General features: G+C 73.2%; 215 protein-coding genes, 2 tRNA genes and 1 riboswitch (2 of these 218 running past the window's edge). Of the genes, 119 read left to right on the forward strand and 98 right to left on the reverse strand.

From position 1 onward, the window contains the following. Both ABTY40_RS03310 and ABTY40_RS03315 read left to right on the forward strand, forming a co-directional pair. Positions 1–1,541, forward strand: the 3' portion of a protein-coding gene (locus tag ABTY40_RS03310) for a sensor histidine kinase (protein ID WP_352057928.1). Its footprint begins 238 nt before the window's first position; 1,541 of the gene's 1,779 nt are visible here — the last part of the coding sequence; the start codon falls outside the window, past its left edge; the stop codon is at positions 1,539–1,541. A 37-nt stretch (positions 1,542–1,578) separates the two neighbouring features. Continuing rightward, positions 1,579–2,238 (forward strand): response regulator, encoded by a 660-nt coding sequence (locus tag ABTY40_RS03315; protein ID WP_309051737.1) that lies wholly within the window; start codon positions 1,579–1,581, stop codon positions 2,236–2,238. A gap of 94 nt (positions 2,239–2,332) precedes the next feature. Here the strand turns inward: ABTY40_RS03315 and ABTY40_RS03320 are convergent, their stop codons facing one another. Next, positions 2,333–2,806: a MarR family winged helix-turn-helix transcriptional regulator gene (locus ABTY40_RS03320; RefSeq protein ID WP_352057929.1), complete on the reverse strand. Its 474-nt coding sequence runs from the start codon at positions 2,804–2,806 to the stop codon at positions 2,333–2,335. Between the two features lie 99 nt (positions 2,807–2,905). On the opposite strand from ABTY40_RS03320, the gene ABTY40_RS03325 reads away from it, so the two are divergent. The 4 genes from ABTY40_RS03325 (at position 2,906) to ABTY40_RS03340 (ending at position 7,212) form a co-directional block, all read left to right on the forward strand. Beyond that, positions 2,906–4,024, forward strand: a complete 1,119-nt coding sequence (locus ABTY40_RS03325) for an ABC-2 transporter permease (protein ID WP_502990477.1) — start codon at positions 2,906–2,908, stop codon at positions 4,022–4,024. 136 nt (positions 4,025–4,160) lie between these two features. Next, entirely contained in the window at positions 4,161–5,609 is a 1,449-nt protein-coding gene (locus tag ABTY40_RS03330) for a DUF2252 domain-containing protein (RefSeq protein WP_352057931.1), read from the forward strand. Positions 5,610–5,956: 347 nt separating this feature from the next. After that, positions 5,957–6,793, forward strand: a complete 837-nt coding sequence (locus ABTY40_RS03335; RefSeq protein ID WP_502990492.1) for a hypothetical protein — start codon at positions 5,957–5,959, stop codon at positions 6,791–6,793. A 77-nt stretch (positions 6,794–6,870) separates the two neighbouring features. Next, positions 6,871–7,212: a rhodanese-like domain-containing protein gene (locus ABTY40_RS03340; RefSeq protein WP_352058223.1), complete on the forward strand. Its 342-nt coding sequence runs from the start codon at positions 6,871–6,873 to the stop codon at positions 7,210–7,212. Positions 7,213–7,338: 126 nt separating this feature from the next. Here ABTY40_RS03340 and ABTY40_RS03345 read toward each other — a convergent pair whose 3' ends face one another. The 5 genes from ABTY40_RS03345 to paaA are packed head-to-tail and all read right to left on the reverse strand — an operon-like array spanning position 7,339 to position 10,968. Next, positions 7,339–8,427, reverse strand: a complete 1,089-nt coding sequence (locus ABTY40_RS03345; RefSeq protein WP_352057932.1) for a 2Fe-2S iron-sulfur cluster-binding protein — start codon at positions 8,425–8,427, stop codon at positions 7,339–7,341. Then, a complete protein-coding gene (paaD, locus tag ABTY40_RS03350) occupies positions 8,428–8,925 on the reverse strand; it encodes a 1,2-phenylacetyl-CoA epoxidase subunit PaaD (protein ID WP_352057933.1) in 498 nt (165 codons plus the stop codon). Continuing rightward, positions 8,919–9,653, reverse strand: a complete 735-nt coding sequence (gene paaC, locus ABTY40_RS03355; RefSeq protein ID WP_352057934.1) for a 1,2-phenylacetyl-CoA epoxidase subunit PaaC — start codon at positions 9,651–9,653, stop codon at positions 8,919–8,921. Before paaC ends, paaD begins: the two co-directional genes overlap by 7 nt. Beyond that, positions 9,650–9,937 carry a 1,2-phenylacetyl-CoA epoxidase subunit PaaB gene (gene paaB / locus ABTY40_RS03360; protein WP_041130120.1) on the reverse strand — a complete coding sequence of 96 codons (288 nt, stop codon included), beginning with the start codon at positions 9,935–9,937 and terminating at the stop codon, positions 9,650–9,652. The genes paaC and paaB overlap by 4 nt, the downstream gene beginning before the upstream one ends. Continuing rightward, on the reverse strand, positions 9,934–10,968 hold the full coding sequence (gene paaA, locus ABTY40_RS03365) for a 1,2-phenylacetyl-CoA epoxidase subunit PaaA (RefSeq protein WP_352057935.1): 1,035 nt from the start codon (positions 10,966–10,968) through the stop codon (positions 9,934–9,936). Before paaA ends, paaB begins: the two co-directional genes overlap by 4 nt. A 112-nt stretch (positions 10,969–11,080) precedes the next feature. Here paaA and ABTY40_RS03370 point away from each other — a divergent pair, with 112 nt between their 5' ends. Genes ABTY40_RS03370 through ABTY40_RS03380 form a run of 3 tightly spaced genes read left to right on the forward strand, consistent with a single transcriptional unit; the run spans position 11,081 to position 13,733 of the window. Continuing rightward, on the forward strand, positions 11,081–11,773 hold the full coding sequence (locus ABTY40_RS03370) for a DUF5819 family protein (protein WP_352057936.1): 693 nt from the start codon (positions 11,081–11,083) through the stop codon (positions 11,771–11,773). Then, a complete protein-coding gene (locus tag ABTY40_RS03375; RefSeq protein ID WP_352057937.1) occupies positions 11,770–13,053 on the forward strand; it encodes an HTTM domain-containing protein in 1,284 nt (427 codons plus the stop codon). Before ABTY40_RS03370 ends, ABTY40_RS03375 begins: the two co-directional genes overlap by 4 nt. After that, entirely contained in the window at positions 13,050–13,733 is a 684-nt protein-coding gene (locus ABTY40_RS03380) for a TrmH family RNA methyltransferase (protein ID WP_352057938.1), read from the forward strand. Before ABTY40_RS03375 ends, ABTY40_RS03380 begins: the two co-directional genes overlap by 4 nt. Positions 13,734–13,819: 86 nt before the next feature. Here the strand turns inward: ABTY40_RS03380 and paaN are convergent, their stop codons facing one another. Continuing rightward, complete coding sequence (paaN, locus tag ABTY40_RS03385) at positions 13,820–15,517, reverse strand: phenylacetic acid degradation protein PaaN (RefSeq protein ID WP_352057939.1); 1,698 nt, start codon at positions 15,515–15,517, stop codon at positions 13,820–13,822. Between the two features lie 190 nt (positions 15,518–15,707). Between paaN and ABTY40_RS03390 the strand changes: the two genes are divergently transcribed. Next, positions 15,708–17,231, forward strand: a complete 1,524-nt coding sequence (locus ABTY40_RS03390) for a 3-hydroxyacyl-CoA dehydrogenase (protein WP_502990493.1) — start codon at positions 15,708–15,710, stop codon at positions 17,229–17,231. Continuing rightward, positions 17,228–17,821, forward strand: a complete 594-nt coding sequence (locus ABTY40_RS03395) for a TetR/AcrR family transcriptional regulator (RefSeq protein ID WP_309049382.1) — start codon at positions 17,228–17,230, stop codon at positions 17,819–17,821. The genes ABTY40_RS03390 and ABTY40_RS03395 overlap by 4 nt, the downstream gene beginning before the upstream one ends. A 73-nt stretch (positions 17,822–17,894) precedes the next feature. On the opposite strand, the gene ABTY40_RS03400 is transcribed toward ABTY40_RS03395, so the two are convergent. Continuing rightward, on the reverse strand, positions 17,895–18,473 hold the full coding sequence (locus ABTY40_RS03400; protein ID WP_345280283.1) for an Lrp/AsnC family transcriptional regulator: 579 nt from the start codon (positions 18,471–18,473) through the stop codon (positions 17,895–17,897). Between the two features lie 177 nt (positions 18,474–18,650). On the opposite strand from ABTY40_RS03400, the gene pdhA (ABTY40_RS03405) reads away from it, so the two are divergent. The 7 genes from pdhA (ABTY40_RS03405) (at position 18,651) to ABTY40_RS03435 (ending at position 26,830) form a co-directional block, all read left to right on the forward strand. Beyond that, on the forward strand, positions 18,651–19,811 hold the full coding sequence (gene pdhA, locus ABTY40_RS03405) for a pyruvate dehydrogenase (acetyl-transferring) E1 component subunit alpha (RefSeq protein ID WP_352058225.1): 1,161 nt from the start codon (positions 18,651–18,653) through the stop codon (positions 19,809–19,811). Continuing rightward, on the forward strand, positions 19,811–20,848 hold the full coding sequence (locus tag ABTY40_RS03410) for an alpha-ketoacid dehydrogenase subunit beta (RefSeq protein ID WP_352057940.1): 1,038 nt from the start codon (positions 19,811–19,813) through the stop codon (positions 20,846–20,848). Before pdhA (ABTY40_RS03405) ends, ABTY40_RS03410 begins: the two co-directional genes overlap by 1 nt. Beyond that, the gene (locus tag ABTY40_RS03415; RefSeq protein WP_352057941.1) at positions 20,848–22,284 is read left to right on the forward strand and encodes a dihydrolipoamide acetyltransferase family protein; all 1,437 of its coding nucleotides are present in this window, start codon (positions 20,848–20,850) and stop codon (positions 22,282–22,284) included. The genes ABTY40_RS03410 and ABTY40_RS03415 overlap by 1 nt, the downstream gene beginning before the upstream one ends. 33 nt (positions 22,285–22,317) lie before the next feature. Continuing rightward, positions 22,318–23,226 carry an NTP transferase domain-containing protein gene (locus ABTY40_RS03420; RefSeq protein ID WP_352057942.1) on the forward strand — a complete coding sequence of 303 codons (909 nt, stop codon included), beginning with the start codon at positions 22,318–22,320 and terminating at the stop codon, positions 23,224–23,226. Further along, positions 23,223–24,686: a molybdopterin molybdotransferase MoeA gene (locus tag ABTY40_RS03425; protein ID WP_352057943.1), complete on the forward strand. Its 1,464-nt coding sequence runs from the start codon at positions 23,223–23,225 to the stop codon at positions 24,684–24,686. Before ABTY40_RS03420 ends, ABTY40_RS03425 begins: the two co-directional genes overlap by 4 nt. A gap of 20 nt (positions 24,687–24,706) precedes the next feature. Then, positions 24,707–25,768, forward strand: a complete 1,062-nt coding sequence (locus ABTY40_RS03430) for a potassium channel family protein (RefSeq protein WP_352058226.1) — start codon at positions 24,707–24,709, stop codon at positions 25,766–25,768. 75 nt (positions 25,769–25,843) lie between these two features. Next, the gene (locus ABTY40_RS03435; protein WP_352057944.1) at positions 25,844–26,830 is read left to right on the forward strand and encodes an NAD(P)H-quinone oxidoreductase; all 987 of its coding nucleotides are present in this window, start codon (positions 25,844–25,846) and stop codon (positions 26,828–26,830) included. 151 nt (positions 26,831–26,981) lie between these two features. Here ABTY40_RS03435 and ABTY40_RS03440 read toward each other — a convergent pair whose 3' ends face one another. The 6 genes from ABTY40_RS03440 to ABTY40_RS03465 all read right to left on the reverse strand — a co-directional run bounded on the left by ABTY40_RS03440 (position 26,982) and on the right by ABTY40_RS03465 (position 34,818). Further along, positions 26,982–27,527, reverse strand: coding sequence for a bacterial proteasome activator family protein (locus ABTY40_RS03440; RefSeq protein ID WP_345280270.1), 546 nt, complete (start codon positions 27,525–27,527; stop codon positions 26,982–26,984). A gap of 97 nt (positions 27,528–27,624) precedes the next feature. After that, positions 27,625–30,489 carry an FtsX-like permease family protein gene (locus ABTY40_RS03445; RefSeq protein ID WP_352057945.1) on the reverse strand — a complete coding sequence of 955 codons (2,865 nt, stop codon included), beginning with the start codon at positions 30,487–30,489 and terminating at the stop codon, positions 27,625–27,627. Then, positions 30,486–31,244: an ABC transporter ATP-binding protein gene (locus ABTY40_RS03450; protein WP_352057946.1), complete on the reverse strand. Its 759-nt coding sequence runs from the start codon at positions 31,242–31,244 to the stop codon at positions 30,486–30,488. The genes ABTY40_RS03445 and ABTY40_RS03450 overlap by 4 nt, the downstream gene beginning before the upstream one ends. A gap of 228 nt (positions 31,245–31,472) precedes the next feature. Then, on the reverse strand, positions 31,473–32,111 hold the full coding sequence (locus tag ABTY40_RS03455) for a PadR family transcriptional regulator (RefSeq protein ID WP_352057947.1): 639 nt from the start codon (positions 32,109–32,111) through the stop codon (positions 31,473–31,475). A gap of 96 nt (positions 32,112–32,207) precedes the next feature. Continuing rightward, positions 32,208–32,942 (reverse strand): hypothetical protein, encoded by a 735-nt coding sequence (locus ABTY40_RS03460; RefSeq protein ID WP_352057948.1) that lies wholly within the window; start codon positions 32,940–32,942, stop codon positions 32,208–32,210. Between the two features lie 229 nt (positions 32,943–33,171). Then, entirely contained in the window at positions 33,172–34,818 is a 1,647-nt protein-coding gene (locus ABTY40_RS03465) for a protein kinase domain-containing protein (RefSeq protein ID WP_352057949.1), read from the reverse strand. Positions 34,819–35,082: 264 nt separating this feature from the next. Between ABTY40_RS03465 and ABTY40_RS03470 the strand changes: the two genes are divergently transcribed. Beyond that, a complete protein-coding gene (locus ABTY40_RS03470) occupies positions 35,083–36,741 on the forward strand; it encodes a protein kinase domain-containing protein (RefSeq protein ID WP_352057950.1) in 1,659 nt (552 codons plus the stop codon). A gap of 22 nt (positions 36,742–36,763) precedes the next feature. Here the strand turns inward: ABTY40_RS03470 and ABTY40_RS03475 are convergent, their stop codons facing one another. The 3 genes from ABTY40_RS03475 to ABTY40_RS03485 form a co-directional block, all read right to left on the reverse strand. Then, positions 36,764–37,780, reverse strand: a complete 1,017-nt coding sequence (locus ABTY40_RS03475) for a phosphotransferase (RefSeq protein ID WP_352057951.1) — start codon at positions 37,778–37,780, stop codon at positions 36,764–36,766. 15 nt (positions 37,781–37,795) lie between these two features. Further along, complete coding sequence (locus ABTY40_RS03480) at positions 37,796–38,266, reverse strand: pyridoxamine 5'-phosphate oxidase family protein (protein WP_352057952.1); 471 nt, start codon at positions 38,264–38,266, stop codon at positions 37,796–37,798. 247 nt (positions 38,267–38,513) lie between these two features. Continuing rightward, on the reverse strand, positions 38,514–39,173 hold the full coding sequence (locus ABTY40_RS03485) for a response regulator (protein ID WP_345280249.1): 660 nt from the start codon (positions 39,171–39,173) through the stop codon (positions 38,514–38,516). A 362-nt stretch (positions 39,174–39,535) separates the two neighbouring features. On the opposite strand from ABTY40_RS03485, the gene pdhA (ABTY40_RS03490) reads away from it, so the two are divergent. The 5 genes from pdhA (ABTY40_RS03490) to ABTY40_RS03510 all read left to right on the forward strand — a co-directional run bounded on the left by pdhA (ABTY40_RS03490) (position 39,536) and on the right by ABTY40_RS03510 (position 45,405). Beyond that, entirely contained in the window at positions 39,536–40,732 is a 1,197-nt protein-coding gene (gene pdhA / locus ABTY40_RS03490; protein ID WP_352057953.1) for a pyruvate dehydrogenase (acetyl-transferring) E1 component subunit alpha, read from the forward strand. 2 nt (positions 40,733–40,734) lie between these two features. Then, complete coding sequence (locus ABTY40_RS03495; protein WP_352057954.1) at positions 40,735–41,715, forward strand: alpha-ketoacid dehydrogenase subunit beta; 981 nt, start codon at positions 40,735–40,737, stop codon at positions 41,713–41,715. A gap of 31 nt (positions 41,716–41,746) precedes the next feature. Continuing rightward, on the forward strand, positions 41,747–43,138 hold the full coding sequence (locus ABTY40_RS03500) for a dihydrolipoamide acetyltransferase family protein (RefSeq protein ID WP_352058227.1): 1,392 nt from the start codon (positions 41,747–41,749) through the stop codon (positions 43,136–43,138). A 300-nt stretch (positions 43,139–43,438) separates the two neighbouring features. Further along, positions 43,439–44,080, forward strand: coding sequence for a GntR family transcriptional regulator (locus ABTY40_RS03505; RefSeq protein WP_352057955.1), 642 nt, complete (start codon positions 43,439–43,441; stop codon positions 44,078–44,080). Next, entirely contained in the window at positions 44,077–45,405 is a 1,329-nt protein-coding gene (locus ABTY40_RS03510) for an MFS transporter (protein ID WP_352057956.1), read from the forward strand. Before ABTY40_RS03505 ends, ABTY40_RS03510 begins: the two co-directional genes overlap by 4 nt. Positions 45,406–45,473: 68 nt before the next feature. Here ABTY40_RS03510 and ABTY40_RS03515 read toward each other — a convergent pair whose 3' ends face one another. Further along, positions 45,474–46,301, reverse strand: a complete 828-nt coding sequence (locus ABTY40_RS03515) for a maleylpyruvate isomerase family mycothiol-dependent enzyme (protein ID WP_352057957.1) — start codon at positions 46,299–46,301, stop codon at positions 45,474–45,476. Positions 46,302–46,456: 155 nt separating this feature from the next. On the opposite strand from ABTY40_RS03515, the gene ABTY40_RS03520 reads away from it, so the two are divergent. Continuing rightward, complete coding sequence (locus tag ABTY40_RS03520) at positions 46,457–47,260, forward strand: carbon-nitrogen family hydrolase (protein ID WP_352057958.1); 804 nt, start codon at positions 46,457–46,459, stop codon at positions 47,258–47,260. 170 nt (positions 47,261–47,430) lie between these two features. Here ABTY40_RS03520 and ABTY40_RS03525 read toward each other — a convergent pair whose 3' ends face one another. Genes ABTY40_RS03525 through ABTY40_RS03535 form a run of 3 tightly spaced genes read right to left on the reverse strand, consistent with a single transcriptional unit; the run spans position 47,431 to position 50,084 of the window. Then, on the reverse strand, positions 47,431–47,832 hold the full coding sequence (locus ABTY40_RS03525; RefSeq protein ID WP_352057959.1) for a VOC family protein: 402 nt from the start codon (positions 47,830–47,832) through the stop codon (positions 47,431–47,433). Positions 47,833–47,882: 50 nt separating this feature from the next. After that, positions 47,883–48,491, reverse strand: coding sequence for a hypothetical protein (locus ABTY40_RS03530; RefSeq protein ID WP_352057960.1), 609 nt, complete (start codon positions 48,489–48,491; stop codon positions 47,883–47,885). Positions 48,492–48,512: 21 nt separating this feature from the next. After that, positions 48,513–50,084, reverse strand: coding sequence for an aminotransferase-like domain-containing protein (locus tag ABTY40_RS03535; RefSeq protein WP_352057961.1), 1,572 nt, complete (start codon positions 50,082–50,084; stop codon positions 48,513–48,515). Positions 50,085–50,288: 204 nt separating this feature from the next. Between ABTY40_RS03535 and ABTY40_RS03540 the strand changes: the two genes are divergently transcribed. Further along, positions 50,289–51,518, forward strand: coding sequence for a trans-sulfuration enzyme family protein (locus ABTY40_RS03540; protein WP_352057962.1), 1,230 nt, complete (start codon positions 50,289–50,291; stop codon positions 51,516–51,518). 7 nt (positions 51,519–51,525) lie between these two features. Here ABTY40_RS03540 and ABTY40_RS03545 read toward each other — a convergent pair whose 3' ends face one another. The 3 genes from ABTY40_RS03545 to ABTY40_RS03555 all read right to left on the reverse strand — a co-directional run bounded on the left by ABTY40_RS03545 (position 51,526) and on the right by ABTY40_RS03555 (position 54,326). Continuing rightward, a complete protein-coding gene (locus ABTY40_RS03545) occupies positions 51,526–52,020 on the reverse strand; it encodes an LURP-one-related/scramblase family protein (protein ID WP_352057963.1) in 495 nt (164 codons plus the stop codon). A gap of 64 nt (positions 52,021–52,084) precedes the next feature. Next, positions 52,085–52,834: a bestrophin-like domain gene (locus tag ABTY40_RS03550; RefSeq protein ID WP_352057964.1), complete on the reverse strand. Its 750-nt coding sequence runs from the start codon at positions 52,832–52,834 to the stop codon at positions 52,085–52,087. Between the two features lie 4 nt (positions 52,835–52,838). Continuing rightward, positions 52,839–54,326: a hypothetical protein gene (locus tag ABTY40_RS03555; protein ID WP_352057965.1), complete on the reverse strand. Its 1,488-nt coding sequence runs from the start codon at positions 54,324–54,326 to the stop codon at positions 52,839–52,841. Between the two features lie 143 nt (positions 54,327–54,469). Between ABTY40_RS03555 and ABTY40_RS03560 the strand changes: the two genes are divergently transcribed. Further along, complete coding sequence (locus tag ABTY40_RS03560) at positions 54,470–56,266, forward strand: NHL domain-containing thioredoxin family protein (RefSeq protein ID WP_352057966.1); 1,797 nt, start codon at positions 54,470–54,472, stop codon at positions 56,264–56,266. A gap of 24 nt (positions 56,267–56,290) precedes the next feature. Here the strand turns inward: ABTY40_RS03560 and ABTY40_RS03565 are convergent, their stop codons facing one another. The 6 genes from ABTY40_RS03565 to ABTY40_RS03590 form a co-directional block, all read right to left on the reverse strand. Continuing rightward, entirely contained in the window at positions 56,291–56,635 is a 345-nt protein-coding gene (locus ABTY40_RS03565) for a hypothetical protein (protein ID WP_352057967.1), read from the reverse strand. A 70-nt stretch (positions 56,636–56,705) separates the two neighbouring features. After that, positions 56,706–58,013, reverse strand: a complete 1,308-nt coding sequence (locus ABTY40_RS03570; RefSeq protein ID WP_352057968.1) for a M18 family aminopeptidase — start codon at positions 58,011–58,013, stop codon at positions 56,706–56,708. 196 nt (positions 58,014–58,209) lie between these two features. After that, positions 58,210–60,039, reverse strand: coding sequence for an acyl-CoA dehydrogenase (locus ABTY40_RS03575; protein WP_345280204.1), 1,830 nt, complete (start codon positions 60,037–60,039; stop codon positions 58,210–58,212). Between the two features lie 212 nt (positions 60,040–60,251). After that, entirely contained in the window at positions 60,252–60,722 is a 471-nt protein-coding gene (locus ABTY40_RS03580) for a hypothetical protein (RefSeq protein WP_352057969.1), read from the reverse strand. 58 nt (positions 60,723–60,780) lie between these two features. Further along, positions 60,781–62,553 (reverse strand): alpha/beta hydrolase, encoded by a 1,773-nt coding sequence (locus ABTY40_RS03585; RefSeq protein ID WP_352057970.1) that lies wholly within the window; start codon positions 62,551–62,553, stop codon positions 60,781–60,783. 5 nt (positions 62,554–62,558) lie between these two features. Beyond that, positions 62,559–63,002, reverse strand: a complete 444-nt coding sequence (locus tag ABTY40_RS03590; protein ID WP_352057971.1) for a hypothetical protein — start codon at positions 63,000–63,002, stop codon at positions 62,559–62,561. A 130-nt stretch (positions 63,003–63,132) separates the two neighbouring features. Between ABTY40_RS03590 and ABTY40_RS03595 the strand changes: the two genes are divergently transcribed. The 3 genes from ABTY40_RS03595 to ABTY40_RS03605 all read left to right on the forward strand — a co-directional run bounded on the left by ABTY40_RS03595 (position 63,133) and on the right by ABTY40_RS03605 (position 65,902). After that, the gene (locus tag ABTY40_RS03595; protein WP_345280192.1) at positions 63,133–63,636 is read left to right on the forward strand and encodes an SseB family protein; all 504 of its coding nucleotides are present in this window, start codon (positions 63,133–63,135) and stop codon (positions 63,634–63,636) included. 136 nt (positions 63,637–63,772) lie between these two features. Continuing rightward, positions 63,773–64,735, forward strand: coding sequence for a pirin family protein (locus tag ABTY40_RS03600; protein ID WP_352057972.1), 963 nt, complete (start codon positions 63,773–63,775; stop codon positions 64,733–64,735). An 87-nt stretch (positions 64,736–64,822) separates the two neighbouring features. Beyond that, positions 64,823–65,902: an AI-2E family transporter gene (locus ABTY40_RS03605; RefSeq protein ID WP_352057973.1), complete on the forward strand. Its 1,080-nt coding sequence runs from the start codon at positions 64,823–64,825 to the stop codon at positions 65,900–65,902. A 23-nt stretch (positions 65,903–65,925) separates the two neighbouring features. On the opposite strand, the gene ABTY40_RS03610 is transcribed toward ABTY40_RS03605, so the two are convergent. Both ABTY40_RS03610 and ABTY40_RS03615 read right to left on the reverse strand, forming a co-directional pair. Further along, entirely contained in the window at positions 65,926–66,744 is an 819-nt protein-coding gene (locus ABTY40_RS03610; protein ID WP_345280187.1) for an oxygen-binding di-iron domain-containing protein, read from the reverse strand. A 217-nt stretch (positions 66,745–66,961) separates the two neighbouring features. Then, positions 66,962–69,094 carry a SpoIIE family protein phosphatase gene (locus ABTY40_RS03615; protein ID WP_352057974.1) on the reverse strand — a complete coding sequence of 711 codons (2,133 nt, stop codon included), beginning with the start codon at positions 69,092–69,094 and terminating at the stop codon, positions 66,962–66,964. A 157-nt stretch (positions 69,095–69,251) separates the two neighbouring features. Between ABTY40_RS03615 and aspS the strand changes: the two genes are divergently transcribed. Beyond that, positions 69,252–71,072, forward strand: a complete 1,821-nt coding sequence (aspS, locus tag ABTY40_RS03620) for an aspartate--tRNA ligase (protein WP_352057975.1) — start codon at positions 69,252–69,254, stop codon at positions 71,070–71,072. 128 nt (positions 71,073–71,200) lie between these two features. On the opposite strand, the gene ABTY40_RS03625 is transcribed toward aspS, so the two are convergent. The 4 genes from ABTY40_RS03625 to ABTY40_RS03640 all read right to left on the reverse strand — a co-directional run bounded on the left by ABTY40_RS03625 (position 71,201) and on the right by ABTY40_RS03640 (position 77,653). Further along, the gene (locus ABTY40_RS03625; protein WP_352057976.1) at positions 71,201–71,824 is read right to left on the reverse strand and encodes a colicin immunity domain-containing protein; all 624 of its coding nucleotides are present in this window, start codon (positions 71,822–71,824) and stop codon (positions 71,201–71,203) included. 164 nt (positions 71,825–71,988) lie between these two features. Beyond that, positions 71,989–76,545 carry a putative T7SS-secreted protein gene (locus ABTY40_RS03630; protein ID WP_352057977.1) on the reverse strand — a complete coding sequence of 1,519 codons (4,557 nt, stop codon included), beginning with the start codon at positions 76,543–76,545 and terminating at the stop codon, positions 71,989–71,991. A 3-nt stretch (positions 76,546–76,548) separates the two neighbouring features. Then, the gene (locus ABTY40_RS03635) at positions 76,549–77,193 is read right to left on the reverse strand and encodes a hypothetical protein (protein WP_352057978.1); all 645 of its coding nucleotides are present in this window, start codon (positions 77,191–77,193) and stop codon (positions 76,549–76,551) included. Next, positions 77,183–77,653 (reverse strand): SseB family protein, encoded by a 471-nt coding sequence (locus ABTY40_RS03640; protein WP_352057979.1) that lies wholly within the window; start codon positions 77,651–77,653, stop codon positions 77,183–77,185. Before ABTY40_RS03640 ends, ABTY40_RS03635 begins: the two co-directional genes overlap by 11 nt. 198 nt (positions 77,654–77,851) lie before the next feature. Between ABTY40_RS03640 and ABTY40_RS03645 the strand changes: the two genes are divergently transcribed. Both ABTY40_RS03645 and ABTY40_RS03650 read left to right on the forward strand, forming a co-directional pair. Then, positions 77,852–78,508, forward strand: a complete 657-nt coding sequence (locus ABTY40_RS03645; protein WP_352058228.1) for a response regulator transcription factor — start codon at positions 77,852–77,854, stop codon at positions 78,506–78,508. Further along, a complete protein-coding gene (locus tag ABTY40_RS03650) occupies positions 78,505–79,578 on the forward strand; it encodes a HAMP domain-containing sensor histidine kinase (protein WP_352057980.1) in 1,074 nt (357 codons plus the stop codon). The genes ABTY40_RS03645 and ABTY40_RS03650 overlap by 4 nt, the downstream gene beginning before the upstream one ends. Here ABTY40_RS03650 and ABTY40_RS03655 read toward each other — a convergent pair. Then, complete coding sequence (locus ABTY40_RS03655; protein ID WP_352057981.1) at positions 79,565–81,073, reverse strand: VWA domain-containing protein; 1,509 nt, start codon at positions 81,071–81,073, stop codon at positions 79,565–79,567. The genes ABTY40_RS03650 and ABTY40_RS03655 overlap by 14 nt on opposite strands. A gap of 237 nt (positions 81,074–81,310) precedes the next feature. Between ABTY40_RS03655 and ABTY40_RS03660 the strand changes: the two genes are divergently transcribed. After that, on the forward strand, positions 81,311–83,365 hold the full coding sequence (locus tag ABTY40_RS03660) for a PhoX family protein (protein ID WP_352057982.1): 2,055 nt from the start codon (positions 81,311–81,313) through the stop codon (positions 83,363–83,365). Positions 83,366–83,405: 40 nt separating this feature from the next. On the opposite strand, the gene ABTY40_RS03665 is transcribed toward ABTY40_RS03660, so the two are convergent. From ABTY40_RS03665 to ABTY40_RS03695, 7 genes are all read right to left on the reverse strand, one after another. Next, a complete protein-coding gene (locus ABTY40_RS03665) occupies positions 83,406–84,404 on the reverse strand; it encodes a hypothetical protein (protein ID WP_352057983.1) in 999 nt (332 codons plus the stop codon). Positions 84,405–84,508: 104 nt separating this feature from the next. Continuing rightward, on the reverse strand, positions 84,509–85,987 hold the full coding sequence (locus tag ABTY40_RS03670) for an APC family permease (protein ID WP_352057984.1): 1,479 nt from the start codon (positions 85,985–85,987) through the stop codon (positions 84,509–84,511). Between the two features lie 194 nt (positions 85,988–86,181). Beyond that, positions 86,182–88,248: an FUSC family protein gene (locus ABTY40_RS03675; protein WP_352057985.1), complete on the reverse strand. Its 2,067-nt coding sequence runs from the start codon at positions 88,246–88,248 to the stop codon at positions 86,182–86,184. Positions 88,249–88,431: 183 nt separating this feature from the next. Next, positions 88,432–88,668, reverse strand: a complete 237-nt coding sequence (locus ABTY40_RS03680; protein WP_352057986.1) for a DUF2630 family protein — start codon at positions 88,666–88,668, stop codon at positions 88,432–88,434. An 18-nt stretch (positions 88,669–88,686) separates the two neighbouring features. Further along, positions 88,687–89,748 (reverse strand): endonuclease/exonuclease/phosphatase family protein, encoded by a 1,062-nt coding sequence (locus ABTY40_RS03685; RefSeq protein ID WP_352057987.1) that lies wholly within the window; start codon positions 89,746–89,748, stop codon positions 88,687–88,689. Positions 89,749–89,817: 69 nt separating this feature from the next. Next, the gene (locus ABTY40_RS03690; RefSeq protein WP_352057988.1) at positions 89,818–90,243 is read right to left on the reverse strand and encodes a hypothetical protein; all 426 of its coding nucleotides are present in this window, start codon (positions 90,241–90,243) and stop codon (positions 89,818–89,820) included. A 7-nt stretch (positions 90,244–90,250) separates the two neighbouring features. Next, positions 90,251–90,676 carry a DUF7144 family membrane protein gene (locus ABTY40_RS03695; RefSeq protein WP_345280154.1) on the reverse strand — a complete coding sequence of 142 codons (426 nt, stop codon included), beginning with the start codon at positions 90,674–90,676 and terminating at the stop codon, positions 90,251–90,253. Between the two features lie 220 nt (positions 90,677–90,896). Between ABTY40_RS03695 and ABTY40_RS03700 the strand changes: the two genes are divergently transcribed. After that, positions 90,897–91,313 (forward strand): hypothetical protein, encoded by a 417-nt coding sequence (locus ABTY40_RS03700; RefSeq protein WP_352057989.1) that lies wholly within the window; start codon positions 90,897–90,899, stop codon positions 91,311–91,313. Here ABTY40_RS03700 and ABTY40_RS03705 read toward each other — a convergent pair. Beyond that, on the reverse strand, positions 91,271–91,870 hold the full coding sequence (locus ABTY40_RS03705; protein WP_352057990.1) for a hypothetical protein: 600 nt from the start codon (positions 91,868–91,870) through the stop codon (positions 91,271–91,273). The genes ABTY40_RS03700 and ABTY40_RS03705 overlap by 43 nt on opposite strands. Before the next feature lie 380 nt (positions 91,871–92,250). On the opposite strand from ABTY40_RS03705, the gene ABTY40_RS03710 reads away from it, so the two are divergent. From ABTY40_RS03710 to ABTY40_RS03730, 5 genes are all read left to right on the forward strand, one after another. Then, complete coding sequence (locus ABTY40_RS03710) at positions 92,251–93,234, forward strand: ATP-binding cassette domain-containing protein (RefSeq protein WP_352057991.1); 984 nt, start codon at positions 92,251–92,253, stop codon at positions 93,232–93,234. Then, positions 93,231–94,127 (forward strand): ABC transporter permease, encoded by an 897-nt coding sequence (locus ABTY40_RS03715; RefSeq protein ID WP_352057992.1) that lies wholly within the window; start codon positions 93,231–93,233, stop codon positions 94,125–94,127. The genes ABTY40_RS03710 and ABTY40_RS03715 overlap by 4 nt, the downstream gene beginning before the upstream one ends. A gap of 306 nt (positions 94,128–94,433) precedes the next feature. Then, positions 94,434–95,660 carry a HesA/MoeB/ThiF family protein gene (locus tag ABTY40_RS03720; RefSeq protein ID WP_352057993.1) on the forward strand — a complete coding sequence of 409 codons (1,227 nt, stop codon included), beginning with the start codon at positions 94,434–94,436 and terminating at the stop codon, positions 95,658–95,660. A 90-nt stretch (positions 95,661–95,750) separates the two neighbouring features. After that, positions 95,751–96,956 (forward strand): site-2 protease family protein, encoded by a 1,206-nt coding sequence (locus ABTY40_RS03725; protein ID WP_352057994.1) that lies wholly within the window; start codon positions 95,751–95,753, stop codon positions 96,954–96,956. Then, the gene (locus tag ABTY40_RS03730) at positions 96,949–97,563 is read left to right on the forward strand and encodes a DUF6879 family protein (RefSeq protein WP_352057995.1); all 615 of its coding nucleotides are present in this window, start codon (positions 96,949–96,951) and stop codon (positions 97,561–97,563) included. Before ABTY40_RS03725 ends, ABTY40_RS03730 begins: the two co-directional genes overlap by 8 nt. A 12-nt stretch (positions 97,564–97,575) precedes the next feature. Here the strand turns inward: ABTY40_RS03730 and ABTY40_RS03735 are convergent, their stop codons facing one another. Both ABTY40_RS03735 and ABTY40_RS03740 read right to left on the reverse strand, forming a co-directional pair. Next, complete coding sequence (locus ABTY40_RS03735; protein WP_352057996.1) at positions 97,576–98,199, reverse strand: FMN reductase; 624 nt, start codon at positions 98,197–98,199, stop codon at positions 97,576–97,578. Between the two features lie 4 nt (positions 98,200–98,203). Next, positions 98,204–99,283: an LLM class flavin-dependent oxidoreductase gene (locus ABTY40_RS03740; protein WP_352057997.1), complete on the reverse strand. Its 1,080-nt coding sequence runs from the start codon at positions 99,281–99,283 to the stop codon at positions 98,204–98,206. A 182-nt stretch (positions 99,284–99,465) separates the two neighbouring features. Between ABTY40_RS03740 and cbiE the strand changes: the two genes are divergently transcribed. Together cbiE and cobM are read left to right on the forward strand one after the other, a co-directional pair. After that, positions 99,466–100,692, forward strand: a complete 1,227-nt coding sequence (gene cbiE / locus ABTY40_RS03745) for a precorrin-6y C5,15-methyltransferase (decarboxylating) subunit CbiE (RefSeq protein ID WP_352057998.1) — start codon at positions 99,466–99,468, stop codon at positions 100,690–100,692. Further along, positions 100,689–101,438, forward strand: a complete 750-nt coding sequence (cobM, locus tag ABTY40_RS03750; protein ID WP_345280135.1) for a precorrin-4 C(11)-methyltransferase — start codon at positions 100,689–100,691, stop codon at positions 101,436–101,438. Before cbiE ends, cobM begins: the two co-directional genes overlap by 4 nt. 55 nt (positions 101,439–101,493) lie before the next feature. Here cobM and ABTY40_RS30855 read toward each other — a convergent pair whose 3' ends face one another. Next, positions 101,494–101,568 (reverse strand): 50S ribosomal protein bL37, encoded by a 75-nt coding sequence (locus ABTY40_RS30855; RefSeq protein WP_372460710.1) that lies wholly within the window; start codon positions 101,566–101,568, stop codon positions 101,494–101,496. Positions 101,569–101,677: 109 nt separating this feature from the next. Here ABTY40_RS30855 and ABTY40_RS03755 point away from each other — a divergent pair, with 109 nt between their 5' ends. Beyond that, on the forward strand, positions 101,678–101,923 hold the full coding sequence (locus ABTY40_RS03755; RefSeq protein ID WP_352057999.1) for a type II toxin-antitoxin system Phd/YefM family antitoxin: 246 nt from the start codon (positions 101,678–101,680) through the stop codon (positions 101,921–101,923). Further along, positions 101,920–102,360, forward strand: coding sequence for a PIN domain-containing protein (locus ABTY40_RS03760; protein ID WP_352058000.1), 441 nt, complete (start codon positions 101,920–101,922; stop codon positions 102,358–102,360). The genes ABTY40_RS03755 and ABTY40_RS03760 overlap by 4 nt, the downstream gene beginning before the upstream one ends. A gap of 39 nt (positions 102,361–102,399) precedes the next feature. On the opposite strand, the gene ABTY40_RS03765 is transcribed toward ABTY40_RS03760, so the two are convergent. Next, the gene (locus ABTY40_RS03765; protein ID WP_352058001.1) at positions 102,400–103,524 is read right to left on the reverse strand and encodes a cobalt-precorrin-5B (C(1))-methyltransferase; all 1,125 of its coding nucleotides are present in this window, start codon (positions 103,522–103,524) and stop codon (positions 102,400–102,402) included. A 12-nt stretch (positions 103,525–103,536) separates the two neighbouring features. Here ABTY40_RS03765 and ABTY40_RS03770 point away from each other — a divergent pair, with 12 nt between their 5' ends. After that, on the forward strand, positions 103,537–104,286 hold the full coding sequence (locus ABTY40_RS03770; protein ID WP_352058002.1) for a cobalt-precorrin-6A reductase: 750 nt from the start codon (positions 103,537–103,539) through the stop codon (positions 104,284–104,286). A 56-nt stretch (positions 104,287–104,342) separates the two neighbouring features. Here the strand turns inward: ABTY40_RS03770 and ABTY40_RS03775 are convergent, their stop codons facing one another. Genes ABTY40_RS03775 through ABTY40_RS03785 form a run of 3 tightly spaced genes read right to left on the reverse strand, consistent with a single transcriptional unit; the run spans position 104,343 to position 107,817 of the window. After that, on the reverse strand, positions 104,343–105,845 hold the full coding sequence (locus ABTY40_RS03775) for a precorrin-2 C(20)-methyltransferase (protein WP_352058003.1): 1,503 nt from the start codon (positions 105,843–105,845) through the stop codon (positions 104,343–104,345). After that, positions 105,842–106,477: a precorrin-8X methylmutase gene (locus ABTY40_RS03780; RefSeq protein WP_352058229.1), complete on the reverse strand. Its 636-nt coding sequence runs from the start codon at positions 106,475–106,477 to the stop codon at positions 105,842–105,844. Before ABTY40_RS03780 ends, ABTY40_RS03775 begins: the two co-directional genes overlap by 4 nt. A gap of 14 nt (positions 106,478–106,491) precedes the next feature. Beyond that, positions 106,492–107,817: a ferredoxin-like domain-containing protein gene (locus tag ABTY40_RS03785; RefSeq protein ID WP_352058230.1), complete on the reverse strand. Its 1,326-nt coding sequence runs from the start codon at positions 107,815–107,817 to the stop codon at positions 106,492–106,494. A gap of 115 nt (positions 107,818–107,932) precedes the next feature. Further along, positions 107,933–108,011, forward strand: a riboswitch (cobalamin riboswitch). A 96-nt stretch (positions 108,012–108,107) separates the two neighbouring features. Here ABTY40_RS03785 and cobN point away from each other — a divergent pair. Beyond that, positions 108,108–111,731: a cobaltochelatase subunit CobN gene (gene cobN, locus ABTY40_RS03790; protein WP_352058004.1), complete on the forward strand. Its 3,624-nt coding sequence runs from the start codon at positions 108,108–108,110 to the stop codon at positions 111,729–111,731. Between the two features lie 64 nt (positions 111,732–111,795). Here cobN and ABTY40_RS03795 read toward each other — a convergent pair whose 3' ends face one another. After that, positions 111,796–113,394, reverse strand: coding sequence for an ABC-F family ATP-binding cassette domain-containing protein (locus ABTY40_RS03795; protein WP_352058005.1), 1,599 nt, complete (start codon positions 113,392–113,394; stop codon positions 111,796–111,798). Between the two features lie 130 nt (positions 113,395–113,524). After that, entirely contained in the window at positions 113,525–113,872 is a 348-nt protein-coding gene (locus ABTY40_RS03800; RefSeq protein ID WP_352058006.1) for a DoxX family protein, read from the reverse strand. A gap of 92 nt (positions 113,873–113,964) precedes the next feature. Between ABTY40_RS03800 and ABTY40_RS03805 the strand changes: the two genes are divergently transcribed. The 5 genes from ABTY40_RS03805 (at position 113,965) to metG (ending at position 118,267) form a co-directional block, all read left to right on the forward strand. After that, entirely contained in the window at positions 113,965–114,405 is a 441-nt protein-coding gene (locus ABTY40_RS03805) for a MarR family winged helix-turn-helix transcriptional regulator (protein WP_352058007.1), read from the forward strand. A gap of 175 nt (positions 114,406–114,580) precedes the next feature. Beyond that, positions 114,581–115,567 (forward strand): DUF1648 domain-containing protein, encoded by a 987-nt coding sequence (locus ABTY40_RS03810; RefSeq protein WP_352058008.1) that lies wholly within the window; start codon positions 114,581–114,583, stop codon positions 115,565–115,567. 2 nt (positions 115,568–115,569) lie between these two features. After that, on the forward strand, positions 115,570–115,926 hold the full coding sequence (locus ABTY40_RS03815; protein WP_352058009.1) for a GntR family transcriptional regulator: 357 nt from the start codon (positions 115,570–115,572) through the stop codon (positions 115,924–115,926). A gap of 147 nt (positions 115,927–116,073) precedes the next feature. Continuing rightward, a complete protein-coding gene (locus tag ABTY40_RS03820; protein WP_352058010.1) occupies positions 116,074–116,379 on the forward strand; it encodes a cupin domain-containing protein in 306 nt (101 codons plus the stop codon). A gap of 160 nt (positions 116,380–116,539) precedes the next feature. Next, a complete protein-coding gene (metG, locus tag ABTY40_RS03825; protein ID WP_352058011.1) occupies positions 116,540–118,267 on the forward strand; it encodes a methionine--tRNA ligase in 1,728 nt (575 codons plus the stop codon). Positions 118,268–118,412: 145 nt separating this feature from the next. Here the strand turns inward: metG and ABTY40_RS03830 are convergent, their stop codons facing one another. Together ABTY40_RS03830 and ABTY40_RS03835 are read right to left on the reverse strand one after the other, a co-directional pair. After that, positions 118,413–119,051, reverse strand: coding sequence for an endonuclease (locus ABTY40_RS03830; protein WP_352058012.1), 639 nt, complete (start codon positions 119,049–119,051; stop codon positions 118,413–118,415). A 32-nt stretch (positions 119,052–119,083) separates the two neighbouring features. Continuing rightward, complete coding sequence (locus tag ABTY40_RS03835) at positions 119,084–120,148, reverse strand: amidinotransferase (RefSeq protein ID WP_352058231.1); 1,065 nt, start codon at positions 120,146–120,148, stop codon at positions 119,084–119,086. A gap of 307 nt (positions 120,149–120,455) precedes the next feature. Between ABTY40_RS03835 and ABTY40_RS03840 the strand changes: the two genes are divergently transcribed. The 4 genes from ABTY40_RS03840 to ABTY40_RS03855 all read left to right on the forward strand — a co-directional run bounded on the left by ABTY40_RS03840 (position 120,456) and on the right by ABTY40_RS03855 (position 123,729). After that, positions 120,456–120,866 (forward strand): VOC family protein, encoded by a 411-nt coding sequence (locus ABTY40_RS03840; protein WP_352058013.1) that lies wholly within the window; start codon positions 120,456–120,458, stop codon positions 120,864–120,866. 116 nt (positions 120,867–120,982) lie between these two features. Beyond that, positions 120,983–121,510: an iron chaperone gene (locus tag ABTY40_RS03845; protein ID WP_502990478.1), complete on the forward strand. Its 528-nt coding sequence runs from the start codon at positions 120,983–120,985 to the stop codon at positions 121,508–121,510. Between the two features lie 135 nt (positions 121,511–121,645). Beyond that, positions 121,646–122,125, forward strand: coding sequence for an SAM-dependent methyltransferase (locus tag ABTY40_RS03850; RefSeq protein ID WP_352058014.1), 480 nt, complete (start codon positions 121,646–121,648; stop codon positions 122,123–122,125). Between the two features lie 32 nt (positions 122,126–122,157). Next, on the forward strand, positions 122,158–123,729 hold the full coding sequence (locus tag ABTY40_RS03855) for a carboxylesterase/lipase family protein (RefSeq protein WP_352058015.1): 1,572 nt from the start codon (positions 122,158–122,160) through the stop codon (positions 123,727–123,729). A gap of 36 nt (positions 123,730–123,765) precedes the next feature. Here ABTY40_RS03855 and ABTY40_RS03860 read toward each other — a convergent pair whose 3' ends face one another. From ABTY40_RS03860 to ABTY40_RS03870, 3 genes are all read right to left on the reverse strand, one after another. Then, the gene (locus ABTY40_RS03860) at positions 123,766–124,989 is read right to left on the reverse strand and encodes an NAD(P)/FAD-dependent oxidoreductase (protein WP_352058016.1); all 1,224 of its coding nucleotides are present in this window, start codon (positions 124,987–124,989) and stop codon (positions 123,766–123,768) included. Positions 124,990–125,100: 111 nt separating this feature from the next. Continuing rightward, positions 125,101–126,045, reverse strand: a complete 945-nt coding sequence (locus ABTY40_RS03865; protein ID WP_352058017.1) for an RNA polymerase sigma-70 factor — start codon at positions 126,043–126,045, stop codon at positions 125,101–125,103. A 101-nt stretch (positions 126,046–126,146) separates the two neighbouring features. Beyond that, on the reverse strand, positions 126,147–126,917 hold the full coding sequence (locus tag ABTY40_RS03870; RefSeq protein ID WP_502990479.1) for an NIPSNAP family protein: 771 nt from the start codon (positions 126,915–126,917) through the stop codon (positions 126,147–126,149). A 74-nt stretch (positions 126,918–126,991) separates the two neighbouring features. Here ABTY40_RS03870 and ABTY40_RS03875 point away from each other — a divergent pair, with 74 nt between their 5' ends. Then, entirely contained in the window at positions 126,992–127,990 is a 999-nt protein-coding gene (locus tag ABTY40_RS03875; RefSeq protein WP_352058019.1) for a helix-turn-helix transcriptional regulator, read from the forward strand. Between the two features lie 13 nt (positions 127,991–128,003). Here the strand turns inward: ABTY40_RS03875 and ABTY40_RS03880 are convergent, their stop codons facing one another. After that, positions 128,004–128,384: a helix-turn-helix domain-containing protein gene (locus ABTY40_RS03880; RefSeq protein WP_352058020.1), complete on the reverse strand. Its 381-nt coding sequence runs from the start codon at positions 128,382–128,384 to the stop codon at positions 128,004–128,006. 152 nt (positions 128,385–128,536) lie between these two features. On the opposite strand from ABTY40_RS03880, the gene ABTY40_RS03885 reads away from it, so the two are divergent. Further along, positions 128,537–128,896: a hypothetical protein gene (locus ABTY40_RS03885; RefSeq protein ID WP_352058021.1), complete on the forward strand. Its 360-nt coding sequence runs from the start codon at positions 128,537–128,539 to the stop codon at positions 128,894–128,896. A 72-nt stretch (positions 128,897–128,968) separates the two neighbouring features. Here the strand turns inward: ABTY40_RS03885 and ABTY40_RS03890 are convergent, their stop codons facing one another. The 4 genes from ABTY40_RS03890 to ABTY40_RS03905 form a co-directional block, all read right to left on the reverse strand. Beyond that, entirely contained in the window at positions 128,969–129,292 is a 324-nt protein-coding gene (locus tag ABTY40_RS03890; RefSeq protein ID WP_352058022.1) for an SCO5918 family protein, read from the reverse strand. A 55-nt stretch (positions 129,293–129,347) separates the two neighbouring features. Then, positions 129,348–129,656: a CBS domain-containing protein gene (locus ABTY40_RS03895; RefSeq protein WP_502990480.1), complete on the reverse strand. Its 309-nt coding sequence runs from the start codon at positions 129,654–129,656 to the stop codon at positions 129,348–129,350. Continuing rightward, positions 129,653–131,029: a DEAD/DEAH box helicase gene (locus ABTY40_RS03900; protein WP_502990481.1), complete on the reverse strand. Its 1,377-nt coding sequence runs from the start codon at positions 131,027–131,029 to the stop codon at positions 129,653–129,655. The genes ABTY40_RS03895 and ABTY40_RS03900 overlap by 4 nt, the downstream gene beginning before the upstream one ends. 122 nt (positions 131,030–131,151) lie before the next feature. Continuing rightward, a complete protein-coding gene (locus ABTY40_RS03905) occupies positions 131,152–131,355 on the reverse strand; it encodes a cold-shock protein (protein WP_345280078.1) in 204 nt (67 codons plus the stop codon). Positions 131,356–131,761: 406 nt separating this feature from the next. Here ABTY40_RS03905 and ABTY40_RS03910 point away from each other — a divergent pair, with 406 nt between their 5' ends. From ABTY40_RS03910 to ABTY40_RS03920, 3 genes are all read left to right on the forward strand, one after another. Further along, on the forward strand, positions 131,762–132,430 hold the full coding sequence (locus ABTY40_RS03910; protein ID WP_352058024.1) for a DUF998 domain-containing protein: 669 nt from the start codon (positions 131,762–131,764) through the stop codon (positions 132,428–132,430). 74 nt (positions 132,431–132,504) lie between these two features. Next, entirely contained in the window at positions 132,505–132,717 is a 213-nt protein-coding gene (locus tag ABTY40_RS03915; protein ID WP_352058025.1) for a DUF4287 domain-containing protein, read from the forward strand. 493 nt (positions 132,718–133,210) lie between these two features. Beyond that, positions 133,211–134,110, forward strand: a complete 900-nt coding sequence (locus ABTY40_RS03920) for a ketopantoate reductase family protein (RefSeq protein ID WP_352058026.1) — start codon at positions 133,211–133,213, stop codon at positions 134,108–134,110. Positions 134,111–134,175: 65 nt separating this feature from the next. On the opposite strand, the gene ABTY40_RS03925 is transcribed toward ABTY40_RS03920, so the two are convergent. Next, a complete protein-coding gene (locus ABTY40_RS03925; protein ID WP_352058027.1) occupies positions 134,176–135,114 on the reverse strand; it encodes an alpha/beta fold hydrolase in 939 nt (312 codons plus the stop codon). A gap of 128 nt (positions 135,115–135,242) precedes the next feature. Here ABTY40_RS03925 and ABTY40_RS03930 point away from each other — a divergent pair, with 128 nt between their 5' ends. After that, positions 135,243–135,878, forward strand: coding sequence for a TetR/AcrR family transcriptional regulator (locus ABTY40_RS03930; protein WP_352058028.1), 636 nt, complete (start codon positions 135,243–135,245; stop codon positions 135,876–135,878). Between the two features lie 420 nt (positions 135,879–136,298). On the opposite strand, the gene ABTY40_RS03935 is transcribed toward ABTY40_RS03930, so the two are convergent. Both ABTY40_RS03935 and ABTY40_RS03940 read right to left on the reverse strand, forming a co-directional pair. Beyond that, on the reverse strand, positions 136,299–136,520 hold the full coding sequence (locus ABTY40_RS03935) for a hypothetical protein (protein WP_352058029.1): 222 nt from the start codon (positions 136,518–136,520) through the stop codon (positions 136,299–136,301). Positions 136,521–136,878: 358 nt separating this feature from the next. Continuing rightward, positions 136,879–137,439: a DUF5994 family protein gene (locus tag ABTY40_RS03940; RefSeq protein WP_352058030.1), complete on the reverse strand. Its 561-nt coding sequence runs from the start codon at positions 137,437–137,439 to the stop codon at positions 136,879–136,881. Positions 137,440–137,882: 443 nt separating this feature from the next. Between ABTY40_RS03940 and ABTY40_RS03945 the strand changes: the two genes are divergently transcribed. Next, positions 137,883–138,359, forward strand: coding sequence for a DUF5994 family protein (locus ABTY40_RS03945; RefSeq protein WP_352058031.1), 477 nt, complete (start codon positions 137,883–137,885; stop codon positions 138,357–138,359). A 329-nt stretch (positions 138,360–138,688) separates the two neighbouring features. Here the strand turns inward: ABTY40_RS03945 and ABTY40_RS03950 are convergent, their stop codons facing one another. The 4 genes from ABTY40_RS03950 to ABTY40_RS03965 form a co-directional block, all read right to left on the reverse strand. Continuing rightward, positions 138,689–139,027, reverse strand: a complete 339-nt coding sequence (locus tag ABTY40_RS03950; RefSeq protein WP_352058032.1) for a helix-turn-helix domain-containing protein — start codon at positions 139,025–139,027, stop codon at positions 138,689–138,691. A 902-nt stretch (positions 139,028–139,929) separates the two neighbouring features. Next, entirely contained in the window at positions 139,930–141,453 is a 1,524-nt protein-coding gene (locus tag ABTY40_RS03955) for a DEAD/DEAH box helicase (RefSeq protein WP_352058033.1), read from the reverse strand. A 307-nt stretch (positions 141,454–141,760) separates the two neighbouring features. Continuing rightward, positions 141,761–141,964 (reverse strand): cold-shock protein, encoded by a 204-nt coding sequence (locus ABTY40_RS03960; RefSeq protein ID WP_352058034.1) that lies wholly within the window; start codon positions 141,962–141,964, stop codon positions 141,761–141,763. A 422-nt stretch (positions 141,965–142,386) separates the two neighbouring features. Continuing rightward, positions 142,387–142,457, reverse strand: a tRNA-Gly gene (locus ABTY40_RS03965). A gap of 177 nt (positions 142,458–142,634) precedes the next feature. On the opposite strand from ABTY40_RS03965, the gene ABTY40_RS03970 reads away from it, so the two are divergent. From ABTY40_RS03970 to ABTY40_RS03980, 3 genes are all read left to right on the forward strand, one after another. Then, complete coding sequence (locus ABTY40_RS03970) at positions 142,635–142,820, forward strand: hypothetical protein (RefSeq protein WP_345280066.1); 186 nt, start codon at positions 142,635–142,637, stop codon at positions 142,818–142,820. A gap of 65 nt (positions 142,821–142,885) precedes the next feature. Next, positions 142,886–143,461, forward strand: coding sequence for a dCTP deaminase (dcd, locus tag ABTY40_RS03975; protein WP_309032517.1), 576 nt, complete (start codon positions 142,886–142,888; stop codon positions 143,459–143,461). A 13-nt stretch (positions 143,462–143,474) separates the two neighbouring features. Next, positions 143,475–143,972 (forward strand): phosphoribosyltransferase, encoded by a 498-nt coding sequence (locus ABTY40_RS03980; RefSeq protein ID WP_309032516.1) that lies wholly within the window; start codon positions 143,475–143,477, stop codon positions 143,970–143,972. A gap of 79 nt (positions 143,973–144,051) precedes the next feature. Here ABTY40_RS03980 and ABTY40_RS03985 read toward each other — a convergent pair whose 3' ends face one another. From ABTY40_RS03985 to ABTY40_RS03995, 3 genes are all read right to left on the reverse strand, one after another. Next, positions 144,052–144,891 (reverse strand): Yip1 family protein, encoded by an 840-nt coding sequence (locus ABTY40_RS03985; protein ID WP_352058035.1) that lies wholly within the window; start codon positions 144,889–144,891, stop codon positions 144,052–144,054. Between the two features lie 171 nt (positions 144,892–145,062). Next, positions 145,063–147,324 (reverse strand): (Fe-S)-binding protein, encoded by a 2,262-nt coding sequence (locus tag ABTY40_RS03990; RefSeq protein WP_352058036.1) that lies wholly within the window; start codon positions 147,322–147,324, stop codon positions 145,063–145,065. A gap of 120 nt (positions 147,325–147,444) precedes the next feature. Continuing rightward, positions 147,445–148,023, reverse strand: a complete 579-nt coding sequence (locus tag ABTY40_RS03995) for a sugar transferase (protein ID WP_352058037.1) — start codon at positions 148,021–148,023, stop codon at positions 147,445–147,447. 250 nt (positions 148,024–148,273) lie between these two features. Between ABTY40_RS03995 and dnaK the strand changes: the two genes are divergently transcribed. From dnaK to ABTY40_RS04015, 4 genes are read left to right on the forward strand one after another with little or no spacing between them, the layout of a single operon-like run. Further along, the gene (gene dnaK / locus ABTY40_RS04000; RefSeq protein WP_352058038.1) at positions 148,274–150,109 is read left to right on the forward strand and encodes a molecular chaperone DnaK; all 1,836 of its coding nucleotides are present in this window, start codon (positions 148,274–148,276) and stop codon (positions 150,107–150,109) included. Next, the gene (grpE, locus tag ABTY40_RS04005; RefSeq protein ID WP_352058039.1) at positions 150,106–150,780 is read left to right on the forward strand and encodes a nucleotide exchange factor GrpE; all 675 of its coding nucleotides are present in this window, start codon (positions 150,106–150,108) and stop codon (positions 150,778–150,780) included. The genes dnaK and grpE overlap by 4 nt, the downstream gene beginning before the upstream one ends. Positions 150,781–150,831: 51 nt before the next feature. Then, complete coding sequence (dnaJ, locus tag ABTY40_RS04010; RefSeq protein WP_352058040.1) at positions 150,832–152,004, forward strand: molecular chaperone DnaJ; 1,173 nt, start codon at positions 150,832–150,834, stop codon at positions 152,002–152,004. A gap of 4 nt (positions 152,005–152,008) precedes the next feature. Next, positions 152,009–152,452, forward strand: coding sequence for a heat shock protein transcriptional repressor HspR (locus ABTY40_RS04015; RefSeq protein WP_345280044.1), 444 nt, complete (start codon positions 152,009–152,011; stop codon positions 152,450–152,452). 73 nt (positions 152,453–152,525) lie between these two features. Here the strand turns inward: ABTY40_RS04015 and ABTY40_RS04020 are convergent, their stop codons facing one another. Together ABTY40_RS04020 and ABTY40_RS04025 are read right to left on the reverse strand one after the other, a co-directional pair. Further along, positions 152,526–152,993, reverse strand: a complete 468-nt coding sequence (locus ABTY40_RS04020) for a hypothetical protein (protein ID WP_352058041.1) — start codon at positions 152,991–152,993, stop codon at positions 152,526–152,528. Positions 152,994–153,067: 74 nt separating this feature from the next. Beyond that, positions 153,068–154,048, reverse strand: coding sequence for a helix-turn-helix transcriptional regulator (locus ABTY40_RS04025; RefSeq protein ID WP_345280040.1), 981 nt, complete (start codon positions 154,046–154,048; stop codon positions 153,068–153,070). Between the two features lie 145 nt (positions 154,049–154,193). Here ABTY40_RS04025 and ABTY40_RS04030 point away from each other — a divergent pair, with 145 nt between their 5' ends. Then, positions 154,194–154,418 carry a hypothetical protein gene (locus tag ABTY40_RS04030; protein ID WP_345280038.1) on the forward strand — a complete coding sequence of 75 codons (225 nt, stop codon included), beginning with the start codon at positions 154,194–154,196 and terminating at the stop codon, positions 154,416–154,418. 8 nt (positions 154,419–154,426) lie between these two features. Then, a complete protein-coding gene (locus ABTY40_RS04035) occupies positions 154,427–154,744 on the forward strand; it encodes a (2Fe-2S)-binding protein (protein ID WP_345280036.1) in 318 nt (105 codons plus the stop codon). Positions 154,745–154,884: 140 nt separating this feature from the next. Here ABTY40_RS04035 and ABTY40_RS04040 read toward each other — a convergent pair whose 3' ends face one another. Beyond that, complete coding sequence (locus tag ABTY40_RS04040; protein WP_352058042.1) at positions 154,885–155,298, reverse strand: pyridoxamine 5'-phosphate oxidase family protein; 414 nt, start codon at positions 155,296–155,298, stop codon at positions 154,885–154,887. 133 nt (positions 155,299–155,431) lie between these two features. Between ABTY40_RS04040 and clpB the strand changes: the two genes are divergently transcribed. Next, the gene (gene clpB, locus ABTY40_RS04045) at positions 155,432–158,026 is read left to right on the forward strand and encodes an ATP-dependent chaperone ClpB (protein WP_352058043.1); all 2,595 of its coding nucleotides are present in this window, start codon (positions 155,432–155,434) and stop codon (positions 158,024–158,026) included. Positions 158,027–158,186: 160 nt separating this feature from the next. Then, positions 158,187–158,717: a type III secretion system chaperone family protein gene (locus ABTY40_RS04050; protein WP_309053460.1), complete on the forward strand. Its 531-nt coding sequence runs from the start codon at positions 158,187–158,189 to the stop codon at positions 158,715–158,717. A gap of 72 nt (positions 158,718–158,789) precedes the next feature. Here ABTY40_RS04050 and ABTY40_RS04055 read toward each other — a convergent pair whose 3' ends face one another. Next, complete coding sequence (locus ABTY40_RS04055; RefSeq protein WP_352058044.1) at positions 158,790–159,968, reverse strand: pyridoxal phosphate-dependent aminotransferase; 1,179 nt, start codon at positions 159,966–159,968, stop codon at positions 158,790–158,792. A gap of 68 nt (positions 159,969–160,036) precedes the next feature. Between ABTY40_RS04055 and ABTY40_RS04060 the strand changes: the two genes are divergently transcribed. The 17 genes from ABTY40_RS04060 (at position 160,037) to ABTY40_RS04140 (ending at position 176,833) form a co-directional block, all read left to right on the forward strand. Beyond that, positions 160,037–160,321, forward strand: a complete 285-nt coding sequence (locus ABTY40_RS04060; RefSeq protein WP_352058045.1) for a hypothetical protein — start codon at positions 160,037–160,039, stop codon at positions 160,319–160,321. A 16-nt stretch (positions 160,322–160,337) separates the two neighbouring features. After that, positions 160,338–160,532: a hypothetical protein gene (locus ABTY40_RS04065; protein ID WP_352058046.1), complete on the forward strand. Its 195-nt coding sequence runs from the start codon at positions 160,338–160,340 to the stop codon at positions 160,530–160,532. A gap of 277 nt (positions 160,533–160,809) precedes the next feature. Then, positions 160,810–161,328: a DUF2617 family protein gene (locus ABTY40_RS04070; RefSeq protein ID WP_345280021.1), complete on the forward strand. Its 519-nt coding sequence runs from the start codon at positions 160,810–160,812 to the stop codon at positions 161,326–161,328. A gap of 75 nt (positions 161,329–161,403) precedes the next feature. Beyond that, entirely contained in the window at positions 161,404–163,095 is a 1,692-nt protein-coding gene (locus ABTY40_RS04075; RefSeq protein WP_502990482.1) for a polyamine aminopropyltransferase, read from the forward strand. 71 nt (positions 163,096–163,166) lie between these two features. Further along, positions 163,167–164,093 (forward strand): SRPBCC family protein, encoded by a 927-nt coding sequence (locus tag ABTY40_RS04080; protein WP_352058047.1) that lies wholly within the window; start codon positions 163,167–163,169, stop codon positions 164,091–164,093. A 34-nt stretch (positions 164,094–164,127) separates the two neighbouring features. Continuing rightward, on the forward strand, positions 164,128–164,913 hold the full coding sequence (locus ABTY40_RS04085) for an aldose epimerase family protein (protein ID WP_352058234.1): 786 nt from the start codon (positions 164,128–164,130) through the stop codon (positions 164,911–164,913). 58 nt (positions 164,914–164,971) lie between these two features. Next, positions 164,972–165,520, forward strand: coding sequence for an orotate phosphoribosyltransferase (pyrE, locus tag ABTY40_RS04090; RefSeq protein ID WP_352058048.1), 549 nt, complete (start codon positions 164,972–164,974; stop codon positions 165,518–165,520). 220 nt (positions 165,521–165,740) lie between these two features. Next, positions 165,741–166,763 carry a class II fructose-bisphosphate aldolase gene (gene fbaA / locus ABTY40_RS04095; RefSeq protein ID WP_345280015.1) on the forward strand — a complete coding sequence of 341 codons (1,023 nt, stop codon included), beginning with the start codon at positions 165,741–165,743 and terminating at the stop codon, positions 166,761–166,763. Positions 166,764–166,871: 108 nt separating this feature from the next. Next, the gene (locus tag ABTY40_RS04100; RefSeq protein ID WP_352058049.1) at positions 166,872–168,032 is read left to right on the forward strand and encodes a MalY/PatB family protein; all 1,161 of its coding nucleotides are present in this window, start codon (positions 166,872–166,874) and stop codon (positions 168,030–168,032) included. A gap of 84 nt (positions 168,033–168,116) precedes the next feature. Next, entirely contained in the window at positions 168,117–169,562 is a 1,446-nt protein-coding gene (locus ABTY40_RS04105) for an MFS transporter (protein ID WP_352058050.1), read from the forward strand. Between the two features lie 82 nt (positions 169,563–169,644). Then, a complete protein-coding gene (locus ABTY40_RS04110) occupies positions 169,645–170,058 on the forward strand; it encodes a DUF3151 domain-containing protein (protein ID WP_345280009.1) in 414 nt (137 codons plus the stop codon). A gap of 325 nt (positions 170,059–170,383) precedes the next feature. Further along, positions 170,384–171,244, forward strand: coding sequence for a tryptophan 2,3-dioxygenase (locus ABTY40_RS04115; RefSeq protein WP_345280007.1), 861 nt, complete (start codon positions 170,384–170,386; stop codon positions 171,242–171,244). Next, on the forward strand, positions 171,237–172,439 hold the full coding sequence (kynU, locus tag ABTY40_RS04120) for a kynureninase (RefSeq protein WP_352058051.1): 1,203 nt from the start codon (positions 171,237–171,239) through the stop codon (positions 172,437–172,439). The genes ABTY40_RS04115 and kynU overlap by 8 nt, the downstream gene beginning before the upstream one ends. Before the next feature lie 102 nt (positions 172,440–172,541). After that, on the forward strand, positions 172,542–173,411 hold the full coding sequence (locus ABTY40_RS04125) for an alpha/beta hydrolase family protein (protein ID WP_352058052.1): 870 nt from the start codon (positions 172,542–172,544) through the stop codon (positions 173,409–173,411). A gap of 142 nt (positions 173,412–173,553) precedes the next feature. After that, positions 173,554–174,876 carry a sensor histidine kinase gene (locus ABTY40_RS04130; protein WP_352058053.1) on the forward strand — a complete coding sequence of 441 codons (1,323 nt, stop codon included), beginning with the start codon at positions 173,554–173,556 and terminating at the stop codon, positions 174,874–174,876. Then, complete coding sequence (locus ABTY40_RS04135; protein ID WP_345280000.1) at positions 174,873–175,538, forward strand: response regulator; 666 nt, start codon at positions 174,873–174,875, stop codon at positions 175,536–175,538. Before ABTY40_RS04130 ends, ABTY40_RS04135 begins: the two co-directional genes overlap by 4 nt. Positions 175,539–175,639: 101 nt before the next feature. Continuing rightward, entirely contained in the window at positions 175,640–176,833 is a 1,194-nt protein-coding gene (locus ABTY40_RS04140; RefSeq protein ID WP_352058054.1) for a cytochrome P450, read from the forward strand. 37 nt (positions 176,834–176,870) lie between these two features. On the opposite strand, the gene ABTY40_RS04145 is transcribed toward ABTY40_RS04140, so the two are convergent. Then, positions 176,871–177,440 carry an EF-hand domain-containing protein gene (locus tag ABTY40_RS04145; RefSeq protein WP_352058055.1) on the reverse strand — a complete coding sequence of 190 codons (570 nt, stop codon included), beginning with the start codon at positions 177,438–177,440 and terminating at the stop codon, positions 176,871–176,873. Between the two features lie 105 nt (positions 177,441–177,545). Then, entirely contained in the window at positions 177,546–178,355 is an 810-nt protein-coding gene (locus ABTY40_RS04150; protein ID WP_352058056.1) for a diacylglycerol kinase family protein, read from the reverse strand. A 143-nt stretch (positions 178,356–178,498) separates the two neighbouring features. Here ABTY40_RS04150 and ABTY40_RS04155 point away from each other — a divergent pair, with 143 nt between their 5' ends. Beyond that, positions 178,499–179,782, forward strand: a complete 1,284-nt coding sequence (locus ABTY40_RS04155) for an adenylosuccinate synthase (RefSeq protein ID WP_345279994.1) — start codon at positions 178,499–178,501, stop codon at positions 179,780–179,782. A gap of 77 nt (positions 179,783–179,859) precedes the next feature. Here ABTY40_RS04155 and ABTY40_RS04160 read toward each other — a convergent pair whose 3' ends face one another. Then, positions 179,860–180,690, reverse strand: a complete 831-nt coding sequence (locus ABTY40_RS04160; protein ID WP_352058057.1) for an oxidoreductase — start codon at positions 180,688–180,690, stop codon at positions 179,860–179,862. An 86-nt stretch (positions 180,691–180,776) separates the two neighbouring features. Between ABTY40_RS04160 and ABTY40_RS04165 the strand changes: the two genes are divergently transcribed. After that, complete coding sequence (locus ABTY40_RS04165) at positions 180,777–181,685, forward strand: LysR family transcriptional regulator (RefSeq protein WP_352058058.1); 909 nt, start codon at positions 180,777–180,779, stop codon at positions 181,683–181,685. Here the strand turns inward: ABTY40_RS04165 and ABTY40_RS04170 are convergent. The 3 genes from ABTY40_RS04170 to ABTY40_RS04180 are packed head-to-tail and all read right to left on the reverse strand — an operon-like array spanning position 181,643 to position 185,756. Beyond that, entirely contained in the window at positions 181,643–182,251 is a 609-nt protein-coding gene (locus ABTY40_RS04170) for a hypothetical protein (RefSeq protein ID WP_352058059.1), read from the reverse strand. The two genes, ABTY40_RS04165 and ABTY40_RS04170, sit on opposite strands and share 43 nt — an antisense overlap. Positions 182,252–182,298: 47 nt before the next feature. After that, positions 182,299–184,170: a serine/threonine-protein kinase gene (locus tag ABTY40_RS04175; protein WP_352058060.1), complete on the reverse strand. Its 1,872-nt coding sequence runs from the start codon at positions 184,168–184,170 to the stop codon at positions 182,299–182,301. Between the two features lie 26 nt (positions 184,171–184,196). Beyond that, positions 184,197–185,756, reverse strand: a complete 1,560-nt coding sequence (locus ABTY40_RS04180) for a substrate-binding domain-containing protein (protein WP_352058061.1) — start codon at positions 185,754–185,756, stop codon at positions 184,197–184,199. A gap of 206 nt (positions 185,757–185,962) precedes the next feature. Between ABTY40_RS04180 and ABTY40_RS04185 the strand changes: the two genes are divergently transcribed. Then, on the forward strand, positions 185,963–186,901 hold the full coding sequence (locus ABTY40_RS04185; RefSeq protein WP_352058062.1) for an NADP-dependent oxidoreductase: 939 nt from the start codon (positions 185,963–185,965) through the stop codon (positions 186,899–186,901). Positions 186,902–186,976: 75 nt separating this feature from the next. Here ABTY40_RS04185 and ABTY40_RS04190 read toward each other — a convergent pair whose 3' ends face one another. After that, on the reverse strand, positions 186,977–187,534 hold the full coding sequence (locus ABTY40_RS04190; RefSeq protein ID WP_352058063.1) for a hypothetical protein: 558 nt from the start codon (positions 187,532–187,534) through the stop codon (positions 186,977–186,979). A 108-nt stretch (positions 187,535–187,642) separates the two neighbouring features. Here ABTY40_RS04190 and ABTY40_RS04195 point away from each other — a divergent pair, with 108 nt between their 5' ends. Further along, entirely contained in the window at positions 187,643–188,533 is an 891-nt protein-coding gene (locus ABTY40_RS04195) for a glycoside hydrolase family 19 protein (protein WP_352058064.1), read from the forward strand. A 4-nt stretch (positions 188,534–188,537) separates the two neighbouring features. On the opposite strand, the gene ABTY40_RS04200 is transcribed toward ABTY40_RS04195, so the two are convergent. Both ABTY40_RS04200 and ABTY40_RS04205 read right to left on the reverse strand, forming a co-directional pair. Next, positions 188,538–188,774: a DUF397 domain-containing protein gene (locus ABTY40_RS04200; RefSeq protein WP_352058065.1), complete on the reverse strand. Its 237-nt coding sequence runs from the start codon at positions 188,772–188,774 to the stop codon at positions 188,538–188,540. Further along, a complete protein-coding gene (locus ABTY40_RS04205; protein WP_352058066.1) occupies positions 188,771–189,607 on the reverse strand; it encodes a helix-turn-helix domain-containing protein in 837 nt (278 codons plus the stop codon). Before ABTY40_RS04205 ends, ABTY40_RS04200 begins: the two co-directional genes overlap by 4 nt. A gap of 156 nt (positions 189,608–189,763) precedes the next feature. Between ABTY40_RS04205 and ABTY40_RS04210 the strand changes: the two genes are divergently transcribed. The 4 genes from ABTY40_RS04210 (at position 189,764) to ABTY40_RS04225 (ending at position 191,503) form a co-directional block, all read left to right on the forward strand. Next, complete coding sequence (locus tag ABTY40_RS04210; RefSeq protein WP_345279973.1) at positions 189,764–190,171, forward strand: calponin homology domain-containing protein; 408 nt, start codon at positions 189,764–189,766, stop codon at positions 190,169–190,171. Positions 190,172–190,223: 52 nt separating this feature from the next. After that, positions 190,224–190,748 carry a VOC family protein gene (locus ABTY40_RS04215; protein WP_352058067.1) on the forward strand — a complete coding sequence of 175 codons (525 nt, stop codon included), beginning with the start codon at positions 190,224–190,226 and terminating at the stop codon, positions 190,746–190,748. Between the two features lie 93 nt (positions 190,749–190,841). Beyond that, positions 190,842–191,108 carry a hypothetical protein gene (locus ABTY40_RS04220; RefSeq protein WP_352058068.1) on the forward strand — a complete coding sequence of 89 codons (267 nt, stop codon included), beginning with the start codon at positions 190,842–190,844 and terminating at the stop codon, positions 191,106–191,108. Then, complete coding sequence (locus ABTY40_RS04225; RefSeq protein WP_352058069.1) at positions 191,105–191,503, forward strand: type II toxin-antitoxin system VapC family toxin; 399 nt, start codon at positions 191,105–191,107, stop codon at positions 191,501–191,503. The genes ABTY40_RS04220 and ABTY40_RS04225 overlap by 4 nt, the downstream gene beginning before the upstream one ends. 39 nt (positions 191,504–191,542) lie before the next feature. Here ABTY40_RS04225 and ABTY40_RS04230 read toward each other — a convergent pair whose 3' ends face one another. Next, the gene (locus tag ABTY40_RS04230) at positions 191,543–192,148 is read right to left on the reverse strand and encodes a DJ-1/PfpI family protein (RefSeq protein ID WP_352058070.1); all 606 of its coding nucleotides are present in this window, start codon (positions 192,146–192,148) and stop codon (positions 191,543–191,545) included. Positions 192,149–192,284: 136 nt separating this feature from the next. On the opposite strand from ABTY40_RS04230, the gene ABTY40_RS04235 reads away from it, so the two are divergent. From ABTY40_RS04235 to ABTY40_RS04245, 3 genes are all read left to right on the forward strand, one after another. Continuing rightward, on the forward strand, positions 192,285–193,649 hold the full coding sequence (locus ABTY40_RS04235) for an aspartate aminotransferase family protein (protein WP_352058071.1): 1,365 nt from the start codon (positions 192,285–192,287) through the stop codon (positions 193,647–193,649). A 66-nt stretch (positions 193,650–193,715) separates the two neighbouring features. Next, positions 193,716–194,423 (forward strand): GntR family transcriptional regulator, encoded by a 708-nt coding sequence (locus tag ABTY40_RS04240; protein ID WP_352058072.1) that lies wholly within the window; start codon positions 193,716–193,718, stop codon positions 194,421–194,423. A 124-nt stretch (positions 194,424–194,547) separates the two neighbouring features. Further along, complete coding sequence (locus ABTY40_RS04245; RefSeq protein WP_352058073.1) at positions 194,548–195,198, forward strand: putative DNA-mimic protein; 651 nt, start codon at positions 194,548–194,550, stop codon at positions 195,196–195,198. Between the two features lie 104 nt (positions 195,199–195,302). Here ABTY40_RS04245 and ABTY40_RS04250 read toward each other — a convergent pair whose 3' ends face one another. Next, a complete protein-coding gene (locus ABTY40_RS04250) occupies positions 195,303–196,007 on the reverse strand; it encodes an SLATT domain-containing protein (protein WP_352058235.1) in 705 nt (234 codons plus the stop codon). A gap of 288 nt (positions 196,008–196,295) precedes the next feature. Between ABTY40_RS04250 and ABTY40_RS04255 the strand changes: the two genes are divergently transcribed. From ABTY40_RS04255 to ABTY40_RS04285, 7 genes are all read left to right on the forward strand, one after another. Next, complete coding sequence (locus ABTY40_RS04255; RefSeq protein WP_309051877.1) at positions 196,296–196,631, forward strand: YbaB/EbfC family nucleoid-associated protein; 336 nt, start codon at positions 196,296–196,298, stop codon at positions 196,629–196,631. A 71-nt stretch (positions 196,632–196,702) separates the two neighbouring features. After that, positions 196,703–197,302 (forward strand): recombination mediator RecR, encoded by a 600-nt coding sequence (gene recR, locus ABTY40_RS04260; RefSeq protein WP_309051876.1) that lies wholly within the window; start codon positions 196,703–196,705, stop codon positions 197,300–197,302. Between the two features lie 38 nt (positions 197,303–197,340). Beyond that, positions 197,341–198,009, forward strand: coding sequence for a DUF5063 domain-containing protein (locus ABTY40_RS04265; RefSeq protein WP_345279959.1), 669 nt, complete (start codon positions 197,341–197,343; stop codon positions 198,007–198,009). Positions 198,010–198,205: 196 nt separating this feature from the next. Continuing rightward, positions 198,206–199,486 (forward strand): aspartate kinase, encoded by a 1,281-nt coding sequence (locus ABTY40_RS04270; protein ID WP_309055468.1) that lies wholly within the window; start codon positions 198,206–198,208, stop codon positions 199,484–199,486. After that, positions 199,483–200,577 carry an aspartate-semialdehyde dehydrogenase gene (locus tag ABTY40_RS04275; protein WP_352058074.1) on the forward strand — a complete coding sequence of 365 codons (1,095 nt, stop codon included), beginning with the start codon at positions 199,483–199,485 and terminating at the stop codon, positions 200,575–200,577. The genes ABTY40_RS04270 and ABTY40_RS04275 overlap by 4 nt, the downstream gene beginning before the upstream one ends. A gap of 253 nt (positions 200,578–200,830) precedes the next feature. Further along, positions 200,831–201,607, forward strand: a complete 777-nt coding sequence (locus ABTY40_RS04280; protein WP_352058075.1) for a SigE family RNA polymerase sigma factor — start codon at positions 200,831–200,833, stop codon at positions 201,605–201,607. Beyond that, complete coding sequence (locus ABTY40_RS04285; protein ID WP_352058076.1) at positions 201,604–202,833, forward strand: hypothetical protein; 1,230 nt, start codon at positions 201,604–201,606, stop codon at positions 202,831–202,833. The genes ABTY40_RS04280 and ABTY40_RS04285 overlap by 4 nt, the downstream gene beginning before the upstream one ends. A gap of 187 nt (positions 202,834–203,020) precedes the next feature. Here ABTY40_RS04285 and ABTY40_RS04290 read toward each other — a convergent pair whose 3' ends face one another. Together ABTY40_RS04290 and ABTY40_RS04295 are read right to left on the reverse strand one after the other, a co-directional pair. Beyond that, on the reverse strand, positions 203,021–203,770 hold the full coding sequence (locus ABTY40_RS04290; protein ID WP_345279947.1) for an SURF1 family protein: 750 nt from the start codon (positions 203,768–203,770) through the stop codon (positions 203,021–203,023). Between the two features lie 24 nt (positions 203,771–203,794). Continuing rightward, positions 203,795–205,618, reverse strand: coding sequence for a S9 family peptidase (locus ABTY40_RS04295; RefSeq protein ID WP_502990484.1), 1,824 nt, complete (start codon positions 205,616–205,618; stop codon positions 203,795–203,797). A 62-nt stretch (positions 205,619–205,680) separates the two neighbouring features. Here ABTY40_RS04295 and ABTY40_RS04300 point away from each other — a divergent pair, with 62 nt between their 5' ends. Further along, a complete protein-coding gene (locus ABTY40_RS04300; protein WP_352058078.1) occupies positions 205,681–206,514 on the forward strand; it encodes a class I SAM-dependent methyltransferase in 834 nt (277 codons plus the stop codon). A gap of 11 nt (positions 206,515–206,525) precedes the next feature. Here the strand turns inward: ABTY40_RS04300 and ABTY40_RS04305 are convergent, their stop codons facing one another. Then, positions 206,526–207,560 carry an Lrp/AsnC family transcriptional regulator gene (locus ABTY40_RS04305; RefSeq protein WP_352058079.1) on the reverse strand — a complete coding sequence of 345 codons (1,035 nt, stop codon included), beginning with the start codon at positions 207,558–207,560 and terminating at the stop codon, positions 206,526–206,528. A 440-nt stretch (positions 207,561–208,000) separates the two neighbouring features. On the opposite strand from ABTY40_RS04305, the gene ABTY40_RS04310 reads away from it, so the two are divergent. After that, positions 208,001–209,410, forward strand: a complete 1,410-nt coding sequence (locus tag ABTY40_RS04310; RefSeq protein WP_352058080.1) for a tetratricopeptide repeat protein — start codon at positions 208,001–208,003, stop codon at positions 209,408–209,410. Positions 209,411–209,511: 101 nt separating this feature from the next. After that, positions 209,512–209,793, forward strand: a complete 282-nt coding sequence (locus tag ABTY40_RS04315) for a hypothetical protein (RefSeq protein WP_345279937.1) — start codon at positions 209,512–209,514, stop codon at positions 209,791–209,793. A gap of 14 nt (positions 209,794–209,807) precedes the next feature. On the opposite strand, the gene ABTY40_RS04320 is transcribed toward ABTY40_RS04315, so the two are convergent. Then, positions 209,808–211,034 (reverse strand): serine/threonine-protein kinase, encoded by a 1,227-nt coding sequence (locus tag ABTY40_RS04320; RefSeq protein WP_502990485.1) that lies wholly within the window; start codon positions 211,032–211,034, stop codon positions 209,808–209,810. Positions 211,035–211,265: 231 nt separating this feature from the next. Here ABTY40_RS04320 and ABTY40_RS04325 point away from each other — a divergent pair, with 231 nt between their 5' ends. Next, on the forward strand, positions 211,266–212,144 hold the full coding sequence (locus ABTY40_RS04325; protein ID WP_352058082.1) for a glycosyltransferase family 2 protein: 879 nt from the start codon (positions 211,266–211,268) through the stop codon (positions 212,142–212,144). A 121-nt stretch (positions 212,145–212,265) separates the two neighbouring features. Here the strand turns inward: ABTY40_RS04325 and ABTY40_RS04330 are convergent. Then, positions 212,266–212,339: transfer RNA gene (locus ABTY40_RS04330), tRNA-Pro, on the reverse strand. Between the two features lie 121 nt (positions 212,340–212,460). Next, positions 212,461–213,399, reverse strand: a complete 939-nt coding sequence (locus tag ABTY40_RS04335) for a metallophosphoesterase (protein ID WP_352058083.1) — start codon at positions 213,397–213,399, stop codon at positions 212,461–212,463. Between the two features lie 74 nt (positions 213,400–213,473). Here ABTY40_RS04335 and ABTY40_RS04340 point away from each other — a divergent pair, with 74 nt between their 5' ends. Further along, positions 213,474–213,938: a GatB/YqeY domain-containing protein gene (locus tag ABTY40_RS04340; protein WP_345279929.1), complete on the forward strand. Its 465-nt coding sequence runs from the start codon at positions 213,474–213,476 to the stop codon at positions 213,936–213,938. Positions 213,939–214,020: 82 nt separating this feature from the next. Here the strand turns inward: ABTY40_RS04340 and ABTY40_RS04345 are convergent, their stop codons facing one another. Further along, on the reverse strand, positions 214,021–216,270 hold the full coding sequence (locus tag ABTY40_RS04345; protein ID WP_352058084.1) for a transglycosylase domain-containing protein: 2,250 nt from the start codon (positions 216,268–216,270) through the stop codon (positions 214,021–214,023). A 548-nt stretch (positions 216,271–216,818) separates the two neighbouring features. On the opposite strand from ABTY40_RS04345, the gene ABTY40_RS04350 reads away from it, so the two are divergent. Next, on the forward strand, positions 216,819–217,163 hold the full coding sequence (locus ABTY40_RS04350; protein ID WP_030206027.1) for a WhiB family transcriptional regulator: 345 nt from the start codon (positions 216,819–216,821) through the stop codon (positions 217,161–217,163). A gap of 118 nt (positions 217,164–217,281) precedes the next feature. Here the strand turns inward: ABTY40_RS04350 and bagB are convergent, their stop codons facing one another. Both bagB and bagA read right to left on the reverse strand, forming a co-directional pair. Continuing rightward, positions 217,282–218,673, reverse strand: a complete 1,392-nt coding sequence (bagB, locus tag ABTY40_RS04355) for an ATPase BagB (RefSeq protein WP_352058236.1) — start codon at positions 218,671–218,673, stop codon at positions 217,282–217,284. An 83-nt stretch (positions 218,674–218,756) separates the two neighbouring features. After that, positions 218,757–219,719: an ATPase BagA gene (gene bagA, locus ABTY40_RS04360; RefSeq protein ID WP_352058085.1), complete on the reverse strand. Its 963-nt coding sequence runs from the start codon at positions 219,717–219,719 to the stop codon at positions 218,757–218,759. Positions 219,720–219,841: 122 nt separating this feature from the next. On the opposite strand from bagA, the gene sp36 reads away from it, so the two are divergent. The 5 genes from sp36 to ABTY40_RS04385 form a co-directional block, all read left to right on the forward strand. Then, entirely contained in the window at positions 219,842–220,000 is a 159-nt protein-coding gene (gene sp36 / locus ABTY40_RS04365) for a Sp36 family protein (protein WP_309051630.1), read from the forward strand. After that, entirely contained in the window at positions 219,997–220,467 is a 471-nt protein-coding gene (locus tag ABTY40_RS04370) for a RidA family protein (protein WP_345279920.1), read from the forward strand. Before sp36 ends, ABTY40_RS04370 begins: the two co-directional genes overlap by 4 nt. A 107-nt stretch (positions 220,468–220,574) precedes the next feature. Next, positions 220,575–221,480 carry an NUDIX hydrolase gene (locus ABTY40_RS04375; RefSeq protein WP_352058086.1) on the forward strand — a complete coding sequence of 302 codons (906 nt, stop codon included), beginning with the start codon at positions 220,575–220,577 and terminating at the stop codon, positions 221,478–221,480. Next, positions 221,473–222,303, forward strand: coding sequence for an MBL fold metallo-hydrolase (locus ABTY40_RS04380; RefSeq protein WP_352058087.1), 831 nt, complete (start codon positions 221,473–221,475; stop codon positions 222,301–222,303). Before ABTY40_RS04375 ends, ABTY40_RS04380 begins: the two co-directional genes overlap by 8 nt. A gap of 106 nt (positions 222,304–222,409) precedes the next feature. Beyond that, on the forward strand, positions 222,410–222,880 hold the 5' portion of the coding sequence (locus ABTY40_RS04385) for a prohibitin family protein (RefSeq protein ID WP_345279914.1). 414 nt of this gene lie beyond the right edge of the window; 471 of the gene's 885 nt are visible here — the first part of the coding sequence; it begins with the start codon at positions 222,410–222,412; its stop codon lies beyond the right edge, outside the window.

Here is a 222,880-nt window from a genome sequence, read left to right on the forward strand (position 1 = left end):
TCCCGGCGAGCGTGCTCGTGATCACGTCCGCGCTCGCACCCTTCCTCCTCGGCCTGTGGGCCCTCCTGATGGTCGTCGGCTGGTCGTCCGGCCGGTTCATCATCGGTATCGGGCGCGCGCTGAACGCCTTCCTCGCCGGCTTCGTGCTCAACGTCGCCGGCACTCTCCTGGAGACCTGGGACCAGCAGCGGCTGCTCACCGTGGCCTTCATGTCGACCCTCTACTACCTGGCGACCGCCCTGGGGCCGGGGCTCGCCCACCGGTACTGGACGCAACGGCGGACCCTGCTGCACGCGCTGCAGGACCGGAACGCCCAGCTGCTGCGCGAGCGGACGATGATCGCCTGGCACGCGCGGCTGCGCGAGCGGCAGCGGATCGCCCAGGACATGCACGACAGCCTCGGACACCAGCTGGCCCTGATCGCCGTGCACACCGGCGCCCTGGAGGTGGACCGGGAGCTGGGCGAGCGGCAGCGCGAGGTGGTCGGCGTCCTGAGAACCGCCTCGGTGACGGCGATGCGCGAGCTGCGCGAGGTCGTCGGGATACTCCGTGACGGTGTCGCGGCGGAGGACGTCGCCGCCGGGACCGCCCCCGGTCGCGCGGGGGACGAGACGGGGAAGGCGGCCCGCGGGATCGCCGGCATAGCGGGGCTCGTGGAGGCGGCCAAGGCCGCCGGGACCTCCGTGGAACTGCGCCGGGTCGGCGACGAGCGGCCGCTGGCGCCGGCCGCCGACCACGCCGCGTACAGGATCGTCCAGGAGGCGCTGACCAACGCCTACAAGTACGCGCCGGGGGCGCCGATCGGGGTCGAGCTCCGCTACGAGCCGGACACCTTCGTCGTGGAGGTCTTCAACGAGGAGCCGGTGGGCGGTCCGCCGCGGGACGTGGTGAGCGGCGGGCAGGGGCTCACCGGTCTCGCCGAGCGGGCCCGCCTGGTCGGCGGCATGTGCCACGCGGGTCCGGCCGACGGCGGAGGCTTCCGGGTGGCCGGGATGCTGCCCTACGGCGCGGCGCCGGTCGGTGAGGCAGCACCTTTGGTCGACGCGGAGGACGACTTCCGGCAGCAGTCGCCGCGGCCCCTGGTCGGCGATGGTCGTGCCGTCGCGGTCGGAGAGGCCGACTGGACGGTCACGGAACGGGAGCTGGCCATGGCGTTGCGCGGGGGCAGGAGCAGAGGCGGCGGGATCGCGCTCGGGTGCGGGATAGCGGTCGCGGCACTCGTCGTCCTGCTGGTGGCGGCCGGGTTCGGCCTCTACTTCCTGATGGGCTCGATGAAGGAGGGCATGATCGAGCCGAAGCAGTACGAGGCGGTGCGGGTCGGCATGGCGGAGAAGGACGTCCGCGGGCAGCTGCCTTCGGGCGACACCATAGCCACGCTCGGCCTGGAGAAGGGCGGCCCGGAGCGGCCCGCCGGGGCCGGCTGCCTGGTGCTGCTGTCCACGGAGACGGGGGACTCGTTCGACGAGGAGCCGGTTTTCCGGTTCTGCTTCAAGGACGGCAAGCTGATCGAGAAGAAGTCGTACGTGGTCACGCAGCGGTAGCGCTGCTCCGCCCGTACGGGAGCGGTGGGGAGTGGCAGTGGCAGGGCAGCCCATCAGGGTCGTGATCGCCGACGACGAGCCGCTGATCAGGGCGGGGATCCGGATGATCCTCATCTCCGATCCCGGTATCCGGGTCGTGGCGGAGGCGGCGAACGGCCGCGAGGCGGTCGAGCAGGCCAGAGCGCACGCGGCCGACGTCGTACTGCTGGACATCCAGATGCCGGTGCTCGACGGCCTGTCCGCCTTGCCGGAGCTGCGCAGAGCGGTTCCGGCGGCGCGGGTGATCGTCCTGACGACCTTCGGCGAGCGGGAGAACGTGCTGCGGGCCCTGGAGCACGGGGGCGCCGGGTTCCTGCTGAAGGACACCGCACCGGCGGAGTTGATCGGCGCCGTCCGGGCCGCGGCGGCGGGGGACGCCTACCTCTCCCCGGCGGCGACGCGGCACGTGGTGGAGCGGCTCGCCACCAGCCGGGAATCGGCGCGCGCGGAGGAGGCACGCCGGAGGGTGGCCGCGCTCAGCGAGAAGGAACGCGAGGTGCTCGCCCTGCTCGGCGAGGGCCTGTCCAACGCGGACGCGGGAAAGCGGCTGCACATGAGCGAGGGCACCGTGAAGACGTACGTGAGCCGCATCCTCGCCAAGCTGGACTGCGAGAACCGCGTCCGCGCGGCCCTGCTCGCGCGGGACGCGGGGCTCTGACGGGCGCGGCGGAGGCCGGACCACCGTGCCGTGGCTCCTCGGTCGCGACGCGGGTCGCGACCGGGGCGGCGCCGTTCGGTCACGGTCCCGTGGGTCAGGCCGAGGGGGCGCCGGGGAGATCGGCCGTCCCGGCGGCGTTGTACCGAAGGAGGTACGCGGCGAACCGGTCCAGGTCCTCGGCCGACCAGTCCGCCAGGCGTTCCTGGTAGGCGGCGCGGCGGTTCGCCTGGGCCGTGGCGAGGACCTCGCTGCCCGCTTCGGTGGGATGCAGGACCTGGACGCGGTGGTCGTCGGGGGCCGGGCGGCGTTCGACCAGGCCGAGCTTCTCCAGGCCGGCCAGCTGGCGGCTGACCGTGGACTTGTCCAGGAGGTAGTGGGCCGCGAGGTCCGTGGCACGGCAGCCGCGGCGCTCCTCGATGTGGGCGAGGAGGGTGTACGAGACCAGGGGGATCTCGGGGTGGACGCGGGCCGCGGCGGCGCGGGCCCGGCGCGCGAAGGCCGTCAGTTCGCGCTGGATGACGTCCACGGACGCGTCGCGTGCGTCCCGCGTGCCGTCGTCACCGCTCATGATGCGCTCCCTCGCCGTTCCGGGCGTTCGCCTTCTCCGGAGTTTCAGTTGTATAGTACAACGGTTCGTTAGTTGTAAAAGCCAACCATGGAGGTCTCGGTGACCGCAGGACCGAACACCACCACCGGCGCGTTGCGGCATGTCCTCGGACATCTGCTCACCCCTCTGCTGATGTGCCTCGGCATGGGCCTCGCCTACCTCGGCGCCTTCCACGCCCCCCAGCCTCACGCACTGCGGGTCGACGTGGTCGGCTCCGGCCCCAGCGCCCAGGTCCTCGCGCAGTCGCTCCACGACAAGGGGGCCGGCGCCCTCGACGTCCGTACCGTCGCCGACCGGGCGACCGCCGTCACCGACCTCCGGCAGCAGGACAGCTTCGGCGCCTACCTCCCCGGCCCGCACCCGGAACTCCTCGTGGCGTCGGCGTCCTCCGACACCAGCGCCATGGCCGTCGAGAAGGTCTTCACCAAGGTCGCCGCCGGCCAGGACGCCCCGCTCAAGGTCACCGACGTGGCGCCCGTCGCCTCCGGCGACCCCACCGGGCAGGGCGTCTTCTTCCTCCTCGTCGCGCTCAGCATCGGCGCCTACGCCTCCGTCGCCGTCATCGGCGGGGCCGGAGCCGTCCTCCCCCTGAAGATCCGGGCCACCCTCGCCGCCGTGACGTCCCTGGTCGTCAGCCTCATCGGCACCCTCTTCGCCGGCCCCGTCTTCCACCTCGTCGACCACGGGCTCGGCGGAGTCTGGGCGATGTCCTGGCTGTACGCGGCGGGCATCCTGTTCGTCGGCGTCGGCCTGCACACCTTCCTGCGCCGCTGGACCACCCTCGGCGTGATGGTCCTCTTCGTGATGCTCAACTTCACGAGCTCCGGAGGCATCTACCGGCCCGAGCTCCAGCCCGGCTTCTTCGCCTCCCTGCACGCCTTCTGGAACGGTGCCGGCTTCATCGAAGGCGTCCGCAGCCACGTCTACTTCGACGGACACGCCCTCGGCGGGCACGTTCTCGTCCTCGTCCTGTGGCTCCTCGCCGGTGTCGTGCTCCTCGCCCTCGCCGGCCTCGCCGAAGCCCGCCGCAGGAACACTGTCGCGGCCCCCGCCGCCGGACCGGAAGGGCCCGCCGAGAACCGGGCGGCGGCCCCGGAGAAGGCGCCGGCGGGCACCTCGGCTCAGGACCGGGACGCGGCCGAGGCCGAGGAGGAGATGGAGGAGGCCGTGGCCGTCTGACCGTCGCCCACGGCGGACGGACGAGTTGTCCACAGGGCGTTGTCCACAGGGGAAGACGGCCGATCGGATCCGGCGGTACGGTCGGCCCGAACGATGGTGGACATCGTGACGCACATCGCAACGGGGGAGGACGTCCATGGACGACATCACGGCCGTCGTGCCGGAACCGCGTGGGACGGGTGAGCACCGAGTGCCGCACGTGCCGGGCTTCGCCCGCCGCGCGGACGTCGACTGCGGCCACTCCCCCAAGGACCGGGGCAAGCAGCTCCGCGCCCGCGTCCCGCGCTCCGCGCACCGGCAGCTGACACGCGCGGCCGACCGCCCCGACGCCGTCCGGGCCGTCGAGGAGTCCAGCCGGGGCCGGGTGCCGGAACTGGCACCGATCCGGGTCGGCAGGATGGCTGCGAGCCCCTTCGCCTTCCTCCGCGGATCCGCCGGCCTGATGGCCCACGACCTCGCCGGATCACCCGTCACCGGCATAGCCGCCCAGATATGCGGCGACGCGCACGCGGCCAACTTCGGCCTCTACGGCGACGCCCGCGGCCGTCTCGTCATGGACCTCAACGACTTCGACGAGACCGTCGTCGGCCCCTGGGAATGGGACCTGAAGCGGCTCGCCACCTCCCTGGTCCTCGCCGGCCGCGAGGTGGGAGCGGACGAGGACACCTGCCGGGCCGCCGCCTTCGACACCGTCGGCGCGTACCGGCGCACCATGCGCCTCCTCGCCCGGCTGCCCGCCCTCGACGCCTGGAACGCCATCGCCGACGAGGAACTCGTCTCCCACACCGACGCCCGCGACCTCCTCGGCACCCTGGAGCGGGTCTCCCTGAAGGCCCGCAACAACACCAGCGCCCGATTCGCCGCCCGCGCCACCGAGGCCGTCGGATGCGAAGAAGGCGGCGGCCGAAGGTTCGTGGACGCCCCGCCGGTGCTCCGCAGGGTCCCCGACGCCGAAGCGGCGCTCGTCGCCGCCTCCCTCGGCCCCTACCTGGAGACCCTCTCGGAGGACCGCAGACCGCTGCTCGCGCGGTACGCGGTCCACGACGTCGCCTTCCGGGTCGTCGGCACCGGCAGCGTCGGCACCCGCTCCTACGTGGTGCTGCTGCTCGACCACCGGGGTGAAGCCCTGGTCCTCCAGGTCAAGGAGGCCCGGCCGTCGGCCCTTCTGCCGCACCTGCCGGCCGCCGGCTTCACGGTCACGGAAACCGGCCACGAGGGGCGACGGGTCGTCCTCGGGCAGAAGCGCATGCAGGTCGTCAGCGACATGCTGCTCGGCTGGACCACGGTCGAGGGACGGCCCTACCAGGTGCGGCAGTTCCGCAACCGCAAGGGCAGCGTCGACCCCGCCGCCCTCACCGCCGACCAGCTCGACGACTACGGGCGCATGACCGGGGCCCTGCTCGCCCGCGCGCACGCCCACAGCGCCGACCCGCGCCTCATAGCCGGCTACTGCGGCAAGAACGAGGAACTGGACGAGGCCGTCACCGCCTTCGCCGTCGCCTACGCGGACCGCACCACGGCCGACCACGCCGACCTGGTCACCGCCGTCACCAGCGGCCGCATAGCCGCCGAACGCGGCGTCTGACACCCGGGGCACGCCCCGGCACCGGAGCGGACCAGGGGGCGTCGCGGCAGCACCCGGTGAGCGGGTACGCCACAGGTCCGGCCGGTGCGCCGCCCGCGCTCCGCCGGCACGTCCCGGCCGGCACATCAGAGCGGCGCGCGCCACGGCCGGGGCAGGATGGACCGGCGCGCCGGGAGCGGGACTCGGCGCGGCGACGCCGAGCCGCGCCGCGCCGGGAGCGGGACTCGGCGCGGCGACGCCGAGCCGCGCCCGAACGGGGCCAGGGGGGAGGGGAGGGGGAGGGAGGGGGGAGGGCCCCCGGAGGACCGTAGGCTGGAGGGGTGACGAGCCGGAGCGAGGACGTGGACGTGGACCAGGCCGAGGACGCCGGCGCGAGCGCGGGCACGGGCACGGGTGGTGGGCCGGGGGCCGAGCGGCCCGAGGCGCGCCTGGAGAACGCCGTGCGGGTGGCCGAGCAGGCCCTCATCGAGTTCGAGATCGCCGTCGAGACGTTCCGTATCGAGGTGGACAACTTCTCGCGGCTTCACCACCAGCGGCTCGGCCCCATGTACGCGCGGCTCGACGAGCTGGACGCGCAGATCGCCGAAGCCCGCGCCGCCCGCACCGGTGATCCGGAGGACGTGCGGCGGGCCCAGGAGGCCCGGGCCGCGGTCATGCCGATGCCCGGCGTGGAGGAACTCTTCAACGACTGGCTCGACTCCGACGGGCTCACCCCCGAGGCCGCGGCGATGCTCACCGACCGGCCCGTGCAGCCCCCGAAGCGCGTACGGCCCACCGAGGAGGCCCGCAAGCTGTATCGCGAGCTGGCCCGCAAGGCCCACCCGGACCTCGCTCGCGAGGAGGACGAACGCAAGCGCCGCGAGGAGTTCATCACCCGCGTGAACGCCGCCTACGCCCGCGGTGACGAGGCCCTGCTCCGGGAACTCTCCGCCGAGTGGGAGGCAGGGCCCGTGCCCGCCGCCGACCGGCTCAGCGAGAGCGAGGAGCTGTACGCGCGCCTGGAATGGCTCGCGCAGCGCAAGGACCTGCTGTCCGCGGTCGCCCGGGAACTGGAGGAGAGCGCCATCGGCGCGATGCTCCGCATGGCGCCCGACGACCCGGACCGGCTTCTGGAAGAGATCGCCGAGCAGCTTCTCGCCCAGGTCGCCGAGCGTGAGGCCGAGCTGTCGGCGCTGGTGCAGTAGGTTTTCGGGGGCCGAGCCGTACCGGCGGCCCGAGCAGCACGAGCAGGATGAGCAGGACGAGAGAGAAGGCCAGTCCCATGAACTTCACCCCGCTGCCCACCGTGGACGCGGCGTCCGTGCCCGACGACGGTCTGGTGCTGGATGTCCGCGAGGACGACGAGTGGGCGGCCGGCCGGGTCGAGGGCGCCCTGCACGTGCCGATGAGCAGCTTCGTGGACCGTTTCGGCGAGGTGACGGAGGTGCTGGCCGAACGCGGCCGTGCCTATGTGATGTGCCGGGTCGGCGGGCGGTCCGCGCAGGTCACCCAGTACCTGGTGCAGCAGGGCTTCGACGCGGTGAACGTCGACGGCGGCATGATCGCCTGGGAGAACGCCGGACGCCCGGTGGTCTCCGACGACGGCCCCGGGTTCGTCGCCTAGGGCAGGACCCCGAAACCTCGGCTTCCGCCCGTGCGGACGGCCCGCCGGTTCGCGCGTGCGCGCGTGACCGACGGGCCGTCGACTTCCTGGTCCCGCTCGGGTGAGGGGTGTGGGCGCCGTGCCGCGTCAGCGGTCGAAGTCCAGCTCCACCTCGGGGGTGGCGGGGTGGGACTGGCAGGCGAGGACGTAGCCGGCCTCGGTCTCCTCCGGTTCGAGGGCGAAGTTGCGGTCCATGCGGACCTCTCCGCCGACGACGAACGCGCGGCAGGTGCCGCACACCCCGCCCTTGCAGGCGTACGGGGCGTCGGCGCGGGCGCGTAGGACGGTTTCGAGCAGGCTGTCACCGCGCTCCACCGGCCAGGTGCCGGACCGGCCGTGCAGGGTGGCCGTCAGTGTCGCGTGCGTGGGGGCGTCGGCGGACGGGGCCGGTGCGGGGGCGGAGCCGTCGTCGACGTGGAAGATCTCCTGGTGGATCCGGGAACGGTCCACGCCGAGGCCGCGCAGGGTCTTCTCGGCGCCTTGGACGAGGCCGAAGGGGCCGCACAGGAACCAGCCGTCGATGTCGGTGACCGGGAGCAGCGAGGGCAGCAGGGTGGTGAGTCGTTCCTGGTCGAGCCGGCCGGAGGGGAGGCCCGCCTGCTGCTCCTCCCGGGAGAGGACCGTGACGAGTTGGAAGCGGTCGGGGTAGCGGTCCTTCAGGTCCGCGACCTCGTCCAGGAACATGGTCGAGGCGGCGGTGCGGTCGCTGCGGATCAGGCAGAAGCGGGCGCCCGGTTCGCGACCGAGCAGGGTGGCCGCCATCGACAGGACCGGGGTGACGCCGCTGCCGCCGACGACGGCGGCGAAGTGCCCGGGGCGTGGGTCGAGGACGAAGCGCCCGGTGGGTTCCATGACGTCGACCAGGTCGCCGACGGCCAGCTCCTTGAGGGCGTACGTGGAGAACGCGCCGCCGTCGACGTGGCGGATGCCGACGCGCAGGACGGGTGGTTCGCCGGGGGCGGCCGCGGGGGCACAGATCGAGTAGGTGCGGCGGACCTCCTCGCCGTGGCCGCCGGTGCGGCGCAGCGCGAGGTGTTGGCCGGGGCGGTGGCGGTAGGTGTCGTGGAGCTCGGGCGGGACGGCGAAGGTGACGGCCACGGAGTCGTCGGTCAGCCGCTCGACCTCGCTCACCCGGAGCGGCTGGAACCCGGCCCGTCCGGCGCCTGAGGACAGCATCTACAGCTCCTTGAAGTGGTCGAACGGTTCGCGGCAGGCGGTGCACCGGCGCAGGGCCTTGCACGCGGTGGAGGAGAAGCGGCTGAGGAGCTCGGTGTCCGTGGAGCCGCAGTGGGGGCAGCGGATCGCCAGGGTGAGCGGGACGGGGCCGCCGGCCGGGCCCTGGGGGCGGGGCGGGGCGATGCCGAACTCGCTGAGCTTGCGCCGTCCTTCCTCGCTGATGTCGTCGGTGGACCAGGCGGGGCTGAGGACGGTGACGACGGAGACGTCGGGGACGCCGTGGTCGTGGAGGGCCCGTTCGATGTCGGCGGACATGGCCTCGATGGCGGGGCAGCCGGTGTAGGTGGGGGTGAGGGAGACCTCGACCCGGCCGGGGCCGAGGACCTGCACGCCGCGCAGGACGCCGAGTTCCTCCAGGGTGAGGACGGGAAGCTCCGGGTCGGGGACGGCGCCGGCGACGCGGCTCAGTTCCTCCTCCAGGGCCGTCATGGTCACCATGTCGCCCCCGGGTGGCTGCGGTGGAGGTGCTGCATCTCGGCGAGCATCCGTCCGAAGGGCTCGGTGTGGATGCCCTGGCGGCCGGCTCCGGCGCTCCAGGCTCCTGTGCGGGGGCCCGAGGGGAGGGTGAGGGTGGCCTGGTCGAGGACGGAGGTGACCGACGCCAGCCAGGCGTCCTCCAGGGGGCCGGGGTCGATGTCGAGGCCTTCGACGGGCTGGAACAGTTCGCCGGTGTACCGCCAGAGGGTGTCGCAGGCGCGCTGCATCCGGTCGTGGCTCTCGGGGGTGCCGTCGCCGAGGCGGAGCGTCCAGTGCTCGGCGTGGTCCCGGTGGTAGTCGACCTCCTTCACGGCCTTCGCCGCGAGTCCGGCGAGCGGTCCGCCGCCGGTGGCGAGCTGCCCGTACAGGAGGTGTTGGTAGGTGGAGAAGTACAGCTGGCGGGCGATGGTGTGGGCGAAGTCGCCGTTGGGCTGCTCCACCAGCTGGACGTTGTGGAAGGAGCGTTCCTCGCGGAGGAAGGCCAGTTCGTCCTCGTCCCCGGCGAGGGAGAGCAGGACGCGGGCCTGACCGAGCAGGTCGAGGGCGATGTTGGCGAGGGCGACCTCCTCCTCCAGGACGGGGGCGCTTCCGGCCCACTCCCCCAGGCGCTGGGAGAGGATGAGTGCGTCGTCGCCGAGGGCGAGGGCCGCCGCCGCGAGGGCGGGGTCGGTGGTGGGCCGGCCGGTCACAGGTGCTTCACCCCCTCCGGGATCTCGTAGAAGGTCGGGTGGCGGTAGGGCTTGTCGGCCGCCGGCTCGAAGAAGGGGTCCTTCTCGTCGGGCGAGGAGGCGGTGATCGCGGCGGAGGGGACGACCCAGATCGACACGCCTTCGCTCCTGCGGGTGTACAGGTCGCGGGCGTTGCGCAGGGCCATCTCGGCATCGGGGGCGTGGAGACTGCCCGCGTGGGTGTGGGAGAGGCCGCGCCGGGAGCGGACGAACACCTCCCACAGCGGCCAACCGTCGGTCGTCATGCCTGTGCCTCCCCGTGCTGTCCGGTGTGCTTCTTCGCGTAGGCCGCGGCGGCTTCCCTGACCCAGGCGCCGTCCTCGTGGGCCTGGCGGCGCTTGGAGAGCCGCTGGTCGTTGCAGGGCCCGTTGCCCTTCAGTACGTCCCAGAACTCGGCCCAGTCGATGGGGCCGAAGTCGTAGTGCCCGCGCTCCTCGTTCCACCGGATGTCGGGGTCGGGGAGGGTGAGGCCGAGGGCCTCGGCCTGCGGGACGGCGATGTCGACGAAGCGCTGCCGCAGTTCGTCGTTGGAGTGGCGCTTGATCTTCCAGGCCATCGACTGGGCGGAGTGGGCCGACTCGTCGTCCGGGGGGCCGAACATCATCAGCGAGGGCCACCACCAGCGGTTCACGGCGTCCTGGGCCATGGCGTGCTGGGCCTCGGTGCCTCGCGAGAGGGCGAGGAGGGCCTCGTAGCCCTGGCGCTGGTGGAAGGACTCCTCCTTGCAGACGCGGATCATCGCGCGGGCGTAGGGCCCGTAGGAGCAGCGGCAGAGGGGGACCTGGTTGGTGATGGCGGCTCCGTCGACGAGCCAGCCGATGGCGCCGACGTCGGCCCAGGTCAGGGTGGGGTAGTTGAAGATCGAGGAGTACTTCTGGCGGCCGGAGTGGAGCTTGTCGAGGAGTTCGTCCCGGTGCACGCCGAGGGTTTCGGCGGCGCTGTACAGGTAGAGGCCGTGCCCCGCCTCGTCCTGGACCTTGGCCATGAGGATGGCCTTGCGGCGCAGTGAGGGCGCGCGGGTGATCCAGTTCGCCTCGGGCTGCATGCCGATGATCTCGGAGTGCGCGTGCTGCGCGATCTGGCGGATGAGCGTGGCCCGGTAGGCCTCCGGCATCCAGTCGCGCGGCTCGATGCGCTCGTCCGCCGCGACGGCGGCGTCGAACACCGCCTCGTACGCGGCCTGCTCGGCTTCCGAGGCGACGTACGACGCGCCGTGCGCGCCGGACCCGCCCGGCGTGCCCGCGGCCACTGTCGTCCCTGCCGTCCCTGCGGTCATCGGACCCCCTACCGACCGATCGTTCGGTTGAATGACTTCAATGGTGAGTCGGCGGCCCGTATGGTGTCAACCCTGTGGATAACTGGTGTGGGCCGATCGGGATCGGGGCTGGATGGACACACACGTCGACGAGGACCGGAACGCCGCAGGCATCCTGGCGCTGTCCCTGCCCTACCAGGTCGTCGCGGCCGTGGCGCTCGCCGTCGTCGGCGTCCTCGCCTGTGTGCACCTGACCATGGTGTTTCTGCACGTCGCACCGACGAACACGCTGACCGAACGGCACGGCCGGGCCGTCGACGACTGGATCTATCCCGAGTTCGAGCAGAACTGGAAGCTCTTCGCCCCGAACCCGCTCCAGCAGAACGTCTCCGTCGAGGTCCGGGCCGAGCTGGCCACCGAGGGCGGGGCGCGCACCACCACGGGCTGGATCGACCTCACCGCCCAGGACGCGCGGGCGATCCGCCACCATCCGTTCCCCAGCCACACCCAGCAGAACCAGCTCCGCCGGGCCGTGGACTTCTACCTCGGTTCGCACTCCGAAGAGGACACCCGCGAGGGGCCGCGCGGGCGGCTCTCCGAGGAGTACATGCGCCGCATCGCCGTGCTCCGCCTCGACCGCCTCGCCGCACAGGGTGACCGGCGGCTCGGCGGGGACCTGCGGCGCGTGCAGCTCCGGTCCGTCACCCGGCCCGTCCCGGCCCCCGCCTGGAGCACCGGGACGGCCGCGACGACACCGTCCTACCGCGACTTCCCCTGGTGGCCGGTGAGCCGGTCCGACCACGGGCCGGCGGAGGGCGTCCGATGACGGCGCCGCACGACCTCGCGAGGGCCACGGAAGCCGGGGAGGCCGGGGGGCGGGGCGGGAAGCCGGGCTTCGACCGGCGGCTCGCGCGCGCCGTGCAGACCGTCACCGCCCGGGCCCTCGGCCCGTACCAGACCGCGATCGTCCGGATCGGCTTCTCCCTGACCTGGCTGGCCTTCCTGCTGCGCGAGCTGCCCCACAGGCACGAGCTGTACGGGCCCGACGGGCCCTGGTCCTTCGAACTGGCCCGCCGGCTCGTCGCCGACAACCGCGCCTTCTCCGTGCTCCTGTGGACGGACGGACGGCTCTGGTTCGAGTTCGTCTACGGCGTCGCCGCCCTCTCCGCCGTCCTGCTGCTCCTCGGCTGGCGCACCCGCGCCGTCTCGGTCGTCTTCATGGCGGGGGTGCTCTCCCTCCTCAACCGCTCCGTCTTCGTCGGCGACGGCGGCGACAACGTCCTGCACCTCGCGTCGATCTACCTCGTCCTCACCCGCTGCGGGCAGGTCTGGTCCCTCGACGCACGGCGGGCCGCACGACGCGCGCGCGTGGCCGCCGCCGGAGCGCCCCCGCGCCGCGACCTCGCCGGGCCCCTCCTGTGGACCGTCCTCGGCGGGTTCCTGCTCGCCGCCACCTGGTTCCACGACGTCACCGGTGAATGGTGGGTGGTGGTGCTGCTGTGGGTGCTGTGGCTCGGGCACGGGCTGTGGTGGCTGGTGAGCCGGTACGGGACGGGCGAGGCGCGCGTCCTGCTCGACGTGCTCGCCAATCTGGCGCACAACGCCGCGCTGCTCGTGCTCATGGCAGAGGTCTGTCTGATCTACGCCACCGCCGGCTGGTACAAGGTGCAGGGATCGCGCTGGCAGGACGGCACCGCCCTCTACTACCCGCTCCACCTGGACTACTTCACCCCCTGGCCCGCTCTCTCCGAGCTGCTCGCCTCCGGCGGGGTGATGGTCATGCTGCTCACCTACGGCACCGTCGTCGTCCAGGTCGCCTTCCCCTTCACGCTCCTGCACCGCGGAGCCAAGAACGTCCTGCTGGTCGTGATGATGCTGGAGCACGCCGGCATCGCCGTGATCCTCGGGCTCCCCGTCTTCTCGCTCGCGATGATCTCCGCCGACGCCGTCTTCCTCCCGACCGCCTTCCTGGTCGCGGCGGGAGCGGGGGCGGCGCGGGGGCGGGACCGGCTGCTGGGGCGGATCCGCTCCCGGGGGGTGCCGGGGCAGCGCCGTACGGGTGAGGCGGCGGGGTCCGGGGCCGGTCCCCGTACCCTCGTCGGGTGAGCACCACCGAAGAACAGTCCGAGCCGATCGCGCAGGTCGACCCCGTCGAGCCCGCTCAGTACGACGAGGGGTTCGGTGCCGAGATCGGTGTCGGGCCGCATCCGCTGCCCTGGCCCGAGGACGAGCGGTACGACCCCGAGCTGTTGGCCGGCGGGGACCGGCGCAACGTCGTCGACCGCTACCGGTACTGGACGCGGGAGGCGATCGTCGCCGACCTGGACACCCGGCGGCACGACTTCCACGTCGCCGTGGAGAACTGGGGCCACGACTTCAACATCGGGTCGGTGGTCCGGACCGCCAACGCCTTCCTCGCGAAGGAGGTCCACATCGTGGGGCGGCGGCGCTGGAACCGGCGCGGGGCCATGGTCACCGACCGCTACCAGCACGTCCGGCACCACCCCGACACGGAGTCCCTGACCGCCTGGGCCGCGGCCGAGGACCTGCCCATCATCGGGATCGACAACCTGCCCGGGGCCGTGCCGCTGGAACGGACCGTGCTGCCGCGGCGGTGCGTGCTCCTGTTCGGGCAGGAAGGGCCGGGACTGACGGAGGAGGCGCGGGAGCGGGCGGCGATGGTCTGCTCGATCGCGCAGTTCGGGTCGACGCGGTCGATCAACGCGGGCGCGGCCGCGGCGATCGCCATGCACGCCTGGGTGCAGAGGTACGCGGAGATCGACTGACGGGTGTGGAGGCGGGGAGAGTGATTCCCCCCGCCCCTGTCCGGGCAGGTGACGGGACCGGTGGCCCTGCCCGCGGTCCCGGGGCCTTACGCCTGGCGGCGGACTTCCACCACCCGGAAGCGGTTGGCGACGAAGGCGCCGTCGCACAGGGCCGCGTTGGCGGCCGGGTTGCCACCGGAGCCGTGGAAGTCGGAGAACGCGGCCGTCTGGTTGACGTAGACGCCGCCCGTGAGGTTGAGGGAGAGCTGGGCGGACTCCTCCAGGCAGACCTCCTCGACGGCGCGCTCGACCTCGGGGGAGGTGGTGTAGGCGCCGACCGTCATGGCCCCCTTCTCGCGGACCGTGCGGCGCAGCAGGTCCAGGGCGTCGGTGGTGGAGTCGACGGAGACGGCGAAGGAGACCGGGCCGAAGCACTCGGAGAAGTAGGCGGCCTCGGCGTCGGGCTTGGAGCCGTCCAGCTTGACCATGACCGGGGTGCGGACGACGGCCTCGGGGAAGTCGGGGTTGGTGATCTCGCGGGAGGCGAGGGCCACCTCGCCGAGGTCGGCGGCGGCCTCCAGGCGGGCCTTGACGTCCGGGTTGACCAGGGCGCCGAGCAGGGCGTTCGCGCGGGCGTCGTCGCCGAGCAGGCCGCCGACCGCCGTGGCGAGGTCGGTGACGACCTCGTCGTACGACTTGGGGCCCTGGTCGGTGGTGATGCCGTCGCGGGGGATCAGCAGGTTCTGCGGGGTGGTGCACATCTGGCCGCTGTACAGGGACAGCGAGAACGCCAGGTTGGAGAGCATGCCCTTGTAGTCGTCGGTGGAGTCGATCACCACCGTGTTGACGCCGGCCTTCTCCGTGTACACCTGGGCCTGGCGGGCGTTCGCCTCAAGCCAGTCGCCGAAGGCGGTGGAGCCGGTGTAGTCGATGATCCGGATCTCGGGGCGGACCGCCAGGGTCTTGGCGATGCCCTCGCCCGGCCGCTCGGCGGCGAGCGCGACCAGGTTGGGGTCGAAGCCGGCCTCGGCGAGCACCTCGCGGGCGACCCGCACGGTGAGGGCGAGCGGCAGCACGGCGCGCGGGTGGGGCTTCACCAGGACGGGGTTGCCGGTGGCGAGCGAGGCGAACAGGCCCGGGTAGCCGTTCCAGGTGGGGAAGGTGTTGCAGCCGATGACCAGGGCGATGCCGCGGCCGACCGGCGTGAACTCCTTGCTCAGCTCCAGCGGGTCGCGCTTGCCCTGGGGCTTGGACCAGGCGGCGCGGCCGGCGGGCGTGCGGGTCTGCTCCTCGTACGCGTAGGCCACGGCCTCCAGACCACGGTCCTGGGCGTGCGGGCCGCCGGCCTGGAAGGCCATCATGAACGCCTGGCCGCTGGTGTGCATGACGGCGTGGGCGAACTCGTGGGTGCGGGCCGAGATCCGGCCGAGGATCTCCAGGCAGACGAGGGCGCGGGTCTCCGGACCGGCGTCGCGCCAGGCGCCCGTGCCGGCGCGCATCGCGGGCAGCAGGACGTCGAGGTCGGCGTGCGGGTACTCGACGCCGAGCGCCGGGCCGTAGGGCGAGACCTCGCCGCCGGTCCAGCCGTCGGTGCCGGGCTGGTCGAGCTCGAAGCGGCCGTTCAGCACGGCCTGGTGCGCGGCGAGGCCGGCCGCCGCGTCGAGGGAGCCGTCCTCCCCGTACGCCTTGGGGTGCTCCGGGTAGGGCGACCAGTAGGCGCGGGTGCGGATCGTGTCGAGTGCCCGATCGAGCGTGGACCGGTGCTTCTCGGCCAGACGGTCGGTGGTCAGCTGAGCGGTGGCCATGGATGGACCAACTCCTCATCGAGCTGGGCAGGGAGACGCGTACGGAGTTAGAGTAACCGAACGATCGGTCGGGACAAGGGGGTCCGTCGATCCTGTGGAAAACCCATCGGGGAGGATCACTCCTATGAGCGCCAACGTGACCGTCAGGGGGAGCGACGACGTGACCGCCCGTGAGTCCGCCGCCCTCGCCGTGGCCGCCCTCGCACCGGACCGGACCGTCGCCGTCGTCGGCACGGGCACCATGGGCCAGGGCATCGCCCAGGTCGCACTGGTCGCCGGTCACCCCGTGCGCCTCTACGACAGCGCTCCCGGCCGGGCCGCGGAGGCCGTCGCCGCCATCGGAGCCCGGCTCGACAGGCTCGTGGAGAAGGGCCGCCTCGACGCTGCCGCCCGGGACGCGGCCGCCGGACGGCTGCACGCCGCCGCCGATCCGGGGGACCTGGCCGACGCCGCGCTCGTCGTCGAGGCGATCGTCGAGCGCCTCCCCGTCAAACAGCAGCTCTTCGCCGACCTGGAGAAGGTCGTCGGTGACGAGACGATCCTCGCGACCAACACCTCCTCCCTCTCCGTCACGGCCATCGCGGGCGGCCTGCGGCTGCCCGGCCGCTTCGTCGGACTGCACTTCTTCAACCCGGCGCCGCTCCTGCCCCTCGTGGAGGTCGTCAGCGGCTTCGCCACCGACCCGGACGTCGCCACGCGCGCGTACGTCACGATGAGGGCCTGGGGGAAGACGCCCGTGCGCTGCGCGGACACCCCGGGGTTCATCGTCAACCGCGTCGCGCGGCCCTTCTACGCCGAAGCCCTGCGGGTGTACGAGGAGGGCGGGGTCGACCCGGCCACGATCGACGCGGCGCTGCGCGAATGCGGCGGGTTCCGGATGGGCCCGTTCGAGCTGACCGACCTCATCGGGCAGGACGTGAACGAGGCCGTCACCCGCTCGGTGTGGGAGGCCTTCCACCAGGACCCGAAGTTCACGCCCTCGCTCGCGCAGCGGCGGCTCGTCGAATCGGGACGTCTCGGCCGTAAGACGGGCCACGGCTGGTTCTCGTACGCGGAGGGCGCCCGGCGGCCCGAACCGCACACGGCGCCGCCGGCCGAGGCGCCCGCGCGGATCGTCGTCCACGGCGACCTGGGGCCCGCCGAACCGCTCGTCGGCCTCTTCGAGGAGGCCGGGATCGGCGTCCGGCGCACCGCGCGCGCCGGTGAGGGGCACGGATACATCGCGCTGCCGGGCGGCGGCGAGCTCCACCTCGCCGACGGCGAGGCCTCCTTCGAGTACCCCCCCGAGGACATCGTCCACTTCGACCTCGCGCTCGACTACGCGGCCGCGAGCCGGATCGTGCTGTCGAGCCGTGAGGACATCGCTCCGGAGATCCTCGCCGAGGCGGTCGGGCTCTTCCAGGCGCTCGGCAAGCGGGTCTCGGTCATCGGGGACGTGCCCGGCATGATCGTGGCCCGTACGGTCGCGATGCTGGCCGATCTCGCGGCCGACGCGGTCGACCGGGGCGTCGCCACCGCCGAGGACGTCGACACCGCGATGCGGCTGGGCGTCAACTACCCGGCCGGGCCGCTGGAGTGGGCGGCGAAGGCCGGGCACCGGCGGATGTCCGGACTGCTCCGCTCGCTGCACGAGCGCTACCCGACGGGACGGTACGCGCCGAGCCGTGCCCTCGTGCGGCGCGCCTACGCCGAGGACCGGGAGGACGCCTCGTGACCACGGCCAGACGCGACACCTACACCCCCGAGACACTGCTCTCGGTCGCCGTGCGGGTCTTCAACGAGCGCGGCTACGACGGCACCTCCATGGAGCACCTGTCCAAGGCCGCCGGGATCTCCAAGTCCTCGATCTACCACCACGTCGCGGGCAAGGAGGAGCTGCTGCGGCGGGCGGTCAGCCGGGCGCTCGACGGGCTGTTCGCCGTCCTGGACGAGCCGGACGCCGGACGCGGCCGGGCCGTGGACCGGATCGAGTACGTCACCCGCAGGACCGTCGAGGTGCTCATCGCCGAGCTTCCGTACGTGACGCTGCTGCTGCGGGTGCGGGGCAACACCTCCACCGAGCGGTGGGCGATGGAGCGGCGCCGCGAGTTCGACCACCGGGTGGCCGAGCTGCTGAAGGCGGCCGCCGCCGAGGGCGATCTGCGGGCCGACGTGGACAGCCGGCTCGCCACCCGGCTCCTCTTCGGCATGATCAATTCGCTGGTGGAGTGGTACCGGCCGCAGCAGGCCACCGCCGAGGAGCGGGACGAGCTCGCCGGGACCGTCGTACGGCTGGCCTTCGACGGGCTGCGGACGGCCCGCTGACCCTGGACCTGGGGCCACCGGGCTCCCCGGTGCCTGCGGGCTCCCTGTCGCCGGGAGCGGGGCCTGCCTTCCTTCAGAGGTGCGGGTCCGCGTTCAGGTCCGTCTCCTCGAAGACCAGCAGGGTGCGCGTGGACAGCACCTCGGGAATCGACTGGAGGCGGGTCAGCACCAGTTCCCGCAGCGTCCGGTTGTCCGGCGTGTGGACCAGCAGCAGGACGTCGAAATCCCCGCTGACCAGCGCGATGTGCGCGGCGCCGGGCAGTTTCCTGAGCTGTTCGCGCACCGTCCGCCAGGAATTCTGGACGATCTTGAGCGTGATGTAGGCGGAGGCGCCGTGGCCCGCCCGCTCGTGGTTGACCCGGGCGCTGAACCCGCGGATCACCCCGTCGTCGATGAGCCGGTTGATCCGCGCGTAGGCGTTGGCCCGCGAGACGTGCACCCGCTCGGCCACGGAGCGTACCGAGGCACGGCCGTCCGTCTGGAGCAACCGCAGGATGTCGCGGTCGATCGCGTCGAGCGGCCGCGCCGGGGCGGCGTACGCCGGCGTGCCCACCGGGGTGCTCAGGAGTTCACCCGGGGGTTCGGTCCCGGCCTCGTCCCGTTCGCCGCCCGGAACCGTGCTCCGGTCGACGGCCATTTGTTCATCCGCCATGTCCCCCCGCCTCTCTCCGCTGGACGACCTGCTCCTATCCCAGGCTGTGGAGAACCGTTTGTCCACAGGCTGAAGGTGCCTGTAGCCAAAATGCCTCCACGACCGAACAATCGGTAGGTGAGGCGCGCCACACTCGCGCCACCCGCCTTCGGGTCTTATGCCCGCTCCCACGAGGAGGTGGACTCGTTGCAACAGCGCAGTTCGACAGTCCAAGAGCCGCCCGGTGACACCGCCGCCCACCGGCCCACCCCGCCGCCGGCGTGGCAGCCGCGCACCGACCCCGCGCCGCTGCTGCCCGAGACCGAGCCGCTGCGCGTGCTCGGTACGGACGCCGTGGCCGACGCCGACCCCGCGCTGCTGCGCCGGCTGTACGCGGAGCTGGTCCGCGGCCGCCGGTACAACGCCCAGGCGACCGCCCTGACCAAGCAGGGCCGGCTCGCCGTGTACCCGTCCACCACCGGCCAGGAGGCGAGCGAGGTCGCGGCCGCGCTCGCCCTGGAGGAGCGGGACTGGCTCTTTCCCTCCTACCGGGACACGCTGGCGGCCGTCGCCCGCGGTCTCGACCCCGTGCAGGCCCTGACCCTGCTGCGCGGCGACTGGCACACCGGTTACGACCCGCACGAGTACCGGGTGGCTCCGCTGTGCACGCCGCTCGCCACGCAGCTGCCGCACGCCGTGGGCCTCGCCCACGCGGCCCGGCTCAAGGGCGACGACGTGGTCGCGCTCGCCATGGTCGGCGACGGCGGCACCAGCGAGGGCGACTTCCACGAGGCGCTGAACTTCGCCGCCGTGTGGCAGGCCCCGGTGGTCTTCTTCGTGCAGAACAACGGCTTCGCGATCTCCGTGCCGCTGGCCAAGCAGACGGCGGCGCCGTCCCTCGCCCACAAGGCGGTCGGCTACGGCATGCCGGGCCGGCTGGTCGACGGCAACGACGTGGTCGCCGTCCACCAGGTGCTGACCGAGGCGGTGGCCCGTGCCCGGCGCGGCGGCGGCCCCACCCTCGTGGAGGCGATCACCTACCGGATCGACGCCCACACCAATGCCGACGATGCCACCCGCTACCGTGCGGACGGCGAGGTCGAGGCGTGGCGGGCCCACGACCCGATCCTGCTCCTCGAGAGGGAGCTGACCGAGCGCGGACTGCTCGACCAGGACGGCAGGCGCGCGGCGGCCGAGGCCGCCGAGACGATGGCCGCGGAGCTGCGCGAGCGGATGAACGCCGACCCGGTGCTCGACCCGATGGCGCTGTTCTCCCACGTGTACGCGGAGCAGACCGCGCAGCTGCGCGAGCAGGCGGCCCAGCTGCGGGCCGAGCTCGAAGCCGAGGGTGAGGCGTGATGACGACGGCGACGACCGGTCCGGCGGGGGCCAAGGCGGCCGGGAAGCCGAAGCCGGCCACGATGGCGCAGGCGCTCCAGCGGGCCATGCGCGACGCGATGGCGGAGGACCCCACCGTCCATGTGATGGGTGAGGACGTCGGCACGCTCGGCGGTGTCTTCCGGGTCACCGACGGCCTCGCGAAGGAGTTCGGCGAGGACCGCTGCACCGACACGCCGCTGGCCGAGGCGGGCATCCTCGGCACGGCCGTCGGCATGGCCATGTACGGGCTGCGGCCCGTCGTGGAGATGCAGTTCGACGCCTTCGCCTACCCGGCGTTCGAGCAGCTGATCTCGCACGTGGCGCGGATGCGGAACCGGACGCGCGGCGCGATGCCGATGCCGATGGTCATCCGCGTCCCGTACGGCGGCGGGATCGGCGGCGTCGAGCACCACAGCGACTCCTCCGAGGCCTACTACATGGCCACGCCCGGCCTGCACGTGGTGACCCCCGCGACCGTCGAGGACGCGTACGGGCTGCTGCGGGCGGCCATCGCCTCCGACGATCCGGTGGTCTTCCTGGAGCCGAAGCGGCTCTACTGGTCCAAGTCCGACTGGTCGCCCGAGGCGCCGGCGGCGGTCGAGCCGATCGGGAAGGCCGTGGTGCGGCGGCGCGGCACCAGCGCCACGCTGATCACCTACGGCCCGTCCGTGCCCGTCTGTCTGGAGGCGGCCGAGGCCGCCACCGCCGAGGGCTGGGACCTGGAGGTCGTCGACCTCCGCTCCCTCGTGCCCTTCGACGACGAGACCGTCGCCGCCTCCGTGCGGCGCACCGGCCGCGCGGTCGTGGTCCACGAGTCGAACGGCTTCGCCGGCCCGGGTGCGGAGATCGCCGCCCGGGTGACCGAGCGCTGCTTCCACCACCTGGAGGCGCCGGTGCTGCGGGTCGCGGGCTTCGACATCCCCTATCCCCCGCCCATGCTGGAGCGGCACCATCTGCCGGGTGTGGACCGCGTCCTGGACGCGGTGGCGCGGCTCCAGTGGGAGGCGGGGAGCTGATGGCCCAGGTGCTCGAATTCAAGCTGCCCGACCTCGGTGAGGGACTCACCGAGGCGGAGATCGTCCGCTGGCTCGTGGACGTCGGCGACGTCGTGACGATCGACCAGCCGGTCGTCGAGGTCGAGACGGCCAAGGCGATGGTCGAGGTGCCCTGCCCGTACGGCGGGGTCGTCACCGCCCGGTACGGGGAGGAGGGCACCGAACTTCCCGTCGGCGCCCCGCTCCTGACCGTCGCCGTCGGCGGGGCCGAGACCGGACGGGCGACCGGCGCGGAAGCGTCCGGCACCCCGGCCGCGAGCGCCCCGGCCGACGCCGCGGCCGCGGCCGCCGTCTCCTCGGAGTACTCGGGCAACGTGCTCGTCGGGTACGGCACGGCGGGCCCCACCGCCCGGCGCCGCCGTGTCCGCCGGGACAACCCCGCAGCCCCCACCGCGCCCGCCGCCCCCACCGCGCCCGCCGCCACGCCCTCCCCGACGCGGGCCGCCGCCCCTGCGCTCGCCGAGGCACCCGCGCCCGCCGCGGTGACCGTGGCGTCCGCGAACGGGACCGTCCATGACGGGCCCGTGCCGGTCATCTCGCCGCTCGTGCGGAAGCTGGCCCGTGACCGGGGGCTCGATCTGCGGCAGGTCCGCGGCTCCGGACCCGAGGGCCTGATCCTGCGGGCCGATGTGGAGCAGGCCCTCGCGGCGCTGGAGCGGCCCGCCGCTCCGGCTCCCACGGCCGTTCCGGCTCCCGCTCCGGTGGCCGGTGGCGAGCGCGTCCCGCTGCGCGGGCTGCGCGGCGCCGTGGCGGACAAGCTGTCCCGGAGCCGTACCGAGATCCCGGACGCGACCTGCTGGGTCGACGCCGACGCCACCGAACTCATGGCGGCGCGGGCGGCGATGAACGCGGCGGGCGGTCCGAAGATCTCGCTCCTCGCCCTCCTCGCACGGATCTGCGTCCACGCGCTCGGCCGGTTCCCGGAGCTCAACTCCACCGTCGACACGGCCGCCCGGGAGATCGTCCGGCTTCCGTCGGTGCACCTCGGTTTCGCGGCCCAGACCCCGCGTGGACTGGTCGTCCCCGTGGTCAGGGACGCCGGGGCCCGTACGGCGGAGTCGCTGACCGAGGAGTTCGCCCGCCTCACCGAGTCGGCACGGCAGGGCGCGCTCACCCCCGCCGATCTGACGGGCGGCACCTTCACCCTCAACAACTACGGGGTGTTCGGCGTCGACGGCTCCACGCCGATCATCAACCACCCGGAGGCCGCCATGCTCGGCGTCGGCCGGATCATCCCCAAACCCTGGGTCCACCAGGGCGAACTGGCCGTCCGTCAGGTGGTGCAGCTCTCGCTCACCTTCGACCACCGCGTCTGCGACGGTGGTACGGCCGGCGGCTTCCTGCGGTACGTCGCGGACTGTGTGGAACAGCCCGCGGTCCTGCTCCGCACGGTCTGACCGGCGCCGCGCCGGCCCGGCCCGTCTCCCTGGATGAGACGGGCCGGTCATCCGTGGCCCGCCCCGGCCCATACTGCTGGGGTGACCACCGCATACGACGCCGTCGTCCTCGCCGGCGGCTCCGCTCGGCGCCTGGGCGGGGCCGACAAGCCCGGCGTACGGGTCGGGGGCCGGCCCTTGCTCGACCGGGTTCTCGCGGCCTGCCCCGACGCCGGCCGGACCCTCGTCGTCGGAGAGCCGCGTCCCACCCTCCGGCCCGTCCGGTGGACGCGGGAGGAGCCGCCCGGCGGAGGCCCGGTGGCGGCCCTGGACGCCGGCGCGGCCGAGACCGGTGCCGAGGTGTTGGTGGTTCTCTCCGCCGACCTGCCCTTCCTCGGCCGTGACACCGTCCCCCGCCTGCTGGGCGCGCTCGCCGGCGCCCCCGACGCCGAGGCGGCGCTCCTCACCGACCCCGGGGGGCGCGACCAGCCGCTCGTCGCCGCCTACCGGGCCGGGCCGCTGCGTCACGCGCTGGACCGGCTCCGCCACGATCACCGTGGCCTCGCTCACATGCCGCTGCGGCACCTCACCGGTTCCCTGCGCCTCACCAGGACCACCGCGGACCCGCTCGCCTCCTTCGACTGCGACACCTGGGAGGACATCGTCACCGCCCGCGCCCGCATCAGGGAGCATGGGACCGTGCTGGACGAATGGATCACCGCAGTCAAGGACGAGCTGGGCATCGAGCTGGACGTCGACACCGGCGTCCTGCTGGACCTGGCCCGGGACGCCGCCCACGGAGTGGCCCGCCCCGCCGCACCCCTCACCACCTTCCTGGTGGGGTACGCGGCCGCGCAGGCCGCCGCCGGAGGCGAAGGCGGGCCGCAGGCCGTCGCCGAGGCCGCCCGCAAGGCGGCGGCTCTGGCGCAGCGCTGGGCGGCCGAACAGGACGAGGCCGGATGACCTCCCCCTCCCGGGCCCCTCGGGAGCCCGCGCCCACCCCGCCCCCGCCCGCTCCGGCCGCGCCCACCCCGACCGCGCCCACCGCCCCCGCGCGGGCACCGGGTCCGGTGAGGCCGGAAGCCGGCGGAGCTCCCGAAGCGCACCGGGCCACTCCCTGGCCCGAGGCGCGGGCCGCCGCCACGCGGGCCGGGAGGACCGCCCGGGACGGGCGCACGCCGGTGCGTGTCCCGCTCGGCCGGGCGCTCGGCCGGTTCCTCGCCGAACCGCTCCTGGCCCTGACCGATCTGCCGTCCTTCGACACCTCGGCCATGGACGGCTGGGCCGTCGCGGGCGACGGTCCCTGGACCGTCCACGGGGAAGGCGCCGTGCTCGCCGGGCACGTGCCCACCGGCGCGCTCGCACCCGGTGAGGCGGTACGGATCGCCACGGGCGCCCGCGTCCCGGCCGGGACGACCGCCGTCCTCCGTACCGAACACGCGCGTACGGAGCCCGCGGCGGTGGGGCCTCCCGCGTCGCGGACGGACCGGTCGGGGAGCCCGGGGGGAGGACCGGCGCACACCGACGCCCCGCCGTCCACCGCCCCCACCGGCCTGGTGCTCCACGCGCTGCGCGAGGTCGTGGCGCGGCAGGACATCCGGCCGCGAGGGCAGGAATGCCGTACCGGTGACGAGCTGCTGCCCGGGGGCGTGCCGGTGACCCCGGCCGTGCTCGGCCTCGCCGCGGCCGCCGGGTACGACGACCTCGCCGTCCTGCCCCGCCCCCGCGTGGAGGTCCTGGTCCTCGGCGACGAACTGCTCACGGAGGGCCTGCCGCACGACGGTCTCATCCGCGACGCGCTCGGCCCCATGCTCGGCCCCTGGCTGGAGGCGCTCGGCGCGGAGGTTCTCGCCACCCGCCGGATCGGCGACGACGCCGAAGCGCTGTACGCGGCGGTCACCGGCTCCCCCGCCGACCTGGTCGTCACCACCGGCGGTACGGCGTCCGGGCCCGTGGACCACGTCCACCGCGTGCTCGACAAGGCGGGGGCCACGCTCCTCGTCGACGGTGTGAAGGTCCGGCCCGGCCACCCCATGCTCCTGGCGTCACTCGGCTCCGGCCGGCACCTGGTCGGCCTCCCGGGCAACCCGCTCGCCGCCGTCTCCGGGCTCCTGACGCTCGGCGCGCCGCTCCTCGCGGCCCTCGCCGGCACCCGGGCCCCGGCGCCGTACCGCGCGCCCCTCGCCGACGCGGTGCACGGCCATCCCCATGACACCCGGCTCGTTCCGGTCGTACGCCGGGACGGGCGGGCCGTTCCTCTGCACTACAACGGTCCGGCCATGCTCCGCGGCATCGCCGCCGCGGACGGTCTCGCCGTCGTTCCGCCCGACGGCGCGCACGCGGGCCAGGAGCTGGACATCCTCGACCTTCCCTGGCCGCCGGCGGCGGGGGCCGCCCCGGCCCAAGGAGCGTGTTTCACGTGAAACTTCCCAACCGTGACGTCATGGCCCGCCATGCGGACGAGAAGGTCACCGGGTCACGGGTCAGACTGCCCCGGCAAGTGGTCGAGAGACCCCTACGGCAGGTCACCAAGCGGCTCGTCATGGCGCTCGCCGTGCTCGCCCTCACGGTCCTCATCGTCTACCTCGACCGGGAGGGCTACCACGACAACGCCAACGAGACGCTCGACTTCCTCGACTGCGTCTACTACGCGACCGTGACCCTCTCCACCACCGGTTACGGCGACATCGTGCCGCACAGTGACTCGGCGCGGCTCGTCAACGTCCTGCTCGTCACGCCCCTGCGCGTCCTGTTCCTGATCATCCTGGTCGGCACCACTCTCGAAGTCCTCACCGAGCGGACCCGGGAGGAGTGGCGACTGAACCGCTGGAGGTCCACCTTGCGCGACCACACCGTCATCGTCGGCTTCGGCACCAAGGGGCGGTCCGCGATCCAGACCCTCTGCGCGACCGGACTGCGCAAGGACCAGATCGTCATCGTCGACCCCTCGGAGAAGGTCATCGCCACGGCGAACGCGGACGGGTTCGCCGGTGTCATAGGGGACGCGACCCGCAGCGACGTCCTCATCCGGGCCGAGGTGCAGAAGGCGCGTCAGATCGTCATCGCCACCCAGCGCGACGACACCGCCGTCCTCGTCACCCTGACGGCGCGCCAGCTCAACCGCGGCGCGAAGATCGTCGCCGCGGTCCGTGAGGAGGAGAACGCGCCGCTGCTGCGCCAGTCCGGCGCGGACGCGGTCATCACCAGTGCCAGCGCCGCCGGCCGGCTTCTCGGCCTCTCCGTCCTGAGCCCCAGCGCGGGCACCGTGATGGAGGACCTGATCCAGCAGGGCTCCGGACTCGACCTGGTCGAGCGCCCGGTGACGAAGGCCGAGGTCGGCAGGAGCGTCCGCGAGACCGACGACCTGGTGGTCAGTGTCCTGCGCGGTCACCGGCTGATCGGCTACGACGACCCGGCCGCCAGCCCGCTCCAGTCCCTGGACCGGGTGATCACGATCGTCCGCGCCGCGCCCGTCACCCGGCTCAGCACACCCCCGGAGGACTGAGACCGCCCCCCGCCGACCGCGCCCCGGAGGAGACCGAGCCGTCGTCCGGCGGGGGGCGGGAGTAGCCTCGCCGGCATGCATGCGATCACGATTCCGGAACCCGGTGGTCCCGAGGCCCTCGTGTGGGCGGAGGTACCCGATCCCGTGCCCGGCGAGGGCGAGGTCCTCGTCGAGGTGGTGGCCGGCGCCGTCAACCGCGCCGATCTGCTCCAGCGCCAGGGCTTCTACGACCCGCCGCCCGGCAGCTCCCCGTATCCCGGCCTGGAATGCGCGGGCAGGATCGCCGCGCTCGGCCCCGGCGTGTCCGGCTGGTCGGTCGGCGACGAGGTGTGCGCGCTGCTCACCGGCGGGGGTTACGCCGAACGGGTGGTCGTGCCCGTCGGCCAGCTCCTGCCGGTGCCGGAGGGCGTCGACCTCGCCACGGCCGCCGCGCTCCCCGAGGTGACCTGCACGGTCTGGTCCAACGTCTTCATGATCGCCCACCTGCGGCCGGGCGAGACGCTGCTCGTGCACGGGGGCGCCAGTGGAATCGGCACGATGGCGATCCAGCTCGCGAAGGCGGTCGGCGCCCGCGTCGCGGTGACGGCCGGAAGCCCCGAGAAGCTGGCCCGCTGCGCCGAACTCGGCGCGGACGTCCTCATCGACTACCGCGAGCAGGACTTCGTCGAGGAGGTGCGCAAGGCGACCGACGGGGCCGGGGCGGACGTCATCCTCGACATCATGGGCGCCAAGTACCTGGAGCGGAACGTGCAGGCGCTGGCGGTCAACGGCCGCCTCGTGATCATCGGCCTCCAGGGCGGCGTGAAGGGCGAGTTGCACCTGGGGGCGCTGATGGCCAAGCGCGCCGCCGTCATGGGCACCACCCTGCGCTCCCGCCCCCTGCAGGAGAAGGCCGCGATCGTCGCCGCCGTCCGCGAGCACGTCTGGCCGCTGATCGGCGCCGGAACCGTCCGGCCCGTCGTCGACCGTACGGTGCCGATGCCCGAGGCGGCCGAGGCGCACCGGGCGCTGGAGTCCGGCTCCCCGGTCGGCAAGGTCCTGCTGCTCACGCCCGGGACCTGAGCCCGGACACCGGAACGGGCCCGGCATCACCGCGGTGACGCCGGGCCCGTCGCTCCCGCCAGGCCGTACGACTCCTGGAACTGCGCAGTTCTGGAGCCGCGGACTTCCGGAGGTTCGGTCCCGGGGGTACGACCCCGGAGGTACGGGCTTCCTAGAGGTACGGGCCCGAGCGGGCCGCGTGGCCCCGGCCGTGGTCGTCGTCCTCGTCGTGCGAGACGCCCGGGGGCAACGCCCGGCGCATCTGCTCCAGTTGGGCTCGGGCCGCCATCTGCTGGGCGAACAGCGCCGTCTGGATCCCGTGGAACAGGCCCTCCAGCCAGCCCACCAACTGTGCCTGCGCGATCCGCAGTTCCGCCTCGGACGGAACCGTTTCGTCGGTGAAGGGGAGCGACAGCCGCTCCAGCTCCTCCACCAGCTCGGGCGCCAGCCCGTCCTCCAGCTCCTTCACGGAACTGGCGTGGATCTCCTTCAGCCGTACGCGGCTCGCCTCGTCCAGAGGGGCCGCCCGCACTTCCTCCAGAAGCTGCTTGATCATGCTGCCGATGCGCATGACCTTCGCAGGCTGCTCGACCATTTCCGTCACCGGGACCTCGCGGGATTCGTCGTCACCCTGGCGGCCACCGAGCGCCATTCCGTCCTGTCCCACGACGAGGACCTGGGGGCTCTCCTGCGACCTGTCATTCCTCGGCATATCCATGCCGCCATTCTCTCGCACACATGCCTCTCCGGACGGTGTGCCCCGGGACGAGAGTGATCCACCCTCGTCCCGGGGCACAGGACGGCAACGAAGAACGTCAGGTCACGGCGCGCCGCGCGACGGCCCCCCGCGAGCGGGTCACCAGGGCCGCGAGGAGGGCGGCCCCGAGCGGGACGGCGACCAGGAGGACGGTCAGGGTCTGCCAGGGGATGACGATCGGCACGTACGGCGGGGTGATGTCCACGCTCCAGCCCTCGGCGAGTGCCTCCTCGTAGTAGCGAACCTGCTCGCGTTCCTCGGTGAGGCGCAGGCCCATCGCGGGGAGGATGCCCGCGGCCGAGCCGAGTACGACACCCATGGTGGCGACCACTCCGCACTGGAAACCGCTGAGCGTACGGCGGACCCGGGGCGGGGCGCCGACGGCCGCGAGGGTTTTCAGGTCCGCCTCGGCGTCGGCCTGGGCGAGACCGGTGGCGATGGCGGCAGCACCGATGGTGACCAGGCCGGCGAAGACGGTCAGCGACAGCAGGACGATGCTCGTCTCGTCGGTGAAGCCGGTCTCCACGTGGACGTCGGCGGAGCCGCCGAGCTTGGCGAGTTCCGCGTCGAGCTTCTGGCGCTGCTCCTCGTCGGGCATCCGGTCGGTGCTGAAGTAGGAGCCGAACGGGACCGTGGTGAGCCCGGCGGCCCGGGCGGTCGCCGGAGTCATCAGGGCCTGGAGGCCGTACGACTTCGGCGCGCCCGGCACCAGGTGCGCGGGGACCGGACGGATCTCACCGGGGGCCGGGAGGCCGTTCTCCGCGGCCTTGTCGGCAGCGACCGTGTCGGTGACGACCTTGATGCCGAGCGTGCCGTTGCCGTCGATCAGCGGCCGGTGGAAGGCGATGATCTTCCCCTCGGCGAGGGCCTTCTCGGCACCGGCGTCGTGGATGCCGAGCACCTTCAGGACCTTGGCGTCACCGACGAGGAGACCGCCCTCGACGGGCAGGTTGCCGCCGTTGTCGTTCGGCTCGCACCGCCAGTCCTCGGTGAGGAGCTTGCGGCGCTGTTCGGGCGTGTACTTCTCCGAGGCGTCGCCGCCGCCGGGAATCATCACGTGGAGCGGGCACTCGTTGGCCTTGGGGATGACGAGTTCGTAGCGGCCGCAGCCCGGTCCGCCGCCCCACGGCGGGCAGCCGGGCTTGCCGACCTGGACGCGCGCGATGTCGGCCCTGACGTCGACGGGCAGGTTCCGCTCGACGGCCTCACGGACCGCCGGGACGTCCCGGCCGCCCTCCTCCATGACGACGGCGGAGACGGCCCCGTGCGGCAGCATGGCCTCGTACTCGGCCCGGGACTGGGCGTCCCGGCTCGCGCCGTAGGTGGAGACGGCGACCGTGCCCGCGATGGCGGCGAGCACGGCGGCGACGGCCGGGGCCGTACGACCCCGGTTGCGCACCGCGTCACGCAGGGCGAGCCGTGGGGCGAGCGGCAGCCAGCGGCCGAGCCGGCCGAAGAGGCCCACCAGGGCGGGGGTCATGGCGACCACACCCAGCTCGGCGATGGCGGAGCCGCCGGCCACGATGATGAACTCGTCGCTCACGACGGAGCCGTAGAGCGCGATCGCCCCGCCGAGGAGGAGGGCGCCGAGTCCGATGAGCGGCAGGACCCTGCTGCTCCGGCGGACACCGCGGCGGCCGGTGAGCGAGGCCAGGACGGTCTGCCGTGAGGCGGTGACGGCGGGAACGACGGCGGAGAGCAGGCCGGTCAGGACGGCGAGCAGGGCGATGCCGAGCAGTTCGAGCGGCCGGATGTCGAAGGCGCCGAACCGCTGCCCCATCATCTCCTCGAGGTACGGCTCCAGGACGAGGGTGAGGATCAGGGCGAGGACCGTGCCGACCAGGGCCGCGGCGACACCGATGACGAGGCCGCCGCTCAGGACGATGGCCCGGATGTGGCTGCGGGCACCGCCGTTGGCGCCGACCAGTCCGAGCTGGCGGCGGGAACGGCGGGCACCGACCGCGAAGGCGGGACCGGCGAGGAGGCAGATCTCCAGCATCGCCAGGCCGACCACGGTGCCGACGGCGGCGAGTTCGGCGGCGCCGGCCGCGGCACTAGTCTGGTAGTTGCCCCAGCCCTCCTTCTTGTAGAGCGGCACCTCGGAGTCGGCGGGCGGGTCCAGGACCACGGCGCGCGACATGACCACGATGCCCTGCGTGTTGATCCGCTGGACCGTGTTCCACGTGAAACCACCGCGGTGCTTCACCAGGTACGAGGTGGAGGACTCCGGCGCGGGCAGCCCGGACTTCTCCATGGCCTTCGCGTACGGGGCAAGAAACGCTGCCGGCAGGGCGTTGACCTGGAGGGCCGTGAGTTCGTCGGGAAGTTCGTAGGCGCCCACGATCCGATACGGGCGGTCGAAATTGCGGGCGGAAACGGTGGAGCCGACCGTCAGACCACTGGTCTCCAGGAAGTGCGAGGTCGCCATGACCTCGTCGGACTTCTCGGGGTAGCGGCCTTCGAGGAGGGTCATGATGCCCCGGGCGACCGGATCGCCGGCCTTGAGCTCGCGTACCTCTGCCTGGAGCAGGCCGTGACGCGTGGTCAGCCGGGCCGAACCGGTGGAGTCGGTGAGCACCGTGGCACCCGCCGGGACGGCCCGGCCGAGGTCGGTGCGGCCCGTCGGCCACACGCCGTCCCCGAAGTCCTTCACCTGGGCGTAGTTGTCCCCGGCGGGAGTCTGGTAAATCGGGGTACCGCCCGACTGGGCGTCGAGGAAACGGGCGTCGGCGGCGCCGATGCTCCGGTCCATCTTCTCGGCGGGGGACAGCTCGGAGCTGCGGTAGGTCAGGTCGAAGGCGCTGACGCCCAGGATGGGCAGGGCGATCATCGCGAGGACGAGGGCGCTGCGGCCCTTGGCGCGCCAGGCGTCGCGGCGGGCGATACGTATCGCGGCCCGCCAGGAGTGGAACCAGGTCTTCACCGCTCGGCCACCTGTCCCCAGGACGGGCCCTGGCCCTGGCCCGTGAGCAGCGAGTCCGCCTCGCTGCGGACGGTCTGGTCCACGATGGCGCCGTCGCGCAGGAACACGACCCGGTCGGCCCAGGCCGCGAACCGGGGCTCGTGGGTGACGAGGACACCGGCGGCGCCCGCGTCGCAGCGGGAGCGGAGCAGGGCCAGGACGGATTCGCCGGTCTCGGAGTCGAGCGCGCCGGTGGGCTCGTCGGCGAGGACCAGGCGGCGGTCACCGACGAGGGCGCGGGCGATGGCCACCCGCTGCTGCTGGCCGCCGGACATCTCGTCGGGGAAGCGGTCGGCGAGATGGCCGAGGGACATCTCCTCCAGGGCGGCGAGCGCCTCGACACGGGCCTTGCGGGCGGAGACACCGTCGAGCTCGCGGGGGAGGGCGACGTTCTCGGCGGCCGTGAGGGCCGGGATGAGGTTGTAGTCCTGGAAGACGTAACCGATGCTGCGACGGCGCAGCGCCGCGAGTTCCTTGAGGCCGACGGTGGTGATGTCGGTGTTCTCGACGATCACCCGGCCGGAGGTCGGGGTGTCGAGGCCGCCGGCGATCGTGAGCAGCGTCGACTTGCCGGACCCGGAGGGCCCCATCACGGCGACCAGCTCGCCCGGGTGGACGGCGAGGTCGATGCCGCGCAGGGCGTGCACCTCGGTGGCGCCCGAGCCGTGCACCCGGACGAGGTTCTGGAGTTGCAGCACGGGCTGCTGTGTGGACATGGAGGGGTCCCCCTTGGTCGTACGCGGCGAAGGGCCGGTACGGAGCGAGCGATGAACAGTGCGGTCGTGTACGGGGCGGGCGCGGCGGCTCCGGCCGGGGCCCGCGCGGGCGGGTCGGGCCGGGCCGGGCCGCGTGGGCGCGTCGGGCGCCGGCGCGGAGGGCGTCGCGGCTGCCGTCGCGCGGGACGGCGGGGTGATGCCACCGCAGGCCCGCGGGAGGGGAGGGGTTCAGGTACGGCGGCCCTGGGGCGCCGGTTCCGGCGCCGTGACCCGCGTCGGGGCCGGGGGCGCGGGCGGTGGGGCCGTGGCGGAGCCGGGGGCGGGGGTGGAGAGGCGGATCAGGCGTGCTTCGCAGTGGTCGAGCCAGCGCGCCTCGGCCTCGGTCTGGAAGATGAGCTGTTCCAGGACGAGGAGCCAGGCCACGTCGTCCCGTTCCCGCGAGCCGCCCGCCTCGACGGCGGTGAGCGCCTGGGCCTTCAGCCGGGTGTAGTCCTGCATCGCCTTCACGGTGTGCCGGCGCTGGGACTGGATGACCTCGCGGATGTCGACCCCCGGCGCCCCCACCGCCATGGCCAGCTTGATGGCCAGCTCGTCACGGGCCGGGCTGGTGCGGTCCACCGGGCGTTCGTACCAGGTCCTCAGCTCGGCGCGCCCGCTGTCGGTGATCGCGTAGAAGACGTGTCCGGCCTCGTCCTGCCCCTGCTGGACGACCAGGCCGTCCCGCTCCAGGCGGCCCAGGGTCGTGTAGACCTGGCCGACGTTGAGGGGCCACGTGGCGCCGGTGCGGGACTCGAACTCCGTACGGAGCTGAGAGCCGTAGCGCGGGCCGCGTTCGAGGAGGGCGAGAAGCCCGTGGCGGATCGACATACTCAGTATGTATACCGGGTATGGCGGCGGGGACAACCGTCCTGAGGCGGAAGCGGGGCGTCCGTCGCAAGGGGGACCCGGGAAGGGGCGGCGGGCTCACCGGCGGCGCATCCGCAGCCCGAGGAAACCGATGCCGAGGCCCATGAGGGCCAGTCCCACGCCCAGGGTGAGGACGGGAATCCGCTGGTGAACGAGGGGGAGAGTGCTGTCGGGCGCCATCCGGGGCGCGGCGGCGGGCCGGCTGGCGGGCGCCGCCTCCGGACGGACCGCGTCCCTCTCCGGTACCGCGGCGGGTGTCTCCTCCGCCTCCTCCGGGACCTCTTCGGCTGTTGCCGTTTCGGTACGAACGGTCTCGGGCACCGGGTCCGCGGCGGTCTCCGGCGGAGGGGTGGGCTCCGGCCGCCCGGGTCGCGCCCTCCCCTCCCCGGCGGGCCGCCCCGCGAGCGAGGGCGAGCCGGTGGGGGTGGGCGCGTCACTGGGCTCGGCCGCGTCCGGACCCCGGCCGGGAAGGATCGGCGGCGCGGACGGGGTCGGCCGGTCGGGCAGGTCGGGCCGCGTGGGCCGCGAGGCCGCCGGGGGCGTGGGCGGCGCGGTGGAGGAGGGTGCGGGGGGCGCGGGGGCGCCGGCGGACGGGGTGGCCAAGACCGTTCCCGTGGCGGTCGGAGGGACCACCGGGGCCGCCGGGACCGTCGGGACCGCCGGTGCCCGGGTGGCGGGCGGCTCCCCGGCGTGGGCGGACGCCGCCGCGCCGAGGACCGTCGCGCAGGTGAACGCGCAGGCGAGCACGGGTCTCAGGACCCGCGCCCGTGCCCTGCGGAGTGCTGGAGTCACCGGGTGACCCCCTCCCGTACCGAGCCGCCGAGGTGTCCGACTCAGCGTCACATAACCGGACATCTCCGGCACCCGGGGTGGTGCGGGCGGCGTACGGGGGTGCCCGCTGCCCGCGAGGCGGCCGGGGAGCGGAGGGGCCGGTGCCGGGCGGCATCCGGGCGCGGCACGGCGCTCACCTGCCGGGGGGCTGCGAGCCCCCGCCCCACCGCCCGGCGGTGAGGGTCGCCGGCTACTGCGGCGGGTTGCCCGTCGAGATCTTCAGGGTGAATTCGGCGTCGTCCGCGGTGATGTCCTCGCCCGCCGGCGGGTACTGCTCCAGGACCGTGCCCTCGCCGTAGGTGGACTCGTCGACCGGGGTCTGGGTCATGATCTTCCAGCCGGCGGCCTGGACGCAGTCCTTCACGGACTGGATGTTCTTGTAGGTGAAGTTCGGCACCTCGAACTTGCTGGGGTCGTCGCTCGACTCCGTCGGCTGGGTGCACTTCTTCACGTCGATGGTCTTGGTCAGATCGGGACCCTTGTGCCCGGGCTTCGCCGAGGGGGTCTCCCCGGAGTCCGTGCCGGCCGTGCTGCCGCTGGTGGTGCCGCCGGTGCCGGCCTGGGGGGCCGGGTCGTCCTTCTGGTTGAGGGCGATGACCAGGCCGCCGACGGCGAGCAGGGCGACGATGACCGCGCCGAGCAGGAGGGGCGTGTTCCGGCGGGAGCCGGAGCCATGGGCAGGGGCGGGCGCCAGCGTCTGGTAGGCCGGCGCGGGGGCCGGGGTCGGGTAGCCGCCGGGCGCGGGCGTCGGGGCCTGCTGCGGGTAGCCGTACGCCGGGGCGGCGGGCGCGTGCGTCGCGGGGCCGTACGGGCCGGGCTGCGGGTGCGGCGTCGGCGGCAGGTAGGACTGCTGCGGGCCCGGCGGCGGGGTCTGGCCGACCGGCGGGAAGACGGCGGAGCTGACGCCCGAGCCGCTGCCCACGGGGGCGCCCGGCACGATGACGGGGGCGGCGGTCTGGCCGGCGGAGAGCACCCGCAGGCACTCCTGGCGCATCGCGTCCGCGCTGGGGAACCGCTCGTTCGGGTTCTTCCGCAGCGCCCGCGCCACCAGCGCGTCCATCGCCGGCGTCACCGACCGGTTCACGGAGGACGGCGCGACCGGCTCCTCCTGCACGTGCGCGTAGGCGATGGCGAGCGGCGAGTCCGCGTCGAACGGCAGCCGGCCCGTCAGCAGCTGGAACAGCATGATGCCGACCGAATAAAGGTCGGAGCGGGCGTCCACGGCCCGCCCGAGGGCCTGCTCGGGGGAGAGGTACTGCGGGGTGCCGACGACCATGCCGGTCTGGGTCATCGACGTGACGCCGGACTGCATGGCCCGCGCGATGCCGAAGTCCATGACCTTCACGACGCCGCGCTTGGTCATCATCACGTTGCCGGGCTTGATGTCGCGGTGGACCAGACCCATCTCGTGGCTGGTCTCCAGGGCCGCGAGCACGTCGGCGGTGACCTTCAGCGCCTTGTCGGCCGGCATCGCGCCGAACTGGGCCACGTCCGAGGCGAGGACCGAGCCGAGCGGCCGGCCCTCCACGTACTCCATGACGATGTACGGCATGACGGCGCCGTCGAGGGTGTCCTCGCCGGTGTCGAAGACCGAGACGATGTTGGTGTGCGACAGCTTCGCGACGGCCTGCGCCTCACGGCGGAAGCGCTCGCGGAAGGACTGCTCGCGGCCGAGCTCCGTGTGCAGCGTCTTGATCGCGACCTGGCGGTCGAGCGCGGTGTCGTAGGCCAGGTACACCGACGCCATGCCGCCCTCGCCGAGCAGGTCGCGCAGCTGGTACCGGCCGCCCGCGACCGAACCGCCCGCATAGCGGCCCTGTGCGCCGTCCTGGCTCATCTGTGCTTCCCCCTACGCGCGCGTGGCGGCGTTGATCCGGTTTTTCCTGGCCAAGTCTGCCCGAGGGCCCCGGCACGTCAAGCCGGGTGCCCGTTCCGTGACCCTCCGCACAAGAAGCGTCTCGGAAGCGTTATGGGAATCCCATCGAATTTGCACAGGTGTACACGGAGAGGATGGGATGGCCGGTCCATCCCGGACCGTGATGTCGTACGGAGCCTGTAGCGTGACGACTGGACACGGCACGACAGACGACGGCGAGGACTGATGGCACCCGAATCCGGAGCAGGCGGCGGCGGTGTGTCGGACGCGTCGGCGGAGTGGGGCGTCGGCGGGGTCGTCGGTGACGGACGCTACCGCCTGACGCACCGGCTGGGACGCGGCGGCATGGCCGAGGTGTTCGCCGCCGAGGACGTACGGCTGGGACGCACGGTGGCGGTGAAGCTGCTCCGCGCCGACCTGGCCGAGGACCCGGTCTCCAAGGCGCGCTTCACCCGCGAGGCACAGTCCGTCGCGGGACTCAACCACCACGCGATCGTGGCCGTGTACGACTCCGGCGAGGACGTCGTCGGCGGCCGTTCCGTGCCGTACATCGTCATGGAGCTGGTCGAGGGCCGCACCATCCGCGACCTGCTGGTCAGCGCCGAGGCGCCCGGTCCCGAGCAGGCGCTCATCATCGTCTCCGGGGTCCTGGAGGCGCTGGCGTACTCGCACCAGCACGGCATCGTGCACCGCGACATCAAGCCGGCGAACGTGATCATCACGCACTCCGGCGCCGTGAAGGTCATGGACTTCGGCATCGCCCGCGCCCTGCACGGGGCGCAGTCGACGATGACGCAGACCGGCATGGTCATGGGCACGCCGCAGTACCTCTCCCCCGAGCAGGCGCTCGGCAAGGCCGTCGACCACCGCTCCGACCTGTACGCGACGGGCTGTCTGCTCTACGAACTGCTCGCGCTGCGTCCCCCCTTCACCGGCGAGACGCCGCTGTCGGTGGTGTACCAGCACGTCCAGGACACCCCGGTCCCGCCGTCCGACGTCACGCAGGACGCGCCGCCGGAGCTGGACGGCCTGGTCATGCGCTCGCTCGCGAAGGAGCCGGACGACCGGTTCCAGAGCGCCGAGGAGATGCGAGGGCTGATCCAGTACGGCCTCCAGATGCTCCAGCAGCAGGGCGGCCACACCGGCACGTGGAACACCGGGCCCGTGGAGGCCCACGAGGGGGGGCACACGCCGGTCGGCGGCATGGCCGCGACGACCGCCATGGGCCACCCGATGCACGGCGACACCGCGCAGGGCCGCATCCTGCCGCCGGTGAACCCGGACGACGGCGGATACGGCGGTTACGACGGCGGTACGGGCGGTTCCGGCGGCTACGGGCAGGGGCCCTACGGCGGTCCCGGCGGCGGCGCGGGCAACGGCCGGCGCGGCAAGGTCATCCTGTTCGTGGCGCTCGCGCTGGTCGCGGTGGTCGCGGGTGTCGTCTTCGCGGTCCAGAAGGCCGGCGAGAAGGAGAAGGAGGACGGCAAGGTCACCCCGACCCCGACCGCCACCAACTCGCCGTCGACGCCCACCGAGACGCCGACGACCTCCGCCGAGACGCCGAGCCAGGAACCCACGCGGGATCCGGACACCTCGACCGGCGGCAGCACGCAGCGGCCGTGGAACCCGCCGACGCGGACGTACACCACCGCGCCGCCGACGTACACCGGAGAGCCGACGCCGACGGACACGGGCGTGCCCACGGACACGGGTACACCGACCGACACCGGCGCGCCGACGGACACCAGCGCGCCGCCCACCGCGACCGGGGGGCCGACGGAGCCGACCGGCGGTACGCCGCCGGGCGACGACTCCAGCGGCGGCGGCGACGGCGACCCGGGGACGGGAACCTCGCCCTCCGGCGGCGACTCCACCGGCGGCTGACCCGGACCGGGGCCATGGCCGCTCAGGCGGCGAAGGCGTCACGTACGGCGTCGTACTCCCGGGTCCACCAGACCGCCAGGGCCGACACCGCGGGAAACTGCGGGTCGGCCCTTCGGTCGTGCAGCTGGTAGCGCCAGCGCAGCGTCCAGAAGTCGTTGAGCCGCTCCCACCACACCCGGTGGGCCGCCGCGGCCAGCTCGGCGCCGTCGGCGCCCGTCGCCCGCCGGTACGCGCGCGCGTAGGCCCGCACCTTCTCCAGGGCCAGCTCTCCCCCCGGCCGTACGAAGAAGATCGCGGCGGCGCGGACAGCCTCCTCGGCGCGGGGGCGGACGCCGAGGCGGTCCCAGTCGACGATGGCAGCCGGTTCGGCGCCCCGGTAGAGCAGGTTCAGCGGGTGGAAGTCGCCGTGCACCCAGCCCGAGGCGGGGGCGGGCGGCGGCCGGTGGTGGGCGTGCTGGGCGAGGAGGCGGCGCCGTTCCCGCAGCCGGTGCTCGGCGAGCGCGTCGAAACTGTCATGGGGGCGGTGGGCGCGGACGAGGCGGATCAGCTCGTCGATGACGCGGAAGGTGTCCTCGGGGCGGGCGCTCTCGTGCGCGGCGCCCGGCCTCGGGGGGTCCATGACCCGGTCCAGGCACGTGTGGACGTGGCCGAGGAGGGCGCCGAGGCGGCGGGAGCCGCCGGGGGAGAGCTGGGCGCCGTCGCGGTGGCGGCCGTCGATCCAGGGGTGGAGGGCGTAGCAGTGACCGCCGACGACGGCGACGGTGCGGCCCCGCTGGTCGGCGAGGGGCGGGGCGACGGGCAGGCCGAGGGCGTGGAGGCGCTGGGTGGCCCGGTGCTGGCGGAGGATGGTGGCCCGGTCGGCGGTGGGGGCGTCGAGGTGCTGCTTGAGGAAGTAGGAGCCGCGGGTGGTGGAGAGGCGGTAGCCGCGGTTGAGCAGGCCCTCGGTGACGGGTTCGCAGGAGAGCGGTTCGCCGGCCTGCGGGTAGCTGCGCAGCACGGCGCCGACCGGAGGAGCGAGGGTTGCAGATGAGCGCGGCACTCCACAGATGGTAGATCACGCAGCGTGTCGGGTGTGTCGCTCTGTGAAATCAGGGGAACCGGTCCGGGCGGGGGCGGTCGGGGTCGTCGCGCTCCCGGCCGCGTACTCGAGGACGTGGACCGACACGAACTGCGGGGTGATCCGCAGGAAGACCGGGACGAAGGGCTCCCCGTCCACCCGGACGGGCGCGGGCCCGAGGGCGGCACGCTCGTCCTCCGTCGGCTCGACGACCTCCGCCGTGCCGGTGAACTGGACGGACCACGGGGTGGTGGCCCCGGTGGCCAGGTTGTCCGCCTCGTAGGCGACGACGCCGCCGTGACAGGCCCGGTGGTAGCCGAAGCCCTGGTGCAGCCGGACCAGGACGCACCGGCCGGTGACCACGTGCCGCGCGGGGGCGACGAACGGCAGGGCGCGCATGCTGGTCGCCAGGCGGCCGTACGGCACCCGGCCGAGCAGTTCGACGGCGCGGCTCTCCTCGGAGGACATGGCCCTCACTCTGCGCGACCGCGCGCCGCGCGGGAAGGGACGGGCGCCCCGTGCCGGCGGGGACGTAGGTCCCGAATTCCGTACCCCGGATCGCGCCGGACGGGCCGGAATCGGGACGTCTCCCTGACCCCGATGGCGGAATCCATGATTCCGATCCGTGTTCCCCGCCGCCCGGTCCCGGTCCGGACCCGTCGCGTTCCGGCCGTCCGGCCCCGACCTGCCGAATCCCGGTCCCCCGGTACGGCCGTCAGTGGCGTTCGGCCTGCATCCGCGCCACGTATGCCGCGGCCTGCGAGCGGCGCTCCATGCCCAGCTTCGACAGCAGGCTGGAGACGTAGTTCTTGATGGTCTTCTCCGCCAGGTGGAGCCGCTCGCCGATGGCCCGGTTGGTCAGGCCTTCGCCGATCAGGTCCAGGATCTTGCGCTCCTGCTCGGTGAGGTGGGCGAGCCGGTCGTCACCCTTGGGACTGTTGCCGTCGCGCAGCCGCTCCAGGACCCGGGCGGTGGCCACCGGGTCGAGCAGGGACCTGCCGGCCGCCACGTCCCGTACCGCGTTGAGCAGTTCGGTGCCGCGGATGGCCTTGAGGACGTATCCCGAGGCCCCGGCCATGATCGCGTCGAAGAGGGCCTCGTCGTCCGCGTAGGAGGTCAGCATCAGGCATTTGATCGACTCGTCCTGGGAGCGGACCTCCCGGCAGACCTCCACGCCGCTGCCGTCGGGGAGCCGGACGTCGAGCACGGCCACGTCCGGGCGGGTCGCCGGGATCCTGACCAGGGCGTCCGCCGCCGTACCGGCCTCTCCGACCACCTCGATGCCGTCCTCCACGGAGAGCAGCTCGTGGACGCCGCGCCGGACGACTTCGTGGTCATCCAGCAGAAATACCCGGATTTTTCCTTCTTCGCGCACGCGGACAGTCTCACATATTGACTCTTCCCGCGCCCGGGGTCCGCGGGATAACGTGCCGCATGTTCCGACGACGGCGTCGGGTCGTTGTCCATGCGCTGACCAGCGGCGTGTCCCCTTTTTTCGATTTACTTGGAAATCCAAGCAAAATCGCAGGTCAAGTGGGGTTACGCAGGAATGCCGCACTATGGGTAACGTGCCTATGACGGCGCTCGCCGGGGCACCTGTCACGCCCGACTCCGGCCGCGTCGCACCCACCCCGTGCGAAGGGTACGGATAGGGCGGAGCCTCCCCTTACTCGCAGTAGGGGGGACCCCAGGCCTCACCGGCGAACCCGGGGGCCGGACCGACGGAGGAGCACGCACGTGACCGTGGAGAGCACTGCCGCGCGCAAGACGACGCGACGCAGCAGCGGCACCAAGCGCACCGCAAGCGCGAGCACGAGCACCACCAAGAAGACGAGCCCGCGCGCGGCCGGGGCCGACGCCACGGAGCCCGAGCTCGTCCAGCTGCTGACGCCCGAGGGAGAGCGCGTCCAGCACCCCGACTACGACATCGACCTGAGCGCCGAGGAGCTGCGCGGCCTCTACCGCGACATGGTCCTCACCCGCCGCTTCGACGCCGAGGCCACCGCTCTCCAGCGCCAGGGCGAGCTGGGCCTGTGGGCCTCGCTGCTCGGCCAGGAGGCCGCCCAGATCGGTTCCGGCCGCGCCCTGCGCGACGACGACTACGTCTTCCCGACCTACCGGGAGCACGGTGTCGCCTGGTGCCGCGGGGTCGACCCGACCAACCTGCTCGGCATGTTCCGCGGGGTGAACAACGGCGGCTGGGACCCCAGCAGCAACAACTTCCACCTCTACACGATCGTCCTCGGCTCGCAGACCCTGCACGCCACCGGCTACGCCATGGGCATCGCCAAGGACGGCGCGGACTCGGCCGTACTCGCCTACTTCGGCGACGGCGCCTCCAGCCAGGGCGACGTCAACGAGTCGTTCGTCTTCTCCGCGGTCTACAACGCCCCCGTCGTGTTCTTCTGCCAGAACAACCAGTGGGCCATCTCCGAGCCCATCGAGAAGCAGACCCGGGTCCCGCTCTACCAGCGCGCCCGCGGCTTCGGCTTCCCCGGCGTCCGCGTCGACGGCAACGACGTCCTGGCCTGCCTGGCCGTGACGCGCGAGGCCCTGGAGCGCGCCCGGCGCGGCGAGGGCCCCACGCTCATCGAGGCGTTCACCTACCGGATGGCCGCCCACACCACCTCCGACGACCCGACCCGTTACCGCCGCGACGCGGAGCGCGAGGCGTGGGAGGCGAAGGACCCGATCCAGCGCCTCAAGGTCTACCTGGAGAACGCGGGCCACGCCGACGCCGCCTTCTTCGAGGCCCTGGAGGAGGAGAGCGAGACGCTCGGCAAGAGCGTCCGCGAGGTCGTCCGCGCCATGCCCGTGCCGGACCACATGGCGATGTTCGACCACACGTACGCGGACGGGCACGCGCTCGTCGACGAGGAGCGCGCCGAGTTCGCCGCCTACCAGGCGTCCTTCACGGGCGGAGAGGGCGAGTAACCATGGCTGTTCAGAAGCTTCCCCTCGCGAAGGCGCTCAACGAGTCGCTGCGCAAGGCCCTGGAGACCGACCCGAAGGTCGTCGTCATGGGCCTGGACGTCGGCAAGCTGGGCGGTGTCTTCCGGATCACGGACGGTCTGCAGAAGGACTTCGGCGAGGACCGGGTGGTCGACACCCCGCTCGCCGAGTCCGGCATCGTCGGCACCGCGATCGGCCTCGCCCTGCGCGGCTACCGCCCGGTCGTGGAGATCCAGTTCGACGGCTTCGTCTTCCCGGCGTACGACCAGATCGTCACGCAGCTGGCGAAGATGCGGGCCCGTTCGCTCGGCACCGTGAAGATGCCGGTCGTCATCCGCATCCCGTACGGCGGCGGCATCGGCGCCGTCGAGCACCACTCGGAGTCCCCCGAGTCGCTGTTCGCGCACGTCGCGGGCCTCAAGGTGGTCACCCCGGCGAACTCCTCCGACGCCTACTGGATGCTCCAGCAGGCGATCCAGAGCGACGACCCGGTGATCTTCTTCGAGCCCAAGCGCCGCTACTGGGACAAGGGCGAGGTCGACACCGAGGCCATCCCCGGTGAGCTGCACAAGGCGCGGGTGGCCCGCGAGGGCACCGACCTGACGCTCGCCGCGTACGGCCCGATGGTGAAGACCTGTCTGGAGGCGGCCGCGGCCGCCGCCGAGGAGGGCAAGTCGGTCGAGGTCCTGGACCTGCGCTCGATCTCCCCGCTCGACTTCGACACCATCCAGGCATCCGTGGAGAAGACCGGCCGGCTGGTCGTCGTCCACGAGGCACCGGTCTTCTTCGGCTCCGGCGCGGAGATCGCCGCCCGCATCACCGAGCGCTGCTTCTACCACCTGGAGGCCCCCGTCCTGCGGGTCGGCGGCTACCACGCGCCGTATCCGCCGGCGCGCCTGGAGGAGGAGTACCTGCCGGGCCTGGACCGCGTGCTCGACGCCGTCGACCGCTCGCTGGCGTTCTGAGGAGAGCACCGTGACGATCCGCGAATTCAAGATGCCCGACGTGGGCGAGGGCCTGACCGAGGCCGAGATCCTCAAGTGGTACGTCCAGCCGGGTGACACCGTCACCGACGGGCAGGTCGTGTGCGAGGTCGAGACGGCGAAGGCGGCCGTGGAGCTGCCGATCCCGTTCGACGGCACCGTCCACGAGCTGCGCTTCCCCGAGGGCACGACGGTCGACGTCGGCGAGGTCATCATCTCGGTGAACGTGGGCGGCGGCGCCGCCCCGGCGGCCCCCGCCGCGTCCGTCCCGGCCGGGGCGGCGGCCGAGGCCCCGGCTCCGGCCGCCGCTCCCGCCGCGACCGCCGAGGCCGAGCAGGCGGCCGAGGGCCGTCAGCCGGTCCTCGTCGGGTACGGCGTGGCCGCGTCCTCCACCAAGCGGCGGGCCCGCAAGGGCGCCGTGGTGCCCGGCCAGGCCTCCGCCGCGATCCAGGGCGAGCTCAACGGGCACGGTGGTACGGCCACCGCCACCGCTGCCCGTCCGCTGGCGAAGCCGCCGGTGCGCAAGCTCGCCAAGGACCTCGGTGTCGACCTGGCGACGGTCGTCCCGACCGGCCCGGACGGGATCATCACCCGCGAGGACGTGCACAAGGCGGCCACCCCCGCTCCCGCGCCCGTCGCCCAGGTCCCGGCCCCCGCGCCGGCCGTCCAGGTTCCGGCGCCCGCGCAGGCGACGGCGTCGGACGCGCGGGAGACCCGTGTCCCGATCAAGGGCGTGCGCAAGGCCACGGCGGCGGCGATGGTCGGCTCGGCCTTCACCGCCCCGCACGTCACCGAGTTCGTGACCTTCGACATCACCCGCACGATGAAGCTGGTCGAGGAGCTCAAGTCCGACAAGGACATGGCGGGCCTGCGGGTCAACCCGCTCCTCCTCATCGCCAAGGCGGTCCTGGTCGCGATCAAGCGCAACCCGGAGATCAACGCGGCCTGGGACGAGGCGGCGCAGGAGATCGTCCTCAAGCACTACGTGAACCTGGGCATCGCCGCGGCCACCCCGCGCGGGCTGATCGTGCCGAACATCAAGGACGCGCACGCGCAGACCCTGCCCGAGCTCTCGCGGTCGCTGAGCGAGCTGGTCGCCACCGCCCGCGAGGGGAAGACGACCCCGGCGGCGATGCAGGGCGGCACCTTCACCATCACCAACGTCGGCGTCTTCGGCGTCGACACCGGTACGCCCATCCTCAACCCGGGCGAGTCCGCGATCCTGGCGGTCGGTGCGATCAAGCTCCAGCCGTGGGTCCACAAGGGCAAGGTGAAGCCGCGACAGGTCACCACGCTGGCGCTCTCCTTCGACCACCGCCTGGTCGACGGCGAGCTCGGCTCCAAGTTCCTGGCGGACGTCGCCGCGATCCTGGAGCAGCCGAAGCGCCTCATCACCTGGGCCTGACCGGCCGGTGAGGGCGGGAGGCCGCGGACCGGCGGCCTGACGGCCCGTGACCGCCGGGCGGGTTCGCCCGTTTCACGTGAAACATCCGGCGGTGGCATCTGCCACCGCCGGATGGTTTTCCGCCCCCTTGCTCGCGGGCGTGGCAGGACTGTTCCGTTTCGTGAACGAGGCGCGGTCGCCCGTGCATGCCCCACGGCCACCGGTACAGGGACGGCGGCTGAGGGCCTCCCGCCCGGGGAGCCCCGTCCACGATGTGGACCGGGCACTGTCCGGTGGACCTGATGTATCTATGCTGTGTTCATGGCATCAGCACCTCCCGCGGCCGACCGCGTCTACACGCACGTCAAGCAGGCCGTGCTCGACCGGCGTTACGAGGGAGGCACCCTCCTCACCGAGGGCGAACTCGCCCAGGCCGTGGGGGTGTCCAGGACGCCCGTCCGCGAGGCCCTGCTCAAGCTGGAGATGGAAGGGCTGCTGAAGCTCTACCCGAAGAAGGGCGCCCTCGTCCTCGCCGTCTCCGCCCAGGAGATCGCCGACGTCGTGGAGACCCGTCTCCTGGTGGAGGAGTTCGCCGTCCGGCGGGCCGTGCCCGCCCCCGCCGCCCTGATCGCGCGGCTCGAGGAACTCCTGGAGGAGCAGAAGCGGCACGCCGCCACCGGCGACCTCGCCGAGGTCGCCGTCACCGACCGCTGCTTCCACGCCGAGATCGTCCGCCACGCCGGCAACCAGATCCTCGCCCGCCTCTACGACCAGCTCCGCGACCGTCAGCTCCGCATGGGCGTCGCCGTCATGCAGTCCCAGCCGCACCGGATCGCCAAGAACATCAGTGAGCACGCCGAGATCCTCGACCGGATCAAGGCGGGCGACGTCGAGGGTGCCGCCCACTGCGTCCGGCAGCACCTCAGCTGGGTCAAGGTCCTGGTGCGGGGTGAGGCCCGGTGAGCCGCGACAAGCACCAGGCGTACGGTTCCGTCCCCGGCCTCCCCGGCGACCCGCCCGGCGGCCGCCGGGCCGCACTCGTCTGGGGCGTCGGCGTCGCCGTCTACTTCGTCGCGGTCATCTTCCGTACGTCCCTCGGCGTCGCCGGACTGGACGCCGCCGACCGCTTCCACGTCAACGCCTCCGCCCTGTCCACCTTCTCCATACTCCAGCTGCTCGTCTACGCGGGCATGCAGATACCCGTCGGCCTCATGGTCGACCGGTTCGGCACCAAGAAGGTCCTCGTCCTCGGCGTCGTCCTCTTCACCGCCGGCCAGCTCGGGTTCGCGCTCTCCCCCTCGTACGGCACGGCCCTCGCCTCCCGCGCCCTCCTCGGCTGCGGAGACGCCATGACCTTCATCAGCGTCCTGCGCCTGGGCACCCGCTGGTTCCCCGCCCGCCGCGGCCCCCTCATCGGCCAGGTCGCCGCCCTCTTCGGCATGGCCGGCAACCTCGTCTCGACGGTCTTCCTCTCCCGCGCCCTGCACGGCCTCGGCTGGACCACCACCTTCGTCGGCAGCTCCCTCGCGGGCGTCCTCGTCCTCGTCCTGCTGCTCTTCTTCCTCAAGGACCACCCGGAGGGGTACGAGCCCGCTCCCGGCTCCGCCCCGCGCCCCGGAGCCGCCTCCGTCCGCCGCCAGATCGCCGCCGCCTGGCGCGAGCCCGGCACCCGGCTCGGCATGTGGGTGCACTTCACCACCCAGTTCCCGGCGATGGTGTTCCTGCTGCTGTGGGGGCTGCCGTTCCTCGTCGAGGCCCAGGGACTCTCCCGCGCCACCGCGGGCGAACTCCTCACCCTGGTCGTGCTCTCGAACATGGCCGTCGGCCTCGCCTATGGGCAGATCATCGCCCGCCACCACGCCGCCCGCGCCCCGCTCGCCCTCGGCACGGTCGCGGCCACCGCCCTGCTGTGGGCGGCGACCCTCCTGTATCCCGGTGACCGCGCGCCGATGTGGCTGCTCGTCACCCTCTGCCTCGTCCTCGGCGCCTGCGGACCCGCCTCCATGATCGGCTTCGACTTCGCGCGGCCCGCCAACCCGCCGGAGCGCCAGGGCACCGCCTCCGGCATCGTCAACATGGGCGGCTTCGTCGCCTCCATGACCACCCTGCTCGCCGTGGGCGTGCTGCTCGACGCGACGGGCGACGACTACCGGATCGCGTTCTCGTCCGTCTTCGTCCTCGAAGCGCTCGGCGTCGCGCAGATCCTCCGCCTCAAGGCCCGCACCCACCGCAGGGAGCGGGAGCGGCTCGTCGCGAGCCGCGTGGAGGCCGTCCACGTACCGGCGTAGTCCGCTCCGGGAACGCGCGCGGGGTCCGGTAACGCGCGGAGGGTCCGGGGCACCGCGGGCGGGGGCCGTCAGCTGGGGGTGACCGCGATGTTGTCCAGGATCGCCGTCGCCAGCGCCTCGTCGCCCTCGACCTTCACCCGGTCGGCCACGTCCGCCGGCCGCACCCGGCCGCACGCCAGCCGCACGAAGGTCTCCCAGTCGGTCGCCAGCGTCACCGCGGGCCCCAGCGACGGCGCCCCGTCGATCGAGCCGCGGCCCTCCGCGTCCACCCGGACCGTCCGAAGGAACTCCACCGGACCGCTCACGTCCAGCACCACCGCCGAGGAGGCGGGCGCGCCGGCGCGACGGGCGACCACGTCCGGCATCGCCTCCAGGAGCACGTCACGGGTCACGAGCGCGCCGGGCGCGTCCAGGTTCCCCGGCGCGCCGAGCGCCGCCCGCAGGTCCTGCTCGTGCACCCACACGTCGAACGCGCGCATCCGGTAGCCCAGTTCGAGGGTCTGCTCGGCGCCGAGGGGGGCGCGGATCAGGTGGTCGGGGGAGCGGTTCTCGTTGCGCAGCTGCCGTGCCCGGCGGATGAGCACGTACTCCAGCTCGGCCGTCATCTCCGGCGCCGTGTGGTGCCGCCGGGCGTCCACCTGCACCTCCATGTAGCGCGCGAAGTCGGTGCGCACGTGGTAGAGGTCGCGCGGCAGGGCGTGGATCGGCCGCGGGTCGCCCAGCATCTCCGTCTCCATGCCGATGACATGGGAGACGATGTCCCGCACCGACCAGCCGGGGCACGGCGTCGGCCGGTTCCACGTCGCCTCGGGCAGGGGCTGCACCAGCTCGGCTATCGCCTCGATCGAGTGGGTCCAGGCGTCGGCGTAGTTCTGGAGGCTGGGATGGACGGTCACGGGACCCCTCGGCGGTTCTTCGGTGCGCGGGCTGAAAACACGACTGAGTGGGAGGCTCGGACGCTAAGTTACGCTGCCCGAAGGCACCCCGGCAGTGCTTTCGTGTGACGATCGTAGGCCGGTGTTGACGGCTCCGATGCCAGGACGGTGGTAGTGTGCGCGCCTCGCTGATCCAGATCGCGGTGGACCCGGACGAACCGGTCCACACCCGGCGGGCGCGCGCGGCGCGCCTGGTACGGGCGGAATCCGGCCACGCCGACCTCGTGGTCCTGCCGGAACTGTGGCCGGTCGGCGCCTTCGCCGCCGACTCCTTCGCCGCCGAGGCCGAGCCCCTGCGCGGCCCCACGTACGAGGCGATGTCCGCCGCCGCGCGGGACGCCGGGGTGTGGCTGCACGCGGGTTCCTTCGTGGAGGAGGCGGGCGGCTCCCTCTACAACACCTCGCTCGTCTTCTCCCCCGACGGCGAACTCGCCGCCAGCTACCGGAAGATCCACCGCTTCGGCTTCGACCAGGGCGAGGCGGTCCTCATGGCCGCCGGGGAGGACCTGGTCACCTTCGACCTGCCGCACCTCACCGCCGGCGTCGCCACCTGCTACGACCTGCGTTTCCCCGAACTCTTCCGGGGCCTCGTGGACGCCGGCGCCCAGGCCTTCGTCGTCCCGGCCGGCTGGCCGGCCCGCCGTCTCGCCCACTGGACCCTGCTCGCCCGGGCCCGCGCGGTGGAGAACCAGGCGTACGTCCTCGCCTGCGGCACCGCCGGCACCCACGCCGGCGTGGAGCAGGCCGGGCACTCGACCGTCGTCGACCCCTGGGGCGAGGTCCTCGCGGAGGCGGGCCCGGGCGAGGAGACCCTGCGGGCCGTGCTCGACCCGAAGAAGGTGGCCACGACACGGGAACAGTTCCCGGCCCTGAAGGACCGGGTCCTGGGCGTGAGCGCGCCCCGGCGCACCGGGGCCTGAGGGACGGGGAGGGCGACCGGGTCGGGCGGCGGGCGGCGGGTTCCCGGGCACGCGGACGGGTCCTCGTCTTCGCCGCACTCTTCGGGCCGTCGCCCGAGGGCCCGGTCATCCCCGTCGACCGGGACGCCGTCGAGGAGTGGCTCGGCCGTCATCGGCTTCGAACCGTACGGCTAGGACGTGCGGGCCGGTCCGGGCGTGGTGCCCGCCCGGTCCGCGTCGCCGCGCAGGACGCAGAACTCGTTGCCCTCGGGGTCGGCCAGGACCGCCCAGCCCGTGCCGTCGGGCAGGCGGTGGTCGGCGACGAACGCGGCCCCGAGGGCCAGCAGCCGTGCCACCTCCTCGTCCCGGGAGGTCTCCGGCCGCAGGCACAGATGGAGCCGGTTCTTGACCGTCTTGGGCTCGGGCACCTGGTTGAAGTACAGGACCGGGCCCTCCGGGAGCATGACCTGCGCCTCCCGCACCCCCGGCCGGTCGTCCGGATGGAGCGGCCGCCCCGTCACCCTGCTCCAGAAAAGGGCCAGTTCATAGGCGTCCGCGCAGTCGATCGCCACGTTCTGCAGTACTGAGACCATGCGCCCGAGCCTTACCGATTCCGGCCCCGGACGCCACCGCGTACCGGAACCTAGTACTGGACCTCCGCCCACAGCTGGGTCACCCGGGAGAGGCCGGCGCGGACCGCGCCGCCCCGGGTCAGGGCCGCGCGGTCCACCCCGGCGAAGATCAGCGCGAGGGACAGATCCGCCGCGACCGCGCGGCCCGCCACCGACACCTCGAGGCGTCGCCGCGAGCCGCGCCCCGCACCCCGTACCGACACCGCGACGCCCGGGTCCTCGGCGTCCGCCGCGCGGGCCAGGTGCCAGGAGCGGCGGTCCACGGCCCGGAGCAGGTAGCGGTCGCCGCCGTACCGCATCCGCAGGCCGCGCTGCCGGGCCGTGGCGCCGAAACGGTTCCGCTCCAGGGACACCAGCGCGTCACCGACCCGGAGGGTCGCCCGGTTCAGGGTGGGCAGCCGGATCACCTCCGTGTGGATGCCCCGCGCCTCGTACGAGACGGGCGGCAGGAGTCCGCCCCGCAGCTCCGAGACCACCACCTCGGGGACGGTCTGCCGCAGCGGCGCCTCCACCGTGATCTCACCGAACTCGGCCGAGACGCCCCGCCATCCGGACCGCCGCTCGTACCCCTTGCCCTCGCGCCACGGGCGCAGCGTGAACGGTGTGACGGTGCTGTGCATGAAGCTCTCCTCCCCCTCGCGTCACACGACGATCGCATGCAGGGCGCCCGGGCTGCGCCCCGGCCCCGGCGCGTACTCCGCCCAGGCCGCCGCCAGCCGGCGCACCGCCTCCGTCAGCACCTCCGGCGCCGCCATGAAGTGCAGCCGCAGCCGGTCCGCGCTGCCTCCGAGCGCGTCCGCCGTGGAGCCCGGCAGGACCGCCACGCCGTGCCGCAGGGCGAGCTGGGCGAACGACACCCCGTCCCCGTGGGGCAGCCGCACCCACAGCGTCTGCCCGCCGCCCACCGGGGGGCACTCCCACGAGGGCAGCAGCCGGGCCAGTTCCGCCCGCAGGTGGTCGTGGCCCGCGCGGCACGCTGCCCGGCGCGCCGCGAGCACCGGCCCGAACCCGCCGAGCAGCCGGGCCGCGACCAGCTGGGACGCCACGTCGCCCCCCAGGTCGTGCAGCGCCTTGAGCCGGGCCAGCCGGGCGATCAGCGCGGCCGGACCCCGCACCCAGCCGGCCCGCAGCCCGCCCCACACCACCTTGCTCAGCGAGCCGACCGAGATCACCTCCCCGTACGCGGCGAGCGGCGCCCCGGCCGGCTCTCCGCCGAAGGCGAGTTCGGCCGGAACCTCGTCGTCGACCAGCGGCACCCCGAGCGCGTTCGCCGCCTCCACGAGGCGTCGCCCGGCGAGCGGCGGCAGCACGGTGCCGGTCGGGTTCTGGAACCGGGACATCACGTACGCCAGGGCCGGCCGGTGCCGCTCCATGGTCCGTACGGCCACCGCCACGTCCAGCCCGTCCGGCCCGACCGCCACGGGCAGCGGCACCGCCGCCGCCTCCCGGAAGAGGTCGAGCGCCCCCGGATACGAGGGCGCCTCCACGAGCACCCCGTCCCCCGGCGCGAGCAGCAGCCGTGCCAGCAGCGCGAGGGCCTGCTGGGCGCCGGTGGTCACGAGGACCTCCCCGGGCCCGGTGGGCAGCCCCCGCACCGTGTACCGCGCGGCCACCGCCTCCCGCAGCACCGGCAGGCCCGCCGGGTGGTAGCCGAGGTCCCGGTCCGGCAGGACGATCGCGCGGTACGCCTCCGTGAGCTCGGGCGGCGGCCCGGGCGGGGCGGCGCAGCTCAGCAGGATCACGTCGTCCGGCGCCTCCAGGAGGTGCAGGAACAGCGGGTTCGAGGTCTCCACGACCCGGGGCTCACCCGTACCGCCGGCCGGTCCCGTACCGCCGGCCGGTCCCGGACCGCCGGCCGCCCCGGCGCGGCGGTGCAGGGGGAGCGCGGCCGGTGCCACCCGGGTCCCACTGCCCTGCCGCCGCACCAGCCGCCCCTCCTGCCGCAGGGTGTCGTACGCGGCGACCACCGTCGTCCGGCCCACGGCGAGCGCGCCGGCGAGGCGCCGGTCGGGCGGCAGGAGGGCACCGGGGCGCAGCACCCCGTCGTCGATCAGCGCCCGCAGCCGGGCCGCGAGCAGCAGATACAGCGGACCGCGTCCGGCCGACCAGCGGCCCCAGCCGGGCCACGAACGCCTCGGCGTCGTGGGGGGCGGTGAGGGCGCTGGAGGCGGGGGCGCCGGGGCGGTCCTGGCGCGCGGGCCCCGGTACACCACCCGTACCGCGTACCCCGCTCGTACCGCCCGTCTCCCCGAACCCGCCAACCCCTCTCGTACCACCGGCAACGCCCGATCCCGCCGGACCCCTCAACTCCACGGCACGCTCCCCCGTTTCCCCACGCACCCCATTGGCTCCCCCGGCGAACCAATCTGCCGTGATTGGCTCTGGGGCGACAAGTCCGGCCCGACCAGACTGCGGTCATGACCATCAGCGCGAACGACATCACCGGCGTCCCCGCGAAGACCGACGGCGGCGCCCTGCGTCCCGAGACCCTCGCCGTCCACCCGCCCCGCGTGGAGATCAGCGGCAGCACCCCGCTCGGCGTCCCCCTCCACCAGGGCCACGTCTTCGCCTTCGACTCGGCCGACGCCCTCGCCGACCCGGACACCTTCCTCTACAGCCGCATGGGCAACCCCACCGTCCGCGCCCTGGAGGACGCCGTCGCCCGTCTCGAAGGCGGCACCGGCGCGCTCTCCTACGCCTCCGGCATGGGCGCCATCAGCGGGGTCCTGCACACCCTGCTCTCCTCCGGCGGGCACGTCATCGCCCAGCGGTGCCTGTACGGCGGTACGTACGCGCTCCTCACCGACCTCGCCGGCCGCTGGGGCGTCGACGTCACGTACGTCTCCGGCACCGACCCGGACGAGGTGCGGGCCGCCCTCCGCCCCGAGACCCGCCTCCTCTACCTGGAGACCATCGCCAACCCCACCACCCGCGTCGCGGACCTGCCCGCGCTCGCCGCCGTGGCCGCCGGTGCCGGGGTGCCGGTCGCCGTCGACAACACCTTCGCCTCCCCGCTGCTCTGCCGCCCCCTCGACCACGGCGCCGACGTCGTCCTGCACTCCGCCACCAAGTACCTCGCCGGGCACGCCGACGTCCTCGGCGGCGTCGCCGTCTTCAAGGACCCCGCACTGCAGCGGCGCGTCCGCGCGCACGCCGTCGAACAGGGCGCCGTCACCGACCCGTTCGCCGCCTGGCTCACCCTGCGCGGCATGCAGACCCTGCCGCTGCGCGTCGAGCGCCAGTGCGCGAGCGCCGCCACGCTCGCCGCCCGGCTCGCGGCGCACCCGGCCGTCGCCGCCGTCCGCCACCCGTCCCTCGCGGACCACCCCGACCGGGCCGTCGCCGCCCGGCTGCTGCCGGCCGGGGGCGGCGGGGTGATCTCCGCCGACCTCGCCGGCGGCCGGGACGCGGGCCGCGCCTTCGTGGAGGCGGTCCGGGTCGCCTCCCTCAGCGTCTCGCTCGGGGACGTCCGGACGCTCGTCATGCATCCGGCCTCCACCTCGCACCGGCAGCTCGACGCGGAGGCCCTGCGGACGGCCGGCATCGGCCCCGGCACCCTCCGTCTCTCCGTCGGCATCGAGCACGTCGAGGACCTGTGGGCGGACCTGACCCAGGCCCTCGACAAGGCCGCCGCGCACGGCGCCTGACGTCCGGTCAGTCCTCGTCGCGCTCGCGTTCCGTCATCCGGATCACGCACACCGCGAGCGCGATGAGCAGGGCCGCGTCCGCGTCCTCCCGTACGACGTCGACGGCGTAGGTGTCGCGGACGGTCAGCCACCGGCGCGAGACGCGGGCCAGCGGCTCACCCTCGTACGTGACGCCGAACTCCCGGTCCAGGATCCGGCCGCTGACGTCCAGCTCCGTCCCGTCGGCGAGCGTCACCCGGAAGTGGCTCCGCAGCAGGGAGAGCCGCTTGCGGCGGACGGTCGCCAGCGGCAGGTCGTCCCGCTCGACCGTCATCGTCTCCCGCAGGGCGAACACCTTCTGCCGCAGGGTGATCAGGACCCGCCCGTCCGGGTCCTTGATCTCCAGGGTGTCGCGCAGCCGCAGGGCCTTGCCGTCCACGAGGAAGGCGGGGCGGCCGCCCTCCTCCTCGATCCAGTAGTCGTCGCCGATCGCGAAGATCCGGTCCCGTACGAGATATCTCATGGGCCCATGCCTGCCCTCTCGTCCCGGTGTGTCACCTTCCCGCCTCCTCCCTCACTCCCCCTCCTCAGGCGAAGTAGCGGACGAAGGCGTCGGGGGACGTGCCGAGCGCGTTCCCGAACGGCGAGTCGAGCTGGTGGATGAGCAGCACCGTGAAGGCGATGAACCCGGCCAGGCCCATCACCATCACCACGTGTGTCGCGCTCCGCCGGACGCCGAAGAGGAACATGAACGCGAGCGTCAGCACGCCTCCGATCAGCAGTCCCGCCCACAGCACGGGCGAGAGCCGTTCCTGCGCGGCCGCCTCCCGCCCGCGCCGGGCGTCGTCCACGTATCCGAGCTGGGCCAGCACCTCCTGGGCGGCGATCTGCTCGGACACCTTGTCCGTGTCGCCCGCCTCTCCCGCCCGCCGCACCCGGTCGAGGAGCTGCCAGCCGAGGGGGTCGAGCGGTTGGCGCTCCGCCATCATGGGCCACTCGACCTCCACGACGTGGGTGGCGTAGGCGCGGGTGGCCCGGCGCAGCGGCTCGGCGCGCGCCGGCGGGTAGGCGTCGGCCAGCAGGTACGTCTGGTGGAGCGCGCTCGCCTCGGCGTGGGCGTGGTCGGCGGCGGAGGCGCGGGTGTCCCAGACGGAGACCAGGCAGAGGCCGAGGACCACGGCGTAGAGGACCGAGACCATCATGGCGATGTACTCGGCGACGTCCTCGCGCGGTTCCTCGTCCTCGCCGAGCGGGAACAGCTTCGTCTTGAGGACGACGGAGAGGGCGGCGGCGAGCGCCACCCCGAGGGTGATGATCAGGGTTTCCATCAGGGCCATGGGGTCAGCTCCTGCGACTGCCGAGGAGGGCGGCGGCGATGGCGGCCGGGATGAGGATCAGCAGGAGCATCACCACGACTCCCAGCTCCCGCGCGTGGTGGGCGCGGCGCCGGACGCGGCCGAGGAAGCCTTCCGTGTCGGGGGCGGCGACCGCCGCCCGGGGCGGCGCGTCGGGCGGTACGTTCGGGGGGGCCGGGGGGACGGTCGCGGCCCCGGGCGGCCCCACGGGCAAGGGCCCGCCCCCGTCCCCGGCCCCGGGCACGGCTCCGGTACCGGCCCCCGCTCCGGGCGGCCCGACGGGCAGGGCCCCGGCCCCGGCTCCTGCGGCTCCGGCTCCTGCGGCTCCGGCTCCCGCACCTGCCCCTGCGGCTCCGGCGGCCCCCGCAGCACCGGCCGCCCCAGCGGCCCCTGGCGCCCCCGCAGCACCGGCCGCCCCAGCGGCCCCTGGCGCCGCCGCCGCACCGGCCGCCGCCGCACCTGCTGCCCCGGGAACGGTCGCCCCTGTGATCCCACCGGCTCCCGGAACCTCCACAGCCCCAGGAGCCCCCGGAACCCCGGGCACACCCCCCGGAACCCCGGGCACTCCTGGAACCCCCGGTGCTCCTGGCGCCCCCGGCGTTCCTGGAGCCCCCGGTGCTCCCGGAACCCCCGGTGCTCCCGGAACCCCCGGCGCCCCCGGCGCCCCCGGTGCTCCCGGCGCGGGCACGGCCACCGGCGGGGCCGGCACCGTGAAGACGGCGGTGGCACGGGCGGTGAGGACCGGTGGGGGAACCAGCACGCCCCCGGGCGCGTACGTGTGGAGACGGTCGCTGCCGGTGGCGAGCCCCTCGCTGCGGTAGGTGCCGGGCGGCCGCCGTACGGACGCGGCGCAGCGGGCGGAGGACCCGGCCTCGATCAGCGGCACCACGGGGGAGCGCCCGCCGCAGTCGACGGCGCCCGGTGGCAGCCCGAGACCCGGGTCGGTGACCCGTACCGCGTGGACCGGACGGTTGCCCCGGTTGGAGACGGTGTACGTGAGGTTCGCGGTGCCCCGGGTGCCGAGGGCCACCCGCTCGCTGAGGCCGAGGACCGCGCCGACGCCGGTGTACCCGGAGCGCGTGGTGGCGGTGACGGTCCGCCCCAGGGAGGGCACCCGGCCCTCCGCCCGCAGGGTCGCGCGGTGCGTGCCGGGCGCGGCGGGGAACCGGGCGACGCACTCCACCTCCCCGAGCGCGGGCAGCGGCCGGGCCGGACAGCGCGCCGTCCCTCCGGGCACCCCGGGATCCAGGACCCGGACGTCGTACAGGTCGGCCTCACCGTTGTTGACCAGCCGGTACCGCTTCTCGACCGTCGTCCCGATCCGTACCTCCGGGGGCCGCGACCACGAGCGCTCACGCCCGTTGACGGTCACGGTCACCCGCAGCGCGTCCCCGACGCCACCGGCCCGCGCCTCGCCCGCGCCCCACGCCAGACACGGCACCACGAGGAGCACGGCCAGGAGCCCACCCCCCACCCGAGAGCAGTAATAGTCCGATGATCTACCTACACGCTCCATGCCCGCCATGCTGACGACCCGCTCCCCCCACCCCCACGGGAAGACACACCCCGCGGCCCCCACCCGGCCCCCTCTTTCCACCCGTACGGCACCCTTGACCCATGAACGACTCCGCGCCCACCCCCGCGCCCCGACGCGCCCGTGTCCGTGCCCCCGAGCTGATCGGCCGGGGCGGCTGGCTGAACACGGGCGGTGAGGAACCGACCCTCGCCGATCTGCGAGGAAAGATTGTTCTGCTCGATTTTTGGACCTTCTGCTGCATCAACTGCCTGCACGTCCTGGACGAGCTGCGGGAGCTGGAGGAGAAGCACCGCGACACGCTCGTGATCGTCGGGGTGCACTCGCCGAAGTTCGTGCACGAGGCCGAGCACCAGGCCGTGGTCGACGCCGTCGAGCGGTACGAGGTGCATCACCCCGTGCTGGACGATCCCGACCTGGCGACGTGGAAGCAGTACGCCGTGCGGGCGTGGCCGACGCTCGTCGTGATCGACCCCGAGGGGTACGTCGTCGCGCAGCACGCCGGCGAGGGGCACGCGAACGCGATCCGGACGCTGGTGGAGGAGCTGGAGGCCGAGCACGAGGCGAAGGGGACGCTGCGGCGTGGCGACGGGCCGTACGTGCCGCCGGAGCCGGTCGCGACGGACCTGCGGTTCCCGGGCAAGGCGGTGCTGCTGGAGTCGGGGAACTTCCTGGTCTCCGACACCACCCGCCACCAGCTGGTGGAGCTGGCGGAGGACGGCGAGACCGTGGTGCGCCGCGTCGGCGGGCCGGGCGAGTTCCGGGAGCCGCAGGGACTGACCGTGCTGCCGGACGGGAAGGTCGTGGTCGCGGACACCGTGCACCACGCGCTCCAGCTGTTCGACCCGGCCACCGGGGCGGTCGAGCGGATCGCGGGCACGGGCACGCAGTGGTGGCAGGGCTCCCCGACCTCGGGGCCCGCCCTGGAGACGGACCTCTCCTCGCCGTGGGACGTGGCCTGGTGGCAGGGGAAGGTGTGGATCGCCATGGCGGGCGTCCACCAGCTGTGGACGTACGACCCGCGGACGAGGACCGTGGAGGTCGCGGCGGGCACGACGAACGAGGGCCTGGTCGACGGCCCCGCCGCCGAGGCCTGGTTCGCGCAGCCCTCGGGGCTCGCCGCCACCCCGGACCGGCTGTGGATCGCCGACTCGGAGACCAGCGCCCTGCGGTGGATCGACACCGAGGGGGTCGTGCACACGGCCGTCGGCACCGGTCTCTTCGACTTCGGTCACCGGGACGGCGACGCCGGACAGGCCCTGTTCCAGCACCCGCTGGGCGTGACGGCGCTGCCGGACGGTTCGGTCGCGGTCAGCGACACGTACAACCACTCCCTGCGCCGCTACGACCCGGCCACCGGTGAGGTGACCACCCTCGCCACCGATCTGCGCGAGCCGAGCGACGCGGTCCTGGTGGGCGACGACATCGTGGTGGTGGAGTCCGCGCGGCACCGGCTGACCCGGCTGCGGCTGCCCGAGGAGGCGGTACGGGTGGAGGCGGTCGCGCACCGGACGCGGCGCGAGGCCACCGAGATCGCCCCCGGCCGGCTGCGCCTCGACGTGATCTTCCAGGCGCCGGCCGGCCAGAAGCTGGACGAGCGGTACGGCCCCTCGACCCGGCTCCTGGTCTCCTCGACGCCGCCGGAGCTGCTGCGGGCCGGCGAGGGCACGGGCACGGACCTCTTCCGGGACCTGGAGCTGAACCCGGAGGTGACGGAGGGCGTGCTGCACGTCTCCGCGATGGCGGCCTCGTGCGACGACGACCCGGCCAACGAGTACCCCGCCTGCCACGTCCACCAGCAGGACTGGGGCGTGCCGGTGAAGGTCAGCGACGGGGGCGTGGCCCGGCTGCCGCTGATCCTGGCGGGCATGGACGCCTGACGGGCGGACGCGCCGGCCGGCTGGTCAGCGGACGAGGCCCTGGTGCCGGGAGGGGCGGCCCGCCGCCGCGTCCAGGCACCCGGCCACCCAGGCGGCCGGGTCGTGCACGGCCCGGTCGCCGCCCATGCCCTGCCGCTGCATGAGCGCGCATTCGCCGGTCAGCAGGGCTTTCGTGCGGGAGCCGTCCTGGTCGTACTTCCGGATGCGCGTGGCCTGCACGTACCCGCCCTCGTAGGCGATGTCGGCGGCCCACGGCGGCCGGTCGTTGTACTGCTCGACGATCCCCCAGGCCACCGCCGTCCCGAGGAGGACGGCGGTGGCCAGGAGGAGGACGAACGTCCGCCGGGGCGGCCCTTCATGTCGCTGCATGGCAGCCACGCTGCCAGGAGGGCCGTTTCGCGGATGTTTCGCCCGGCGTCGTGACGGGACCCGGCTCGGGTCAGCCCTCCAGGAAGGCGACGAGCGCGTTGGCGAGGAGGTAGGGGTCCTCGGCGCCGCAGAGTTCGCGGGCGCTGTGCATGGAGAGGATGGCGACGCCGATGTCGACGGTGGTGATGCCGTGGCGGGCGGCGGTGATGGGGCCGATGGTGGTGCCGCAGGGCATGTCGTTGTTGGAGACGAACGACTGCCAGGGGACGCCGGCCTTCTCGCAGGCGGCGGCGAAGACGGCGCGGCCGTTGCCGTCGGTGGCGTAGCGCTGGTTGACGTTGACCTTGAGGATCGGGCCGCCGTTGACGCGCGGGTGGTGCGTCGGGTCGTGGCGCTCCGCGTAATTGGGGTGGACGGCGTGGCCGGTGTCGGAGGAGAGGCAGACGGTGCCGGCGAAGGCGCGGGCGCGGTCCTCGTACCGGCCGCCGCGGGCGTAGACCGAGCGCTCCAGGACGGTGCCGAGCAGCGGGCCCTGGGCGCCGGTGTCGGCCTCGGAGCCGTTCTCCTCGTGGTCGAAGGCGGCGAGGACCGGGATGCACGGGAGGTCGTCGCGGCCGGCGAGGGAGGCGAGCGCGGCGGTGGCGGCGTGGACGGAGAGCAGGTTGTCCATGCGCGGGCCGGCCAGGAGCTCCCGGTCGCGGCCCAGGTAGGCCGGGGCCTCCACGGCGTGGACCATCAGGTCCCAGCCCGCCACGTCCTCGGCCTCGACGCCGGCCTCCTCGGCGACGAACGCGATCAGGTCTCCCTCGCGGACCTCGCCCAGGCCCCAGATCGGCTGCATGTGCCGCTGGCGCTCCAGCTTCATGCCTTCGTTGACCTGCCGGTCCAGGTGGATCGCGAGCTGCGGCACGCGCAGCAGCGGCCGGTCGACGTTCACCAGCGCGTGGCTGCCGTCCCGCAGCGTGAACCGGCCGGCGAGACCCAGGTCCCGGTCCAGCCAGCTGTTGAGCAGCGGCCCGCCGTAGATCTCGACGGCGACCTGCCGCCAGCCCTCCCGGCCGAAGTCCGGCTGCGGCTTGACCCGCAGGTTCGGCGAGTCGGTGTGGGCGCCCACGATCCGGAACGGCGTGTGCGGGGCGGCGCCCTCGGGCACGTACCAGGCGATGATCGCGCCGCCGCGGGTGACGTACTTCCCGCCGCTCGTCCCGTCCCAGGCCTCGGTCTCCCCGACCCGGCGGAAGCCGGCCTTCTCCAGCCGTTCGGCGGTGTTCGCGACCGCGTGGTACGGCGACGGGGAGGCCGCGAGGAAGGTCATGAGGTCATCGGTGTGGCCGCGGTCGAAGGGGCCGGCCGCCGGGCGGGAAGGTGCGCTGCTCATGGGTTCACCTTACGCAGATCCCGACATGCGGACACCGTCCCCCCGGGGGCGGGAACGGCGGTCCCCGGTACGGCTCGTGGCCCCGCCCGTACGAGGCGGGCGTGCCCGCCGGCGGGTGCGCGGGTGGCCGGGAAAGGCGGAACGGCCCGCCCCCCTCCCCGGGGACGAGCCGTTCCTGTATGGACGAGAGGCGTTGCTAGAACGCGGCCTCGTCCAGGTCCATGACGGAGCCGTCGACGGCCTCCGCGAGGGCGCGCTCGGTGGAGACGCCGGGCAGGACGTTGGCGGCGAAGAACTTCGCGGCGGCGATCTTGCCCTGGTAGAAGGCGACGTCCTTGCCGGAGGCGCCGTTGGCGAGCTTCTCGGCGGCGACGGCGGCACCGCGCAGCAGCAGGTAGCCGACGACGACGTCACCGGAGGCCATGAGCAGGCGGGTGGTGTTGAGGCCGACCTTGTAGATGTTCTTGACGTCCTCGCCGGTGGCGGTGAGGTCGGTCAGCATGGCGCCGACGATGCCCTCGAGGTCGACGGCGGCCTTGGCGAGGGCGTCGCGGGCCCCGGCGAGCTCGTCGCCGCCGGTGCCGACGGCGAGGAACTTCTTGATCTCCTCGGCCAGCGCGTTCAGGGAGGCGCCCTGGTCGCGGACGATCTTGCGGAAGAAGAAGTCCTGGCCCTGGATGGCGGTGGTGCCCTCGTACAGGGTGTCGATCTTCGCGTCGCGGATGTACTGCTCGATCGGGTACTCCTGCAGGAAGCCGGAGCCGCCGAACGTCTGGAGCGACTGGGCGAGCTGCTCGTAGCCCTTCTCGGAGCCGTAGCCCTTGACGATCGGGAGGAGCAGGTCGTTGAGGCCGTGCAGCGCCTTGGCGTCCTCGCCGGCGGCCTCCTTGATCGCGATCTCGTCCTGGATCGTGGCCGTGTAGAGGACGAGGGAGCGCATGCCCTCGGCGTACGCCTTCTGCGTCATCAGCGAGCGGCGGACGTCGGGGTGGTGCGTGATGGTGACCTTGGGCGCGGTCTTGTCCATGAAGTTCGCCAGGTCGGTGCCCTGGACGCGCTCCTTGGCGTACTCCAGGGCGTTGAGGTAGCCCGTGGAGAGGGTGGAGATCGCCTTCGTGCCGACCATCATGCGGGCGAACTCGATGATGAGGAACATCTGGCGGATGCCGTCGTGCTTGTCGCCGATGAGCCAGCCCTTGGCGGGGTGCTTGTCGCCGAAGGTCATCTCGCACGTGTTGGAGGCCTTGAGGCCCATCTTGTGCTCGACGTTGGTGGCGTAGACGCCGTTGCGGGCGCCGAGCTCGCCGGTCTCCCAGTCGAACTCGTACTTCGGGACGAGGAAGAGGGAGAGGCCCTTGGTGCCGGGGCCGGCGCCCTCGGGGCGGGCGAGGACGTAGTGGAGGATGTTCTCCTCCATGTCGTGCTCACCGGAGGTGATGAAGCGCTTGACGCCCTCGATGTGCCAGGAGCCGTCCTCCTGCTGGACGGCCTTGGTGCGGCCGGCGCCGACGTCCGAGCCCGCGTCGGGCTCGGTGAGGACCATCGTCGAGCCCCAGCGGCGGTCGACGGCGATCTTCGCGACCTTCTTCTGCGCCTCGTTGCCCTCGGTGTAGAGGATGCCGGCGAAGGCCGGGCCGGAGGAGTACATCCAGATCGCCGGGTTCGCGCCGAGCAGCAGCTCCGCGTAGGCCCAGATCAGGGAGCGCGGGGAGACGGTGCCGCCGATCTCCTCGGGGATGCCCAGGCGCCAGTACTCGGACTCCATGAAGGCGTTGTACGACTTCTTGAAGGAGGCCGGGACGGGGGCCGTGTTGGTCTCCGGGTCGAAGACCGGCGGGTTGCGGTCGGCGTCGGCGAAGGACTCCGCGAGCTCGTTCTCGGCCAGGCGGCGGATCTCGTCGAGGATGCTCTTGGCGGTCTCGACGTCCATCTCCTCGAACGGACCGGTGCCGTACACCTTGTCGCGGCCGAGGACCTCGAAGAGGTTGAACTCGATGTCGCGGAGATTCGACTTGTAGTGCCCCATGGCGACGGCTCCGTAAGGCTCGGGGAGGTGGATGTCTCTCGTGCGCGTACTCGTGACACGGCGTACTACCGGTGAGTAGCCCACGTTCTCTACGATGATGCTACCCACCGGTAATAAGGGCAACCCCTATCCGGACATCTGTGACGCGGGCCGCACGCGAAGGGCCCGGGACGGCGCGTCCCGGGCCCTTCGCGTGCGGCCGCGGAGCGGCCTCAGTAGTGCTTGACCTTCTGGCCCTCCGGGACCTCGTAGCAGCCGGAGATCACGTCGATGATCAGCGAGGGCGGGTTGGTGTCCCCGCCGCTGTTCTTACGCCAGAAGCTGATGTGGACGCCGAACTTCCGCTCGTCGTTGTCGGCGGTGAGCTCGAGGTTCTTGGAGGGACTGGAGTCGGGACCGTACTTCACGATCTTCCAGCCCCGCTGGGGGAGCTCCGTCTTCAGCCGCTCCATGGCCCCGGCCAGCTCCTCGTCGGAGCCGGCCGTGAGGCTCCAGGGGTGCTTCATCGCGTAGAACCGCTCGGTGTCCTTGCCCTCGCACGACATGACCCCCACGCCGCCCTTGGACGGGGTGCCCTTGACCCCGATCAGGTCGTAGATCTCGCTCGACACCCTCTTGGTCTCGGCGTTGATCTCCTCCTGGTCGCGGACGCCGACCACCTTCGTTCCGTTGGACTCGTCCATGCTGCATCCCGTGAGTGTGAGAAGTGCCGCCGCCACCGCCAGGGCGCCGGCTCGGGGCCTATTCATCGTGCTTCACCTTGCCGTATTGACCGGCCACAACCGCTGCCTGATTGTTCAGGCTCTGGCTGTCCCGCTTCCAGTAGTCGCTGTGGCCCTCGGTGTCCGTGGACATCTGGTTGGCCCCGAACACCTCGTCGCTGGGGATGAGGAAGACGCCACCGCCGAGCCGCCACTGGCTGCCGCCGTGACCCCACCGGCCGATGTCCGGTACGGCGTCGCCGTCCGCCTCCTGGTTCCACACGTGCCCCTTCGGCACGTCCAGCTCCTCCGCCGAGCCCACCAGGACGCCCGGGCTGCCGGCCACGATCATGTCGTCGGCGCGCAGGTGCCCGTCGCGGGCGGCGGCGCCGAGGAGGGTCGTGCCGTACGAGTGGCCGATGGCGGTCGTATGGCTCTTGTCGGGGCCGCCCTGGGCGACCTCGAGGCCCTCCATGAACTTGTTGTAGGCCGGCGCCCCGTCGGTCGCGTAGTGCTCGAAGGGGGCGTCCTTCACGATGTCCTGCGGGGCGTCGTACCCCAGCCACGTGATCGTCGAGACGGAGTCGTCCCCGGGCAGACGGTCCGTGGAGCGCCAGAGGTCGACCATGCGGTCGATGTTCCCGCCGATGCTGCCGAGGTTCGACGTCGTGCCGGGCACGTACACCGCCGTGTGCTTCGCGGTGTCCGGATTGCCGTTGGCGATGATCGCCCTGCCGTTGCCCTCCGAGGAGAAACCCAGCAGATAGGCCTCGGGCAGCCCCTCCTTGCCCGTCTGCGCGAAGCGCGCCTCGATGGCGTTCATGCCCTTCAGTGAACTGTCGAGGTGGGTGTAGCGGTCGCCGTGCTGCTTCTCCCACTGCAGGAAGGCGGGGTTCTTGATGACCGCCGGGTACTGCCCGCTGGGATTCTGGATGTACTCCTGCGGCGGCTTCGGAATGGCGTTGAAGTCCAGCTGGGCCTGCGCCCGGGTCTCCGCCAGCACCATGCGGTTGGCGTCGTCGCGGACGGCGGAGGGGATGCCGTCCAGGGCGCCCACGGAGGCGGGGTAGAGCGTGGCGTACTCGTCGCGCTGTTCCTGGGTGAGGCCGTTCCACCAGGCGGCGTTCTCCTGCGGGGACTTGCCCTGCGGGATCTTGTCGTCGTCGGCGTACTTCCCCGCCGCCTGCTGCATCGCCTTGGTGTCGGCGGCGGCGTCGGCGAGGGTCGCGTCGCTGACCGTCAGGCCCGGCTCCGCCTTCAGTTTGCGCAGGACGGCGGCGTAGCGGCTGTCGATCTCGGCGGCCTCGCGGACGGCGTCGCCGATGCGCTGGGCGATGTCCTCCGCCTTGCCCTTGTTGGCGTCGGCGGATCCGACGCCCTCGCCCGCGCCCGGGGCGTAGGGGACGGGGGCCCCGTCCTGGGCGGTGTTGCTGCCGGGGGCGAGGACGAACGAGTCGGTCGGGTACTCCACCGAACCGTCGGGCTTGACCGTGAACTTGAGGTTCGCGGCGTCCTCGAGGGCCCGCTTCAGCTTGTTCTGCGGCGCCGCGAGTTCGGCGGCGAGGCCGTTGAGCGCGGTGCGGATCAGGCCGCACTCGGTGTGCAGGTACTGGTAGTTCCTGGAGAGCTGCCCGACCTCGTCGCAGGCGGCCTTCGCCGCGTCGCCCTCCTGCGTGTCGTGGATGCGGGCGAACATGGCGTTGTCCACGCGGTCCTTGTCCGCGTTGGCGCGTGAGGAGACCTTGCCCCAGCCGTCGGCGGCGTCGGTGTACTCGCTCAGTTTCACGTCGCGGAGCTGCTGCCAGGTGGGCACGGGCCTCAGTTCTCCTTCCGCTGCGGCGGTACCGGGGCCTCCGCGGCGATCTTCCGCCTGGTGGCGTCCTCGCGCTCGCCGAAGTCGCGCCCGGCGGCCTTCAGGGAACCCTCCAGCCGGCCGCACTCGTCGCGGACGGCCGTCAGCCGGGTCTTCCAGGTGCCGAGGATCTCGGTGAGCGCGGCGGAGGAGTCGAACCCGGCGGTCGCGCCGGCGACTCCGTCGTTGGCGGTGTCCAGGTCGGTCAGCGAGGTCGCGGTGCTGGTCCGCAGCTCACCCGCGGTGTTCCCGGCCGCGTGCCAGGGAGCCTCGTCGGCCTTGAGGTCGGCGGAGCCGCCCCCGCCGCCCCCGCCCGGTTCCGAGGGCAGTCCGGCCAGCGTCATCGCGGCCGGTCGCTGCTGCGGCGCCGCGCCTCCGAACAGTTCGGTCCATGCGTCGTTCAGTGTCATGTGCACCCCCGTGCGCGTCGTTGCTCCCGCGAACTTAGCAGGCACCCCACGGCGCCGGGAGGGCCCTGGGGGAGCCTGCCCCGGCCGGATCGCGGCACGGGCTCGGGGCGGTGCTCGCTAGGCTGGGGGCATGTACGGCTACGAGCAGAATCCGGGTGCCCAGCAGCAGTACGCGCCGCCCCCTCAGCAGCAGTACGACCCGCAGGCCGGCATGCAGGGCGGGATGCAGCCCGGGAACGGGTACGGGCAGCAGGCGCCGCTCTACCCGGAGCCCTCGCCGCCGTCGCTCGCGGACGCGGTGCGCGCCTTCACCACCGGCACCCTCGCGGCCGAGGACTTCCAGCAGATCTTCGCGACCTCCAAGGTCTACTGCCCGCGCGGTGACAACCCGGGCTTCCTGGCGCTGCACAACACCCAGCAGCCGGTGATCCCGATGTTCACCTCGCTGAAGGAGCTGCGGCGGTACGCGGGCAAGGAGTCGAAGTACTTCGTGATCACGGGCGCGGAGGTGATCGACCTGCTGCCGACCGGGTACGGCTTCGTCCTCGACATGGAGGGCGACCACCGCATGGTCTTCGACGCGAAGGCCGTGGAGCAGATGGTCGACTACGCGATGCGGCGGATGTACGGCTGACGCGGGCGGGAAGCGGTCGGGGAGAACGCCCGGGAGGAATTCCTTCCGGGCGTTCCGCGTTCCGGATGGCAGGAAGTTCATCGTTCAACTAAAGTGGACGTACGAGGTCGCCAAGGCCGCAACAGGAGGTCCCCTCATGCCCGCCGTGACTGTCGAGAACCCGCTCACCCTGCCGCGCGTCACCGCCCCGGCCGGTGCCGCCGCCCGCCCCGTGCTCGCCGTCACCACGGCGCCCTCGGGCTTCGAGGGCGAGGGCTTCCCGGTCCGCCGCGCCTTCGCGGGGATCAACTACCAGTACCTCGACCCGTTCATCATGATGGACCAGATGGGCGAGGTGGAGTACGCGCCCGGCGAGCCGAAGGGCACCCCCTGGCACCCCCACCGGGGCTTCGAGACCGTCACGTACATCATCGACGGCACCTTCGACCACCAGGACTCCCAGGGCGGTGGCGGCACCATCACCAACGGGGACACCCAGTGGATGACCGCCGGCTCGGGCCTGCTCCACATCGAGGCCCCGCCGGAGTCCCTCGTCGTCAGCGGCGGCCTGTTCCACGGCCTCCAGCTGTGGGTGAACCTGCCCGCCGCCGACAAGATGATGGCCCCCCGCTACCAGGACATCCGCGGCGGCCAGGTCCAGCTGCTCACCTCCCCCGACGGCGGCGCGCTGCTGCGCGTCATCGCGGGTGAGCTCGACGGACACGACGGGCCGGGCATCACCCACACCCCGATCACGATGATCCACGCCACGCTGCGTCCCGGCGCCGAGATCACCCTGCCGTGGCGCGAGGACTTCAACGGCCTCGCGTACGTCATGGCCGGCCGCGGCACCGCCGGCGCCGAACGGCGGCCGGTCCACCTCGGCCAGACCGCCGTCTTCGGCAAGGGCGGCTCGCTCACGGTCCGCGCCGACGAGAAGCAGGACGGGCACACCCCCGACCTGGAGGTCGTCCTCCTCGGCGGCCGGCCCATCCGCGAGCCGATGGCGCACTACGGCCCCTTCGTGATGAACACGCAGGCCGAACTGCGCCAGGCCTTCGAGGACTTCCAGGCGGGCCGCCTCGGCACGGTCCCGGCGGTCCACGGGATGGGCGAGTAACCCGGGGGAGCACGGCACTGACGGGCCGTCACCCGTACGGTCCGTCAGCGCGCGACGGCACGCCCCGGGGCGTGGTCCGGTGGACGGGTGCAGACGAGTGGAGCAGCAGCGCCGATCCCCGAGGGCGCCAGGCGGGTCGCCGCCTGGTGCGCCGTCCTCCTGCTGGTCGCGGGGGTCGCGGCCGTGCTCGTCTGGCTGTGCGTGGTCTTCAGGACGGCCGTCACCCCGGCGCTCCTCGCCGTCCTCGGCACCGCGCTCCTCGGGCCCCTCCACCGGCGCCTGCTGCGCATGAAGGTCCGGAAGTCGCTCGCGGCCGCGCTCACCGTCGCCGCGGTCCTCGTGGTCGCCGGCGGTGCCACGTACATCGTCGTCGCCGCCCTCGTCGAGACCGGCGACCAGATCATCGCGTCGCTGCGGCAGGCCGCCACCGGCATCGCCGACCACTTCGGCGTGGCCGGAACCTCCCTGGACGACCTGGCGGCCGACTCCCGGCAGCTCCTCCAGAAATTCGGCGGGACCGCCGCCTCCGGGGTCATCAGCGGGATCGGCGTCATCGGCCAGATGATCGCCACCGCCGTCCTCGCCCTCCTCCTCGTCTTCTTCTTCCTCCGCGACTCCGACCGGGCCGTGGGCGCCCTGCGCTCCCTCGTGCCGCCCGCCACCGGCGACGCCGTGGAGGCCATGGCGCGCCGCGCCTTCGAGGCGGTCGAGGGCTTCATGCGGGGGACGACGTTCATCGCCCTCGTCGACGCCGTCCTCATCGGCGTCGGGCTGCTCGTCCTCAGGGTGCCCGGCGCCGTCGGCCTCGCCGCGCTCGTCTTCGTGACCGCCTACATCCCGTACCTCGGGGCCTTCCTCTCCGGCGCCGTGGCGGTGCTGGTGGCGCTCGCCGACCGGGGCTTCGTCATCGCCCTGTGGGCGCTGGGCGTGGTCCTGGCCGTGCAGGTCATCGAGGGGCACCTGCTCCAGCCCATGGTCCAGAGCCGCACCGTCCACATGCATCCGGCCGCCGTCATGCTGGCCATCACCGCCGGGGCCTCGGTCGCCGGCATCCTCGGCATGCTCCTCGCCGTACCGCTGACCGCCGCCGCCACCGGCGTCCTCGGTGAGCTCCGCGCCCGGTACGGGAGCGCGGCGCCGCCGCCCCCGGAAGCGGCGGCGGGCTGAACCGTGGCCCGCGCGCGCCGCCCTCAGGTGGCGGCGGGCTGGCCGCCCGGTTCGAACGTGGCCAGCATCTGTTCCAGGGCGGCCTGGTCGGGACCGACGAACGGGTCGGCGTCCGGAGCCGTCATGATCGTGTCGATCATCAGGTCGGTCATCCGGACGGCGGGCGGCAGGTGGGTGGAGAGCACGATCTCCGCGCCCATCTCCCGCAGGGGCGTGAGCGTCGCCCGGTACTTGTCCGCGTCCACGACGTGCACCCACGGGCTGTCCACGGCCGCCCACAGCAGCTGCGCGTCCCGCAACTGCGCGGGGGACAGGTCGTTCGCGTGCCCGCTCTCCGCCAGCTCGGCGCTCGGCATGGGGCCGCCGAAGCAGTCGGAGCTGAAACAGATCCGGGTCCTGTCGTCGTAGAAGCCGACGGTGGCCGGATTGTCGAACAGCGGAGGCCGGAATCCGTGCAGCGTGCGGTCCCCGACGTCGAGGGACTGGCCGGGGTTGAGGAAGTACGCCCGGTCCAGGGGAAGCGGGCGCTCCGTGGAGAGGATCCCGGCGCCGAGGAAGGTGGTCACGACCTTCGCCCGGGGCGCGGCGACCAGCAGGTCGAAGAGACCGCCGGTGTGGTCCCGGTCGGGGTGGGTGAGCCAGATCCAGCGGACGTCGGCGGGGTCGATGACGGAGCCGAGGGTGTTGACGAAGGTCCGGTCGGCCAGCGAGAGCCCGGTGTCGACGACCACGGGTTCGGCGGCGGTGAGGACGTACGCGTTGGCGGGGATGTGTCCGATCCCCGGCACTTCGAGGCTGTCGGCCAGGACGGTGGTGTCGCTGCCGACCTTGTGGGTGTCCATGACGCACTGCTCCGTGGTCCCCCCGGGCGGCCGTACGCCACCAGTCTCCTCCGTACGGGTGAGCCTTGCGCGCCGGAGGGGCCGGGGGGCCGGGGCGGGGGCCGGGAGGACTCGTACGGCCGGGGCCGCCGCGTTTCCCGTAAGGCCGGTCCTCGCCCCGTACCGCCGCGCCGTCTCCCGTACGGTCCCGGCCCCCGCGCCCGTACCGCCGCCGCCCTTACCGGCAGCAGCCGTCCGCCGGCGCGGGCTCGTTGAGCTCGAACCAGATCGTCTTGCCCTCGCCCCTCGGGTCCACGCCCCACGCGTCCGCGAGCATCTCCATGAGGACCAGGCCGCGTCCGCTGGAGGCCATCTCGCCCGGGTGGCGTTTGTGCGGCAGTTCGTCGCTGCCGTCGGAGACCTCGACCCGCAGCCGGCGGGTCTTCTCGCCGCAGGCGACCTCCGCGACGAGCAGGGCGTCGCCGTCGGTGTGGACGAGGACGTTGGTGAGCATCTCCGAGACCATGAGGACGGCCGAGTCGAGCTGCTCGGGGTCGGCCCAGTCGTGCAGCAGCTGCCGGAGCTGTTCGCGGGCCTCGGCGACCCGCTCGGGCTCGGCCTGCGCGATCGTCATGAGGGTGCGCCGGGGGGTCTCGCGGGCCGCCGTCGCGGCCTGGCGGGAGATCAGCAGGAGCGCGATGTCGTCCTCGCGGCGGTCGGCGAGCGGGCCGGTGGTGTGGTGGGAGGCCGGGCCGTGGACGGCCTCGACCAGGGTGTCGGCGAGCGTCTCCAGGTCCTCGCCCTCGTGGGCCTCCAGGAGCCGCCTGGCCCGTTCCCAGCCGCTGTCGAGGTCGTGGCCGCCGGTCTCCAGGAGGCCGTCGGTGCACATCATCAGGGTCTCGCCCGGTTCCAGGGTGAGGCGGGTGGTGGGGTAGTCGGTGTCGGGGTCGATGCCGAGGGGCAGGCCGCCGGCGGTGGGCCTGAGCAGAACCGTTCCGTCGACCATCCGTACCGCCGGGTCCGGGTGCCCCGCCCGCGCGATGTCGACCGTGCCCGTGGCCAGGTCCACCTCCAGGTAGAGGCAGGTCGCGAACCGGGGCCCGCCGCCGTCCCCGTCGTCCCCGTCGTCCCCGTCCGTGATCCCGTACAGGAACCGCGAGGCCCGGGACAGCACCGCGTCCGGCCGGTGCCCCTCGGAGGCGTACGCGCGCAGGGCGATCCGCAGCTGGCCCATCAGCCCCGCCGCCCGGACGTCGTGACCCTGGACGTCGCCGATGACCAGGGCGATCCGCCCCGCGCCGGACCCGCCGGCGCCGCGGCCCGAGGGGCCGCCGGGCAGCCGGATCATGTCGTACCAGTCACCGCCGACCTGGAGCCCGCCGCCGGTCGGCACGTACCGCGCGGCGACCTGGATGCCGGGGATGCCCGGCCCGAGGACCGGCATCATCGCCCGCTGGAGGCCGAGCGACAGCTCGCGCTCCGACTCGGCCACCCCCGCCCGCGCGAGGGCCTGCGCGAGCATCCGGGCGACCGTCGTCAGGACCGAGCGCTCGTCGGGGGTGAAGGCGACCGGATGCTTGAAGGCGGCCATCCAGGCGCCCATGGTGCGCCCGGCGACGATGAGCGGGACGAAGGCCCAGGAACGGCGGCCGAAACGTTCCGCCAGCGGCCAGGTCATCGGGAAGCGGCGCAGGTAGTCCTCGGGGGTCGGCAGATAGATCGCCCGGCCCGTCCGCACCACCTCCGCCGCCGGGTAGTCGGTGTCCAGCGACATCGACGTGAACGGTCCCTCGTCGCCGTCCCGCTGCCCGTGGTGCCCGATGACCGTCAGCCGGTCGCCCGACACGCCGAAGACGGCGAGCCCGTCCGGCGAGAAACCGGGCATCGACAGCGAGGCCGCCACCCGCAGCACCTCGGCCGTCGACCGCGCCTCCGCGAGCGCCCGCCCCGCGTCGAGCAGGAAGGCCTCGCGGGATCGGCGCCAGTCGCCGGTGACGGGGGTACGCGCGGCGGTGCCCGGCTCCGGTTCGGCGACCTCCTGGAGGGTGCCGACGAGCCGGTAGCCGGTCCCGTCGACGAACGGCTTCGACCGGGTCCGTACGGTACGGAGCACCCGGCCCCCCTCGTCCATGATCCGCAGCCGGGCCTCGGCGAGGGTGCCCTCGGCGACGGCCAGGTTGACCACGCCGTCGATCTCGTTCCAGTCGACCGGGTGGAAACGGGACCGCACCGCCGCCTCGCTCAGCTCGGCGGGGGCGGCGGGCAGGCCCAGCAGCCGGGCGGCCTCGGCGTCGAGCGAGACGATCCGGGAGGCGTTGTCCCAGCGCCACAGGCCCGTCGCGATGGCGGCCAGGACGTCCTCGGTGCGCATTGCCCCACTTTATGAATATCGGACAGGGGGCCGCCACCGACGGTATTCGAATGGCGATCCCGGACCGGCCGGTACCCTGGACGGGTCCGCGGTACGGGTCCCCCGGGGCCCCGGGCGACGGACCCACCCCAAGATCCCGAAGACTGGATGAACGACGATGCATCGGTACAGGTCCCACACCTGCGGCGAGCTCCGCGCCTCTGACGTCGGCACCGACGTCCGGCTGAGCGGCTGGCTGCACAATCGGCGCGACCTGGGCGGCATCCTCTTCATCGATCTGCGCGACCACTACGGCATCACGCAGCTCGTCGCCCGCCCCGGCACCGCCGCCTACGAGGCCCTCGACAAGCTGACGAAGGAGTCCGTCGTCCGCGTCGACGGCAAGGTCGTCTCGCGCGGCGCGGAGAACGTCAACGCCGAGCTGCCCACCGGCGAGGTCGAGGTCGAGGTCGGCGAGGTCGAGGTCCTCGGCGCCGCCCAGCAGATCCCCTTCACCATCAACACCGACGACGGTGTGAACGAGGAGCGGCGCCTGGAGTACCGCTTCCTCGACCTGCGCCGCGAGCGCATGCACCGCAACATCATGCTGCGCTCGGCCGTCATCGCCGCCATGCGGCAGAAGATGACCGCCCTCGGCTTCAACGAGATGGCGACGCCGATCCTCACCGCGACCTCCCCCGAGGGCGCCCGCGACTTCGTCGTCCCCTCCCGCCTCAACCCGGGCAAGTTCTACGCGCTGCCGCAGGCCCCGCAGCAGTTCAAGCAGCTGCTGATGATCTCCGGCTTCGACCGGTACTTCCAGATCGCGCCCTGCTTCCGCGACGAGGACGCCCGCGCCGACCGTTCGCCGGGCGAGTTCTACCAGCTCGACGTCGAGATGTCGTTCGTCGAGCAGGAGGACGTCTTCCAGCCCATCGAGAAGCTCATGACCGAGCTGTTCGAGGAGTTCGGCGGCGGCCGTCCGGTCAGCTCGCCGTTCCCGCGGATCCCGTTCCGCGAGTCGATGCTGAAGTACGGCAACGACAAGCCGGACCTGCGCACCGACCTGGAGCTCGTCGACATCACCGACGTCTTCGAGAAGTCGGAGTTCAAGGCCTTCGCCGGCAAGCACGTGCGCGCGCTCGCCGTGCCCGACACGGGCGACCAGCCGCGCAAGTTCTTCGACTCGCTCGGCGACTTCGCCGTCTCCCTCGGCGCGAAGGGCCTGGCCTGGATCCGTGTCGGCGAGGGCAACGCCCTCACCGGCCCGATCGCCAAGTTCCTCACCGAGGAGAACGTCGCGGCCCTCACCGAGCGCCTCGGCCTGAAGCCCGGCCACGCCGTCTTCTTCGGCGCGGGCGAGTTCGACGAGGTCTCCAAGATCATGGGCCCGGTCCGCGTGGAGGCCGCCAAGCGCGCCGGCCGCTTCGAGGAGAACGTCTTCCGCTTCGCGTGGATCGTCGACTTCCCGATGTACGAGCGGGACGAGGAGACCGGCAAGATCGACTTCTCGCACAACCCGTTCTCCATGCCGCAGGGCGGCCTGGAGGCCCTGGAGACCCAGGACCCGCTGGACATCCTCGGCTGGCAGTACGACATCGTCTGCAACGGCATCGAGCTCTCCTCCGGCGCCATCCGGAACCACGAGCCCGAGATCATGTTCAAGGCCTTCGAGATCGCCGGCTACAGCCGCGAGACCGTCGAGACCGAGTTCGCCGGCATGCTCCGCGCCTTCCAGTTCGGCGCCCCGCCGCACGGCGGCATCGCCCCGGGCGTCGACCGCATCGTCATGCTCCTCGCCGACGAGCCCAACATCCGCGAGACCATCGCCTTCCCGCTCAACGGCAACGCCCAGGACCTGATGATGGGCGCCCCGACCGAGCTCGACGAGGCCCGCCTGCGCGAGCTGAACATCCAGCTCCGCAAGCCGGTCGCCTCCGCCAAGCCCACGGACGATCGCCCGGTGACGGACGCGGTGCACCCGGACGCGGCGCGGTAGTTTTGAGGGACGTGTGAGAGAGGGGCCCGGGATCCGATGGGATCCCGGGCCCTTCTTGCAGGACACCGGGATGTCACGGCTTCAGGTGATGTGGCCCGGTGCTGGGGTTGTCGCTCTCCGGGCGATCTTCACTTTTCGCCGCAAACGATGCTGTGGATTCTCTTTCGCAGATCGCTGTCTGTCAGGTCGCCAGGCTCCCTGAGATCAGGGTCGGGTGTGTAATCCTCAAGTGCCATGAATACTCCATCGAGCAGCTTGGCCAGGTCCCCGCTTGCCCTCTCGCCTTCAGTCTGTGCAGCCCTCCGTGCTTCCCACCATCCCGTCGCGAATTCTGTTGCGGCACAGGACCCCTGGGTGAAGTCGCTGAGTAGGGTCATAAGGCGAGCTGTGGCGGTGCCTGGCGTGACTTCGTCGGGGTGTGTCCATGCTCTGTGTGCAGGTGCATGAGCGGCGGCGATGCTCCGGAGATTGGGCCATCGGCTCTTCATCGTTCTTGCGTAGCGCCCGAACTGGGCGCGCGCCGCATCGATTCCCTCAGGAACGGCGGCGGCCAGGAATGGTTCGGTCCCGGAAACCAGCGTGTAGCCCGGCTCGGGGAACAACACCGCTCCTTGCAAGTCTGGGGTGTACAAGATCGCCGGAGCAGCCGTTCCCGCCAGGCCGTCCTCGTTCGGCTGCCGCGTTTCCGGCGTGGTGGAGGTCTCATGCGTGGTCGCCGCAGTCGAGTCCACGAGAACGTGCTGCGTGCCCACAGCCCGACACCCTGCTTCGATGCGGCGTACCACGGCGGCGCCGAGTTGGCTGCCTGCGGGGATCGGGGTCACGCTTTTCCCGGCGAGCCACTCCGGCGCGAAATATCCGTCCGGTCCGAGCAGAGCGCCTCTTTGTCCGGGCCGACCCTCGCCAGGTGGTCGTGTCACCACAGGAATCCCCTATGAATGATGTCAGTAAACTGATTGTCACTCAGGCGCCAAGCCGACCAGAAGGTCCCGTCTGTACGGAGCATGACCATCTTCTGTGACGAAGGATCGATGAAGCCAACGGCCTGACCCTGATTCCGGTAATTGTACCTATATATCTTTGTGGCGTCGGAAGTCATGTGCTCCCGCATGCTCTGCTCGAACCGCTGCAGGTTGTTCTTGTTGAGGTTTCCTGGGCTGTCCAGGAAGTCGCCGGCGTGAGCATGAAACTTCTTGCTCATCACTTTCTGACTTGAGAAGTCTGCCTTCTCTTCCCAACGTCCCTTGGCGTCCCTCTGGGGGCACCCGTCCGGCGCCAGCCCCAGCGGATCGCTCCACGTGTGCGGATTGTGCACGTACGCCACCGGGTTCGGGGCCGGGGCCAGGCCCAGGGGGTCCGGGGTGAGGTAGCGGGCGGATTCCGGGTCGTAGTAGCGGAAGTGGTTGTAGTGGAGGCCCGATTCGGGGTCGAAGTACTGGCCCGGGAAGCGGAGGGGGGTGTACGCGGTGGCGTCGCGGGTCCAGGTGGTGGTGCCCCAGAGGGTCGAGCGGGTGCGCCAGGCCAGGGTGCCCGATTCGTCGATCAGCTCGGTGGGGGTGCCGATCAGGTCGGTGACGACGGCGAAGAAGCGTTCGTCGTCCGTGTCCGCGCGGCGTTCCGTCTGGGTCAGGGGCCGCAGGCCCGCGTGGTCCCAGGTGAGGGTGTAGTCGTCCGTCGTCTGTTCGCAGAGCGTGCTGCCGTCCCAGGTGAAGTGGACGGTCTCCCGGTCCGATCGCTTGGAGACGCGGCGGCCCAACGGGTCGTAGGTGTAGCGCCAGACCGTCCCGTCGGGGGTGGTGACCGCCCGCAGGCGGTCCTCGGCGTCCCACTCGTAGCGCCAGGTGTCCGGCTTCCTGGAGAGGCGGGTCTTCCGGCGGAGCACGACGCGGCCTTGCGCGTCGTGCTCGTAGCGGACGCCGCCCGCCCGCGTGATGCGGGTGCCCTCGTAGACGCGCGGGCCGGTCGCGGTGTGGTCCGGGTGGGTGGAGGGCCAGTCCGCCTCCGTCTGGTTGCCGGCCTCGTCGTACGCGTACCGCTCCGTCCAGTCCCGTGCGCGGACGGCCGTGACCCGGCCCGCCGCGTCCAGGTCGAAGTGACGGGTGCCGGAGAAGGCGTCCGTGACGGAGGTCAGGCCGCCGTCGGGGCGGTAGGTGTACGCACGGTGCTGGAGGCGGCCGGTCCGGGCGGTGACGTCCTGGGCCGTGAGACGGCTCGTCCCGTCGTACGAGGACGTCAGGGTGGCGAAGTCGCCGATCGTGCGGCCGACCTCCCGGCCCAGGGCGTCGTGGGCGAAGGCGAGGGTGCGGCCGGAGGCGGTGAGTTCCGTGGGGCGTCCGGCCGCGTCGTACGACCAGGTGCTGACGGAGCCGGACGGGGTGGTCCGCCCCACCCGGCGGCCCAGCCCGTCGTACGTGTAGGTCAGCGTCCGGCCGTCGACCGTCTCGGACTTCAGGCGGCCGAAGCGGTCGCGGAGGCGGACGAGCGTCGCGTCGGGGCCGGTGGCCGACGCCAGTTCGTCGAAGATGTCGTACTCGTAGGTGGTGACCGGCCCGTCCGCGTCCTTGCGGACGATCCGGCCGAGGGCGTCGCGCGCGAACCGCACCGTCTGCCCGAGCGCGTTCGTCCGGGCGGTGAGCCGTCCCGCCGCGTCGTACGCGTAGGTCAGCGTCCGGCCGTCGAAGTCCGTCTCCGCGACCGGCCGGCCCGCCGGGTCGTACCGGTAGTCCCAGGTCAGCCCCTGCGGGTTGGTGACCCGGGTCAGCTGGAGGGCGGCGTCGTGGGTGAAGGTGTACCGCGTGCCGTCCGGGTCCGTCCGGGCCGTCAGGACGTCGAAGTCGCCGTACTCGAAGCGGGTCGTGGCGCCGAGCGGGTCGGTGTGGGTGAGGCAGTTGCCCTCCCCGTCGTACGTCCACGACTCCTCCGACCCGTCGGGCGCCACGCGCCGCGCGAGGAGGCCTTCGACCGTCCACTCCTGCCGGGTGACCGCTCCGAGGGGATCGGTCGTGGCGACCGTCCGGCCGAAGGCGTCCCGCTCGAAGCGGGTCGTGGCGCCCAGCGGGTCCGTGATCGCGGCGGGGAGACCGGAGCTGTCCGGGACCAGGTGGGTGGTGTGGCCGAGCGGGTCGGTGAGGCGGGTGAGCCGTCCGGCCTCGTCGTACGCGAACTCCGTCCGCGCACCGGAGGCGTCCGTGACGGAGGTCCGGTTCCCCCGGGCGTCGTACGTCTGCCGGACCGTCGTGCCGTCGGGGCGCGTCACGCGGACGGGGAGGCCGAGCGCGTCGTACGCGGCCGTCGTGGTGCGGCCGTCCGGCCGGGTCACCGAGACGAGCCGGCCCTCCTCGTCGTACGCGAACCGGGTCACCGCCCCCAGGGGGTCCGTGCGGGACAGCAGTCGTCCCCGCGCGTCCCGTTCGAAGCGGGTGGTCGCACCGGCCGGGTCGGTCTCGGCGACGATCAGGTGCCGGTCGTCCACCTCGTAGCGGGTCGTGGCGCCGAGCGGGTCCGTGATGGTGTTCGACCCGTCGTCCCAGGTGAACCGGAAGGCCATGATGCCGTCCCGGCCGGACTGGGAGACGCAGCGGTGCCGTTCGTCGTAGACGTAGCCGAAGGGGCTGCCGTTGGTGTCGGTCCACGACGTGATGCGGCCCTGCTCGTCGTAGCCGAAGCGCAGCGGGCGGCCGGAGGAGTTGGTCACCGAGGTCAGGTGGCCGTCGGTGTAGCCGTAGCGGGCGATCTCCCGTTCGCCCAGGTGCAGGGCGGTGACGCGGGCCCCGTCCGTGGTCAGACGCAGGTGGTGTCCGCCGTGGTGGACGACCGAGACCGGGGCGCCCGCCGGGTCGTACTCGAAGGTGATCCAGTTGCCGTTGCGGTCGTCGATCTGGCTGAGCAGCGCAAGGTCGTCGCCGTGGGTGGTGAAGTGCAGGACGCGGCCGGTCTCGGGGACCGTGACGGTGTACGTGTCCTCGTCGCGGTCGAGCGTCCAGCGCCGGGCGCCGTGGGTGGGCAGCACCGGGACACCGGGGGCCGGGTGGGGGAAGGCGAGCAGGCTGCTGTCCTCGCAGAGGAGCACGACGCCCTCCGCGTCGATCTCCAGGCGCTGGTCCAGGGTGCTCGCCCAGGACGGGCCGAACCAGCGGCCGGCCCGGTAGGAGGACTCGAAGGTGCGGCTCAGGACGAGGGGCAGGGTGCCGGGGAGGGTGACGTCCGTCTGGGGCAGGACCATGCGGCCGGTCGCCATGTCGACGGGGTCGCTCGCGCAGGTCTTCTCCCCGTGGCAGCGGCTGGTGTCGTGCGGGTCCTCCGAGTGGGCGGTGCGTGCTTTGCCCGGGGCGGGCTGCTGCCCGCCGCCCGGCAGGTCGGAGACCCGGGCGGCGGTCCTGAGCCCGCCCAGGCCCTTCGTACCGAGCAGCTCGGGCAGCATGCGGCCGGTGAACTCGCTCGGGTCGTCCTTCGCCGCTTCCCAGGCGCTCTTCAGGGCTTGGTCGGGGTGGGCGGCCGTCCGCACCAGACCGGCCAGGGTCATGTTGACGTTCTGGACGTATGCGGCGGGGTGGCTGAGGTTGTACGGATCCAGCGGGTGGACGGAGCGGACGAAACTCGCCAGTCCGGCGACGCCCTTCACCGCCCCGCCGGCGACGTGGCTGAGCTCGACCGACGAGCCGAGGGCGTAGTCGACCGCGTCGATCTTGAGACGGTCGCCCAGTGAGGGTTCGGCCGGCGCGTGGGCGAGTGCGGCGGCGACGGCCGCCCGCGCCGTCTCCGCCGCCTCGTCGCGCTGCCGCCGGGCGTCGGCGAGCATCTCCTCGGCCCGGGCGCGCTGGGCTTCTCCCGGGTCGGCCCCGGGGGTCGGGCGGGACGGCGCCGGGCCGGTGCGCGGATCGGGTCCCGTGAGGGCCGCCTCGTAGGCGGCGGCGTCCTTCTCGTAGGCGGCGACGTCCTTCTCGTGGGCGGCCCGGGCCGCCGCCGAGGACGCGTCGCCCTGCCGGTGCAGGGCGATCGCCTCGCGCGCCCGGCCCTGCGCCCAGGTGACGGTCGTGGCGTACGTCTCCAGGGCCGCCGCGGCGGCACCGAAGGCGTCGGCGGCGTGCAGCCACTGGACCGGGACGGCCCGGAACCGCTCCTGGAACGCCCGCGCCGCCTCCCCCTTCCAGTGGCCGGTGTCCTCCACGGCCTTCAGCCCGCGGCCGACGCTCCCGAACGCGGACCGGAAGTCCCGCAGGTTCGCCACCGTCGCGCCGATCGCACCGGCATCGCCGTGGACCAGCTCGTTCGGCTCGTCGGTCTCGCCGAGGCGTGCCTCGGTGATCTTCGCGCCGAGCGCGGACGCGGCCCGGTCGCCCACGTCCTCCACCGTGTCCGCGACACCTTCGGCGCCGACGGCGTCGAGCCCGCCGCCGATCACGTCCGTGGTCCCGTCGATCCCCCGGCCGAGCAGGCGCTTGCCGTCGTCGAAGAGTTCCCCCAGGTCCGGCATCGGTCAGCGGTCCCCCCAACCGGGTTCCTGTGCGCGTCGGACCGCCTCGTCGGACGGTTCGAACTGCTCCCGGGCCTCCCTGCCCAGGGTCTCCGCCTCTGCGGGGCTCAGAGCACCGGAGCGGCGCAGGGAGTCGAGCATCCCGTCCTGGACCTCGTAGCCCGTGTCCCGCCACGTCCGCCCGATCTCGTCCCACGACTGACGGAACGATTCGGCGCTGTAGTCGGCGCCGTCCGTGGCGCGCCGGGAGGCGATCTCGTCCCAGCTCTGCCGGGAGACCTCGCCCTCGGACAGGTGCGGGTTGCCCACGGCGGCGTTCGTCGCGATCTTGAAGGTGTCCTTCAGGTACCGCTCCTGCTCCGCGAACGCCCCGGCGGACACGCCCAGGCCGGCGGCGAAGACGTTCGCCCGCTGCATGAGGTCCCGTACCCCCCAGCCCCACCGGTCGCAGAAGGCCGTGAACTCGTCCGCCAGCCCCTGGTGTCCCAACTGCATGCCGGACAGGGCCAGTCCGGAGAACCCCCGGCCGGTGACGGCCTGCTGCCCCACCGTGAGGTCACCGAGCTCGCGGTGCGCCTTGTCGATGCCCTGGGCGATCAGTTCGAGGGCGCCCTCCGGCGCCGCGAGGTCCGGGTCGTCACCGGCCACCGTCCACCTCCTGGTCCATGAGATCCAGGGCCGCCGCCGCGGGGACGACCCCGTCGACCGGCGGGAACAGCGTCCCGCCGGGGCTGCCGGCGTCCAGCGCCACCCCCGCGGGCGCGCCCACCGCCGGCACGAACACGTCGAGCAGCCGGGCGCCCAGCACCGTCCGGTACTCCCAGGGCCGGTGCGCCTCGCCCTGTGCCTGTGCGAAGCGCGCCAGACGTTCCTCGTCGGAGAACGCGCAGATCCACAGCACCCCGCCCTGTTCGGCGATCCACGGCCCTCCGTGCGGCCCGGTGGGCACCAGCACCGCCGTTCGCCGGAACGTGCCCAGGCGGACGGCGGCCTCGCGGCGCGCGGCGGCGAGGGCGTCCGCCCCGGCCGGCGGGCGCTCGGCCGCCGGATCGCCCGCCGCCGCCGTGAGGTCGGGCGCAGCCGCCGTCGTGAGGTCGGAAAGTCGCATGAGCCGGTCCCCCTCCTGCCTGTGCGGCGGCGATCGTCCCCCGGCGGCGTTCTCGGGAGCAAAGCGCGGGGGCGCACTTTGTCACCTGCGCGCGGGCGTACGCGGGCGGGCCCCGGGTGCCGGTGCCACGGGGCGGCCTGGTCGAATCGGGGGTGCCGGTACGTGCCGGGCATCGGGTGCGGTGAGGAGGAGGGCGTGATGCGGGTGCTGGTCGCCGAGGACGAGGTCGTGCTCGCGGGGCTCGTGGCCACCGGGCTGCGGCGGGCCGGGTTCGCCGTGGACACCGTGCACCGGGGCGACGACGCCCTGGAGCGGCTCGCCCTGCACCCGTACGACGTGCTCGTCCTCGACCGCGACCTGCCCCGGGTGCACGGCGACGAGGTGGCGCGGCGGCTGGTCGCCGGCGGGTCGGCCACCCGCATCCTCATGCTGACGGCCGCCACCGCCACGGACGACCGCGTCACCGGCCTCGACCTCGGCGCCGACGACTACCTGGGCAAGCCCTTCGAGTTCCCCGAGCTCGTCTCCCGCGTCCGCGCCCTGCGCCGCCGCTCCGCCCGCGCACCCTTGCCACCGCTCCTGCGCCGGGGCGGCCTCGTCATGGACACCGTCCGCCGCACCGCCTGCCGCGACGGCCGCCCGCTCGACCTGACGCCCAAGGAGTTCTCCGTCCTCCAGATCCTCCTGGAGGCGGACGGCGCCGCCGTCTCCGCCGAGGAACTCCTCGAACGGGCCTGGGACGAGCACGCCGACCCCTTCACCGGCGCCGTCCGCGTCTGCGTGAGCAAGCTCCGCGCCAAACTGGGCGACCCGTCCCCCATCCGTACCGTCCAAGGCGTGGGGTACCAGCTGTGATCGGCGCCGGTTCCACGATCCGTACCCGCATCGCCCTCGTGTACGGGGGCGTCTTCCTGGTCCTCGGCGGGCTGCTGCTGCTCGTGGTGAACCTGCTCGTCCGGGCCGGGACGGACGTACGGACCGAGCAGCTCGTGGCCCGCGCCGACGACCTGGCCGTCGTCGAGGCCGCCCGCATCGGCGACGACGTCAGCCGCGCCGCGGGCGACCAGATGCTCATGTGGTCCGGCCTGGGCCTGCTCGTCATGGCCTGCTGCGCCGTCGTCGTCGGCTGGTGGACGGCCGGCCGCGTCCTGCGGCCCGTCCACGAGATGACCGCCCGCGCCCGGAGCCTCTCCGAACGGACCCTGCACGAACGTCTCGCCGTACGCGGCCCCGACGACGAACTGAAGGAGCTCGGCGACACCGTCGACGCGCTCCTCGGGCGCCTGGAGACGGCCTTCGACAGTCAGCGCCGGTTCATCGCCAACGCCTCCCACGAGCTGCGCACCCCGCTCGCCACCCAGCGCGCCGCCCTCCAGATCGGCGTGGACGACAGCTGCGAGGTCAAGCGGATCCTCCTCGACACCAACCGGCACAGCGAGCGCCTCATCGACGGCCTGCTGCTCCTCGCCCGGGGCGAGCGGGGCCTCGCCGAGCGGGAGGACGTACGCCTCGGCGAGGTCGCCCGCGAGGAGTTCGAGGACACCGTCGTCGCAACGGACGGGGTCGTCAGCGGCAGCCGCGTGCTCCTGGGGCAGCTCGTGCGCAACCTCGTCGCCAACGCCCGCGCCTACAACGTGCCCGGCGGCCTCGTCGCCGTCCGCGTCGACGGCGGCGTCCTCACCGTGACCAACACCGGCCCCGTCGTCCCCGAGGCCGACGTCCCCGGCCTCTTCGAACCCTTCCGGCGCGGCGAGGGCCGCGACCGGACCGGCCCGGGAGCCGGCCTCGGCCTCTCCATCGTCCGGTCCGTCGCCCACGCCCACGGCGGCCACGTCACCGCCCGCGCCCGCGACGCGGCGGACGGCGGCGGTCTGGTGGTGACGGTGACCCTTCCGGCCACCGTCACCCCTCCTACAGCTCCGTGAGGTCCGCCAGCAGCTTCCGGTAGAACGCGGTGTGGGCGGTGGTGGACGGCTCGGGTCCCGCGAAGTACGTGGCCGTACGGGGCGTCTCCAGCTTCCGCAGGTAGTCGAAGGCCTTGTTGTCCTCCTCGCCCCAGGCCACGAACCGCCAGTGCAGCGGGCGGTCCGCCGCCGCGGCCAGGGCCTCCGTGGCGGCTGTCTTCGACTCCGGCGCGCCGTCCGTCTGGAAGATCACCAGGGCCGGGGCGGCCGGGTCCGTCTTGCCGTGGTGCGCGAGGACCTCCTCGACGGCCCGGTGGTAGTTCGTACGGCCCAGGCGGCCGAGCGTCCCGTTGATCTCCTCCACGCGGGTGGGGGAGGTGGTGGCGGGCGTCAGCTCCACCGTGCCGTCCACGTCCGTCGAGAAGAACACGGCCGTCACGGCCGCCTCCTCGTCCAGGTGCGCGGCCAGCGCGACCGCCTGCTCGGCGAGGCGCTGCACCGACCCGTCCTTGAAGTAGCCGCGCATCGAGCCGGAACGGTCCACGACCAGGTACACCCGCGCCCGGGCGCCGGCCAGTCCCTGCTTGCGCAGGACGCCACCCGCCGCCTTGTACGCGTCCGCGAGGTGCGGAGCGGCGGCCTTCACCTTCGCCGGCGTCATGGCGGGACGCGCCTCGCGCGCCGCCGCCGCGGGCTTGTCACCGGCGGCCGAGCCCGCCGCCTGCTCCTCGGCCGTTTCCCGCTCTTCGGCCAGCGCTTGCTCCTCGGCCGCGTCCGGCACCTCTGCCGCTTCCGGTTCCCCGGCCGCTTCCGAGGCGTCGGCCTGCTGCTCCCCGGTCCCGGTCCCGGCCTTCTCCTCGGCCTGGTCCCTCACCTCGGCCGGAGCTTCGGGCGCGGCCTCCGCCGGTACGTCCGCCTCGGACTGCGGCGCGGGCTCGGACGCTTCCGCCCGAGGCTCGTCCGTCGCCGGGGTCTCGTCCGCTGCCGGGGTCACGTCCTTCGACGGCGTCCCGTCCTTCTCCGCGGCATGGGTCTCCGCCGCCGGAGCGGTCCCGGTCTCCTGCGGTTCCTCGGCCTCCGCCTCCGGTTCCGCCGCCGCCTCCGCCGGTGCTTCCGCCTCCGGTTCCTTCACGGCCTCCGCCGGTGCCTTCGTCTCCGGCCGCTCCTCCTGCCGGGGGCCGGGGACCCCCGCCTCGCCCTCCGGTTCCGTCCGCGTCGCCGTGGGCTCCGCGCTCTCCGGGTTTTCCGGCGTCTCGCCGTCCACCGTCCGCGCCTTCGGGATCTGCGGGTTGTCGAAGGCCGCGGCCACCAGGTCGTCGGCCGCCCGGTGGGCCGCCTCCTCCGGGGGCTGGGGGGCGGGGCCGGCGCCGGGAGCCACGGGCTCCGTGACGCGCTCCTCCGCGGGGGCGGTCACGGCGGCGGGCTCGCGGGTCTGGGGCGGTACGGAGGGCGCCGGGGTCTCCTCGTGGTCGCGGTCGCGGCCGAACACCTTGCGCAGCAAGCTCCGAATACCCATGGGCGAACCCTTTCGCATGAGTTGGATGCGGTATGCGTCCTTCATCCCTGGCCAGGGCGGACACGTAAGGTTAGCGGCCCGCGGCCCCCGATTCCGGAACCCCGGGCTCCCCGGTTTCCGCGCATTCATCGGGCGTTCACTCCTACGCCTCCCTCGTGCAGATGTGCGCACATAGCGTCACGGTCGAACGGATTCCCGACAGCTTGTCGGCGCACTGCTGCGCCGGAGGAGGACGAAGTGCGCAAACTGCTGCCGCTGCTGAGCTCGAACCCGCACGGAGGCGGCCGTTCCGCTCTCACCTGCCGGTTCCGCTGTGGTGACGCCTGTTTCCACGAGGTGCCGAACACCAGCGACAACGAGTACGTCGGCGACGTCATCGCCGGTGCCCTCTCGCGCCGCTCGGTGATGCGCGCCGCCGCCGTGGTCACCGTCGCGTCCGCCGTGGGCGGCGCCGCCGTGCTGGGTGACGCGCCGGCCGCCGAGGCCCGCCCGTACCCCGGGGGCAAGGCCGACGGCGCGCGCGGTCTGCGGTTCGCGCCGGTCGCGCCGAACACCGCCGACCAGGTGACCGTCCCGGCCGGGTACGCGCAGGACGTCGTCATCCGCTGGGGCGAGCCGATCCTCCGGGGCGCGCCCGCCTTCGACGCCGACAAGCAGACGGCGAAGGCGCAGGCCGGGCAGTTCGGTTACAACAACGACTTCCTCTCCCTGCTGCCGCTGCGCGGGGAGCCGGGCCGCCAGGTGCTCGTGGCGAACCACGAGTACACCGACGAGGTCCTGATGTTCCGCGGCTACGACGCGGAGAACCCGACCCGCGAGCAGGTCGAGATCGCGTGGGCGGCGCACGGCCTCTCGGTGGTCGTCGTCCAGGAGGAGCACCGCTCCGGGCGTCTCACCCCGGTCACCCGCCACCCCCTCAACCGGCGCCTGCACACCACCAGCGAGTTCGAGCTGACCGGCCCGGCCGCAGGCAGCGACCTGGTGCGGACGAGCGCCGACCCCGAGGGCCGCACCGTCCTCGGCACGCTCAACAACTGCGCGGGCGGCACCACCCCGTGGGGCACCACGCTCCACGGCGAGGAGAACTTCAACCAGTACTTCGCGTACGGGAGTTCCGCGACCGACAAGCGCTACGGCATCGGCACCGGCGCCTCGGAGCGCAAGTGGGAGCGGTTCGACAAGCGCTTCGACCTGCGCCAGGAGCCGAACGAGGCGCACCGCCAGGGCTGGGTCGTGGAGCTCGACCCGTACGACCCGGACTCGACGCCCCGCAAGCGCACCGCGCTCGGCCGGTTCAAGCACGAGGCGGCGCAGCCGCGCCTGACCGCCGACGACCGCCCGGTCGTCTACATGGGCGACGACGAGCGCTTCGACTACTTCTACAAGTTCGTCTCCTCGAAGCGGATGGTGAAGGGCTCCTCGCGCAAGGCGCGGGAGCACAACCTGACCCTCCTGGACGAGGGCACCCTCTACGTCGCCAAGCTGACCGGGGACTCGCCGGCCGCGGAGATCGACGGCAGCGGCAGGCGCCCGGTGGACGGTGAGTTCGACGGTTCGGGCGTGTGGATCCCGCTCGCCACGGCCGGTCCGGACGGGGCCGTCTCGCACGTGCCCGGGATGACCGCCGAGGAGGTGTTCGTCTTCACCCGGCTCGCCGGTGACAAGGTCGGCGCCACGAAGATGGACCGCCCGGAGGACGTCGAGCCCTCCCCGCGCACCGGCCGCGTGTACGTCGCGCTGACCAACAACTCCAACCGCGGCAAGGGCACCAACCCGGGCGCGGACGAGGCCAACCCGCGCAACCTCAACAAGCACGGGCAGGTCCTGGAGCTGGCCGAGCACTGGGACGACCCGGCCTCCGACGGCTTCGCCTGGCGTCTGTTCCTCGTCGCCGGTGACCCGAACGACCCGGCGACCTACTACGCGGGCTACCCGAAGGAGAAGGTCTCGCCGATCTCCTGCCCCGACAACATCGCCTTCGACCCGCACGGCAACCTGTGGCTGTCCACCGACGGCAACGCCCTCGGCTCGCACGACGGCCTGTTCGGTGTGGCCACGCACGGCGAGCGGCGCGGTGAGCTGAAGCAGTTCCTGACCGTGCCGAAGGGCGCCGAGACCTGCGGCCCGATCATCCAGGACCGGCGCGTCCTGGTGGCCGTGCAGCACCCGGGCGAGGTGGACGGTGCCTCCGTGGAGAAGCCGGCGTCGGTCTGGCCCGACGGCCCCGGCCGGATCGTGCGGCCCGCCGTGGTCGCCGTCTGGCGCAAGGACGGCCGCGACATCGGCGTCTGACGCGGGCGCGGAGCGGGGGCCGGGAGCGCCGGGGAGGCCGTCAGGTCATCCCCAGGCCCTCCCGGAAGCGGAGGATCTGTTCCTCCGGGTCCCCGGTGTACGCCCACGGCACCCACGCCGCCCGGGCGCCCAGCATGCCGAGAAGCCGCCGGGCCGGTTCCGCCTCGCCCGCGTAGCAGGCGGCATGGGCCAGGAAGTTGAGGTCGGCGACCTCCTCGGGGGCGACCGGTCGGTCCGGGTCCCGGCCGCCGATCCAGCGGGCGTGGGTGCGGCGCAGTTCGGTCACCGCCAGCTCGTGCTTCCAGTGCTGGTCGAAGCCGCGCACCGGGCCGCGGCCGAGTGCCCCGTCCGCGATGTACCGGTACTCCTCGACCCGGGCGACCTGCACGAGGACCGGCAGCGGGGTGCCGGGCGGTGCCACACCGGCCGCGTCGCGCGCGAAGTCGTACATGCTGCCGTGGGTGCCGTGCCAGCGCGCCGACAGGTACCGCAGGACCTGGATGTGGCCCTCGGTGTTGTACGGGTCGCGGCGCCGCAGCTCGTCGAACCAGTGGCGCAGTTCGCGGCGCGGCACCCCGCCCTCGTACAGGCGGGCGACGGACAGCAGCGACACCCACGGCATGGGGTCCTCGGGTGCGGCGTCGGCGGCGGCGCGGCAGGCGTCGACGGCGGCGTCGATCCGACCGCGTTCGAGGGGGGCGCCCCGGCCGGCGGCGATGGCCGCGTCGAAGACCCGGACCACCTCGGTGGCGGCCCGCAGCACGGCCGCGTCCGGGTTGCCGGGTTCGGCGGCCCGCCAGGTCTCGACGGTGGAGCTGCCGGCGGCGGCGTGCGAGAGGAGCCGCAGCCGGTGGGTGCGGCGGGCCCAGTCGTCGCCGGTGGCGGCGAGCAGGTCGCGGACGCCCTGCCAGCGGCCGATGACGATGTCGTGGCGGGCCTCGGTGAGGGCCCGGTCGCCGAAGTCCGGGTCGAAGTCGGGGACGAAGCGCTCCGGGCGGGACGACCGGCCCGTCCGTCGGGCACGGCGGCGTACGGCCATCGGGGCCTCCTTCGGGTCCTTCGGGGTCCTTCGGTACGGCGGCGGGCTCCGGGCCGGTGCCTGGGGCGCGGGGGAGCGGGGACGGGACGGGCGTCCCGCGCCCGTCAGAAGTCGGTGGCGTAACTCTTGTCGCGGACGCGCGCCCCCGGGCCCGCCGGGGCCGACTCCTCCGTCGCCGCGAGCACCCGCGCCGCGTCCAGACGGGCCGGGCGCCGGTAGTAGTCGGTGCCCCTGCGCCAGTACACGAGGAGCGGGACGAGGCCGAGGAGCAGGCCGCCGAGACCGATGGTGAGGGCGGTGGAGGAGAGCTCGCCGAGCGATTCGACGAAGGCCCACAGCATGAAGGCGGAGCCGAGCGCCGGCCACAACCCGCCCAGGAGCAGGTTCCGTACGGAGCGCAGGAGCAGCGACTTGTAGGCGACGACGGCGGCGATGCCGGCGAGGCCGTAGTAGAAGGCGATCTGGAGCCCGATCGCGGCGACCGCGTCGTTGAGGACGCCCTGGACGGTGCCGGCGGCGGCCGCGCCCGCGAACATCAGGAGCGCCGCGCCGCCGACGGCGGCGATCGCCACCCACGGGGTGTTCCAGCGGCGGTGCACGGTGCCGAGGGCGGCGGGCAGGGTCCGGTCCCGGCCCATCGCGAAGAGGGAGCGGGTGACCTGGATGAGGGTGGTCTCCAGGGTGGCGACGGTGGACAGGAGCACGGCGGCGACGAGGAGTTTCCCGCCGACACCGGGCCAGATCTCGTGGCCGAGGACGGCGAGCACGTTCGGCCCGGCGGCCCGGATCTCGTCCGCGCTGAGCAGCACGTTCACCGCGACGGTGAAGGCCTCGAAGAGGAGGAAGACGAGACCGACGCCGACGAGCGCGGCGAGCCCGGCGGTGCGGCGGCTGTCCCGGGTCTCCTCGCTGAGGTTGCTGGTGACGTCCCAGCCCCAGTAGTAGAAGGCGGCGATCAGGGCGCCGGCGGCGAAGCCCTCGGGACCGGCGAAGTGGCCGAGGCCGAACCAGGACCAGTCGAAGGCGGTGGCGTGCCCCCGGTGCAGCACGGCGGCCAGGACGAAGACGGCGAGGATGAGCATCTCCACGCCCGTCATGAGGAGTTGGGCGCGCACGGTGAGCCGGGTGCCGCCCAGGACGACGAGCAGCATGACGAGGAACCAGCAGGCGCCGACGGCGGCGGCGAGCGGGGTCTCGTCGGCGAGGTCCTGGTCGATCAGGGCGAGGGTGAGGGAGCCGGCGGGAAGGGAGCCGGCGACCATGAAGACGGTGGCGGCGAAGACGAGCGCCCAGCCGGAGAGGAAACCGAGGAAGGGGTGGAGGGTGCGGCCCACCCACGAGTAGCCGGCGCCCGCGTTGACGTCGATCCGGCCGAGGCGGGCGTAGGCGAGGACGATGCCGAGCATCGGAACGGCGCAGTAGAGGAGGGCGGCGGGCCCCGCGAGGCCGACCGCGCCGAAGAGGACGGCGGTGGTCGCGGCGAGCGAGTAGGCGGGTGCGCTCCCGGCGACGGCCATCACGACCGTGTCGAACGTGCCGAGGACATTGGGCTGGAGTCCTCTGCCCGGGGTGGTGGTGCGCATGGCGTGTCCTCGGGGCGCGGGGGTGGGGCAGGACGAAGTGCCCGCGCCGCCGGGCCGGTTGCGGACGGTGGCGGGTGCGGAACACGGTGAATCGAGGCGCATCGTAGTCGCACCGGTGGATTCCGGTAACGGCGGTGGGAGGGTTCCGTTCCGTGACCGCCGGTAAGTCCGCCCGTACGCCCCCCGGCGCGGGTTTAGCCCAGGTCGGGACCGGCGATGGCGCGGGCCGCGCGCACCTCGTGACGCAGCGGCGCCAGGACTCCGTTCTCGTCGCCGGGAAGGTCGCTGCGGACCTCCACGAGCGTCTCGGAGGAACGCAGGCCCTCGGCGAACTCCCGCAACTCCCGTTCGACGGCGGCCACCTCGGCCGGGTCCGGGGGCGGGGCGCCGTGGTCGACGCGGATGCGGGCGGCGGTGGTGGCGTCCACGATCCGTTCGACGGCGACGACCAGCGGCCACCAGGCGGAGGCCCGGGTGCCGGTGGGCGGCGGTTCGGTCAGGGCCCGCTGGAACTCGGAGCGTACGGTCGACAGGTCGCGGTACAGCGCGCGCCGGGCCCGCAGCCGCGCCCCCCGGTCGCCACCCGCCATGGTCGCCCCCGTCCCCGTCCCCGTCTCCGCCCCGGGCCCCGGTCGTGACTCCGTCCCCGCCGTCGCTGCCCCTCGCCGCGGCGCGCCGGTGGGGGCGAAGGCCAGGGCCACGTACGCGGCGGTGTCGGCGACCGCGTCCGCGAGGCGGTCCCCGATGCGGGCGTGCCAGGACTCGGGCCAGAGCAGGTAGCCGGCGACCAGGGCGATGGCGCAGCCGATGAGCGAGTCGTACAGGCGGGGCAGGACCAGGCCGAAGCCCTGGTGGTTGAGGAGGTCGGAGAGCAGCAGGATCACGGGCGTGATGGCCGCCGTCTGGAAGACGTACCCCTTCGCGGAGAAGGCGGGGATCAGCGCGGCGAGCAGCATCATCACCGGGATGTCCCACCAGCCGCGCGGTACCTCGGAGAGGACCAGGGCGGCCAGCACGAGGCCGAGGGCGGTGCCGAGGGCGCGGAGCACGGCGCGGGAGAAGACCGAGCCGAAGTCGGGCTTCATGACGAAGGTGACGGTGAGCGCCACCCAGTACGAGCGGGGCACCGGGATCAGGGACACCAGGGCCTGGGCGAGGCCGATGCAGAGCGCGAGGCGCAGCCCGTACCGCCAGGACGCCCCGGAGAAGAGGACCGCGCGGGCGGTGCGCCGGACGCGGACGCGCAGGGCGGCGGGCCTGCCGAGCCGGTCGTCGACGTTGTACGGGTCGGGGTCGGCCTCGTGGACGACGTCCGCCGCGTGGCGCAGGGCGTGGTCGACGGCCTTCTCGGAGGGCCGTTCGGGATCGGGCAGCTCCAGGCGGGGGCTGCCGGTGCGGCCTTCCTCGACGGCGGCGGCGAGGTCGCGGACGGCGGCCGGGACGGAGGGGTGGACCGGGCCGTGGCGGCGGGCCCGGAGATGGGCGGCGGGGGCGGCCTCGACGAGCGGGATGAGGACGTTGAGCTGGGCGAGGAGGCGGACCTGGGTGGGCGCCCGGCCGTGTTCGCGGGCCCGGCGGGCGAGGACGAGGTCGTAGGACTGGTTGAGGGAGGCGGTGACGGCCTGCCGCTGTGCGTCGTACGTGTCGCTGCCGGCGGCCTCGTACAGCGCGGCGACCGCCCGGTAGGCGGCGGCGACGGCGGTGCGTTCGGGCGCGGCGCGGCGCAGCGGCCAGCCCAGGAGCGTGAGCGCGAGCACGAGAAGGCCGCCGAGCGTGAGCAGCAGGGGCGCCTTCCACCAGGGGCCGGGCATGGGGAGTCCGGCGCCGACGACCGCGTTGAGGAGGAGCAGCAGTCCGGAGACGGAGGCGACCGCGCCGATCGAGGAGATCATGCCGGAGACGAGCGCGACCAGGGTCAGGGCGGCGACGGCGGCCCAGCCGTGGCCGAAGACGAGGGTGCCGAGGGTGACGCCGAGGGCGCCGAAGAGTTGCGGGACGGCGATGTTGAAGATCCGCATCCGGTAGGAGTCGGCGGTGTCGCCGATGACTCCGGAGAGGGCGCCCATGGAGACGAGCGCGCCGTAGGCGGGCTGCCCGGCGGCGAGCCCCGCGGCGAGCGGCGCGGACAGGGTCACGGAGGCGCGGGCGACGGCCGCCCACGGGACCGGCGTGGACGCGGGTCGCAGCCCGGCGGTCAGCCAGGCGGGCGGAACGAGCCGTGAGGGGCCCTGCCGTGAGGGGCCTGCGGGGTGCGTCGCCATGCCTCCCAACGTAGTGGCCTGGCGGCACGGCGCCGGGCGGTGACGGGCGGGTGCGTACGGGCACTGCGGCATCCGGCGCCGGGGCGTACGGGACCGCGGGGGTCGGGGCAGGCCGGGGCGTACGGGCATTCCGGCCCGGTGTCCGGCGTCGTCGCCCGGCCCTCCGCCGCGCCCGCCCCGCGCTCAGCTGCGGTACGACTCCACCTGGGCCGCCGGGCGGACCGCCGCGCTGTCCGGGTCCTCACCGAACTCGGCCTTCGCCCGCCGCTGCCGCAGCAGGTCCCAGCACTGGTCGAGCCGTACCTCCAGTTCGGCGAGGCGTTCGCGCTCCTCGGGAAGGAGGCCGCCGGTGCGATGCCGCAGGGCGCGCTCCTCTTCGACGAGGGCGCCGATGTCGTCCAGGATCTCCTCGTTGTCCATGTCTTCCAGCGTGGCCGATCAGCGCCCGTCGTGCAGGTCGAGATCGGCGAGGACGGCCCGGTGGTCGGAACCGGCCAGTGCCAAGAAGCGCACCGCGCGCACGGTGAAGCCGTCGCTGACGAGCACGTGGTCGATCTGCACGGAGGGCGGCAGCGGCCCCTCGGCGGGCCACGTCGGGGTGCGGCTCTCACCCGCCAGCCGGGCGGCGTCCTGGAGGTGCCCGGCGTCGAGGATCCGGCGGAAGGCGGCGTGGTCCTGGGAGGCGTTGAAGTCCCCGGCGACGATCCGGTGCGGCCCCTCGGCGGGCCGGGCCACCGCGTCCCTGATCCGGCCGAGTTCCTCCTTCCACAGGCCGGTCTGCCCGGGCAGCGGCGGCATCGGGTGGGCGAGCTGGAGGTCCACGGGCCGGCCGGCGATGACGGCGGTGGCGCCCGGCATGCCCATGGTGGCGGGGACGACCCGCCGGTCGCGCAGCGGATGGGCGCTGAGCAGGACCGAACCGGCGGAGCCGTCGGCCGCCACGGAGGCGTGGTGGGGCAGTTCGGCGGCGAACGTGGTGGTGAGGGTGCGTCCGCAGGCGCGGTCGCACTCGGAGACGTACACCAGGGTGGGCCGCTCGCGCCGGATCGTCGCGACGAGCGCCCCGGTGGCCTCGCCGAACTCGACGTTCGCGGCGAGGACGCGGACGCGGGCCTCGGGCGGGGCGATGAGGGTGACCGGGTCGGGGACGTACGGCAGGGAGGCCCAGGCGGTGGTGCCGAGGACGGTCACGGCCACGAAGGACAGGACGCGGCGGCGCGCGGCGGCGGCCAGGAGCACGGCGAGCCCGGCGGGCACGGTGAGCCACGGCAGGAAGGACAGCAGCTGCGGTACGGGCGTGACGGCGTCCGTGTCGAGGGCCCGGCAGGCGGCGACGACGGCGGGGACGGCCAGGAGCAGCACGGCGGCCCGGGCGGCGGGGCGGTGCCCGGGCCGGAGGGGTGGTGCCCCGGCGGGTCCCGGGCCGGAGTTCCCGGCAGGGGGGTGGGGCGGGGTCGCCCGGGGCTGCGGTTCGGGTGCTGCGGCAAGGACTCGGTCCACGCCGCTCAGTGTCGCACCGGGCGGTGACACCGGGCCGGGCGCGTCCGCGCGGTGTCACCGCCCGGCGGCTCAGTGCCGCAGGGCCCGGGTGATGTCCGCGGTGGTGCCGTCCGGGAGCGAACGGTTGCTGCGGGCGGTCCCGGTCTTCGACTGCTTCGGGGCGACCGCGTTCAGCGTGACGACGACGGTGTCGATGACGTTGCCGTCGCGGTCGTGGAAGGTGACCATGACGGTGTAGTCGGCGGCGGAGTCCTTGGGGTTGGTCGCGGTGACGTCGGCGGCGGTCCGGTCGCCGTCGGCGCGGGTCTTCCCGGCCTTGACGTCGCCGGTGGCGTTCACCCCGTCCTTGACCTCGTTCATCTTCTCCTGGGCGGCGGAGGCGACCGCGGCGGTGGCGGAGGAGACGATGTCGCCGGCCGCGTCCTTCGCCGCCTCGCAGCCGGCGAGGGCGAGGAGCGCGGCGGCCGTCGTGAGGGCCGTGAGATGCGGTCTCATGGGCGCCTCAGAACGTCTCGTCGGCGCGGCGGTCCCCGTCCGAGGCGAGCGCCCAGATCACGAAGATCGACACGGCCATGGAGAAGAGGGCCCACCACGGCTGGTAGGGCAGGAAGAGGAACTGCGCCAGGATGTTGAGGGCGGCGAGGGAGATGCCGGCGACGCGGCCCCACTCGGCGCCCTTGAGGATGCCGTAACCGGTGGCGGCCACGAGGACGCCGAGGACGAGGTGGATCCAGCCCCAAGTGGTGAGGTCGAACTCGTAGACGTAGTCGCCGACGCGGGCGTAGATGTCGTTCTCGGCGATGCCGGCGATGCCCTGGAAGATGTCCATCAGGCCGGTGACGAGCATGAGGACGCCGGCGAAGAGGGTGCCGCCGGCGGCCCAGGCGCCGGACGTCCCTGCCTTGCGGGGTGCGGTGTGCTGGCTCATGGGCCCATCGTCGGCCCGTTCGTACCGGCGCGAACGCCGGACTGCGCCGGGCGGGTGAGCGGCCGTCCGGCCGGGGCGTCCCCCCGGGTCGGCCACCCGGGCCGACCGGTCGCTGCGGTCGGGGCGGGCGGGGCCCGGTCCGGTTGCGGCCGCCGGGGCGCGGGTGTGCCCTGGAGGGTGCGGGCACGGCCGCGGGGGGCGAGACGAAGGAGCTTCCGCGATGGGCGCACACGCAGCGGTACCCGCCCGGCGCCGGCGACAGGCCACCACGAGCGCGCACGGCTGGGGCCTCCCCCTCGCCCTCGGCGTCGTCTACGGCCTGTACGCGTCGACCGTCGAACGCCACGGCGGCCCGCTCAGCTGGGGCCAGCTCTGGCTCGGCCTGATCTCGGCGGTGGTCCTCGCCGGAGCGGTGTACGGGCTCCGCTGGACCGGCCGCGCCCTGCCGCGCGAGCCACGGGCCGCCGCCTGGGGCGCGCTGGCCGGCCTCGCGGTCGGGTTCCTCTTCAGCCTCTCCGGCGCCAGCGTCCTGTCGGCGGCGGTGCTCGGGCTGGTGGTCGCCGCCGCCGTGTTCTGCGTCGCCTTCTACCTCTTCTACACCCACGAGGACGCCGCCGGCCGCCCGGCGCCCTCCTGACCGCCGCCGCCGGACGGGCCGGGCCCGGCGCCCCGCGCGACCGGTGCGGTGTGGCGGCGCCGGTGGTCGGCGGCCACGGCGGCGAGCAGCACCGGCCAGGCGAGGAGCGGCGCGTAGCAGGCGATCACCAGCGCCTCCTGCGCCGGTGAGGCCGGTATGCCGGACCCGAGGCCGGCGGCGGAGGCGTACACGCCCCAGGCAACGAGCGCGCACAGGCCCGCGGCCCCGGCGAACGCCGCCCGCCACGCGGCGGCCGGGTTCACCGGCCGGCCGCCGAGGAACGGGAACCGGCGGGGAAGGACCTCGCCCCATGGGCGGACGAGGCCGAGGGTGAGGAAGGCCAGCAGTTCGGACACGACGCTCGGGGAGACCACGTACACGGCCTCCGCGGTGCTCATCACCCCGCCCGGACCGTGGTGCCAGGCGTCCTGGGTGACCGGCAGACCCGCGACGAGCGCGAGGCGCCACAGGCCGGACGGCAGGGTGAGGAGGGGCACGGCGTGGGCGGCGAGGACGGCCCAACGGGGCACGCCGGGGAGGGCTTTGACGCTCATCATGGGACCAGGTTCCGCCCGGCCGGGGGTGTGGGTCGTCGGCCCGGCGAACGGTCCGCCTCCCCCGCGCGGCGGAGCCGCCGTACACCCTCCGGGCCGCTTTCCGGCGGCGGTGGCGGGCCGGTGGCTCCCGCAGCAGACTGGGAGGAGCGCCTCTCGAGGCCCGGCGCCCCGGCGTCCCGGCGCCCCGGGCGCATCGCGCGGCCGGCTCCGAGGCGCGGCAGGAGCCGGAGGACAGGGCTGGACGGACCGGCACGAGGACACGGCATGACCGACGACCACGAGCACCCCGCGCGGACCGGCGGCCGGAGGCGGCAGGGCCGCATCGGACACCCCGCCCCCGGCCACCGCCGCACCCGACGGCCGGACGGCGGGGGCGCGGCATGAGCGGCGGCGGGGACGGCACGCCGGCCGTCGAGACCGAGGGCCTGGTCAAGGTCTTCGGCACCAACCGCGCCGTCGACGGCGTCGACCTGTGGATCCCCGCAGGCACCGTCTACGGGGTCCTCGGCCCCAACGGCGCCGGCAAGACCACGACCGTCAAGGTCCTCGCGACCCTGCTGCGCCCGGACGGCGGCCGGGCCCGGGTGTTCGGCCGGGACGTGGTCACCGACGCGGACGCGGTACGGGGCCGGGTCAGCCTCACCGGCCAGTACGCCTCGGTCGACGAGGACCTGACCGGCACCGAGAACCTGGTGCTGCTCGCGCGCCTGCTCGGGCACTCCCGGGCGGCCTCCCGGGACCGGGCCGCGCGGCTCCTGGCCGCCTTCGGCCTCTCGGAGGCGGCGGGCCGGCAGGTGAAGACGTACTCGGGCGGCATGCGGCGCCGGATCGACATCGCGGCCTCCCTGCTCAACACCCCGGACCTGCTGTTCCTGGACGAGCCGACCACCGGTCTCGACCCGCGCAGCCGGAACCAGGTGTGGGACATCGTGCGCGCGGTGGTCGAGCAGGGCACGACGGTGCTGCTCACCACCCAGTACCTCGACGAGGCGGACCGGCTGGCCTCCCGCATCGCCGTCATCGACCACGGCCGGGTGATCGCCGAGGGCACCAAGGGCGAGCTGAAGGCCTCGGTGGGCGCCGGCTCCGTGCACGTACGGCTGCGGGACCCGGCGCGGCGCGCGGAGGCCGAACGGGTCCTCGCCGGTGCCCTGCGCACCTCCGTCCAGCTCGACGCCGATCCGGTGGCCCTCACGGCGACGGTCGACGGGCGGGGTACGGAGCGGGGTGCGGCGCAGCAGGCGGCGCGGGCGCTGGCGGAGCTGTCGCGGGCGGGGATCGCCGTGGACGACTTCGCGCTCGGGCAGCCGAGCCTGGACGAGGTGTTCCTCGCCCTCACGGAACGGAAGGGACCGCCGGCATGACCACCGTCACCACCGGCAAGGACAAGGATCCCACGAGCGGGCCGGCCGGTTCGGCCGGGGCCGCCGACGCCACGGAATTCGTCGCCCCGCGCGCCGAGGACCTCGCCGAGTTCCTCGCGGGCCGCGACCGGCCGCCCCGCCCCAGCGCCCTCGGCGCCTCCCTGACCTTCGGCCGGCGGGCCATGCTGAAGATCAAGCACGTGCCGGAGCAGCTGTTCGACGTGACCGCGTTCCCGATCATGATGGTGCTGATGTACACGTACCTCTTCGGGGGCGCGCTGGCCGGATCGGTCTCCTCGTACGTGCAGTTCCTGTTGCCGGGCATCCTCGTGATGAGCGTCGTGATGATCACGATGTACACGGGCGTCTCCGTCAACACCGACATCGACAAGGGCGTCTTCGACCGCTTCCGCACCCTGCCGGTGTGGCGGCCGGCCCCGATGGTCGGCTACCTCCTCGGTGACGTCGTCCGCTATCTGATCGCCTCGGCCGTGATGCTGAGCGTGGGCCTCGCCATCGGCTACCGCCCGGCCGGCGGCCCGGCGGGCGTGCTCCTCGGCGTCGCGCTGCTCATGGTCTTCTCGTTCGCGTTCTCGTGGATCTGGACCATGTTCGGCCTGCTCCTGCGCAGCGAGAAGTCGGTGATGGGCGTCTCGATGATGGTCATCTTCCCGCTCACCTTCCTCTCCAACGTCTTCGTCGACCCCCGCACCATGCCGGGCTGGCTCCAGGCCTTCGTCAACAACAACCCGGTCACCCACCTGTCGACGGCGGTCCGCGACCTGATGGCGGGCCACCGGCCGGTGGCGGACATCGGCTGGACGCTGGGGTGGTCGGCGCTGTTCGTGCTCGTCTTCGGCTGGATCACGATGCGTCTCTACAACCGGAAGTAAGGGAAGCGCAGGGAGGGCGGAGGCACGACATGGGCGGTGAGGCCGACATTCGTCCGAGAAGTGGCGAGGAAAGGCCGGAAAGTGACTGGAGAAGGCTGATAAGCGGGCGAGCCCTGCCCCCAGGGGCAGGGACGCCGAGTTTCTTGAATGGCGCTAATTACTCGATCCCTGGCTGTCGCTCGTCGTCTCCTTCTTGTCCAGCGGTCGTATGGTGATCTTGGTTGCCATTTCTGCCTCCTCGGGTCGCGGCGGGCGTTAACATGCCCACGGTGCCACAGTGGTGTGTGAGGTCAATAAAGTTTTTCCTTGGGGGAGTTGAGTATGGGGCGGGAGTCGAGGGGGGAGCTGCCCGCCCTCCTGCGACCACGCGTCAAGCCCGAGCACCGGCCTTACCGGACGGTCGCGGGTCATGTGCGGATCGGCAGTGTGGTCCACGGCATCGGCGCGGAGATCGAGGATCCCGACGGCTGGGTCTGGGAATTGATCCAGGCCATGGACGGAACTCGGGAGACGGAACGGATAGCCGTCGAGGTCGCCGCCGCGCACCCTGTCCCCGACGAGAACGATGTATTCCAGGCGATGGCCGACTTGCGGCAGGCCGGATTCCTGGAGGACGCGGCGACGGGCATTCCCACCGTGTTCTCCGCACGGGAGAGGGAGCGGTACAGCCGCGGGGTGCCGCTGCTGCGGTGGATGGATTCCTCCCCCCGTGCCGACGCCTGGGACCTCCAGCTCGCCCTCTCCCACGCGCGGGTCCTGCTCGTCGGCCTCGGTGGCGCGGGCGGGGTCGCGGCGCAGGGCTTGGTCGCCTCGGGCGTGGGCCGTCTGCACTGTGTGGACCCCGATGTCGTCGAGTTGTCCAACCTGAACCGCCAGGTGCTCTACCGCGAGCCGGACATCGGCCGGCGCAAGGTCGACGCGGCTCTCGCCTCGTTGCGTGCCCTCAACTCGGACGTGCGACTGACGGGGGAGGCCACAGCGGTGCGGTCACCGGCCGGCCTCGCCCGTCTCCTGCGCACCGGCCCCCCGGACGGCGCTCCGCCGGTTGCCGACATGGTCGAGGGGGCCAGGGCCACCGAAGCCCCGGAGCCCCCTCGGTACGACCTCCTCGTCCTGGGTGCCGACCGGCCCGCCGCTCTCCGGACCTGGGCCAATCGCGTATGCCTGGAGACGGGCACGCCGTGGATCGACGGTGGCTACCAGGGACCGTTGGTCACCGTGGGGGCGTATGCGCCGGGGCGGAGTGGCTGCTTGGAATGCCACCGGATCACCCTGGCCGAGTCCCGGGACCTCGGGCTGCCGTCCGGTGAGGACGAGGCGACGGTCTCACCGCGGATGCCGTGGAGCCCGGTGAACGCGGTGACGGCGACGCTCGCCGGAGCCCTGTTCGTGTACGCCGCCACGGCGATGCTGACCGGAGTGCCCGTTCTCCCCTCCGGATTTCGGCTGGAGTTCAACCTCGTTCGCCCCGGAGAGCCGGGTTTCGACCCGGTACTCCACCGGCCCGACTGCCCCGCCTGCGGGGGAGCCTGAGATGCCGGGCAGTGGCCGCAGGGCAGACGTGGAGGACCGGCCGTGACCGCCCCGCCCCGCCCTACCCCATCCGTGGGGCCGGATTCCCGAGTGCGGCTCCACCCGCTGAACCGGCGAGCCGACGGCACCGAGTGGATCGTGGGCCGCCGGGAATCCCGTACCTTCGTCGCCCTGCCCCCCGAGGGCGTGGCGGTTCTCGACCTGTTGGCGGAAGGGGTGAGCGTCGGTGCCGCGCAGGCGCGCCTCGCGGCAGGCGCCGCACCGGGTGAGGAACCGGACGTCGTGGAGTTCGTACGCGATTTACTCGCACTCGGTTTCGTGGCGGAGGTCGACGGGCAGCCGGCCGGGTCGGGGCCGCCGGCGGCCCCGGCAAGCCTTCCGGGGCTCCGCCCCGAGCGACTCGGCTTCCTGCTGCACCCCTCGCTCCCCTGGATTCCCGCCGCCCTCGTCGGCACCGCCGTGGCGGTGTTGCTGGCCCGCCCCGAGCTGACGCCCACCTACCGGGACCTGCTGTGGAGCCCTTACGGGACGCTCGTGGTGGTCAGCGGGCTGGTCGTCGGATGGTCGGTCGTCCTGCTTCATGAGCTCGCGCACCTGGCGGTGGCTCGGGCCGCCGGCGTGCCGGGCCGGATCGGCTTCGGGACCCGACTGCAATTTCTGGTGGTGCAGACGGACATCAGCGGTATCGAACTCGCGCCCCGCCGACACCGGCTCACGGCCTACCTCGCCGGGATCGCGGTCAATCTCTCCGTCGCATCCGTCGCGGTGCTCCTGCTCGCCCTGACCTCGCCAAGTTCCGCAGGGCACCGTTTCCTGGCGGCGACGGTGCTGTGGGCGGGCCTGCCGCTGGCTTTCCAGTGCATGGTGTTCATGCGGACCGACGTGTACTTCGTGTTGCAGGACCTCACCGGCTGCCGGGACCTGTACGGCGACGGCCGGGCCTACGCCCGGCACCTGGCCCGACGGCTGCTCCGGAGGGAGACGGCGGAGCGGGACCCGAGCAGGGTCCTTCCGGCTGGGGAGCGGCGGGCGGTGCGGATCTACAGCCTCGTCCTGGTGCTGGGCACCACGGCCTGCCTGGGGGCGTTCGCGGCTTTCACGCTGCCCGCCGAGGTCCGGCTGGTGGTGGTCGCCTTGGGCAGGCTCAGCGGGGGCGGCTCCGCCCTCGACGTGTCGGACGGGGTACTGACTCTCGCGGCCTTCGCCGCCGTCCACATCATCTGGCTCGTCACCCGGTGGCGTGACCACCGGGCCCGGCGGGCCGAGACGAACAGGAGGAACGTTTCCGATGCGTGAGATCTTCGAGGGCGCCGACGGCGTCCGGCTCGGACAGGGCGCCTACACGTCCGACTTCGCGGAGCGGTTCCGGCGTATCGGCCCCGAGGGCTTCTGGAAGCTGGAGCGGATGCAGGCGTACGACGAGGGCGACTTCCCGAGCTGGCTGGCGTTCCGGCGCGGGGAGTGGGAGGAGTCGCTGCGGCTGATCGAGGAGCTGCGGCCGGAGTACGAGGAGTTCTTCGGGCGCATCGCGCGGGCGGGCTTCCGCCACCGGCGGGTGCGGATCGTGGAGCGGCCGCTGACCCCGTACGTGCAGTGGGAGCTGCACATCCTGCGCGTGAAGGGGGAGTACGGGGAGGAGGTCTCCGTCCTGGACGCGGAGCGGGTCGCTGCGTACGAGGGGGAGGGGCCGCTGCCGGAGCTGTGCGTGCTCGGGGGCGAGGCGGTGTACGTGGTGGAGTACGGGCCCGGGGGCGTGCCCGGCGGGGCGGTGCGGTACACCGGGCCCGAGGTGGTGGCGAGGGCGCGGGCGTTCGTGCGGGAGCTGTACGGGGCGGGGGAGGACCTCGCGGAGTTCTTCCCCCGCGAGGTGGCGCCCCTGCCCGCACCCGCACCGGCCCCGTGACGCTCCGGGCGGTCAGTCGAGGCGCAGGTCCGCCCACTGCTGCTCGAAGGGGACGAGGTCGTCGTCGCCGCCGTCCCGGGCGGGGCGGGCGGCCACGGTGTCCGCGAACTCCTGGCCGGCGCGGGTGATCCGGGCGGGCAGCCCATCGGTGTACTCGTCGCCGCCGGAGCCCCAGTCCTCCGAGGCCGCGTAGACGGCGGTCGGGACGACGAGGGCCCGCAGGTAGGCGAAGAGGGGCCGCAGGGCGTGGTCGAGGACCAGCGAGTGGCGGGCGGTGCCGCCGGTCGCGCCGAGGAGGACGGGCGTGCCGGTCAGGGCGGCCGGGTCGATCAGGTCGAAGAAGGACTTGAACAGGCCGCTGTACGAGGCCGTGAAGACCGGGGTGACCGCGATGACGCCGTCGGCGCCCGTCACCGTGTCGATGGCTTCCTGGAGCGCGGCGGAGGGGAAGCCGGTGACGAAGTTCTTGGCGATGTCCACGGCCAGGTCGCGCAGTTCGACGACCTGGACGTCGACCGCGTACTCCTGCTCGGCCAGCCGGTACCGGGCCGCCTGGAGGAGGCGGTCGGCGAGCAGCCGGGTGGAGGAGGGGGAGCTGAGGCCGGCGGAGACCGCGACCAGCTTCAACGTCCGCATGGCGTCAGACCTCCTGGGCGGCGAGGACGGCGGGGTGGAGCGGGGCGGTGGCGGGGACGCCGGCCGGGCGCAGGGCGGCGAACTCCTTGCGCAGGACCGGGACGACCTCCTCGCCGAGGATGTCGAGCTGTTCGAGGACGGTCTTGAGCGGCAGTCCCGCGTGGTCGACCAGGAACAGCTGGCGCTGGTAGTCGCCCACGTAGTCGCGGAAGGACAGGGTGCGCTCGATGACCTCCTGCGGGGAGCCGACGGTCAGCGGGGTCTCGCGGCTGAACTCCTCCAGGGAGGGGCCGTGGCCGTAGACCGGCGCGTTGTCGAAGTACGGGCGGAACTCCCGTACCGCGTCCTGCGAGTTCTTCCGCATGAACACCTGGCCGCCGAGGCCGACGATCGCCTGCTCGGGGGTGCCGTGCCCGTAGTGGGCGTAGCGCTGCCGGTAGAGGCGGACCATCTTCTCGGTGTGCTGCTTGGGCCAGAAGATGTGGTTCGCGAAGAACCCGTCGCCGTAGTAGGCGGCCTGTTCGGCGATCTCGGGCGAGCGGATGGAGCCGTGCCAGACGAAGGGCGGGACGCCGTCGAGCGGGCGCGGGGTGGCGGTGAAGCCCTGCAGGGCGGTGCGGAACTTTCCTTCCCAGTCGACCACGTCCTGTCTCCACAGCTTGTGGAGGAGCGCGTAGTTCTCGATGGCGAGCGGGATGCCCTGGCGGATGTCCTGTCCGAACCACGGGTAGACCGGGCCGGTGTTGCCGCGGCCCGTCATCACGTCGACGCGGCCGTCGGCGAGGTGCTGGAGGGTCGCGTAGTCCTCGGCGATCTTCACCGGGTCGTTGGTGGTGATGAGGGTGGTGGAGGTGGAGAGGATCAGGTTCTCCGTGCGGGCGGCGATGTGCCCGAGGAGGGTGGTGGGGGAGGACGGGACGAACGGCGGGTTGTGGTGCTCGCCCGTCGCGAAGACGTCGAGTCCCACCTCCTCGGCCTTGAGCGCGATGGCGACGGTGTTCTTGATCCGCTCGTGCTCGGTCGGGGTGCGGCCGGTGGTGGGGTCGGTCGTCACGTCGCCGACGGTGAAGATCCCGAACTGCATCGTGCTCACCTCTCGCGGGGGTGCTTCGGGGGCTCTGCCCCCAAGCTCTTGGTTGAATCTTAAACCATCGCGTTCAACGGCGCACCCCTTCCGGCTATTCCCCCGCTCCCCGGGCCGGGCGAGGCGCCCGCTCCCCGTGGCCGGACGCGGCCGGAAGGAGCCCCTCCCGTAGAGTCCCCGACGTGAACGCTGCGATATCGGTCGTCGGAATCGGCGCGGACGGCTGGGACGGGCTCCCCGAGGCCTCCCGCCGCGTCCTGCGCGCCGCCGAGGTCCTCATCGGCGGCCCCCGCCAGCTCGGCCTGCTGCCCGCCGCCGACTGCCCCGGCGAGCGCGTCCCCTGGCCCTCGCCGCTCCGCCCCGCCGTGCCCGGCCTGCTCGCCGCCCACGAGGGCCGCGCCGTCGCCGTCCTCGCCAGCGGCGACCCCTCCTTCCACGGCATCGCCCGCACCCTCGCCGAGACCGTCGGCCCGGACCGCCTCCACGTCCTGCCGCACCCGTCCTCCGTCTCGTACGCCTGCGCCCGCCTCGGCTGGCCCCTGGAGGCCGTCGAGACCGTCTCCCTCGTCGCCCGGCCGCCCGCCGCCCTCGCCGCCGCCCTCCACCACGGCCGGCGGATCCTCGTCCTCAGCGAGGGCGCGGCCACCCCGGAGCACGTCGCCGCCCTGCTGCGCGAGCGGGGGTACGGGCCCAGCCGGCTGCGGGTCCTCGAACAGCTCGGCTCCGACCGCGAGCGCCTGCTCGACGGCACCGCCGACACCTGGGCCCACGCCCCCGGCGACCCGCTCAACGTGATCGCCGTCGACTGCGTCCGCGCCCCCGGCGCGCTCCGCCTCGGCGCCGCGCCCGGCCTGCCCGACGACGCGTACGAGCACGACGGCCAGCTCACCAAGCGGTACGTCCGCGCCGCCACCCTCGCCGCGCTCGCCCCCGCCCCCGGCGAACTGCTCTGGGACGTCGGCGGCGGCTCCGGCTCCATCGGCATCGAATGGATGCGGACCCACCGCTCCTGCCGGGCCGTCGCCGTGGAGAAGTCCCCCGAACGGGCCGGACGGATCACCCGCAACGCCGACCGGCTCGGCGTGCCCGGCCTGACCGTCGTCACCGGGCCCGCCCCGGCGGCGCTCGCCGGGCTGCCCGTCCCCGACGCGGTCTTCATCGGCGGCGGACTCACCGCCCCGGGCCTGATCGACGCCTGCTGGGACGCCCTGCCCGCCGGCGGCCGGCTCGTCGCCAACACCGTGACCCTGGAGTCCGAGGCGCTGCTCGCCGCGCGCCACCGCCGCCACGGCGGCGAACTGATCCGGCTCTCCGTCTCCGCCGCCGTACCCGTCGGCGGCTTCACCGGCTGGCGCCCGGCCATGCCCGTCACCCAGTGGTCCGTCACGAAAGGTTCCGAAGAGGGATGACCGTCTATTTCATCGGCGCGGGCCCCGGCGCCGCCGACCTCATCACCGTGCGCGGCGCGCGGACGCTGGCGAAGTGCGGCGTCTGCCTCTACGCGGGCTCGCTCGTCCCCACCGAACTGCTCGCCGAGTGTCCGCCGGACGCGCGGCTCGTCGACACGGCCCGGATGGACCTGGACCAGATCGTCGCCGAGATCACCGCCGCCCACGAGGCGGGGCAGGACGTGGCCCGGCTGCACTCCGGCGACCCGTCGGTCTTCAGCGCCGTCGCCGAACAGATGCGCCGCCTGGACGCGGCCGGCATCCCGTACGAGGTCGTGCCGGGCGTCCCGGCCTTCGCCGCCGCCGCGGCGGCGCTCAAGCGGGAGCTGACCGTGCCGACCGTCGGCCAGACCGTCATCCTCACCCGCATCGCCCAGCAGGCCACCCCCATGCCGGAGGGCGAGGACCTCGCCACCCTCGGCCGCAGCGGCGCCCTGCTCGTCCTGCACCTCGGTGCTCGCTACGTCGACCGGATCGTCTCCGAGCTCGTCCCCCACTACGGCGTGGACTGCCCCGCCGCCGTCGTCGCCATGGCCAGCCGCCCCGACGAGGTGATCCTGCGCGGCACCCTGGAGGACATCGCCGGCCAGGTGAAGGCGGCCGGCATCACCAAGACGGCCGTCATCCTCGTCGGCCGCACGCTCGCCGCGTCCGAGTTCCGCGACAGCCACCTGTACGACCCGGCGCGGGACCGGCACGCCTGCTGACCGCCCCGCGCGGCCACGACGAGGGCCCCGCGACGGGCGTCGCCGGGGCCCGCCCTCAGGTGTTGGGCCGCTTCCCGTGGTTAGCGCCCTTCTTCTTCCGCGCCCGGCGCTTGTTGCCTCGCTTCGACATGGCGTTTCCTCTCGGTTCGTGGGGGTGTGTGCTGTCGAGCCTAGGGTGCGGGGCGGGAGCCTGCACGGTGGCCGTCCGACACCGGCATGCCGGTAGTAACATGTAGTACATGGAAACCACGGCGCGAGAGTTCAACCAGAAGTCGTCGCAGATCCTGGCCGCGGCCGCTGCCGGTGAGACCGTCACGGTGACGAAGAACGGCGTCGCCGTCGCACGTGTGGTGCCGATCGGATCGGACGTCCCCCCGTACCCTTCCGATCCGATGGGCGAGATAGACCTGCCCGTCCTCGACCTTCCCGATCTCGACAACGACGAGATCGATGACGTGCTCAGGGGAATGGGACGGGCGGAGTGATCGCTGTCGCCGACACCAACGCCCTCTACCGCCTGCTCGACCCCCGCCTCACGGGCCACGACGAGCACAGGAAGGCACTGGGCACGATCAGTCATCTGGTGATCTCCCCACTGGTGCTGGCCGAACTCGACTACCTGATCTCGGCGCGTGCCGGAGCCCGCAAGGCGCTGGCGGCGGCCCGGTTCGTCGAGCGGTACACCGCCACCCGCCGGTTCGAGGTGCCTCCGGTCGCCGCGCACCTGTCCACGGCGATCGCCGTGGCCGAGGGCTACGCGGACGCCGACGGAGGGAAGGGCGTCGGGATGACGGACGCCATGAACGTCGCCCTGGCCGCCGCATACGGCACCGACGTCCTGTTCACGACCGACCGGCACTTCCGCGTGATCAGGCCGCTGACGGGCCACCCGGTCTTCCGGTTGCTGCCCGACGACCTCTGAGGGCGGCACCGGGTCGCCACCGGCCGGGGCCCACCCGCCTCACACCCGCGGCCCCGCCACCGCCGACCGCCCCACCACCGCCCCCGCCCGGTCGACGCAGATCACGTCCACCGCCACCGGCGCGCCCCGCAGGACCGTGAGAGCCTCGTCGCGGGCGCGGGTGGCCACCAGGTCGCCGAGGGGGACGCCCGCGGCTTCGCAGAGGCGGAGGGCGGCGAGGCCCGTGTTGGCGGTGGTGATCTCGGCCGCCAGGTCCTCGGTGGCGCCGCCCGTGCGGGCGAGCGCGGCGAGGAAGGCCTTGTCGACCTGGGAGCGGGCCGAGTGCAGGTCCAAGTGGCCCGCGGCCAGTTTGGAGAGCTTGGCGAAGCCGCCGCAGACCGTGAGCCGGTCCACGGGGTGGCGGCGGAGGTACTTGAGGACGGCGCCCGCGAAGTCGCCCATGTCGAGGAGGGCGATCTCCGGCAGGTCGTAGAGCTCCGTGACGGTCCGCTCGGAGGTGGAGCCGGTGCAGCCGGCGACGTGGGTGAGGCCGCCGGCGCGGGCCACGTCGACGCCCCGGCGGATGGAGTCGATCCAGGCGGAGCAGGAGTACGGGACGACGATCCCGGTCGTCCCGAGGATGGACAGGCCGCCGAGGATGCCGATCCGCGGGTTCCACGTGGAACGGGCGATCTCGGCGCCGTTGTCGACGGAGACGGTGATCTCCACGTCCCCGGTGCCGCCGTGCGCCGCCGCGACCTCCGCCACGTGCGCGCGCATCAGCTGCCGGGGCACCGGGTTGATCGCGGGCTCCCCCACGTCGAGCGGCAGCCCCGGCAGGGTGACCGTGCCGACGCCCTCGCCCGCGCGGAAGACGACACCGGAGCCGGGCGGCAGGAGCCGTACCGTCGAGCGGATCACCGCCCCGTGGGTGACGTCCGGGTCGTCGCCCGCGTCTTTCACCACGGCGGCCATGGCGGCCCCGGCCGTCAGCGACTCCGCCGCCAGCGCGAAGGACGGGGTGTGGCCCTTCGGCAGGGTGATCGTCACGGGGTCCGGGAACTCCCCGGTGAGCAGCGCGGTGTACGCGGCGGTGGTCGCCGCCGTCGCGCAGGCGCCGGTCGTCCAGCCCGGGCGCAGACCGGTGTGCTTGAGTTGGGCCTCGCGCCCGCCGCCGGAACTCATGTAAGGACTCCCATGCACGTACTCATCCTCGGGGGTACCGCCGAGGCCCGCGCCCTGGCCGGGCTGCTGCACGGGCGGGTCCGGGTCACCAGTTCCCTCGCGGGACGGGTGGCGAACCCCCGGCTGCCCGCCGGTGAGGTGCGGATCGGCGGGTTCGGCGGCGCGGACGGCCTCGCCGCCTGGCTGCGGGAGCACGGCGCGGACGCGGTCATCGACGCCACCCATCCCTTCGCCGCGCGGATCAGCTTCAACGCGGCCCGGGCGGCCGCCGACGCCCATGTTCCCCTGCTGGCCCTGCGCCGCCCCGGCTGGGTCCCGGAGGCGGGCGACGACTGGCGCCCGGTCGACTCCCTGGAGGAGGCCGCGGCGGCCCTGGACGGCCTCGGCGACCGGGTGTTCCTCACGACCGGGCGCATGGGCCTCGCGGCCTTCGCGGACCGCCCGGAGTGGTTCCTGGTCCGCTCGGTCGACGCCCCGGAGGCGCCGATGCCCGCGCGCACCGAAGTCCTCCTGGACCGGGGCCCGTTCACCGTGGCGGGCGAGCGGGAGCTGCTCGCCCGCCACGGCATCGACGTCCTCGTCACCAAGGACAGCGGCGCCGCCGCCACCGCCCCGAAACTGACCGCCGCCCGCGAGGCCGGCGTCCCGGTCGTGATCGTCCGCCGCCCCCCGGTCCCGGCCGGCGTCCCGGTGGCGGCGACCCCGGAGGAGGCCGCCGCGTGGGTGACCGGTGAGGCAAGGGGAACCCAGGAACCCGTGTGACCCGTGAGGTGGGTACGGGGTTGTCCCCGCCCCACCCCGGATTCCGGGCGGCCCGCTCAGCCGTAGCGGCGCGGCGTCCAGGTGATCGTGCGGCCGTCGCCCCGGTCGGCCGCGCGGGTCTGGGAGGAGCCGATCAGGAGGAGGGTGCGCATGTCGACCTCCGCCGGGTCCAGGGTCTTCAGGGTGACGACCCGGACGGACTGCTCCGGGCCGCCGACGTCACGGGCGACGACCACCGGGGTGTCGGGCGAGCGGACCTCCAGGAGCAGGTCGCGGGCGGCGGCGACCTGGTGGGTGCGGGACTTCGAGCCCGGGTTGTAGAGGGCGAGGACCAGATCGGCCTCCGCCGCGGCGCGCAGGCGCCGGGAGATGACGTCCCACGGCTTGAGCCGGTCGGAGAGCGAGATCGTCGCGTAGTCGTGGCCGAGCGGGGCGCCCGCCGCCGCGGCGGCCGCGTTGGCGGCGGTCACGCCCGGCAGGACCCGTACGGGCACGTCCGCGTAGTCCGGTTCGCAGGCCACCTCCAGGACGGCCGTCGCCATGGCGAAGACGCCCGGGTCGCCGCCGGAGACGACCGCGACCCGCCGGCCGCGCCGGGCCAGGTCGAGTGCGAACTCGGCCCGCTCGGACTCCACCTTGTTGTCGGAGCCGTGGCGCCGCTGCCCGGGGCGCAGGACCGGCACCCGGTCCAGGTAGGTGGTGTAGCCGACGAGGTCGTCGGCGCCCTGGAGCGCGCCGCGCGACTCGGGCGTCAGCCAGGGTGCCCCGGCCGGTCCGGTGCCGACGACGACGACCTCGCCGCCGGTCTCCCGGGACTCGGGGACGACGGCGTCGATCCGGGAGGGCAGGACGGCGACGGAGAAGTACGGGACGGTCGACGGATCCACGCCGGCCAGCGTCTCCGTCCGCTCGCCCGGCATGAACGCCCGCTCCACGTACCGCGCGTCCTCGAGCCGCCCGGCCCGCTCCAGGGCCCGCCGCACGGTGGGGAAGGTGCGGCCGAGCTTCATCACGACCGCCGAGTCGGTGCCCGCGAGGCGGGCCGTGAGCTCGTCCTCCGGCAGGGTGCCGGGGATGATCGTGAGAACTTCCTCGGCCTCGCACAGGGGCGTGCCGAGGCGGGCCGCGGCGGCGCTGACCGAGGTGACGCCGGGGATGACGGTGGTGTCGTAGCGGTCCGCGAGCCGCTTGTGCATGTGCTGGTACGAGCCGTAGAAGAGCGGGTCGCCCTCGGCGAGGACGGCGACCGTGCGGCCCGCGTCGAGGTGGGCGGCGAGCCGGGCCGCGGCCTCCTCGTAGAAGTCGTCCAGGGCGCCCCGGTAGCCGCCCGGGTGGTCCGTGGTCTCCACGGTGAGCGGGTACATCAGCCGCTCCTCGACGTGGTCCTCGCGGATGTGCTCGGCGGCGATGGAACGGGCGATGGACCGGCCGTGGCGGGCCGAGTGGTAGGCGATGACGTCGGCCTCGGCGATGGCCTTCACGGCGGCGAGCGTCAGGAGGTTCGGGTCGCCGGGGCCGAGGCCGACCCCGTACAGCTTGCCGGTGGTGGTGCCGCTCATGCCTGGATCTCCGCTTCGTGCGCTATCGCGTTGAGGGCGGCGGCGGTCATGGCGCTGCCGCCGCGCCGGCCCCGGACGACGAGGTACTCGAGGCCGAGGGCGTTCTCCGCGAGGGCGTCCTTGGACTCGGCCGCGCCGATGAAGCCGACCGGTATGCCGAGGACGGCGGCGGGCTTCGGCGCGCCCTTCGCGATCATCTCCAGGAGGTGGAAGAGGGCGGTGGGCGCGTTGCCGATGGCGACGACGGAACCTTCGAGGCGGTCGCGCCAGAGTTCGAGGGCGGCGGCCGAGCGGGTGGTGCCGAGTTCGGCGGCGAGGCCGGGGACGGCCGGGTCGGAGAGGGTGCAGATCACCTCGTTGTCGGCGGGCAGCCGCTTGCGGGTGACGCCGCTGGCGACCATCTGCGCGTCGCAGAGGATCGGCGCTCCGGCGCGCAGGGCCTCGCGGGCGCGGGAGACGGCCGCGGGTGAGAAGGCGATGTCGCGGACGAGGTCGGTCATGCCGCAGGCGTGGATCATCCGGACCGCGACCTGGGCGACGTCGGCGGGCAGCCCCGCGAGGTCCGCCTCGGCGCGGATCGTGGCAAAGGACCGGCGGTAGATCTCCGTCCCGTCCTTCTCGTAGTCGAACATCCTGGTGCTCTCGCTCATCTCGTGGTCGTCGTCGGGGTCGTGGTCGTGCGGGCCGTGGCGACCGCGCCGGGAAGGGAGGTACGGGGGGTGGGCGCGCCGTTCACCCGGTAGGCGCCGTCACCGGTGGCCAGTACGTCGACCCACTCCCCGCGCGGGTGGCCGCACCGGCGCTCGCAGCCGGAGAAGTGGACGGGCAGGAGACGGCCGGGCGAACCGGCCCGCGCCTCGTCACCGGTGCCGGACGTCCCACCGGGGCCCGGCTGCGGGGCCCTTCCCGCCGTCGCGTCCCCCCGTACGTCCGCCAGTGACTTGGCGCATCCCGGTCGGCCCGTGCAGGCCGTGACGCCGGCCCACGGGGAGTCGGGGCGGGTGATCAGCCCGAGGCCCGCGAGGACCGGGAGACGGCCGGCGGCCTGGCCGGTGACGACGACGGCACCGCGCCACGGCGTGAGCCGCACCTCGTCGGCACCGTCCGCGAGGGCCCGCAGCTGCGCGGCGGTGAGCCGGCCGAGCGGGGCCAGGACGTACAGGCCGCACTCGCCGAGCGGACCGGGTGCGGGCGGTGCCCCGTGGGGGAGGGCGGGAGCGGGTACGGGCTCCGCCGGGATCCCGGCCCGGGCGAGGGCGCCGGCCAGGTCGGGGGCGTGGCCGGGCGGCAGCTCGGCCACCCGCCAGGCACCGGTCCCGGCGGCCCGGGCGGCGGCGAGGAAGGCCCCGGCGGCGGCGACCGCGGCCCGGGCCGCGTCCGTCCCGGCGACCCGGAGGGCCCGCCCGCCGGACCACAGCAGGGCCCCCCGGTCCGGTGCGTCCCGTACTGCGACCAAGGTCACATCCGCGCCGAGCGCGGTCATGTCCCCGCGGCCGTCGTCGAGGGCGAAGAGGAACCGGCCCGAGAGGGCGGCCGTCCACGGCTCCGCGCAGAGCAGGGCGTCCAGTTCGCGCGCCCACAACTGGACGTCGGCCGTGCCGAGTCCGTCCAGGCCGGCGGCGGGGGAGGCCACGATGTTGCGGATCCGCTCGTGACGGGGGGAGGGCAGCAGGCCCGCCCCGGCCAGGAGCGCGGCGAGCTCCGTGCCGCAGCCCTCGCCGAGGCCCCGCAGCTCCGCGTTGCCGCGCGAGGTGACGCTGATCCGCCCGTCGCCGAGGCGCTCCGCCGCGTCGGCGAGGACGCGTGCCTGACGAGGCGTCAAGCTACCTGCGGGCAGCCGGAGTCGGGCCAGGCGGCCGTCGTCGGCCGGGTGCAGGCGCAGCGCTCCGGGGCAGGCGTCGCCACGGTCCCGTACGCGGGTTTCGCCCGGTTCGGGCGCCGGGGGTGGGGTGGGCGGCATGGCGGCGAGCATACCCACGGCGCACCGTCCGGCCACGTGGTGTGATCGGGCCGACTCCGCCGCCCCCTCGGCCGCCCCGGCGGCACGATCTAGGATGCGAAGCGGCATGGGGTCCCAGGACCCCGGGGAGGAAGCCCGGTGAGAATCCGGCGCGGTCCCGCCACTGTGAGCCCGTACCGGCGACGGAACGGGTGAGTCAGGAACTCCCTTCCCCGCGCTCCCGGCTCCGTCCGGGCCGGGGAGGCCACCCACCACACGACCACCCGGGGCGCGGACAACCCCGAGGAAGGCCTGAGCTCGCCATGCTCCTGCTGCTGTCGCACTCCGACACCGACCTGCTCAGCGCCCGGGCGGCCGCCGCCGCCGCGCCCGACGGCCCGGTCGCGTACCGCTTCGCCAACCCCTCCCGCCTGCCGCTGGACGAACTGCCCGCCCTGCTCGACGGCGCCGACCTGGTCGTCGTCCGCCTCCTCGGCGGTGTCCGCTCCTGGCAGGAGGGCCTCGACGCGGTCCTCGCCGCCGGGAAGCCGGTGGTCGTGCTCAGCGGCGAACAGGCGCCCGACGCGCAGCTGATGGCCACCTCCACCGTGCCGATCGGCGTGGCCACCGAGGCCCACGCCTATCTGGCGCACGGCGGCCCGGCCAACCTGGAGCAGCTGGCCCGCTTCCTCTCCGACACCGTCCTGCTCACCGGCCACGGTTTCGAGGCCCCGGCCCCCGCCCCCACCTGGGGTCCGCTGGAGCGGACCGCGCGGACCGGGACCGGCCCGGTCGTCGCCGTGCTCTACTACCGCGCCCACCACATGAGCGGGAACACCGCCTTCGTCGGCGCCCTCTGCGACGCGATCGAGGACGCCGGCGGCCGGCCGCTGCCGCTGTACGTGGCCTCGCTGCGCGCCCCCGAGCCGGAGCTGATCGACACCCTCCGTACCGCCGACGCGATCGTCACCACCGTCCTGGCCGCGGGCGGCACCAAGCCCGCCGAGGCGCAGGCGGGCGGCGACGAGGAGGCGTGGGACGCGGGCGCGCTGGCCGCGCTCGACGTGCCGATCCTCCAGGCGCTGTGCCTGACCGGTTCGCGCGCCGCGTGGGAGGAGAACGACGAGGGCGTGTCGCCGCTGGACGCGGCCGGACAGGTCGCCGTGCCGGAGTTCGACGGTCGCCTCATCACCGTCCCGTTCTCCTTCAAGGAGATCGACGCCGACGGCCTGCCCGCGTACGTCGCCGACGCCGAGCGCGCGGCCCGCGTCGCCGGCATCGCCGTCCGGCACGCCCGCCTCCGGCACATCCCGAACGCCGAGAAGAAGCTGGCGCTCGTCCTGTCCGCGTACCCGACGAAGCACTCCCGGATCGGCAACGCGGTCGGCCTGGACACCCCGGCCTCGGCCGTCGCCCTGCTGCGGCGCCTGATGGCCGAGGGGTACGACTTCGGGCCCGAGGACGAGATCCCCGGGGTGGTGTCGGGCGACGGCGACGAGCTGATCCGCGCCCTCATCGAGGCCGGCGGCCACGACCAGGACTGGCTGACCGAGGAGCAGCTGGCCAGGAACCCGGTCCGCATCCCGGCCGCCGACTACAAACGCTGGTACGCGACCCTCCCCGAGGAGCTGCGGTCGCACGTCGAGGAGCACTGGGGCCCGCCGCCCGGCGAGATGTTCCTGGACCGGTCGCGGAACCCGGAGGGCGACATCGTCCTCGCGGCCCTGCGCCGCGGGAACCTGCTGATCCTCATCCAGCCGCCGCGCGGCTTCGGCGAGAACCCGATCGCGATCTACCACGACCCCGATCTGCCGCCGTCCCACCACTACCTGGCCGCCTACCGGTGGATCGCCGCCCGCGCCGACGACGGCGGCTTCGGCGCCGACGCCATGGTGCACCTGGGCAAGCACGGCAACCTGGAGTGGCTGCCCGGCAAGAACGCGGGCCTGTCCGCCGCGTGCGGCCCGGACGCGGCGCTCGGGGACCTGCCGCTGGTCTACCCGTTCCTCGTCAACGACCCGGGCGAGGGCACGCAGGCCAAGCGGCGCGCCCACGCCACGCTCGTCGACCACCTGGTGCCGCCGATGGCCCGCGCCGACAGTTACGGCGACATCGCGCGCCTGGAGCAGCTGCTCGACGAGTACGCGCAGATCTCGTCCATGGACCCGGCGAAGCTGCCCGCGATCCGGGCCCAGATCTGGACGCTGATCCAGGCCGCCAAGCTCGACCACGACCTGGGTCTGGAGGAGCGGCCGGAGGACGACGGCTTCGACGACTTCCTGCTGCACGTCGACGGCTGGCTGTGCGAGGTCAAGGACGCCCAGATCCGTGACGGTCTGCACGTCCTCGGCGGCGCGCCGACCGGGCCCGAGCGGGTCAACCTGGTGCTGTCGATCCTGCGCGCCCGCCAGATCTGGGGCGGTACGCAGGCGCTGCCGGGTCTGCGCGAGGCGCTCGGCCTGGACGAGTCGGCCGCGACCCGGGTCACCGCCGACGAGGCGGAGGCGAAGGCGCGCGAGCTGGTCGAGGCGATGGAGGCGGCGGACTGGTCGGTGGACGCGGTCGCGTCCGTGGCCGCCGTGTACGGCCCCGAGGTGCACGCCGTGCTGCGGTTCGCCTGCGAGCAGGTCGTGCCGCGCCTCGCCGCCACCACGGACGAGCTGACGCACGCGGTGCACGCCCTGAACGGCGGGTTCGTGCCGGCCGGCCCGTCCGGTTCGCCGCTGCGCGGCCTGGTCAACGTCCTGCCGACCGGCCGGAACTTCTACTCGGTCGACCCGAAGGCGGTGCCGTCCCGCCTCGCCTGGGAGACCGGCCAGGCGCTCGCCGACTCGCTCCTGGAGCGCTACCGCACGGACAACGGCGACTGGCCGACCTCGGTGGGCCTGTCCCTGTGGGGGACGAGCGCGATGCGGACCGCCGGTGACGACGTGGCGGAGGCGCTCGCGCTGCTCGGCGTCCGCCCGCTCTGGGACGAGGCCTCGCGCCGGGTGAACGGCCTGGAGCCGATCCCGCTCGCCGAGCTGGGCCGCCCGCGCATCGACGTCACCCTGCGCATCTCGGGCTTCTTCCGTGACGCGTTCCCGCACGTCATCGGCCTCCTGGACGATGCCGTACGGCTCGTGGCCGGCCTCGACGAGCCGGCCGACCAGAACTACGTACGGGCGCACGCGCAGGCCGACCTGGCCGAGCACGGCGACGAGCGGCGCGCCACGACCCGCATCTTCGGCTCGCGGCCGGGCACGTACGGCGCCGGCATCCTCCAGCTGATCGACTCGCGCGACTGGCGGACGGACGCGGACCTCGCCGAGGTGTACACGGTCTGGGGCGGTTTCGCGTACGGGCGCGGCCTGGACGGCCGTCCGGCGCGGGCCGAGATGGAGACGGCGTACAAGCGGATCGCGGTCGCGGCGAAGAACACGGACACGCGCGAGCACGACATCGCGGACTCCGACGACTACTTCCAGTACCACGGCGGCATGGTGGCGACCGTCCGCGCCCTGAAGGGCACGGCCCCGGAGGCGTACATCGGCGACTCCACCCGCCCGGAGACGGTCCGCACCCGCACGCTGGTCGAGGAGACCTCGCGGGTCTTCCGGGCGCGGGTGGTCAACCCGCGGTGGATCGAGGCGATGCGGCGCCACGGCTACAAGGGCGCGTTCGAGCTGGCGGCGACGGTCGACTACCTCTTCGGGTACGACGCGACGACGGGCGTGGTCGCCGACTGGATGTACGACAAGCTGACGCAGGAGTACGTGCTCGACCCGGAGAACCAGGCCTTCCTGAAGGAGGCCAACCCGTGGGCGCTGCACGGCATCGCGGAGCGCCTCCTGGAGGCGGAGTCGCGCGGCATGTGGGAGAAGCCGGACCCGGAGACGCTGGCCGCCCTCCGCCAGGTGTTCCTGGAGACGGAGGGCGACCTGGAGGGGTCGGGGGACGAGGCGTAGCCCGGTCCCGGCGCGGTGGCCGGGGCCCGGGTGCGGTGCGCCCGCCGCGGCCCGTGGTGCCCGGTCACCGGTGCGTGAGGGTGCGCGCCGGTGACAGGACGAGCCGTCGGCCCGGGAAGGACGCCCGGAGCCGGCGGTCGTGGGTGACCACGATCAGCGTGCCCCGGTAGGCCGCGAGCGCGGCCTCGAACTCCTCCACCAGCCCCGGTGACAGGTGGTTCGTGGGCTCGTCCAGGAGCAGCAGGTCGGCCGGTTCCGTCACCAGGCGGGCCAGTTCCAGCCTGCGGCGCTGCCCCGCCGACAGGAGCCGGACCGGGGTCGCCAGGTCCCGGGCGGAGAACAGTCCGAGGCGGAGCAGTTCGTCCTCGCGGCCCTCTCCGAAGGCCTCGCTCACCGTACGGGGGTCGGTGGGCGGGGCCGTGTCCTGCCGCAGCAGTCCCACCCGGCCGGGGGCGCGTACGGTGCCCGCGTCCGGGGTGAGTTCGCCCGCGAGGACCTTGAGGAGCGTGGTCTTGCCGGCGCCGTTGGGCCCGGTGACGAGGAGCCGTTCGCCCGGTTCGAGGTGGAGGGCGTCCAGGCGGAGCCGGCCGTCCACCCGTACCCCGGTCAGGTCGACGGGCGCGCCCGCGCCCGCCAGGTCCGCGTGGAAGCGGAGCGGTTCCGGGGGCGGCGGCACGGGATCGGCGGTGAGCCGGGCGAGCCGTTCGCGGGCGGCGCGGATACGGCTCATCGCGCCGTGCGCCCGGGACCGGGCGCGGAAGGCGCCCGCCCCGCTGAAGGAGGCCGGGGCCTTGCGGGGGATCGCCGAGAACCGGTCGATGTGGGTGTCCGCGAGCGCGGTGTGGCGGGCCAGTTCGGCCTTCCACTCCTCGTACGCGCGCTGCCGGCGGGCCCGTTCGGCGGCGCGGCCGGTGAGGTAGCCGGCGTAGCCGTCGCCGTAGCGGCGGACGGTGTGGCGGTCCTCGTCCACCTCCAGGACGGCGGTGGTGACCCGTTCGAGGAACGTCCGGTCGTGGGAGACGGCCACGACCGTGCCCCGGTGGGCCCGCAGCCGCTCCTCCAGCCAGGTGACGGCCTCGTCGTCCAGGTCGTTGGTGGGTTCGTCGAGCAGCAGGAGCTCGGGTTCGGCGGCGAGGACGCCGGCGAGCGCCAGGCGGGAGCGCTGCCCGCCGGAGAGGGTGCCCAGGGGGCGGGTGCGGTCGAGGGGTCCTGTTTCGCCGAGGCGCCGCAGGACGGTTGCGACGCGCCGGTCGGCACCGGCGCCGCCCCGCGCCTCGTAGGAGGCGAGGAGCCGGGCGTAGCCGTCGAGGTCGCCGGTGTCGCCGAGGGCGGCCTCGGCGGTACGGATGGCCCGCTCCAGTTCCCGTATCTCCGAGAGCGCGTGGTCGACGGCCTCGCCGACGGTGGCGGTGGGCGGGAGGTCGAGGGTCTGGGCGAGGTGGCCGAGGCCGCCGGGGGCGTCCACGGTCACCGTGCCGTGGGTGGGGGTGTCGAGTCCGGCCAGGAGCCGGAGGAGCGTCGACTTCCCGGAGCCGTTGTCCCCGACGATGCCGAGCCGTTCGCCGGCGCGGACGGTGAGGGAGACCCGGTCGAGGACGGTGCGGTGGTGGACGTACCGGTCGTCGAAGCGCCGGGTGACGTCGGTGAGTTGTGCACGGAACAAGGGCGCCTCCCGGGCCGGTCACGGCAGTGAAACGAGACGAGACGTCTCGTTTCAATGACCGTACGCCCCCGGGGCGACCTTGGCAAGACGTTTCGTCTCGCCTGGGGTCGCCCCATTCGGAGCGGGTGCCTCAGGCGGACAGCAGGCGCAGGACCAGGGCGACCACGGCGAGGAGCGTGAGCACCACGACCGGGGTGACCGCGAAGTCCTTCTTCCGGAGGTGGGTCACGAGCGCCCCGGCGAAGTAGAGGACGACGCCGGCCGCCGCCGCGGCGCCGAGCGGGGCGATCGCGAGGCCGGCGAGGAGCCCGAGCGCGCCGGCCAGCTTGGCGGAGGCGAGCCAGGGCAGCCAGGTCCCGGGGACGTCCAGCTTCGTCATGCTCCCCACGATCTGCGGGTTCCGGGTGAAGGTCAGGAAGGCCGAGGCCGACAGCGCGAGGGTGAGCAGGAGGGCGACGGCGAGGTACGCGACGAACATGGCAAGGCTCCAATGGTCTGGGGACGTAAACCGTTGAGAACTATAAACGATTAGCCCAGATCCATCATCGGTCCGCTGCTACGGTGGGTGGCATGGCAGCTGCTGACCCCTCCGACCGCCTCGGCTTCCTCCTCTCGTACCGGGGGGAGCTCACGGGCGCCCGCATCCGGACGGCGCTCGCCGTCGCGGGGCTGCACCCGAGGAACGCCATGACGCTGATGCGGCTGGCCCCCGGGGCCATGAGCCAGCGGGAGCTGGCCGCCGCGCTGGAGGTCGACCCCAGTCAGCTCGTCGCGATCCTGAACGACCTGGAGAGCGCGGGGCTGTGCGAGCGGCGCCGCGACCCGGCGGACCGGCGCCGGCACATCGTGGAGATCACGGACGCGGGCGCGGCGGTCCTCGACCGGGTCGACGCCGCGGTGAGCGAGGCCGAGCGCGAGCTGTTCGCCGACCTCACGCACGAGGAGCGGGACGTGCTGCGCCGCCTGCTGGACCGCGTGGTCGTGCGGCACGGCGATCACGACTGCGGCTGAGCGGCCCTCCCCTCCCCCTGGACGCGGCGGCGCCGGTGGCGACCGCCGCGTTGCGCGTCCGCGTCCGCGCGCCCCGGGCATCAGGCCGGCCCGGCACTTGTGCCCGATCATTGTTCTAGTAGAGTGCGAACAAGTGGAACAGTGATCCCGGCCTGCGCCGGGAGAGGGGGAGACCATGACCCGCGACACGACGGAACCGACCGGCCCCGCCCGCACGGGAGTCCGCCTGAGGGGCGGCCGGCCCTGGGCAGCGCTGCCGTTCCTGCTGGCCCTCACCGGGTACGCGGTGGTCCTCGTGCTCTGGTGGGACCGGCTGCCGGACCCCGTGGCCACGCACTTCTCCGGTGCCGACGGCCACGCCGACGGCTGGACCTCCCGTACCGGCACGGCCGTGACCGGCGCGGTCCTGCTGGTCGTGGCGGGCGCGGTCTGGACGGCGTTCGTCCGCCGGCCCGCCCTCGCCGGAGCGTGGGCGACGGCCGGGTTCCTCGGCGCCCTGCTCGCCCTGATGCTCCGCGCCAACCTGGACGCGACCGGTCCGGAGCCCGCCACCCTGTCCCTCGGCCACCTCGCGGCCGGCGCGGCCGTCGCCGGCCTCGCCGCGCTCGCCGGGTGGGCGGTGAGCCGGCTCGTGGTCGAGGAGGGGCGCCCGGGTGCGTCCGCCCCGGAGGGCGAGCCGGACGCGCGGCTGCCGCTCGGCGCGGGCGAGGTGGCCGGCTGGTCCCGGTACACCGGCTCCGCGGCGCTGACCGCGCTCGGCGCGGGCCTGGTCCTGGCCGGCCCGGTCGTCCTGGCCGCAGGGTGGTGGCCGGTGGCGCCGCTCCTGGTGGCGGTCGGTGCGGCGGGGCTCGGGCTCGCCCGCGTCCGGGTCACGGCCGACCGGCGCGGCCTGACCGTCGCGCCCGCCGTGACCGGCCGGCCCCGGATCCGTATCCCGCTCGACGAGATCGAGGGCGCGGACGCACGGGACGTGCGCGCCGTGGCGGACTTCGGCGGCTGGGGCTACCGGGTCCGCGCCCACCGCACCGGCCTGGTGCTGCGCTCCGGCGAGGCCCTGGTCGTCCGGCGCGCGGGCGGTCGCGAGTTCGCGGTCACCGTGCCCGACGCGCGGACGGCCGCCGCCCTCCTGAACACGCTCGCCGCACGGCATGGGAAGGTCTGACGGTGCTCTTCCGGGTCGACCCAGCCTCCTCCGTCCCCCTCGGCGACCAGATCGCCGCCTGCGTCCGCGGGGCGCTCGCCGGCGGCTCCGCGGCGCCCGGCGAGCGCCTCCCGGCCGCCCGGGACCTCGCCGACTCCCTCGGCGTCAACGTCCACACCGTCCTGCGCGGCTACCAGCGGCTGCGCGAGGAGGGCCTGATCGAACTCCGCCGGGGCCGCGGGGCCGTCATCGTCCCCGGTGCCACCGCTCCCGACCGCGCCCGTCTGCTCGCCCGCCTCCGCGAGGCGGCGGCGGAGGCCCGCGAACTGGGCCTGAGCGAGGCGGAGTTCCTCGAACTGGCCCGGACCTCGCTGGCGTGACCGCCCGCCTCCACCCCGGGCCCGGCGGATTTTGCCGAACGGTCGACCCGTCGCCGCCCCCGCTCCCGTAGCGTCCTGGCCGTATCCGTCGAACGCACCGCGGGCGGCCCCCCAGCCGGGCGGGCCGGTCCGCCGAGGAGGCATGCCATGAGTCCGGTCGACCTGTTCACGACGGCGTCCGCCCTGCCGGACGCCTGGAGCTCCCACCTGCTGGCGCGGGTGGGAACGGCCGGGGTGAAGGTCCTCCGCATGGACGGCCGCCCCCTGCCGCCCGAGACCCACGGCGCCCCCGAGGTGCTCCTGGTGCTCGACGGCCGCCTCGAACTGTTCGTGGCCGGCACCGCGGTGTCGGTGGCCCCCGGCGGCATGTACCGGGTGCCGGCGGGCGCCCCCCACGCCGTCCGCCCCGGCAGTCACGGCACGCTGGTGATCGTGGAGGCCCCGGAGGAGTGACGGTTCCGGCGGTCGCGGCCGCCCGGCCCGGGCCCGTACCGGGCGACCGCCCCGCCCCGCCGATAACCGCACGACGGCCCCCGCCCCCGTACCCATAGAATTTGAGCCTGCTGTCGGAACGACCACGGCATCGCACCCCACTGGAATGGAGCATCCCAGGATGGCTCGACACCTTGTCACCAGCGCACTTCCCTATATCAACGGGATCAAGCACCTGGGCAACATGGTCGGGTCGATGCTCCCGGCGGACGTGTACTCCCGGTACCTCCGCCAGCGCGGTCACGACGTCCTGTACATCTGCGCCACCGACGAGCACGGCACCCCCGCCGAGCTGGCCGCCAAGGAGCAGGGTCTGCCCGTCGACGAGTTCTGCGCCCGCGCCCACGACGCGCAGAAGGCCGTGTACGACGGCTTCCAGCTGGCCTTCGACTACTTCGGCCGCAGCTCCTCCCCGCAGAACGCCGAGATCACCCAGCACTTCGCGCGGAAGCTGTACGAGAACGGCTTCATCGAGGAGCGGGCGATCCGCCAGGTCTACTCGCCCGTCGACGGCCGCTTCCTGCCCGACCGGTACGTGGAGGGCACCTGCCCCCACTGCGGTTACGACAAGGCCCGCGGCGACCAGTGCGAGAACTGCACCCGGGTCCTCGACCCCACCGACCTGATCGAGCCCCGCTCGGCGATCAGCGGCTCCACGGAGCTGGAGGTCCGCGAGACCAAGCACCTCTTCCTCCTGCAGTCGAAGCTGCAGCACGAGGTGGAGGCGTGGATCGACCGCGTCAGCCCCGAGTGGCCGCACCTGTCCACCTCCATCGCCCGCAAGTGGCTGACCGAGGGCCTGAACGACCGTGCCATCACCCGTGACCTCGACTGGGGCGTGCCGGTGCCGGCCGACACCTGGCCGGAGCTCGCCGCCGAGGGCAAGGTCTTCTACGTCTGGTTCGACGCGCCCATCGAGTACATCGCCGCCACCAAGGAGTGGGCCGACGCCGCCCCCGACGGCGAGACCCGCGACTGGAAGTCGTGGTGGTACGAGGCCGACGACACGGTCCGCTACACCCAGTTCATGGCCAAGGACAACGTCCCGTTCCACACGGTGATGTTCCCCGCCACCGAGCTCGGCGTGCGCGAGCCGTGGAAGAAGGTCGACCTGGTCAAGGGCTTCAACTGGCTCACGTACTACGGCGGCAAGTTCTCCACCTCGCAGAAGCGCGGCGTCTTCACCGACACCGCCCTCTCCCTGCTGCCCGCCGACTACTGGCGCTACTTCCTCGTCGCCAACGCGCCCGAGTCGGACGACTCCTCCTTCACCTGGGAGCACTTCACCGCCACGGTGAACAAGGACCTCGCCGACACCCTGGGCAACTTCGTCAACCGGGTCCTGTCCTTCTCCCGCAAGCGCTTCGGCGACGAGGTCCCGGCGGGCCACGCGGCCGGCGAGGCGGAGGCGAAGCTCGGCGAGGAGATCGCGCGGCTGCTCGCCGAGTACGAGGAGCACATGGAGGCCCTCCAGTTCCGCAAGGCCGCTGCCGCGCTGCGCGCCCTGTGGTCCGCGGGCAACTCCTACCTGGAGGAGAAGGCCCCCTGGCTGGAGATCAAGACGGACGCCGACGGCGCCGCCCTGACCCTGCGCACGGCGATGAACCTCATCCACCTGTACGCGGTGGTCTCCGAGCCCTTCATCCCGGCCTCGGCCGCCGCCATGCGCGGCGCCTTCACCCTGGCCGGGGACACCGCGACCTGGGTCACCGCCGAGCAGGCCAGGGCCCTGGACGCGGTCCCGGCGGGCACGCCGTTCACGGTGCCGCCGGTCCTCTTCGCGAAGATCACGGAGGAGGACATGGAGTCCTACCGCGAGCGTTTCGGCGGCGGCACCCCGGCGGCCTGACCCGCCCGGCGCCCGGCGCGCGCTCGGCCTGATCCCGGCAAGGGGGCCGGGGACCTCGTGTCCCCGGCCCCCTTGCCGTACCCGGGGCCGTGCACCCCTGCCGTGTCCCGGCCGTACCGCCCTGCCGTTCGCGGCCCGCGCCCGGTCACGCGGCGCGCAGCTCCCGCACCCCGTCCTTCGTGAGGCTCACGCGGACGAGGGCGGCGGCCAGCCGGGCCAGGTCGTCGCCCGGCACCAGTTCCGCCAGGCCGGCCGGGGTGGTGGGCAGACCGAGGTCCCCGGCCGCCGCCCGCGAGCGCGCGTCGAAGAAGGGCCGTACCTCCGGCCACACCGCCTGCACCTCGCGGCAGAAGATGTCCGCGCCCACGGGCCCGATCCGGGGCACCTCCCGCACCAGCGCGCGCAGCGCCTCCGTGTCGCCGGCCGCCTCGGCACGGAGCCGGCGCAGGTCCCCGTGGAAGCGGTCGAGCACCACGCGGGCGCCCTCGCCGAGCGCGGTCGCGGTGCTCTCGTCGTACCGGACGTAGTGCGCCCGGCCCAGCGCGTCCACCCGCTCCCGCCAGGCCGAGGCGGCCATCGCCCGGGGGGTGCGCAGCCCCGCCGCCCACAGTTCGCGGGCGGCGGCGGTCGCCGTCCCGGCCCTGATCCGCACCGAGAAGAGGACGGTGAGGACGAGCAGCCGGTACAGCGTCGCGGGCTTGTCGTGGAGCGTGATCCCGGCCTCCTCGGCGTAGGTGCGCCCGTGCGCGCGGAGCAGTCGGCCGACGAGCCGGTCGGTGTCCATGGTGGTCCCCCCGGTGGTGGGTCGGTCACGGGTCAGTCGGTGTACGACTCCAGGGTGCCGCGCCGCCGCAGGTCGAGCGTCGCGCAGTGGAAGGAGCCGCCGAAGGGCGCGTAGTGCATCAGGTCGCACGGAACCGGCTCGAAGCCCCAGGACTCCAGGGCGCGGAGCATGCCGGTGTGGTGGCGTTCCGCGACGACCCGGCGCTCGTCGAGCATGAGGACGTTCATGCTGAGCCACTTGCCGCAGAGGGAGGTCACCTTGAGCAGCCGGTCGTGGATCGGGTCGGGCGGCGGGGCGACCAGGACGTCCCAGTTGCGCAGCACGTCCGGCAGCCGGTCGACGTCGACGTACTCCGGGTTCACGAGCACCCGGCCGGGCGCCAGCGGCATGAACGTGGTGTCGATGTGCATGGGGGTGCGGCAGCGGCTGTGGATCTCGTGGACGCGGTAGCCGGGGCCGAGGTGGCGGCGCAGCCACTCGATGCCGCTGAGGTTGGTGACGTTGCTGCGCGTCACGAAGAGGTCGCGCCCGGCCCGGACGAAGTCGGCCGCGTCGAAGACCGGCTCGAACTCGGTCAGCAGGTACCGCATCGGCTCACCGGGCCCGGGGATCCGGAAGTCCGGGTCGAACAGCTCGTTGGTGAGCTGCGGCCTCGGCGCCGCCGTCCAGCGGGCGCCGCGCCGGAAGCAGTCCTTGAGGAGGGCGCGGTAGGCGTGGGTCTCGAAGTAGCGGCAGGGCCAGGCCATCGGCGTCTCGATGATCTCGTCGCCGACGACGAGCATGCAGTCCCGGGGACAGGCGGTGCAGAAACCGTGCGAGGACCAGTCGGGGGTGCTGAACCGCTGCCGGTGGTCGACCGGGTCCGGCCGCCGTACGGTCACGCCGGCGGACTCCAGGAGGGCGATGAAGCCGTCGAGCTCCTCCTGCGCCCGGTCGAGCAGCGCCCGGGGATAGCGGAAGCCGGCCGCGAGACCCTGCAGCTTGGCCGCGAAGGGCGGGATGTTGCAGCTCACGGCGGGGTGGCGGGAGGGGATGGTGGCGCCGTCGAGACGGCCGACGACGACCTCCTCCAGCGGGTCCCACTCGTTGTGCGACAGGACGGGCGGTGCGGCGGTCGCGGCGGCCGGGGCGTGGGCGCCCGGACCGCCGGTGGCCGGGTTTCCGGTGGTGCTCGGGGTGCTCGTGCGGCCCCCGGGGTCCGTGGTGGGCGCGGTGGCCGGGGGCGCGGACGTCGCGACGGCGAGGGACGGCTCACTCCGGAAGCGGGGCACGGTTGCCTCCTGCTGCGGTCGGCGGCGACGGAACACCGCGCGAGTGCCCCCTTCACGGCCCGCGCATGCGCGGGCCGGCATCGGTCAGGATTCGAGAAGCGCCGGCCGGGGGCCCGCGCCTAACGTTTTCGTCATGGACCTCACCATTCACACCACCGCCCTCCCGCACACCGACCCGGACGCCTCCGTGGCCTTCTACCGGGACGTCCTCGGCTTCGAGGTGCGCAGCGACGTCGGCCAGGGCGCGATGCGCTGGATCACCGTCGGCCCCGCCGGGCAGCCCGGCACGTCCGTCCTTCTGGCCCCGCCGGCCGTCGACCCCGGCATCACCGAGGCCGAGCGCCGCACGATCACCGAGATGATGGCCAAGGGCACCTACGGCTGGATCCTGCTGGCCACCCACGACCTGGACGGCACCTTCGAGAAGATCCAGGCCACCGACGCCGAGGTCGTCCAGGAGCCGACCGAGCAGCCGTACGGCGTCCGCGACTGCGCCTTCCGCGACCCGGCGGGCAACCTCGTCCGCATCCAGGAACTGCGCTGATGTGCCACCCCGGGTGGGCCCGCGCCCGCACCGAGGCACACCTGACCGCCTTACGTGCCCGAGAGGCACGTGACGTCCCCGCACCCCGCACCGAGTCGTACGAGAGGGAACCCGCCATGGCCGGCACTGCGAGCACGGCGAAGACCACCGCCCGGAAGACCACCGCCCGGACCGCCGAGAAGGAGACCGCGGGGAAGCCTGCGTCGTACGACGGCTTCACGGAGGAGGAGCGGGAGGCGATGAAGGAGCGCGCGAAGGAGCTGAAGGCCTCCGCGCGCCGCACCTCGCGCACCTCCCGCGCCGACAAGGCCGCCGAGGCGGAGGCCGACGTCCTCGCGAAGATCGCCGAGATGCCGGACGCGGACCGGGTGCTCGCCGAGCGGATCCACGCCCTGGTCAAGGAGAACGCCCCGGAGCTGGCGCCGAAGCTCTGGTACGGCATGCCCGCCTACGCCAGGGACGGCAAGGTCGTCTGTTTCTTCCAGAGCGCGCAGAAGTTCAAGACGCGGTACGCGACGCTCGGCTTCAGCGACCTGGCCCGGCTCGACGACGGCGCCATGTGGCCGGCCGCCTACGCCCTGACCCGCCCGACCCCCGCCGACGAGGCCCGCATCGCCGACCTGCTGCGGAGGGCCGTCGCCTGAGCCGCGGGCCCCGGACGACCGGCGCCCGCCGCCCGGCGGGGGCGGGTGACCGAAAGCGGTCCGCCGGCGGCGCGGGCCGCATACCGTGGGACGGTCGGTGATCATCCGTACCTCCCGCGTGAAAGGGCTCCTCGCATGACGGACAGCGGTACATCCGAGCCGGTCGTCACGACCCCGGTCGGCCGGGTGGTCGGCGGGCGCGCCGACGTCGTGGACGACGCGTGGGGCGGGGTGGCGGCGGTGATCCGGCTGGACGACCGGTTCGGGCCGGACGCCCTCGCGGGCCTGGACGCCTTCTCGCACGTGGAGGTCGTCTACCACTTCGACCGCGTACCGGTGGAGAAGGTGGAGACCGGGGCCCGGCATCCGCGCGGCAACGCCGACTGGCCGCTCGTCGGCATCTTCGCCCAGCGCGGCAAGAACCGCCCCAACCGCCTCGGCGTCTCCCGCTGCCGCCTCCTGCGGGTCGACGGCCGGGAACTCCACGTCGAGGGCCTGGACGCGGTCGACGGCACCCCCGTCCTGGACATCAAGCCCTACATGTCCGAGTTCGGCCCCCGCGGCCCGGTCACGCAGCCGGAATGGGCCACCGAGATCATGAGCCGGTACTACTGACCGGGCCTCTTCCGCCCGGAAGACTGTGCCGAATGGAGAAACGATCAAGCAGGGACAGGGCGGGCGGGCACGGCGGGCAGGGCGCGCCGCGCGGGCACGGGCCGGTCCTGCGGACGGAGAACGGTCTCGTACGGGGCCGGGCGGCCGCCGGCGGTGTCACCGCCGTCCTGGGCATTCCCTACGCGGCCCCGCCCTTCGGCGCCCGCAGGTTCGGTGAGCCGGAGCCCGCGGCGCCCTGGGACGGCGTCCGGGACTGCACGCTCTTCGGCCCCGTCGCCCCGCAGTCGGCGGAACTGCCGGGCGCGCCGGTGTGGCGGCCCGGGGACGAGGACGTCCTCACCGTCAACGTATGGGCGCCCGAGAACACCGGCACCGGCCCCGGGCCGCTGCCGGTGTTCTTCTGGATCCACGGCGGCGCCAACACCTTCGGCTCCTCCGCCCAGCCCGACTTCGACGGTACGGCCCTGGCCCGCGCCGGGCTGGTCGTCGTCAGCTGCAACTTCCGCGTCGGCTTCGAGGGCTTCGGCCACGTCCCCGGCCACCCCGACAACCGGGCGCTCCTGGACCAGGCCGCCGCGCTGCGCTGGGTCCGTGACAACATCGCGGCCTTCGGCGGCGACCCGGGGAACGTCACCGTCGCCGGGCACTCGTCCGGGGCCGGCGCGGTGGTCTGCCTGATGGCCACGGAACGGGCCCGGGGCCTGTTCCGGCGGGCCGTCGCCCACAGCGTGCCCAGCGCGTTCCACTCGGTCGCGCTCGCCGCGGCGGTCACCGGGCGGATCGCCGCCGCCGCGGGCGTCGCCCCGACGGCCGAGGGCCTGCGGTCGGCGTCGCCCGGCGCGCTGGTCGCCGCCTCCGACGCGGTGTCCGCCGCGTGCGCCACGGACCCCGTCGCCGCCGTCCACGCCTTCGAGTCCGTGATCTTCCAGCCCGTGGTGGACGGCGAGGTGCTGCCCGCCGACCCGCTGCGCGCCCTCGCCTCGGGGGCGGCGCGGGACATCGATCTGCTGCTGTGCCACGCCGAGGAGGAGTACTGGTTCCTGCACACCGTCGGAGCCGTACGGGAGGTCACCACCGAGGCGGAACTCGGCGAGCTGGCCCGGGCCCTGGACCTGCCGGACGGCCTGGTCGAGGGCTACGGCGCGGTGATGCCGGGCGCACCCGTGCTCGACCGCGCCCTCGCCGTCCTCGGGGACGCGAAGTTCGGCGCGTACACCACCCGGCTGGCCGAGACCCACGCGCGGGCCGGCGGCCGTGCCCACCTGGCCCGTTTCGCCCGTGCCCGGCCGGGAGTCAGGCCCTGGCACACCGCGGACGTGCCGTTCGCCTTCGGCAACCTGGACGCGCCCGGCGCGGACTTCCTCGTCGGGGGCGCCCCCGACGAGGCGGACCGCGCCCTCTCCCGCCGCATGCTGCGCGCCTGGGCGGACTTCGCGGCCGGGGGCGACCCGGGCTGGCCGCCGGTCACCGCCACCGCCACCCCGGCCCGCGCCTGGGCGGTCCCGGACGACCGGCTCGTCGACGCGACCGCCTCCCCGGTCCACGGACTGTGGCGCTCCGTCCCGTTCGGTCTCCTCCGTCCCCTGCGTGGTACGGACGCCTGACATCCCCGGCCGGGGGCGCCGCGCCCGTCCGGGGGGTCAGGCCGAGGCCTCGGCGCGGGCGGCGCCGGTGCGGGCGGCCGGAGCCGGCCTCGGGGCGAGGCGGCGACGGCGGGTCGGGAGCCCCACGGTGGGGTGGGCGACGCCCCAGGCGGCGCCCTTGCAGATCAGCTCCTTGTAGCGGGCGGCCAGGCGGCCGGTGAGGGCGCTGTCCCGGGCCCGGTCGTCGGCGGTGACGAACTGGATGAGGCCCTCGGAACGGCCCAGGGAGACGCACTGCTGGAAGTAGCGGATCGTGATCGAGGGGACCTTGGTGCCGGTGAGACGGGCCGCGATGGCGTCGGCGGCCTGCCAGGCCATGGGGACGCCCGAGGCGCAGGACATGCGCAGCGGCTTTCCGCCGGGACCGAGGGCGTGGGCGGCGTCACCGATCGCGTACACGTCGGGGTGCGAGTGTGAGCGCATCGAGGTGTCCACGGTGATCTGTCCGTGGTCGGTGGTGTGCAGGGTCGTCGCCCGCGCCAGCGGGTGGACGGCGAAGCCGGTGGTCCAGACGGTGGCGTCGGAGGGCAGGGTGGCGCCCCCGGCGGTGGTGACGCCGTCCGCCGTGACGGCGGTGACGGTGGTGTGCTCGTGGACGGTGATGCCGAGCTTGTCGGTCACCTTCCGCAGGTGGGTGCGTCCCTTCCCGGAGAGCCAGTCGCCGAGGACGCGGGGCGTGGCCAGGGTGACGCGGAGGTCGGGGCGGGCCTCGGCGATCTCGGTGGCGGCCTCCAGACCGGTGAGGCCGCCCCCCACGACGACCACGGGCCGGCCGGCGCCGAGCGCGGCCAGGCGCTCGCGGAGGCGGAGGGCGCCGGGGCGGCTGGAGACCTCGTGGGCGTGTGCGGCGGCGCCGGGAACCCCGCCGTCGTTCCAGGTGCTGCCGAGGGCGTACACGAGGGTGTCGTACTCCAGTACCTCCGCGCCGCCCGCCGGGGCGGTACCGGCGGGGGTGACGGTGACAGTCCTGCGGTCGACGTCCACGCCGGTGACGCGGGCGAGCTTCAGCGTGACGCCCGTGCCCGCGAAGATCTCCCCGAACGGCCGGGGCTTCAGCTCCTGCCCGACGGCGAGCTGGTGGAGCCGGACGCGCTCGACGAAGTCGGGCTCGGGGTTGACGAGGGTGATCGTGACGTCCGCGCGGTGCAGCCGCCGGGCGAGGCGGCCGGCCGCGACGGCTCCGGTGTAGCCGGCTCCGAGGACGACGATGCGGTGCTGCATGTGCCTGCTCCTGTCTGCGAGGTTCGGCCGCTGTCTGCGCGGTGTCGCCTCTTGAACCGGACAGCCCCCCGATCCCTGACAGAAGCGGGATGTGACCTGCGTCACGGCGCCTCAGAGCCGGTGGAGCGGCTCCTCCTTTATCGTCCGGGCCGCCCACTGCTCGGTCGCGCGGACGAGTTTGTCCGGGTTGACCTGGCTGCGGACGGCGACGATGCCCTCCGGCGTGACCTCCAGGCAGGTGATCGCGACGACCCGCCCGTCCACGACCGCCACGAACGCCGGCTCCCCGTTGGCGGTGGTGGCGTAGATGTCGGGCGCCCCGCCGACGAGCTTCCGCTTGGCGTCCGCGGGCTTGAACAGACCCCGCAGGAACGTGGCGACCGCGACCGCGCCCTCGAACGCCTTCGCGCGGGCCGGCACCTTTCCGCCGCCGTCACCGACCGCCACGGCGTCCTGCGTGAGCAGCCGGACGAGGGGTTCCGTACGGCCGCTGGTCGCCGCCGCCAAGAACTCCTCCACGATCCGCCGGGCCGCCGCCGCGTCGATCTCGGTGCGCGCCCTGCCGTCCGCGACGTGCTTCTTCGCCCGGTGCAGGATCTGCTGGCTGGCGGCCTCGCTGATGTCCAGGATCTCGGCGATCTCCCGGTGCGGGTAGTCGAACGCCTCACGCAGCACGTACACCGCCCGCTCGTTCGGCGTCAGCCGCTCCAGCACGACGAGGACGGCGTACGAGACGGACTCGCGCTGCTCGGCCGTGTCGGCCGGGCCGAGCATCGGGTCCCCCGCGAGCAGCGGCTCGGGCAGCCATCTGCCCACATAGGTCTCACGCCGGGCACGGGCCGAAGTGAGCTGGTTGAGGCAGTAGTTGGTGAGCACCTTCGTCAGCCAGGCCTCGGGCACCTCGATCCGCGCCACGTCGGCCGCCTGCCAGCGCAGGTACGTCTCCTGCACGGCGTCCTCCGCCTCGCTCGCCGAGCCGAGCAGCCGGTAGGCGATGGCCTCCAGCCGGGGCCGCGCGGCCTCGAACCGGTCGGTGTCACTCGTGATCAGTGCCATGCCAGCGATCCTAGAGGCGCCGTGCACACCTGCGGCAGGGCCCGGCGGCTTTCTCCGGGAGGGTTCGGGGTCGGCCCCTGGGGGACCGGGGCCGCGGCCCGTCAGGTGATCAGGGAACGCCCGGTGGGGGCGAGCCGCAGCACCCTGGCCGGGGCGGTCCGTTCCCGGGCCAGGCCCGGCAGGACCTCCGCGCGCGCGAGGGGGTGGGCCCGGACGGCGGCGGCGTGCCGGTGGTGGGCGTCCTCGTCGGCGTACGAGAGGAGGACGACCGCCACGTTCTCGCCGGTCCGGACGGGCAGCCGGGTGAAGGTGTTCGGGGCGTCCTCGGTGGAGAGCAGCGCGAGCGGTTCGGGCCCGGTCGCGCGGAGCACCGGCAGGAGCCCGTCCCGGAGCAGCTCGACGCCCTGGTCCCGCCCCAGGGGGAACGACCACAGCACGGCGGCCACGAACCGGTCCGGTGCCGGGGCGCCGACCGGCGGCCGCGCGGCGGGGGAGACGGGGAAGCCGCTCCCGGTGGCCCGGGGCCGCAGCAGGAGGACGTCGTCGGAGTCGGCCATGGTGGCGTTCGCCCGGGGCCCGTGCTCGGCCCAGACCGGCCCGCCGTAGAAGTCGGTCAGCGCCCGGTGCCGCGCGGTCATGTCGGCGAACCCCCGGAGCCATACGAAACGGTCGGGGGCGTCCAGGTCCCGGAACGTCCCGAGGACGCTCATCCCCACCGCCTCCTGCGTCTCGGTGAACTCCCGCTCGAACAGCGCGATCAGCTCCTCGCGCCGGCCGGGACGCAGCGTGTAACGGCGCAGCTCGACCACGGCGGGCGGCGGGACGGGACCGGGGGAGGACGGCACGGCGGGGCTCCTGGGTACTCGGGGCATCAGGGGGTGCGTACGGCCGACGGTAGGGCCGCCGTGTGCCAGGCGCTGTCAGGGTTTCCGAGGAGAATGCGCGCATGTCTGCCACCCGCCTGCTGTCGGTCCTGCTGTTGCTGCAAGCGCGCGGCCGGATGTCCGCCCGGGCGGTCGCCGAGGAGCTGGAGGTGTCGGTCCGCACCGCCTACCGGGACCTGGCCCGTCTGCAGGCGGCGGGCGTCCCGGTCTACGCGGAGCCCGGGCGCGGGGGCGGCTACCGGCTCCTCGACGGTTACCGCACCCGGCTCACCGGCATGACCGGGGGCGAGGCGCGGGCCCTCCTCTTCGCGGGCCTGCCCGGTCCCGCCGCCGAGCTGGGCCTCGCCGAGGAGACGGCCGCGGCCCGGCTGAAGCTCCTCGCCGCGCTGCCGGACGGGCCGCGCGCGGAGGCGGCGCGGGCCGCGGCGGTGTTCCACCTGGACGCGCCCGGCTGGTACCGGGACCCCGAACCGGCCCCGTACCTCCCCCTCCTGGTCGACGCGGTGCTCGCCCGCCGCCCGCTCGACGTGCGCTACCGACGCTGGCGCGCCCCGCAGGAGGTGACCCGCCGCCTCCACCCGTACGGCCTGGTCCTCAAGTCCGGCACCTGGTACCTGGTGGCGGCCGGCGCGGGGGACACCGCCCGGGACAAGGGCCCCGCCACGTACCGCGTGACGCAGATCCTCGACGCCGTACCGGCCCCGTCCGGCGAACTCTTCGCCCGCCCGCGGGACTTCGACCTCGCCGCGTACTGGGCGGCGTACCTCGCGGACTTCTCGTCCCGCCGCTTCACCGGCACCGCCACCGTCCGCCTCTCGCCCCAGGGGCGCCGCCGGCTCCCCGACAACGTCCCTCCGGAGGTGGTCCGCGCGGTCGAGGCGACCGCGACGCCCGCCGGCGACGACGGCTGGGTGGAGGCGGTCATCCCGGTCGAGAGCACGGCCCACGCCTGCGGCGAACTCCTCCGCCTGGGCCCGGACGTCGAGGTCCTCGGTCCACCGGCCCTCCGCCGGGCCATGACGGCCGCGGTGCGGGCCCTGGCCCGGTTCTACGGCACGTGAGAGGGCCGGAGGCTCAGCCGGTGGCCGGCGGTTCGCCCGCGGGCTCACCGCCCGCGGCCTCACCGCCCGCGGGCCGCCGCTCGGCCGCAGCGCGGCGGTACTCGGCGTTGATGCGCTGCGCCTCCTCGAGCTGGTCCTCCAGGATGATGATGCGGCAGGCGGCCTCGATGGGGGTGCCCTGGTCGACGAGTTCGCGGGCGCGGGCCGCGATGCGCAGCTGGTAGCGGGAGTAGCGCCGGTGACCCCCCTCGGAGCGCAGCGGGGTGATCAGGCGGGCCTCGCCGATGGCGCGGAGGAACCCGGGGGTGGTGCCGAGCATCTCGGCGGCTCGCCCCATCGTGTACGCGGGATAGTCGTCGTCCTCGAGCCGGCCGATCGGATCGTCCGCTGTCATTCTCACCTCTGCCGTGTCCGTCACGCCCCGTTCCCTGAAACCATAGTGCCGTCACGGGGGCGGCCCGGCGCGCACACGAGGGGGGCACCGTTCCCGGTCACCGGGGGCCCGCGGCCGTGACGGCCGGATGGACGGCGGCTAGAGTCGATCTCATGTCGAAGCTTGACGAATTGCTCGTTGACATCGCCGCCAAGGTGGAATCCGGGCAGAGCAATCAGATGTCCCTGACCGTGGTCACCGGCGGGGCCGTCCTCACCGGCCGCTTGGCTCCCGAAGCGGTCTGGCGCCAGCGGGTGACGGAGGTGCTGACGGACTCCGCGAACCTGGGCGAGTTCGCCGACGTCTTCGCGAAGCCGTCCGCGCAGGCCGGGCCGCCGACGCATCTGCACTTCCACGTCGCCCGGATCATCCAGGGCACCATGGCCATCCCGGAGACCGGCGGGATGTACCGGGTGCCCATCGCCGATGTGAGCGCCTGGACGGTGGGGGACGTCAGCTACTCCGACCACTGACCGGGACCGTGTACGACGAGGGCCCGACCGGCATGTGCCGGTCGGGCCCTCGTCGTAGGTCCCCGTCGCGGATCAGGCGGCCGTCAGATCCCCGGCGGCGCTGCCGAGCAGGGCGGACGCCCGCTCGACCGGGCTGTCGGAGACCACGGGCGGTGCCTCGTCCACGGTGTTGCACGTGAAACCGAGCCGGGTCATGGCCTGGACGACCTCACGTGCGGTGAAGTCGCGCGGGTCCTGGCGGGTGACGACCCGCCCCACCTGCTTGACCGGGTAACGGCGGCGTCCGATGGTGACGTACGCGCCGGCGGTGACCGGTTCGGGCTTCACGTCCTTCATCGTGTCCAGCACGCCGTTCTTCGTCAGTTCGAACGGATAACGGGCGATGACGCAGCGCATGGGACCTCCAAGGTGCCGTGAGCGAAAGGTGCGGGGAAAAGGGGGTGGAGCGGGGTCACGACGTCCGGACGGCCGCGGCGCGAAGGCGCCGGCCGAGGAGGTCGCGGAGCCGTACCCGGTCCGTGTAGGCCGGGGTGGCGCGGAAGGCGGCGAGCTGGGCGCGGGTGACGAGGCCGGTGCGGCGGCCGTCACCGTCACGGATGACCAGGTGTCCGGCGCGGGCGCTCGCCATGACCGACAGAGCCACTTCGACGGTCATGTCGTCCCAGACCTGGGGTTCGGCCTCGGGAGCGGTGAGGACGGCGGTCGCGCCGTCCGCGGGGGTGCTGCTCGGCGGACGGGGCTGTGTCCCGGCGGATGTCACATGGGCCTCCTGCGGCGGGTGGACGGGCGCGGGGCCGCGACGCGGACGGGAATGCCCGTCGGGGGCCGCGCGCCGGTGATGCGGTTCAGTTCGGGCTCGCCGGGGCGCACCCGCGTGATCTGCGGGTGGATGCTCGCCTTCGTGAGGAGGCGGGACATGCCGCGGCGCTGGTTCGGGGTGACGAGGGTGACGACGCTGCCGGACTCCCCCGCGCGGGCGGTACGGCCGCTGCGGTGCAGGTAGTCCTTGGGGTCGCTGGGCGGGTCGACGTTGACGACGAGGTCGAGGCTGTCGACGTGGATGCCGCGGGCGGCCACGTTCGTCGCGACCAGCGCGGTGACCTGCCCGGAGCGGAATCCGGCCAGCGTGCGGGTGCGTTCCGCCTGCGACTTGCCGCCGTGCAGCGCGGCCGCCCGTACGCCGCTGGCCAGCAGGGCCTCGGCGAGCCGGTCGGCGGCGTGCTGCGTCTCCAGGAACATGATCACACGGCCCTCGCGGGCGGCGATCTCCGTCGTGGTGGCGTGCTTGTCGTCGGCGTGGATGTACAGCAGGTGGTGCTCAAGGGCCGCGTCGTCCTCGCCGGGGGTGTCCACGGCGTGCACGACGGGGTCGGTCAGATAGCGGCGGACCAGCTGGTCGACGGTGTGGTCGAGGGTGGCGGAGAACATCATCCGCTGCCCTTCGGCCGGCACCAGGTCGAGCAGCTCGGTCACCTGGGGGGTGAAGCCCAGGTCGGCCATCTGGTCGGCCTCGTCCAGGACGGTGACGGCGACCCGGTCCAGCCGGCAGTCGCCGCGCTCGACGAGGTCCCTGAGCCGTCCCGGCGTGGCGACGACGACCTCGGCGCCGCTCCGGAGGGCGTACGCCTGCCGGGCGATCGGCAGGCCGCCGACGACGGTGAGGGTGCGCAGCTGGACGGCGCGGGCGTACGGGGCGAGGGCGTCGGTCACCTGCTGGGCCAGCTCCCGGGTGGGGACGAGGACCAGCGCGAGCGGCCGCCGGGGATCGGCGCGCCGCCCGGCGGTGCGGGCCAGCAGGGCGAGCCCGTACGCGAGCGTCTTGCCCGAACCGGTCCGCCCGCGGCCCAGGACGTCGCGGCCCGCGAGGGAGTTCGGCAGGGTCGCGCCCTGGATCGGAAAGGGCACGGTCACGCCTTCGGCGGCGAGCGCCGTCCGCATGCGCTCGGGCAGGGCGAGATCGGCGAACGCCGTGACGGCGGGGAGCGAGCCGGGGGTCTGTGTGCTGTTCATACGGAACCTCCTTGGTGCGGCGCGCATCAAGGAATCCCCGCAGATAAAAGAAAAGCGGTGCGTGGGGAATTTCGAGACGGAGCCGAATGGGGCACGGGCGCGGGTCGCCGGATGACGGGTCATCGGGCGCCGGCACGTGTGGTGCCACCGGGATTCGTTTTCCGTGGAATGCCGACGGAAAACGCATGCAGCTGAGGCCCGCACCCCGAAGGATGCGGGCCCCAGCTACGGCGTGCGCGTCAGCGTCAGGCGGAGACGATGTTCTCGGCCGTCGGGCCCTTCTGGCCCTGCGCGATGTCGAAGTTCACCTTCTGGCCCTCCTGCAGCTCGCGGAAGCCCTGGGCGGCGATGTTCGAGTAGTGGGCGAACACGTCAGGGCCGCCACCGTCCTGCTCGATGAAGCCGAAACCCTTTTCCGCGTTGAACCACTTGACGGTACCGGAAGCCATGCTTATCTCCTGTGGGGCAATTCGGCATCCGCACTTTACGGATGCGCTTGTCGCCGTGATGATTACCCCGCCGGAATACGACACCGAAGTTTCGGGAACCACAACTGCAACTGAGATCGACAGTAGCACGCCCTGACGCCCGGCGCGGGATATGTCGCCCCGCTCTTTTTCAACGCCAAAAACCCTCGCCGCGCGGCTCCCCGATTTCTCATCCGGCCGCCACAGATAATGCGCGGCGACGGTGTGTGATCCCGCGCGCACGCCCGGCGACCGGCCGCCGGGGCGGTGGTTCCCGGAGGCCGGACGGGCGCGGCCGCCATGTGACCCACCGCACACCGGCCGGCCGATCACTCCACTCCCTGCGGCCGGTCCTACAAGCGACACGATCAAGCGAGGAAGGCCCGCCATGACCGACACGCTCACCGCACCCCGCCCCGTCCTTCCCGCAGCGCCGGCCGCGCGCTCCGGGCGGCGGTGGGCCGTGGCCGCCGGTGCGGCGGCGGGGCCGCTGTTCCTGGTGGTGGGGCTCGGGCAGGGGCTCGTACGGGACGGCTTCGACCCCGGCCGGAACGCGATCAGCCAACTCGCCCTCGGGGAAGGGGGCTGGATCCAGACGGTGAGCTTCCTCCTCACCGGCGCGCTGCTGGCCGCCGGGGCGTGCGCCCTGCGGCGGGTGCTGCGCGGGGGACCCGGAGGGGTGTGGGGGCCGGTTCTGGTCGGGGTGTTCGGTGTCTCGTTCTGGGCCGCGGCGGCCTTCCCCGCGGACCCCGGGGCGGGCTTTCCGGCCGGGGCGCCCGAAGAGACCGTGCCGAGCGGCCACGGCGCCGTCCACATGGCCGCCGGAGTGATCGGTTACCTCGCTCTGTGCGCCGCGTTCCTCGTCCTCGCCCGCCCGCTCGCCGTCCGAGGGCTCCGGAGCTGGGCCGTCACGTCCCGCGTCATGCCGGTGCTCGTCCTCGCCGGCTTCCTGGCCTCGGCCGCCTCCGTGGCGGCCTTCACCGCTGCCGCGGCCCTCGGCCTGCTGTGGCTGAGCGCGCTGACCGCCCGCCTCGCCCGCGCTTCCGCGAACCTCTGACCCACCCCCGCTGCGACGGGCATCATCGACACGACCGCCAAGATCATGAACACCAAGTGAAACGGGGGCACCTCATGACCGGTGCTGTGAAGGGTCCGGCCAGTTACTTCCCGTCCATCGAGCAGAAGTACGGCCGTCCGATCTCCGAGTGGAAGGACCTCATCCGTTCCTCTCCGCTGACCAGGCACATGGAGCTGGTGGCCTGGCTGAAGACCGAACACGGTCTGGGCCACGGACACGCCAACGCCCTGGTCGCCCACACGCTGGCGGAGGGCGGCGGCCGGTAGCCGGACCGGGACCCGGGGCCGTCCGGACGGGGGTGTGCGGGCCGAACGTCCGGCAGAGACCGGACCACTCCAGAAGTACGGAATTGGACCTTACTGACGGCCCCTCGCGTCCGTAGGTTCGTCACGTGACCAAGAGGATCAACAGGCAAGCCCACGAGTCCGGCAGGCGGCCGGAGCCGGTGACACGGCCCCCGCTGTCGCGCCGGCGCCGTGGGCGTCGTCCTGTTCGGGGGCCGGACGTGACGCCACCCGGAACGCGACGCCGTCGCTGATCCACGCGTGGGTCCTCGTATCGGGCCACGGCACCCTCACCACCCCGTGGAACGCGCTCCTGCCCCGGCCCGGCCGGCGGGCGCCACCCCGGCCGGAGCCACCCTCCCGGACCGGGACCAGGGCTCCGTCCCCGTACGTGCCACCGCGTCCGACGACGACCCGATCACCTCCAGCGCCGAGACCGGCCCAGGGCACGGTCTCCCTACGAACAGGAACGCACATGACCAGCACCACCATGACCGTGGCCATCCTCGGACCGGGCGGAGTCGGCGGCCTGATCGGCGCGTTGCTGGCCCGCGACGGGCACCGCGTCATCTGCCTCGCCGGGGAGGAGACCGCCGCTGTGCTGCGGCGTGACGGTCTGAGCGTCCGGAGCGAGCAGTACGGCGACTTCACGGCACCGGTCGAGGCCGACACCTCGCTGCGCGAACCGGCCGACGTCACGTTCGTGACCGTCAAGCAGACCGCCCTGTCCGCCGCCCTCGACCGCGTCCCGCCGCAGGTCGTCGGCGACGGCGTCGTCATCCCGCTGCTCAACGGACTCGACCACGTCGCGGCGCTGCGCCGGGACTACCCCGCCGCCCGGGTCGTGCCCGGAACCATCCGGGTCGAGGCGACCCGCACGTCACCCGGACGCATCGCGCACACCAGCCCTTTCACCGCCCTCGACCTGGCAGGCCCGCTCGACGGCATCGCCTCCCACCTCCGCCGCGCCGGCATGGACGTGACCCTGCGCGCCGACGAGAGCGCGATGCTCTGGGACAAGCTGTGCTTCCTCGCCCCGTTCGCCCTGCTGACCACGCGACACCGGTCCGCTGTGGGCGTCATCCGTGACGAGCGGCGGCCGGAACTGGTCGCCGTCGTCGACGAGATCACCTCGGTGGCTCGCGCCGCGGGCGCCCCGGTGACCGCCGAGTCCGTGCTCTCCTTCTTCGACCGCGCCCCGGCGACGATGAAGTCCTCGATGCAGCGCGACGCGGAGAACGGCCGTCCGCTCGAGCTCGACGCCATCGGCGGGGCCGTCCTCCGGGCCGCTGCCGTCCACGGGATCGAGACACCGGTGACCGCCGGGCTCGTCGCGGAGCTGGTTTCCCGGGCCGGCGTGGAGACGCGGTCGTAGCAGCCCGGGAAACCGCCGCCGATCAGGGGGCGTTCGCCGACTGTGCCGGCTTCCCCGCCGTGGCCCTACGCGCCGCCCACGGCGGGGCCGGCGGAGTCGACGCCCTCCATGAAGGCCAGCATCCTGGCGTTGACCACGTCGGGGTGGTCGATCTGCGGACCGTGCCCTGTCGCGGTGATGATCTCGGCGCGGGCTCCGGGGACGAGGCGCGGCACGCGCTCCAACTGCCGCTCGGGGTGGACGAGCAGGCTGTGCTTGCCCATGATCACGTAGAGCGGGGTCCGGATGGACCGCAGCGCGTCCTCGGCCAGCGGCAGCGGTGCGGGGCGCCGGATCCGGTAGGCGCGGGCGCCGAGCTGGATCCACGTGCGCATCTCGGGGACGGCGATGACCGGCTGGTCCAGCCACGCGGCGAGCCGGGGGCGCAGCGCCTTCGGGGCGAAGGTGGCGAACAGGCTCACGAAGACCCAGGCGAAGAAGCGCAGGCCGACCTTCTCCAGGCCGCCGGGGTCGAGGGCGGTGACCGAGGCGAGCCGTTGCGGCCGCCGGTGGGCCTGGTTGAGCACCAGCCAGCCGCCGTAGGAGGAGCCGACGAGGTGGACGCGGTCGAGTCCGAGCGCGTCGAGGGCCTCGTCCATCCACTGAGCGGCGCGCTCGGGCTGCCACATGGGCTCGCGGTGGACGCTGCGCCCCGCGTCGCCCGGGGTGTCGAGGGCGTAGACGGGGCGATCGCGGCTGAGCCCGGGGGTGTTGGGGTACCACATCGCCGAGCTGTAGCCGGCGCCGTGGATCAGGACGATGGGCGTCCGGGACTCGGCGGCGGGGTCCGAGGGCCCGTACCGGTACACGTGGGTGGTGCCGAAGCTGGTCTCCACGTCCCTCTCGAAGCGGGCGGGTGCCCCCCTCGCGTAGAGGACGTCGGCGGCGGCGAAGTAGCGGTCGCGCAGGGTGTCGCTGACGTAGCGGCCGATGTCGCGGCGTACGCGGGCGGTGTTCTCGGGCACGGCGGCACCTCCGGTGAGGACTCCTTCTTCGTGGTACGACCGTACCATCAGCGTGATACACCGGTATCATGAAGGGGGTTCGGGCAACGGAGCGCCGACCCACCGACGACAGGCGGAGACACGGAACGATGCCGAAGCGTGTGGACCACGAGGAGCGGCGCGCCCAGATCGCCGAGGCGCTCATCCAGGTCGCGGGGCGGCGGGGACTGCATGCCGTGGGCATGCGCGACGTGGCCGCGGAAGCCGGGGTGTCGCTCCGGCTCGTGCAGTACTACTTCGAGACCAAGGAAAAGCTGCTCTTCTACGGCCTCCGGCACCTGACCGACCGCTTCACCGCGCGAGTGGGCGCCCGCGTGGCCGCCGCCGGCCCCGACCCGGGCCCGCGCGCCACGGTGGAGGCGCTGCTGCTGGCCTCGCTGCCGACCGACAACGAGAGCCGCACGTTCCACCTGCTCTACAGCTCCTACGCGATCCTCTCGGTGACGGACGAGGCGCTGGCCGCCCAGCCCTTCGTCGACAACCCCGACGCCGCCGAGAACACCCTGACCGCCCTCCTCGAGCAGGCGCGGGAGGCCGGACTGGCCGACCCCGACGCCGACGCGCGTACGGAGGCGATCAGCCTGCTCGCCATGGCGGCGACCATGGGCACCAGCATCCTCGTGGGCCAGCGAACCCCGGAGTCCGCGATCACGGTGCTCCGCCACCACCTGGACCGGATCTTCACGACCGCCGGGAACTCCGGCAGCGGCTCGCCGCCGCTCTGACGTGTCGCGAGGTACGCGCACGCCGCGCCGAGCCGGCTGTCGGTCCGGACGGAAGCACGAAGCCCCAGGTCTGTTACCTGGGGCTTCACAGGGGAGCGGAGGACGGGTATCGCACCCGCGCCATGAGCTCGGAAATCATCGACGCCGCCTTCGACGGGCTCCTAGGAGCCGGCCCGCCCCGCCCGTCGAGCCGCACGCGTGCCAGAGGCCGACGCTTGCGCGTCCTCGCCGTACGGGAAGGTTCCGATCCCCCCGAAGTCGGGCGCCTGGAAGGGGTTCGCGCTGGGATGCGGCGATGCTGCAGCGGCGCAGGGGGACGCCCCTTCCGGAGCGGAGAACGGTGAGGTCAGGTCGATGAGGGAGCTCCTCTTCCTTGCGGGTCCATGAACGGATCGGTGTGCCGTGACGGGCACGGCGGTCCTACAGCTTGCTCATCTTGGCGTACGGACTCACGATCCGCTCCTGCGCCGAGCCGAAATCCACGACGGCCGCGATCCCGTCCTCGATGCCGATGACCCGGCCGAGGCCGTGGACGTCGTGGGTGACTTGGTCGCCTACGACGAACTGCTTGGGAGGCAGCGCGACCGGGGCTTTGAAGGGGCTGGTGGGCAAAAAGCGCTTCGGTGCAGTCGGCTTTGTCATTGCTTCCAGTATGCGCCACGGCCGCGCACGTCAGCAGTACGAAGTGGGCTGGGAAGAGTCTCGCCGAGAAGCAACGACCCCAGGCGTCTGACAGGGGCTGTCGCTGTGGCGCGGACGACCGGAATCGAACCCGCGCCACAAGCTTCGGAATCACCGACGCCGAGATGCAGAATCATGCTCCTGACCCGCGGAAACGGCCTCCGTGTGGGACTTCTTGCCGGCTAGGCGACACCCGTGTCGACCGCTGTTCACCGCCCCGGAGGGCACGGCCGGAGCGCGGGAGCTGAGGGCGGGGCGCAGCGGCGGTGGCACCTCCTGGACCGGATACGCATCAGCGTGGTCGCGGGAACGGCAGGTGTCATCTCCGCCTGCCTCGGGGCAGGTAGATCATGCGTGCCCCGACGACGGGGCGGAGGTGGGGCCGGGGCTGCCGGGAAGCGCCGCCTTCCGTCTCCCAGGCGTCCTCACCGGCCCCTGCCCCCCGCAGGAGACGACCGGTCTCGTGCTCCTCGGACATCAGGGTGCCGGTCGTGTGGAGGTTGCCCGGGGCGGATGCGGCGGTCATCAGGCGCGCGGCGGAGGAGGGTGCGGTTTCCGGGGGGATCACGAGCAGGTCGCAGCGGCCGAGGCTGTACGAGAGCAGGATCATCATGTCGGGGTCCTGGCCGATGAACCAGCCCACGTGCACGGCGTAGCCGCCGACGGGGACCTGGCGGAGAGCGACGGGCCAGGGGGCCGGGTTCGCGGTGATGCGCGTGACGCGTCCGAAGCGGTCCCGCAAAGCCTCCACCAGGGGGATCAGTTCGGTGGCGAGATCGCGTGAGTACGGCCACCAGGCGCCGTCCAGCAGGCCGGCCATGGAGGTGTTCGGGGTCAGGGCGAGGCGCGCCTGGCGGGTGGGGGCGTTGGTGCTGGTCATGAGACGGGGACCCGTCCCCGGGGTGCCTGGGGGCACCCCGGCCTAGTGATCGCCGGGAACGACGTCCGCGTGACGGCGGGTGTACGAAGTGCTCCCGGTACCTCCAACGTACTCCGCGCCGGAACCGGACGCGCCGGGCTCCCTTCCCTCTCGTCCGCGCCACTCGACGAGGACGAGGGCCGCGTCGTCGGTGGTGGCTCGGCGCCACGGCCCCTTCCCGTCTCAGGCCCGCCCCCGCGCCCGGAGCGTGCTGGTCAGGTCTCCTCGCGTCCACGGTACGTCCGCCCCGGCACCGGTCGGTTCCTCGGCGGCGAGCGGTGCGTCCGTGCGGTCTCCCGGAGTACGGTGAGAGAACGGGGCCGTCGCCCCGCCCACCGGCCCGGCGCCCGCCGTGGCTCCGGTCCGGGCGTCAGCGGCACCACCCGTGGACGGGCGGATCGACCATGACCGACGCAGACAACTCCCCGCACCACCTCGACACGGCGCCACGCCTCCTGCCGGACGAGGTCCACCGGGCCGTCGGACCGGGCACCGCGCTGCTCCGGCTGGAGACCACGGGGTCCCGGCAGAGCCTCCTCGACGGCGCCTGGTGGCCACGCTCGCGTGACGTCGAGCGGGAGATCCCGCCGCTGATCGCCGCTCTGACCGAGTACCTCGGGCCTGTTACGCGGGTCGGCCTGGACGCCTCCGCCTGGAACGACATCCCGGTCCGCCTGATCGTCGACGACCGGGTCGTACACCTCGACTCCTTCCCCGTCGGCGATGACACCGTGCTCATCACGCGCGGCGACAACGACCACTTCTCCCTCATGGTCGTCCCGCCCGCCACCACGCCCGAGGCCGCCCGCACGGCCATGGCCCGCGCCGTGCAAGCCGACAACGTCACGCAGGCCGCCGAGATCCTCCTCGCCGCCTGCTGACACGATGAGCGGGGCGTCATGATGGAGTGATCCGAGGTCCTCGTGGCACGAGCCCTCTGTCGGCGGCCGGAAAATCGATGGCAGGCCCGGTCCGCCCCGGTCACGATCGACATGAACTCGTCGGCCGGCGCCCCAGCGCTGACCGCCGTTCGACGTGCCGGAAGGAACTTTTCAGGGTTCCGCGCAGACCGGGTGTACCGCACCTGGCAGGCCATGCCATTCGTCGTGCCGGCTCGGCGGACCTCGCGCGAGCAACTGCTCGTGATCGATCCTCTGCCAAGTCCTCGAGTCGCACCCGCCGGCCGATGCCGGCGGCGGTCGGACTCACCTCAGGCCACGGCCGACGGGTGGGACGTTTCGGCGGCGCGGCGGTATGTGGCGTTGATGCGCTGGGCTTCTTCGAGCTGGTCTTCCAGGACGATGATGCGGCAGGCGGCTTCGATCGGGGTTCCCTGGTCGACCATCTCACGGGCGCGTGCGGCGATCCGTAGCTGGTAGCGGGAGTAGCGGCGGTGGCCGCCCTCGGAACGCAGCGGGTTGATCAGCCGGGCCTCGCCCAGGGCTCGCAGGAAGGCGGGGGTGGTGCCGAGCATTTCGGCGGCCCGACCCACCGTGTAGGCGGGGTAGTCGTCGTCGTCAAGTCGGCCGTACGAGTCGTCTGCTGTCATCTGCACCTCTCTCCGGAACGCGTGGAGGGGCCCTGGTGCCGTACTGGCACCAGGGCCCCGAAGGAACTTCTACACCACGGGCCGACCCTGATACCGCGTCGGCCCTCTGTATCCGCGTACCCGACCCAGCTGCTGTCGGGTGTGCGGGGATCGCGGTTGCTTGACCGGAGACCACCTCACTATCGATGTCCTGCGGTACCCGGACGCGAGACTTCCGTCCGGGCGATCCTTACGGTGCTTGGTTCCTCCGTTCGTCCCTCGGTGATCGACTTCCTACCATCGGGTACTGCGTACTGCTGGTGATGCGAACTGCGCTTACCGGTACCGCGTCTGCCATGACCGCGATTCCGGTGTGGCGGCCCCTGATCACTGCGGGCCGCCCGGTCCGGCCGTCAGTCCCGTCGCCGTCCTGCAACAACCCTGGCTTCGAAACTCCACCGCCGCACCGTCTTGCGAACTGCAACTACCCGTACTGCTGGTACTGCTTGCCGGCAGTTCGTCTCTGCCAGGCCTTGCTGTCCTTCTCGGCTACGGAAGAAACCCTAGCGACGTCACTGCCCCATGTCTACTCTCGCCAATGCAGATTTTCATCCTCCTGACGAGGAGCTAATCGGCTTCGAGGCGGCCCGCACCTTGCGCCGACTCCACCTGGCAAGTGACCCCGGCGCCCGTCCCCCGCACCATTTCTGCGACGTCATGCCACGAGGGAGGGGCCTGACCGGCACACGCGCCGGTCAGGCCCCTCCCTCGTCTCGTCAAGCTGGTGACGGCGCCCGCTGATCCCCGGTCGGACGGCCGGGGCCCCCACCGACCGCCCGGGGCCCGGAACCGGTGCTCGGTGAGCCGGGCTGCGTCCGGATCACCTATGGCTCCTGCGGGGGCAGGCGAATTTCACGTGGTTCTCAGGCCGCCGTCGCGGCGGAGGCGGGCCGACGGGCACCGGCGCGCCGGGCGGCCGAGGCGGGGCCGCGGCGGCCGCGGGAGGAGGACGTGCTGCGCTTGGGACGCTCGGGTGCCGGTGCCGTGATGGTGACCGGGATGCCGGAGGGGGCTTGGGCGCCGGTGATCCGGACCAACTCCGCCTCACCCGAGCGGACCTGATTGGTCTCGGGCACGATGCCCGCGTCCTGCAGGAGACGGTTCATGCCACGGCGCTGCTGGGGCGTGACGAGGGTGACGACGCTGCCGGACTCACCGGCCCGGGCGGTGCGGCCGCCGCGGTGGAGGTAGTCCTTGTGGTCGGTGGGCGGGTCCACGTTGACGACGAGGTCGAGCTGGTCGACGTGGATTCCGCGGGCCGCCACGTTCGTGGCGACCAGGACGGTGACGTGCCCGGCCTTGAACCAGGCCAGGGTGCGGGTGCGCTGCGACTGCGTCTTCCCGCCGTGCAGGGCGGCGGCCCGCACGCCGTTGCGGAGGAGGTCCTCGGTGAGCCGGTCCACGGCGTGCTTGGTGTCCAGGAACATGATCACCCGGCCGTCACGCGCCGCGATCTCGACGGTCAGCCGCTGCTTGTCGGTGCCCTGCACGTGCAGGACGTGGTGCTCCATCGTCGTGACCGCACCCTGAGAGGGGTCGACGGAGTGGACGACGGGGTCGGTGAGGTAGCGGCGGACCAGGAGGTCGACGTTGCGGTCCAGGGTCGCGGAGAACAGCATCCGCTGGCCCTCCGGGCGGACCTGGTTCAGCAGCGCGGTGACCTGGGGCATGAATCCCATGTCGGCCATCTGGTCGGCCTCGTCCAGGACGGTGATCGCGACCTGGTTCAGCCGGCAGTCGCCGCGGTCGATGAGGTCCTTGAGGCGGCCGGGGGTGGCCACGACGACCTCGACGCCGCTCCGCAGCGCGTTCGCCTGCCGGCCGATCGGCATCCCGCCGACGACGGTGGCCAGGCGCAGCCTCACGGCGCGGGCGTACGGGGTGAGGGCGGCGGTCACCTGCTGCGCGAGTTCCCGGGTGGGGACCAGGACGAGCGCGAGCGGCTGACGGGGCTCGGCGAGCTGCCCGGCGGTGCGGGCGAGCAGGGCCAGGCCGAAGGCGAGGGTCTTGCCGGAGCCGGTCCGGCCGCGGCCGAGGACGTCTCGGCCGGCCAGGGAGTTCGGCAGCGTCGCGCCCTGAATGGGGAACGGCACGGACACGCCCTGCGTGGTGAGCGTGGCCAGCAGGGCCTTCGGCATGTCGAGATCGGCGAACGTCTCGACGGCGGGCAGCGCCGGAGTGATCGTCTTCGGCAGGGCGAACTCGCCCTGGACCGGGGCGGGCCGCCGGCTGCCCTGACCTCCCGAGCGGCGCGGAGCACCCGAACGGCTCGGGGCGGACGACACACCGAAGCGACTGCCCCGGGTCGAACCGGAGGGGGAGCCGAAAGCGGGAGCGCCGTTGCGGCGGGTGCGGGAAGAGCGGTTGTTCGTACGTGTGGGGTTCATTCAGAACCTTCCTTGATACGGCACGCATCAAGGAGGTCCGCAGCGTAGGAACAGCATGCGGAATCACAGGTACGGACCGAATAGAATTCAGAAGCGAAAGCGAACGTGGCGCACGGAAAATTCGTGGCGACGCAGGCGGAAAGGGAATGCGCGCGGAAGTTGTTCCGGGGCATCGAGGGTACGGCTCCGAAGACGGGGCGCGTACCTTGAGGTGGTGTTCCGGCAGGATGCGTCACTGCGGAAACACATGCAGATGGGGCCCGCACCCCGAGGGATGCGGGCCCCATCTGCAAGATGTGCGTCAGTGTCAGACGGCGACGATGTTCTCGGCCGTCGGGCCCTTCTGGCCCTGCGCGATGTCGAAGGTGACCTTCTGGCCCTCCTGCAGCTCGCGGAAGCCCTGGGCGGCGATGTTCGAGAAGTGGGCGAACACGTCAGCGCCGCCACCGTCCTGCTCGATGAAGCCGAAACCCTTTTCCGCGTTGAACCACTTCACGGTGCCAGCAGTCATGTCGTATCTCCTTGGGGCAGTACACCGGCCGTCCGTACCGTACGGATGCCGTGTCGCCGCGATGATGCCCTGCCCGGAAAATACCGGAAATATAAAGCGCTTCCGAACGGCGGGCAGCCGGCGGGAGCGCTCGAAGTTTTTTGGGTACCAAAACTGCAACTGAGATGGACACTAGCACATCCCCCGTGGCCTTTGCGTGCGAAAAATCTTTCCCGGGTGTTGCCGGTAAAAACCCTCTCCGCGGGGGTCGTGAAAAACTCAGGCCGCGAGCGCAGGTATTCATGCACTCCGAAATGCGGTGTTTCGGAGGAGGGGTGGCCGGCATGTCGGACGGCGATCGGCCCCGGTACGGAGTCGTCGCCGTCTCTCAAGTCCTGGGCAACGACGAAGGCCCAGGTCTCTGACCTGGGCCTTCGTTCACGAGCGGATGACGGGAATCGAACCCGCGCTATAAGCTTGGGAAGCTCATGTTCTACCATTAAACTACATCCGCGCAGCGGCCCGAATGATCCGTGCCGCATCGTTGCACACTGTACCCCATATGCCACGTGAGGTGAAGCTCACCCCGGGCGAGGCGGGTCGTGGTGTCGCGGCGGGGCTCGTGGGTGGTGTCCCGTTGATCCCCTAATGTGGCTGTCTCGTCCACCATGTGTGTAGGGGAAGGGACTTGATGGTTCCGATGGAGCGCACCGTCGTCCGTTGTGCCGAGGGGCACGTGTTCAGTACCGCCTCGTTCCCGCTGCAGCAGCTCGGGGCCGGGCGGATCGGGCCCGGGCGGCTCGTGCGGTGTCCGCGGTGCGCGCGGTTGCGGCATGCCGTGCCGGTGAGCGTGGCCCTGGAGGCTGAGCAGCGCTGATGCGCGGTGGGGCGCGTGGCCTTCCCGATTGGGGGCGGCCCGCGCCCTCTGCGTATCGTGGGGGGGTGCTTCTCTCAGACAAGGACATCCGGGCCGAGATCGATGCCGGGCGGGTGCGCATCGACCCGTACGACGAATCCATGGTGCAGCCGTCGAGCATCGACGTGCGTCTCGACCGCTTTTTCCGGGTGTTCGAGAATCACCGCCACCCCCACATCGACCCCGCCGTCGAGCAGCACGACCTGACGCGACAGGTCGAGCCGGAGGGTGACGAGGCGTTCATCCTGCACCCGGGCGAGTTCGTGCTGGCGTCGACCTACGAGGTCATCACCCTGCCGGACGACATCGCGTCCCGGCTGGAGGGGAAGAGTTCCCTGGGGCGGCTGGGTCTGGTGACCCACTCGACCGCGGGGTTCATCGACCCGGGCTTCTCGGGGCACGTCACCCTGGAGCTGTCGAACCTGGCCACCCTGCCGATCAAGCTCTGGCCGGGGATGAAGATCGGGCAGCTGTGCATGTTCCGGCTCAGCTCGCCCGCCGAGTTCCCGTACGGGAGCGAGCGGTACGGCTCCCGGTACCAGGGACAGCGGGGGCCGACGGCCTCCCGCTCGTACATGAACTTCCATCGGACCCAGGTGTGAGGCGGTCGCAGGCATGAGTGAAGTACGCGAGAACCTGACGTACGAGGGGTTCGGCCGGGCGATCCGCGAGCTGGCGCAGACCATCGCCGACGACGGCTACGAGCCCGACATCGTGCTGTCCATCGCCCGGGGCGGCGTCTTCGTCGCCGGCGGTCTGGCCTACGCCCTGGACTGCAAGAACATCCACCTGGTGAACGTCGAGTTCTACACGGGTGTGGGGACGACGCTGGAGATGCCGGTCATGCTGGCGCCGGTGCCCAACGCGATCGACTTCTCCGACAAGAAGGTCCTGATCGCCGACGACGTCGCCGACACCGGCAAGACGCTCAAACTGGTCCACGACTTCTGTGTCGACCATGTCGCCGAGGTCCGTTCGGCCGTCATCTACGAGAAGTCGCACTCGCTGGTGAAGTGCGAGTACGTGTGGAAGAAGACCGACGAGTGGATCAACTTCCCCTGGTCGGTCGAGCCGCCCGTCGTGAAGCGCGAGGGCCAGGTCCTCGACGCCTGACCGGCGCGCACGCAGGAGTACGGAAGAAGGGCCCCCGCCGGCGACCGGCGGGGGCCCTTCTTCCGTGTACGGGGCCGGGCTACAGCGTGCCCAGCTTGATCAGGCTCAGCAGCGCCACCAGCTGGATCGCCGAGGCGCCCAGGGCCTTCGGCCAGGGAAGGTCGTGGGAGCGGCTCACCATGACCGTGAAGAGGGCGCCGGCCGCCAGCCAGGTCAGCCAGCCGACGACCTGCACGAGGCCGTTCTCGCCGCCCAGGAAGAGGGCGAGGACCAGGCGGGGGGCGTCCGTGACGGACATGATCAGCATGGACAGGCCGACGGTCGGCTGCCAGGAGCCGTCGCCGCCGAGCTGACGGGCGAGGGTGTGGGTGACGGCGCCCAGGATCAGACCGCCGAGGACGAAGCCGAGGGCGGTCATCAGGACGTACGGGATCGCCGTCGAGAGGGTGGCGTTGATCGCCTCCTCGCGGGCCTGGTCGAAGCCGAAGATCGCGAGCAGCCCGTAGAGGAAGGTCACCACCAGCGCAGGGCCCCAGACGGCGTGGTCGCGCATCCGGAGGAACGTGTCCGCCGGGCGCAGCACGATGCCGCTCAGGAGGGCCTTCCAGGGCAGCCGGGGGCCGGCGGGGGCGGCCGGCGCGCCCGAGTGGTACGTCTCCGGGCGCCCGTACGGGTCGTCCACGCTGAACATCTGGGTGTGGCCCGGGTTGTTCGCCGCCACCGCGTTCTGGTGATGCTGCGGGTCGCCGAAGTACTCCGGCTCGCCGTACGGCTGCTGGGGCGGCTGCTGTGGCTGTTGCTGCCACTGCTGCTGCGGGTACGGCGGCGGGGCCGCGTTGTACCCGTACGGCTCCTGCTGCGGTCGATGCTGTTGCGGGGGGCGGTTGTCCCTGCCGCGTCCGTTCCTGAATCCAGCCACGTCATCGAACGTACCCGCTTCCGCGCCACCCTCGCGCCATTGCGGCTGAGCTGTGACATCCCCTAAGGGGCACCCGGAGGGGGCGCGGACGTCCCGGGTACGCCGGAGGGCCGCCCCGCGCCCCGCGCGGAACGGCCCTCCGGCCCTGCTGTACGCCTCCGGCAACGGCCTCTACGAGGCCGGCTCGGGCTCCGGCTCCGACCGCTCGGCCGGCTCCGGGTCGGCCGGGGTCTTCACCGAGTCGAGGAGCAGCTGCGCCACGTCGACGACCTGCAGGCTCTCCTTGGCCTTGCCGTCGTTCTTCTTGCCGTTCACGGAGTCCGTGAGCATGACGAGGCAGAAGGGGCAGGCGGTGGAGACGATGTCCGGGTTGAGGGACAGGGCCTCGTCGACGCGCTCGGTGTTGATGCGCTTGCCGATCCGCTCCTCCATCCACATCCGCGCGCCGCCGGCGCCGCAGCAGAAGCCGCGCTCCTTGTGGCGGTGCATCTCCTGCTGGCGCAGGCCGGGGACGGCGGACATGATCTCGCGCGGCGGCGTGTAGACCTTGTTGTGCCGGCCCAGGTAGCAGGGGTCGTGGTAGGTGATGAGGCCGTCGACCGGGGTCACCGGGATCAGCTTGCCCTCGTCGATGAGGTGCTGCAGCAGCTGGGTGTGGTGGATGACCTCGTACTCGCCGCCGAGCTGCGGGTACTCGTTGGCGATGGTGTTGAAGCAGTGCGGGCAGGTGGAGACGATCTTCTTCGCCGACTTCGGCTTCTTCGTCGACTCGTCCTCGTCATCCTCACCGAACGCCATGTTCAGCATCGCGACGTTCTCCTGGCCGAGCTGCTGGAACAGCGGCTCGTTGCCCAGGCGGCGCGGGGAGTCACCGGTGCACTTCTCCTCGCCGCCCATGATCGCGAACTTGACGCCCGCGATGTGCAGCAGCTCGGCGAAGGCCTTGGTGGTCTTCTTGGCGCGGTCCTCCAGGGCGCCGGCGCAGCCGACCCAGTAGAGGTAGTCGACCTCGGTGAGGTCCTCGACGTCCTTGCCGACGATCGGGACCTCGAAGTCGACCTCCTTGGTCCACTCGACGCGCTGCTTCTTCGCCAGGCCCCAGGGGTTGCCCTTCTTCTCCAGGTTCTTGAGCATCGTGCCCGCCTCGGACGGGAACGCGCTCTCGATCATGACCTGGTAGCGGCGCATGTCGACGATGTGGTCGATGTGCTCGATGTCGACCGGGCACTGCTCGACGCAGGCGCCGCAGGTGGTGCAGGACCACAGGACGTCCGGGTCGATGACGCCGTTCTCCTCGACGGTGCCGATGAGCGGGCGCTCGGCCTCGGCGAGCGCGGCGGCCGGGACGTCCTTGAGCTGCTCCTCGGTGGCCTTCTCGTTGCCCTCCATGTCCTTGCCGCCGCCGGCGAGCAGGTACGGGGCCTTGGCGTAGGCGTGGTCGCGGAGCGACATGATGAGGAGCTTCGGGGACAGCGGCTTGCCGGTGTTCCAGGCGGGGCACTGCGACTGGCAGCGGCCGCACTCGGTGCAGGTGGAGAAGTCGAGGATGCCCTTCCAGGAGAACTGCTCGACCTGGGAGACGCCGTAGACGTCGTCCTCGCCCGGGTCCTCGAAGTCGATCGGCTCGCCGCCCGAGGTCATCGGCTGGAGCGCGCCGAGGGCGGTCTCGCCGGTGGCGTTGCGCTTGAAGTAGATGTTCGGGAAGCCGAGGAAGCGGTGCCAGGCGACACCCATGTTGGTGTTCAGGGAGACCGTGATCATCCAGATCAGCGAGGTGCTGATCTTGATCATGGCGGTCAGGTAGACCAGCGTCTGGAGGGTGCCGACGGACAGGCCCTTGAAGGCGAGGACGAGCGGGTACGAGGCGAAGTACGCGGCCTCGTAGTGCTCGACGTGGTGGATCGCGCCCTCCAGGCCGCGCAGCACGTAGATCGCGAGGCCGATGGTGAGGATCACGTACTCGACGAAGTACGCCTGCCAGGCCTTGGAGCCGGCGAAGCGCGACTTGCGGCCGGCCCGCGAGGGCAGGCTGAGCAGGCGGATGACGATCAGGGCGGCGATGCCGAGGATCGTCATGACGCCGATGAACTCGATGTAGAGCTCGAACGGCAGGAAGCCGCCGAGGACCGGAAGGGTGTACTCGGCGTTGAACAGCTGGCCGTAGGCCTGGGCGAGCGTGGGCGGCAGGGTCAGGAAGCCGACCGCGACGAACCAGTGGGCGAAGCCGACGATGCCCCAGCGGTTCATGCGCGTGTGACCGAGGAACTCCCGGACGACGGTGACCGTGCGGGCCTTCCAGTCGTTCGTACGGCTGCCCTTGGGGACGGGCTGGCCGAGCTTCACGAACCGGTAGATCTGCGCGATGGCTCGCGCGAAGAGGGCAACGCCGACCACGGTCAGCGTCAGCGACACGATGATCGCGGCGAGTTGCATGACGGGCTCCTCGAGCGGGCCACGGGCTCGGGCCTACTAAGCGGTAACTTATTTAGTCCGTGCTGAGATTACCCGTTCGGGGCCGCGCACTGTAGCGGACCGCGCGGTGATCTGTGTCGCTCAGGCAACCCTTGCCGCGCGGCCCGGACGGTCCCCCGGGTCCGTACGGCCGGTGCGGCCCGTACGACCCGTGTGGTCCGCGCGGCCGGAGCGGCCCGTGCGTCCTGCGCGACGTCTGCGCACTGCTGGAAGCGTACGCGCCAGAATCGCCAGATCCATCCCCAGCCAGTGGTGGTCCACATAGTGGAGGTCGAGGAGTTCGCGCTCCTCCCAGGGCAGCTCCGAGCGCCCGCTGATCTGCCACGGGCCGGTGAGTCCGGGGCGTACGGAGAGCCGCCGGCGCCCCTCGCCCGCGCACTCCCGGTGGCCGGGCGCCAGCGGGCACGGGCCCACCAGGGACATCTGCCCCCGGACGACGTGCAGCAGCAGGGGCAGCGCGGCCAGCGGGCCCCGGGCGCGGAAGGTCAGCATCGTGAAGGGCCGGCCGTGCAGTCCGGCCACGGTCCGGCGGCGCAGCACCCCGCCGCCGGGCGTCCCCGAGCCGAGGGCGACGGAGACGGCGACGGCGGCGAGGAGCGGGGAGAGGGCGGTGAGCAGCGCGAGGCCGCCCAGGAGGTCGAGTGCGCGCTTGGCCGTCATGCGCCGGACCCCTTCGTCGTGCGATATTCGTGGGATGTTCGTGGGATATGCCTGCTTTGCCCCTGCCGGGGCAAGCGGACTCTCTCACCCACGCCGCCCCCGGCCCGGGAATGACGCGCCCTCCCTCCTTCTTTGAGCGGGAGCGTCGACGAAGAGTTGAGTCACCTCCACTCAGGTCTGTTGACGCACTCCCTCCCGTCGTGCATCCTTGAGTCAGTTCCACTCAAGTCAGTCAGCTGGAGGAATCGAAATGGCACGTGCGGTCGGCATCGACCTGGGCACGACTAACTCCGTCGTCAGCGTTCTGGAAGGCGGCGAGCCCACCGTCATCACCAACGCCGAGGGCGCCAGGACCACGCCGTCCGTCGTCGCCTTCGCGAAGAACGGCGAGGTGCTCGTCGGCGAGGTGGCCAAGCGCCAGGCCGTCACCAACGTCGACAGGACCATCCGGTCGGTCAAGCGCCACATGGGCACCGACTGGAAGATCGACATCGACGGCAAGAGCTTCAACCCGCAGCAGATGAGCGCCTTCATCCTGCAGAAGCTCAAGCGCGACGCCGAGGCCTACCTGGGCGAGAAGGTCGTCGACGCGGTCATCACCGTCCCGGCGTACTTCAACGACTCCGAGCGCCAGGCCACCAAGGAGGCCGGTGAGATCGCGGGCCTCAACGTCCTGCGCATCGTCAACGAGCCGACCGCCGCCGCCCTGGCCTACGGCCTCGACAAGGACGACCAGACGATCCTCGTCTTCGACCTCGGTGGCGGCACCTTCGACGTGTCCCTCCTGGAGATCGGCGACGGCGTCGTCGAGGTGAAGGCCACCAACGGTGACAACCACCTCGGTGGTGACGACTGGGACCAGCGCGTCGTCGACTACCTGGTGACGCAGTTCCAGAACGGCCACGGCGTGGACCTCGCCAAGGACAAGATGGCGCTCCAGCGTCTGCGCGAGGCCGCCGAGAAGGCGAAGATCGAGCTGTCCTCCTCCACGGAGACCTCGATCAACCTGCCCTACATCACGGCCTCCGCCGAGGGCCCGCTGCACCTGGACGAGAAGCTCACGCGCGCCCAGTTCCAGCAGCTGACCGCGGACCTCCTGGACCGCTGCAAGACCCCGTTCCACAACGTCATCAAGGACGCGGGCATCTCCATCAACGAGATCGACCACGTCGTCCTCGTCGGTGGCTCCACCCGCATGCCGGCCGTCGCCGAGCTCGTCAAGGAGCTGACCGGCGGCAAGGAGGCCAACAAGGGTGTGAACCCGGACGAGGTCGTCGCCATCGGCGCCTCGCTCCAGGCCGGTGTCCTCAAGGGTGAGGTCAAGGACGTCCTGCTCCTCGACGTGACCCCGCTGTCCCTCGGCATCGAGACCAAGGGCGGCATCATGACCAAGCTCATCGAGCGCAACACCACGATCCCGACCAAGCGGTCCGAGATCTTCACGACGGCCGAGGACAACCAGCCGTCGGTGCAGATCCAGGTCTACCAGGGCGAGCGCGAGATCGCGGCGTACAACAAGAAGCTCGGCATGTTCGAGCTGACCGGCCTCCCGCCGGCCCCGCGCGGCGTCCCGCAGATCGAGGTCTCCTTCGACATCGACGCCAACGGCATCATGCACGTGACCGCGAAGGACCTGGGCACGGGCAAGGAGCAGAAGATGACCGTCACCGGCGGCTCCTCGCTGCCGAAGGACGAGGTCGACCGGATGCGCCAGGAGGCCGAGCAGTACGCGGAGGAGGACCACCGCCGCCGCGAGGCCGCCGAGTCCCGCAACCAGGGCGAGCAGCTCGTCTACCAGACGGAGAAGTTCCTCAAGGACAACGAGGACAAGGTCCCCGGTGACGTCCGCACCGAGGTCGAGACCGCGCTCGGCGAGCTGAAGGAGAAGCTCAAGGGCGACGACACCGCCGAGATCCGCACGGCCACCGAGAAGGTCGCGGCCGTCTCGCAGAAGCTCGGCCAGGCCCTCTACGCCGACGCCCAGGCCGCCCAGGCCGCGGGTGGCGACGCGGGCCAGGCGCAGGACGACGACGTCGTCGACGCCGAGATCGTCGACGAGGACAAGCCGAAGGGTGGCCAGGCGTGACCGAGGAGACTCCGGGCTTCGAGGAGAAGCCCGACGTCCCCTCCGGCGCCACCCCTGAGGACGCCGCCGAGACCGCCGAGTCCCCCGAGGACACGGCGGCCCCGGCCGGGGACGCGAAGAGCGAGCAGCCGGAGGAGGCCGTCGGCCTCACCGCCGAGCTGGACCAGGCCCGCGCCGCGCTCGGCGAGCGCACGGCGGACCTCCAGCGCCTCCAGGCGGAGTACCAGAACTACCGCCGCCGGGTGGAGCGGGACCGCGTCACGGTCAAGGAGATCGCCGTCGCGAGCCTCCTGACCGAGCTGCTCCCGACGCTGGACGACATCGGCCGCGCGCGGGAGCACGGCGAACTGGTCGGCGGCTTCAAGTCGGTGGCCGAGTCGCTGGAGACCGTCGTCGCCAAGATGGGCCTGCAGCAGTTCGGCAAGGAGGGCGAGCCCTTCGACCCGACGATCCACGAGGCCCTGATGCACAGCTACGCGCCGGACGTCACCGAGACGACCTGCGTGGCGATCCTGCAGCCGGGGTACCGGATCGGCGAGCGGACCATCCGGCCCGCCCGCGTCGCCGTCGCCGAGCCCCAGCCGGGCGCGGCGGGCACGGCCGGCACGTCGGGCGCCAAGGACGAGAAGCAGGCGTCCGACGAGGAGAGCGGTGCCCCCGACGAGGGGTGACGCCATGGGTGACGCCATGAGTGCCGGAGCAGTCCGGAAGGAGGGACGTCGATGAGCACGAAGGACTTCGTCGAGAAGGACTACTACAAGGTCCTCGGCGTCCCCAAGGACGCCACCGAGGCCGAGATCAAGAAGGCGTACCGGAAGCTCGCCCGCGAGAACCACCCGGACGCCAACAAGGGTGACGTCAAGGCCGAGGAGCGTTTCAAGGAGATCTCCGAGGCCAACGACATCCTCGGTGACCCCAAGAAGCGCAAGGAGTACGACGAGGCGCGCGCCCTCTTCGGGAACGGCGGCTTCCGGGCCGGCGGCCCGGGCGGCGGCTCGTTCAACTTCGACCTGGGCGACCTCTTCGGCGGCGCCCAGGGCGGTCCCGCCGGGGCCGGCGGCTTCGGCGGCGGCCTCGGGGACGTCTTCGGCGGACTGTTCAACCGCGGCGGCGCGGGTGCCCGCACCCAGCCCCGCCGCGGCGCCGACATCGAGTCCGAGGTGACGCTCAGCTTCACCGAGGCCATCGAGGGCGCGACCGTACCGCTGCGGATGTCCAGCCAGCAGCCGTGCGCGGCGTGTTCGGGCACCGGCGACAAGAACGGCACCCCCCGGGTGTGCCCGACCTGCGTCGGCACCGGACAGGTCTCGCGCGGCAGCGGCGGCGGCTTCTCGCTCACCGACCCGTGCGTGGACTGCAAGGGCCGCGGCCTGATCGCCGAGAACCCGTGCGAGGTCTGCAAGGGCAGCGGGCGGGCCAAGTCCTCCCGCACCATGCAGGTCCGCATCCCGGCGGGCGTGTCCGACGGCCAGAAGATCCGGCTGCGGGGCAAGGGCGCGCCGGGCGAGCGCGGCGGGCCCAACGGCGACCTGTTCGTCGTGGTGCACGTCGACGCCCACCCGGTCTTCGGCCGCAAGGACGACAACCTGACCGTCACGGTGCCGGTCTCCTTCGTGGAGGCGGCGCTCGGCGGCGAGATCAAGGTGCCGACGCTCGGCGGCCCCGCGGTCACCCTCAAGCTGCCCGCGGGCACTCCGAACGGCCGCACCATGCGCGCCCGTGGCAAGGGCGCGGTCCGCAAGGACGGCACCCGCGGCGACCTCCTCGTGACGATCGAGGTCGCGGTGCCGAAGGAGCTGGACGACAAGGCCCGTGAGGCCCTGGAGACCTACCGCGAGGCGACGGCCTCGGAGGACCCGAGGGCGGAGCTGTTCCAGGCAGCGAAGGGAGCGTGACCCGGTGGAAGGGCGCCGACGCAATCCGTACGAACTGACCGACGAGACCCCGGTGTACGTCATCTCGGTGGCGGCCCAGCTCTCGGGTCTGCATCCGCAGACCCTGCGGCAGTACGACCGCCTCGGTCTGGTCTCCCCCGACCGCACGGCGGGCCGCGGGCGGCGCTACTCGGCCCGGGACATCGAACTGCTCCGCCAAGTGCAGCAGTTGTCGCAGGACGAGGGCATCAATCTGGCCGGAATCAAGCGCATCATCGAGCTGGAGAACCAGGTCGCGGCGCTGCAGAACCGGGTCGCGGAGCTGACCGCCGCGGTCGAGGGCGCGGCGGCGGCGATGCGGCAGCGCGAGGCTCAGGTCCACGCCTCGTACCGGCGGGATCTGGTGCCCTATCAGGACGTGCAGCAGGCGAGCGCGCTGGTGGTCTGGCGGCCGGGGCGCGGCGACTGACCTCGCCGGCTGCCGGTGATCGAGAGGCCCCTCCACGGGTGTGGAGGGGCCTCTCGCCGTACGGGGCCCGGGTTCAGGGGATCAGCTCGGAGACGATGTCGCCGACGGTCTCGAACCAGGGCGCGGCCCCGGTGCCGAAGGCGGCGGCCAGGGCGGTGCCGACGGCGATGTCCAGGGGTGTCGCGCCGTCCTCCCAGGTGTCGGTGACCCGCCCGTCCCCGGAGGAGATCAGGCTGCCGACGCGCCGCCCGTCGCGGGTCAGCCGGCTGGTGTCGTACGAGGTCGGTACGAGCCGGTGGCGGTGGCCGCCGGTCCGTACGTCCACCCGGTACGAGCGCCGCAGCAGCCGTCCTCGGGCCGGCCGGACGACGGCGGGCTCGCCGTCCACGGTGAGCCGCAGGAGGGCCGCCTCGCGGGTGCCGATGGGCGTGTGGGCGTCGGGGCGGGTCCCGGGCGCGCGCACCAGCTCCACGGTGGGCAGCCCGTGCCCCGAGACGCGCAGGGTCCCGGCGGGGCCGTCGAGGTCGATCTGTACGTACATGGGGTGAGGGTCCAAGGGGCGGGCGTCGGGGCGCGGGCGCGTCTCGCGCCGGGCGTCCGGGGGCGGGCGGGGGCTCAGGCGTCCTGGTCGAGGATGCCGGAGCGGGCGATGAGGTAGCCGAGCTGGGCGCGGCTGCCGCTGCCGAGGGCGGCGGCGAGTTTCGCGATGTGGGCGCGGCAGGTGCGGACGTTCATGCCGAGCCGGCGGGCGATGGCCTCGTCGACGTGGCCTTCGACGAGGAGGCGGGCGATGGAGCGCTGCACGCCGCTGATGTCGTCGGTCTTGATGTCGTAGGGGATCTCCTCGCGGATCGGCACGGCCAGCTGCCAGAACTGGTCGAAGACGCCGCCGAGGTAGGCGACCAGGCCGGGGTGGCGGAGTTCCAGGGCGACCTGGCGGTCGCTGCGGGCCGGGATGAAGGCCACCTCGCGGTCCACGATGATGAGCCGGTCGATGATCTGTTCCAGCGTGCGGACCTGGACCTCGGGGCCGACGTGTTCCAGGTAGGCCAGGGTGAGTTCGGTGTGGCGCGCGGTGTGCTGGTAGAGCGTGCGCATGTCGATGCCGCGGCCGAGGAGCGGGGAGACCCGCTGGAGGGCCTCGCTCAGGGCGTGGGCGGGACGGCCGCCACCGGGCTGGACGGTGAGGAGTTCCTTGCGGCAGTTGGCGACGACCCGGTCGAGGGTGGTGTTGATCCGGTCGATGCCTTCGAGCACCGTGATGGCATGGGTGTTGGCGGAGTCGAGGGCGCTGATGGCCATGAACGGCTCGAACGCGTCGGAGAGGGCGACCGTGAGCCGGCGGCGTTCGAGGATCTCGCGTTCGATGGGCTGCAGAAGCTGGGCCAGCGCGGCGGAGGGCGGAACCGGCCGGAGCCACTGGGCGTCGTCCGGGTCGGGGTGGAGCAGGGAGAGGTCGAGCAGGCAGGGCGCCGCGACCGCGTCTGACCGGGGTATTCGCCCGGTCCGCAGGGCGGACGCGTACAGCTCGGTGCCTGCCTCGCAGAGCTCCGCGTGCGAATGAGGGTGACCGGTTTCGTCCGCTTGTTTCCGCATATGTACACCCCCAGGCTCCTGCATCTCAGGAACATGATGCCTGGGTTTGGTGGTGCAGGCGCAGAGAGTAAGTCATCGTCTTGTCTCGCGGGGGTCGGAAAGAGACGTTGTGAGAGACGTTGTCTTCAAGTGAGGTTGTTCGGTGATGATGAAGAAGCTCATAAGCGCAGTGGCCGGAGTCGCCTTCATCGCGGCTGCCGCAGTGGGCGTGGCCGGGGGAGTGCAGGACCCCGGCTGGCACTCGGAGCCGGCGGGCGTGACGGCCGCCGACCCGGGCTGGCACCTCGCACCCGCCGACGTGACGACCGCACTCGGCGACCCGGGCTGGCACGTCGCGCCGGCCGAGCTCGACGACCCCGGCTGGAGCTAAGCGGGCTCATGAACGTTCCCGACGACCCCAGGTTCCGGCGCGAGATGGCGAGCGCCTACCGCTCGGGGTGGCACTTCATCGATCTCGTCACCGCGGTGCCGCACCGTGGCGAGTCGTTGATGGTCACCCTCTTCGGTGAGCCGATCCTCGTGAGGCGCGAGGACGACGAGGAGATTCGCGCCTACCGCTGCCTCCGCCGTCCCCGCGGCGCCCCGCAGCCCATCCGCTGTGCCATCCGGTACGGCATGATCTTCGTCAATCTCGACCAGCGGGACCACCAGCTGATCGAGGCAGAGACCATCACCGCCACCCCCCGCAGTGCCTGAGCGATTCCCCCGTCGTTACAAGTCGCTCAGGTACTTCCCCCACACAGCGGCGCCATCGCGGACCTGAAACGCGATGGCGCCGCTGTGCTGCGTCCACGACCCCCGGGCGCCCGCGCACCGCGCGCCGGGCTCCGCGTGCGTCAGGCGCGGCCCATCGCCCGGGTGAGGGCGATCTCGATGACGACCCGGTCCGGGTTCGGGCTGGGCGTGCGCCCGTAGCGCTCGGCGTAGCGGGCGACCGCGTCCGCGACCGTCTCCGCGTCCGTACGGATGCGCGCGACGCCCTCCAGGGTGGCCCAGCGCCCCTTGTCGACCTGGCAGACCGCCACGCGCGCGCCCTCCGCGCCGGCCGCCAGGATGTTCGCCACCTTCCGGCTGTTCTTGTTGGTGATGACCCGCGCGATGCCCTTCTCGCCGCCCTCGGGGTCGTAGGTGACGCCGACCGCGACCACGTGCGGGGTGCCGTCCGGGCGGGGTGTGGTGAGCGTGCACATGTGGTATTCGCGCCAGAAGGCGAGATACGAGTCGCTGGGGTTGCGCGGGTCGGTGGCCATGCCCCGGAAACTACCCGCCGCGGGGCTCCCGCCGACACCTTGAGCGGAATAGACTCAACTTTGTGTACGTTGGAAGGGTCAGAGAAGAGGGACATCCCGAAGGACCCACGACGTCGAGGAGGAGCACCGCACCGTGGACGCCGAACTGACCAACAGGAGCCGCGACGCGATCAACGCGGCCACGAGCCGCGCCGTGTCCGGCGGACACCCGGATCTCACCCCGGCCCATCTCCTGCTCGCCCTGCTGGCCGGTCAGGACAACGAGAACATCACCGACCTGCTGGCCGCCGTCGAGGCCGACCAGGCCGCCGTCCGCGCGGGCGCCGAGCGGCTCCTCGCCGCCCAGCCCAGCGTCACCGGGTCCACGGTCGCGCCTCCGCAGCCCAACCGGGACTTCCTGGCCGTCATCGCCGACGCCGACCGCCGGGCCAAGGAGCTCGGCGACGACTACCTGTCGACGGAGCACCTGCTCATCGGCATCGCCGCGAAGGGCGGGCCGGCGGGTGAGATCCTCGACCGGCAGGGCGCGAGCGCGTCCAAGCTGCTCGACGCGTTCGAGAAGACCAGGGGAGGACGCCGGGTGACCACTCCCGACCCGGAGGGGCAGTACAAGGCGCTGGAGAAGTTCGGTACGGACTTCACGGCCGCCGCGCGCGAGGGCCGGCTCGACCCGGTCATCGGCCGCGACCACGAGATCCGGCGGGTCGTGCAGGTGCTGTCCCGCCGCACCAAGAACAACCCCGTCCTCATCGGCGAGCCCGGCGTCGGCAAGACCGCCGTCGTCGAGGGCCTCGCCCAGCGCATCGTCAAGGGCGACGTGCCCGAGTCGCTGAAGAACAAGCGGCTGGTCTCCCTCGACCTCGGCGCGATGGTCGCGGGCGCCAAGTACCGCGGCGAGTTCGAGGAACGGCTGAAGACCGTCCTCTCCGAGATCAAGGAGAGCGACGGCCAGATCATCACCTTCATCGACGAGCTGCACACGGTCGTCGGCGCGGGCGCCGGCGGCGACTCCGCCATGGACGCCGGCAACATGCTGAAGCCGATGCTGGCCCGCGGCGAGCTGCGCATGGTGGGCGCGACCACGCTCGACGAGTACCGCGAGCGGATCGAGAAGGACCCCGCCCTGGAGCGCCGCTTCCAGCAGGTCCTGGTGGCCGAGCCCTCCGTCGAGGACACGATCGCGATCCTCCGCGGTCTCAAGGGCCGGTACGAGGCCCACCACAAGGTGCAGATCAACGACTCCGCCCTGGTGGCCGCCGCGACCCTCTCCGACCGGTACATCACCTCCCGCTTCCTGCCGGACAAGGCCATCGACCTGGTGGACGAGGCCGCCTCCCGGCTCCGCATGGAGATCGACTCCTCGCCCGTCGAGATCGACGAGCTGCAGCGCTCGGTCGACCGGCTCCGCATGGAGGAGCTGGCCCTGAAGAACGAGACGGACGAGGGCAGCAAGCAGCGCCTGGAGAAGCTGCGCCGCGACCTCGCCGACCGCGAGGAGGAGCTGCGCGGCCTGACCGCCCGCTGGGAGAAGGAGAAGCAGTCCCTCAACCGGGTCGGTGAGCTGAAGGAGCGGCTGGACGAGGCCCGGGGCCGCGCCGAGCGCGCCCAGCGCGACGGGGACTTCGACACCGCGTCCAAGCTGCTGTACGGCGAGATCCCCGCCCTGGAGCGGGAGCTGGAGGAGGCCAGCGAGGCCGAGGCCCAGCAGGAGGCGTCGAAGGACACCATGGTCAAGGAGGAGGTCGGCCCGGACGACATCGCGGACGTGGTCGGCGCCTGGACGGGCATCCCCGCCGGCCGCCTCCTGGAGGGCGAGACGCAGAAGCTGCTGCGGATGGAGGACGAGCTCGGCAGGCGGCTGATCGGCCAGACCGAGGCCGTACGGGCCGTCTCCGACGCCGTGCGCCGCACCCGCGCGGGCATCGCGGATCCCGACCGGCCGACGGGCTCCTTCCTGTTCCTCGGCCCGACCGGCGTCGGCAAGACGGAGCTGGCGAAGGCGCTCGCGGACTTCCTGTTCGACGACGAGCGGGCCATGGTCCGCATCGACATGTCGGAGTACTCCGAGAAGCACTCGGTCGCCCGGCTGGTCGGCGCGCCCCCCGGCTACGTCGGCTACGAGGAGGGCGGTCAGCTCACGGAGGCGGTGCGGCGGCGCCCGTACAGCGTGGTGCTCCTGGACGAGGTGGAGAAGGCGCACCCGGAGGTCTTCGACATCCTGCTCCAGGTCCTGGACGACGGCCGTCTCACCGACGGGCAGGGCCGGACCGTGGACTTCCGCAACACGATCCTGATCCTCACCTCGAACCTGGGCAGCCAGTACCTCGTGGACCCCCTGTCCTCCGCCGAGGAGAAGAAGGAGCAGGTCCTGGAGGTCGTGCGGGCGAGCTTCAAGCCGGAGTTCCTCAACCGGCTGGACGACCTGGTGGTCTTCTCCGCGCTGGACAAGACCGAGCTGGGCCGGATCGCGCAGCTCCAGATCGGCCGCCTCGCCAAGCGGCTGGCCGAGCGCCGGCTCACCCTGGACGTCACCCCGGCGGCCCTGGAGTGGCTGGCCGACGAGGGCAACGACCCGGCGTACGGTGCCCGGCCGCTGCGCCGGCTGATCCAGACGGCGATCGGCGACCGGCTCGCCAGGGAGATCCTGGCGGGCGAGGTCCGCGACGGCGACACCGTCCGGGTCGACCGCTTCGAGGACGGCCTGATCGTCGGTCCGGCCACGGCCTGAGCCCCCCGCCCGGGCCCTTCGCGGGGGGCCCGGGCGCCCTCACGGGGGCGAGATCGTGTCAGCCGGGAGCGGATCTCCGCGGATGTCGCGTGGCGGGGCTTGCCACCTACCGCCCGGCATGGGGGAGGATGGCGGGCATCCGTACGAAGGGAAATACACGGTGAGCATCGACCCGTCCTCGATTCCGAATTTCGGGGGCCAGCCCCAGCCTCAGGCCGCAGGACCGGCGGGCCCCGTCGTCCCCGACCAGGACCTGGTCAAGCAGCTCCTCGACCAGATGGAGCTGAAGTACGTCGTCGACGACGAGGGTGACCTCGCGGCGCCGTGGGAGGAATTCCGCACGTACTTCATGTTCCGCGGAGAGGACGAGCAGCAGGTCTTCTCGGTGCGCACGTTCTACGACCGTCCGCACTCGGCCGACGACCGCGCCAAGATCCTGGACGCGATCGACGACTGGAACCGCCGCACCCTGTGGCCCAAGGTCTACACGCACCTCCACGAGGACGAGGACGGCTCCGCCACCCTCCGCCTCATCGGTGAGGCCCAGATGCTGATCGGCACGGGCGTCGCCCTGGAGCACTTCGTGTCCTCCACGGTCAGCTGGGTCCGCGCCTCGATCGAGTTCGACAAGTGGATCGTGGAGCAGTTCGGCCTCGCCTCCCCGGAGGACAAGGCCGAGGGCGACCAGTAGTCCCCGAGCCCCACACGCGGCGGAGCCCGGTCCCCACGAGGGGGCCGGGCTCCGGTGTGTGCGCCAAGTGGCTCAGGCGAGGCGCTTGAGGCGCGTGACGGCCTCCTCCAGGACCTCGGTGCGCTTGCAGAAGGCGAAGCGGACGAAGGGGGCGCCCTGGTCGCGGTGGTCGTAGAAGACGGCGTTGGGGATGGCGACGACGCCCGCCCGGTCGGGGAGGGAGCGGCAGAAGGCGAAGCCGTCGGTGGCGCCGAGGGGGCGGATGTCGGTGGTGACGAAGTAGGTGCCGGCCGGGCGGTAGACCTCGAAGCCGGCCTGGGCGAGCCCCTCGCACAGCAGGTCCCGCTTGGCGCTCAGGTCCGCGCGGAGGCCGTCGAAGTAGGCGGCGGGAAGACGCAGGGCCTCGGCGACCGCGTACTGGAACGGTCCGGAGGACACGTACGTGAGGAACTGCTTCGCGGAGCGGACGGCGGCGGTCAGCCCGGGGCTCGCGGTGATCCAGCCGACCTTCCAGCCGGTGAACGAGAACGTCTTGCCGGCGGAGCCGATGGTGACGGTCCGCTCCCGCATGCCGGGCAGGCTCGCGATCGGCACGTGCTCGGCCCCGTCGAAGACCAGGTGCTCGTAGACCTCGTCGGTCACGACGAGCAGGTCCCGCTCGACGGCCAGCTCGGCGATCGCCGTCAGCTCGGCCCGGGTGAGGACGGTGCCGGTGGGGTTGTGCGGGGTGTTGAGGAGGATCAGCCGGGTGCGGTCGGTGACGGCGGCCCGGAGTTCGTCCAGGTCGAAGACGTAGGTGCCCTCGTGCGGCCGGAGGGTGACGGGGACGCGGGTGCCGCCGGCCATGGCGACGCAGGCCGCGTACGAGTCGTAGTACGGCTCCAGGGCGACGACCTCGTCCCCCGGCTCGACCAGCGCGAGGAGCGCCGCGGCGATGGCCTCGGTCGCGCCGGCCGTGACCAGGACCTCCGTGTCGGGGTCGTACACCAGGCCGTACCGCTCGCGCTGGTGGTCGGCGACGGCGGTGCGCAGTTCGGGGACGCCGGGGCCGGGCGGGTACTGGTTCCCGTGGCCCTCCCGCAGCGCGCGGACCGCGGCCTCCCGGATCTCCTCCGGGCCGTCGGTGTCGGGGAAGCCCTGACCGAGGTTGATCGAACCGGTCCGGGCGGCGAGCGCGGACATCTCGGCGAAGATCGTCGTGCCGAACTCGGCGAGGCGGCGGTTGAGCGGCGGTCGTGTCATGACCGTCATCCTGGGGGGAAGCTCTGGACTTGCTCAAGTGCGCTTTGGCGCGGGCTCCGTGAGGGGATCGCCCTGGCATGAACATCGCACTCTTCGTCCTCGGCATCGCGCTGGTGCTGGGGGCCGTCGTGGGGGTCGTGGCCCGGGGGCTGCGCACCACCGGTGACGCGCGCGGCGCGGACAGCTGGTGGGCGGGCCCGGCCGGTGCCTCCGGCGCGGCGTCCTCCTCCACGTCCTCGGCGGCGTCCTCGTCGTCCTCGTGCGGGTCCGGGGACCCGGCCGCCTCGTCGTGTTCCTCCTCCTCGTCCTGCTCCTCCTCGTGCTCGTCCTCGTGCTCCAGCTCGTCCTCCTCGTGCAGCTGAAAGGTGTGTGGTTCCCATGGGCGGTCTTGTCGCGATCTTCGGTCTGATCATCCTCGTCGGCGTGGTCTCCACCGTCCGTCACCGGTTCTCCGGCCCGAGGCGCAAGCGCCGCGGCTGGGGCGACGGCGGCGGGGGCGGCGGTTGCGGCGGCGGCAGCTCCTGGGGCTGCGGCGGTGGCGGCGGGTGCGGAGGAGGGGGTGGAGGCGACTGAGACACCGGAGACGAGTGATCGGCCGGAAGCTCAGGACTGGTCGGAGACGATCGATTCCGATTGAACAATTGAACTGTGGTGTCCCCGAAGGGGTTGGAAAACACAGCAAGTTGGGTAAAAACGCTGCGAGTCGCTCGGCGTCCGTGGTTCTCTCGCTCCTGACAGAGACAGCCCTCGGACCGTGTGTGGACCCGAGCCGGCGATCCCCCACTCCCGTTGAACCCTTCTCCGGGGCGCCCCCGGCCCACCCGTCAAACCGTGTTTGCGGAGCCGACCCATGCTCACGACCCTGAAGACCTCGTACACCGATACGCGCGCGGCCGATCTGGCCTGGGCGCTCGGGCGGGAGCCGCTGCCCGCCCTCGCCGTGCTCGACCTCGAACTCTCCGGCGCCAAGCTCCAGTTGAGACTGCTCGGCGCCTCCCATCAGGTTCTCCTGGAGGAGGAGGGGCGGACGTGTTCGGAAACCGTCGCCTGTATGCCGGGCAGCAGCACCCCCCTTCCGCTCGGCGTCTCCAAGCGCGTCGGCGAATGGGACTACGAATTCGCCGCCCGCGTCGAGACGCTCTCGCACGGCTCCTTCGCGGGCCGCGCCCAGGAGTTGCTCGCCCTGGTGGCCGACCATCCCCACGGCCTCGCGGGGACGTTCCCCGGCTCCCCGCACGCCTTCACGGCGATGCTGGCGCAGCGCCACGAGGGCCAGGTGCGCTGGCGGACCTGGCACGCCTACCCGCAGGAAGGACAGCTGGTGGTCACCAGGACCCGTCTCGGCGCACGTATGCCCGCGACACTCTGATGCGCCCTCCCGGCGCTCCAGGTGCACTCGTGTGGGTGACAAGGGGTGCGCGGGGTGTGACGTAGCGTTACGGCCATGATCGAGCCGACCGTGACCATGCCACGCACGAGGGTGCGGCGGCGGCCGCCCGTGCCGCCGCGCGACACGGTGCGGTACCCGGTCCTGGCCGTGGTGTTCGTCTGCGCCGCCTGCGGGCTGGTCTACGAGCTCGAACTCGTGGCCCTGGCCTCGTACTTGATCGGCGACTCGGTCACCCAGGCCTCCGTCGTGCTCTCCGTGATGGTCTTCGCGATGGGAGTGGGCTCGCTCCTCGCCAAGCGGCTGCGCTGCCGTGCCGCCGTCGGCTTCGGCCTGGTCGAGGGCGGGCTCGCGCTCGTCGGCGGCTGCTCGGCCATGGCGCTGTACGCGGCCTTCGCCTGGCTCGGCGAGTCACGCTACGTGCTGGTCGCGTTCTCGCTCGCCATCGGGGTGCTCATCGGCGCCGAGATCCCGCTGCTCATGTCGCTCCTGCAGCGGGATGCCGGCCGGGCGGCCGGACCGGCCGCCCGGCGCGCGGGGCGCCCGGCGGGCGGGCGCGCGTCGGGGGAGCCGGACGACGCGGCGGGGACCGTCGCCGACCTGTTCGCCGCCGACTACGTGGGCGCCCTCGTCGGCGGACTCGCCTTCCCCTTCCTCCTGCTGCCCTGGCTCGGGCAGCTGAGCGGCGCGCTCGTCACGGGCGCGGTCAACGTGGTCGCGGGCGGCGGCCTCGTCCTGTGGTTCTTCCGGCGCGAACTGACCGCCCGCTCCCGCGCCCTGCTGCTCACCGTCAACCTCGCCGTCCTCGCCGTCCTCGCCACCGCCACCGCGCTGGTCGGCGACTTCGAGGAGGCCGCGCGCCGGGCGGTGTACGGGGACGCGGTGCGGGTCGCCGTCCACACCGACCTGCAGGAGGTCGTGCTGACCGGGGCCGCGGGGGAACCGCCCGACCTCTTCCTCGACGGCCGGCTGCGGGTCTCCGGCCGCGACGAGTACCGGTACCACGAGGCCCTGGTCCACCCGGTGATGAACGGGCCGCACGCCCGCGTCCTGATCGTCGGCGGCGGGGACGGGCTCGCCGCCCGCGAGGTGCTGCGCTACCCCGGGGTCCGGTCCGTGACCGTCGTGGAGCTCGACCCCGGCGTCGTACGGCTCGCCCGCACCGATCCGGCCCTCGCCCGCCTCAACGGGCACGCCTACCGGGACCCGCGGGTACGGGTGGTCCACGAGGACGCCTTCCACTGGCTGCGACAGGCCGCCGACCGCGTGCGGGAGCGGTACGACGTGCTGATCTCCGACCTCCCCGACCCCGGCATCACCCCCAGCACCAAGCTGTACGCGCAGGAGTTCTACGGACTCGCGGCCCGGTCCCTCGCGCCCGCCGGGCGGCTCGTCGTCCACGCCGGTTCGGTCACCGACCGGCCCCGCGCCTACTGGACCGTGGACGCCACCCTGCGTGCCGCCGGGTACGCCACCCGTCCGTACAGCGCCGGGGGCCGCAGGCCGGGTTTCGCCGCCGGGCCCGACCGCGCCGACCGGACCAGCGGGACCGGGCGCGGCCCGGGGGACTGGGGGTTCGTCCTGGCCGTCCCCGGACCGCGCCCGCCCGTCCTCGGGCTCGCCCCCGGCGCGCCCCGGCTCCGTTCCCTGGGGCCCGGCACCCTCGTGGCGGCGGCGCACCGGGCCGAGCGGACCCGGTGGACCGGGCTGCCGCCGTCGACCCTGGTGCACCCCCGGTACGGCGGCTGAACGCGAACCGCACGGCGCCGCCCGGCGCCGACAGGCGACGCCGCGCCCCGCTCTGAGTAGGCTCGGCTCCCATGGAGCATGAGGTGTTCGTCCCGGTCCCGGCCGAAGCCCTGCGCGCGACGCTCGCGGATCCCGCGCGGGTGGCGCGCTGCGTGCCCGGACTCCAGCGGGACGCCGACGCGGAGGCGGACCCGCTGTCGGGCCGGCTCAAGGTCCGCGTGGGTGGCCACACCATCACGTACCGGGGCTCCGTGCGCATCGTCGAACGGGACGGCGCCCTCACGTACGAGGGCCGCGGCACGGAGGTGCGCGGCCAGGGGACGGCCGAGATCTCGCTCACCGTCGTCCTCACCCCGCTGGCCGAGGGCACCGGCCTCGGTTTCACCGGTGCCCTGGAGGCGACCGGCCGGCTGGCCGAGGCCACGGAGCAGGCGCGGGCCACGGCGGGCGCGCGCATCCTCGACCGGTTCGTGGAGTCCCTCACCGCCCTGGCGGACGACACGCCGCCGGAAGCGGAAGCGGAAGCGGAAGCGGAAGCGGGAGAAGGGGCGGGGCCGGAGGTGGCGGAGGACCGGGCCGGCACCGCCCGGGAGCCGCGCCCGGAGGCCGACAGCGACGACGACGGTGTGGACGACGGGATCGAGGAGCCGGGGCGGCCCTCCGTCTTCGACACCCCCGTCCCGCCCCCCGCGCTCGACCCGCTGCTCGACGAGGACTTCCCCGGCCTCCCCGACGTACCGGACGTCGTCGATGTCCCCGACACCCCGGCCGAGTTCCCCGCCCCCCAGCCCGCCGCCGAGGCCGCGCACGCCCGGCGGACGATGATCGGCCGGAGCGCGGAGGAGGTCGACCACGCGCCGCCGCGCGGCCGGTACGCCCCCGTGCCCGCCCCCGAGTCGACGAACGCCGCCGCCACCCTGCGCTGGATCGCCCCCGCCGCCGCGCTCGCGCTCGCCTCGGCCGTCGTCGTGGGACGGGCGCTGCGCCGCCGTCGTTGAATCGGTCCACGGAGGCTAGGGTCGGGGCGTGAGCATGCAGACGCGACTGTCGGCGGGCGACGCCGAGTTGACCATCAACCCCGAGAACGGCTGCCGGATCGAGAGCCTGCGGATCGGCGGCACCGAGGTGCTGCGCCAGGGCGAGCGGTACGGCAGCTTCCCGATGGTGCCCTGGTGCGGGCGGACCGCGCTCGGCCGCTTCCGCGACGGGGCCACCGAGCACCGGCTGCCGGTCAACGCCGCCCCGCACGCGATCCACGGCACCGTACGGAACCTGGCCTGGAAGACGGCCCGGAGCTCCGCGACCGAGGCCGTCCTCACCTGTGAGCTCGGTGACCCCTGGCCGTACAAGGGCCTGGTCACCCAGGTCTTCGAGCTGGCCGAGGACGCGCTCACCCTCCGGTTCGGCGTCGAGACCTACGCCGACTCCTTCCCGGCGCAGGCCGGCTGGCACCCGTGGTTCCTGCGGAACCTCGGCCACGGCGGTCAGGACGTCCGCGTCGACTTCGCGCCCGCCTGGCAGGAGGAGCGCGGCGAGGACCACATCCCCACCGGCCGGCGGATCGACCCCCTCCCGGGCCCCTGGGACGACTGCTTCGGCATGCCGGGCGGCGTGGACGTCACCCTCACCTGGCCGGGGGAGCTGGAGCTGAAGGTCACCAGCAGGTCCGAGTGGGTGGTGATCTACGACGAGCAGGCGGAGGCGGTCTGCGTCGAGCCGCAGTCCGGCCCGCCGAACGGTCTCAACACCCACCCGCGCCTGGTCACCCCGATCGACCCCCTGGAGGTCGAGAGCGTGTGGAGCTGGCGCCGCCCGTGATCCGGGCCCGGTGAGGCCGGGAGCGTGCGGAGGCGGTGGCGCCCTTAAGCTGCTGACCATGACTGACGTACGCGCTGAGCTGCTCCAGCAGATCAAGGACAAGGCCGTGGTGCACGGCAAGGTGACCCTCTCCTCGGGTCTGGAAGCCGATTACTACGTCGACCTTCGCCGGATCACCCTGGACGGTGCCGCGTCGCCGCTGGTCGGTCAGGTCATGCTCGAACTGACCGAGGACCTGGAGTTCGACGCGGTCGGCGGCCTCACGCTGGGCGCCGACCCGGTCGCGACCGCGATGCTGCACGCCTCCGCCGCGCGCGGGGAGCGCCTGGACGCCTTCGTGGTCCGCAAGGCCGCCAAGGCGCACGGCATGCAGCGCCAGGTCGAGGGCCCGGACATCAAGGGCCGCCGCGTCCTGATCGTGGAGGACACCTCCACCACCGGCGGTTCGCCGCTGACCGCCGTCGAGGCGGCGCGGGCCGCGGGCGCCGAGGTCGTCGCCGTGGCGACGATCGTGGACCGGGCCACCGGCGCTGGCGAGAAGATCAGCGGGACGGCCGGGGTGCCGTACCTCTACGCCTACGCGCTGGACGAGCTCGGCCTGGCGTAACCGCCGCGAAGTCGTGACGTGGGGGACCGGTACCGGCCCCTCCGCTCTGACCTGCGACGTTGTGAGGGGGCGGGGTGTTTCACGTGAAACACCCCGCCCCTTCGTGTGCGGTGCCCGTGGGAGCCCGGAGAAGAGTCTGGAAAGATGGGCGCGACGATGACGTCGCCCCTAGGTCAGGGACAAGCAACGCCCATACCCGCACATCACAAGGAGCGGACGAATGCCCATCGCAACCCCCGAGGTCTACAACGAGATGCTCGACCGGGCGAAGGCAGGCAAGTTCGCCTACCCGGCCATCAACGTGACCTCGTCCCAGACCCTTCACGCGGCGCTCCGCGGCTTCGCGGAGGCCGAGAGCGACGGCATCATCCAGATCTCGACCGGCGGTGCCGAGTTCCTGGGCGGCCAGCACAAGAAGGACATGGTCACGGGCGCCGTCGCCCTGGCCGAGTTCGCGCACATCGTCGCCGCGAAGTACGACATCACGGTCGCCCTGCACACCGACCACTGCCCGAAGGACAAGCTGGACGGTTACGTCCGTCCGCTGATCGAGGTCTCCGCCGAGCGCGTCGCCCGGGGCGAGAACCCGCTGTTCCAGTCCCACATGTGGGACGGTTCGGCCGAGACCCTCGCGGACAACCTGGCCATCGGCCAGGAGCTGCTCGCGAAGGCGGCCGCCGCCAAGATCATTCTTGAGGTCGAGATCACCCCGACCGGTGGCGAGGAGGACGGCGTCAGCCACGAGATCAACGACGAGCTCTACACCTCGGTCGACGACGCGATCCGCACCGCCGAGGCGCTGGGCCTGGGCGAGAAGGGCCGCTACCTGCTCGCCGCCTCCTTCGGCAACGTGCACGGCGTCTACAAGCCGGGCAACGTCGTGCTCCGCCCCGAGCTGCTGAAGGACCTCCAGGCGGGCGTCTCGGAGAAGTTCGGCAAGGCCTCCCCGTTCGACTTCGTCTTCCACGGCGGCTCCGGCTCGACCGCCGAGGAGATCGCCACCGCCATCGAGAACGGCGTGGTGAAGATGAACCTCGACACCGACACCCAGTACGCCTTCACGCGTCCGGTGGCGGACCACATGTTCAAGAACTACGACGGTGTCCTGAAGGTCGACGGCGAGGTCGGCAAGAAGTCCACCTACGACCCGCGCACCTGGGGCAAGCTGGCCGAGGCCGGCATGGCCGCCCGGGTCGCCGAGGCCTGTGTCGCGCTGCGCTCCGCCGGCAAGAAGCTGAAGTAACGCGCCGTACGCGCGGCCGGGACCCCGGCTTCGCCGCGAACGCCGGGCCCGGCACCCCCGTGGTGCCGGGCCCTCGCGCATCCCCGTCCCCACCGGAAGGGCCCACCGATGTACGACTTCGACCGCGAGATCGACCGGCACGGCACCAGCTCCGTCCAGTGGGACGGCGCGGCCGACCGCTTCGGCGTCCCCGGCCTGCTTCCCTTCACCGTCTCCGACATGGACTTCGCCTCCCCGCCGGAGGTCCTCGCCGCCCTGCGCGAACGCGTCGACCACGGCGTCTTCGGGTACACCGACTGGCGCCTCGGGGAGTTCCGGGAGGCGATACGCGACTGGTACGCGCGCCGGCACGGCACGGCGATCGACACCGGGGCGCTGGTGTACGCCCCCTCCGTGCTCAGCCAGATCGCGCAGCTGCTGCGCATGTGGACGGAGCCGGGGGACGGGGTGGTGGTGCACACCCCCACGTACGACGGCTTCCGGAGGGTCGTCACCGGCCTCGGGCGCGAACTGCGCGGTGTCCCGCTGGACGACCCGGAGGCGCTGGAGCGGGAACTGGCCCGGCCGGACAGCCGGATGCTGCTGCTCTGCTCCCCGCACAACCCCACCGGCCGGGTGTGGACGGAGGAGGAGCTCACCGGCTTCGCCCGGCTGGCCGAGCGGCACGGCGCCGCCGTCGTCAGTGACGAGATCCACGCCGACCTGACCGCCGAGGGCCACCGCCACATCCCCTGGACCCGGATCGCGCAGCCGGGGCCGGGCCGCCGCTGGGCCCTGGTCACCTCGGGCACGAAAACCTTCAACTTCCCGGCGCTCTCCGGCTCCTACGGGCTCATCGGCGACCCGGAGGAACGGGAGGGCTTCGTACGGCGCATGGAGACCGGGGAGGGCCTCGCCTCGCCGGCCGTGCTTTCCCTGACCGCGCACGTCGCCGCCTACCGCCACGGCGCGGACTGGCTGGACGCGCTGCGGGCGTACGTGGCGGGCACGATGGCGATGGTCGCGGAGCGGCTCGCGGACGGGCTGCCCGGGGTGGCGTGGACGCCGCCGCGGGCCGGGTACCTGGCCTGGATCGACCTGCGGCCGCTGGGCGTGGCGGAGGACCGGCTCCAGGAGGAGCTGGTGCACCGGGAGGGGGTCGCGATCATGCCCGGCGGGGTGTACGGGGCGCCGGGCTGCGTGCGCCTGAACGTCGGCTGTCCCCGGAAGAAGGCGGAGCGGGGCGTGGAGGCCCTGGTCCGGGCCGCGCGCCGGCTCGCCACGGCCTGACCGGCGGGCCACCGCACGGGGACGGGACGGCGGTGGAGGCCGCGCGGGGAGGCAGCGGGCCGCCGTTCGCGGGACCATGCAGGCATGGACATCCGGCTGAGCTCCGGAACGGGGCGGTGGATCGTCTTCACGACGGTCCTGGGTTCCGGGATGGCGCTGCTCGACTCCACGGTCGTCAACGTCGCCCTGCCGCACATCGGCGCCGACCTGGGCGCCGATCTGGCCGCGCTCCAGTGGACCGTCAACGCCTACATGCTGACCCTCGCCGGGCTGATCCTGCTCGGCGGGGCGCTCGGCGACCGCTACGGGCGGCGGCGGGTCTTCGTCGTCGGCGTGGTGTGGTTCGCGCTGGCCTCGCTGCTGTGCGGGCTCGCCCCGAACGCCGGGGTGCTGATCGCGGCCCGCGCGCTCCAGGGGGTCGGCGGGGCGCTGCTGACGCCGGGCTCGCTCGCGCTGATCCAGGCCGGTTTCCACGAGGACGACCGGGCCCGGGCCGTCGGGCTGTGGTCCGGCTTCGGCGGGGTCGGCGCGGCGGTCGGGCCGTTCGTCGGGGGCTGGCTGGTGGACGGGCCGGGCTGGCGGTGGGTCTTCCTGCTGAACGTGCCGCTCGCCGCCGTGTGCGTGCCGGTGGCGCTGCGGTACGTCCCGGAGTCGCGGGACGAGACCGCGCACGGCCGGTTCGACGTGCTGGGCGCGGTCCTCGGCGCGGCGGCGCTCGGCCTGGTCACGTACGCGCTCATCGCGGAGGCGTGGTGGGCGGCGGTGGCCGGGTTCGCGGCCGGGGCGGGGTTCGTGGGGGTGGAGCGGCGGCGCGGGGAGCGGGCGATGATGCCGCCGTCGATCTTCCGTTCCCGTGTCTTCTCGGCGGTGAACGGGGTGACGCTGGCCGTCTACGCGGCCTTCGGCGGGTTCTTCTTCCTGGCCGCCCTCCAGCTCCAGGTGGTCTCCGGCTACTCGGCGCTCGCCGCCGGTACGGCCCTGCTGCCGACGACCGTGCTGATGCTGCTGCTGTCCGCGCGGGCCGGTGCGCTGGGGGAGCGGATCGGGCCCCGGATCCCGTTGACGGTGGGGCCGCTGCTGTGCGCCGCCGGGATGCTGCTGATGCTGCGGGTCGGGGCGGATGCCTCGTACGTACGGGACGTGCTGCCGGCCATGGTGGTGCTCGGCCTCGGCATGACGACCCTGGTCGCCCCGCTGACGTCGACGGTCCTGGCCTCCGTCGACGTGGGGCGGGCGGGCCTGGCCAGCGGCATCAACAACGCGGCGGCCCGGGCGGCGGGTCTCCTCGCGGTGGCCGCGCTGCCGCTGCTGGCGGGGATGGGCCCGGAGGCGTACCGCTCGGCCGCCGAGTTCGGCGCGACCTTCCGCCGCGCGATGCCGATGTGCGCGGGCCTCCTCGTGGCCGGAGCCGTCCTCGCCTGGCTGACGATGCGCCCCGCCCTCCGCGCCGACTGCCACCCCGACTGCCGCGTCCACTGCGGCGTGACCTCGCCACCCCTGGATCCGGGCGCGGGGGACCGGAGGGGGTGACGCGGCCGTCCGCCGGTGCGGCCCGATCGTCCCGGTGGCCGGGACGGGCCGCCGTCCGCCGGCGCTGAGGCAGACTGGGGCCATGGCCATCCATGAGAACCTGCTGGGGGGACCCGCCCCCACCCATCTGCCCGACGAGCCCGCGCCGCGCGAGCTGCTCGCGAACGGGACGGCGCCGGCGGAGGTCGCCGCGCAGTACCCGACCTCCTCGCTCGCCTGGGCCCAACTCGCCGACGACGCCTTCGAGGGGGGCCGGGTCGTCGAGTCGTACGCCTACGCCCGGACCGGCTACCACCGGGGCCTGGACGCGCTGCGCCGCAACGGCTGGAAGGGCCACGGCCCGGTGCCGTGGGAGCACGAGCCGAACCGGGGCTTCCTCCGGGCGCTGCACGCCCTCGCCCGGGCCGCCGGGGCGATCGGTGAGAAGGACGAGTACGAGCGCTGCACCACCTTCCTGCGGGACTCCTCGGAGACCGCCGCCGAAACCCTCGGCTGACCTCGGCCGGACCCCGCGCCCTGCCGCGCGGACCCGGCCGGACCCGCGCTCCCGCGCGGACGACATCCCCCTGCCGTTCCGGCGGGGGGATTTTCGGTCGACCCGCACCCTCGGTCGAACGTTCGTCCGTGTGACGAAGAAGAGATCTCCATCGAGGGGCCGATCGTGTCATGATGCGCATGGGACGGCGCGCGCAGCAGCACGCCTCCCGAGGGGACCGGGGCTCCCGTGACCCCCTCCGCGCCGCACGGTGTCCGTGGCGGGCGGAGGGACCGTGCACGGTGGAGCAGACCGCTACCCGGTAGTTCGTATCGAGGAGACAGAAATGTCGACCTTCCCAGGTTCTCCCGATGCCTCCGGAGCCGGTACGGCCGCCGACGCGCCGAACCTCGACTTCGCGGGCACCACGCCGTACGAGGACTACGTCCAGGCCGACGTCCTCACCCACCTCCAGCACCTGCGCTCGGACGACCCGGGCGAGATGGTCTTCCTGGTCACCACCCAGGTCATGGAGCTGTGGTTCACGGTGATCGTCCACGAGTGGGAGACGGCGAGCCGCGCCCTGCGCGAGGACCGTCTGCCGGTCGCGACGGACGCCCTGAAGCGGTCCGTGCGCGAGCTGGAGGCCCTCAACCACTCCTGGCGGCCGCTCTCCCAGCTCACGCCGGCCCAGTTCAACTCCTACCGGGGCGCCCTCGGCGAGGGTTCCGGCTTCCAGTCGGCGATGTACCGGCGCATGGAGTTCCTGCTCGGCGAGAAGTCCGCGTCGATGCTGGTGCCGCACCGGGGCGCCCCGCGCGTCCACGCCGAGCTGGAGAAGGCCCTCCACGAGCCGAGTCTGTACGACGAGGTCCTCGGCTTCCTCGCCCGGCGCGGCCTGCCCGTGCCCGCCGCCGTCCTCGGCCGCGACCTGTCCCAGCGCTACGAGCCCTCGGCGGAGGTCGAGGCCGTCTGGGCGACGGTCTACGCCGACCCCGACGGCCACGCCGAGCTGGTCCGCCTCGGCGAGGCGCTCAGCGACGTCGCGGAACTGGTCTGGCGATGGCGCAACGACCACCTGGTGGCGACCCGGCGCGCGATGGGCGCCAAGACCGGCACCGGCGGTTCGGCGGGCGTCGCCTGGCTGGAGAAGCGCGCGCAGAAGAACGTGTTCCCCGAGCTCTGGACGGCCCGCAGCCATGTCTGACACGTACGAGGAGAAGGCCGCCCGGCTCGACGCCGCCGACGGACTGGCCGCGTACCGCGAGAAGTTCACGCTCGACGAGGAGACCGTCTACCTGGACGGCAACTCGCTCGGCGCGCTCCCCGCGCACGTCCCCGCCCGCATGGCCGAGGTCATCACCCGCGAGTGGGGCGAGCTGCGCATCCGCTCCTGGGACGAGTCCGGCTGGTGGACCGCCCCGGAGCGGATCGGCGACCGGATCGCCCCGATCGTCGGCGCCGCCGCCGGGCAGATCGTCGTCGGCGACTCGACCAGCGTGAACGTCTTCAAGGCGGTCGTCGCCGGTGCCCGGCTCGCCGGGGAGGGCCGGGACGAGATCCTGGTCGACGCGACGACCTTTCCCACGGACGGGTACATCGCCGAGTCCGCCGCCCGGCTGACCGGGCACCGCGTCGTGCCCGTCGACCCGCAGGAGATCGCGGGCGCCGCCGGCGACCGTACGGCCCTCGCCCTGGTCAACCACGTCGACTACCGCACCGGCCGGCTCCGTGACCTGCCAGGGACCACCGCCGCCCTCCACGCGGCGGGCGCGCTCGCCGTCTGGGACCTGTGCCACAGCGCCGGTGCCCTGCCCGTGGGGCTCGACGCGCACGGGGTCGACCTGGCCGTCGGCTGCACCTACAAGTACCTGAACGGCGGCCCCGGTTCGCCCGCGTACCTGTACGTCGCCGAGCGCCACCAGGCCGCCTTCGACTCGCCGCTGCCCGGCTGGAACTCGCACGCCGACCCGTTCGCGATGACCCCCGGCTACCGGGCCGCAGAGGGCGCGCTGCGGGGCCGGGTCGGCACCCCCGACATCCTGTCCATGCTGGCCCTGGAGTCGGCGCTGGACGTGTGGGACGGGGTGCGGATCGAGGACGTACGGGCCAAGTCCCTCGCCCTGACGGACTTCTTCCTGGAGTGCGTGCGGGCGTACGTGCCCGGGGACCGGGTCACCCCGGTGACCCCGGAGGCGCACGCCGAGCGCGGCAGCCAGGTCGCGCTGGCCTGTCCGGACGCGCCCGCCGTGATGGCGGAGCTGATCCGGCGCGGGGTCGTCGGTGACCTCCGGCGGCCCGACGTGCTGCGCTTCGGCTTCACTCCGCTGTACGTCGGTTTCGCGGACGCGGAGCGGGCGGCGCGGATCCTCGCGGAGGTTGTGGAGAAGCCGGCGGGCTGAGGGCACACGGTCCGAATCACCGCCTGATCCGCGGGGCCCCGTCCTGGTACCGTCCCCGCAGGTCAGGCCAATTCGGCCCCGTCCTCAGGAGGTTGGAACAGCATGCCGGACCCCGCCGCGCGCGATGCCGCCGAAGAAGCCTCGGCCTTCTCGCACCCGGCCGTCGCCCCCGACGCGTCCGCCGTGTACGGCGCGCACCCGGACCAGGTCGTCGACTTCTACGCCCCGCGGGACGGGCGCGAGCGGGCCCCGCTCGTCGTGGTCCTGCACGGCGGGGCCTGGCGGGCGCCGTACGACCGGCGGCACGTCACCCCGTTCGCGGACTTCCTGGCCCGGCGCGGTTTCGCCGTGGCCAACGTCGAGTACCGGCGCGGCTCCCCGATCCCCCGGCAGGGCGGGGAGGCGCCGGTGGCCGGCCGCTGGCCGGAGACCTTCGACGACGTGGCCGCCGCCCTGGACGCCGTACCGGCCCTCGCCGCGGCCCACCTGCCGCAGGCCGACACGCACCGGATGGTGCTCACCGGACATTCGGCGGGCGGCCAGCTCGCCCTGTGGGCCGCCGCCCGGCACGTGCTCCCGCCCGGCTCGCCCTGGCGGCTGCCCGAACCCCCGCCGCTGCGCGGGGTGGTGGCCCTCGCGCCGATCGCCCACTTCGGGCGCGCGGTGGAGCTGGGCGTGTGCGGGGGAGCGGTGACGCAACTCCTCGGCGGCGAGAAGGCGTACGAGGAGCGGGCCGGGTCCGCCGACCCGGCGGCGCTGCTCCCGACCGGCATCGCCACCACCGTCGTCCAGGGCCGGGAGGACCGTGACGTCCCCTACGCCGTCGCCGACGCCTTCGTCGAGGCGGCGGCCCGCGCGGGTGAGACGGTCGGCCTCACGCTCCTGGAGGACGTCGGCCACTTCCCGCTGATCGACCCGGCGGCGGACGCCTGCGCCGTCGTCGCGGAGGAGATCGCCCAGCTCGCCTTCTGAGGCACCGGCGCGGGGGACACGGGACCGCCCGGCCCCCGCCGCCCGGCACGCACGGGGGACAGCGCCCCGCCGGGTAGTCCTCAAGGGGGAGGCGGAAGGATCCGCACCGAGCGGGACGACCGCCCTCGCCGGCCCCCGTACGGTGGCCTGCGTGACCGACACACGGACCTCCGACACGAGCCGCAGCCCCGAGTACCGCCTGGCCCAGGTCGCGGTCGGCGGGCTGCGCCAGGAACTCTTCGACGACGCCTTCGCCTACCGGCCGCTGCCGCGCGTGGACACCGGGGGCGGCGGCCTCCGCTTCGTCCCGAGGCGGATACGCCCGTACACCGGGTACGTCCCGCACGCCGTGGTGGGCGCGCTCGCCCTGATCGTCCTCACCATCGGGCTCGAACGGGTCGACGGCGCCCAGGGGCCCGTGTCGGCCCTGTACGTCCTCGCCTCGCCGGTGATCGTCCTGATGACCCTGATCCGGCCGGTCCTCGCCTTCTGGGCCTCGCTCGCCTCCGTCCCCTTCCTCGGGGTCCTCTCCGGCTTCGCGGACGGCTGGCCGTGGGCGGCGAACGTCTTCGCGGCCCATGTCGTCGTCCTGGCCGTGACCGCCGCCCGGACCCGGCCCCGGACCGCCGGCTGGATGTGGGTGGTCACCGCCGGGTACGCCCTCTGCGCGGAGATGCTGCTGGGGGTGGGCAGGAGCTCCAACACCCTGCCGCTGCTGTTCACCTCCGCGCTCGCGCTCCTCGCCGTCACGGTCGTCCAGGTCCGCCGCCAGGCGCGCCGGGAGGTCACCGCCGAGCGGACCGTCACCGCGGAGGAGCGGTCGAAGCGGACCGTCCTGGAGGAGCGCACCACCATCGCCCGGGAGCTCCACGACGTCGTCGCCCACCACATGTCGGTGGTCGCCATCCAGGCGGAGGCCGCCCCCTACCGGGTGGAGAACCCGCCGCCGGAGCTGGAGCAGGCCTTCCGCACGATCCGGGAGAACGCGGTCGCCGCGCTCACCGAGCTGCGCCGCATCCTCGGGGTCGTCCGGGCCGAGGACTACGAGGCGCCGGACGCCCCGCAGCCCACGCTCGCGGACCTGGACGCCCTGGTGGAGAACGTGCGGGCGGCCGGCCTCGGGGTGGAGAAGACGGTGACGGGCGCGGTGCGGGAGCTGCCGCAGGGTGTGGAGCTGTCGGCGTACCGCATCGTCCAGGAGGCCCTGTCGAACGTGCTGCGGCACGCGCCGGGCGCGGTGGCGAAGGTCGAGGTGAGCCATGTGCTGGGCGGTCTGGGCCTGCGGATCGTCAACGGGCCGCCGCGCGGCACCGTGAAGCCCTCGCCGGGGGCGGGGCACGGGATCACCGGCATGCGGGAGCGTGTGACGATGCTGGGCGGGGAGATGACGGCCGAGCCGACCGCCGACGGCGGCTACGAGGTGACGGCCTTCGTCCCCGTGAGCCGTGAGGAGGCCCCGGAGTGACGGTCAAGGTGCTCATCGTGGACGACCAGATCATGGTCCGCGAGGGGTTCTCGGTCCTGCTCGGCGCGATGCCGGACATCGAGGTCGTCGGGGAGGCGGTGAACGGGCGGGAGGCCGTCGCCCAGGTCGCCGCCCTCCGCCCGGACGTGGTCCTCATGGACATCCGGATGCCGGAGATGAACGGCATCGAGGCCACCCGGGAGATCGTCGCCGCCGACGCGGACGCGAAGGTCCTCGTCCTCACCACCTTCGACCTGGACGAGTACGTGTACCAGGCGCTGCGCGCCGGGGCGTCCGGGTTCCTCCTCAAGGACGCCTCCGCCCGGCAGCTCGCGGAGGGTGTGCGGGTGGTCGCGGCGGGGGAGGCGCTGCTCGCGCCGACGGTCACGAAGCGGCTGATCACCGAGTTCGCCAAGGCTCCCGAGAACCAGACCCGGCCGGCGGCGTCGGCCCGGATCGGGGAGCTGACCGAGCGGGAGACGGAGGTGCTGGTGCTGATCGCCCAGGGCCTGTCGAACGCCGAGATCGCCGACCATCTGGTGGTCGCCGAGTCGACGATCAAGACGCATGTGAGCCGGGTCCTGGTGAAGCTGGGCCTGCGCGACCGGACGCAGGCGGCGGTCTTCGCGTACGAGGCGCGGCTGGTACGGGTCGGGGGATAGCCCCGGCCGGGCCCGCGCGCCGGGGGACCCGCACCCGGGCCCGGGTGCCGGGGCGCGTGCGCCGGGGAGCACCGGGGGGCCGCCGTGGGTAGCGTCCGCCCATGGACGCTGCTTTCGATCCCTGGGCGCCGGAGTTCGTCGCCGATCCGTACCCCGCCTACGCCGAGCTGCGCGCCACCGGCCGCGCGCACTGGTTCGCCCCCACCCGGCAGTGGCTGATCCCGCGCCACGCGGACGTGTCGGCGCTGCTGCGGGACCGGCGCCTGGGCCGCACGTACACCCACCGCTTCACCCACGAGGAGTTCGGCCGGGCGGCGCCCGACCCCGCGTACGAGCCGTTCCACACCCTCAACGACCACGGGCTGCTCGATCTGGAGGGCGCCGACCACACCCGGGTCCGGCGGCTGGTGTCCAGGGCCTTCACCCCGGCGAGGGTGGAGCGGCTGGCCCCGGCGGTACGACGGCTGGCGGCCGGGCTGGTGGGGGAGCTGGTCGCGCGGGGCGGGGGCGATCTGCTGGCGCTCGTCGCCGAGCCGCTGCCCGTGGCGGTGATCGCGGAGATGCTGGGGATCCCGGAGGAGGACGAGGGGCGGGCGCGGCTGCGGCCCTGGTCGGCGGCGATCTGCGGGATGTTCGAGCTGAACCCCTCCGAGGAGGCGGCCCGCCGGGCGGTACGGGCCTCGGTCGAGTTCTCGGACTATCTGCGCGGACTGATCGCGCGGCGGCGCCGGGAGCCGGGCGAGGATCTGATCTCGGCGCTGGTCGGGGTGGAGGAGCTGACGGAACAGGAGATGATCTCCACCTGCGTGCTGCTCCTGAACGCGGGCCACGAGGCGACCGTGAACACGGCCGTCAACGGCTGGTGGACGCTCCTGCGCCACGGGGTGCGGCCGGATCCCGATCCGGAAAAGTTGTCCACAGCTGTGGAAGAACTTCTGCGGTACGACACCCCGCTCCAGATGTTCGAGCGCTGGGTCCTCGACGACATCGAGGTCGGCGGCGTCACCCTGCCGCGCGGCACGGAGGTCGCCCTGCTGCTCGGCTCGGCCAACCGCGACCCGGCCCGCTTCGGCCCCACCGCCGGCGACCTCGACCTCACCCGGCCGGACAACCCGCACCTCACCTTCGGCGCGGGCGTCCACTACTGCCTCGGCGCCCCGCTCGCCCGCCTGGAGCTGCACGCCCTCTTCGCGGAGGTGCTGCGGCAGGCGCCGGGGCTGCGGCTCGCGGCGGAACCGGTGTGGAGGCAGGGGTACGTGATCCGGGGCTTCGAAGAACTGCTGGTGGAGGTCTGAACCGCCGCCCGGCCCCCCGCCCCCGGACCGGCCCCGCTCAGTCCCGCGCGCCCGGCGGGCGCCCCATCCACCAGTTGCCCCGGGCCTCCGGGTCCGGGCTGGACCAGAACTCGACGACCGCGTTCGTGAACTCCTCGGGCGACAGCGCGCCGTCCCCGTCGGTGTCGAGGTGGCCGAAGGCCTCGGCCGCCTCCTCCTCGGTGAAGCGGGGGAAGTGGCCGCGCTGGAAGGCGAGGAACTCCGCGGGGCTGATCCGGCCGTCCCCGTCGGTGTCCGCGATCGCCAGGTACGTCTCGGCGAGCCGGCCCAGGGTCGCCCGCGCGGCCCCGGGGTCGTCGGCGAGGGTGCGGGTCGAGGCGACGAACCGGTCCTTCCCGATCCCCGGCGCGCCGGCCGGGACGAACGGCAGGTGCACCTCCCGCCAGATGCCGGTGTAGGCGAGGACGATCCGCTCCGCCTCGGGGGACTCCTCGGGGTGGCCGAGGGAGGCCGCCACGCGGCGGCCCATCTCGACGTGGTCGTCCTCGGTGAGGACACCGTTGCCGTTCGCGTCGAGCTGGTCGAAGCCGTGCTCGATCTTCGCCGTCAGGAAGTCCCGGTCGGTCATGGCCGCTCCTCGTGGTGGTCCGCGCGCGAAGGCGGGACGCCGGTGCGCGCCCCGCCACGCGGGCCAACGACGACCCGGCCCGGAGGAAACGCCCCCGGGCCCCCGCTACGCCCCCGCCTCCTCCCGGGGCAGCGTCAGGCCCCAGGCGCTCGCGCGGACCGTCCACGTCCGGCGGCGGACCGGGCCGGTGACGTGGCCGTCGGCGCGGTAGCGGAAGTCGGGGCCCGAGACGGTCAGGACCCGGGCCGTGGCCTGGTGCGGCGGGGCGACGGGCGGGTGGACGGTCACCTCCGCCGTGCCGCCCACCGAGCGGACCGAGACCCCCGCCACGGGTGCGCCCACGTCCGCGAGGAGCACCCCGTCGGCCTCCACCCGAAGCCGGTGCGTGCGGGCCCCGGGCAGGACGGGCGCCGGGCGGACCAGCGTGCGGACGAGGGAGCGGCAGGTGCCCCACACGGAGGGGGCGGGCGCGGCCGGGGCCGACACGGCGGGCAGCCGCAGGTGGCCGAGGACCACCCCGTCGCTGTCGTCGACCAGCAGGTCCAGGTGCCGTACGGAGCCGTCGAGGACCGCCCGCGCCGCCGCCACGGGCCCCGGCGGCACGCCGAGGGCGTACGCCGTCCGCAGGGTTTCCGGGGCACCGATCGGGACCAGGGAGAGCGCGGCCCCGGCCAGCTCGCGCTCCCGGTGCAGCAGGGTCACCGCGCGCAGCAGCGCGCGGTCGTCGCCGAGGACGACGGGGCGCCGGGAACCGCGCCGCTGGAGGGCACGGACGAATTCCTCGGGCGTGTCCGGCAGGCAGATCTTCGCTTCCGCGCCGGCGGACAGGACATCTTTCGCGATCCGTACGGACTCGCCGTCACTTCGGCGGGCGACCGGGTCGACGATGACCAGCAGCTGGTCGTGATCCGACACCTCGGTCCTTCCTCGGGTAGCATCTTTGTGCAAGAGCCCCTTGCGCTATTGCGCCAGGGGCTTCGTCTATTCCGGGGCACACCGGTGAGGCGGCGTACGCCCCCTGACCTTGGACATGCCCCACCCGGAAGGGGTGTACGCCTGTGCCCGCACTTGTGCTGCTCGGTGCTCAGTGGGGTGACGAGGGCAAGGGAAAGGCCACCGACCTCCTCGGTGGATCCGTTGATTACGTGGTGCGCTACCAGGGCGGCAACAATGCCGGCCACACGGTCGTCGTCGGCGACCAGAAGTACGCGCTGCACCTTCTCCCTTCCGGAATCCTCTCGCCGGGGTGCACCCCGGTGATCGGAAACGGTGTCGTCGTCGACCCGGCGGTCCTGCTCTCCGAGCTGAGCGGACTGAACGAGCGCGGCGTCGACACGTCGAAGCTGCTGATCAGCGGTAACGCTCACCTCATCACGCCGTACAACGTCACCCTCGACAAGGTGACGGAACGGTTCCTCGGCAAGCGCAAGATCGGTACCACCGGTCGCGGCATCGGCCCCACCTACGCGGACAAGATCAACCGCGTCGGCATCCGGGTCCAGGACCTCTACGACGAGTCGATCCTCACCCAGAAGGTCGAAGCGGCGCTGGAGTCGAAGAACCAGCTCCTCGCCAAGCTGTACAACCGCCGGGCCATCGAGGCGGCCCAGATCGTCGAGGAGATGCTCCAGTACGCGGAGCAGATCAAGCCCTTCGTGGCCGACACCACCCTGATCCTCAACAACGCGCTCGACGAGGACAAGGTCGTCCTGTTCGAGGGCGGCCAGGGCACCCTGCTCGACGTCGACCACGGCACGTACCCCTTCGTCACCTCCTCGAACCCGACCGCCGGCGGTGCCTGCACGGGTACGGGCGTCGGCCCGACGAAGATCTCCCGGGTCATCGGCATCCTCAAGGCGTACACCACGCGTGTCGGCGCTGGCCCGTTCCCGACCGAGCTGTTCGACCAGGACGGCGAGGACCTGCGCCGCATCGGCGGCGAGCGCGGTGTCACCACCGGCCGTGACCGCCGCTGCGGCTGGTTCGACGCGGTCATCGCCCGGTACGCCACCCGCGTCAACGGCCTGACCGACTTCTTCCTCACCAAGCTCGACGTGCTGACGGGCTGGGAGCAGATCCCGGTCTGCGTCGCGTACGAGATCGACGGCAAGCGCGTCGAGGAGCTGCCCTACTCGCAGTCGGACTTCCACCACGCGAAGCCGGTCTACGAGATGCTGCCGGGCTGGTCCGAGGACATCACCAAGGCGAAGACCTTCTCCGACCTGCCGAAGAACGCGCAGGCCTACGTGAAGGCGCTGGAGGAGATGTCGGGCGCGCCGATCTCCGCGATCGGTGTCGGCCCCGGCCGCACCGAGACGATCGAGATCAACTCCTTCCTCTAGGAGCGCACGGCTGTACGTGCGGAAGGGCCCGCCGTCCCGGTCTCCGGGGCGGCGGGCCCTTCCGCGTCCGCGCTCCGTCAGCCGTCCAGCTTGGTGTCCCGGCCGGTCTTCTCCCAGGCCGCGAGGTCCCCGCGCACCTGCTCCAGGTGCAGGAGGATCGTGTCGATGGCGTCGTCCCCGAGCGCCAGCCGCAGCGGGGTCTCGTCCGCGTCCAGGGCGGCGAGCACCGCCGCCGCGGCCTTCGCCGGGTCGCCCTCCTGCGTGCCGCCGCCGGTGAGGACGTAGTCCCGGGTCGCGCCGACCGTCTCCGCGTAGTCGGCCAGGGAGTCACCGCTGAGGCTGTGGTTGCCGAAGAGGTTCGTCCGGAAGGCGCCGGGCTCCACGATCAGCACGTCGATGCCGAGCGGCCGGACCTCGGCGGCCAGCGCCTCCGACATGCCCTCCAGGGCGAACTTCGTCGCGCTGTAGGCACCGAAGCCCGCCATCGACATCTGCCCGCCGACACTGCTGAGCTGCACGATCGCGCCCGAGCGGCGGGCCCGCATGTGCGGCAGTACGGCCCGGACGAGGGCGGCGGGACCGAAGACGTGCACGTCGAAGAGGGAACGCAGCTCCTCGTCGGTCGTCTCCTCGACCGAGCCCACGTGGGTACGGCCCGCGTTGTTGACGAGCACGTCGATCCGGCCGTGCCGCTCGACCAGTTCCTCCACCACCCGGCCGGCCGCCGCGTGGTCGGTGACGTCCAGGGCGACCGGGTCCACCTGGTCGGGGTGGGCGGCGACCAGGTCGTCCAGGGACTCCGTGCGGCGGGCGGCGGCGACCACCACGTCGCCCGCGGCGACGGCCGCCTCGGTGAAGGCGCGCCCGAAGCCGCTGTTGGCGCCCGTGATCAGCCAGACCTTGCTCATGTCCGTGACTCCCTCGTGAGGTGATGCAACGAGCTTGTGCGACAAGGGCGTTGTCCGTCCAAGATCCGCCGTGATAACCCGGGGGCATGACGACCACGGACGTGCACGGACGCGACCTGCGGTACTTCCTCGCGGTGGCCGAGGAACTCCACTTCACCCGGGCGGCGGAACGGCTCTACGTCTCCCAGCCCGCCCTCAGCAAGCAGATTCGGGCCCTGGAGCGTCAGCTCGGCGCCGCCCTCTTCGACCGGGACCGGCAGGGCGTCTCCCTCACCTCCGTCGGTACGGCCCTGCTGCCGCACGCGCGGGCCGCGATCGCCGCCTGGGAGGAGGGCCGGGCGGCGGTCCGGCGGGCCCGGGAGGCGGCGGAGGGCACGCTGACCGTCGGGATGAGCACGAGCCCGGGCCGGGGCGGACTGCTGCCCGCGATCCGGTCCCGGTTCACCGAGGCCCGGCCGGAGGCCCGGCTGCGGCTGCGCCACGTCGGCTGGGACGACCCGACGGCCGGGCTCGCCGACGGCTCCAGCGACGTGGCGTTCGTGTGGCTGCCCCTGGCCGGGGCGGCCCGCTTCCGCTGGATCGTCGTCGCCGCCGAGCCCCGGCTCGTCGCGCTCCCCGACACCCACCCGCTGGCGGGCCGGGACCACGTCGACTTCGCCGAGCTCCTGGACGAGCCGTTCCTCGCCCTGCCGGACACGGGCCCGGAGTTACGCGACCACTGGCTGGCCCTGGACGAGCGCGGCGGCCGGCCACCCCGGATCGGCGCGGAGATCGCCAGCGCCGACGAGACGTACGAGGCGCTGGTCGGCGGCCTCGGGGTGTGCCTGGTCGCCGAGGGCAACGCGCCGCTGCTCACCCGCGGCGGGGTCGTCACCGTCCCGGTCACCGGCGTCTCCCCCAGCCGCTTCGCCCTGGCCTGGCGCGCGGACGACACCCGCGCCCTGGTCGCCGACTACGCGCGCGCGGCGGCCGGAGTCGTACGGCCGGAGGCCTGACCCCGGAGGCCGCTCCCCGTTCCGGTCCGAGCCTGAGGGCCGGCGGTCCCGGCGCCGGCCGGGAGCTGGATGGCGTACACGTCGCCGGGCCGCAGTCCCGGCGGGGTGCTGTGCTCGCCGTACGTGGCGACGACCGTGACCGTCGCCCCGGAAGCGGGGTGCTCGTACGTGCGGAAGTACGGCGCGTTCGGCGGGGCCCCGGCGGCGGGCACGAGGGCGGCGCCGCGGCGCTCCAGCAGGTGGTGCAGCTTGTCGAAGCGGAGCCGGGGCGCGAACCGGCCGTACCGGGCGCGCAGCGCGCCGCCGGTGAGGGTGCGGTCACGGTGGGCGAGGCGGTGCACCTGGAGGCTGACGTGGTGGCCCGCCCACGGGTCGGTGGGGCGGGCCCGGTGCCAGTGGAACTCGATCAGGCCGTAGTCCCGCCACAGGGTGTCCAGGCCGCCGTTCTCCCCGCACTCCGTCCCCAGCACCTCCGCCACCCGGCCGGGATGGTCGTCGGGGCGCAGGCCGAGGACCGTGCCGGTCGTGACGGCGTCCAGGTAGAAGGCCAGGGAGTGAGGGGTCATGAGCGGATCCTAGGCCCGCGCCGGCCGGGGGAGGGCCGGAAAAGGCCCTAGTCCCGGAAGAACTCGGCCGGTTCGCTGTCCGCCATCGGGTACAGCAGCAGCCGGTCCCGGCCCTGGTGGCGGTCCGCCACCAGGAAGTTGGACTCCTGCTCGCCGCATTCCAAGTCCCAGGCCTGCGGGACGCGGGTCTGCGGGGAGAGGACGAGCGTGGTGCCGGCGCCGGCGAGGACGGCGGTCGCCGTGCAGTTGACGACGTCGGCGGTCACCGTGCCGTCCTCGGAGAGCCGCGGCGAGCTGGTGTGGTGCCGCACCAGCGGCGCCCCCACGGGGCCCTGAGTGACCGTCAGCTCCTGCGACCAGCGTTCCGCCTGGGGGCCGTACACATCGGTGTTCGCCTCGGTCCGCCAGCTGCCGAGGTAGGCGGCGGGGACGACCTCGGGGCCCGCCGGGACCTTCCGGAAGGTGGCCTTCGCGGTGCCCGACGTCCAGGTGAGGACGTTCGGGGAGACGAGGGCGAGGGTCTGGCCCGCCGCCGGGGTGCAGCGCTGGGCGGGGATGCTCGCGGTGACGTCGGCGTCGCCGAGGACGAGCCGGTCCTCGTCGGCCTGCGCGAGCCGGGCCCGTCCCATGCAGAACCGCTCCGGGGTGACGTGGGTGTAGACGGCGGCCTTGCTGCCCGCCGCGCCCTGGCCGATCTCGATCCGGGTGGTCTCGCGCGGGTTGTCGGCGTCGCCCTGCAGGACGCCCTCCCAGGCGCCGAGGAAGCCCGCCGGCACGATCCCGGCGGGCCGGGCGGAGCCGCCGGCCGTGCCCCCGGAGCCCGCCCGGGGCTTCCCGTCCGAGGAGCCCGCCCCGGACGGCCCGCCCTCCGGCCACAGGGTGTACGCGGCGGTCGCCGTCACCGCTACCGCGAGCGCCGCGAGGCCGGCGGCCAGGGCCGTACGCCCCCGGCCGCGCGGCGGCTCCGGTGCGGTGGCCCGAGGCGGCGGGGTGGCCGGGGTCGGGTCCCCGGCGGCGGGGTCACCGGTCCCCGCCTCGGCCTCCAGGAGGAGGGCCGCATGCCGGCCGAGCCGGGCGAGGACGCCGGCCGGGAGCCACGGGTCGGGGACGGGCAGGGTCGCGGCGATCTCGGCGGCGGTGGGCCGGGCGCCCGGTTCCTTGGCGAGGCAGGCCCGGATGAGCCCCGTCAGCTCGGGCGCGAGGTCCGCCAGGTCCGGCTCGTCGTGGGCGATGCGGAACAGGGTGGCGTGGACGCCGCTGTCCGCCGTCCCGAAGGGCCCCCGGCCGGTGGCCGCGTAGGCGAGGACGGAGCCGAGGCAGAAGAGGTCTGAGGCGGGCGTGAGCCGTTCGCCGCGCACCTGCTCGGGGGACATGAAGCCGGGCGAGCCGACGAGCGCGCCGGTGGTGGTGAGGCCGCCGTCGGTGACGGTGTCGACGGCGCGGGCGATGCCGAAGTCGATGATCCGGGGGCCGTCGACGGTCAGCAGCACGTTCGACGGCTTGAGGTCGCGGTGGACGAGCCCGGCGTCGTGGATGTGGACGAGGGCGCGGGCGAGGCCGCCGGCCAGCGCCCGTACGGTGGCGGGCGGCAGCGGCCCGTACTCCTCGGCGACGACCGTCCGCAGCGACGGCCCGGCCACGTACCCGACGGCGACCCACGGCGCCTCGGCGGTGGTGTCCGCGCCGAGGACGGGCGCGGTGCCGGTGCCCCCGACCCGTTCGAGGGCGGCGACCTCCCGGGCGAACCGGCGCCGGAACTCCTCCCGCGCGGCGAGTTCGGCGTGCACCACCTTGACGGCGACGGTCCGCCCGCCGGCCGAACGCGCCAGGAACACCCGGCCCATCCCCCCGGCCCCGAGCCGGCCGAGCAGGCGGAACGGGCCGACGCTGACCGGGTCTTCCGCGTTCAAAGGCTCCACGGGGCAAGAGGATGCCAGACCGGGCCTCACCCGTCCGCGCAGATCCTCAGGCCCTTGGGGGTCGCGCAGGGCAGGTGGCCGTGGACGCGGACGACGTCCTGTCCGCCGCCCCGGGTCAGGTAGGTGAGGAAGCTGGAGGCCAGGGAGTCGGCGGGCGGCTCGCCCCAGGTGTAGGCGTACTCGATCTCCCGGTACGGGTAGGGCGAGGTGCCGATCTCCTCCGGGGCCGGCAGCCGCCCGTCGATCGCCACCCGGTGGAGGCCCTTCAGACCGGTGCCGGAGCGCAGTTCGGTGTAGCCGAGGGCGCCGGGCAGGGCGGCGACGGTGGCCAGGACCTGTTCGGTGGAGTCGAGTTCGCAGCGGATCACCCGGGCCTCGGGGTCGTCGCGGTGCCGGCAGTCCTGGGAGGAGTGGGCGGGTTCGTTGCGGCCGAGGACGCGCCGCTGGAACACCTCGCGCGTGCCCGAGCCGGCGTTCCGGCTGACGAGCAGGACGGGCTGCCGGGGGCCGCCGGTGATCTCGCTCCAGTCGGTGATCTCGCCCCGGTAGAGGCGGCGGATCCGGTCGCGGTCGAGGGTGCGGACGGGGGTGGCGTCGTGGACGACGAGGGCGAAGAGGGAGACGGCGACCGTGCTCTCGCGCAGCTGGGGGTGGCCGGCGGGCTTGCGCCCGTCGGAGAGGGCGATGACGGCGGGGGAGCCGCCGGCCGCCCGCGCGCCCTCCTCGGCGAGCCTCCGTATGCCGGAGGCCGAGCCGTGGGCCTCCACGACGATCCGGGAGCCGGGGCAGTCCTTCTCGTACTTCTTCGCCACGTCCCGTACGGCGGGGGCGAAGGCGGTCGAGCCGGTGACGGTGAGCGTGCCGCGGGCGCAGCCGATGGGCGGCGGGGTGCGCTCGCGGACGACGAGGGCCGCGAGGGCCACGACGCAGACGGTGAGGACGACGGTGACCGTCCTGGCCGCCCGGCTGAAGACGGGCGGGGTGTCGTCGGGGGTCGTGCTGCGGTTGACGTGCACGTGCCCCTCGGCGATGTTGCCGTCGACGGTGACCTCGTCGCCGACCCGGCCGCCGGTCAGCAGGACGAGCACCTTGTAGTGGGCGCCCCGGTTGAGCGGCACCTTGGGGAGCTGGATCGTGGCGGCGCCCGTGGTGCCCGCCCAGCCGTCCGGCGCGCCCGTCCAGCTGTCGGGGAAGTGGCTCAGGAGGCGGGGGTGGTCGGGGGCGGTGACGACGACCGCCTTCACCCGCCGCCCGGTGAACTCGACGGTCAGCCCGTGGTCGTCCCCGTCCGTGTAGTGCTCGGCGCCGATGGCGAGGGCGCCGTCGTTCTCGATCCGGAGGAGGACGAGGCTGGCGTGGGCCAGGTCGCGGGTGGCGTCGAAGAAGCCGCGCCGCACGGTCGCGCCCCGGCTCGTGGCGGCCCGGTCGGCGGTGCCGTCGCCGATGGCCGTGTCGAGCTGGACGCGGTAGCCGACGCGCCGCTGGTGCGGCACCCGCCGCTCGTACCAGACGGCACCGGCCGAGACGAGGACGCCGAGGAGCGCGGTGACCAGGGCGATGAAGTTCTCAGCGGTGAGCCAGTCCACGGGGCCGACGGTACGGACACGTGTGCGGGCGCGGGGCGGATGTCGCCGGTCGCCACCTGGAGTTCTTCCTTCCGTCGACCGGGCCGGGACGGGTGCCCTCCGGCGGGCCCGGCGGGCGGGTGCGCGGGCGGGTGATCAGCGGTTGCCGGGGGTCGGGAGCGTGGGTGTAATGGCGACGAGGGGGCCTTCCGACGGAGGAGTACCCCATGCGTGTCGTCGAAGTGTCCGCCTACGGCGGTCCCGAGGTCCTCAGGATGGGCCGCCGGCCGGAGCCGGAGGCCGGGGACGTCCCGGGCAGGGTGCGGGTGCGGCTCAAGGCCGCCTCCGTGAACCAGGCGGACCTGAAGATCCGGGCGGGGCGGCTCGCGGACGCCCTGGGTGACCTGAAGCCGCCGTTCGTCCTCGGTTACGACTTCGCGGGCCGGCTCATGGACCCGGCGCCCGGCCTGCCCGAGGGCACCCGCGTGGCGGGGTTCGTGCCGTGGCGGGAGGAGGGCGGTGCGGGGACGTACGCCGAGGTCATCCTGGCCGACCCCGCCTGGCTGGCCCCGATCCCGGACGAGGTCGACTTCACCTCGGCGGCCGTGGTGCCGCTGGCCTCCCTGACGGCCGCGCAGGCGCTCGACGGACTGAACCTGCCGGCCGGTTCCGTCCTGCTCGTCACGGGCGGCGCCGGGGTCATCGGCCGCTACGCCGTCCAGCACGCCGCCGCCGCGGGCCTGCGGGTGATCGCCGTCGCCGATCCCGGCGACGAGGCCGAGCTGAAGATTCTCGGGGCCGAGACGGTGGTGCCGCGCGGCACGCCGACGGACGTCGTGGCCGGGGTGCTGCGCGAGGCCCCGGGCGGGGTGGACGCGGTGTTCGACACGGCCCTGATCTCCGACGCGCTGCTGCCCGCCGTCCGCGACGGGGGCGCGTTCCTCACCCTGTGGGAGGACAGCGCGCCGGTCGCCCAGCGGGACATCAGGGTCTCCCTCGCCCGGGGCCGCCCGGACGCCGCCCGGCTCAAGCGGATGCTGGAACAGGTCGCCGCCGGCGAGCTGATCACCCGGGTGGCCGACGTGCTGCCCCTGGAGGAGGCGGCCGAGGCGCACCGCCGCGCCGAGGCGGGCCACCGCCCCGGCCGGATGGTCCTGCTGATCTGACCCGGTCCCCCGCAGAAGCGGGTACGGCCCCGGGCCCCCTGTGCGGGGTCCGGGGCCGCGACGTGTGCCCTGGGGTCAGGGCCGCCGCTCCCCGTCGGTGACGTAGCTGTAGGCGTACCCGCCCTGCCGGGAGCCGGTGAGGGTGGCGGTGAAGCCGAGGGCGCCCGGCCGGGCGAGGTCGAGGATCCGCTGGTGGAGGGAGCCGTCGCAAGCCTCGGTCCCGGCGGCGGACGGCACCGGGCGGTCCGCGACGGTGAAGGCCAGTTTCACCGTGCCGCCTCCCGTGCAGACGAAGGCGAACGTCAGGCTCCGCACGTCGCCGGGCGGGGCGGGAAGCGTGTCCCCGAACGCCTCCGCCAGCGGCCCTGAGCCCGATGCCAGGACCGTCCTCTCGGCGAAGGCCCTGTCCAGCACCGTCTTCGCGGCCTCGGCGGCGGCCCGGTCGGAGGCGGGAGGGGCCGAGGCCGGGTTCGCGGTCGGGGTCGTCGCGGGCGCCGGTGCGGAGCTGGTCGGCGTGGGAGAGGGCGCCCCACTTCCGCACGCCCCCGCCCCGAGCAGCGCCGTGACGGCGAGCGTGGTGGAGAGGCCGAGGCGCCGTGCTGCCCTGCCTCCGGGGTGCCGTATGCCGGTCATCGTGCCGTCCTCCCGTGGAGCGGTCGACCAGCCAATCCTGGTCTAGACCTTGACAGGTTCAGACCAATACCGCTTCGCTGGCCTTCCCCCCACCGGAAGGACGCGCGCATGCGACGCCTGGTTTCCCTGTTCGCCGCCCTCTGTACGGCAGTTGGGCTCGCCCTCCTCCTCCCCGCCGCCCCGGCGGGCGCCGCCCCCGCCTGTGTGACGGCCTGGAACTCCTCCAGCGTCTACACGGGCGGGATGACCGCCTCGTACAACGGCCACAACTGGTACGCGAAGTGGTGGACGCAGAACGAGCGCCCCGGTGGCTCCGACGTCTGGCGCGACGAGGGCGTCTGCGGCACCGGAGGCGGCGGCACCACCCCGCCCCCGACCACCGGATTCGTGGTCTCCGAGGCCCAGTTCAACCAGATGTTCCCGAACCGGAACCCGTTCTACACGTACGCCGGGCTGACCGCCGCCCTGAAGTCGTACCCCGCTTTCGCCACCACCGGCGGCGAGACGGTCAAGCGCCAGGAGGCCGCTGCCTTCCTCGCCAACGTCCACCACGAGACCGGCGGCCTGGTCCACGTCGTGGAGCAGAACACCGCCAACTACCCGCACTACTGCGACGCCCGCCAGCCCTACGGCTGCCCCGCCGGGCAGGCCGCCTACTACGGCCGCGGCCCGATCCAGCTCTCCTGGAACTTCAACTACAAGGCAGCCGGTGACGCCCTGGGCATCGACCTGCTGAACAACCCCTGGCGCGTCGAGCGCGAGCCGGCCGTCGCCATGCAGACCGGCCTCTGGTACTGGAACACCCAGAACGGCCCGGGCACGATGACCGCGCACAACGCCATGGTGAACGGCGCCGGCTTCGGCGAGACGATCCGCGCGATCAACGGCGCGCTCGAGTGCAACGGCGGCAACCCGGCCCAGGTGCAGAGCCGGGTCACCAAGTACCAGCAGTTCACCCAGATCCTGGGTGTCCCCGCCGGCGCGAACCTGTACTGCTGACCGGTCAGTCCTGCCACGCGAGGAACGCGGTCCAGGCGGCGGGCTCCACGGCGAACGTGGGCCCGTCGCCGACCTTCGAGTCGCGGACGTGGATGGCGTGGGCGCACGAGGCGATCTCGACGCAGTTGCCGCCGCCGCTGTCGCTGTACGACGACTTGTGCCAGTCGAAGGCGATCTCGACGCAGCTACCGCCGCTGCTGTCGCTGTAGCTGGACTTGAACCAGTGCAGGGTGTCGCTCATCTGTCTACTCCCGCCAACTCCTCGATGAGACCCAGCGACCTGCGCGGATCCAGGGCCTGTGCCCGGATCTTCGCATACTGCTGCATGTGCGCACTCACCTTCGCCCGGTCGGTGACGAGCACGCTCTCGCGCTGGATCTCCAGGTAGGTCACCCGGTCATGGGCCGGGGTCTCCACAATCTCCAGGTTGCCTCGGTCACCCGCGTACTCCCCGCCCAGTCCCGCGTCCAGCGGCAGTACTTGGAGGTTTACGTTCCTCCGCCGCGCGCACTCTGCGAGGTACAGGAGCTGCTCGCGCATGATCTCCTCGCTCCCGATCGGCCGCCGCAACACCGACTCGTCGAGGACGAGTTCGATCTCGCACACCCGCTTCCGGTCGAACAGCGCCTTGCGCGCCATCCGCGCCATCACCAGCTCCTCCACGCGCTCCGGCGTGGGCTCGGGATAGCCGCCCGCGATGAGCGCGCGGGCGTACGCCTCCGTCTGGAAGAGACCGTGCACGACGTGGTTCGCGTACAGCCACAGGGCGAGCGCCTTCTGCTCGATCTGGGCGTACCCCCGGAACTGCTCGGGCAGCCGCTCCAGGCGCAGCAGGTCCCGCATCTCCTCGAAGATGCCGGTGTCACCGCCGAGGACCCGCTCCAGCTGGAGCAACATCTCGTCGCTCACCGGGTGCAGCAGCCGTTCCATCGCGCTGATCGCCGCGCCGGTGTAGCCCATGAGCGCGCCCAGCTGGTCCTGTGTCAGTCCCCTTTTCAACCGCATTCTCCTGGCCACGGTCGCCGCCATCCGCGCCACGGGGCCTACCGGTTCCTTGTTCTCGGCTCGCGCCATTCTGTTCCCCATTCGGACTCAACCGATCTCAATCGGTCTCAACTGCTCCCCGCCGAATTCGACTGCGTACGAAGGTCGTTGGCGCAGGTCAAGGGGTTGCCGACGCGCCCTCCGCAGTCGTGGAAAACGCTAGCGGTGACGCGGGACCATGTGCTCGTGAATGCAGAGAATCGGGATGTAGATGTGAGTTGGATTCCACTTTCCGGATTCCATCTCCGCAAGGCCGGCGTGCAATTCGACGCGATCCGCGTCGACGGCGAGGACGGGCGGCGGCTGGCCGACTGGATGGAGGTGCTCACCGGCGGTGACCCCGGCCCCGTGGTCATGGAGGACAACGGCCGGCGCGGCGTCTACTTCCTCCTGCCGCCCGGCACCACCGCCCACCGCCCCTGGCCGCGCGGCGTCACCCGCTTCAACTCGGGCCCGGCCCACGTGAGCTACGTACCGGTGCCCGCCCTCACGGGGAAGACCTGGCCACTGTCCTGGCGCTGCCTCCCGAGCGGCCCGGACCGGTTCGTCCACCCCCTCCTCCTCCGGAGCGCGGTGCGCGAACTTCTCTCGTGACGCGCGGCGAAGTAGGTCGTGGCCCGACCTACTCGCTGCCTAGCCTCGCCGCATGAGCGACAACGAGCACACGCAGGCCGTCAAGGCCGTTCCCGACGGCTACACCACCGTCACGCCCTGGGTCATCGGCAGCGACACCGCCGGGCTCATCGACTATCTGGAGAGGGCCTTCGGGGCCGAGGAGGTGGGCCGGTTCGTCATGGAGGACGGCTCCGTCGGCCACGCCGAGCTGCGGATCGGCACCGGACGGATCATGGCCTTCGACAGCCCGCCGGGCTGGGGGCCGACACCGGCCTTCGTCCGGCTGTACGTGGAGGACGCGGAGGCCGTCCACCGGCGCGCGGTCGAGGCGGGCGGCACCTCCGTCACCGAGGTCACGCACCTCTTCTTCGGCGACAAGGTGGGCCGCGTCCGCGACCCGTACGGCAACCTCTGGTGGATCCAGACCCACATCGAGGACGTGGACGAGGCGGAGATGGGCCGCCGCCTCACCGACCCGGAGTTCACCGCCGCGATGCGCTACGTGACGGGCGCCCTGCACGAGACCACCCCGGAGGGACCCGCCGGTCCCCGCTGACCCTTCCGGTCCCGCCGCCCGGTCCGGCCCGGGACGCCTCCTGTCGTGCATGCAAACTTGCATGCGTCCCCGTGTGCATGCAACCATGCATGCATGGTTGCACTGCAGATTCGAGACGTGCCGGAAGAGATGCGGGACCGGTTGTCGGCGATAGCGGGCGAACGAGGGCAGTCCTTGCAGGCCTACCTCTTCGACGTGTTGGCCGACGAAGTGCGGCGTCGTGACAATCTGGCCGTGCTGCAGAGGTTCACCGCCGGGCGGTACGGCACGCGGCTCGACACGGCGGACGTTCTGGACGCGCTGCGGAGCGGGCGTTCCGAGCGGGACGCGGCACTCGGTGTGCCGGGGGCCGAGGAGTGATCGTCGTCGACGCGTCCGTCTTCGCGTTCGCGCTGCTCGACGAGGGCCCCATGGGCGACCGGTGCCGCGCCGCCCTCGCCGCCGACAGCAGGTGGGTCGCTCCGGAGCACTGGACGGTCGAGGTGCTGTCGGTGATCCGCGGCAGTCTGCTCGGCGGCAAGATCTCGAAGGACCACGCGGAGGATGCCGTCGACGCCCTCGCGAGGCTGGAGCCCGCCGTGCCGCTGTCCCGTGTGCTCCTGCCCCGCATCTGGCAACTGAGGGGGAACCTCACTGCCTACGACGCGGCCTACGTCGCCGCGGCGGAGGCGTACGGCTGCGCGCTGGTGACGGCGGACGGCCGGTTGGCCCGGGCGTCGGGCATCCGCTGCCCGGTGGACGTGATCGGCGGCTGAGCCCCGGCCCGCGCCGACCCGCCCGGTCCCGCCGCCCCGTCACCCGTTCAGTTCCTCGTAGGCCGCCGGGTCGGAGTGGTGGAAGAGGCGGTACCAGGCGTCGCGCTGCCCCTCGTACGCGCCGAGCCGGGCGAAGATCTCCCGCGCGAACGCGACCGGCTCCGTCGGGCCCGCCGTGATGAGGTTCCCGTCGCGCACCGCGTCCGCGTCCACGTAGTACTCGCCGCCCTTGTACCCCGTGGCGGCGAGGTAGGAGCGCGCGGCGCTGGTGTGCCGGCGGCCGTCGAGCAGGCCCTCCCTGGCGAGCCCCGCCGTGGCGCCGCAGATCGCCGCGACGGGCACCCCCGCCTCGAGGAAGGCGCGGGCCTTGGCCGTGAAGGGGGCCAGGCCGTCGCCCGCGTCGTACGTGTCGGCACCGGGGAGGATCAGCAGGGCGCTGTCCTCGGGGCGGAGGTCGGCGAGTGCCAGGTCGGGGATGATCCGGATGCCGGCGAGGGTCGTGACGGGCTCCCCGGCGACCGGACCGACGGTCCTGACCGTGTGGCCCGCGCGGGCGAGCCAGGCCGTGGCGTGGCCCGTCTCCCAGTCGGCGAGGGTGTCGTAGACGGCGAGGTGCACGGTCGTGTTTCCGGTCCCTGTGGTCATGGCGAAAGGCTGACAGTCACGGCCGCGCGCTGTCCACGGGAAAAGGTGGGGCCACCCAAGGTGTCGCGTCCCGGCCGGTCTCGGTGGACAAGATGGCCATGGCCCCTTTCACCTGCGCTTCCTTACCCTCGGACGCATGACCCCTCATGTCATCGAACCCGACCCCCAGGCCGGCGCGGCCGTCAAGGCCGCCGACCGCGCGCACGTCTTCCACTCCTGGTCCGCCCAGGGACTGATCGACCCGCTCGCCGTGGCCGGCGCCGAGGGTTCGTACTTCTGGGACTACGACGGCAACCGCTACCTCGACTTCACCAGCGGCCTCGTCTACACCAACATCGGTTACCAGCACCCCAAGGTCGTCGCCGCCGTCCAGGAGCAGGCCGGGAAGCTCGCCACCTTCGCGCCCGCCTTCGCCATCGACGTCCGCTCCGAGGCCGCACGCCTCATCGCCGAGCGCACCCCCGGCGACCTGGACAAGATCTTCTTCACCAACGGCGGCGCCGAGGCCGTCGAGAACGCCGTCCGCATGGCCCGGCTGCACACGGGCCGCACCAAGGTGCTCTCCGCCTACCGCTCGTACCACGGCGCCACCTCCACCGCGATCAACCTCACCGGCGACCCGCGCCGCTGGGCCTCCGACACCGCCTCCGCCGGCGTCGTGCACTTCTGGGCACCCTTCCTCTACCGCTCGCCCTTCTACGCCACCACCGAGGCGGAGGAGAGCGCCCGGGCCCTCCAGCACCTGGAGGACACGATCGCCTTCGAGGGTCCGCAGACCGTCGCCGCGATCATCCTGGAGACCGTGCCCGGCACCGCCGGCATCATGACCCCGCCGCCCGGCTACCTCGCCGGCGTGCGCGAGATCTGCGACAGGTACGGCATCGTCTTCATCCTGGACGAGGTCATGGCCGGCTTCGGCCGCACCGGCACGTGGTTCGCCGCCGACCACTTCGACGTCGTGCCCGACCTCCTGACCTTCGCCAAGGGCGTGAACTCCGGCTACGTCCCGCTCGGCGGCGTCGCGATCAGCGCCGAGATCGCCGCCACCTTCGACAAGCGGCCCTACCCCGGCGGGCTCACCTACTCCGGCCACCCGCTCGCCTGCGCCGCCGCCGTCGCCACCCTGAACGTCATGGCCGACGAGAAGGTGGTCGAGCACGCCGCCCACATCGGCGAGCACGTCCTCGGCCCCGGCCTGCGCGAGCTGGCCGAACGCCACCCGTGCGTCGGCGAGGTGCGCGGCCTCGGCGTCTTCTGGGCGCTGGACCTGGTGAAGAACAAGGAGACGCGCGAACCGCTCGTCCCGTACAACGCCGCCGGCGAGGCCAACGCGCCCATGGCCGCCTTCGCCGCCGCCGCCAAGAAGAACGGCCTGTGGCCCTTCGTGAACATGAACCGCACCCACGCCGTCCCCGCCTGCACCGTCTCCGAGGCGGAGGCCAAGGAGGGCCTCGCCGCCCTCGACGCCGCCCTCGCCGTCGCCGACGAGCACACCGCGTAGCGACGCCCCCGGGGCCCTCCTCCGTCTCGACTAGGCTCTCCGGGAGCCGGACGGAGGGGGGCCCACATGCCCGCGAGCGGAGCTGTCACCCGCAACACCCTGCGACGGCAGATCGCGGACGCGCTCCGTGACGAGGTGCTCGCGGGCCGTCTCCAGCCGGGGGAGGAGTTCACCGTCCGGCAGATCGCCGAGCAGTACGGCGTCTCCGCCACCCCCGTGCGGGAAGCGCTCGTGGACCTCTGCGCCCAGGGGCTCCTCGACTCCGACCAGCACCGCGGCTTCCGCGTCCACGCCTTCACCGTCGCCGACTACCGGGACATGGTCGAGGCCCGGATGCTCGTCGTGGACGGCATCTTCCGCCGCCACACCCCCCGCACCCCGCCGGTCTCCCCCGTCCCCGACGTGGGCCTGGGCGTCGCGCTGGTCTCCGTACGCCGCCGGGGCGAGGCCGCCGCCCGCGCCGCCCGCGCCGGGGACCTCGACGTCCTCATCGGCTACGACATCCGCTACTGGCGCGAACTCGCCCGGCTCATCTCGTCCAACGAGCACATCGCCGACTTCCTGCACCGGCTGCGCGTCCATGCCTGGGTCTTCTCCGTGCCCTACCTGCGCGCCGAGCGCGAGATGCACGGCTGGCTGTGGGCCGGGCACGTGGAGCTGGTCGACGCCATCACGCGCGGCGACGGGGAGGCCGCCCTCACGGTCGTACGGGAGTACAACGCGCACTCCCTGGAGTGGGCTGACCGCCTGGAGGCCCGCGCGCGGGCCCGGTGAGCGGCGGCCGCCCCCGGCGCCGGGTTGAGGCCCGGCTTCCAGGGGCAGGTGGTCCACGGGTGGGCGTGGTCGGCGGCGCCGACTACCCTTGCCCTCCCTGCAACTGACGGAGAGCGAGCCTCCCTTGGCCTGTGACCTGTGGCTGGTCCCCCTCGTCGACGTGCTGTGCCACAGCCCCGACAACCCCTTCGCCGAAGAGATCGCGTCCTACGACGCCGTACTCAGCGCCTCGGGCCTGCCGACCGTGCCCGTCTACGCGTACATGCCCGGTCTCTCCGGGGACGTCGCCCCGGTCGCGGGCTTCGACTACGAGGCCCTGCACTTCCTGCGCCGCGCCTACCTGCTCCAGATCTGCGGACTGCCGGTCGAGCCGGTCGGCGAGCTGGGCGGGGACTACGAACAGCTCCTGGAGATGTTCGAGGCGACCGCGCAGCAGTCCCACCTGGTGTGGCACTACGACCACGCGGGCGCCTACGTGCCCGTGGACTTCCCCGTCCCCCTCTCCAGCGACGAGCTCCTGGAGGGCGGCGGCCCGCTCGGTTCGTCCTACGGGCTGCTGCGCGAGCTGGAGTACGTGGCGCCCGCGATCGGCATCGACCCGGCGAACCCGCCGGCCGCGCCCGCCCCGCCGGAGCGGCCGACCGAGCTGGAGGAGCCGGCCGCCACCGCCCCGCTCGACGGCAGCCCCTTCGCGCGGGAGCGCCACGTGTGGCTCGGCCTGCACGCGGCGGCGACCCGCAGCCTGGCCCAGGGCTCGATGATCATCCTGAGCTGAGCCCGGCCCGGCCGGCCCCGGGGCCCCAGCGGGCTCCGGGGCCGGCCGGCGCCGTCCGGGGCCCAGCGGACCCCGGGTTGGCCGGCCTGGCGGCGTCCAGGCCCTCAGCGGGTCTCCGGGGGCCGCTGGCGCGGCATGTTCGGGCGGGTGCCCGGGGGCAGCGGGAAGCGGCCCGCCGGCGGGGTGGTCTCCGGCCGGGACGGCACCACGCCCGCCGACTGGAGCGCCAGCGGCGCCGGACCGGAGCGGAACTCGACCATCCAGTCCGCCGTCTCGGCCCGTACGAGCTCGGTGATGTCCTCCGAGAAGCGGCGCAGCACCCCGAGGCAGCGCTCGGCCGCCTCGCTCGCCGTGCCCTCCGTCGGACCCAGCACCTCGCGGACGCTCTCCGAGGCCCAGTCGAACTGGAGCGCCTGGATCCGGCGCTGCACCGCCTGCGCCGTGGCCACGTCCCGCATCCAGCCGGAGGTGAGCCCGAAGTACCGGTCGCAGGCCAGACAGGCGGCGCCGAGCAGCAGCGACACGTAACCCCAGCCGGTCGTGCCCTCGGTCACCCCGCTCACGTCGAGCAGCGGCAGCGCGGCGCCCGCGATCACCCCGGCGGCCGTGCCGAACCGCAGGGCGCGGGCGCCACGGCGCTTGCCGCCCCGGTCGGACAGGTACCACTCGGCGGTGCGCAGCGCGTTCGCCTCCACCCACCGGTAGAGCTCGTCGAGCCGTTCGGCCGGTTCGCCCCAGTCGCCCAGGGGGAAGGGCGTACCGGTCAGATCTCGGCGGACGTCTCCCCCGGGCTGCCCCGGTGGCTGCATCTCCGGCTGCTGGCTCACCGGGGGACTCCTCTGTTCAGCTCAGCGCGCGTGTCGCTCGTGTCCTGCTGTGACGTGCGGTGCACGTGGTGCCTGCCCTTCCTACCGCCGAATGGAGGGCGATGGGCCCGGAATCCCGGGATTTCCGCCCGCAAGAGGGTGTTGATCAGGTAGAGGAGCCCGCAGTTTCTCACTCGAAAGAGTGGTGGAGGCAGGGTGCGCGGCGACCACGTAGGCTCGGCATACCGACATCCGGACGACGGTCCGGACGACCGACCCTCAGGAGTGACCGTGATTCCCGGTGGTGGCCAGCCCAACATGCAGCAGCTTCTCCAGCAGGCCCAGAAGATGCAGCAGGACCTCGCGCGGGCCCAGGAAGAGCTCGCCGCGACCGAGGTCGAGGGCCAGGCCGGCGGCGGCCTGGTCAAGGCGACCGTGACCGGCAACGGCGAGCTGCGCGGCCTGGTGATCGACCCCAAGGCGGTCGACCCGGAGGACACCGAGACCCTGGCCGACCTCGTCGTCGCCGCCGTCCAGGCCGCCAACGACAACGCGCACCAGCTCCAGCAGACCAAGCTGGGCCCGCTGGCGCAGGGCCTCGGCGGAATGCCGGGCCTGGGCTTCTGACCGCTCCCTTACTCAGGGCCGCTCGCAGCCACTACCGTAAGAATCAAGCACTCCCCGAGAAGGGCGTTCCGTTGTACGAAGGCGTGGTCCAGGACCTCATCGACGAACTGGGCAGGCTGCCCGGCGTCGGTCCCAAGAGCGCCCAGCGGATCGCCTTCCACATCCTCCAGGCGGAGCCCACGGACGTCCGGCGGCTCGCGCACGCGCTCCTGGAGGTCAAGGAGAAGGTCCGGTTCTGCGAGGTCTGCGGCAACGTGGCCCAGCAGGAGCGGTGCAACATCTGCCGGGACGAGCGGCGCGACCGGACGGTGATCTGTGTCGTGGAGGAGCCGAAGGACGTCGTCGCGATCGAGCGGACCCGCGAGTTCCGGGGGCGGTACCACGTCCTCGGCGGCGCGATCAGCCCGATCGAGGGCGTCGGCCCGGACGACCTGCGCATCCGCGAGCTGCTGGCGCGGCTCGCGGACGGCACCGTCACGGAGCTGATCCTCGCCACCGACCCCAACCTGGAGGGCGAGGCCACCGCGACGTACCTGGCGCGGATGATCAAGCCCATGGGCCTGAGGGTGACCCGGCTGGCCAGCGGCCTGCCGGTCGGCGGTGACCTGGAATACGCCGACGAAGTGACCCTCGGCCGTGCCTTCGAGGGACGGAGGCTGCTAGATGTATGACCACGTCCGGCCCGGCGCGCTCTCAGGGAGGCTCCTTGATGTCTGACCCCACGCTGCACTCCGTCACGCAGAGTCCCGACGACTTCGCGGTCCAGATCGCCGACTCCATCGAGAGTTTCATCGTGGCGACCACCGAGGTCGCCAGGGGCGACGAACCGGACAGCGCGGTGCCGTTCCTGCTCCTGGAGGTCTCGCAGCTGCTCCTCGCGGGCGGCCGGCTCGGGGCGCACGAGGACATCGTCCCGGACGAGCGGTACGAGACGGACACGGGCCCGGAGCCGGACGTGGACGAGCTGCGGGAGCGGTTCGCGGCGCTCCTGGACCCGGTCGACGTCTACTCGGAGGTCTTCGACCCGTACGAGCCCCGCAAGGCGCCCGTCCCCGCGCGGATCTCCGACAGCCTCGCCACCATCATCGCCGACCTCCGGCACGGCCTCGCCCACTACCGGGCGGGACGGGTCAGCGAGGCGCTGTGGTGGTGGCAGTTCTCGTACTTCTCCAACTGGGGACCGACGGCCTCGGCCACCCTCCGCGCCCTGCAGTCCCTCGTGGCCCACGTCCGCCTCGACCAGCCCCTCGCGGCGCTCGACGGCCTGGACACGGACGAGGACCTGACCGAGGACGACCTGGCGGAGGAGGCGGGCCGGGTGATGGTCCGCGAGCTGGGGGCCTCGCTGGGCCTGCGCGAGGTGCGCGAAGCGCGGTAACCGTCCGGCACACGGCACGGCGGCGGGGGGCATCCACGGGGTGTCCCCCGCCGCCGTGCCGCGTTCCTGCCCGCCGGGTGATCACTGGGCGAGCGGGGTGTCTCACCATGCGATACCAGGTCGGCGTTTTTCGGTCCCTCGTTAGACTGAACCGACCGCAGTGACAGCTGCGGCAGAGACTGAGCGAGGAGCGCACGTGGGCCTTGTCGTGCAGAAGTACGGAGGCTCCTCCGTTGCCGATGCCGAAGGCATCAAGCGCGTCGCCAAGCGGATCGTGGAAGCCAAGAAGAACGGCCACCAGGTGGTCGTCGTGGTATCCGCGATGGGCGACACGACGGACGAGTTGATCGATCTCGCCGAGCAGGTATCCCCGATGCCGGCCGGCCGTGAGTTCGACATGCTGCTGACCGCCGGAGAGCGGATCTCCATGGCCCTGCTGGCCATGGCGATCAAAAACCTGGGCCACGAGGCCCAGTCGTTCACGGGCAGCCAGGCGGGTGTCATCACCGACTCGGTCCACAACAAAGCGCGCATCATCGATGTCACGCCGGGCCGGATCCGTACCGCCCTCGACGAGGGCAACATCGCCATCGTCGCCGGCTTCCAGGGTGTCTCCCAGGACAAGAAGGACATCACCACGCTCGGCCGCGGCGGCTCGGACACGACCGCCGTCGCCCTGGCCGCCGCGCTCGACGCCGAGGTCTGCGAGATCTACACGGACGTCGACGGCGTCTTCACGGCCGACCCGCGCGTCGTGAAGAAGGCGAAGAAGATCGACTGGATCTCCTTCGAGGACATGCTGGAGCTGGCCGCCTCCGGCTCCAAGGTGCTGCTGCACCGCTGCGTCGAGTACGCGCGCCGCTACAACATCCCGATCCACGTCCGCTCGTCCTTCTCGGGCCTCCAGGGCACGTGGGTCAGCAACGAACCGCTCTCCGACGCAAAGGACCAGAAGGTGGAGCAGGCCATCATCTCCGGTGTCGCCCACGACACCTCCGAGGCGAAGATCACCGTCGTCGGCGTGCCGGACAAGCCGGGCGAGGCCGCGGCCATCTTCCGGGCCGTCGCGGACGCCGAGATCAACATCGACATGATCGTGCAGAACGTGTCCGCCGCCTCCACCGGCCTGACGGACATCTCCTTCACCCTCCCCAAGGCCGAGGGCCGCAAGGCCATCGACGCCCTGGAGAAGGCGAAGGCCTCGATCGGCTTCGACTCGCTGCGCTACGACGACCAGATCGGCAAGATCTCCCTGGTCGGCGCGGGGATGAAGACCAACCCGGGCGTCACCGCGGACTTCTTCCGCGCCCTGTCCGACGCGGGCGTGAACATCGAGCTGATCTCGACCTCCGAGATCCGCATCTCGGTCGTCACCCGCGCCGACGACGTCAACGAGGCCGTGCGCGCCGTCCACACCGCCTTCGGCCTGGACAGCGACTCGGACGAGGCCGTCGTCTACGGAGGCACCGGCCGATGACCCCGAAGCCGACGCTCGCGGTCGTGGGAGCGACCGGGGCGGCCGGCTCGGTGATGCTCCGGATGCTCACGCAGCGCGCGGACGTCTGGGGCGGGATCCGCCTCGTCTCCTCCCCCCGTTCCGCCGGCCGCAAGGCGGAGGTACGGGGGGAGGAGTGCGAGATCCTCGCGCTCGGCGAGGAGGTCTTCGACGGCGTCGACCTGGCCCTCTTCCTCGTGCCCGAGGCGGTGGCGGCCCGGTGGGCGCCCGTCGCCGTCTCCAAGGGCGCCGTCGTGGTGGACACCTCCGCGGCCTTCCGGGACGACCCGGACGTGCCGCTCGTCGTCCCCGAGATCAACGCCCACGCCGCCCGCGTACGGCCCCGGGGCATCGTCGCCAGTCCCGGCTGCACCGCCCTCGCGCTGATCATGGCGGTGGGCGCCCTGCACGCCGAGTTCGGCCTGACCGAGCTCGTCGTCACCGCCCAGCAGGCCGCCGGCGGCGCCGGAGCCGGCCGGGCCGGCGTCGAGACGCTCCGCGCCCAGCTCGGCCTGGTGGCCGGCGGCGGCGAACTGGGCACCCGGCCCGGTGACGTCCGCCGGGCCGTCGGCGACGGCACCGGCCCCTTCCCCGGTCCCCTCGCGCTCAACGTCCTGCCCTGGTCGGGCACGGCCGGCGCCGACGGCGCCTCCTCGGAGGAGGAGCGGATCAGGGACGAGACGCGCCGGATCCTCGGCCGGCCCGCCCTGCGGATCTCCGCGACCTGCGTGCGCGTCCCCGTGGTCGCCGGGCACTCCGTCTCCGTCCACGCCCGCTTCGAGCGGCCCGTCGAGGTCGGCCGCGCCCACGAGGTGCTGGCGACCGCGCCCGGCGTGGTCCTCTTCGACGATCCCGCCGCGGGCGGCTTCCCCACCCCCGCCGACGTCGCGGGCACCGACCCCGCCTGGGTCGGCCGCGTGCGGCGCTCCATGGACGACGAGCGGGCGCTCGACCTCTTCGTGTGTGCCGACAACCTCCGCAAGGGCGGGGCCCTCAACGCCCTCCAGATCGCGGAGACGGTCGTCGCCGCGACCGCGGAGTCGGTTTTTGTAGGATCTGTGAACGACCTGTGAGCAAAGAAGCGTCAGATATTGCTGGAACGCTCTTGAACTGCGGCGATGCCGTGACTGACGATGCTTTTCCCCCTTGCTGCAACCAGTAGTCGGGAGGGGTGCGTCTCTGCGTGCACTCACGACCATGTGACGCGGAACACGCTGGGAAGCGGGGCATAGGGGGAGAACGGTTACGCATGAGGACATTCGGCTCACCGCCAAAAACGGTGGCGTACGCGTACAACCCTGACGGGGGAAGACGTGTCCAACAGGCGTGGCAGAGGTACTCGACATCACGGCGATCGCTCCGCGCGGAGCGCGCACGGCCGTGCTCCCCCTCCGGGGCACCGGCGCCGTTCCCGCACGCGCCGCCGCGGTCCGTCCGCTCGGACGGCCGCGCGCGCTCGGCGGCATGCCGGTGATCGCCCCCGTGCCCATCGGATCCCGCACCGGCGAGGTGAACGGCATTCCGGCGCCGCGCGGCGGCGCCGACGACTCCGCCACCCCGGCCACGGCCCTTCCCGGCGGCGCCCCCGCCCTCGGCACCACGGCCGCCGCCGGTACCACCGTCGACCACCTCACCGAGACCTACCGGGCCCACTACCGGTCGCTCCTCGGCCTCGCGGCGCTCCTCCTCGACGACACCGCCTCCTGCGAGGACGTCGTCCAGGAGGCGTTCATCCGCGTCCACTCCGCCCGCAAGCGGGTACGCGAACCCGAGAAGACCCTCGCCTACCTGCGCCAGACCGTCGTGAACCTCTCCCGGTCCGCGCTGCGCCGCCGCATCCTCGGACTGAAGCTGCTGTCCAAGCCGATGCCGGACATGGCGAGCGCGGAGGAGGGAGCGTACGACCAGCTGGAGCGCGACGACCTCATCAAGGCCATGCGCGGGCTCCAGCGGCGCCAGCGCGAGGTGCTCGTCCTGCGCTACTTCGCGGACATGACCGAGTCCCAGGTCGCGGAGACCCTCGGGATATCCCTGGGTTCGGTGAAGGCGTACGGCTCGCGGGGCATCGCGGCGCTGCGCGTCGCGATGGAGGCGACGACATGAGCGGCCCGGCGGAACGTGACGACCTGAGTGGACATCGGATGCTGAACTTCGAGCCCGGCCGGTCCGGCGAGGCCGGCGACGGTGCGGGCGGCGTCGCGGGAGGTGCCCCGGACGGCGACGACGAGCCGGCGCTGCGGCGGCTGCTCCAGGATGCGGTGGCGGGTCTGGAGCCCTCCAGCGGCGCCCTGGAGCACCTGCGGCGGGCCGTGCCGGCGCGCCGTGCGCGCAAGCGGCAGGCCGTCGTCGGTGTCGCCGCGGCGGCCGTCCTCATCGGCACGGCCGTCCCCGCCTTCGTGCACGTCGCCTCCTCGGAGGGCGTCACCGCGGCCAACCCCGTCAACGCCGGGCACGGCGAGCAGGCCCAGGGCGGCACCGGCACCGAGACCGGTGTCGAGGGCGGCGGCCGGGCGTCCGAGACCCCGGCCGGCACCGCGTCCCCCAGCCAGGACGCGAGCACCGGCGCCACGGGCCCGCAGCGGCCCACCTTCGCCGGCGGGGCCACCGTCTCCGCCGGCGCGCCGCTGCCTCCGGGCTCGGCGCCCCGCTGCGCGGCGGGCCAGCTGGGCGTCGGCGCGGCGGAAGCCGGGGCCCCCGGCGCCGACGGCGCGGTGTACGGCACCTTCCGGATCGCCAACGTCTCCGCCCAGGCCTGTGTCGTCGTCGGCGGCGGGGGCATCGGCTTCGAGGCCAGGGGCGCCGCCGACCCGGCGCGCATCTCGGTCGTCCGGCACACCGCCGGCGACCCGGCGGGCGAGTTGCCCGACCCCGCGCGCGAGGTGACCTCGCTCCTCCTGGAGCCGAAGGCCGCGTACGAGGTGCGGTTCGCCTGGATCCCCAGCGACACCTGTCCGACCACGGGCCCGACCGAGCCGCCGACCACCCCGCCCACCGAGCCGCCGACCACCCCGCCGCCGACGGCCACGCCGTCCACCGGCACGGGCGGCACCGAGCCCACCTCCGGCACGGGCGACGGCGGCACCGGCGACACGGGCACGGGATCCGGTGGCACGGGCTCCGGAAGCTCCGGCTCCGGCGCGAGCGGCGACACGAGCACCGGCACCGACGTCGAGGGCACGAGCCCCCAGCTCCTCCGCGCGGACACCCCCGCCGAGGGCAGCGTCTCCCTCACCCACACCCCGACCGCCGCCGCCCCTCCGGCCACGGTGACGGTCCCCCACGCCTGCGCGGGCACGATCTACCGCACGGGCATGCTGCCGGGCGCCTGAGGCGCTCGCCCGCCCCGGGGACGGGACCCGCGCCGGGATCCGGCCCCGGTCCACCGCCCGGCAGGGCACCCGGCAGGACCCGGCAGGACCCGGCAGGACACCCGGGAACGCCCGGCACGGCACCCGGCAGAGCACCGCACCCGCCCGGCGGGGGCACCGGTACCGGATCCGCCCGGCAGCGCGGGGCTCACGCCTCCGTCAGGCCGAGCGCCTCGTCCCGGGAGGCCTCCGCCTCGCGGCGGACCAGGCGGAACCACATGAAGACGACGAATCCGGCGAAGACGAACCACTCGGCCGTGTAGCCGAGGTTCTGGAAGGCCTTCGCGTCCAGGCCGGTGCCCGCCGCGGCCGAGGCCGGGACCGGGGTGAGGCCCGCGGGGGACTCGGTGAGCGTGATCCACGCGTCGTACACGTCGTCCGGCACCACGTTCACCAGGGCCGCCGCGCTGATCATGCCGAGCTGCCCCTCGGGCAGCCCGCCCGCCGCGCGGACCCCCTTCGTGCCCGGGTTCTCCGAGGCCTGGAGCGCGCCGACCACGGTGACCTCACCGGTCGGCACCGCCGGGGCCTGGGCGCCCTGGGGGAGCCAGCCCCGGACCACCGGGAGCGACCGGCCGCCGTCCGTCCGCAGCAGCGTCAGGACGTAGCTGCCGGTCCGGCCGTCCAGCTCCCGGTCCGGGACCAGGAACTGCTCGGCGAAGCGGCCGCGCGCCTCGGCCGGGCGACCCGAGGTCTCCTTGTCCACCGGCAGCAGCGAGTCCAGCGGCGCCGGCTTCCCCGTCCCGGCGGCCGGCCGCCGCTCCGTCTCCTGGTGGGAGTCGACGCGGTCCTCGAACTTGCCCAGCTGCCACGTGCCCATGAACACGCAGAACGGGATCGCGAGCAGCACGAAGAGGTTGATCCCCCACCAGCGGGGCGTTCTCAGGAACCGGTACACGCCCCCCACGGTACGCAAACCGGCTCAGCTCCCCACCGGCCGGGTCCCCAGGTGCTTCGCGGCGAAGGCGAGGTCCAGGGCGACCTGCTTGATCCGCTCCTCCACCACCAGCGACCCGTGCCCCGCGTCGTACCGGTACACCTCGTGCACCGCGCCCCGGGCCGCCAGCCGGTCCACGTAGTTGTCGATCTGCCGGATGGGGCAGCGCGGGTCGTTGACGCCGGCCGAGATGTGCACCGGGGCCTTCACCGCGTCCACGTACGTCAGCGGCGACGAGGCCGCGTACCGCTCGGGCACCTCCTCCGGGGAGCCGCCCAGCAGCGTCCGGTCCAGCGCCTTCAGGGCCTCCATCTCGTCCTCGTACGCCGTCACGTAGTCCGCGACCGGCACCGCCGCGAGCCCCACCGCCCAGTCGTCCGGCTGCGTGCCCAGACCCAGGAGCGTCAGGTAGCCGCCCCAGGAGCCGCCCGACAGGACCAGGCGCCCCGGGTCGGCCAGGCCGCTGCCCACCGCCCAGGCGCGGACCGCCGCGATGTCCTCCAGCTCGATGAGACCGACCCGGTGCTTCAGCGCGTCCGTCCACTCCCGGCCGTACCCGGTGGAGCCCCGGTAGTTGACCCGCACCACGGCGTACCCGTGGTCGATCCAGGCCGCCGGGCCCGCCGCGAACGCGTCGCTGTCGTGCCAGGCCGGACCGCCGTGCACCTCGAAGACCGTCGGGAACGGGCCCTCGCCCCCCGCCGGCCGCTGCACCAGCGCGTGCACCCGGCCCCCGGGCCCCTCCACCCACACGTCCTCCACCGGCACCGACGGCGGCGCCTTCGGCCCCGGCGGATCGAGGACGACCCCACCGGACGTGGACCGCACGACCGGCGGCAACGCGGCCGAGGACCACAGGTACTCCACGGAGCCGTCCGGCCGGGCCGTCGCGCCCGACACCGACCCGGCCGGGGTCTCCACCCGCACCAGGGCGCGCGTCGCGATGTCGTACCGCCACAGCTCGCTGCGCGCCTCGAAGCTGTGCACGATCAGCAGGCCGGTGCCGTCCGGACACCACTCCGCCGACACGTCACCCGGCAGGTCGAGCCCGAGGTCCGTCTCGGTGCCCGTCGCCACGTCCCACAGCAGCGGCTCCCAGCGCCCCCGCCGCTGGTGCCCGACGAGCAGCCGGGTGTCCCCGTCCACCGGCGCGAAGCCCAGAACCGCGAGCCCCAGCTCCTCCGTGCCGCCCTTGGTGTCGTCCAGCTCGGCCACCACGCCCGCGTCCGAGGCCCGCAGCACCCGCAGCGCCGAGTGCATCGCGTCCCCGTGCTCGGTGTGCTCGATCGCGATCAGGGCGCCGTCGTGCGACAGGTCCCCGACCCCGGCCGACTCCCGGTGCCGGTAGATCTCCACCGGAGCCGCCGCCCCGGGCCGTACGAGATGGACCGTCGTGCCCTCCTCGTCGGTGGAACGGCCCACCACCACCGTCCCGTCCCGGCCCAGGGCCAGCCCCGCCGGATAGGAGGGGGCGAGGCCGGGCACGGCCGGTTCGTCGGGGCCGCCCCCGAAGGGCTGGCGCATCCACACCCCGAACTCGTCCCCGTCGGTGTCCGCGAACCACCAGATCCACGCCCCGTCCGGGGACAGCGTGCCGTCCGTCGTCCCGTTCGGCCGGTCCGTCACCTGCCGCTGCTCGCCCGTCGCCCGGTCCCAGGCGTACAGCTCGTACGTCCCCGTCGCGTTGGACACGAACAGCGAGCGGTCGGGGGCCTCCTCGGCCCACTCGGGCAGGGAGACGCGCGGGGCCCGGAAGCGCTGCTCCCAGACCGGGGTGCCGGTGGCCTTGCTCTCAGTCATGCCCCCCATCATGCTCCGCCCGGCCGACAATCCGGTCGCGTCCTCCGCAACCTGTGGATAACCTCGCCGCCATGTACTCTCCGACGCCCGAGGACTGGCTCGAGGGCAACCGCGCCCGCTGGGACGAACGCGTCCCGATACACGCCGCCAGCGCGTTCTACGACCTCGACTCCTTCCGCGCGGGCAAGGACCCGCTGCGCGACTTCGAACGCGCGGAGGTCGGGGACGTCACCGGACGCTCCCTCCTCCACCTCCAGTGCCACATCGGCCTGGACACCCTCTCCTGGGCCCGCCACGGCGCCGCGCACGTCGTCGGCCTGGACTTCTCCGAGCCCGCCGTCGACACCGCCCGCTCCCTCGCCGCCGACCTGGGCCTGACGCCCGACCGCGCCGCCTTCGTCGCCGCCGACGTGTACGACGCCGCCGAGGCCGTACCGGACTCCTCGTACGACATCGTCTACACCGGCGGCGGGGCCCTGTGCTGGCTCCCCGACCTCGACCGCTGGGCGGAGACCGCCGCCTCGCTCGTCGCCCCCGGCGGCTTCCTGTACGTGGCGGAGTTCCACCCGTTCACCGACTCCCTGGACGACGAGACCGGCACCCGGGTCGTGCACGACTACTTCGTCCGCGACCCGTGGGTGGACACCACCCCCGGCACGTACGCGGACCTCGACGCCCCCACCGTCCACAACCGCAGCGTGGAGTGGGTCCACCCGGTCGGCGAGGTCGTCACGGCCGTCGCGAAGGCGGGCCTGCGCGTCGAGTTCCTCCACGAGCACGACGCGACCCTGTTCCCCCGTTACGGGTCGCTCCAGCGGCACGACGACGGCTACTACCGCTTCCCGGCCGAACGCCCCCGTGTCCCCCTCATGTACTCGCTCAGGGCCTCGCGCCCGGCGTCCTGAGTGCGCGGCCGTCAGTCACCGGTGTCGGGGCGGACGTGGTGCAGCCGGCGGCCGTCAGGGCCGAGGACCTGCGCCCCGATCTTGTGGGTGCGCAGGGACAGCAGCGTGCCCGTGATCCGCAGCGCCGGCGCGGCCCGTACCAGCGTCGCCGTCACCTCGTGCAGCTCGTCGACGGTCCGCAGCCACATGGCGAGGGCCAGATTGCACGGCCCGGTGACCGAGGTGATCAGCCGGGTGCGGCGCAGCCGGCTCAGCGCCGCCACCGTCGTCGGCTCCTCCGCGGGCGGCACCTCGGCGGTGACCATCGCCCACACCGGGCGCCCGGAGAAGCGGGGAGCCGGCAGGCAGTGGTGGTGCAGCGCCCCGCCCGCCGCGAGGACGTCCAGCCTCCGCCGTACCGTCGACTCGCTCGTCCCGCACTGCCGGGCCAGCTCCGCCGCGCTGCGCCGGGCGTCCCCCGCCAGCTCCGCGATCAGCCGCCGGTCCAGCTCCGTGACGTGGGGGTACCCGCGCGCGTGCGTCCGGTTCCGGCGGTCCGCGCCCGTGATCTCCCGCAGCAGCTCCACCTGGCCGGGGGTGAGCTGCTCGATCCGGGAGCGGTACGGCCGGTTGTGCAGCCGCGTGACCACCTGCGTGCGGGAGCGGATCACCCCGGGCAGGCGGCGCACCCGGCGGGCCAGGTAGCCGTCGAGCGCGTACAGGTCCGGGCAGACCACCAGCAGCACCAGGTCGGCGTCGCCCGTCACCTGGTGGACGCCGAGCGTGCACGGGTCGCCCGCGACCTCGACCGCCGTGTCCTCGGTGCGGGCGGCGACGCACTCGAGTTCGATCCAGGCGTAGAGCGCGGCGTCCGCGCCGCGCCGGGCGGCGAGCAGCGAACTCCAGGCGTATCCACCGGCGGTGAGGTGCTCCCAGCGGCGGGCGAGGGTGTCGGGGCTCACCCCCAGGACGGACGAGAGCTGCGTCCAGCTGGCGCGTGGGGCTATCTGGAGTGCGTGGATCAATGACAGATCCGCCTCTCCGAGGACGGATTCCCCGGTACGCATTTCCCTCCTTGGCCGATCCCTGGCAAACCTCGGACGGGCGCAACGGAGCGCTCCAGGATGGGTGCCGGGACGTATGCATTCAAGCCGTAACGGTGGCCGTCCGCCATCGAGTCGGGCATAAGTCACAGGTGACGGACAGAGTACGAGCACGGGGGCTGGGTCGTATGGGAGGCAGGACGGGTACGGGATCGGGCGCGGAGCCGGGACGGGAGGCGGCGACAGGGGCGACGACGCCCCCGCGGCCCCATCCGGTTCCGTTCCGGGTTCCGCGAGCGGTTCCGGTTCCACCGCCGGTCGCGGGGCCGTGGCCTGGGACGACGGTGCCGGGTACGGAGTCGCGGCCCGGTGCGCGGCCGGGCGTGGACGGGGAGCAGGGGCCCGGGTCCGCGGCCGGTGAAGGCTCCGGGCGCGGCCCCCGGGGCGTACCCGCCCTGCGCCCCGTGGACCCGGTGGCGGCCCGGCCCGCCGAGCAGCCGGCGTCCGTCGAGCACCTGTGGGGCGAGCCGGTCGCCGCGGATCAGCTCGCCGCCGCCGAGCGCGGCTACCTGGACTGCGGCCCGGCCGAACGCCTCCTCTGGGAGCGCCTCTCCGTCTTCGAGGGCGCCTTCGGCCCGGACGCCGTGCGCGAGGTCTGTGCCTACGGCGCGCTCCCCGCCGAGCGCGTCGCCGAGGTCCTGGAACGGGTCGCCCCGCTCGCCCTGCTCCCCGTGGACGACCTCTTCGACGGCGAACCGGCCGGCCCCCGCTACTGGATGCCGCACCCGATGCGGGCCGTCGGGGCCCGGCGGCTCACCGCCCGCGGCGACCGGGGCGCCGTGGTCCCGCGCCACCGCGCGTGGTGCGTGAAGGTCGCCCGCAGGGCCGCCGACTGGTGGCAGCTGGGCCGCCAGATCGACGCCCGCGACCTCGCCCTGCGCGAACTTCCCGGCCTGGCCGCCGCGATGGACCCGACGACCGCGCCGCTCTCCCCGAGCGCGGAGGCCGAGGCGGCCGTCGACATCGTCGTCTCGCTCTGGTTCCTCTGGGTGGCCTGCGGGCGGGTCACCGAGGGCCGCACCCGGCTGCGGCACGCACTGGCCCTGCACCCCGGCCCCGAGCCGGCCCGCGCGCTGTGGCTCGCCGCCTTCCTGGAGCTGGAGTCCGGGCGTCCCGAGGAGGCGGACCCGCTCCTCTCCCGGGCCTGGGCCGCCGCCGTACGGGACGGGGACGAGGCCTGTTTCGGCATGCTGGCGCACCTGCGGGGCGCGACCGCGCTCTACCGCGGGCGCATGCGGGAGGCGGCGGAGGAGTTCCGGGAGGCGCTGGCGCTGATGGGCTCCGAGCCGGAGTTCGGGCCGTCCCGGCAGGGCTGCCGCGTCGCCCTGGCGCTCGCCCTGTGCCGTACCGACCCGGAAGGCGCCCAGGAGGCCCTGGACGAGGCCGACCGGGAGTACGACGCCCGGCGGGCCTGGGCGGGTCGCGACCTCGCCGCCGACGCCTGGGCGCACCACGCCCGCGCCGAGCTGCTGGCCTGGGACGGGGTGCCGGAAAGGGCCGCCGAGTACGCCCGGCGGGCGCTGCGCGAGCACCTGCGGATCGGCTCGGCGGTCGGCGCGGCCTGCGCGGCGGAACTCCTGGCGCAGATGCGGGCGCTGGACGGACGGCACGCCTCCGCGGCGCATCTGCTCGGCGCGGTCGATCTGTTGCGCACCTCCGTCTTCGACACCTCGTACCGGCCCGCCGCCTACTGCGCGGGCCCGCGCGGAAGGGGCGAGGCGGCCCTGCGGGACCTGCTGGACGACCCGGAGCTGCGCCGGGCGTACGAAGAGGGCGCGCGGCGCGGCCTGTTCGCCCTGTCGGCCGAGGCCTGACCCGCACACCCGCCGTGACCTCCGGGGACGGTCCGTGACGGGGCGCGGACCCGCCCGGAAAGCGGCGCCCGTACCTACCCTGGAGGTACGGAGGTGCCCCCATGAGGCGACGCCATCACTTCCACATCGACCACCTCGGGCACTCGGTCACGGCGACGGTGGAGACCGGTCGCCGGTCCGTCCTGGAGGTGCTGGTCGACGGCAAGGAGACCGGGTACGCCACGGCGGCCGGCGACCGCCCGCTGACGGCCGCCGTGGAGCTGCCGACGGAGCCCCCGAGGACGGTGACGGTCCGCGCCGTCCACGGGCCCGGCGTACCGCGCTGCCTGCTGCTCCCGGACGAGGACGCGGAGCCGCTGGTGATGGCGCCGAGGGCGTACTGAGGGCGGGTGCCGGCTCAGGAGAGCCAGGACATGCCGATGATCAGGAAGACGACGAAGGCGATGGCCCCGGCGACGGCGGCGGTCTTGCGCGGTCTGCGCCGCGACAGCTCGGCGAGCGCGCCGGTGGTGGAGGCGCCGGTGCCCGGCCGCTCCCGCCGCCGCGAGGCCGGTGCGGCCTGCGTGACGGGGGCGGGCCGGGGCGCGGGGCGCGGCGCGGGCATGGGCAGGGGCGCGGACGCGGCCGGGGCGGGAGACGGCCCGCTGTGAGCGTGCTGAGGGACCTGGTGCTGCTGGTGGTGGGGCTGCGGCGGGGGCGTGTGGTGCTGGGGGACCTGGTGAGCCTGGGGGTGCCCGGCCTGCCTCTGGTGCGGGATTTGCGGGGCCTGGTGCTGCGGGCCCCGCGTCTGGTGCGGGATCTGCGGGCGGGCGTAGTCGCGCCAGGCGCCGGAGGAGAACCAGTCGGCGATCGCCTGCGCCGGGGGCCGCTGCTCCGGCTGCTTGGCGAGCAGGCTCAGCAGGTACGTCTCGAAGGCGGGCGGCAGCGCCACGCCGAGGCGGCCGGGCGGCGTCGGCGGGGTGTCGATGTGCTGGTAGAGCAGGGCGGTCGCCGTGTCGGCACGGAACGGCGGCTGCCCGGTCAGGAGTTGGTAGAGCACGCAGCCGAGCGAGTACACGTCGGAGGCGGGCGACGCCGGCTTGCCGAGGGCGCGTTCGGGTGCGAGGTAGAGGCCGGTGCCCACGATCTGGCCGGTCGTGGTGAGGGCCGCCGACGGGTCGTCCACGAAGCGGGCGATGCCGAAGTCGGCCAGCTTGACGGTCCCTTCGGCGTCGACGAGCAGGTTCCCCGGCTTGATGTCCCGGTGCACGACCCCCTGCCGGTGCGCGGCGGCGAGCCCGGCGGCGGCGTGCGCGGCGACCACGGCGACCCGCTCGGGGGGCAGCACGAGCGGCTGGGAGGGACTGCTGGCGAGGCTGTCGCCCTCCACCAGCTCCATGACGAGATACAGCTTCCCGTCCCACGTACCGAAGTCGAAGACGCCGACCACGTGCGGGTGGCTCAGCCGGGCGGCGGTCTGCGCCTCCAGACGGAACCGGTCACCGGCCGACGGGTCCGCCTCGTGCCCCAGCATCAGCTTCACGGCCACGGACCGCCCGAGCACCTCGTCGGTGGCCTGCCACACCTCGCCCATGCCGCCACGCCCGATACACATGTGAAGCCGATATCGGTCCGCGACCAGCACCTGGAGACCACCCTTTCGACGATCGTTCAACTTGACGGAACGGAACCAGCGTAGAGCCGCGCGGACCCCCGGTTCGCCGCGCACCCCCCGGGGGGACGCACCACCGTCCCGGACCACGCGGAGAAAGCGGTCAGGCCGTCGCATGGGTGCCCGCCAGGTGAACGGAGGGTGGCGCGGCCGGTTAGCATCTCGGCCCGGGACCTTGCTGAGAACCGTGGGACGGAGTGGGCCGTGGCGCGACCGCGCGTGGGTGTGGCGGTGCTGACGATGGGCACGCGGCCCGCCGAGCTGAGGGCGTTGCTCGACTCGGTCGCCCGCCAGGACGAACCCGCCACCAGGATCGTCGTCATCGGCAACGGCACGGGCTCCCTCCCGGAACTCCCCGACGGCGTCACCGGCGTCGAACTCCCCGAGAACCGGGGGGTGTCGGGCGGCCGGAACGTCGCCATCGAGACCCTGCGCGGCTTCGGCGACGTCGACGTCCTCGTGGACCTCGACGACGACGGCCTCCTCGTCGACACGGACGTCTTCCGCCGCCTGGCCGACCTGTACGAGGCGGACCCGGCCCTCGGCATCGTCTCCTTCCGCATCGCCGACGAGACGGGCGAGACCCAGCGCCGCCACGTCCCCCGTCTGGGTGCCAAGGATCCGATGCGCGGCGGTGAGGTCACCACCTTCCTCGGCGGCGGCCACGGACTGTCCATGCGGATGCTGGACCGCGTCGGCGGCTGGCCGGAGGAGTTCTTCTTCACCCACGAGGAGACCGACCTGGCCTGGCGCGCGCTGGACGCGGGCTGGAAGGTCCGCTACGCCCCCGAGCTGCTGCTCCAGCACCCGAAGACCTCCCCGGCCCGGCACGCCGTCTACTACCGGATGACCGCCCGCAACCGCGTCTGGCTCGCCAAGCGCAACCTCCCGGCCCTCCTGGTCCCCCTCTACCTCGCGGTCTGGACCCTCCTCACCCTGGCCCGCACCCGCTCCCTGCGCGGCCTCGGCGCCTGGTTCGCCGGCTTCGCCGAGGGCCTCCGCCGCCCCTGCGGCCCCCGCCACCCCATGCGCTGGTCCACGGTCCTCCGCATGACCCGCCTGGGCCGCCCCCCGATCATCTGACGCGCCTGGGGGCCCCGGGGCGAACCGGGGCCCCCAGGGGGTCACGGGCCCGGGCCCCGAAAACCACTCAGGGGCCTGATCCGATGTCTCGGATCAGGCCCCTGACCTGGTCTTACAGCTGTCGGGGTGGCGGGATTTGAACCCACGACCTCTTCGTCCCGAACGAAGCGCGCTGCCAAGCTGCGCTACACCCCGATGTCGCTGCTCTGTCTTCACGTCGCGGCGACATCGATTACTTTAGCCCACGCTCGCGCTCAGACGAAATCCGGTTTTCGCGCGGCCACGCCGCAGGTCGCGCGCGGTCCGGAGCGGGGGCTCAGGGGCGGGCGGTCAGGGTGAGGAGGGTGGCCTCCGGGGGGCAGGCGAAGCGGACCGGGGTGTAGCGGTTGGTGCCGCAGCCCGCCGAGACGTGCAGGTAGGAGGTGCGGGTGCCCACCGTGTGGGAGGAGAGGCCCTTCACCCGGTCGGTGTCCAGGTCGCAGTTGGTGACGAGCGCCCCGTAGAAGGGGATGCACAGCTGTCCGCCGTGGGTGTGGCCGGCGAGGATCAGCTCGTAGCCGTCGGCGGTGAAGGCGTCCAGGGAGCGGAGGTACGGCGCGTGCACGACGCCGATGGTGAAGTCGGCGGAGGCGTCGGGGCCGCCGGCCACGCGGGCGTACCGGTCCCGCTTGATGTGGGGGTCGTCCAGACCGGTGAACGCGAGGTCGGCCTGCGGCAGTTTGAGCCGGCCGCGGGTGTTGGTGAGGTTCACCCAGCCCGCCGCGTCGAAGGCGTCCCGCATGCCCTCCCAGGGGTTGTGGATCGCGCCGACGACCGGCTTGTTGCCGTTGAGGCCGTACCGGCCCTGTGCCTTCTCCAGCAGGTAGCGGGCGGGGTTGCGCAGGCGCGGCCCGTAGTAGTCGTTGGAGCCGAAGACGTACACGCCGGGGAAGTCCATCAGCGGGCCCAGCGCGTCCAGGAGCTCAGGCACCGCGTCCGGGTCGGAGAGGTTGTCGCCGGTGTTGACGACGAAGTCGGGGCGGAGCCCGGCGAGCTTCTGGAGCCAGGCGCGCTTCTTGCGCTGGCCGCTCACCATGTGGATGTCGGAGACCTGCAGGACCCGCAGGTCGGCCATGCCGCGGGGGAGCACCGGGACCGTGATCCGGCGGAGCCGGAAGGAGCGGGCTTCGAAGCCCGCCGCGTAGACGAGTCCGGCCGCGGCCGTCGCCGTGACACCTGCCGTGATCTTCAGGGGGATCCCGTACCGTGCGCGCATCTCCCCATCGTCGCAGACCCGGCGGGCGGAAATGCGCGGGCGGGCGGACCGGGGCACCTGCCACACTTGACCCCATGACCACGCTCAAGGCCAAGCTTCAGGACGACCTCAACGCCGCGATCAAGGAGCGTGACGAGCTCCGCTCCTCGACCCTGCGGCTGACCATCGCCGCGATCACCAAGGAGGAGGTCGCCGGCAAGACCAAGCGCGAGCTCTCCGACGACGAGGTGCAGAAGGTGATCGCCCGCGAGGCGAAGAAGCGCCGCGAGGCCGCGGACGCCTTCACCCAGGGCGGTCGGGCCGAGTCCGCCGAGCGGGAGCGGGCGGAGGGCGCCATCCTCGACGCGTACCTGCCGAAGCAGCTGAGCGACGAGGAGCTGGAGAACATCGTCGCGGCGGCGGTCGCGGAGGCGACGGCCGCGGGCGCCGAGGGGCCGCGCGCCATGGGCGCCGTCATGAAGATCGTCAACCCGAAGGTCGCCGGCCGCGCCGAGGGCGGACGCGTCGCCGCGGTCGTGAAGAAGCTCCTCGCGGGCTGATCCGTCCCGCCGGATCCGGCGCGAGGACGTACGGCGAAGGGCGCCCCACCCGAGGTGGGGCGCCCTTTCCGGTGTGGACGGCTCAGTGGTTTCCGCCGCGGCCGTTGCCCCGGCCGTTCCCGCCGAACAGATCGTCCGGGATGGAGATGCCGGGGAAGAGGTCGGCCGGCGGCTTGGTGTCACCGGGCTTGTTGCCGGCCGGCTTGTTGTCGCCCGGCTTCTTCGGCTTGTTCGGGCCGTTCTCCGGCTGCTTCGGCTTGTCGCCGCGCGGGACCGAGACCGGAGCGAAGGACGGCGTCTCGCCCGCGTCCAGCGCGCCCGTCATGGCGATCCGCCAGATCGGGCCGGGGAGGCAGCCACCGCACACCTTGTCGTAGACCTGGCCGCCGATGCGGATGTCGTACATCGACTTCTTCTCGCCGATGTCGTCACCGACCCAGACGGCCGTCGACAGGTTCGGCGTGTACCCGACGAACCAGGCGTCCTTGCGGTCGTTGGTCGTACCCGTCTTGCCCGCGTTGTCGCGGTCGCTCAGGCCCGCCTTCGTACCCGTACCGTCCTCGACGACGCCCTTGAGCATCTGGTTGATCGTGTCGGCGGTACGGTCGCTCATCGCGCGCTTGCACGAGGTCTGCGGCACGTTCAGCTTGTCGCCGTTGGCGGCCTTGATCGACTCGATGGCGACCGGGACGCAGTAGATGCCCCGGTTGGCGAAGGTCGCGTAGGCGGCGGCCATGTCGAGCGGGGTGCTCTCCTGGGCGCCGAGGGTGATGGAGGGCAGCTCCTGCACCTTCTTGCCGAGCTCGCGCTCGTAGCCGACGTTCTTGGCCATCGTGATCGTCTCGCACAGGCCGGTCATCTGCTCCAGCTTGGCGAAGTACGTGTTGATGGACTTGCCGAGGGCGCTCGTCATGTCGTAGAGGCCCTTCTCCGACTCGACCTCGTTGCCGACCTCCCACGTGGCGTAGCCGGCGGGCTTCCCGTCGCAGCGGGTGTAGTCCTTCTCCGGGATCTTGATCTTCCACGGGTCGTCGAAGGTCTGCGCCGGGCTGAGGCCCTTCTCCAGGGCCGCGGCGGCGGTGATCGGCTTGAAGGTCGAACCGACCTGGAAGCCGTACGTCGTGCCGCCCATCTTGCTGCCGACGGAGAGGTTGAGCGTCGTCTGGTGCTGCTTCTGGTCCAGGCCGTACGGGCGGGACTGGCCCATGGAGAGGATCTTGCCGGTGCCCGGCTGGACCTGGACGACGGCGGCGGCGACCGGGTCGTCCTTGTAGATCTTGGCGATGGCGGCCTCGTTGGCGGCGGCCTGGGCGCGCGGGTCCAGCGTCGTCCTGATGGTCAGGCCGCCGAGGTTCCACAGCTTCTGCCGCTCCTCGGCGGTCTTGCCGAAGACGGGGTCGTTGAGGATCGTCTTGCGGACGTAGTCGCAGAAGAAGCCGGAGCCGTCGACGGCGGTGATGCAGCCGTTGCGCGGCGTCTTGACCTTGAGCTTGATCGGCTTGGCCTTAGCCCGGTCCGCCTCCGCCTGGCTGATGTCCTTCACGTCGGCCATCCGCTGGAGGACGATGTTGCGCCGCTTCGTCGCCTCCTGGATGTCGTTGATCGGGTCGTAGCGGCTCGGCGACTGGACCAGGCCGGCCATCATCGCGGCCTCGCCGAGGTCGAGCTGGGCGGCCGGCTTGGAGAAGTAGCGCTGGGAGGCGGCCTCGATGCCGTAGGCCTGCTGCCCGAAGAACGTGATGTTGAGGTAGTTCTCCAGGATCTTCTTCTTGCCCAGCTCCTCCTCGACCTGGATCGCGTACTTCAGCTCGCGGACCTTGCGGCCGATGGTCTGCTGGGTGGCCTGCGCGACCTTCTCGGGGTCGTCGCCGGCCTCCTCGACGAAGACGTTCTTCACGTACTGCTGGGTCAGCGTGGACGCGCCCTGCGCGACGCCGCCCGACTGCGCGTTGCGGTTGATGGCGCGCAGCACGCCCTTGAGGTCGATCGCCCCGTGCTCGTAGAAGCGCGAGTCCTCGATCGCGACGATCGCCTTCTGCATGTACGGGGAGATCTTCTCCAGCGGTACGACCTTCCGGTCCCGCGAGTACACGGTCGCGATCAGGCCGCCCTCGGAGTCGAGGATCGTGGTGCGCTGACTGAGCGGTGGAGTCTTCAGGTTGGAGGGGATCTCGTCGAACCCCTCGACCGTGCCCTTCGCGGCCAGCCCGAGTGCCCCGGCCGCGGGCAGGGCGATGCCTGCCAGCACGGCTCCGGAGAGCACACTGACACCGAGGAACTTGGCGGCCTGCTGGGTCCCGGTCAGGCCACCGCCCGAGCGCTTCTTTGCCATGGGGGCAGCCTAATCCGTAGTACCGGGCGTTCCGCAGGAGCAGGGGCCTCTCGGAGCGTTCGCGTACGAGACCGTGACATCCGGGCGGCCCCGGGGGACGGCCGTGGCGGACCCGTCCGGAGGCGTGGCGACGCCTGGCGTCTCCGTGGCGAATCACCGGACAGACGGACAGGCCTTGGCCTAAGCTGCTCCCGACTGTCACAGCAGTGTGGTTGAGCATCAAGACCCGTGCATGACATCGGCGTGAATTCCCGTGTCCCCGAAACACGGGAAACTCGTGTCCGTTCCGTCCCCTGCGTCACACGGTGCCCCCTCGTGTCCCCGCGGAGGAAGGGCAGGTACGCGCGGCATGTCCGCTACCTGTCGTATGTCCTCCGATCACTCCCCTGGGTGATCTGACGTACACGCATAGTCCGTTCGGACCATTCAAGATTGGGCCCGAAGGGGGTGTTGCGCTGTGCCCACCTTCCGTAACGTCCCAACTGGCAGCGGTGAATATGCCGCTGCCGCCGTGGGGGAGCCTCGATTCGGGAGAGGACGGCGCCGGTATGGGCTGGGTAGCTGACTGGAGTGCGCAGGCGGCCTGCCGCACTACCGATCCGGATGAACTTTTCGTGCAGGGAGCGGCGCAGAACAGGGCCAAGGCGGTGTGCACCGGCTGCCCGGTGCGGACCGAGTGCCTGGCCGACGCGCTCGACAACCGCGTCGAGTTCGGCGTGTGGGGCGGCATGACGGAGCGCGAGCGCCGTGCCCTCCTCCGCCGGCGGCCGACCGTCACCTCGTGGCGCCGGCTCCTGGAGACCGCGCGGACGGAGTACGAGCGCGGCGCGGGCCTGCTGCCCGTCGCGATGGACGACGACGCGACGTACGAGGCGTACGCGGCGGTCGGGTAGGCCCGGCTCGCAGCGGGGCCCGTGACCGGCCCCCTACCACGGCCCTCGTATCCGGGCCTCGTGCGGGACCCTCCTGAAAAGGGAGTCTCCCGTTCAGGGCCCCGTACGGGGAGACGGCTCAGGCCGAGGGCGTGCGCCCGGCCGTGAGCCGGTCACCGATGGCCCGCAGCCCGGCGAGGTCGTGCACATCGCCGGGCAGGGCGATCACCTCGGTCACCGCCACCTCGGGGTGGAGTGCGGTGAAGCGGTCACGCGTGCGCTGCTCGCGCGCGAGCACCCGCATCCGCTCCGCGTGGAGACGGAGCAGACCGGCGGTGAGATGACGTACGTCCACTGCTGAGGGGTCCGCGGACGCGTCCGTGGGGGTGGAGGCGTTCACGTCCGTTCCTGCGTCGATGCCTGCGTCTGCTGCGCTGCGTGCGTCTGCTTCTGTGCCCGCGGGGATGTGCGGGCCGGCTGTGGGGGCAGCCTCGGGTACGGAAGAAGTGGCGGCGGTGGCGGGGGCTTGCGACTCGGTCGATGTGGCCGGGGAGCCACGCAGTCCAGCATTCCCGGGCCCCTGATCCACAATGCGGCCCTCGTCAAGATTTTCCGCCGCGGCCCGCGCCCGCTCCGCCGAGAGCCCGGCGGCGCCACTGGCGTGGACCCGGTTGAGGACGAGCCCGGCGAGGGGCATCTTCTCGGCGGCGAGCCGCTCCACGAAGTACGCCGCCTCGCGCAGCGCGTCCCGCTCCGGCGTCGCGACCACGAGGAACGCCGTCCCGGGCGCCTGGAGCAGCCGGTACGTGGCGTCCGCCCGGGTCCGGAAACCGCCGAACATCGTGTCCATCGCCGCCACGAACGTCTGTACGTCCCCGAGGAACTGACCCCCCAGCAGCTTCCCCAGCGTGCCCGTCATCATCGACATGCCGACGTTCAGGAACTTCATGCCGGCCCGGCCGCCCACCTTCGCCGGGGCCATGAGGAGCTTGATGAACTTCCCGTCCAGGAAGGAGCCGAGCCGCTTCGGCGCGTCCAGGAAGTCCAGGGCGGAGCGGGAGGGCGGGGTGTCGACCACGATCAGGTCCCACTCGTCGCGGGCCCTGAGCTGCCCCAGCTTCTCCATCGCCATGTACTCCTGCGTCCCGGCGAAGCCGGCCGACAGGGACTGGTAGAAGGGGTTGTCCAGGATCGCCCGGGCCCGCTCGGGATCCGCGTGCGCCTCGACGATCTCGTCGAAGGTCCGCTTCATGTCGAGCATCATGGCGTGCAGTTCGCCGCCGTCGCTGCCCTTGATGCCCTCCACCTTGCGGGGGGTGTTGTCGAGGGAGTCGATGCCCATGGACTGGGCCAGCCGGCGCGCCGGATCGATGGTGAGCACGACCACCCGCCGGCCGCGCTCCGCCGCCCGGACGCCGAGCGCCGCGGCCGTGGTCGTCTTCCCGACCCCGCCCGCGCCGCAGCAGACGATGATGCGGGTGCCCGGGTCGTCGAGGATCGGATCGAGCTCCAGGGCGGGTACGGAGTCCAGCCCTTCGCCGGCGGAGGAGCCGCCTCCGCCGCCGACACCGTCACCGCCGTGGGGACCCTGGTCGGACCCGGCCGTCTGCTCCGTCACGCGCCCACCCCTTGTCTCCGCAGTTCTTTCGCCAGCCGGTACAGCCCGGCGATGTCCGCCCCGTCGCCGAGGTAGGGCAGCTCGTACGAGGGGACCCCCACGCCCTCCAGGACGGCGCGCTGCGCCCGTTCCAGCTCCACCCGGCGGGCGTGCTCGGCCGCCTGGTCCAGCAGCGGCTCCACCAGGCGCGCCCCACCCGTCACGCCCGCGGAGACCAGTGTCCGGGCGACCGCCTCCCGGTGGTCGCCGGAGGCGGCCCGTACCGCCGCCTCGTCGAGCACGTGCGGGCGCACCATGTTCACCACCACCCGGCCCACGGGCAGTTCGGCCGCCCGCAGCTCGGCGATGCCGTCGGCGGTCTCCTGGACCGGCATCTCCTCCAGCAGGGTCACCAGGTGCACCGCCGTCTCCGGGGACTTGAGGACCCGCATGACGGCCTGCGCCTGGTTGTGTATCGGGCCGATCCTGGCCAGGCCCGCCACCTCGTCGTTGACGTTAAGGAAGCGGGTGATGCGGCCCGTCGGGGGCGCGTCCATCACCACGTGGTCGTAGGTGGGGCGGCCGTTCCGCTCGCGCCGCCGGACCGCCTCGCACGCCTTGCCGGTCAGCAGGACGTCCCGCACGCCCGGGGCGATCGTCGTCGCGAAGTCGATCGCGCCGAGCTTCTTCAGGGCCCGCCCCGCGCCACCCAGTTTGTAGAACATCTGCAGGTAGTCGAGGAGTGCCCGCTCGGCGTCGATCGCCAGCGCGTACACCTCGCCCCCGCCGGGAGCGACGGCGATCTTCCGCTCCTCGTAGGGAAGTGCCTCCGTCTCGAAGAGCTGTGCGATGCCCTGCCTGCCCTCGACCTCGACGAGGAGGGTCCGCTTCCCCTCCGTCGCGAGAGCGAGGGCGAGGGCGGCGGCGACCGTCGTCTTACCGGTACCGCCCTTGCCGCTGACCACCTGGAGCCTGCTCACGCTGTCGAGCCTAACCACTGACCGCCGCGCACAATCAGGAGGCCGCCCCCGAAAAGCCCCCTAGGGGGTTCCTGGGGGGCACCTCGGAGGGGCGGTGCCCGGCAGCGGCTACAGTCGGCTCCATGACCAAGTGGGAGTACGTCACGGTGCCGCTTCTGGTGCACGCGACCAAGCAGATTCTGGACACCTGGGGCGAGGACGGCTGGGAGCTCGTCCAGGTCGTGCCCGGGCCGAACAACCCCGAGCAGCTCGTGGCCTACCTGAAGCGGGCCAAGCAGTGAGCGGGGCCGTCGAGGCGCGGATCGCGGAGCTCGGCCTGACCCTTCCCGAGGTCGTGCCCCCGATCGCCGCCTACCAGCCGGCCGTGCGCTCCGGCGCGTACGTCTACACCTCGGGCCAGCTCCCGATGGTGAACGGCAAGCTTCCGACGACCGGCAAGGTCGGCGCGGAGGTCACGCCCGAGGAGGCCAAGGAACTCGCCGCCCGCTGCGCGCTCAACGCGCTGGCGGCCGTGAAGTCCGTCGCCGGTGACCTGGACCGGATCAAGCGGGTCGTCAAGGTCGTGGGCTTCGTCGCCTCGGCCCCCGACTTCACCGGCCAGCCCGGTGTCATCAACGGCACCAGCGAGCTGCTCGGCGAGATCCTCGGCGACAAGGGCGTGCACGCGCGCAGCGCCGTGGGCGTCACCGTGCTGCCGCTCGACGCCCCCGTCGAGGTCGAGGTCCAGGTCGAGCTGATCGAGGACTGACCTCGTCGCCCGCCGTACGCGACACCACGAGAGCCGGCCCCTCCGCGCCCCCGCGCGCGAGGCGGCCGGCTCTCGTGCATTCCGTTCGATCCGCATAGCATCCGGCCATGTCGAATGCTCAGGGGAACGACCGGCAGGACACCCGGACCAACGGCCAGTGGTACCCACCCGAGTGGCCGGACCGCATCCGCGCCCTCGCCGCGGGCGAACTCGTCCCGGTGGAACCCAGGCGCGCCGCGACCGTCCTCCTGCTGCGCGACGGGGAGGCGGGACCGGACGTCCACATGCTCCGCCGGCGCACCTCCATGGCCTTCGCCGGCGGCGCGTACGCCTATCCCGGCGGCGGCGTCGATCCGCGTGACGAGCACCCCGTGCGGTGGGCCGGGCCCTCCCTCGCCGACTGGGCCCGGCGGCTCGGGCTCGACGATCCCGCGCAGGCCCAGGCCGTGGTCTGCGCCGCCGTCCGCGAGACCTTCGAGGAGGCGGGCGTCCTGCTCGCCGGCCGTACCCCGGACACCGTCGTCGGCGACACCACCGGCGACGACTGGGAGACGGACCGGCGGGCGCTCGTCGCCCGCGACCTGTCCTTCGCCGACTTCCTCGACCGGCGCGGCCTCGTCCTCCGCTCCGACCTGCTCGGCGCCTGGGCCCGCTGGATCACCCCCGAGTTCGAGCAGCGGCGGTACGACACCTGGTTCTTCGTGGCCGCGCTCCCGGCCGGGCAGCGTACCCGGGACGTCTCCGGCGAGGCCGACCGCACGGTGTGGATCCGCCCGGCACAGGCCGCGGCCGGCTACGACCGGGGCGAGCTGACCATGATGCCGCCGACGATCTCGACCCTGCGGACCCTGGAGCCGTACGGGAGCGCCAAGGAGGCCCTTGCGGCCGCGGCCGACCAGGACATGACCCCCGTCCTCGCCCGGGCGCGCCTGGCGGGCGACGAGGTCGTCCTGAGCTGGCCGGGGCACGAGGAGTTCACCAAGCGCGTCCCGGCGGGAGGCCGTGATGACTGACGCAGCGGCCCTCCCGGGGCAGCCGCGCGGCGCCGTGGTCTCCGGACCGGCGACCGCCCGCGCCGTGAACGTGCTCGCGCCGAACCCGTCCGCCATGACCCTCGACGGCACCAACACCTGGATCGTCGCCGAACCGGACTCCGACCTGGCCGTCGTCGTCGACCCCGGCCCGCTGGACGAGGGCCACCTGCGCGGGGTGATCGCCGCGGCGGAGCGGCTGGGCAAGCGCGTGGGGCTGACCCTGCTCACCCACGGGCACCCGGACCACGCCGAGGGGGCGGCCCGGTTCGCCGAGCTGACGCGGACGGCGGTCCGCGCGCTCGACCCGGCGCTGCGGCTCGGCGACGAGGGGCTGGCGGCCGGGGACGTCGTCACCACCGGGGGCCTGGAGCTGCGGGTGGTCCCGACGCCCGGCCACACCTCGGACTCGCTCTCCTTCCACCTGCCGGCCGACCGGGCCGTGCTCACGGGCGACACGATCCTGGGGCGCGGTACGACGATGGTCGCCCATCCCGACGGGCGGCTCGGCGACTACCTGGACTCGCTGCGGCGGCTGCGCTCGCTCACCGTCGACGACGGCGTGCACACGGTGCTGCCGGGGCACGGGCCCGTCCTGGAGGACGCCCAGGGGGCCGTGGAGTACTACCTGGCCCACCGGGCGAGCCGGCTGGCCCAGGTGGAGACGGCGGTCGAGAAGGGGTACCGGACGGCCGCGGAGGTCGTGGCCCACGTGTACGCGGGCGTCGACCGCTCCCTGTGGCCCGCGGCGGAGCTGTCGGTACGGGCGCAGCTGGAGTACCTGACGGAGCGCGGTCTGATCTGACGGGGAAGGCGGTACGGGCCCGTACCGCCGCCCCCGGTCTCGTAACCACACCCCCGCGTGCTTTACGCTCCGTTTACTTCTGGCCGTAGTTTCGGGGGGATCGCCCATGTTCGTCGTCGCCATCCTGCTGCTCATCGCCGCAGTGGTGCTGTTCTTCGTCGCCCGCGCCAACGACTCGAAGGGGCTGAGGCTCGGCTCCCTCGGTGCCGTGGTCGCCGGTCTCTTCTCGCTCGTCGCGAGCACGACGTACGTCATCAGCGCGTACGAGGTCGGCGTGCCGGTCGCCTTCGGCAAGGTCGGCTCGCCCATGACCTCGGGCATGCACCTGAAGTCGCCGTTCACGGACGTCACGACCTTCTCGACCCGCCCGGTCGACCTCAACCTGTCCGACAAGGACGTGGTCGAGGTCCGCTCGCTGCAGGGCGGCGTCATGTACGCCGAGGTGACGGTGAAGTGGGCCGTCGTCCCGTCCAAGTCGGTCGAGCTGTACAAGCTCGCGGGCAGCGAGGACGCCATCCAGCAGCGCCTCGTCTACCCGGACAGCCGGGAGATCGTCCGCAACGTCTTCGCCCGGTAC

It is taken from the genome of Streptomyces sp. NPDC126503 (assembly GCF_040302405.1).
Lineage (GTDB): Bacteria > Actinomycetota > Actinomycetes > Streptomycetales > Streptomycetaceae > Streptomyces > Streptomyces gulbargensis.

Coding starts and splice junctions, on each gene's coding strand:
- ABTY40_RS03740 (WP_352057997.1), bottom strand. CDS start 99,283: ATGCAGTTCGGGATCTTCACCGTCGGCGACGTGACGACCGACCCCACC.
- ABTY40_RS03890 (WP_352058022.1), bottom strand. CDS start 129,292: ATGCGCTGCGTCATCGCCCGTTATCCGTTCGAACTGACGAAGAACGGC.
- ABTY40_RS04220 (WP_352058068.1), top strand. CDS start 190,842: ATGGTTGCACTGCAGATTCGAGACGTGCCGGAAGAGATGCGGGACCGG.
- ABTY40_RS03715 (WP_352057992.1), top strand. CDS start 93,231: ATGACCACCGTCACCACCGGCAAGGACAAGGATCCCACGAGCGGGCCG.
- ABTY40_RS03600 (WP_352057972.1), top strand. CDS start 63,773: ATGCCCGCCGTGACTGTCGAGAACCCGCTCACCCTGCCGCGCGTCACC.
- ABTY40_RS04170 (WP_352058059.1), bottom strand. CDS start 182,251: ATGACCCCTCACTCCCTGGCCTTCTACCTGGACGCCGTCACGACCGGC.
- ABTY40_RS04285 (WP_352058076.1), top strand. CDS start 201,604: ATGAGCGGCCCGGCGGAACGTGACGACCTGAGTGGACATCGGATGCTG.
- ABTY40_RS03980 (WP_309032516.1), top strand. CDS start 143,475: ATGAGTGAAGTACGCGAGAACCTGACGTACGAGGGGTTCGGCCGGGCG.
- ABTY40_RS03645 (WP_352058228.1), top strand. CDS start 77,852: ATGCGGGTGCTGGTCGCCGAGGACGAGGTCGTGCTCGCGGGGCTCGTG.
- ABTY40_RS04300 (WP_352058078.1), top strand. CDS start 205,681: ATGTACTCTCCGACGCCCGAGGACTGGCTCGAGGGCAACCGCGCCCGC.
- paaA (WP_352057935.1), bottom strand. CDS start 10,968: ATGACCGCAGGGACGGCAGGGACGACAGTGGCCGCGGGCACGCCGGGC.
- ABTY40_RS04100 (WP_352058049.1), top strand. CDS start 166,872: ATGTACGACTTCGACCGCGAGATCGACCGGCACGGCACCAGCTCCGTC.
- ABTY40_RS03820 (WP_352058010.1), top strand. CDS start 116,074: ATGAGTCCGGTCGACCTGTTCACGACGGCGTCCGCCCTGCCGGACGCC.
- ABTY40_RS03870 (WP_502990479.1), bottom strand. CDS start 126,917: ATGCCCCGAGTACCCAGGAGCCCCGCCGTGCCGTCCTCCCCCGGTCCC.
- ABTY40_RS03970 (WP_345280066.1), top strand. CDS start 142,635: ATGGTTCCGATGGAGCGCACCGTCGTCCGTTGTGCCGAGGGGCACGTG.
- ABTY40_RS03710 (WP_352057991.1), top strand. CDS start 92,251: ATGAGCGGCGGCGGGGACGGCACGCCGGCCGTCGAGACCGAGGGCCTG.
- ABTY40_RS03540 (WP_352057962.1), top strand. CDS start 50,289: ATGACCATCAGCGCGAACGACATCACCGGCGTCCCCGCGAAGACCGAC.
- ABTY40_RS04305 (WP_352058079.1), bottom strand. CDS start 207,560: ATGCGTACCGGGGAATCCGTCCTCGGAGAGGCGGATCTGTCATTGATC.
- ABTY40_RS03525 (WP_352057959.1), bottom strand. CDS start 47,832: ATGGTCTCAGTACTGCAGAACGTGGCGATCGACTGCGCGGACGCCTAT.
- ABTY40_RS03990 (WP_352058036.1), bottom strand. CDS start 147,324: ATGCAACTCGCCGCGATCATCGTGTCGCTGACGCTGACCGTGGTCGGC.
- ABTY40_RS03415 (WP_352057941.1), top strand. CDS start 20,848: ATGGCCCAGGTGCTCGAATTCAAGCTGCCCGACCTCGGTGAGGGACTC.
- ABTY40_RS03855 (WP_352058015.1), top strand. CDS start 122,158: ATGGAGAAACGATCAAGCAGGGACAGGGCGGGCGGGCACGGCGGGCAG.
- paaB (WP_041130120.1), bottom strand. CDS start 9,937: ATGACGACCGACGGTTGGCCGCTGTGGGAGGTGTTCGTCCGCTCCCGG.
- ABTY40_RS04350 (WP_030206027.1), top strand. CDS start 216,819: ATGGGCTGGGTAGCTGACTGGAGTGCGCAGGCGGCCTGCCGCACTACC.
- ABTY40_RS03560 (WP_352057966.1), top strand. CDS start 54,470: ATGAACGACTCCGCGCCCACCCCCGCGCCCCGACGCGCCCGTGTCCGT.
- ABTY40_RS03920 (WP_352058026.1), top strand. CDS start 133,211: ATGACCAGCACCACCATGACCGTGGCCATCCTCGGACCGGGCGGAGTC.
- ABTY40_RS03655 (WP_352057981.1), bottom strand. CDS start 81,073: ATGGGTATTCGGAGCTTGCTGCGCAAGGTGTTCGGCCGCGACCGCGAC.
- ABTY40_RS04060 (WP_352058045.1), top strand. CDS start 160,037: ATGAACATCGCACTCTTCGTCCTCGGCATCGCGCTGGTGCTGGGGGCC.
- ABTY40_RS03885 (WP_352058021.1), top strand. CDS start 128,537: ATGTCGAAGCTTGACGAATTGCTCGTTGACATCGCCGCCAAGGTGGAA.
- ABTY40_RS04145 (WP_352058055.1), bottom strand. CDS start 177,440: ATGACCGACCGGGACTTCCTGACGGCGAAGATCGAGCACGGCTTCGAC.
- ABTY40_RS03955 (WP_352058033.1), bottom strand. CDS start 141,453: ATGAACCCCACACGTACGAACAACCGCTCTTCCCGCACCCGCCGCAAC.
- ABTY40_RS03900 (WP_502990481.1), bottom strand. CDS start 131,029: ATGACCCGTCATCCGGCGACCCGCGCCCGTGCCCCATTCGGCTCCGTC.
- ABTY40_RS04375 (WP_352058086.1), top strand. CDS start 220,575: ATGTCGAATGCTCAGGGGAACGACCGGCAGGACACCCGGACCAACGGC.
- ABTY40_RS04110 (WP_345280009.1), top strand. CDS start 169,645: ATGGCCATCCATGAGAACCTGCTGGGGGGACCCGCCCCCACCCATCTG.
- ABTY40_RS04190 (WP_352058063.1), bottom strand. CDS start 187,534: ATGACCGGCATACGGCACCCCGGAGGCAGGGCAGCACGGCGCCTCGGC.
- ABTY40_RS03765 (WP_352058001.1), bottom strand. CDS start 103,524: ATGAGTTCCGGCGGCGGGCGCGAGGCCCAACTCAAGCACACCGGTCTG.
- ABTY40_RS03945 (WP_352058031.1), top strand. CDS start 137,883: ATGACCGACGCAGACAACTCCCCGCACCACCTCGACACGGCGCCACGC.
- ABTY40_RS04335 (WP_352058083.1), bottom strand. CDS start 213,399: ATGCGCGCACGGTACGGGATCCCCCTGAAGATCACGGCAGGTGTCACG.
- ABTY40_RS04230 (WP_352058070.1), bottom strand. CDS start 192,148: ATGACCACAGGGACCGGAAACACGACCGTGCACCTCGCCGTCTACGAC.
- ABTY40_RS03455 (WP_352057947.1), bottom strand. CDS start 32,111: ATGTCGATCCGCCACGGGCTTCTCGCCCTCCTCGAACGCGGCCCGCGC.
- ABTY40_RS03495 (WP_352057954.1), top strand. CDS start 40,735: ATGGCTGTTCAGAAGCTTCCCCTCGCGAAGGCGCTCAACGAGTCGCTG.
- ABTY40_RS03785 (WP_352058230.1), bottom strand. CDS start 107,817: ATGCTCGCCGCCATGCCGCCCACCCCACCCCCGGCGCCCGAACCGGGC.
- ABTY40_RS03995 (WP_352058037.1), bottom strand. CDS start 148,023: ATGACGGCCAAGCGCGCACTCGACCTCCTGGGCGGCCTCGCGCTGCTC.
- ABTY40_RS03480 (WP_352057952.1), bottom strand. CDS start 38,266: ATGTCCTCCGAGGAGAGCCGCGCCGTCGAACTGCTCGGCCGGGTGCCG.
- ABTY40_RS04380 (WP_352058087.1), top strand. CDS start 221,473: ATGACTGACGCAGCGGCCCTCCCGGGGCAGCCGCGCGGCGCCGTGGTC.
- sp36 (WP_309051630.1), top strand. CDS start 219,842: ATGACCAAGTGGGAGTACGTCACGGTGCCGCTTCTGGTGCACGCGACC.
- ABTY40_RS03810 (WP_352058008.1), top strand. CDS start 114,581: ATGACCCGCGACACGACGGAACCGACCGGCCCCGCCCGCACGGGAGTC.
- ABTY40_RS04055 (WP_352058044.1), bottom strand. CDS start 159,968: ATGACGGTCATGACACGACCGCCGCTCAACCGCCGCCTCGCCGAGTTC.
- ABTY40_RS03630 (WP_352057977.1), bottom strand. CDS start 76,545: ATGCCGGACCTGGGGGAACTCTTCGACGACGGCAAGCGCCTGCTCGGC.
- ABTY40_RS04235 (WP_352058071.1), top strand. CDS start 192,285: ATGACCCCTCATGTCATCGAACCCGACCCCCAGGCCGGCGCGGCCGTC.
- ABTY40_RS04195 (WP_352058064.1), top strand. CDS start 187,643: ATGCGACGCCTGGTTTCCCTGTTCGCCGCCCTCTGTACGGCAGTTGGG.
- ABTY40_RS04265 (WP_345279959.1), top strand. CDS start 197,341: ATGTCTGACCCCACGCTGCACTCCGTCACGCAGAGTCCCGACGACTTC.
- ABTY40_RS04105 (WP_352058050.1), top strand. CDS start 168,117: ATGGACATCCGGCTGAGCTCCGGAACGGGGCGGTGGATCGTCTTCACG.
- ABTY40_RS04140 (WP_352058054.1), top strand. CDS start 175,640: ATGGACGCTGCTTTCGATCCCTGGGCGCCGGAGTTCGTCGCCGATCCG.
- ABTY40_RS03470 (WP_352057950.1), top strand. CDS start 35,083: ATGGCACCCGAATCCGGAGCAGGCGGCGGCGGTGTGTCGGACGCGTCG.
- ABTY40_RS03615 (WP_352057974.1), bottom strand. CDS start 69,094: ATGCGCACCGAGGACGTCCTGGCCGCCATCGCGACGGGCCTGTGGCGC.
- ABTY40_RS03690 (WP_352057988.1), bottom strand. CDS start 90,243: ATGAGACCGCATCTCACGGCCCTCACGACGGCCGCCGCGCTCCTCGCC.
- ABTY40_RS03675 (WP_352057985.1), bottom strand. CDS start 88,248: ATGGCGACGCACCCCGCAGGCCCCTCACGGCAGGGCCCCTCACGGCTC.
- ABTY40_RS03610 (WP_345280187.1), bottom strand. CDS start 66,744: ATGGACACCCACAAGGTCGGCAGCGACACCACCGTCCTGGCCGACAGC.
- ABTY40_RS04215 (WP_352058067.1), top strand. CDS start 190,224: ATGAGCGACAACGAGCACACGCAGGCCGTCAAGGCCGTTCCCGACGGC.
- ABTY40_RS03915 (WP_352058025.1), top strand. CDS start 132,505: ATGACCGGTGCTGTGAAGGGTCCGGCCAGTTACTTCCCGTCCATCGAG.
- ABTY40_RS04160 (WP_352058057.1), bottom strand. CDS start 180,690: ATGAGCAAGGTCTGGCTGATCACGGGCGCCAACAGCGGCTTCGGGCGC.
- ABTY40_RS04080 (WP_352058047.1), top strand. CDS start 163,167: ATGGAGCATGAGGTGTTCGTCCCGGTCCCGGCCGAAGCCCTGCGCGCG.
- ABTY40_RS04185 (WP_352058062.1), top strand. CDS start 185,963: ATGCGTGTCGTCGAAGTGTCCGCCTACGGCGGTCCCGAGGTCCTCAGG.
- paaN (WP_352057939.1), bottom strand. CDS start 15,517: ATGGCCACCGCTCAGCTGACCACCGACCGTCTGGCCGAGAAGCACCGG.
- ABTY40_RS04275 (WP_352058074.1), top strand. CDS start 199,483: ATGACCCCGAAGCCGACGCTCGCGGTCGTGGGAGCGACCGGGGCGGCC.
- ABTY40_RS03580 (WP_352057969.1), bottom strand. CDS start 60,722: ATGGACGAGTCCAACGGAACGAAGGTGGTCGGCGTCCGCGACCAGGAG.
- ABTY40_RS03845 (WP_502990478.1), top strand. CDS start 120,983: ATGGCCGGCACTGCGAGCACGGCGAAGACCACCGCCCGGAAGACCACC.
- ABTY40_RS04040 (WP_352058042.1), bottom strand. CDS start 155,298: ATGGCCACCGACCCGCGCAACCCCAGCGACTCGTATCTCGCCTTCTGG.
- ABTY40_RS03530 (WP_352057960.1), bottom strand. CDS start 48,491: ATGCACAGCACCGTCACACCGTTCACGCTGCGCCCGTGGCGCGAGGGC.
- ABTY40_RS04200 (WP_352058065.1), bottom strand. CDS start 188,774: ATGAGCGACACCCTGCACTGGTTCAAGTCCAGCTACAGCGACAGCAGC.
- ABTY40_RS03550 (WP_352057964.1), bottom strand. CDS start 52,834: ATGGCCCTGATGGAAACCCTGATCATCACCCTCGGGGTGGCGCTCGCC.
- ABTY40_RS03705 (WP_352057990.1), bottom strand. CDS start 91,870: ATGATGAGCGTCAAAGCCCTCCCCGGCGTGCCCCGTTGGGCCGTCCTC.
- ABTY40_RS03420 (WP_352057942.1), top strand. CDS start 22,318: ATGAGACGGGCCGGTCATCCGTGGCCCGCCCCGGCCCATACTGCTGGG.
- ABTY40_RS03425 (WP_352057943.1), top strand. CDS start 23,223: ATGACCTCCCCCTCCCGGGCCCCTCGGGAGCCCGCGCCCACCCCGCCC.
- ABTY40_RS03775 (WP_352058003.1), bottom strand. CDS start 105,845: ATGAGCGGCACCACCACCGGCAAGCTGTACGGGGTCGGCCTCGGCCCC.
- ABTY40_RS03770 (WP_352058002.1), top strand. CDS start 103,537: ATGCACGTACTCATCCTCGGGGGTACCGCCGAGGCCCGCGCCCTGGCC.
- ABTY40_RS04070 (WP_345280021.1), top strand. CDS start 160,810: ATGCTCACGACCCTGAAGACCTCGTACACCGATACGCGCGCGGCCGAT.
- ABTY40_RS04250 (WP_352058235.1), bottom strand. CDS start 196,007: ATGCAGCCACCGGGGCAGCCCGGGGGAGACGTCCGCCGAGATCTGACC.
- ABTY40_RS03960 (WP_352058034.1), bottom strand. CDS start 141,964: ATGACTGCTGGCACCGTGAAGTGGTTCAACGCGGAAAAGGGTTTCGGC.
- ABTY40_RS04035 (WP_345280036.1), top strand. CDS start 154,427: ATGAACGTTCCCGACGACCCCAGGTTCCGGCGCGAGATGGCGAGCGCC.
- ABTY40_RS03345 (WP_352057932.1), bottom strand. CDS start 8,427: ATGCTGTCCTCAGGCGCCGGACGGGCCGGGTTCCAGCCGCTCCGGGTG.
- ABTY40_RS03905 (WP_345280078.1), bottom strand. CDS start 131,355: ATGGCTTCCGGTACCGTCAAGTGGTTCAACGCGGAAAAGGGTTTCGGC.
- ABTY40_RS03330 (WP_352057931.1), top strand. CDS start 4,161: ATGGACGACATCACGGCCGTCGTGCCGGAACCGCGTGGGACGGGTGAG.
- ABTY40_RS04295 (WP_502990484.1), bottom strand. CDS start 205,618: ATGGGGGGCATGACTGAGAGCAAGGCCACCGGCACCCCGGTCTGGGAG.
- ABTY40_RS03875 (WP_352058019.1), top strand. CDS start 126,992: ATGTCTGCCACCCGCCTGCTGTCGGTCCTGCTGTTGCTGCAAGCGCGC.
- ABTY40_RS04205 (WP_352058066.1), bottom strand. CDS start 189,607: ATGGCGCGAGCCGAGAACAAGGAACCGGTAGGCCCCGTGGCGCGGATG.
- ABTY40_RS03935 (WP_352058029.1), bottom strand. CDS start 136,520: ATGACAAAGCCGACTGCACCGAAGCGCTTTTTGCCCACCAGCCCCTTC.
- ABTY40_RS04315 (WP_345279937.1), top strand. CDS start 209,512: ATGAGGCGACGCCATCACTTCCACATCGACCACCTCGGGCACTCGGTC.
- ABTY40_RS03780 (WP_352058229.1), bottom strand. CDS start 106,477: ATGTTCGACTACGAGAAGGACGGGACGGAGATCTACCGCCGGTCCTTT.
- ABTY40_RS03695 (WP_345280154.1), bottom strand. CDS start 90,676: ATGAGCCAGCACACCGCACCCCGCAAGGCAGGGACGTCCGGCGCCTGG.
- ABTY40_RS04115 (WP_345280007.1), top strand. CDS start 170,384: ATGTCGACCTTCCCAGGTTCTCCCGATGCCTCCGGAGCCGGTACGGCC.
- ABTY40_RS04020 (WP_352058041.1), bottom strand. CDS start 152,993: ATGTACGTACAGATCGACCTCGACGGCCCCGCCGGGACCCTGCGCGTC.
- ABTY40_RS03670 (WP_352057984.1), bottom strand. CDS start 85,987: ATGCGCACCACCACCCCGGGCAGAGGACTCCAGCCCAATGTCCTCGGC.
- ABTY40_RS03590 (WP_352057971.1), bottom strand. CDS start 63,002: ATGACACTGAACGACGCATGGACCGAACTGTTCGGAGGCGCGGCGCCG.
- paaD (WP_352057933.1), bottom strand. CDS start 8,925: ATGGTGACCATGACGGCCCTGGAGGAGGAACTGAGCCGCGTCGCCGGC.
- ABTY40_RS03680 (WP_352057986.1), bottom strand. CDS start 88,668: ATGGACAACGAGGAGATCCTGGACGACATCGGCGCCCTCGTCGAAGAG.
- ABTY40_RS03410 (WP_352057940.1), top strand. CDS start 19,811: ATGACGACGGCGACGACCGGTCCGGCGGGGGCCAAGGCGGCCGGGAAG.
- ABTY40_RS03950 (WP_352058032.1), bottom strand. CDS start 139,027: ATGACAGCAGACGACTCGTACGGCCGACTTGACGACGACGACTACCCC.
- ABTY40_RS03500 (WP_352058227.1), top strand. CDS start 41,747: ATGCCCGACGTGGGCGAGGGCCTGACCGAGGCCGAGATCCTCAAGTGG.
- ABTY40_RS03565 (WP_352057967.1), bottom strand. CDS start 56,635: ATGCAGCGACATGAAGGGCCGCCCCGGCGGACGTTCGTCCTCCTCCTG.
- ABTY40_RS03735 (WP_352057996.1), bottom strand. CDS start 98,199: ATGCGGACGTTGAAGCTGGTCGCGGTCTCCGCCGGCCTCAGCTCCCCC.
- ABTY40_RS04345 (WP_352058084.1), bottom strand. CDS start 216,270: ATGGCAAAGAAGCGCTCGGGCGGTGGCCTGACCGGGACCCAGCAGGCC.
- ABTY40_RS03805 (WP_352058007.1), top strand. CDS start 113,965: ATGGCAGCTGCTGACCCCTCCGACCGCCTCGGCTTCCTCCTCTCGTAC.
- ABTY40_RS03640 (WP_352057979.1), bottom strand. CDS start 77,653: ATGCGACTTTCCGACCTCACGACGGCGGCTGCGCCCGACCTCACGGCG.
- ABTY40_RS03880 (WP_352058020.1), bottom strand. CDS start 128,384: ATGACAGCGGACGATCCGATCGGCCGGCTCGAGGACGACGACTATCCC.
- fbaA (WP_345280015.1), top strand. CDS start 165,741: ATGCCCATCGCAACCCCCGAGGTCTACAACGAGATGCTCGACCGGGCG.
- ABTY40_RS03755 (WP_352057999.1), top strand. CDS start 101,678: ATGGAAACCACGGCGCGAGAGTTCAACCAGAAGTCGTCGCAGATCCTG.
- ABTY40_RS03320 (WP_352057929.1), bottom strand. CDS start 2,806: ATGAGCGGTGACGACGGCACGCGGGACGCACGCGACGCGTCCGTGGAC.
- pyrE (WP_352058048.1), top strand. CDS start 164,972: ATGACTGACGTACGCGCTGAGCTGCTCCAGCAGATCAAGGACAAGGCC.
- ABTY40_RS03430 (WP_352058226.1), top strand. CDS start 24,707: ATGGCCCGCCATGCGGACGAGAAGGTCACCGGGTCACGGGTCAGACTG.
- ABTY40_RS03595 (WP_345280192.1), top strand. CDS start 63,133: ATGTACGGCTACGAGCAGAATCCGGGTGCCCAGCAGCAGTACGCGCCG.
- ABTY40_RS03400 (WP_345280283.1), bottom strand. CDS start 18,473: ATGGCGGATGAACAAATGGCCGTCGACCGGAGCACGGTTCCGGGCGGC.
- ABTY40_RS03435 (WP_352057944.1), top strand. CDS start 25,844: ATGCATGCGATCACGATTCCGGAACCCGGTGGTCCCGAGGCCCTCGTG.
- ABTY40_RS03940 (WP_352058030.1), bottom strand. CDS start 137,439: ATGACCAGCACCAACGCCCCCACCCGCCAGGCGCGCCTCGCCCTGACC.
- ABTY40_RS03910 (WP_352058024.1), top strand. CDS start 131,762: ATGACCGACACGCTCACCGCACCCCGCCCCGTCCTTCCCGCAGCGCCG.
- ABTY40_RS03730 (WP_352057995.1), top strand. CDS start 96,949: ATGCGTGAGATCTTCGAGGGCGCCGACGGCGTCCGGCTCGGACAGGGC.
- ABTY40_RS03700 (WP_352057989.1), top strand. CDS start 90,897: ATGGGCGCACACGCAGCGGTACCCGCCCGGCGCCGGCGACAGGCCACC.
- dnaK (WP_352058038.1), top strand. CDS start 148,274: ATGGCACGTGCGGTCGGCATCGACCTGGGCACGACTAACTCCGTCGTC.
- ABTY40_RS03465 (WP_352057949.1), bottom strand. CDS start 34,818: ATGAGCCAGGACGGCGCACAGGGCCGCTATGCGGGCGGTTCGGTCGCG.
- ABTY40_RS04165 (WP_352058058.1), top strand. CDS start 180,777: ATGACGACCACGGACGTGCACGGACGCGACCTGCGGTACTTCCTCGCG.
- ABTY40_RS04125 (WP_352058052.1), top strand. CDS start 172,542: ATGCCGGACCCCGCCGCGCGCGATGCCGCCGAAGAAGCCTCGGCCTTC.
- cobM (WP_345280135.1), top strand. CDS start 100,689: ATGACCGTCTATTTCATCGGCGCGGGCCCCGGCGCCGCCGACCTCATC.
- ABTY40_RS03800 (WP_352058006.1), bottom strand. CDS start 113,872: ATGTTCGTCGCGTACCTCGCCGTCGCCCTCCTGCTCACCCTCGCGCTG.
- cobN (WP_352058004.1), top strand. CDS start 108,108: ATGCTCCTGCTGCTGTCGCACTCCGACACCGACCTGCTCAGCGCCCGG.
- ABTY40_RS03375 (WP_352057937.1), top strand. CDS start 11,770: ATGACGGCGCCGCACGACCTCGCGAGGGCCACGGAAGCCGGGGAGGCC.
- ABTY40_RS03575 (WP_345280204.1), bottom strand. CDS start 60,039: ATGGGGCACTACAAGTCGAATCTCCGCGACATCGAGTTCAACCTCTTC.
- ABTY40_RS04025 (WP_345280040.1), bottom strand. CDS start 154,048: ATGCGGAAACAAGCGGACGAAACCGGTCACCCTCATTCGCACGCGGAG.
- ABTY40_RS03930 (WP_352058028.1), top strand. CDS start 135,243: ATGCCGAAGCGTGTGGACCACGAGGAGCGGCGCGCCCAGATCGCCGAG.
- ABTY40_RS03665 (WP_352057983.1), bottom strand. CDS start 84,404: ATGGCCGTACGCCGCCGTGCCCGACGGACGGGCCGGTCGTCCCGCCCG.
- ABTY40_RS03570 (WP_352057968.1), bottom strand. CDS start 58,013: ATGAGCAGCGCACCTTCCCGCCCGGCGGCCGGCCCCTTCGACCGCGGC.
- dnaJ (WP_352058040.1), top strand. CDS start 150,832: ATGAGCACGAAGGACTTCGTCGAGAAGGACTACTACAAGGTCCTCGGC.
- metG (WP_352058011.1), top strand. CDS start 116,540: ATGGCTCGACACCTTGTCACCAGCGCACTTCCCTATATCAACGGGATC.
- ABTY40_RS04340 (WP_345279929.1), top strand. CDS start 213,474: ATGACCACGCTCAAGGCCAAGCTTCAGGACGACCTCAACGCCGCGATC.
- kynU (WP_352058051.1), top strand. CDS start 171,237: ATGTCTGACACGTACGAGGAGAAGGCCGCCCGGCTCGACGCCGCCGAC.
- ABTY40_RS04085 (WP_352058234.1), top strand. CDS start 164,128: ATGCAGACGCGACTGTCGGCGGGCGACGCCGAGTTGACCATCAACCCC.
- ABTY40_RS03450 (WP_352057946.1), bottom strand. CDS start 31,244: ATGTCCACACAGCAGCCCGTGCTGCAACTCCAGAACCTCGTCCGGGTG.
- ABTY40_RS04240 (WP_352058072.1), top strand. CDS start 193,716: ATGCCCGCGAGCGGAGCTGTCACCCGCAACACCCTGCGACGGCAGATC.
- ABTY40_RS03440 (WP_345280270.1), bottom strand. CDS start 27,527: ATGGATATGCCGAGGAATGACAGGTCGCAGGAGAGCCCCCAGGTCCTC.
- ABTY40_RS03860 (WP_352058016.1), bottom strand. CDS start 124,989: ATGCAGCACCGCATCGTCGTCCTCGGAGCCGGCTACACCGGAGCCGTC.
- ABTY40_RS03340 (WP_352058223.1), top strand. CDS start 6,871: ATGAACTTCACCCCGCTGCCCACCGTGGACGCGGCGTCCGTGCCCGAC.
- ABTY40_RS04065 (WP_352058046.1), top strand. CDS start 160,338: ATGGGCGGTCTTGTCGCGATCTTCGGTCTGATCATCCTCGTCGGCGTG.
- ABTY40_RS03840 (WP_352058013.1), top strand. CDS start 120,456: ATGGACCTCACCATTCACACCACCGCCCTCCCGCACACCGACCCGGAC.
- aspS (WP_352057975.1), top strand. CDS start 69,252: ATGCATCGGTACAGGTCCCACACCTGCGGCGAGCTCCGCGCCTCTGAC.
- ABTY40_RS03850 (WP_352058014.1), top strand. CDS start 121,646: ATGACGGACAGCGGTACATCCGAGCCGGTCGTCACGACCCCGGTCGGC.
- ABTY40_RS04030 (WP_345280038.1), top strand. CDS start 154,194: ATGATGAAGAAGCTCATAAGCGCAGTGGCCGGAGTCGCCTTCATCGCG.
- ABTY40_RS03505 (WP_352057955.1), top strand. CDS start 43,439: ATGGCATCAGCACCTCCCGCGGCCGACCGCGTCTACACGCACGTCAAG.
- ABTY40_RS03545 (WP_352057963.1), bottom strand. CDS start 52,020: ATGAGATATCTCGTACGGGACCGGATCTTCGCGATCGGCGACGACTAC.
- ABTY40_RS03370 (WP_352057936.1), top strand. CDS start 11,081: ATGGACACACACGTCGACGAGGACCGGAACGCCGCAGGCATCCTGGCG.
- ABTY40_RS04075 (WP_502990482.1), top strand. CDS start 161,404: ATGATCGAGCCGACCGTGACCATGCCACGCACGAGGGTGCGGCGGCGG.
- ABTY40_RS03830 (WP_352058012.1), bottom strand. CDS start 119,051: ATGGACACCGACCGGCTCGTCGGCCGACTGCTCCGCGCGCACGGGCGC.
- ABTY40_RS03865 (WP_352058017.1), bottom strand. CDS start 126,045: ATGGCACTGATCACGAGTGACACCGACCGGTTCGAGGCCGCGCGGCCC.